This is a genomic window from Paenibacillus alvei DSM 29 (assembly GCF_000293805.1).
GTDB lineage: Bacteria > Bacillota > Bacilli > Paenibacillales > Paenibacillaceae > Paenibacillus_B > Paenibacillus_B alvei.
In genome coordinates this window covers 57,672-288,357 of sequence record NZ_AMBZ01000005.1, presented here as the reverse complement: position 1 = coordinate 288,357, position 230,686 = coordinate 57,672, and the positions used below count along the sequence as shown (strand labels likewise).

202 protein-coding genes, 2 tRNA genes, 7 pseudogenes, 1 riboswitch and 1 other annotated feature (2 of these 213 only partly in view) are annotated in these 230,686 nt (G+C 46.3%); of the genes and pseudogenes, 129 read left to right on the top strand and 82 right to left on the bottom strand.

From position 1 onward, the window contains the following. The 5 genes from PAV_RS18170 to PAV_RS18150 form a co-directional block, all read left to right on the top strand. On the top strand, positions 1-2,126 hold the 3' portion of the coding sequence (locus tag PAV_RS18170; protein WP_005548809.1) for a LamG domain-containing protein. It extends 301 nt beyond the left edge of the window; 2,126 of the gene's 2,427 nt are visible here — the last part of the coding sequence; the start codon falls outside the window, past its left edge; it ends in the stop codon at positions 2,124-2,126. Between the two features lie 492 nt (positions 2,127-2,618). Continuing rightward, on the top strand, positions 2,619-3,818 hold the full coding sequence (locus PAV_RS18165) for a hypothetical protein (RefSeq protein ID WP_005548808.1): 1,200 nt from the start codon (positions 2,619-2,621) through the stop codon (positions 3,816-3,818). Positions 3,819-3,865: 47 nt separating this feature from the next. Further along, positions 3,866-4,174, top strand: coding sequence for a hypothetical protein (locus tag PAV_RS18160; RefSeq protein WP_005548806.1), 309 nt, complete (start codon positions 3,866-3,868; stop codon positions 4,172-4,174). A gap of 148 nt (positions 4,175-4,322) precedes the next feature. Next, positions 4,323-6,254 carry an RHS repeat domain-containing protein gene (locus tag PAV_RS18155; protein WP_005548804.1) on the top strand — a complete coding sequence of 644 codons (1,932 nt, stop codon included), beginning with the start codon at positions 4,323-4,325 and terminating at the stop codon, positions 6,252-6,254. Between the two features lie 435 nt (positions 6,255-6,689). Further along, positions 6,690-8,390 carry an RHS repeat domain-containing protein gene (locus tag PAV_RS18150; RefSeq protein WP_005548800.1) on the top strand — a complete coding sequence of 567 codons (1,701 nt, stop codon included), beginning with the start codon at positions 6,690-6,692 and terminating at the stop codon, positions 8,388-8,390. A gap of 86 nt (positions 8,391-8,476) precedes the next feature. Here the strand turns inward: PAV_RS18150 and PAV_RS18145 are convergent, their stop codons facing one another. Then, positions 8,477-10,027 carry an NBR1-Ig-like domain-containing protein gene (locus PAV_RS18145; RefSeq protein WP_005548799.1) on the bottom strand — a complete coding sequence of 517 codons (1,551 nt, stop codon included), beginning with the start codon at positions 10,025-10,027 and terminating at the stop codon, positions 8,477-8,479. Between the two features lie 855 nt (positions 10,028-10,882). Between PAV_RS18145 and PAV_RS18135 the strand changes: the two genes are divergently transcribed. From PAV_RS18135 to PAV_RS18105, 6 genes are all read left to right on the top strand, one after another. Next, a complete protein-coding gene (locus PAV_RS18135; protein ID WP_005548794.1) occupies positions 10,883-12,328 on the top strand; it encodes a hypothetical protein in 1,446 nt (481 codons plus the stop codon). 70 nt (positions 12,329-12,398) lie between these two features. Next, positions 12,399-17,780: a polymorphic toxin-type HINT domain-containing protein gene (locus tag PAV_RS32495; protein ID WP_005548792.1), complete on the top strand. Its 5,382-nt coding sequence runs from the start codon at positions 12,399-12,401 to the stop codon at positions 17,778-17,780. Positions 17,781-17,804: 24 nt separating this feature from the next. After that, positions 17,805-18,185 carry an Imm8 family immunity protein gene (locus tag PAV_RS18125; protein WP_005548790.1) on the top strand — a complete coding sequence of 127 codons (381 nt, stop codon included), beginning with the start codon at positions 17,805-17,807 and terminating at the stop codon, positions 18,183-18,185. A 973-nt stretch (positions 18,186-19,158) separates the two neighbouring features. After that, positions 19,159-19,860: a hypothetical protein gene (locus tag PAV_RS18115; RefSeq protein WP_157266962.1), complete on the top strand. Its 702-nt coding sequence runs from the start codon at positions 19,159-19,161 to the stop codon at positions 19,858-19,860. Positions 19,861-20,033: 173 nt separating this feature from the next. Next, entirely contained in the window at positions 20,034-21,209 is a 1,176-nt protein-coding gene (locus PAV_RS18110) for a hypothetical protein (protein WP_005548783.1), read from the top strand. Between the two features lie 44 nt (positions 21,210-21,253). After that, the gene (locus PAV_RS18105) at positions 21,254-21,592 is read left to right on the top strand and encodes a hypothetical protein (protein WP_005548781.1); all 339 of its coding nucleotides are present in this window, start codon (positions 21,254-21,256) and stop codon (positions 21,590-21,592) included. Positions 21,593-21,737: 145 nt separating this feature from the next. Here the strand turns inward: PAV_RS18105 and PAV_RS18100 are convergent, their stop codons facing one another. Next, positions 21,738-23,234 carry a hypothetical protein gene (locus tag PAV_RS18100; protein WP_005548779.1) on the bottom strand — a complete coding sequence of 499 codons (1,497 nt, stop codon included), beginning with the start codon at positions 23,232-23,234 and terminating at the stop codon, positions 21,738-21,740. Then, positions 23,189-23,455 carry an RHS repeat domain-containing protein gene (locus PAV_RS18095; protein ID WP_005548775.1) on the bottom strand — a complete coding sequence of 89 codons (267 nt, stop codon included), beginning with the start codon at positions 23,453-23,455 and terminating at the stop codon, positions 23,189-23,191. The genes PAV_RS18100 and PAV_RS18095 overlap by 46 nt, the downstream gene beginning before the upstream one ends. Positions 23,456-23,670: 215 nt before the next feature. On the opposite strand from PAV_RS18095, the gene PAV_RS18090 reads away from it, so the two are divergent. The 6 genes from PAV_RS18090 (at position 23,671) to PAV_RS36920 (ending at position 28,935) form a co-directional block, all read left to right on the top strand. Continuing rightward, the gene (locus PAV_RS18090) at positions 23,671-24,294 is read left to right on the top strand and encodes a hypothetical protein (protein ID WP_005548773.1); all 624 of its coding nucleotides are present in this window, start codon (positions 23,671-23,673) and stop codon (positions 24,292-24,294) included. A gap of 54 nt (positions 24,295-24,348) precedes the next feature. Then, positions 24,349-24,933: a TetR/AcrR family transcriptional regulator gene (locus PAV_RS18085; RefSeq protein WP_005548771.1), complete on the top strand. Its 585-nt coding sequence runs from the start codon at positions 24,349-24,351 to the stop codon at positions 24,931-24,933. A 207-nt stretch (positions 24,934-25,140) separates the two neighbouring features. After that, complete coding sequence (locus PAV_RS18080; protein ID WP_005548770.1) at positions 25,141-25,599, top strand: hypothetical protein; 459 nt, start codon at positions 25,141-25,143, stop codon at positions 25,597-25,599. Positions 25,600-26,329: 730 nt separating this feature from the next. Continuing rightward, positions 26,330-27,604, top strand: coding sequence for a GTPase HflX (gene hflX / locus PAV_RS18070; protein WP_005548768.1), 1,275 nt, complete (start codon positions 26,330-26,332; stop codon positions 27,602-27,604). Positions 27,605-27,835: 231 nt separating this feature from the next. Continuing rightward, positions 27,836-28,816 (top strand): erythromycin esterase family protein, encoded by a 981-nt coding sequence (locus PAV_RS18065; protein WP_051135158.1) that lies wholly within the window; start codon positions 27,836-27,838, stop codon positions 28,814-28,816. Further along, positions 28,813-28,935, top strand: coding sequence for a hypothetical protein (locus PAV_RS36920; protein ID WP_262866651.1), 123 nt, complete (start codon positions 28,813-28,815; stop codon positions 28,933-28,935). The genes PAV_RS18065 and PAV_RS36920 overlap by 4 nt, the downstream gene beginning before the upstream one ends. A gap of 29 nt (positions 28,936-28,964) precedes the next feature. On the opposite strand, the gene PAV_RS18060 is transcribed toward PAV_RS36920, so the two are convergent. The 5 genes from PAV_RS18060 to PAV_RS18040 form a co-directional block, all read right to left on the bottom strand. Further along, on the bottom strand, positions 28,965-29,513 hold the full coding sequence (locus PAV_RS18060; protein ID WP_005548766.1) for a DinB family protein: 549 nt from the start codon (positions 29,511-29,513) through the stop codon (positions 28,965-28,967). Between the two features lie 18 nt (positions 29,514-29,531). Continuing rightward, positions 29,532-30,296, bottom strand: a complete 765-nt coding sequence (locus PAV_RS18055; protein WP_005548765.1) for an effector binding domain-containing protein — start codon at positions 30,294-30,296, stop codon at positions 29,532-29,534. Positions 30,297-30,358: 62 nt separating this feature from the next. Further along, the gene (locus tag PAV_RS18050; protein WP_005548764.1) at positions 30,359-31,309 is read right to left on the bottom strand and encodes a helix-turn-helix transcriptional regulator; all 951 of its coding nucleotides are present in this window, start codon (positions 31,307-31,309) and stop codon (positions 30,359-30,361) included. Next, positions 31,306-31,938 carry a DJ-1/PfpI family protein gene (locus PAV_RS18045; protein ID WP_005548763.1) on the bottom strand — a complete coding sequence of 211 codons (633 nt, stop codon included), beginning with the start codon at positions 31,936-31,938 and terminating at the stop codon, positions 31,306-31,308. The genes PAV_RS18050 and PAV_RS18045 overlap by 4 nt, the downstream gene beginning before the upstream one ends. A 91-nt stretch (positions 31,939-32,029) precedes the next feature. Next, positions 32,030-32,299 carry a YciI family protein gene (locus PAV_RS18040; RefSeq protein WP_005548762.1) on the bottom strand — a complete coding sequence of 90 codons (270 nt, stop codon included), beginning with the start codon at positions 32,297-32,299 and terminating at the stop codon, positions 32,030-32,032. A gap of 347 nt (positions 32,300-32,646) precedes the next feature. Here PAV_RS18040 and PAV_RS18035 point away from each other — a divergent pair, with 347 nt between their 5' ends. Both PAV_RS18035 and PAV_RS18030 read left to right on the top strand, forming a co-directional pair. Beyond that, the gene (locus tag PAV_RS18035; RefSeq protein WP_005548761.1) at positions 32,647-33,699 is read left to right on the top strand and encodes a coiled-coil domain-containing protein; all 1,053 of its coding nucleotides are present in this window, start codon (positions 32,647-32,649) and stop codon (positions 33,697-33,699) included. Continuing rightward, positions 33,636-34,937, top strand: a complete 1,302-nt coding sequence (locus PAV_RS18030; RefSeq protein ID WP_157266959.1) for a DUF2325 domain-containing protein — start codon at positions 33,636-33,638, stop codon at positions 34,935-34,937. The genes PAV_RS18035 and PAV_RS18030 overlap by 64 nt, the downstream gene beginning before the upstream one ends. Positions 34,938-35,190: 253 nt before the next feature. Here PAV_RS18030 and PAV_RS18025 read toward each other — a convergent pair whose 3' ends face one another. From PAV_RS18025 to PAV_RS18000, 6 genes are all read right to left on the bottom strand, one after another. Continuing rightward, positions 35,191-36,366: an MFS transporter gene (locus tag PAV_RS18025; RefSeq protein ID WP_005548759.1), complete on the bottom strand. Its 1,176-nt coding sequence runs from the start codon at positions 36,364-36,366 to the stop codon at positions 35,191-35,193. Between the two features lie 183 nt (positions 36,367-36,549). Then, positions 36,550-37,782 (bottom strand): aminopeptidase, encoded by a 1,233-nt coding sequence (locus tag PAV_RS18020; protein WP_005548757.1) that lies wholly within the window; start codon positions 37,780-37,782, stop codon positions 36,550-36,552. Positions 37,783-37,965: 183 nt separating this feature from the next. Then, entirely contained in the window at positions 37,966-38,178 is a 213-nt protein-coding gene (locus PAV_RS18015) for a hypothetical protein (RefSeq protein WP_005548755.1), read from the bottom strand. Positions 38,179-38,312: 134 nt separating this feature from the next. Beyond that, on the bottom strand, positions 38,313-39,755 hold the full coding sequence (locus PAV_RS18010; RefSeq protein ID WP_005548753.1) for a DUF4179 domain-containing protein: 1,443 nt from the start codon (positions 39,753-39,755) through the stop codon (positions 38,313-38,315). Continuing rightward, on the bottom strand, positions 39,756-40,292 hold the full coding sequence (locus tag PAV_RS18005; protein ID WP_005548751.1) for a sigma-70 family RNA polymerase sigma factor: 537 nt from the start codon (positions 40,290-40,292) through the stop codon (positions 39,756-39,758). 438 nt (positions 40,293-40,730) lie between these two features. Further along, a complete protein-coding gene (locus PAV_RS18000) occupies positions 40,731-41,750 on the bottom strand; it encodes a hypothetical protein (protein WP_005548749.1) in 1,020 nt (339 codons plus the stop codon). Positions 41,751-41,943: 193 nt separating this feature from the next. On the opposite strand from PAV_RS18000, the gene PAV_RS17995 reads away from it, so the two are divergent. Further along, positions 41,944-42,414, top strand: coding sequence for a GNAT family N-acetyltransferase (locus tag PAV_RS17995; RefSeq protein ID WP_005548748.1), 471 nt, complete (start codon positions 41,944-41,946; stop codon positions 42,412-42,414). 89 nt (positions 42,415-42,503) lie between these two features. On the opposite strand, the gene PAV_RS17990 is transcribed toward PAV_RS17995, so the two are convergent. Continuing rightward, positions 42,504-43,514 carry an RluA family pseudouridine synthase gene (locus tag PAV_RS17990; RefSeq protein ID WP_005548747.1) on the bottom strand — a complete coding sequence of 337 codons (1,011 nt, stop codon included), beginning with the start codon at positions 43,512-43,514 and terminating at the stop codon, positions 42,504-42,506. Between the two features lie 271 nt (positions 43,515-43,785). Between PAV_RS17990 and recQ the strand changes: the two genes are divergently transcribed. The 4 genes from recQ to PAV_RS34755 all read left to right on the top strand — a co-directional run bounded on the left by recQ (position 43,786) and on the right by PAV_RS34755 (position 48,474). Continuing rightward, on the top strand, positions 43,786-45,603 hold the full coding sequence (gene recQ / locus PAV_RS17985) for a DNA helicase RecQ (protein WP_005548746.1): 1,818 nt from the start codon (positions 43,786-43,788) through the stop codon (positions 45,601-45,603). Between the two features lie 43 nt (positions 45,604-45,646). After that, the gene (csaA, locus tag PAV_RS17980) at positions 45,647-46,009 is read left to right on the top strand and encodes a chaperone CsaA (protein WP_005548744.1); all 363 of its coding nucleotides are present in this window, start codon (positions 45,647-45,649) and stop codon (positions 46,007-46,009) included. 245 nt (positions 46,010-46,254) lie between these two features. Further along, complete coding sequence (locus PAV_RS17975; RefSeq protein ID WP_005548742.1) at positions 46,255-48,063, top strand: B12-binding domain-containing radical SAM protein; 1,809 nt, start codon at positions 46,255-46,257, stop codon at positions 48,061-48,063. 240 nt (positions 48,064-48,303) lie between these two features. Continuing rightward, entirely contained in the window at positions 48,304-48,474 is a 171-nt protein-coding gene (locus PAV_RS34755) for a hypothetical protein (protein WP_005548740.1), read from the top strand. A gap of 113 nt (positions 48,475-48,587) precedes the next feature. On the opposite strand, the gene PAV_RS17970 is transcribed toward PAV_RS34755, so the two are convergent. The 6 genes from PAV_RS17970 to PAV_RS17945 form a co-directional block, all read right to left on the bottom strand. After that, positions 48,588-49,319, bottom strand: a complete 732-nt coding sequence (locus tag PAV_RS17970; RefSeq protein WP_005548738.1) for an ABC transporter permease — start codon at positions 49,317-49,319, stop codon at positions 48,588-48,590. 1 nt (position 49,320) lies between these two features. Further along, entirely contained in the window at positions 49,321-50,034 is a 714-nt protein-coding gene (locus PAV_RS17965; protein WP_005548736.1) for an ABC transporter permease, read from the bottom strand. Beyond that, the gene (locus PAV_RS17960) at positions 50,031-50,945 is read right to left on the bottom strand and encodes an ABC transporter ATP-binding protein (RefSeq protein WP_005548734.1); all 915 of its coding nucleotides are present in this window, start codon (positions 50,943-50,945) and stop codon (positions 50,031-50,033) included. Before PAV_RS17960 ends, PAV_RS17965 begins: the two co-directional genes overlap by 4 nt. Positions 50,946-51,152: 207 nt before the next feature. Further along, positions 51,153-52,535 (bottom strand): sensor histidine kinase, encoded by a 1,383-nt coding sequence (locus PAV_RS17955; protein ID WP_005548732.1) that lies wholly within the window; start codon positions 52,533-52,535, stop codon positions 51,153-51,155. After that, positions 52,532-53,206: a response regulator transcription factor gene (locus tag PAV_RS17950; RefSeq protein WP_005548731.1), complete on the bottom strand. Its 675-nt coding sequence runs from the start codon at positions 53,204-53,206 to the stop codon at positions 52,532-52,534. The genes PAV_RS17955 and PAV_RS17950 overlap by 4 nt, the downstream gene beginning before the upstream one ends. A gap of 95 nt (positions 53,207-53,301) precedes the next feature. Beyond that, entirely contained in the window at positions 53,302-54,525 is a 1,224-nt protein-coding gene (locus tag PAV_RS17945) for an MFS transporter (protein ID WP_005548729.1), read from the bottom strand. A gap of 215 nt (positions 54,526-54,740) precedes the next feature. Between PAV_RS17945 and PAV_RS17940 the strand changes: the two genes are divergently transcribed. After that, complete coding sequence (locus PAV_RS17940) at positions 54,741-55,055, top strand: ArsR/SmtB family transcription factor (RefSeq protein ID WP_005548727.1); 315 nt, start codon at positions 54,741-54,743, stop codon at positions 55,053-55,055. Between the two features lie 64 nt (positions 55,056-55,119). Here the strand turns inward: PAV_RS17940 and PAV_RS17935 are convergent, their stop codons facing one another. After that, positions 55,120-55,938: a type II CAAX endopeptidase family protein gene (locus tag PAV_RS17935; RefSeq protein WP_005548725.1), complete on the bottom strand. Its 819-nt coding sequence runs from the start codon at positions 55,936-55,938 to the stop codon at positions 55,120-55,122. A gap of 180 nt (positions 55,939-56,118) precedes the next feature. On the opposite strand from PAV_RS17935, the gene PAV_RS36315 reads away from it, so the two are divergent. After that, the gene (locus PAV_RS36315; protein WP_005548723.1) at positions 56,119-56,862 is read left to right on the top strand and encodes a histidine kinase; all 744 of its coding nucleotides are present in this window, start codon (positions 56,119-56,121) and stop codon (positions 56,860-56,862) included. Next, positions 56,843-57,997: a helix-turn-helix transcriptional regulator gene (locus tag PAV_RS36310; protein WP_238555856.1), complete on the top strand. Its 1,155-nt coding sequence runs from the start codon at positions 56,843-56,845 to the stop codon at positions 57,995-57,997. Before PAV_RS36315 ends, PAV_RS36310 begins: the two co-directional genes overlap by 20 nt. 86 nt (positions 57,998-58,083) lie before the next feature. On the opposite strand, the gene PAV_RS17925 is transcribed toward PAV_RS36310, so the two are convergent. The 5 genes from PAV_RS17925 to mnmL form a co-directional block, all read right to left on the bottom strand. After that, on the bottom strand, positions 58,084-58,587 hold the full coding sequence (locus tag PAV_RS17925; RefSeq protein ID WP_005548720.1) for a YbaK/EbsC family protein: 504 nt from the start codon (positions 58,585-58,587) through the stop codon (positions 58,084-58,086). 105 nt (positions 58,588-58,692) lie between these two features. Beyond that, on the bottom strand, positions 58,693-59,661 hold the full coding sequence (locus tag PAV_RS17920) for a type I phosphomannose isomerase catalytic subunit (protein WP_005548718.1): 969 nt from the start codon (positions 59,659-59,661) through the stop codon (positions 58,693-58,695). Positions 59,662-59,682: 21 nt separating this feature from the next. Continuing rightward, positions 59,683-60,078, bottom strand: coding sequence for a VOC family protein (locus PAV_RS17915; protein ID WP_005548716.1), 396 nt, complete (start codon positions 60,076-60,078; stop codon positions 59,683-59,685). An 86-nt stretch (positions 60,079-60,164) separates the two neighbouring features. Then, entirely contained in the window at positions 60,165-60,782 is a 618-nt protein-coding gene (mnmM, locus tag PAV_RS17910; protein WP_005548714.1) for a tRNA 5-(aminomethyl)-2-thiouridylate-methyltransferase MnmM, read from the bottom strand. Position 60,783: 1 nt separating this feature from the next. Continuing rightward, on the bottom strand, positions 60,784-61,746 hold the full coding sequence (gene mnmL, locus PAV_RS17905) for a tRNA modification radical SAM protein MnmL/YtqA (RefSeq protein WP_040736127.1): 963 nt from the start codon (positions 61,744-61,746) through the stop codon (positions 60,784-60,786). Positions 61,747-62,826: 1,080 nt separating this feature from the next. On the opposite strand from mnmL, the gene trmB reads away from it, so the two are divergent. Beyond that, positions 62,827-63,549 (top strand): tRNA (guanosine(46)-N7)-methyltransferase TrmB, encoded by a 723-nt coding sequence (gene trmB, locus PAV_RS17900; protein ID WP_005548710.1) that lies wholly within the window; start codon positions 62,827-62,829, stop codon positions 63,547-63,549. 92 nt (positions 63,550-63,641) lie between these two features. Here the strand turns inward: trmB and PAV_RS17895 are convergent, their stop codons facing one another. Continuing rightward, entirely contained in the window at positions 63,642-64,835 is a 1,194-nt protein-coding gene (locus PAV_RS17895; RefSeq protein ID WP_051135162.1) for an MGDG synthase family glycosyltransferase, read from the bottom strand. A gap of 121 nt (positions 64,836-64,956) precedes the next feature. Next, the gene (locus PAV_RS17890; protein WP_005548706.1) at positions 64,957-65,484 is read right to left on the bottom strand and encodes a phosphatase PAP2 family protein; all 528 of its coding nucleotides are present in this window, start codon (positions 65,482-65,484) and stop codon (positions 64,957-64,959) included. 851 nt (positions 65,485-66,335) lie between these two features. Between PAV_RS17890 and PAV_RS17885 the strand changes: the two are divergent. From PAV_RS17885 to rplT, 4 genes and pseudogenes are all read left to right on the top strand, one after another. Further along, positions 66,336-67,573: pseudogene (locus PAV_RS17885) on the top strand (glycosyltransferase family 2 protein). A 283-nt stretch (positions 67,574-67,856) separates the two neighbouring features. Further along, positions 67,857-68,357, top strand: a complete 501-nt coding sequence (infC, locus tag PAV_RS17880; RefSeq protein WP_040736125.1) for a translation initiation factor IF-3 — start codon at positions 67,857-67,859, stop codon at positions 68,355-68,357. Positions 68,358-68,419: 62 nt separating this feature from the next. Beyond that, positions 68,420-68,620 (top strand): 50S ribosomal protein L35, encoded by a 201-nt coding sequence (rpmI, locus tag PAV_RS17875; RefSeq protein ID WP_005548700.1) that lies wholly within the window; start codon positions 68,420-68,422, stop codon positions 68,618-68,620. Positions 68,621-68,663: 43 nt separating this feature from the next. Then, the gene (rplT, locus tag PAV_RS17870) at positions 68,664-69,038 is read left to right on the top strand and encodes a 50S ribosomal protein L20 (protein ID WP_005548699.1); all 375 of its coding nucleotides are present in this window, start codon (positions 68,664-68,666) and stop codon (positions 69,036-69,038) included. A gap of 47 nt (positions 69,039-69,085) precedes the next feature. Here rplT and PAV_RS17865 read toward each other — a convergent pair whose 3' ends face one another. The 4 genes and pseudogenes from PAV_RS17865 to PAV_RS33595 all read right to left on the bottom strand — a co-directional run bounded on the left by PAV_RS17865 (position 69,086) and on the right by PAV_RS33595 (position 71,112). Next, positions 69,086-69,637: an acyl-CoA thioesterase gene (locus PAV_RS17865; protein ID WP_005548698.1), complete on the bottom strand. Its 552-nt coding sequence runs from the start codon at positions 69,635-69,637 to the stop codon at positions 69,086-69,088. Between the two features lie 231 nt (positions 69,638-69,868). After that, positions 69,869-70,042, bottom strand: a pseudogene (locus tag PAV_RS37685) (RsiV family protein); the annotation flags it as partial. A gap of 240 nt (positions 70,043-70,282) precedes the next feature. Further along, a complete protein-coding gene (locus PAV_RS17860; RefSeq protein ID WP_005548697.1) occupies positions 70,283-70,681 on the bottom strand; it encodes a hypothetical protein in 399 nt (132 codons plus the stop codon). Between the two features lie 275 nt (positions 70,682-70,956). Further along, positions 70,957-71,112, bottom strand: a complete 156-nt coding sequence (locus tag PAV_RS33595; RefSeq protein WP_005548696.1) for a DUF1540 domain-containing protein — start codon at positions 71,110-71,112, stop codon at positions 70,957-70,959. A 150-nt stretch (positions 71,113-71,262) separates the two neighbouring features. Here PAV_RS33595 and PAV_RS17855 point away from each other — a divergent pair, with 150 nt between their 5' ends. Together PAV_RS17855 and PAV_RS17850 are read left to right on the top strand one after the other, a co-directional pair. Beyond that, positions 71,263-72,327, top strand: a complete 1,065-nt coding sequence (locus PAV_RS17855) for a nucleoid-associated protein (RefSeq protein WP_005548695.1) — start codon at positions 71,263-71,265, stop codon at positions 72,325-72,327. A gap of 343 nt (positions 72,328-72,670) precedes the next feature. Then, positions 72,671-72,994, top strand: coding sequence for a hypothetical protein (locus tag PAV_RS17850; protein ID WP_040736124.1), 324 nt, complete (start codon positions 72,671-72,673; stop codon positions 72,992-72,994). A 100-nt stretch (positions 72,995-73,094) separates the two neighbouring features. On the opposite strand, the gene PAV_RS17845 is transcribed toward PAV_RS17850, so the two are convergent. Beyond that, positions 73,095-73,532: a GNAT family N-acetyltransferase gene (locus PAV_RS17845; protein WP_005548693.1), complete on the bottom strand. Its 438-nt coding sequence runs from the start codon at positions 73,530-73,532 to the stop codon at positions 73,095-73,097. A gap of 211 nt (positions 73,533-73,743) precedes the next feature. On the opposite strand from PAV_RS17845, the gene PAV_RS35550 reads away from it, so the two are divergent. From PAV_RS35550 to selD, 7 genes are all read left to right on the top strand, one after another. Continuing rightward, the gene (locus tag PAV_RS35550; protein ID WP_005548691.1) at positions 73,744-74,040 is read left to right on the top strand and encodes a hypothetical protein; all 297 of its coding nucleotides are present in this window, start codon (positions 73,744-73,746) and stop codon (positions 74,038-74,040) included. 83 nt (positions 74,041-74,123) lie between these two features. After that, the gene (locus PAV_RS17835) at positions 74,124-75,620 is read left to right on the top strand and encodes an ADP-ribosylglycohydrolase family protein (protein ID WP_238555855.1); all 1,497 of its coding nucleotides are present in this window, start codon (positions 74,124-74,126) and stop codon (positions 75,618-75,620) included. A gap of 678 nt (positions 75,621-76,298) precedes the next feature. Further along, on the top strand, positions 76,299-78,044 hold the full coding sequence (gene ilvB, locus PAV_RS17830; protein ID WP_005548688.1) for a biosynthetic-type acetolactate synthase large subunit: 1,746 nt from the start codon (positions 76,299-76,301) through the stop codon (positions 78,042-78,044). Further along, a complete protein-coding gene (gene ilvN / locus PAV_RS17825) occupies positions 78,041-78,541 on the top strand; it encodes an acetolactate synthase small subunit (RefSeq protein WP_005548687.1) in 501 nt (166 codons plus the stop codon). The genes ilvB and ilvN overlap by 4 nt, the downstream gene beginning before the upstream one ends. 184 nt (positions 78,542-78,725) lie before the next feature. After that, positions 78,726-79,718, top strand: a complete 993-nt coding sequence (gene ilvC / locus PAV_RS17820) for a ketol-acid reductoisomerase (protein WP_005548686.1) — start codon at positions 78,726-78,728, stop codon at positions 79,716-79,718. Positions 79,719-79,857: 139 nt separating this feature from the next. Next, entirely contained in the window at positions 79,858-81,408 is a 1,551-nt protein-coding gene (locus PAV_RS17815; RefSeq protein WP_005548685.1) for a 2-isopropylmalate synthase, read from the top strand. A gap of 213 nt (positions 81,409-81,621) precedes the next feature. After that, positions 81,622-82,689: a selenide, water dikinase SelD gene (gene selD / locus PAV_RS17810; RefSeq protein ID WP_005548684.1), complete on the top strand. Its 1,068-nt coding sequence runs from the start codon at positions 81,622-81,624 to the stop codon at positions 82,687-82,689. A 103-nt stretch (positions 82,690-82,792) separates the two neighbouring features. On the opposite strand, the gene ytxJ is transcribed toward selD, so the two are convergent. Beyond that, positions 82,793-83,167, bottom strand: a complete 375-nt coding sequence (gene ytxJ / locus PAV_RS17805; protein WP_005548683.1) for a bacillithiol system redox-active protein YtxJ — start codon at positions 83,165-83,167, stop codon at positions 82,793-82,795. A 155-nt stretch (positions 83,168-83,322) separates the two neighbouring features. On the opposite strand from ytxJ, the gene PAV_RS17800 reads away from it, so the two are divergent. After that, positions 83,323-83,670 (top strand): DUF1360 domain-containing protein, encoded by a 348-nt coding sequence (locus tag PAV_RS17800; protein WP_005548682.1) that lies wholly within the window; start codon positions 83,323-83,325, stop codon positions 83,668-83,670. 180 nt (positions 83,671-83,850) lie between these two features. Here PAV_RS17800 and PAV_RS17795 read toward each other — a convergent pair whose 3' ends face one another. After that, a complete protein-coding gene (locus PAV_RS17795) occupies positions 83,851-84,825 on the bottom strand; it encodes a CgeB family protein (protein WP_005548680.1) in 975 nt (324 codons plus the stop codon). A gap of 81 nt (positions 84,826-84,906) precedes the next feature. Further along, positions 84,907-85,569, bottom strand: coding sequence for a BMQ_0737 family morphogenetic spore coat protein (locus PAV_RS17790; protein WP_005548678.1), 663 nt, complete (start codon positions 85,567-85,569; stop codon positions 84,907-84,909). 107 nt (positions 85,570-85,676) lie between these two features. Between PAV_RS17790 and PAV_RS17785 the strand changes: the two genes are divergently transcribed. The 3 genes from PAV_RS17785 to PAV_RS17775 are packed head-to-tail and all read left to right on the top strand — an operon-like array spanning position 85,677 to position 89,039. Next, positions 85,677-86,972 carry a hypothetical protein gene (locus PAV_RS17785; RefSeq protein ID WP_005548676.1) on the top strand — a complete coding sequence of 432 codons (1,296 nt, stop codon included), beginning with the start codon at positions 85,677-85,679 and terminating at the stop codon, positions 86,970-86,972. A 35-nt stretch (positions 86,973-87,007) separates the two neighbouring features. Beyond that, entirely contained in the window at positions 87,008-88,609 is a 1,602-nt protein-coding gene (locus PAV_RS32480; protein ID WP_005548675.1) for a hypothetical protein, read from the top strand. Then, the gene (locus PAV_RS17775; protein ID WP_005548674.1) at positions 88,581-89,039 is read left to right on the top strand and encodes a M67 family metallopeptidase; all 459 of its coding nucleotides are present in this window, start codon (positions 88,581-88,583) and stop codon (positions 89,037-89,039) included. Before PAV_RS32480 ends, PAV_RS17775 begins: the two co-directional genes overlap by 29 nt. A gap of 89 nt (positions 89,040-89,128) precedes the next feature. Here PAV_RS17775 and PAV_RS17770 read toward each other — a convergent pair whose 3' ends face one another. The 3 genes from PAV_RS17770 to PAV_RS17760 all read right to left on the bottom strand — a co-directional run bounded on the left by PAV_RS17770 (position 89,129) and on the right by PAV_RS17760 (position 91,798). Beyond that, a complete protein-coding gene (locus PAV_RS17770) occupies positions 89,129-89,764 on the bottom strand; it encodes a hypothetical protein (protein ID WP_005548672.1) in 636 nt (211 codons plus the stop codon). A 191-nt stretch (positions 89,765-89,955) separates the two neighbouring features. Then, positions 89,956-90,456 (bottom strand): hypothetical protein, encoded by a 501-nt coding sequence (locus PAV_RS17765; protein ID WP_005548670.1) that lies wholly within the window; start codon positions 90,454-90,456, stop codon positions 89,956-89,958. A gap of 13 nt (positions 90,457-90,469) precedes the next feature. After that, positions 90,470-91,798, bottom strand: a complete 1,329-nt coding sequence (locus tag PAV_RS17760) for a hypothetical protein (RefSeq protein ID WP_005548668.1) — start codon at positions 91,796-91,798, stop codon at positions 90,470-90,472. 173 nt (positions 91,799-91,971) lie between these two features. Between PAV_RS17760 and PAV_RS17755 the strand changes: the two genes are divergently transcribed. Next, positions 91,972-92,364: a class I SAM-dependent methyltransferase gene (locus PAV_RS17755; RefSeq protein WP_005548666.1), complete on the top strand. Its 393-nt coding sequence runs from the start codon at positions 91,972-91,974 to the stop codon at positions 92,362-92,364. Between the two features lie 493 nt (positions 92,365-92,857). Here the strand turns inward: PAV_RS17755 and PAV_RS37325 are convergent, their stop codons facing one another. Genes PAV_RS37325 through PAV_RS17740 form a run of 4 tightly spaced genes read right to left on the bottom strand, consistent with a single transcriptional unit; the run spans position 92,858 to position 94,717 of the window. Continuing rightward, entirely contained in the window at positions 92,858-93,106 is a 249-nt protein-coding gene (locus tag PAV_RS37325) for a hypothetical protein (RefSeq protein ID WP_338010906.1), read from the bottom strand. Next, positions 93,094-93,555 (bottom strand): class I SAM-dependent methyltransferase, encoded by a 462-nt coding sequence (locus PAV_RS17750; RefSeq protein WP_005548662.1) that lies wholly within the window; start codon positions 93,553-93,555, stop codon positions 93,094-93,096. Before PAV_RS17750 ends, PAV_RS37325 begins: the two co-directional genes overlap by 13 nt. Before the next feature lie 18 nt (positions 93,556-93,573). Then, positions 93,574-94,122: a CatB-related O-acetyltransferase gene (locus tag PAV_RS17745; RefSeq protein WP_005548660.1), complete on the bottom strand. Its 549-nt coding sequence runs from the start codon at positions 94,120-94,122 to the stop codon at positions 93,574-93,576. A 25-nt stretch (positions 94,123-94,147) separates the two neighbouring features. Further along, complete coding sequence (locus tag PAV_RS17740; protein ID WP_005548658.1) at positions 94,148-94,717, bottom strand: class I SAM-dependent methyltransferase; 570 nt, start codon at positions 94,715-94,717, stop codon at positions 94,148-94,150. A gap of 196 nt (positions 94,718-94,913) precedes the next feature. Here PAV_RS17740 and PAV_RS36305 point away from each other — a divergent pair, with 196 nt between their 5' ends. The 4 genes from PAV_RS36305 to PAV_RS17720 are packed head-to-tail and all read left to right on the top strand — an operon-like array spanning position 94,914 to position 98,616. Beyond that, positions 94,914-95,180, top strand: coding sequence for a DUF4214 domain-containing protein (locus PAV_RS36305; RefSeq protein WP_005548656.1), 267 nt, complete (start codon positions 94,914-94,916; stop codon positions 95,178-95,180). Between the two features lie 41 nt (positions 95,181-95,221). Then, positions 95,222-97,264 carry a glycosyltransferase gene (locus PAV_RS17730; protein WP_005548654.1) on the top strand — a complete coding sequence of 681 codons (2,043 nt, stop codon included), beginning with the start codon at positions 95,222-95,224 and terminating at the stop codon, positions 97,262-97,264. A 57-nt stretch (positions 97,265-97,321) separates the two neighbouring features. Next, positions 97,322-97,972: a glycosyltransferase family 2 protein gene (locus PAV_RS17725; RefSeq protein WP_005548652.1), complete on the top strand. Its 651-nt coding sequence runs from the start codon at positions 97,322-97,324 to the stop codon at positions 97,970-97,972. Positions 97,973-97,986: 14 nt separating this feature from the next. Beyond that, positions 97,987-98,616 (top strand): DUF1796 family putative cysteine peptidase, encoded by a 630-nt coding sequence (locus PAV_RS17720; RefSeq protein WP_005548650.1) that lies wholly within the window; start codon positions 97,987-97,989, stop codon positions 98,614-98,616. 71 nt (positions 98,617-98,687) lie between these two features. Here PAV_RS17720 and PAV_RS17715 read toward each other — a convergent pair whose 3' ends face one another. Genes PAV_RS17715 through PAV_RS17700 form a run of 4 tightly spaced genes read right to left on the bottom strand, consistent with a single transcriptional unit; the run spans position 98,688 to position 102,800 of the window. Then, the gene (locus PAV_RS17715; protein WP_005548649.1) at positions 98,688-99,728 is read right to left on the bottom strand and encodes a glycosyltransferase family 4 protein; all 1,041 of its coding nucleotides are present in this window, start codon (positions 99,726-99,728) and stop codon (positions 98,688-98,690) included. Beyond that, positions 99,725-100,483 carry a glycosyltransferase family 2 protein gene (locus PAV_RS17710; protein WP_005548647.1) on the bottom strand — a complete coding sequence of 253 codons (759 nt, stop codon included), beginning with the start codon at positions 100,481-100,483 and terminating at the stop codon, positions 99,725-99,727. Before PAV_RS17710 ends, PAV_RS17715 begins: the two co-directional genes overlap by 4 nt. A 19-nt stretch (positions 100,484-100,502) precedes the next feature. Beyond that, positions 100,503-101,603, bottom strand: a complete 1,101-nt coding sequence (locus tag PAV_RS17705) for a glycosyltransferase family 4 protein (RefSeq protein WP_005548644.1) — start codon at positions 101,601-101,603, stop codon at positions 100,503-100,505. 18 nt (positions 101,604-101,621) lie between these two features. Continuing rightward, positions 101,622-102,800, bottom strand: coding sequence for a mannose-1-phosphate guanylyltransferase (locus PAV_RS17700; RefSeq protein WP_005548642.1), 1,179 nt, complete (start codon positions 102,798-102,800; stop codon positions 101,622-101,624). A gap of 159 nt (positions 102,801-102,959) precedes the next feature. Between PAV_RS17700 and mnmH the strand changes: the two genes are divergently transcribed. Continuing rightward, on the top strand, positions 102,960-103,997 hold the full coding sequence (gene mnmH, locus PAV_RS17695; protein ID WP_005548640.1) for a tRNA 2-selenouridine(34) synthase MnmH: 1,038 nt from the start codon (positions 102,960-102,962) through the stop codon (positions 103,995-103,997). Positions 103,998-104,024: 27 nt separating this feature from the next. Here mnmH and PAV_RS36300 read toward each other — a convergent pair whose 3' ends face one another. Together PAV_RS36300 and PAV_RS36295 are read right to left on the bottom strand one after the other, a co-directional pair. Next, positions 104,025-104,606: a glycosyltransferase gene (locus tag PAV_RS36300; RefSeq protein WP_238555854.1), complete on the bottom strand. Its 582-nt coding sequence runs from the start codon at positions 104,604-104,606 to the stop codon at positions 104,025-104,027. Next, the gene (locus PAV_RS36295; RefSeq protein ID WP_238555853.1) at positions 104,504-105,133 is read right to left on the bottom strand and encodes a hypothetical protein; all 630 of its coding nucleotides are present in this window, start codon (positions 105,131-105,133) and stop codon (positions 104,504-104,506) included. Before PAV_RS36295 ends, PAV_RS36300 begins: the two co-directional genes overlap by 103 nt. A gap of 152 nt (positions 105,134-105,285) precedes the next feature. On the opposite strand from PAV_RS36295, the gene PAV_RS17685 reads away from it, so the two are divergent. Then, entirely contained in the window at positions 105,286-106,461 is a 1,176-nt protein-coding gene (locus tag PAV_RS17685) for a glycosyltransferase (protein ID WP_005548634.1), read from the top strand. 57 nt (positions 106,462-106,518) lie between these two features. Here the strand turns inward: PAV_RS17685 and PAV_RS17680 are convergent, their stop codons facing one another. The 6 genes from PAV_RS17680 to PAV_RS17660 form a co-directional block, all read right to left on the bottom strand. Continuing rightward, on the bottom strand, positions 106,519-107,802 hold the full coding sequence (locus tag PAV_RS17680; RefSeq protein ID WP_005548632.1) for a glycosyltransferase: 1,284 nt from the start codon (positions 107,800-107,802) through the stop codon (positions 106,519-106,521). 50 nt (positions 107,803-107,852) lie between these two features. Then, a complete protein-coding gene (locus PAV_RS36285; RefSeq protein ID WP_005548630.1) occupies positions 107,853-108,200 on the bottom strand; it encodes a DUF4214 domain-containing protein in 348 nt (115 codons plus the stop codon). 30 nt (positions 108,201-108,230) lie between these two features. After that, positions 108,231-109,337, bottom strand: a complete 1,107-nt coding sequence (locus PAV_RS17675; protein ID WP_005548628.1) for a DegT/DnrJ/EryC1/StrS family aminotransferase — start codon at positions 109,335-109,337, stop codon at positions 108,231-108,233. 39 nt (positions 109,338-109,376) lie between these two features. Beyond that, the gene (locus PAV_RS17670) at positions 109,377-110,009 is read right to left on the bottom strand and encodes an acetyltransferase (RefSeq protein ID WP_051135160.1); all 633 of its coding nucleotides are present in this window, start codon (positions 110,007-110,009) and stop codon (positions 109,377-109,379) included. A gap of 333 nt (positions 110,010-110,342) precedes the next feature. Further along, positions 110,343-111,434 carry a glycosyltransferase family 61 protein gene (locus PAV_RS17665; RefSeq protein WP_005548624.1) on the bottom strand — a complete coding sequence of 364 codons (1,092 nt, stop codon included), beginning with the start codon at positions 111,432-111,434 and terminating at the stop codon, positions 110,343-110,345. Between the two features lie 223 nt (positions 111,435-111,657). Next, positions 111,658-112,746, bottom strand: a complete 1,089-nt coding sequence (locus tag PAV_RS17660) for a glycosyltransferase family 61 protein (protein ID WP_005548622.1) — start codon at positions 112,744-112,746, stop codon at positions 111,658-111,660. A gap of 333 nt (positions 112,747-113,079) precedes the next feature. On the opposite strand from PAV_RS17660, the gene leuB reads away from it, so the two are divergent. Both leuB and PAV_RS17650 read left to right on the top strand, forming a co-directional pair. Beyond that, positions 113,080-114,159, top strand: a complete 1,080-nt coding sequence (gene leuB, locus PAV_RS17655) for a 3-isopropylmalate dehydrogenase (RefSeq protein ID WP_005548621.1) — start codon at positions 113,080-113,082, stop codon at positions 114,157-114,159. Between the two features lie 209 nt (positions 114,160-114,368). Continuing rightward, a complete protein-coding gene (locus PAV_RS17650) occupies positions 114,369-114,914 on the top strand; it encodes a peroxiredoxin (RefSeq protein WP_005548619.1) in 546 nt (181 codons plus the stop codon). Positions 114,915-115,050: 136 nt separating this feature from the next. On the opposite strand, the gene PAV_RS17645 is transcribed toward PAV_RS17650, so the two are convergent. From PAV_RS17645 to PAV_RS17625, 5 genes are all read right to left on the bottom strand, one after another. Continuing rightward, positions 115,051-117,039: a glycoside hydrolase family 15 protein gene (locus PAV_RS17645; protein ID WP_005548617.1), complete on the bottom strand. Its 1,989-nt coding sequence runs from the start codon at positions 117,037-117,039 to the stop codon at positions 115,051-115,053. Between the two features lie 4 nt (positions 117,040-117,043). Next, entirely contained in the window at positions 117,044-119,473 is a 2,430-nt protein-coding gene (locus PAV_RS17640) for a sugar phosphate nucleotidyltransferase (RefSeq protein ID WP_005548615.1), read from the bottom strand. Continuing rightward, a complete protein-coding gene (locus PAV_RS17635) occupies positions 119,470-122,430 on the bottom strand; it encodes a 1,4-alpha-glucan branching protein domain-containing protein (protein ID WP_005548613.1) in 2,961 nt (986 codons plus the stop codon). Before PAV_RS17635 ends, PAV_RS17640 begins: the two co-directional genes overlap by 4 nt. After that, positions 122,427-122,897 (bottom strand): DUF4912 domain-containing protein, encoded by a 471-nt coding sequence (locus PAV_RS17630; RefSeq protein WP_157266950.1) that lies wholly within the window; start codon positions 122,895-122,897, stop codon positions 122,427-122,429. The genes PAV_RS17635 and PAV_RS17630 overlap by 4 nt, the downstream gene beginning before the upstream one ends. A gap of 238 nt (positions 122,898-123,135) precedes the next feature. Then, entirely contained in the window at positions 123,136-123,369 is a 234-nt protein-coding gene (locus PAV_RS17625) for a KTSC domain-containing protein (RefSeq protein ID WP_005548610.1), read from the bottom strand. A 179-nt stretch (positions 123,370-123,548) separates the two neighbouring features. On the opposite strand from PAV_RS17625, the gene PAV_RS17620 reads away from it, so the two are divergent. The 3 genes from PAV_RS17620 (at position 123,549) to PAV_RS17610 (ending at position 127,274) form a co-directional block, all read left to right on the top strand. Next, positions 123,549-123,956: a hypothetical protein gene (locus PAV_RS17620; RefSeq protein ID WP_005548608.1), complete on the top strand. Its 408-nt coding sequence runs from the start codon at positions 123,549-123,551 to the stop codon at positions 123,954-123,956. Positions 123,957-124,214: 258 nt separating this feature from the next. Further along, positions 124,215-125,636: a two-component system sensor histidine kinase NtrB gene (locus tag PAV_RS17615; protein ID WP_005548606.1), complete on the top strand. Its 1,422-nt coding sequence runs from the start codon at positions 124,215-124,217 to the stop codon at positions 125,634-125,636. A gap of 132 nt (positions 125,637-125,768) precedes the next feature. Continuing rightward, positions 125,769-127,274: a leucyl aminopeptidase gene (locus PAV_RS17610; protein ID WP_005548604.1), complete on the top strand. Its 1,506-nt coding sequence runs from the start codon at positions 125,769-125,771 to the stop codon at positions 127,272-127,274. Between the two features lie 180 nt (positions 127,275-127,454). On the opposite strand, the gene PAV_RS17605 is transcribed toward PAV_RS17610, so the two are convergent. Further along, positions 127,455-128,456, bottom strand: coding sequence for a DMT family transporter (locus tag PAV_RS17605; RefSeq protein ID WP_040736121.1), 1,002 nt, complete (start codon positions 128,454-128,456; stop codon positions 127,455-127,457). Positions 128,457-128,655: 199 nt separating this feature from the next. Here PAV_RS17605 and PAV_RS17600 point away from each other — a divergent pair, with 199 nt between their 5' ends. Beyond that, a complete protein-coding gene (locus tag PAV_RS17600) occupies positions 128,656-129,561 on the top strand; it encodes a LysR family transcriptional regulator (RefSeq protein WP_005548601.1) in 906 nt (301 codons plus the stop codon). Positions 129,562-129,722: 161 nt separating this feature from the next. Here PAV_RS17600 and PAV_RS37890 read toward each other — a convergent pair. The 4 genes and pseudogenes from PAV_RS37890 to PAV_RS36275 form a co-directional block, all read right to left on the bottom strand. Continuing rightward, positions 129,723-130,465, bottom strand: a pseudogene (locus tag PAV_RS37890) (YwaF family protein). Positions 130,466-130,528: 63 nt separating this feature from the next. Then, a complete protein-coding gene (locus tag PAV_RS17590) occupies positions 130,529-132,319 on the bottom strand; it encodes an ABC transporter ATP-binding protein (protein ID WP_005548599.1) in 1,791 nt (596 codons plus the stop codon). Then, entirely contained in the window at positions 132,316-133,128 is an 813-nt protein-coding gene (locus tag PAV_RS36280; RefSeq protein ID WP_238555863.1) for an ABC transporter ATP-binding protein, read from the bottom strand. Before PAV_RS36280 ends, PAV_RS17590 begins: the two co-directional genes overlap by 4 nt. Positions 133,129-133,242: 114 nt before the next feature. Then, positions 133,243-133,976 (bottom strand): annotated as a pseudogene (locus PAV_RS36275) (ABC transporter transmembrane domain-containing protein); the annotation flags it as partial. Positions 133,977-134,469: 493 nt separating this feature from the next. Here PAV_RS36275 and PAV_RS17580 point away from each other — a divergent pair. The 10 genes and pseudogenes from PAV_RS17580 (at position 134,470) to pepF (ending at position 153,623) form a co-directional block, all read left to right on the top strand. Continuing rightward, positions 134,470-139,143, top strand: a complete 4,674-nt coding sequence (locus tag PAV_RS17580; protein ID WP_005548596.1) for an S-layer homology domain-containing protein — start codon at positions 134,470-134,472, stop codon at positions 139,141-139,143. A 353-nt stretch (positions 139,144-139,496) separates the two neighbouring features. Next, positions 139,497-140,486 (top strand): helix-turn-helix domain-containing protein, encoded by a 990-nt coding sequence (locus tag PAV_RS17575; RefSeq protein WP_005548594.1) that lies wholly within the window; start codon positions 139,497-139,499, stop codon positions 140,484-140,486. 23 nt (positions 140,487-140,509) lie between these two features. Then, positions 140,510-140,788, top strand: a complete 279-nt coding sequence (locus PAV_RS36270) for a hypothetical protein (protein ID WP_005548592.1) — start codon at positions 140,510-140,512, stop codon at positions 140,786-140,788. Positions 140,789-141,686: 898 nt separating this feature from the next. Continuing rightward, on the top strand, positions 141,687-141,914 hold the full coding sequence (locus tag PAV_RS33575; protein WP_081505771.1) for a Spo0E family sporulation regulatory protein-aspartic acid phosphatase: 228 nt from the start codon (positions 141,687-141,689) through the stop codon (positions 141,912-141,914). Positions 141,915-142,191: 277 nt separating this feature from the next. Continuing rightward, entirely contained in the window at positions 142,192-143,625 is a 1,434-nt protein-coding gene (locus PAV_RS17560) for a GBS Bsp-like repeat-containing protein (protein ID WP_167549038.1), read from the top strand. Between the two features lie 105 nt (positions 143,626-143,730). Then, entirely contained in the window at positions 143,731-144,942 is a 1,212-nt protein-coding gene (locus tag PAV_RS17555) for a LamG domain-containing protein (RefSeq protein WP_005548588.1), read from the top strand. A 127-nt stretch (positions 144,943-145,069) separates the two neighbouring features. Continuing rightward, the gene (locus PAV_RS17550; protein WP_005548586.1) at positions 145,070-150,325 is read left to right on the top strand and encodes a polymorphic toxin-type HINT domain-containing protein; all 5,256 of its coding nucleotides are present in this window, start codon (positions 145,070-145,072) and stop codon (positions 150,323-150,325) included. Positions 150,326-150,332: 7 nt separating this feature from the next. After that, positions 150,333-150,689 carry a hypothetical protein gene (locus PAV_RS17545; RefSeq protein ID WP_005548585.1) on the top strand — a complete coding sequence of 119 codons (357 nt, stop codon included), beginning with the start codon at positions 150,333-150,335 and terminating at the stop codon, positions 150,687-150,689. 617 nt (positions 150,690-151,306) lie between these two features. Further along, positions 151,307-151,508 (top strand): annotated as a pseudogene (locus PAV_RS33570) (transposase); the annotation flags it as partial. Positions 151,509-151,808: 300 nt separating this feature from the next. Beyond that, positions 151,809-153,623, top strand: a complete 1,815-nt coding sequence (pepF, locus tag PAV_RS17540; RefSeq protein WP_005548583.1) for an oligoendopeptidase F — start codon at positions 151,809-151,811, stop codon at positions 153,621-153,623. A 253-nt stretch (positions 153,624-153,876) separates the two neighbouring features. On the opposite strand, the gene PAV_RS17535 is transcribed toward pepF, so the two are convergent. The 3 genes from PAV_RS17535 to PAV_RS17525 are packed head-to-tail and all read right to left on the bottom strand — an operon-like array spanning position 153,877 to position 156,401. Continuing rightward, on the bottom strand, positions 153,877-154,068 hold the full coding sequence (locus tag PAV_RS17535) for a FeoB-associated Cys-rich membrane protein (RefSeq protein WP_005548582.1): 192 nt from the start codon (positions 154,066-154,068) through the stop codon (positions 153,877-153,879). 18 nt (positions 154,069-154,086) lie between these two features. After that, complete coding sequence (feoB, locus tag PAV_RS17530; RefSeq protein ID WP_005548581.1) at positions 154,087-156,141, bottom strand: ferrous iron transport protein B; 2,055 nt, start codon at positions 156,139-156,141, stop codon at positions 154,087-154,089. Further along, the gene (locus PAV_RS17525) at positions 156,138-156,401 is read right to left on the bottom strand and encodes a FeoA family protein (protein ID WP_005548579.1); all 264 of its coding nucleotides are present in this window, start codon (positions 156,399-156,401) and stop codon (positions 156,138-156,140) included. The genes feoB and PAV_RS17525 overlap by 4 nt, the downstream gene beginning before the upstream one ends. 274 nt (positions 156,402-156,675) lie before the next feature. On the opposite strand from PAV_RS17525, the gene PAV_RS17520 reads away from it, so the two are divergent. After that, positions 156,676-157,641, top strand: a complete 966-nt coding sequence (locus PAV_RS17520; protein ID WP_005548578.1) for an aldolase catalytic domain-containing protein — start codon at positions 156,676-156,678, stop codon at positions 157,639-157,641. A gap of 91 nt (positions 157,642-157,732) precedes the next feature. On the opposite strand, the gene PAV_RS17515 is transcribed toward PAV_RS17520, so the two are convergent. Together PAV_RS17515 and PAV_RS17510 are read right to left on the bottom strand one after the other, a co-directional pair. Further along, positions 157,733-157,996: a hypothetical protein gene (locus PAV_RS17515; protein ID WP_005548577.1), complete on the bottom strand. Its 264-nt coding sequence runs from the start codon at positions 157,994-157,996 to the stop codon at positions 157,733-157,735. Then, complete coding sequence (locus tag PAV_RS17510; RefSeq protein WP_005548576.1) at positions 157,996-158,322, bottom strand: YbjQ family protein; 327 nt, start codon at positions 158,320-158,322, stop codon at positions 157,996-157,998. Before PAV_RS17510 ends, PAV_RS17515 begins: the two co-directional genes overlap by 1 nt. 267 nt (positions 158,323-158,589) lie before the next feature. Between PAV_RS17510 and PAV_RS17505 the strand changes: the two genes are divergently transcribed. The 6 genes from PAV_RS17505 to PAV_RS17480 all read left to right on the top strand — a co-directional run bounded on the left by PAV_RS17505 (position 158,590) and on the right by PAV_RS17480 (position 162,628). Continuing rightward, positions 158,590-159,591: a LacI family DNA-binding transcriptional regulator gene (locus PAV_RS17505; protein ID WP_005548574.1), complete on the top strand. Its 1,002-nt coding sequence runs from the start codon at positions 158,590-158,592 to the stop codon at positions 159,589-159,591. A gap of 104 nt (positions 159,592-159,695) precedes the next feature. After that, on the top strand, positions 159,696-160,535 hold the full coding sequence (locus tag PAV_RS17500) for a sensor histidine kinase (RefSeq protein ID WP_040736119.1): 840 nt from the start codon (positions 159,696-159,698) through the stop codon (positions 160,533-160,535). A gap of 28 nt (positions 160,536-160,563) precedes the next feature. Beyond that, positions 160,564-161,238, top strand: a complete 675-nt coding sequence (locus tag PAV_RS17495) for a response regulator (protein WP_005548572.1) — start codon at positions 160,564-160,566, stop codon at positions 161,236-161,238. 124 nt (positions 161,239-161,362) lie between these two features. Further along, positions 161,363-161,439 (top strand) — tRNA-Pro (locus PAV_RS17490). Positions 161,440-161,489: 50 nt separating this feature from the next. Continuing rightward, a tRNA-Gly gene (locus PAV_RS17485) sits at positions 161,490-161,563 on the top strand. Positions 161,564-161,992: 429 nt separating this feature from the next. Then, the gene (locus PAV_RS17480; RefSeq protein ID WP_005548571.1) at positions 161,993-162,628 is read left to right on the top strand and encodes a sterol desaturase family protein; all 636 of its coding nucleotides are present in this window, start codon (positions 161,993-161,995) and stop codon (positions 162,626-162,628) included. Positions 162,629-162,964: 336 nt separating this feature from the next. On the opposite strand, the gene PAV_RS17475 is transcribed toward PAV_RS17480, so the two are convergent. The 4 genes from PAV_RS17475 to PAV_RS17460 form a co-directional block, all read right to left on the bottom strand. Then, positions 162,965-163,204 (bottom strand): DUF4318 domain-containing protein, encoded by a 240-nt coding sequence (locus tag PAV_RS17475; RefSeq protein WP_005548570.1) that lies wholly within the window; start codon positions 163,202-163,204, stop codon positions 162,965-162,967. 152 nt (positions 163,205-163,356) lie between these two features. Continuing rightward, the gene (locus PAV_RS17470) at positions 163,357-164,307 is read right to left on the bottom strand and encodes a GDP-mannose 4,6-dehydratase (protein WP_005548569.1); all 951 of its coding nucleotides are present in this window, start codon (positions 164,305-164,307) and stop codon (positions 163,357-163,359) included. Between the two features lie 101 nt (positions 164,308-164,408). Next, positions 164,409-164,843, bottom strand: coding sequence for an ImmA/IrrE family metallo-endopeptidase (locus PAV_RS17465; RefSeq protein ID WP_005548568.1), 435 nt, complete (start codon positions 164,841-164,843; stop codon positions 164,409-164,411). A 39-nt stretch (positions 164,844-164,882) separates the two neighbouring features. Further along, entirely contained in the window at positions 164,883-165,317 is a 435-nt protein-coding gene (locus tag PAV_RS17460; protein WP_005548567.1) for a helix-turn-helix domain-containing protein, read from the bottom strand. Between the two features lie 261 nt (positions 165,318-165,578). Between PAV_RS17460 and PAV_RS17455 the strand changes: the two genes are divergently transcribed. The 17 genes and pseudogenes from PAV_RS17455 to PAV_RS33565 all read left to right on the top strand — a co-directional run bounded on the left by PAV_RS17455 (position 165,579) and on the right by PAV_RS33565 (position 179,416). Continuing rightward, on the top strand, positions 165,579-166,001 hold the full coding sequence (locus tag PAV_RS17455) for an ArpU family phage packaging/lysis transcriptional regulator (RefSeq protein ID WP_005548565.1): 423 nt from the start codon (positions 165,579-165,581) through the stop codon (positions 165,999-166,001). Positions 166,002-166,213: 212 nt separating this feature from the next. Beyond that, positions 166,214-166,633 (top strand): phage tail terminator family protein, encoded by a 420-nt coding sequence (locus PAV_RS17450; protein WP_157266944.1) that lies wholly within the window; start codon positions 166,214-166,216, stop codon positions 166,631-166,633. After that, the gene (locus tag PAV_RS17445) at positions 166,626-166,838 is read left to right on the top strand and encodes a hypothetical protein (RefSeq protein ID WP_005548560.1); all 213 of its coding nucleotides are present in this window, start codon (positions 166,626-166,628) and stop codon (positions 166,836-166,838) included. Before PAV_RS17450 ends, PAV_RS17445 begins: the two co-directional genes overlap by 8 nt. Further along, a complete protein-coding gene (locus PAV_RS17440; protein WP_005548559.1) occupies positions 166,838-168,154 on the top strand; it encodes a phage tail sheath family protein in 1,317 nt (438 codons plus the stop codon). Before PAV_RS17445 ends, PAV_RS17440 begins: the two co-directional genes overlap by 1 nt. 1 nt (position 168,155) lies before the next feature. Then, the gene (locus tag PAV_RS17435) at positions 168,156-168,617 is read left to right on the top strand and encodes a phage tail tube protein (protein WP_005548556.1); all 462 of its coding nucleotides are present in this window, start codon (positions 168,156-168,158) and stop codon (positions 168,615-168,617) included. A gap of 46 nt (positions 168,618-168,663) precedes the next feature. Continuing rightward, entirely contained in the window at positions 168,664-169,086 is a 423-nt protein-coding gene (locus PAV_RS17430) for a phage tail assembly chaperone (RefSeq protein WP_005548554.1), read from the top strand. Between the two features lie 309 nt (positions 169,087-169,395). Further along, on the top strand, positions 169,396-171,714 hold the full coding sequence (locus PAV_RS17420) for a phage tail family protein (protein WP_005548552.1): 2,319 nt from the start codon (positions 169,396-169,398) through the stop codon (positions 171,712-171,714). Positions 171,715-171,916: 202 nt separating this feature from the next. Then, positions 171,917-172,393 (top strand): LysM peptidoglycan-binding domain-containing protein, encoded by a 477-nt coding sequence (locus PAV_RS17415; protein ID WP_005548550.1) that lies wholly within the window; start codon positions 171,917-171,919, stop codon positions 172,391-172,393. 31 nt (positions 172,394-172,424) lie between these two features. Next, positions 172,425-173,398: pseudogene (locus PAV_RS17410) on the top strand (XkdQ/YqbQ family protein). Positions 173,399-173,400: 2 nt separating this feature from the next. Further along, the gene (locus tag PAV_RS17405) at positions 173,401-173,697 is read left to right on the top strand and encodes a DUF2577 domain-containing protein (protein WP_005548548.1); all 297 of its coding nucleotides are present in this window, start codon (positions 173,401-173,403) and stop codon (positions 173,695-173,697) included. Beyond that, the gene (locus PAV_RS17400; protein ID WP_005548547.1) at positions 173,694-174,116 is read left to right on the top strand and encodes a DUF2634 domain-containing protein; all 423 of its coding nucleotides are present in this window, start codon (positions 173,694-173,696) and stop codon (positions 174,114-174,116) included. The genes PAV_RS17405 and PAV_RS17400 overlap by 4 nt, the downstream gene beginning before the upstream one ends. Continuing rightward, entirely contained in the window at positions 174,109-175,209 is a 1,101-nt protein-coding gene (locus PAV_RS17395) for a baseplate J/gp47 family protein (protein ID WP_005548546.1), read from the top strand. Before PAV_RS17400 ends, PAV_RS17395 begins: the two co-directional genes overlap by 8 nt. After that, positions 175,202-175,789, top strand: coding sequence for a putative phage tail protein (locus tag PAV_RS17390; protein ID WP_005548544.1), 588 nt, complete (start codon positions 175,202-175,204; stop codon positions 175,787-175,789). The genes PAV_RS17395 and PAV_RS17390 overlap by 8 nt, the downstream gene beginning before the upstream one ends. Then, positions 175,786-176,070, top strand: a complete 285-nt coding sequence (locus PAV_RS17385; RefSeq protein WP_005548542.1) for a hypothetical protein — start codon at positions 175,786-175,788, stop codon at positions 176,068-176,070. Before PAV_RS17390 ends, PAV_RS17385 begins: the two co-directional genes overlap by 4 nt. Beyond that, positions 176,070-178,637, top strand: a complete 2,568-nt coding sequence (locus PAV_RS17380; protein WP_005548541.1) for a hypothetical protein — start codon at positions 176,070-176,072, stop codon at positions 178,635-178,637. The genes PAV_RS17385 and PAV_RS17380 overlap by 1 nt, the downstream gene beginning before the upstream one ends. 16 nt (positions 178,638-178,653) lie before the next feature. Continuing rightward, complete coding sequence (locus tag PAV_RS17375) at positions 178,654-179,259, top strand: hypothetical protein (protein WP_005548539.1); 606 nt, start codon at positions 178,654-178,656, stop codon at positions 179,257-179,259. Position 179,260: 1 nt separating this feature from the next. Then, entirely contained in the window at positions 179,261-179,416 is a 156-nt protein-coding gene (locus tag PAV_RS33565; RefSeq protein WP_005548537.1) for an XkdX family protein, read from the top strand. An 86-nt stretch (positions 179,417-179,502) separates the two neighbouring features. Here PAV_RS33565 and PAV_RS17370 read toward each other — a convergent pair whose 3' ends face one another. Then, positions 179,503-180,828: an NCS2 family permease gene (locus PAV_RS17370; protein ID WP_005548534.1), complete on the bottom strand. Its 1,326-nt coding sequence runs from the start codon at positions 180,826-180,828 to the stop codon at positions 179,503-179,505. A 316-nt stretch (positions 180,829-181,144) separates the two neighbouring features. Beyond that, positions 181,145-181,426: a binding site (T-box leader), on the top strand. A 50-nt stretch (positions 181,427-181,476) separates the two neighbouring features. On the opposite strand from PAV_RS17370, the gene pheS reads away from it, so the two are divergent. From pheS to PAV_RS17345, 4 genes are all read left to right on the top strand, one after another. Next, positions 181,477-182,511: a phenylalanine--tRNA ligase subunit alpha gene (pheS, locus tag PAV_RS17360; RefSeq protein WP_005548532.1), complete on the top strand. Its 1,035-nt coding sequence runs from the start codon at positions 181,477-181,479 to the stop codon at positions 182,509-182,511. A 286-nt stretch (positions 182,512-182,797) separates the two neighbouring features. Continuing rightward, positions 182,798-185,242: a phenylalanine--tRNA ligase subunit beta gene (pheT, locus tag PAV_RS17355; RefSeq protein ID WP_005548530.1), complete on the top strand. Its 2,445-nt coding sequence runs from the start codon at positions 182,798-182,800 to the stop codon at positions 185,240-185,242. Between the two features lie 397 nt (positions 185,243-185,639). Continuing rightward, positions 185,640-188,915 carry a cell division protein ZapA gene (zapA, locus tag PAV_RS17350; RefSeq protein WP_005548528.1) on the top strand — a complete coding sequence of 1,092 codons (3,276 nt, stop codon included), beginning with the start codon at positions 185,640-185,642 and terminating at the stop codon, positions 188,913-188,915. Positions 188,916-188,961: 46 nt separating this feature from the next. Beyond that, positions 188,962-189,573 (top strand): CvpA family protein, encoded by a 612-nt coding sequence (locus tag PAV_RS17345; RefSeq protein WP_005548526.1) that lies wholly within the window; start codon positions 188,962-188,964, stop codon positions 189,571-189,573. Between the two features lie 102 nt (positions 189,574-189,675). On the opposite strand, the gene PAV_RS17340 is transcribed toward PAV_RS17345, so the two are convergent. Further along, positions 189,676-190,053, bottom strand: a complete 378-nt coding sequence (locus PAV_RS17340) for a cupredoxin domain-containing protein (RefSeq protein ID WP_005548524.1) — start codon at positions 190,051-190,053, stop codon at positions 189,676-189,678. Between the two features lie 144 nt (positions 190,054-190,197). Further along, positions 190,198-190,554: a phage holin family protein gene (locus PAV_RS17335; RefSeq protein ID WP_005548522.1), complete on the bottom strand. Its 357-nt coding sequence runs from the start codon at positions 190,552-190,554 to the stop codon at positions 190,198-190,200. A gap of 154 nt (positions 190,555-190,708) precedes the next feature. Between PAV_RS17335 and PAV_RS17330 the strand changes: the two genes are divergently transcribed. From PAV_RS17330 to PAV_RS17255, 16 genes are all read left to right on the top strand, one after another. Further along, positions 190,709-193,072 carry an endonuclease MutS2 gene (locus PAV_RS17330; protein ID WP_005548520.1) on the top strand — a complete coding sequence of 788 codons (2,364 nt, stop codon included), beginning with the start codon at positions 190,709-190,711 and terminating at the stop codon, positions 193,070-193,072. 22 nt (positions 193,073-193,094) lie between these two features. Further along, the gene (locus PAV_RS17325) at positions 193,095-193,514 is read left to right on the top strand and encodes a DUF350 domain-containing protein (protein ID WP_005548517.1); all 420 of its coding nucleotides are present in this window, start codon (positions 193,095-193,097) and stop codon (positions 193,512-193,514) included. A 261-nt stretch (positions 193,515-193,775) separates the two neighbouring features. After that, positions 193,776-194,306 carry a hypothetical protein gene (locus PAV_RS17320; protein WP_005548516.1) on the top strand — a complete coding sequence of 177 codons (531 nt, stop codon included), beginning with the start codon at positions 193,776-193,778 and terminating at the stop codon, positions 194,304-194,306. 88 nt (positions 194,307-194,394) lie between these two features. Then, a complete protein-coding gene (locus PAV_RS17315) occupies positions 194,395-195,600 on the top strand; it encodes an MFS transporter (protein ID WP_005548514.1) in 1,206 nt (401 codons plus the stop codon). A 440-nt stretch (positions 195,601-196,040) separates the two neighbouring features. Further along, positions 196,041-196,310 (top strand): hypothetical protein, encoded by a 270-nt coding sequence (locus PAV_RS17310; protein ID WP_005548511.1) that lies wholly within the window; start codon positions 196,041-196,043, stop codon positions 196,308-196,310. Between the two features lie 27 nt (positions 196,311-196,337). Next, positions 196,338-196,736, top strand: a complete 399-nt coding sequence (locus PAV_RS17305) for a spore coat protein (protein WP_005548509.1) — start codon at positions 196,338-196,340, stop codon at positions 196,734-196,736. Positions 196,737-196,999: 263 nt separating this feature from the next. Beyond that, complete coding sequence (locus PAV_RS17300; protein WP_005548508.1) at positions 197,000-197,500, top strand: Lrp/AsnC family transcriptional regulator; 501 nt, start codon at positions 197,000-197,002, stop codon at positions 197,498-197,500. 13 nt (positions 197,501-197,513) lie between these two features. Beyond that, positions 197,514-198,722 carry an aminotransferase class I/II-fold pyridoxal phosphate-dependent enzyme gene (locus tag PAV_RS17295; RefSeq protein ID WP_005548505.1) on the top strand — a complete coding sequence of 403 codons (1,209 nt, stop codon included), beginning with the start codon at positions 197,514-197,516 and terminating at the stop codon, positions 198,720-198,722. Between the two features lie 213 nt (positions 198,723-198,935). Beyond that, a complete protein-coding gene (locus tag PAV_RS17290) occupies positions 198,936-199,130 on the top strand; it encodes an aspartyl-phosphate phosphatase Spo0E family protein (RefSeq protein ID WP_306416469.1) in 195 nt (64 codons plus the stop codon). Positions 199,131-199,154: 24 nt separating this feature from the next. Beyond that, positions 199,155-199,799 (top strand): hypothetical protein, encoded by a 645-nt coding sequence (locus PAV_RS17285; protein ID WP_005548501.1) that lies wholly within the window; start codon positions 199,155-199,157, stop codon positions 199,797-199,799. A gap of 98 nt (positions 199,800-199,897) precedes the next feature. Continuing rightward, positions 199,898-200,464 carry a bifunctional adenosylcobinamide kinase/adenosylcobinamide-phosphate guanylyltransferase gene (locus PAV_RS17280; RefSeq protein WP_005548500.1) on the top strand — a complete coding sequence of 189 codons (567 nt, stop codon included), beginning with the start codon at positions 199,898-199,900 and terminating at the stop codon, positions 200,462-200,464. A gap of 65 nt (positions 200,465-200,529) precedes the next feature. Further along, complete coding sequence (locus PAV_RS17275) at positions 200,530-201,114, top strand: cob(I)yrinic acid a,c-diamide adenosyltransferase (RefSeq protein WP_005548499.1); 585 nt, start codon at positions 200,530-200,532, stop codon at positions 201,112-201,114. Beyond that, positions 201,107-202,102, top strand: coding sequence for an RluA family pseudouridine synthase (locus PAV_RS17270; RefSeq protein ID WP_005548498.1), 996 nt, complete (start codon positions 201,107-201,109; stop codon positions 202,100-202,102). Before PAV_RS17275 ends, PAV_RS17270 begins: the two co-directional genes overlap by 8 nt. Positions 202,103-202,142: 40 nt before the next feature. Beyond that, positions 202,143-202,517 carry an arsenate reductase family protein gene (locus PAV_RS17265; protein WP_005548497.1) on the top strand — a complete coding sequence of 125 codons (375 nt, stop codon included), beginning with the start codon at positions 202,143-202,145 and terminating at the stop codon, positions 202,515-202,517. A 344-nt stretch (positions 202,518-202,861) separates the two neighbouring features. Then, entirely contained in the window at positions 202,862-203,566 is a 705-nt protein-coding gene (locus tag PAV_RS17260; RefSeq protein WP_005548495.1) for an MgtC/SapB family protein, read from the top strand. 184 nt (positions 203,567-203,750) lie between these two features. After that, on the top strand, positions 203,751-204,641 hold the full coding sequence (locus PAV_RS17255; RefSeq protein ID WP_005548493.1) for a 5'-3' exonuclease: 891 nt from the start codon (positions 203,751-203,753) through the stop codon (positions 204,639-204,641). Positions 204,642-204,743: 102 nt separating this feature from the next. Here PAV_RS17255 and PAV_RS17250 read toward each other — a convergent pair whose 3' ends face one another. After that, the gene (locus PAV_RS17250) at positions 204,744-205,040 is read right to left on the bottom strand and encodes a DUF3055 domain-containing protein (protein ID WP_005548491.1); all 297 of its coding nucleotides are present in this window, start codon (positions 205,038-205,040) and stop codon (positions 204,744-204,746) included. A 274-nt stretch (positions 205,041-205,314) separates the two neighbouring features. On the opposite strand from PAV_RS17250, the gene PAV_RS17245 reads away from it, so the two are divergent. Beyond that, complete coding sequence (locus PAV_RS17245) at positions 205,315-206,370, top strand: HRDC domain-containing protein (RefSeq protein ID WP_005548490.1); 1,056 nt, start codon at positions 205,315-205,317, stop codon at positions 206,368-206,370. Positions 206,371-206,508: 138 nt separating this feature from the next. Here the strand turns inward: PAV_RS17245 and PAV_RS17240 are convergent. Further along, positions 206,509-207,603, bottom strand: a pseudogene (locus PAV_RS17240) (LLM class flavin-dependent oxidoreductase). A gap of 142 nt (positions 207,604-207,745) precedes the next feature. On the opposite strand from PAV_RS17240, the gene PAV_RS17235 reads away from it, so the two are divergent. Continuing rightward, on the top strand, positions 207,746-208,114 hold the full coding sequence (locus PAV_RS17235) for a winged helix-turn-helix transcriptional regulator (RefSeq protein WP_005548487.1): 369 nt from the start codon (positions 207,746-207,748) through the stop codon (positions 208,112-208,114). 72 nt (positions 208,115-208,186) lie between these two features. Next, complete coding sequence (locus tag PAV_RS17230; RefSeq protein WP_005548486.1) at positions 208,187-208,867, top strand: VOC family protein; 681 nt, start codon at positions 208,187-208,189, stop codon at positions 208,865-208,867. Between the two features lie 134 nt (positions 208,868-209,001). Here the strand turns inward: PAV_RS17230 and corA are convergent, their stop codons facing one another. Next, a complete protein-coding gene (gene corA, locus PAV_RS17225; protein WP_005548485.1) occupies positions 209,002-209,937 on the bottom strand; it encodes a magnesium/cobalt transporter CorA in 936 nt (311 codons plus the stop codon). Positions 209,938-210,485: 548 nt separating this feature from the next. Continuing rightward, positions 210,486-210,614: riboswitch (SAM riboswitch) on the top strand. Between the two features lie 164 nt (positions 210,615-210,778). Between corA and metA the strand changes: the two genes are divergently transcribed. From metA to PAV_RS17185, 10 genes are all read left to right on the top strand, one after another. Continuing rightward, entirely contained in the window at positions 210,779-211,723 is a 945-nt protein-coding gene (metA, locus tag PAV_RS17220; RefSeq protein WP_005548484.1) for a homoserine O-acetyltransferase MetA, read from the top strand. Beyond that, positions 211,720-212,913, top strand: coding sequence for an aminotransferase class I/II-fold pyridoxal phosphate-dependent enzyme (locus PAV_RS17215; protein ID WP_005548483.1), 1,194 nt, complete (start codon positions 211,720-211,722; stop codon positions 212,911-212,913). The genes metA and PAV_RS17215 overlap by 4 nt, the downstream gene beginning before the upstream one ends. Further along, complete coding sequence (locus PAV_RS17210) at positions 212,906-214,096, top strand: trans-sulfuration enzyme family protein (protein ID WP_005548482.1); 1,191 nt, start codon at positions 212,906-212,908, stop codon at positions 214,094-214,096. The genes PAV_RS17215 and PAV_RS17210 overlap by 8 nt, the downstream gene beginning before the upstream one ends. 43 nt (positions 214,097-214,139) lie before the next feature. Then, the gene (locus PAV_RS34745) at positions 214,140-214,298 is read left to right on the top strand and encodes a hypothetical protein (RefSeq protein WP_005548481.1); all 159 of its coding nucleotides are present in this window, start codon (positions 214,140-214,142) and stop codon (positions 214,296-214,298) included. A 20-nt stretch (positions 214,299-214,318) separates the two neighbouring features. After that, positions 214,319-215,458 carry a cyclic dehypoxanthinyl futalosine synthase gene (gene mqnC, locus PAV_RS17205; protein WP_040736184.1) on the top strand — a complete coding sequence of 380 codons (1,140 nt, stop codon included), beginning with the start codon at positions 214,319-214,321 and terminating at the stop codon, positions 215,456-215,458. 182 nt (positions 215,459-215,640) lie between these two features. Further along, the gene (gene ytxC / locus PAV_RS17200) at positions 215,641-216,564 is read left to right on the top strand and encodes a putative sporulation protein YtxC (protein ID WP_005548477.1); all 924 of its coding nucleotides are present in this window, start codon (positions 215,641-215,643) and stop codon (positions 216,562-216,564) included. Between the two features lie 496 nt (positions 216,565-217,060). Further along, positions 217,061-219,034 (top strand): threonine--tRNA ligase, encoded by a 1,974-nt coding sequence (gene thrS / locus PAV_RS17195; protein ID WP_005548475.1) that lies wholly within the window; start codon positions 217,061-217,063, stop codon positions 219,032-219,034. A 202-nt stretch (positions 219,035-219,236) separates the two neighbouring features. Next, complete coding sequence (locus PAV_RS36265) at positions 219,237-220,127, top strand: gluzincin family metallopeptidase (RefSeq protein ID WP_238555852.1); 891 nt, start codon at positions 219,237-219,239, stop codon at positions 220,125-220,127. Positions 220,128-220,318: 191 nt separating this feature from the next. Further along, positions 220,319-221,473, top strand: a complete 1,155-nt coding sequence (locus PAV_RS36260; protein ID WP_238555851.1) for a M1 family aminopeptidase — start codon at positions 220,319-220,321, stop codon at positions 221,471-221,473. A gap of 280 nt (positions 221,474-221,753) precedes the next feature. Then, positions 221,754-223,229 (top strand): ammonium transporter, encoded by a 1,476-nt coding sequence (locus tag PAV_RS17185; RefSeq protein WP_005548473.1) that lies wholly within the window; start codon positions 221,754-221,756, stop codon positions 223,227-223,229. A gap of 325 nt (positions 223,230-223,554) precedes the next feature. Here the strand turns inward: PAV_RS17185 and PAV_RS17180 are convergent, their stop codons facing one another. Continuing rightward, positions 223,555-224,229 carry a helix-turn-helix transcriptional regulator gene (locus PAV_RS17180; protein WP_005548472.1) on the bottom strand — a complete coding sequence of 225 codons (675 nt, stop codon included), beginning with the start codon at positions 224,227-224,229 and terminating at the stop codon, positions 223,555-223,557. Positions 224,230-224,821: 592 nt separating this feature from the next. Here PAV_RS17180 and PAV_RS17175 point away from each other — a divergent pair. The 4 genes from PAV_RS17175 to PAV_RS17160 form a co-directional block, all read left to right on the top strand. Beyond that, complete coding sequence (locus PAV_RS17175) at positions 224,822-225,883, top strand: PTS sugar transporter subunit IIC (protein WP_005548470.1); 1,062 nt, start codon at positions 224,822-224,824, stop codon at positions 225,881-225,883. A 67-nt stretch (positions 225,884-225,950) separates the two neighbouring features. Beyond that, entirely contained in the window at positions 225,951-226,658 is a 708-nt protein-coding gene (gene sdaAB / locus PAV_RS17170) for an L-serine ammonia-lyase, iron-sulfur-dependent subunit beta (protein WP_005548468.1), read from the top strand. Then, entirely contained in the window at positions 226,643-227,512 is an 870-nt protein-coding gene (sdaAA, locus tag PAV_RS17165) for an L-serine ammonia-lyase, iron-sulfur-dependent, subunit alpha (protein ID WP_005548466.1), read from the top strand. The genes sdaAB and sdaAA overlap by 16 nt, the downstream gene beginning before the upstream one ends. A gap of 272 nt (positions 227,513-227,784) precedes the next feature. Then, positions 227,785-230,686, top strand: the 5' portion of a protein-coding gene (locus tag PAV_RS17160) for an SdrD B-like domain-containing protein (protein ID WP_005548465.1). 1,037 nt of this gene lie beyond the right edge of the window; only the first 2,902 of its 3,939 coding nucleotides appear in the window; it begins with the start codon at positions 227,785-227,787; its stop codon lies beyond the right edge, outside the window.

Sequence of the window (230,686 nt, the reverse complement as noted above, 5' to 3'; positions counted from 1 at the left end):
ATACAGTGGAGTTTTGGATGAAATGGGATGGTACTAATTCTGTCATGCCATTTTCATGGAATACCCATTATGCACTTTGGTTTGCAGATGGATATTTTGGATTTAATACGGGTGAAAGTAATATTATTGGGATTTCTTCAGCAAATTTAGTTAATCAATGGGTACACGTAGCGGCGACTTTTTATAATGGAGTACCTAATGCGGACGATAATGAATTGTATATCAATGGCGTAAAGCAGGACATAGCAATGGTTAAGGGGAAGACAACGTATCCAGTTTCGGTAACCCAATCAGCGTTCATATCAGGAAACAGCGATAAGAGCCTGTACCGATTTAGCGGTAAAATAGGCGAAGTACGAATATGGAATTATCCATTGTCCCAAGAGGAGATACAGACGAATAGAAATCAAGTATTGTTGTCAAGAGAGCCTGGACTGGTGGAGCATAGAAAGTTGGGTCGTGTTCCTGATGGTAAAGATTTCAAGGGAAAAGAACGATTAAAGTTGAATAATATTTTGGTTAATAACAAAGCTGGTGCTAAAAATACAGTTGAATTTTGGATGTATTGGGATGGAACCAATTCTGTGATGCCATTTTCATGGAACTCTAATTATTCACTTTGGCTTGCGGATGGATATTTTGGATTTAACACTGGTGAAAGCAACATTATAGGCATATCATCGGCCAATTTACGTAATCGCTGGGTGCACGTAGCTGCAACTTTCTATAACGGTATACCGAACACGGTAGATAATGAATTATATATTAATGGTGTAAAGCAAAATGTAGCCGCAGTCAAAGGAAATACGACCTACTCTGTAGCAGCGACGACGTCCGCGTTTATATCAGGAAGTGGAGATAGTGATTTATACCGATTTGGCGGTAAACTTGGAGAAATGCGGGTGTGGAGTTATCCGCTAACGCAACCAGAGATAAAGGCTAATATGTATAAGATGCTTTCAGGAATGGAAGAAGGATTAGCAGGATATTGGAAGTTAAGCGAAGTACCTCAATTGAATTCATCTCTGCAATGTAACGGAACGAATCAAATTAAAATTAATAGCGTCGAAGTAAATCAATCGGCTGGCGCCAAAAATACGGTAGAGTTCTGGATGAAATGGGACGGAACTAATTCTGTCATGCCGTTCTCGTGGAACACGAACTATTCACTCTGGATCGCAGACGGCTATTTTGGATTTAATACGGGTGAAAGCAATATCATTGGTATACCATCGGATCAGTTAAAAGATAAATGGGTGCATGTTACAGCAGTCTTCTATAACGGGGTACCTAATACGACAGATAATGAATTGTATATTAATGGCGTAAAGCAGAATATAACCGAAGTGAAAGGAAAGGCGACATATGCAGTCGCAGCAACCTCATCGGCGTTTATATCTGGAAACGAACATGCTAGTTGGTATCGATTCGACGGTATGCTAGGTGAATTGAGAGTATGGAATTATCCACTTACCCAAGCACAAGTACAGGCTAATATGTATAAGGTATTTACAGGAACAGAAGCGGGACTTGCAGGGTATTGGAAATTGGATGATGGATTTAAGCCAAATGAGGCTCTTCATTTTACGAGTAACAACCAAGTTTCTTTACATAATATTAAGGTAAATCAAGCAGTGGGGGCTAAACATACAGTAGAGTTCTGGATGAAATGGGATGGAACCAATTCTGTGATGCCGTTTTCGTGGAATACGAACTATTCGCTCTGGATTGCAGATGGCTATTTTGGTTTTAATACGGGCGAGAGTAATATCATTGGTATACCATCGGATCAGTTAAAGGACAAGTGGGTGCATGTAGCTGCGACTTTCTATAACGGAGTGCCTAATGCAACAGATAACGAATTGTATATAAATGGTGTAAAGCAGAACATAGCAGCGGTTAAGGGGAAGACAACGTATTCAGTTGGGGCAACTCCATCGGCGTTCATATCAGGAAGCAGCGACAAGAGCCTATATCGCTTTGCTGGTAAGCTTGGTGAGATGAGAATTTGGAATTATAGGCTTTTACCATCTGAAGTGCAGGCTAACATGTATAAGGTGATTTCAGGCAAGGAATCCGGGTTGATTGAGACTTGGAAAGCTAAATCTTGGTTCCAAAATAAATAGTCAGCATCTTTGAGGAACATAATAAAGCACGCTCCAATATTTGATTACATATTAATTGTTGGGGCGTGTTGTCGTTTGGATGCTGGACAAACTGGTAGATCACCTAAAATAGGCACGTATTTAAAGCATTTCCACTACAATAGTAACAAAAGAATGCATCGTTATGGGAATTAACTTTAGAGTCGGAGGTACATTTATTTTAGGTGCTGTAACATATTATCCAGAAGATATATACGATGAGAGACTTGATAATAAGTCAATCTATAGCATTATTCATTTGCACTTTATGTTCAGGAAAATATGGATGGATATTCTCTGGTAGTTTGCGAAAAAAACAATGGGGAATTTGAAAGAATAGTTCTACCCAAAATAATGACGGAATTTTCATGTATTCTTACCTGGGGAAAGAATAAGCTATTTTAGATATAGGACTTTTTGCGGTAAATTCACGTTAGAATGTAAAGATGAGATTATTGTTAAAAGGGGATTAAGATGATCAAGGCTGTTAAAGGTAAGTTACTCATCTTTGTTATGATCATGGTAAGCTTTTTACTTATGATCTCAAGCACGGTTAATGCTAGTTTCATAGAGAAAGAGTTTTTGTCAAAGGAAGACTTTGAACGAGGCAGATATGCAGATACAAAATTCACCGCAGGAGCAGGAATCATTACGAATGAAGCTGATAAGGTCGTTAATGGCAATTATTCGGCGTACTTATACTCTCCACCGACGAGAGAATGGAGCGAATTTACATATACGGATACACAGCAAGTTCAATTTGAAAAGAATACTACCTATGCGGTTACCTTTTCGTACAAAGCTGTTGAAGCCCCTAATCAGGAAAATAACGGACTCTACTATTTTTTAGCACGAAGCACAGACAATGAAGCCTCTGCAGATACAGGGTGGACAACATGGAATGCAAAAACCGGGGAAAAAGGTACTAAGACATTTGTATTTACCACAGGGAGTAAAGATAATTATTACTTGATTTGGGGGATTCATTGCGGTGGAGGTTTATCTATCGATGATATTCATGTGAAGAAAGTAAATGAGTCATTTGAACAAGGAACATATAAGGGGACTTTCTTTCAGGCGGTTTCAGGAAGTATAACGAATGATCCCGCTAAAGTCGTTAATGGCAATTATTCGGCATACTTAACCTCCTCGAAGGAACAGGAATGGAGTGAATTTGCATATACCGATACTGATCTAGTTAAGTTCGAGAAGAATACAGCTTATGAGGTTACCTTTTCATATAAAGCTATAGAGGCTCCAGATAAGTTTAATACTGGTGCCTATTATTTCTTGGCTCGAAGTACGGATAATGATGTTGCTGCTGATGCGGGCTGGACAGCCTGGAACCCTAGGACAGGAGAAAAAGGGACGAAGACGTTTACGTTCACGACAGGAAACAAAAACAATTATTATTTGATTTGGGGGATTCGACGGGGAGGAGCGTTGTCGATAGACGATATTTATATCAAAAAGAAGGCCGAATCATTTGAAAAGGGGACGTTCGAGGGAACTTTTTTTCGGGCTGGCTCCGGAACGATCACAAATGATCCGGATAAGGTAATCAGCGGTAATTACTCCGCTTATCTTTCTTCGCCGCGCTTAGCAACTTGGGCGGAGTTTGCATATACTGAGCCGTCATTAATCCGTTTTGATAAAATACAACCTATTCCGTAACGTTTTCGTACAAAGCAATAGAAGCTCCCCATGGATATTACTACTTTTTGGCACGAAGTACGGATAATGACGTTGCTGCTGACACAGGCTGGACAACCTGGTCTGGGCAAAAGGGAGAAACGAGCAGGAAAACGGTTGTATTCACGACAGGAGAGAAAGAAAACTACTATTTAATATGGGGAATTCAAAATGGTGGCGCTATCTCTATAGATGATATTCGTATCGATCTGGCTCCTTATCAATATGATCAGAACGGACGATTATTGAAGCAAGCTACTCCAACTAAATCGATTCAGTACTTCTATGACTCGAACGGTAACGTTCTTAGACGAAGAGCAGATATTAATTATTACTAATATATGATGTCAGATGGAGAGCTTGAGGTGTAATTAAACTCTTTTTCCTTTACCTTAATGCTTGTGAACGTAATGAATAAATGAGGAATTGTATCTCAGGATAGCATGAGGGAGAGGAAAACGTCACAAAAAAGGATGGTTACTATTAATGCTGCGTCATATTCATATGATCGTAAAATGTATTGTTTGTACTTGTTTATTAGTCGCGATGGCTTTGATAATACAGCATTCAGCAGATGCCAAAGAGTCTTCTAAACACGAAATTGAGTTAGGTTCGACGAATGATAAGGCAAGAAAATGGGGCATGCTTTCTCCGAATATCGGACATCGTACCGGTAAAGCACAAGGAGATGAATGGATAGCCATAGCTCCTGAAGATAAGTCAGGTTTTTTAGTTTTTGGACCTTATGTAGAAGATCTCGATATAGGAGAATGGACTGCAACGTGGTCACTGAAGATGTTTGGTAGTTTAAATGTTTCCTCTAAAATTGCTCGCTTAGAAGTTTATGATCCGGACTCTAATGAGGTATTGGCTTTTCAAGAGCTTACAAGCTATCAGTTTTCTAAATCTCAGAGCTATCAGGATTTTTATTTAACGTTTATGAAAACGAAACCAAAGCAGCGATTGGAGTTTAGGGTTTTCTGGCACGGGGAGACTACGTTACAAGTGAATCAAGTGACAGTCCACCAAGTAGCAGAGTTGAATTTGGTGAAATCATGGAAGATGTCTGATCCTGCACTTGGCCATAGAATTGGCAGAGCAGACGGAGAGGGTTGGTCAGCCAATATACAGCAGGATAAGGAAGGTTTTTTAAGCTTTGGTCCTTATATGAATAATCTTCCGTTAGGAGCATGGAAGGTAAGCTTCCCATTGATAATCGATAACAACTCTGCAGATAATGCGAAAATAGTTCGCTTGGAAATCTATGATCCTGATGCAGATGAGATTTTATCGTCACGCGAAGTGACGAGGCAGCAACTTCTTTATTCTAATGTAACGCAGTATTTCGAGCTGCTTTTTGACAATGTCTCAACGGATCGCCGATTAGAGTTCAGAATTTATTGGTACGGCTTAGCCAAGGTTACAGCTAAAGACATATCCATAGGCAAATCTACAAATATAATCTATAAGAAAACATGGAGTTTATCAGACCCTATGATTGGGCACAGAACGGGTAGATTAGATGAAGAGGGCTGGTCAGCGAATACGCAGCAAGACAGCGAAGAATTTTTGACTTTTGGGCCCTACGTGAAAGATGTACCAGTAGGATCATGGGAAATCAGTTGGCCATTAATGATCGACAATCGTTCGGCAGATCACGCAAAGGTAGTTCGTTTAGAGGTGTTCGATGTTGATGCCGATGAGATCCTATCCTTCCGTGAGATTGTACGGCAAGAATTTGAGCGTCCGTTTGAATACAAAAGTTTTAATTTAAGATTCGTCCATGTAAACCCAAGTCACCGATTGGAGTTCCGCACCTATTGGTATGGCAATGCATTTATCAAAATGAAGAACCTTCAAATGAAGGGAACGTATCCAAGTTCATTCGGGAAAGTGTGGAATATGTCTGATCCGGCAATGGGGCATAGAACAGGAAAGCTTATTGAGAATGTATGGGTTGTAGAGCCTCAACAGGATCAATTAGGACATATGAGTTTCGGGCCGTATGAAAAAGGTATGGAAATTGGAACATGGGTAAGCACTTGGTCGATGAAATTAAAGAATAGCAGTGAGAGCAAAGAGCCTGTTCTAAGATTAGAGATATACGATGCTGATACAGGAGAGATTATTCAGCAAAAAAATGTATATCAAGAGCAGTTTATTATCAATCATTTTCAAGATTTGAATATTCAATTCCGGAATGAACACCCGGGGCACGCACTGGAATTCAGAGTTTACTGGTGCGGAAAACATGCTGTTGAATTAAAAAGCATAAGAGTAAACAAAACAAGGGTTTTGGATGAATACGTGTATGATAAGAATGGTCGATTGATACATTGGAATGGGGTTAATGGCAGACATAAGTACTATCGTTACGATAAGAATGGGAATATGTTAAGTGTTATTGATATGGAATAAGGCAGGCGGATGGCGGATTTTATTGTACTTGATGAACAGAACAACTAAATTAAAGGAAAAGGAACAAAGAAGGCACATGAACTCATGGGCCTTCTTTGCTTCGTGACTCTCTTAGATATGGTTGTTTCTGTTCTTGAAGCTTTAATAATTGAGAGAGATACTATCGAAACAGCCAAGGCACACATGGGGAAATTAACAAAAGCTTTGCCCGGTAATAACATCGGAACATTATTATTTCCATAAAACGGGATGATGAATTTAAAAATCATTTTTCAAGTTATCTTGCAAGTACATATCACACTAGGATCAATCAAATAAGATAACACCAGGTGTATTGTAAATCAGGGAGAAGAGTTCAAGAATGTTATTCTTCTGACGAAGAGTACTACGAATAGTATTTGGGTTTTACAAATAGGGAAAAGGAGAATTTAGAATATGCTAAGTTTTAGAACATCGAAATTCATGCTTATATTCGTTCTAATAAGTATTATATTATTTGTTGTCAGTCCTACTAACGGATATGCTGTAGAGAAGACGGCGGTAAATGTTTATGATAGTTCCGGGCGGCTAGTGAATACGAAGCTAGCGGATGGAACCGTAGTTGAATATCAATATGATGAAAATGGGAATCTACTGCAGAAAAACTTTAATATGTTGATGAACTCCGGATTTGAAATCTATACGGGAAAGAGTGGAGTCGTAGATAACTGGGGGGATTGGCAATCCGCAGGTGTAAAAGCAAATTATCAAGTTGTAACTTCACCTGTATCAAGTGGTAAGCAAGCTCAACAAATGAGTATTTCCAACATGCCTAAAGATGGGGCAGCTAATTTTTTTCAAGACATATCCGTAAGTGATAGCGAGTCCTATACATTAAGTAGTCAGATTGCAATAGCCAACCTAAACAAAGCAAAATTAATGGTTAACATGCATTATTTTGATAAGGACGACAGATTCATAGGAAGCACGACAGTGTTTGAATATGGAGGAAACGTAAGCTGGCTGAGTATAAATGAACAGGTACGACCTGTATCCAAGACAGTGCGAGCCAGACTTCATTTTACCATTACAGCATTAGACAGCGAAGCATCAGGAATCGTAACGGTGGATTCCGTAGCTTTCCAAAAAGGTGACCGGAGTAATTTACTATTTAACTCTGGTTTTGAGACGAATACAAGAACAGGTGGAGTCGCAGATGGCTGGGGAAATTGGGAGTCTGTGGGGGTGACGGCCAATTATCGAGTAGTAGCCTCGCCAGTGTCAAGTGGTAAGCAAGCGCAGCAAATGGCTATCTCTAATATGCCTGAAAATGGAATAAATACATTCTTCCAAGACGTAGCAGTAACAGGCGGTCAACCTTATACACTAAGTACTCAAATTGCGACAGCATATTTAAGCAAAGCCAAAGTTCAGGTCGTTATGCATTATTTTGACGTAAACAATAATTTTATAGGGAGTGAGATGCCATTTGAATATAGTGGGAACACGGGCTGGTTAAGCATTAATGAACAAGTGCGACCTGTGGTCAAGACAGTACGTACCAGAGTTCATTTTTATATCATGGCGGTTGACAACAATGCGTCTGGAATCGTAACGGTGGACTCCGTAGCTTTCCAAAAAGGAGAGCAGAGTAATTTATTAATCAACCCCGGATTTGAAACAAATACAAGAACGAATGGAGTCGCAGATGGCTGGGGGAATTGGGAATCTGAAGGGGTAACAGCCAGTTATCGAGTAGTATCCTCGCCAGTGTATAGCGGTAAGCATGCACAGCAAATGATCACCTCCAATATGCCCAAAGGCGGAATGCATACATTCTTCCAAGACGTAGCAGTAACAGGTGGTCAGCTTTATACATTAGGTTGTCAAATTGCAATTACAAATCTAAGTAAGGCTAGGGTTCAGGTCATCATGCACTATTTTGACGTTAATAATAATTTTATAGGAAATGGAACTCCATTCGAGTACAGTGATAATACGAGCTGGAAGAGTGTTCAGATACAAGTAAAGCCACCAACTCATACGGTGCGGGCTAGAATCCATTTTAATCTTTTAGCACTAGAAGACAAAGCCTCCGGGACAGTAACCATAGACTCCGCCATTTTTCAACGCAAAAATAAAACAAGAGATAGATGAAATAAGTCATGCAGTAAATCAAGAAAAAGAAGGATGGTCACGGACCATCCTTCTTCAAGTTTCTGTAACCAGACTGTTGTTTGGCATTATGTCTTTACAAGTGAAATTGCATCGGCAAAAGCTTCTCCGACGGCACCTGAATCGGCAACAACCCGTACAATTATTTTTGTCGTATTCGGCTTCGTGCGAATCTTAACAGAAGCTTGTCCCCACTGTCCTCGCTGAGAAACCAGTGCTGCATCCCCATCATATACACCGATGTTTTGATTATCGAATTCATAGGTGTCCACATAGAAGCTTCCTTGCTTCAAGTTGTTGTAAATGTTAGCTTGAAGCTCATAGTCAGTATTTGGTTTAACCGGAATGAAGTAGCTGTCGCTGGAAGTACCGAGTACGGGCGAATCCGAGTAAAAGCGAATACTGTGTGAGCCATTATGCGATAATTGACCTGAAACGGCCATAGTAGGGCTGAAATTCCAGAAATAAGACCCCTTCTCAAAGCTTGCGTTCGGAAGCAAGTTACTTGTTTTCATTTTTTTAAGCAGGTTCCTGTTGGTGTCATAGGCATATTCGATTCGGTAATCTGTATGCAGTGCATCTAGCAGCTGATTTGCCGAGTTATATGTATAATTATGATTTGCAATAATGGGCTTAGGGACGTGAGCTACTTTGACTTCCTTTTTGATCATGTCGCCAAACCATGCAACACCATCCTGAACCATTCGCCAGTCGGTGACCAATACTCCTTCATATGCTGGAGCGACCATATTGAAAGTAAACGTCACGGTATCGCCGTATTTTACGGTGCCGCCGTTAGGAATGACGTGTCTGCCAATGGCAAATGGATCACTATCGTCAACCGCCCCAAGGCGAACGGCTGCTGCTTCCGACCATACCTTCTTGCCTATGTTCTTGACAGTAACAGAAACTTCTTGCGAAGAGCCTGGGATCATTGTATCCGGAATAGTGTTTGCAACGATTTTTGCGTTTAAGTCTTGGGCAGTCACGATACTGAGATCGTCAAAATAGCTTCTGAAATACCCGGTCTCTGAAGCTTCGTAGTCGTCATAGGCGACAAGCACTTCTTTAATTGTTTTTCCTGTTTGTGGAGTTAAATCAACTTCGACTTGAACCCACTGATTTAATGGATCATTCCGAAATGCAGGGTGGATTCGCTGCCCTCTTGTATCCGAAATGCCGCTATCTCGTAAAGTAGAGCCATCCTCAAATACCAGATCAATTGCCATTCTTTTACTTTGTGTGTGCTGGTAGTGATAGACCCAATAGGATAATCTCATTCCTTCGTGGATACTTATGTTCAAATTAGTATACAACTTGAAGTAAATGAAGCTGTTCTCCGAATTACTTTTGTCTTCGCCAGTGACTCGATAATATCCAACTCCACTATGAGGTTGAACTCCCATTTCTCCATTCACAGTAGAGGCCTCTGGTGGTACCGTTGAATTGTATCCGCCGACATTGGCACTATATGCCGTCACCATCCCAAGGCTATCGTTATCGTGGCTTTCGAAGGTATTGCTCAGGATACGCCTCTGTTCATTGTCCGCCATCGCATTTGGGATAAGACAAGCAAATAATAAAAGAAAAGCGATAGCCATTTTAGAAAATTTGATCATCAGTACATTAGATCCCCCTATATATAGTTAGTACGTATAGTCATTGTAAATTTTAATATGACTATTGGAAAGAGTGGAATTGAATATATTCCATTTTTTCCTTACTAATTGTGGGGAATAATAACTGTTAAATAAGTCTTAAAGGAAATATATTAGATACTTGGAACAGATCAGGGGGAAAGCGGTGAATTTTGCTTTCAAAAATCATTTAATAGGGATAGTGGCGGTACTGTTACTTTATGAGCTCAAGCGCCGCTAATGCTAGTTTCGCAGAGAAAGTGCTTGTGACTCAAGGAAATATTGAACGGGGTACGTATGAAAATACAAAAGTTGCAGCGGCATTGGGAACAGTCGCTAATCGAGTAAACAGTAATTCATAATGCAAATAAAATGAATATAAATGGTTATTACAAGAGAAATTCCAAGTACAGAGAAAGATAGACGAAGAATAGTTACCGTAGATACTGCTAAAAACATAAGTTGTCGTCATTACAGATGAAAGGGTCATCAAACGTCCATTTTTTACAAATTAATGCTAATAAATAATAAATGTGCAGTAGGGAAAATAATGATATTATATGAATCTATGAATATATGGAAATAATATTAATGTTCCTTTAGAATCCGGTATTAATCGTATAAAAAAGGAGGACTCAGGATTATTTTGCGATCAAAAGGGACATATATCAAAATTACGGTAATGCTTGCATTCTTCATTCTTATTTTTATCCATAGCGAGAACAGAATATTTGCTCAACTGGATAAAATACATATGTATCTAGTAAAGACTACAGTTCCATTCAAGGGGAGAATCAATGGTTTTATCAAGAATGGAATGGGAAAGAGTACGTTAATTTGAAGTGGGATGAGTCGGAACAATTATGGAGGGGGAGTCATCCTTTTACCATCATTGCGGCAGGCATCCATCATCCGGATGTAACGGATGTTGCAAGGAAATGGGTAGCGCCCAAGAGTGGCTTAATTCGTATAAATGGACGCGTAGCAAAGAGTAATCCCGGATGCGGGGATGGCGTTAGAGTAGAAATAAGGAAAAATACGAAATTACTTTGGAAGACCCATATCGAGTATAACGACATCGACGGGGTAATGACAAACTATGAAACGCATATTAACTCTGGTGAAGCACTTTACTTTATCGTGAATAAGGGAGAACAGAACAATTATTGTGACGGTACATATTGGGACCCAAGCATCTCCTATTTAGACAAGAACACTTCATTAGCCTATTCTGCCTCTGAAGGATTTAGTGGCGTTCAAGGACAGAACAATTGGTATTATGAGGAGGGTCAAGGAAGTGCTTTTTCATTTCTGAATTGGGATGGGAAGGATCAAGTGTGGAAAGGGAAAAGTCAATATTCGCTCATAGGGCGTTCTTTTCAACATCCAACCGATCTAAGCTCTGTACGAACTTGGAATGCACCGGAATCCGGACTGATCCGAATTTCGGGAAAGGTGGCCAAGGAGAACACGAAGTGCGGAAATGGAATCATTGCATCCATCCAGAAAAACAACAAAGTCGTATGGTCAACTCTTATTCAATTTGATGATGCAGAAGGCCTCCAAGTCCAACATGATATAACCGTTCATGTAGATGATAAGTTGCGTTTTCTAGTAGCTTCGAATGAAAGTACGGATTGTGACGGTACCTCATGGGATCCCCGAATAACTTATATGCTACCGAGTGCTGATCTAACTTACTCTTCTGCATCTGGATTTAGCTCGGCACAAGGGCAGTCCAATTGGTATTATCAAGAATTAGAGGACTCCCAATATGAGGATTTAAAGTGGGACTTCAACGAAAAATTGTGGAGAGGAAAATATCCATTTTCGATCGTTGCACATAGGATGCAGCATCCTGATAAGGCTGATTCCGTCCGAAAATGGGTGGCTCCAAAGTCAGGTTCGGTACGTGTGAGTGGACACGTATCCAAAAGTAATACAGCATGTGGCGATGGTGTCAAAGCAACCATTTTAAACGGCTACAATGCAGTTTGGCAGGCGAAGCTGGATTATAACAATGATGCTGGGGTGGATCATGATACCGTACTGCCGATAAGCGAAGGCGGAGTTTTATATTTTGTAATAAATGCGAACGGTACGAATCATTGCGATAGTACGAATTGGACGATATCCATCCATTATGATTCTGAAGCACACGCGACGATATATTCATACGATGCTGGCAACAAGTTGGAAACGATAACATCTCCAGATGGTAGAATCATTTATCATTACTATGATGCAAATGGCAACTTAATTAGGCGTGAAAAGAGTAAGTGAATGATGTAAGCTCTATTCATTTAATTAAGGTGTTTTTTGATACATAAAAACATTGAACAGGAGAAGCAGCGTGAAGAAGTATATATCACTAATTTTAACATTTATTTTAGCGTTTACGAGTATACCACTTACTTATGCTCAAGAAGTGATGTCATCCGATGCTGAGCTGTCTAATCTTTCAGTTACTGATGCAGTGTACAGCCAACAGCCTAAGGATCTAAATCCGCAAGATATTATTACAGTTTCATCAGTAGCCGAAAAATTTCAAGTTGATGGCGATTGGGTTTATGGTGAAGTAACCAAAGGATACCTGCTGCACCATATCTATGAGGGGCTGCTGGAGAAGCAGCGCGGAGGCTCGTACGAGCAATATATGAACCGCTTGTATCCTAATATTTCGCGAAATGCCTCAGAACAGCAGCCTTCGGTAACGACAAGCGTGTATGATCATTTGTCGAACGTGGAGAGTGACGGGGATGTTAAGAAAACAAGCGTTACGGACTCTGTATATGAGGTTCCCAAATTTCGTCGCTCTAAGCGATCCGTGTCCTCTTCGAACTATGATAGCTTTGCATTGAAGCAAAAAGAGCTAAAGTTTGATCAAGCGCCATATTCAGTCGGGGACGCCGGCGAGAGTATTTCGACAATCGATGGTTCTCTGCATGTAGAGCAAACTGATCTCGTTCTTCCCGGGCCGAATGGTTTGGACTTCGAATTGCGTCGCGTGTACGATAGTTCGCGCGGTAAAGATGATATTTACTACAGTGAGGCAAGACATAAACAGTTGCCCCGCAAGCCGGAAGAAGAGCGTCGTTCTTCGCTAGGAAAAGGGTGGATGTGGGATATCCCTTATCTTAAAGTAGCCGAAGATCAAAAATTTCTTTATCTTCCCCAACGCGGAACATTCGCGATAGATGGATACGATATAGTGGGTAATCCCTTCAGAGATTTGAGTTTTGGTCCGGTTTACGACGACAAAAAAAATGACGCGCCGAAAGGATCTCGATATATTCTTGGCGATTACAATCAGGGATTAGATTACTATTTTGATGAAGACGGCCTGCTTTTGCGGATAAATGACCAAAATAATAACTGTCTCGACTTTACCCATATTGGAGATGAATTATTTAGAATAGCTGCTTCGACCAAAGCAGGAAAAGAGAAGGGGAAATCCAATTATCTCTACATTCGAGACATGGGTAATCACGTAGAAGCAGCGGTAAAATATACAGATCCTGCAACGAATCAACCCAAGGAACAAGTCGTCAAATATGTGAGAAAAAAGATTACCCTAAATGCTGAAGACCGATATATATTAAAAGAGGTCGTTGATTCAGTAGGGCGAATCACGACTTATTATTACGAAATACGTACACTGCCATCCAATATTCTTCCGGGATACAGTATGTTTAATAAAAAGGAAGATTTCAGCGAACAAATGCTCTATTGGGGAGTAACCGATTGTGTAACGCTGGGGATGATCGAGCATCCGACCAAAGCACAGTCCCAGTTCACTAGTTCGTCCGAGATCCGCAAGATAGGTTTTTACGCGATTGAATACCAGGTCGTATATAACGAACGCAAACTGCTGTATAGCACGAATACGGGTGCTACCGTTGTCTCTAATCGGCAAACCGTTACATTTCCAGAAGATTTCGGAAAGATATTCGGAAATGTTACCTATAATGTTAGGGTGGATGATGGCCGTACCATCACTAATCATAACTATTCTGTCAGTTACAGAGAAGAATATGAAAGAATGAATGAGGGGAACTACTACACTTTTACGTTAGATCCACCGATTCTTTATCATAATAAAAGTGAAACGACAGCAAAAGGAAGCAATGAAAGCAAGAGCGTTACCTATAGATATAATGAAAATTCGGATAGGAAAATGCTGCATTCCAAGCCCATTTGGATTTCGGAAACCAGTTACGGAGCTTCAGGCTCTTCTACGAGAACGACAAGTTATAAATATGATGAATTCGGAAATGTCATTGAGGAGACTAACCCTCTAAACGTAACCAGCAGCTATGAATATAAGTACATTCCTCAAGCTCAGGCTCAAAAGCTGACGAAAATGACTACGGCTGTTGGCCCTCAGTCCGACCTGATCGCCCAGTATGAATATGAAACCGAGCATGGTGGTCTTCAGCAGACTACTCTGCAAGACGGTCAGGGGCGGTTATTGAATCAAGTTCGCTATGAGCGCGACGTGCATGGCAATCCGACGACGATTCAAATCAAAGGCGATAACGCGAAGGACACCGTCATTCGGCAGGAGTTCAATGAAATCCATAACTATATGTTCCCGAATAAGCAATCGGTAACGGTTAAGGATGCGGATGGCGTGTCCGGAGAGTTGACGACAGAGGCCAGATATATTCCCGAGACTGGCATGCTGTATCAATTTGTGGATGGCAAAGGACAGGCCATCACCTATACGTATGATGATTTGAATCGTGTAACTGCGGTAACTAATGCTGACGGGTCACAAACCAAGATTGAATATGACGACGTGAACAATCGTATAGTAGTCACGGATGCAGCCGGACAACAAACGGAGCGATTCTTTGATCCTTTCGGACGATTAATCAAGGAAACGAATGGGCGAGGGACGGCAGAGCATCGTTACAACGAATATGGCGATTTGATTTCCAAGGGAGACTTCAACGGTTCGGCCACCCAATATGAATATGATGCCTGGGGACGTGTCATAGCTGAACAACCGGGGTATTTTGCTGCTACGCGTTATCAGTATGATGACGGCGCAAATACCAAAACCGTGATAGACGGAACAAACAATCCGATTAAAGAAACGTACGATATTCTAGGCAGAGTGACATTGAAGGAAGAGCTCAAGCCATCTGGAAATGTAGTGTTGGCACGTTACAAGTATGATTATGCAGGAAATGTAACGAGTTCAACCGATGCTAACAATAACGTGACCAACTATGAGTATGACGCATTGGGGCGTCTGATAGCCGTTACGGACGGAGAAGGCAAAACGACTCGCTACCAATATAATTTGCTGGGTGATATGGTTGAAGTCAAATATGCGGATGGTAATACCGTTCAGAAAAAATATGATGAAATCGGTCGCTTGATCCAGCAAATCGATCCAAGCAAGCAAAGCAAAAAGATGTATTATGACGCGAACGGCAATATTGCACGGCTCGTGGACAAAAAAGGACAAACGCAAGAATTCGAGTATAACCAGCTTGATTTGTTAACGAGCAGCAAGGCTTCGGACGAGACGATAATGTATCAGTATGATGCGATGGGAAGACGAGTATCGATGTCCGACGGTACGGGAAAGACCCAATATGCCTATTATCCAACGGGCGAATTGGAATCGATTCTGTATCCGGATCAAACGAAGCTGAGCTTTGACTATGAAGCACGCCAGTTGCGCACCAAGCAAACGGTTACGACATCTAACTTTGCCCTGACGTCTAATGTAGATTACCTATATGAACAGCCGACTCCTACGAAGCTAAAGGCACTGGATGGAAGCGGCACGATCCTATCGGAATTTACATACGAATTCAACCCACAATCCAAGCAGCTTGCAAAATTTAACTCTTTAAACGGATATAGCGAATCATACAATTACGATGGATTCAATCTGTCAGGTATTCAACAGTCTCAGAACAATGTGCAATTCGGACAGTATGCGTACCAGTACGACAACAATCGCAACATTGTAGCGAAAAACGACAATGGATCGACTTTCCAATTCAGCTACGATCCACTGAACCGGATCAAGACATCAAGCCAATTCAATGAGGCCTATACGTACGATCAACGGGATAACCGCAGCACGTTGCAAAGTGATCAGGTACCGGATATCAAGGGAGCTAACTATGCATACGATAGCCGCAACCGCCTGACCCAAGTAACGACGGAAGACGGCAAAGGCGTTAGCTATCGCTATAATGGGGACAACCTGATGGTAGAACGCACCGAAGGCGGCGTGACGACTCGTTATTATTATGATGATCGGGCAAAGATTGTCGCAGAAGGCAAGGTAGAAGCGAACGGCAGCGTCACGATTACGGCAGCATATATTCATGAATCGAAAGGTAAGCTAATGGCCCGTCAGGTTCCGGGACAAGATATGCACTACTACGTATCCAATGGACACGGTGACATTACCGAAATCCGGGATGCGCAAGGAAATGTACTGAACCGTTACACTTATGATATCTGGGGCAACCCATTGACCCAAGAGGAGCAAGTACCGAACAACTTCCGCTACTCGGGAGAGTATTGGGATGCGGCAACGAATTTGCAATATTTGCGTGCAAGATGGTACGATCCAAGCATCGGACGATTTATTAATGAGGATACGTATGAAGGGGAACTGGGTAACCCGCTGAGCCAGAATTTGTATACGTATGTAAAGAATAATCCGTTGAAATACGTAGATCCGAGTGGACATATTGGGATACCGATGGCACCAACACCTGCAATGACGTGTGCAGCGAGTCCGGGACAATGCAAGACGATTCTAAAAGGACAGGCCGAAGCAGGTAAAACATTGTTAGTTGAAGGAGCCAATTTTTTAATACTGGATGATGTAAATACGCTTTTGAATCCTGATGGCTCTTTGAATGAAAAAGCCCTGACTGTAGCTTCTTTTCTGCCTTGGGGAAAAGTATTAAAAGCTGGTAAAGTTGGATCTAAAGTTAGTAAAGCAGTGAATTCACTTGCAAAGTGTAATTGTTTTACAGCAGGGACGAAGGTATTAACAGACGAAGGGGAGAAGAATATCGAAGACATTGAGGTCGGAGATAAGGTTCTTTCCAAGAATGAAGAAACAGGCGAGACTGCGTATAAGGAAGTTACGCATCTTTATCGAAATGATAAGGAAGTCATCTATGAACTAACAGTAGGTGACCAGGCCATTGAGACAACCGACAATCATCCGTTTTGGGTAGAAGGTAAAGGTTGGGTATTAGCGGTAGACTTGCAAGTGAAGGATAAGCTACAGCAGAGTAACGGAAATACCTTAACAATTGACAACATTAAGATTGTAAAGCATGATGAGAAAGTTAAGGTTTATAACTTTACTGTTGCAGATTTCCATACTTACTTCGTAAGTGAATTGGGAATTTGGGTTCATAATATTAACAGTTTTTGCGGTACAGCTTCTGACCTAGCAAATATGGCTAGAAACTCAAAAAAATCCATTGATGGATTAGCGGGGGCAAAAGTATCCGCAAGCCTTGTAAATGATGCTGCTCTTGATTTCGTAGGAAAAGGTGCTAAAATACAAAAAATTGATGGTGGAATGTTATACATTAGTAAAGACGGGTCGAGATCTGTGAGAACTGGAGTAAAATACGGTAAGAGCAAAAAACAAGGAACTACGGTGTATGAAGCTAATTTTGAGACATTTAATAGTAAAGGGAAACAACTTACTAATTATCATGTCGACATCGAATAAATTAATTAAAGAGAGAGTGAGTATATGGTAGTTCCTGTCCTAAAGAGAATATTAGTTCGTGGAGAAGCTGAACAAAAAGATGATTTCGTACTTCCTGCGAGCGCAGATATAGGGACCGCTGATTCAGAAGGAGTCGAGTATTTTTATTTTAGGGTAATGACACCTAAAAGACTGCTTGCTATTTTAGATGAAGATAAGATAATAGATGGCAGAGCGACATTCATTGTAAATGAATTTGATTTGACTTTAGTAGAGAAGGAAATTAATAAGATATTAGAGGATTGTATCCGACCTACTTGGGATGAAGTTGCAAAAGCTATTAATCGTTATTTAGATTGGGAATATGATAACATCCAATATGAAACACTTGAAGAAGCAATGGAAAGACTAAATAAGAATAATTAATTTCTAGGGCCTCGAAGGGTTTGATTACCTTCGAGGTTTTTCTTACTTATTCACCTGAGCTGACGTACGATAGACAGCGTTCAGGATCGTAACCGAATTCAAAGCATCTGAGGTTCGGCTTTTTCAAAAATTAAGCTTTTATCTTCAAGCTAGTAAAATCATACAAACGAAACGTATTCAGCTATATTCCAATGAAGGTATAATCTATGAGAATAGATTATAAGGAGCGTAGAATATAAAGAATTGTGTCAAATTTTATGGGGGGTTAAGATACGGGGGAATACTACATACGGCTTACTTTAGAAAAATGAAACTGGTAAAGGCACGAGCATGCCCAAAGGAGTAATGCATACATTCTTATAAGACGTACCGGTATAACAGGAGCAACATCTTACATTGAACATTCAGATTGCGATTTTCGAACTTAAACAATGCCAAGGTGCAGGTCATCCTGAATTATTTCGATGTGAACAACAAGTTAATGGGAAACGATGTGCCATTCGAATAGCGGAAACACGGACTGGCTAAGTGTAAATGCATAACCTCCGGTAAAGCGGCCGAGAAAGAGTGCATTTTAACACCTTTGCGGTAGAAGATACCGCATTAGGTACAGTAACCGTAGATCCGTTACGCTTCTAAGTAAAAAGTAGCACGAAAGAACAATTGTAATGTCATACAGTAAAGAAAGTATAAAAGAAAGGTGATCGTAAAATGAATGAATGCATAAAAAGAGTGGCTTATCTTTTTCTTATAAGCATGTTATACTTTACAATTTCATGTGACAGCTATGTGATGGCTGGTATATCTCGTGATTTAAACGATTTTAGTAACGTTATAGAGTCGTTCGAGAGAGGAGACCTGAACCAAACAAATTACATAGCGGGAGCCGGCAGGATAACAAGCGACCCGCAGCAAATCATCACGGGAAAGCATTCTGTGTATGTGGAGTCCTCTCCAAAAGAAGAGTGGAAAGATGCAATTTATACTAACAAGAATAAAGTACAGTTTGAAAAAAAATACAACCTATGCGGTGACGTTTTCTTATAAGAGCATAGTAGAGCCTGTACAAGGGAAAAATGGGTACTTTTATTTTACGGCCAGGGGAGTAGGCTCGGATTATAAAAGCGATAAAGGGTGGATGGAATGGACAGGACAAGCGGGCAAGATGGGAACGAAGACGGTCACCTTTAAAACAGGCGAGGAAGAAAACTATTTTCTAATATGGGGAATCCATAACGGAGGGGCATTATCCTTAGATGATATAAGTATTCAAAAGTTGAGTGAGTCGTTCGAGAGAGGAGACCTGAACCAAACAAATTACATAGCGGGAGCCGGCAGGATAACAAGCGACCCGCAGCAAATCATCACGGGAAAGCATTCTGTGTATGTGGAATCCTCTCTGAAAGAAGAGTGGAAAGATGCGATTTACACCAATGCGAATAAAGTACAGTTTGAAAAAATTACAACCTATGCGGTGATGTTTTCTTATAAGAGCATAGTAGAGCCTGTACAAGGAAATAATAATGGTTATTTTTATTTTACGGCCAGGGGAGTAGGATCGGATTTTAAAAGCGATAAAGGGTGGACGGAATGGACAGGACAAGCGAGTAAGACGGGAACGAAGACGATTACCTTTAAAACAGGAGAGGAAGAAAACTATTTTCTCGTCGTATGAGGAATTCATAATGGAGGATCGTTATCCCTAGATGATATTATAATAAAAAAAGATGAGTATCAGTATGATGCTAATGGAAATTTGATGTGACGTGAAAATAATTTTAGAAGGGATACGTAATCATGAAAAAACGAAAAAGGGAGTAATCCCCTTTTTGATTGTAATTATTAACCATGATCCAGTCAGGACTCATATATGCAGAAAATATAGATTATACATATGATGAATCAAACCGATTGACGCAAACCGAATTTATATATGATAACAACGGTAATTTAGTAGAAAAGATGAAAATATATCGTGATAATGAGATCCCCTATGTTGCATCTAGTGATTTCTCATCGAATCAAGGAAGAAATCATTGGTACTATCAAGAATGGGATGGAAAAGAATATAAAAGTTTAGAATGGGATGATGCATTAAAACAGTGGAAAGGAAGTCAGTATTGGCTAAGGGTGGCTCGTGAGTTTCAACATCCGGATGGTAATGATTCGGTTCGAAAATGGGTAGCCCCGAAACGTGGAGAAATCAAAATAATGGGGAAGGTAGCAAAAATGGAGGGCCAAGTACTCGGGGATGGCGTTCAAGTGAAAGTAATGAAAAATGAAGTCCAAATATGGCCCTCTTCCGGTTGGCAAGAGATAGCATTCAATGATACTCAGGGCATAGATGTTAATATAACGACAGAGGTAGAAAAAGGGGATTCTATCTTTTTCATAGTTAATCAAAAGCAAACAATTGATTATGATGGAACATATTGGGATCCTAAAATCACATATATTACGTCTTCTGCAATTAAAGAGTTTTCTTCAATACAAGGGGACGGTAACTGGTATTATCAAGAATGGAATGGGAAAGAGTACAAAGACCTGACTTGGAATGCTGACCTAAAGCAATGGCAAGGTAGTACTTTCTGGCTCAGAATAGCTAGAGAGTTTCAGCATCCTGATGGTAATGATTCGGTACGAAAATGGGTAGCCCCAAAGGATGGTAAAATAAATATTACCGGAAAAGTCGCAAAATTAGAAAGGCAAATATATGGGGATGGGGTACGTGTAAAAATAAAGAAAAATCGTACTCAGATATGGCCAACATCAGAATGGAAGGATATAGCATGTGATGATACGAAAGGCGTGAATATTTCTTTAGTGACGGAGGTAGAGAAAGGGGATTCCATTTATTTTATAGTAAATCAGAATCAAACGATCGATTATGATACCACCTATTGGAATCCAATGATCATGTATATCCCTTCTGTTTATAATGGTTCAAAGGGGAATTCTCGACGATCCAAGGCAAAGATAATTGGTACTATCAAGAGTGGGATGGGAAAGAGTATAAGAACTTAACGTGGAATGATGAGCGTAAACAGTGGCAGGGGAGTTCTTATTGGTTGAGAATTGCTCAAGATTTCATGCATCCAGATGGAAACGATGTTGTACGAACCTGGGTTTCTCCGAGAAATGGGAGTCTTCAAATTACGGGGAACGTAGCAAAACTAAAAGGGCAAGTTCTTGGTGATGGGGTTCGCGTAAAAATTATGAAAAATAAAAGCCAAATTTGGCCTGTAACCGGATGGCATACAATTTCAAATGATGATATCAAAGGGAGCGATATAAAAATCTCAGTAGAAGTGGAAAAAGGGGATTCTATATATTTTATTGTTAATCAAAATCAGACAATGAACTATGATGGGACTTCATGGAATATTACGTTGTCCTTATTCCCATAATATTGATTTAACATCCGATGTCTATGTATTTTCATAAGGAGCAGTAGTCATCATCCTAGTGAGTATAGGTAATATTGGAATACAGAGAAGGCTGATCATTAGAAAGAGGATTCTTCTTCTCTGTATCGTGTCTCGAAGCGAATTGTTAGTTCTTTAATAAGAATGTTCCCTCTGCATAGTTTAGGTTCATATCATCTATAATTACCGAAGCGGTACCTTTGCCATTCACGCCAATGATGTTAACTTGAACGGCAGCTCTAACGGCCCCCTGGGGAACGACTCCGTTCGTAGACAGAGCGAAGAACTCACCTTTCGTATCATCGTTAATACTGCCGCTAGCGGGCCACCCAACGACTTTGCCATTGGCATCGTAAAACCCAAGAGTTAGATTCACTTTAGCATTGGAAATCTTTTCGACATTAATATGGCTATGAAGAACGTAATTTTTGCCTTGCTCGACAGCTACCGTCTGCATGAGGCTCATGCCATTGCCGTTTAAAGAGGAGGCGTCCATTTTTTGAGCACGCTTGCCGGCCATTATTTTGTTTTCCTCAATCCCGTAGGTTCCGATAACTCCGTCTTCCGCAAAATTCCACCAGCCATCTGCCAATCCAGTTGAACCTGTGTAGCTCTCAAACCCACTATTGGCCAAGAGATTAGGTTCAGTTGAATAAGTCAAATGCATGCCATCGACAACGATCGAAGCGGTTCCTTTGCCATTCGATCCAATGATGTTAACTTGAACGGCAGCTCTGACGGCTCCCTGAGGAACGACTCCGTTCGTAGACAGAACGAAGTACTCACCTTTCGTATCTTCATTAATACTGCCACTAGCGGGCCACCCAACGACTTTACCATTGGCATCGTAAAACCCAAGAGTTAGATTCACTTTAGCATTGGAAATCTTTTCGACATTAATATGGCTATGAAGAACGTAATTTTTGCCTTGCTCGACAGCTACCGTCTGCATGAGGCTCATGCTTTTGCCGTTTAAAGAGGAGGCGTCCATTTTTTGAGCACGCTTGCCGGCCATTACTTTGTTTTCCTCAATCCCGTAGGTTCCGATAACTCCGCCTTCTGCAAAATTCCACCAGCCATCTGCCAATCCAGTTGAACCTGTGTAACTCTCAAACCCGCTATTGGCCAAGAGATTAGGTTCAGTTGAATAAGTCAAATGCATGCCGTCCACAACGACCGAAGCGGTACCCTTGCCATTCGATCCAATGATGTTAACTTGAACGGCAGCTCTGACGGCCCCCTGGGGAACGACTCCGTTTGTAGACAGAACGAAGAACTCACCTTTCGTATCTTCATTAATACTGCCGCTAGCGGGCCACCCTACAACTTTACCATTTGCATCGTAAAACCCAAGAGTTAGATTCACTTTAGCATTGGAGATCTTTTCGACTTTAATATGGCTATGAAGAATGTAATTTTTGCCTTGCTCGACGGCTACCGTCTGCATGAGGCTCATGCCATTGCCGTTTAATGAGTAGGCATCCATCCTTTGAGCACGCTTGCCGGCCATTACTTTGTTCTCTTCAATTGCGTAAGTTCCGATAACTCCGTCTTGTTCATAGTTTCCCCAACCATCTGCTAGTCCATAGCTACCTGAGTAATACTCAAAGCCTCCATTTTCCAACAAATTAACTGCTGTTTGTTTTGTTTTTTTAACAAATTTCCATTAGCGTCGTAATCATACTCGTACTGTTTATCTTCTTGTTTAACCAGCTTTACTCTCCCGGACGAATCATATTTGTATTTTACTTCTTCAGCCAAGGCTAGTTGTTGGTTGAAGAAAATAAAAATAAAAATAATTAATAGTGATAGAAAAACAATTCCATATTTTAAAAAAATTTTCATGTACGACTCCTTGTAAGTTGAATTAGTTGATTTTATTTTATGAATAACTCTATTGTAGATAAAATCTAATGCGGAATACAGAATAGATTTGTAATCATTTCTATTGTATGACAACATACACTGTCACCCTGCATTGACAGCTCATTTTTTGCGTTCTAAAATGATAATATGAAACTATATTAGTATTAAAAGTTTCAAAAAAGGGAGGGGTTTGCATGGTATGGATTAAGAAAAAAGATGTCGTAATCGCTACATTCCTTTCTGCTTTTCTCTTTTTGCTCTTTTGTTATCTTAGCTCAGGGTATGAGTTAATCGTCACCTTTGCCCTTGGTATCGTGTTTGCGTACTCGATTTTTATTACATTGTATAGGAGGAAAATTGAACCGAGTGAACCATTGCAAATACTGCCGTTTTTCTTCGGTGTTTTAGCTTGGCAGTTCATTCATTTTTCCGAAGAATTCTCTACTGGATTTGCGACTCGCTTTCCTCTCATCTATGGCGGCGAACCTTATACTGCGCAATTTTTTGTTGTGCTGAACATGGTCTCCTATTCCTGCTTCGCTCTTGCTGCTATCTTTGCTTTCATCCGGCGCAAGCCTGTTCTTCTTATTCCCGTTTTGTTTTTTACCGCCTATGGTGCGCTCGGCAATGCGATTGCTCATACGACGTGGAGTCTTTATTTCGGCGAATATTTCCCCGGCTTGTATACGGCTCAAATGTATTGGGTTCTTGCACCGCTGCTGCTTCGAAAATTGACAGGGAACGGGAAGGTGACCCTGCTCCTGATCATTCCTTATGCCGTTCTCCTACCGATTGCTCTAATCGCCGCTCTTGTTTAGAATGTACATAATTCATTGCAGTAGATATTATCTTTCTGGAAGAGGATACCTGATATGAGTAAAAAGACGGAAGCGAGACTGCTACACCATGCTTCATCCCAGTTCTTTCGGCACGGTTACTCCAATCTATCCGTGGACGATCTCGTGCAGGGGATTGGCATGAGCAAGGCTACGCTTTACCGCTATTTCGATTCAAAATACGACTTGCTGGAAATTGTGATCGAGAAGCTGTTTCAAGAAATCGAGACTGACATTCATGAGCTGCTTGCAAGCAAGCAAGAGCCTGAAGTGAAGCTGCGCATCTTTATGGCCTTGATGGTAGAACGTCTAAACGGTATTGAGCGATCCGCGATCGAGGATATACAGCACAGTGTGCCTGTTTTATATGAGAAATTTCAAAATTTGCGCAAGCACGTCATCATTAATCATTTGGTGAAGGTATTAGAGGATGGTGCCGAGCAAGGCAATTTTCGGAAGAATATCGATCAAGGCGTTGTAGCACATATTATCTTTGCAGCGATCGAATCGTTGACCGATACCGATTATCTGGCTGAGAGCCGCTACCGTTTTTCCGAAATTTTCGACATGGTGCTAACGATTGTCATGTATGGAAATGTTGTAGGCACGTCGGAGCGCTGACGATTATTTTGTATATATAACTACTTACTTTACCATTGAGTGATTACTCGGAGCACAGGCAGGAGGCCTGTGTTTTTGTTTTTAGCCAGTTGAGAAACTTTTACATTCGTTTCTGAAATGTAAATCATTGTATTACAGGAATATTTCCCATTACAGAACGATATTGTTATATTGTTACAAAATTGAATTGAAGTGGAGTGGATACATTTGAAAAGAGCATTTGCTTTATTGCTTGCGATCTCGTGCGTTGCCATGCTTTCTCAGACTGCTTTTGCGCAGACGAGTTCTGATGCAATTCACGGATCGACCCCATCGGTTTCTCAGGAACAGACTGCTTCAGACAATGTAATTTATCGTTTTTGGCATCGTTACCTTAATAAAGAAGGCACGATGAGAAAGGTAGAGGGAACCTTCACGCTTAATACGACATATACGATTACGTTCCGCGTGTTCCAAAGCCCATCCGATAGCTCGAACAATGGAAAACCGATCTACTCACACTTCATCCTGCACAATAATAATAACGGCAGCTTTGTCCCGATTAATGTCAACGGAACATTTAGCACTCCGTCCATTACGTTATCGCCGGGTACATACAGCATGTATTACGAGAATAAATCCGATTTTCTTATCGATTTCGACGCCTTTGTCCTTAGCTCTAGTTAGTTGTATGCATCTAGGAGAATAAGATTTGTGCAGATAACTACTTGCTTCAATACTTTGGCTGTGTTAGGATGAGGATAACTTTGACAGAACGGAGGGTTCACAGTGGTAAATAAGGCAACCAACTTCCGCTTCGGAAGAATCCGATTGAATGCATGTGTCACTAACTGAATAGTGCTCATAAGCTCTGCCTGTGTGCAGAGTAATCGGGATTGGTCTGCCTTGTTGCTACGGAACCGTATAGGATTGGTTTGCGACAGAAGAGGGAGGAGATCGTGCCTGCCCTCTTTTGTTGTGCCCATAATGCCCGTCTGCTGCTGATGAAGGGGAGAACTGCTTCTCTTTCAGCTTGAGTAATGGTGCGTCTTCGCTTGTTTGTCGATCCGTTTTTGGATTTCGGGCTCTAGTGGAAGCGTATCTTACGAAGTGTAAAGGTGTGGAGGTGTAGAAATGCGCAGTCGATGCGCAGTCGCACCTGCATGGCAGCAGGTTAGGGAAGTGCCGCATCCAGCGATTCGAATGGGAACGCGGTTCCTGTAAGACAGAATACCAACATTCTGTTATAGGGACACTCAATCAGGCTGGCTGGATGTTGTCCGACAACCAAGGATGCGATCCAACAATTGAACGATTACTCGGAGCACAGGCGGGAGGCCTGTGTTTTTTTGATGCACCAGGCTGTATGGAAGAGATAACGAATTGAACTGAACAGAACATTTGGAGGAATGAATATATGGAACAACTAACCATTGAATTACAAAAAGCCGTGCTTGTCGGTGTAAATATGAATCATCAGCCTGACTTTGATTATTCGATGGAGGAATTGGCGAACTTGGCTGGCGCCTGCGATATTCAAATCGTTGGCAGGGTAACGCAGAATTTGAGCCGCCTTCATACATCGCATTATATTGGCACAGGCAAGCTGCAGGAAATTACGATGATGCTCAATCAGCATGAAGCCAATCTTGTCATTTTCAATGATGAGCTGTCTCCGTCGCAGCTTCGCAATCTTGAAGCCGATCTGGACTGCAAAGTCGTAGATCGCACGCTGCTTATTCTGGATATCTTCGGACAGCGTGCGAAGACACGCGAGGCACAGCTTCAGGTTGAGGTGGCAGAGCTGCAATATATGCTGCCGCGCCTTGTTGGCCTGCGTGAATCGCTTGGCCGCCAAAGCGGCGGTGTCGGCACGAAGAACCGCGGGACGGGGGAGACAAAGCTTGAGTTGGATCGCCGCCGGATCGAAGAAAGGATTACGGCTATGAGCAGAGAGCTGGAAGCGCTCGTAGCGCATCGTCAAATTCAGCGCAAGAAACGGAAGAAGACGGAAATTCCAGTCGTTTCGCTTGTCGGTTATACGAATGCGGGCAAATCGACGGTTATGAATGCGCTCGTAGAGAAGTTTACAGGTTCGCAGGAGAAATTCGTGTTCGAAAAGGATATGCTGTTCGCAACGCTGGAAACGTCCGTCCGCAACATTGAGCTGGAGGATAACAAAGAGTTTCTGCTTACAGATACCGTTGGCTTTGTCAGCAAGCTGCCGCATCATCTCGTGAAGGCATTCCGCTCTACGCTGGAGGAAGTGCGAGAAGCTGATCTGCTCGTGCATGTCGTTGACTTTTCCAATTCGGAGTACGAGCAGCACATTCACATTACGAATGAGACGCTGAAGGCAATCGGTGTAGAAGATATTCCGATGATTTATGCTTATAACAAGATCGATTTGAAAGAGGGCGAAATCCCGGAATCACAGGACAATTCCTTATATATTTCAGCCAAGGGCAAGCAGGGGCTGGATGAGCTAATCGCAGCGATTCGAGGACAGGTATTCCGCAATTACGTAAAGTGCGAAATGCTCATTCCGTATCATGAAGGGCAGCATGTTTCTTACCTGAACGAGCATGCGCATGTGCTTGCGACCGAATATGAAGAACAGGGCACGAAGCTGGTTCTAGAATGCAAGCAGAGCGATTATCAGAAGTTTGCACAATATGTGCAGCCGTCTTAAGCGGCAATCTCTTTTTGCAAGTGAAATAGACAGTAACGATTGTGTCTCTGAGGCGATCCTTAGGCAGCTTAGCTGCTTAGAGGGTCGTCTTTTTTATGGAACTGATAGGGACTCACCTGTTATCGTATCGAAAAAATTGAAAGAGAGCACAAATTGTCAAAAAGGCTAGCAACGGAATCCGTATGATGAAGATAATAAAGAAACGATGCGCTAAGAAGGGGCTGTAGTTAGATGAATAGAAAAGAAAGCAAATGGGGTAGACATCGCTTTTTTTGCTCACTGCTCTCCTTGATCATGCTTGCGTCTGCTTTTACGCCGGTTGTTGGAGCCGAGGGGATAGCAAGATCATATCAAGTCGCACTGTCCGAGTGGAAACATTGGGCGGTGGATCATGCTTATGCTATGAGCAAAATACAACCGGAACAATGGTCTTCGAGCGGTGGATGGATCGAACAAGGTAAATTTAGTGATCTAGATATGCTAATTCCGCTGCTGGCTGACAAGCGAATTGTCTATTTGGGCGAAAATTCGCATGGAGTTGCTGAATTCAGTTTGGTCAAGACGCGCATGATTCAATATTTGCATCAGACGCTTGGATACAACATTGTTGCCTTTGAGAGCGGATTGGGCGATGCTGCGCTAGCTCAAGGAGAAATGAAAAAGAGTGCGGCTCAGCAGACGATGAAGCGTTCCATATTCGGCGTCTGGTGGACAGAAGAGACGAAGCCGCTGTTCGAATATATGAAGGCAACGCATGCAAGCGAATCTCCGTTGCGGCTTGCGGGCTTCGATATCCAGATGCAGTCCTCGCTCTTCAATCATGCGGATTGGATACCAAGCAAGTCGCTGAAGAACAAAGCGCTGCAAGCGGAACGGGAGGTTCATAAGTGGAGACTGAGTAAGGATCTGGACGGGTTCCGCAAGGCGAAGCCTGAGTTAGTTAAGGTATACGAAGAACTGCTGCAAGCCGTGGCGAACAATGCAGACGCAATAAAGCGTGAATTTCCAGATGAGCCGCATATCGTCAAGCTGATGAAACGCGCACTGCAGGATCGCATCCGGGTTATTCAGGAATTCAATGAGCTGTGCATTCTGTCCAATCAATTGACGGAACAAGGAGATTACAGCGGAGCGCAGGCCATGATGGAATGGCGGGATCGGGCAATGGCTAGCAATTTGGCATGGCTGGTTCGTGGATGTTCGAACGGATGATTGCTTCTTACCAGGTGATGATGCCGTTCCCGCTGGAGCTGAGACGACACTTTGATGGCGTGCTGCTAATCAAGCAAGTGAAGATGCCAACCTATTTGCCGAGCACAAATCAATTCTAGAGCAGCTATTAAGTCAAACGAAAAACGCCCTATCTAAGGGCGTTTTTGTTATGGTATTGAGTTTGTCGCGGCATGAATTTGTCGGAGTGCTCCATGTGTTGCAATACCGATTCAATTTGTTTCTTATGATGGCTGTCGTGAGCGTTAAATTCATGAATGACGTACAGCAAAGAATAAGGGATGCCCGTGTATGGACATGTTGCTTCTCCATTTGCGGGAACCTGCTTTGCAGCCATGTCAGGATCAGCTAACAGTGCTTCAACGAGCTGATGGCGCGTTTGCTTGAACTCTTCGAGCAGATGATTTTGAGATACCCCAGAATTGGCATAATCATAAGCAAGCTTATTAAATGGGTCAAAATCAGGAAAGAGCATTCCTTCCCCGTTCTGAATCGCAGGGATGACGGTGAAGAGCAAGTGCTTATCCCAGTTCGTAAGATGCGAAATAACTTCAGCAACAGTTGCTTTACCTTCCGCAATCGGTTGTGACCAGACACTCTCATTAATTTGACGCAAGGTGTCGGTCCACTTTGTAAATTGTTTATACCGTAGAATGGTTTGTTCGTCTAACGCAATCATATTCGAAGCCTCCATTCTCTATTTTATTGCAATATAAATATCAACCTGTGCATTCTGCGGATTGGCGCTGCGCTCGTCATAACGCTCGAAATCTCCGGTAAAGGTTCGCTCTTCGCCTGAAGATAGCGACCATTTCCAGATGGACTGCCAAGCGCGGGCAACAACCTCGGTAACAGGGCCGCGTTCTGTCGTGAAAACGGCATATTTGGCAGCCGGCACCTCCGCGACTTCCAATCCTGCTGGGGCATCTGCGCTCAAATCAATGGAAGCACCTATGAGCATCGTATATTCGCCCATAGCCCCATTCTCATAGTCGCTGTAGCAGCCGTAAATGGTTCCAGGCTCTTTGACATTGGGAATACGTACGGCAATCTGCTCTGACCAGAACTGGCCCCACAACGGCCCCAGCTTGCCATTGCCGCTCATTTCATTGGCATTCGTTGTACGCGTTGCAATCCCGGCAAGTTTCATCGCACCCAGTTCTACAATTCGGTTTGGTTGGAGTGAAGCGGCTGCATCTCCGTTCGCGACGCTCCAGCGCTTCAAGTCCGGCAGGAATTGCTGCAACATCGTACGGGCAGTCGATTCTTCCATTCCATCCAGCACCATAAATGGCACACAGATGTCGATCATCTCTTCAAGTGTAATATCGGGATTTGTGAATGCTCCATCCTTGTAGCAGTGAATACAATATTCACGAACTAGCTTGTTTTCCTTATTCGTTCCGAACTGATTCTCCTGCTCCATCGGCATTCCACAGCTTTGGCATATCATTTGATTCATGAATGATCACTCCTGTATCGTTGATGGCTTCATTATAAAAAAGAGAACCTGACAACACTCTGTCAGGTTCCATTTTGCGTTTCATATTTTTCAACAATACGAGCCGCGATTTGGTTGATATGCTGTCGAATGAACTGCGGTTCAAGCACTTCGACATGATTGCCAAAGCTCAGAATAAAGCCGTATAGCCAGTTGTCAACCGGGAACGGAACAGATGCCACTACGGTGCCTTCGACGTCTTCCTGCAACTCCTCCACGCCGAACCATTCTTCCGCTATATGACGCACCTCAGCATCGAAGCGAAGGACGACCCTTTCCGTACGTTCCGGGGCATGCCACTCTTGATCCCAAGGAAGGTCATGAACAGCAACCTCCTGCCGCTCGAAGATCTGGGCTTCTACGTGCAGGTCTTTCATGCGGAGCAGCTTGAACAGGCGGAACTGATCACGCAGCCTGCAGTATGCATACAGATACCAACGCTGTTGCTTCAGTACAAGCGTATAGGGTTCAGCGGTGCGGACGGATACCTTCCCGCCGGCGTTGCAATAGGTAAACGTGACGGCATGCTGCTGCTCAATCGCATTTTTCAGCCTCAACAGCTTTTGCTCCTGCACGCCATTGCTGCCCCAAGGGGAGAAGTCTACTAAAAACTGCTGCGTCTTCAATTGGAACTGCGCTGAATCTGCTGGCGGTACAATGCTGCTCAGCTTCTCAACAAGCAGTTCATTGTCGGTGCTTGGGTGGGAGGAGGAGATGCTTTGCAGCGCAGTCACAATAGCGGCAAGCTCATCGTTCGTCAGCAGGTTTCGATCAAGCCGGTAACCTTCCGCCAGACCGATGCCGCCGCCGGCTCCTTGATACGTGACGATGGGGATGCCAGCTTGGTTGATCGCGTCAATGTCCCGATAAATCGTTCTTACGGATACCTCGAAGCGGTCAGCCAGTTCCTTGGCCTGAACCAGCTTGTGATTCATAAGGAGAATGACTATGGATAGCAAGCGATCAATTTTCATGTTGCGCTGCTGCTTGAGTCGAATACAATGTCGTATTCCATATCTTTCGCAGTTGTTCGGGCAACCTCCGCGCCAAGAAGCTGCTGGACAAGGTAGAAGGCCATATGGATGCCAGCGGAAATGCCGCCGGATGACACGATGGAGCCATCTGCAACAAACTTTACATCTCGTACGACTTCAACCTCTGGATACTTATTTGCTAACAGATCATAACTGGCCCAATGCGTCGTTGCACGCTTCCCATTCAGCAGGCCTGCCTCCGCAAGCAGCAGTGCTCCTGTGCATACTGAGGTCATATAATCGACAGTGCGCATTCGCTCCTGAATCCATTTGATCATGTGCGGGTTATGGAGTTCCCGTTTTCTTGCTCCGAGCCCTCCAGGGACGATGACGATATCAAAATGCGGCGCATTGCAGAAGCTGAAGTCAGGAACGACCTTCAGTCCGTTACGTGCGGTAATCATATTGCCGTGCTCCGATACCGTGCGCACTTGAAATGGTTTTAAGGCAGTCGTGTCAGGATCTTGATCGGGATAGGTTGTAACTGACAGCACCTCGAAAGGGCCTGCAAAGTCCAGCACCTCAACATCATCGAATAACACAATTCCTACATTCCATTGCTGATTCATTCAAGTTCATCTCCTTCCTAATATAGAAGAACATGCCCGCACCGGGGCGAACCAGTGGGGCATGATTGCGAATAACGAAGCATGAAGCGAATTATGCCTGAACGAGCTGGAGCTTCCATTCGCGCAAGTCCAATTTGCGTACGCCTTCTTGTATATAAGGATCGTTCTCGGCAAGTTGCTTGGCTTCCTCTAAATTCTCGGCAATGTAAATGACCATGCCGCCTGATCCGTCACCAAACGGCCCCTTCGCGAATACTTTCCCCTCTTTGCCGAGTTGTTCCAAGTATTCTAAATGATTTGGGCGATACGTCAAGTTTTTACTTTCGTCCTGCATTTCCAGAATTGCTGCAAAATAGGCCATGTTCAATACCCCTCCCATTGACTCCCTTAGTGTGTTCTTTGCATTCATTATAGCAAATGGATGGGCTTGCGACAGATTTTCTATAATTCGACGAAATTAGCTTAGAGTTGACGTCAAGGAATACAAATCGACAGCATTAGAGGAAGAAAGGCGGTCTCAGCGCGGAAAAGGGCGATTACTTTTCTTGCAGGAGCAGTTGAAATCTACGTTCTCTATGATATAAATTATAATAATAGCAAGTGTTAATTTAGAAATCTTATTTTATGAAAACTCTTCTTAGGGATTACATCGAGTTCAATGAACGGCAGATGAATGACATCTTGACTTTTATCCAGGGAGGGTTATCAATGCGAACTGAATTAGCCGAAGAGGTACAAAAGTACAAAGATTTTATAGAAGAAGAGCTGACCCAAACGATATCAATGGATAAGCTGGTAGCTCTATTTAAGGAAATGTCGAGTGCGGCAAGGCGAGAAATGGCGATAGACCTGCATTTACCCTCGGTTCGCACTTCGAAAAGTATGCCCACCATATTATTTATTAAAGAGATTCGCAAATACGTAAAATCAAGACAGGATCATTTTAATCGAAAATATACACTAATCACGTCAATAATCAAGCAACTCATGGTCATCTTAGAAGAGGAAGATGAAAATAGTCTGGAAGCGTTTCTTACACGGCAGGAGTCCATTGTGGCAGAACACGGCTTTTGGCATTACTATTGGTCATTGTATTTTCATCCAGGCAGAACCGAGCAAGAGTCACTTTGGAACCAGGCCATGGAAGAGTTGGAGAGTAGGGAAGGATTAATTACAGAATTCCCTGCTGAGGCTGTGTTGCATATGGCAAGTGAACCATCCTCTCTATTAGAAGAAGCAGCACCGGCTGTTGATACTTCTGAACCCTCAACGGAATTGGAACACCGATTGATAGAAATGAAGAAGAAACTGAATCATGAAGCACATTTGCGCAAGCAGGCGGAGAACGCGCTAGGCAAGACGGAGAAGCAGATTCATCGCTTAAATCGTCAACTGTCTGATACAGCACTCCAGCTTCAGCATGTCGAGCAGAAGCTGAAGCAAGTGCAGCAGGACAAGGATGTACATATTCAAGAATTAGAAGCGCAAATCACACAGCTTCACGAGGAGCTTCGGCTGAGCCGTCAAGAACGGAGCAAGCTGCTGAAGGAGTCTGAGTTGATGCAGCAAGAGATTGCTGGCAAGGAAGAACAGACGGAGTCCATTCGTCATGAATTGCATAGCCAAGAGGAGAAGCTGACACAATTGCGCAGGCAGCTTACTGTGCTGCGAGCGGACAACGATGAATTGAATCGGCAGTGCATGCAGTTGAAAAATCCGCTGCCGCCGCAAAAGCGGAAGTTCTGCGTCCTAAGTCATTAACCTCGTCGGTTCAGGAATTGATTCAACTGTTATATGCCGATGTGGAGGATACACTTCATGCGGCTCGCCACGCAGCCATGCATTCTGGCAAGGACGGAAGACAGAAAATCCGTATGTCACTGGAGCTCATTGATGAGCTTGAGCAATTTATAGAAGAGCGAAGTGAGCACTCTCCTGAACGGTCTGTTACACCTCCAGAGCATTCCCATTCTGGCAAGGCACAGCCGGAAGGTCAATTGAATGTTGTGCAGGAACATCAAAGACATGAATCGATCCCATATGCAGAGTCGGCATGTGCGTTAGAGAGCAGCGGTACAGCGCTTTCGGAGCGGGAAGCAGGTAGCAATTTTACTGAGCCCTATGCAATAATGGCTACGGATGCAGAACTGTCCGACGAGACAGACGAGAGCGGAGTGAATGGCACGTTCTTCCGCCGTGATCATGGCGGCTACATTGTATTGGAGACCGGTCAAACATTCAACATTACGGAAAGTCTAGTGCTTCAGCACCAATTGCAGCATGAGGCTGGTGTGCTGTGCCGTCCGAAGCAGCATGATCCAACGCAGTACGATATTGAACTGCTCCTGCAAGGAGATGACAGCAACAGCTCTATTATTCAATATGATGGCTATGTACAGCTCGGAGAGCATTTCACCTGGTACTGTGTTGACCTGAATGATCCACAGAGCCGCTTCCCGCTGCATGAGCGGGATGTGGCCATTCGTACGCCGAAGGATGGGGATCCTTGCTCATTTAACGTAGAGATTGGGAAGCAAGTAGCACGATTATCCCGCTTATATCGGGCTCAGCCTGGATTAGAACTTGAAGCGAAACGAACAGCAATGAATGGGAGCCAAGGTCAAGGCGGAGCTGGAGCGCGTGCAGCGAAGGCACAGGCGAAGAAGGAGTACGAGAAACCAGAGCCATTCCTGAAAGGGCATCAAATTACCATTGTCGGCGGACTCAAAAAATGGTTTGAAGAAGTGGTTGCAGAGACAGGGGCCGAACTGGTGCATGAGAATGGGAAAAATCCGAAACGGATCTTCCACGATCTGAAGCGCTCATCCGCATTATTCCTTTTGCTTACGGCAACCTCGCATCAAGCCTATTGGGATTGTGTTGAAATCGCGAAGCAGAATCAGATTCCGTTCTATTTCATCGAGGGCTCCAAATCGAATCTGCGTCATCTCCTATGGAGTCATCAAGAGCAAATCATTGCGCATGCCAAAGCAAATTAAATAGAAATGGCAGGAGAGGGAGTAGTGCCCTCTCTTTTTTATGGGCAAGTGCGATTCTTTTCCTATATGAATCTGCATGTCTCATTAATCGCGATGAGACAGTGGAGGCACAACTTTCAAGTCAGGTTTGATGAATGAAGAACTGAAATAGCATGGAGCTGCCTCCCCATGCTATTTCAGTTTTTTATTGATATAGTGAAGGAAAATAGTATCTATAAATGAGTTCATGATTCATTCTATTCCTTACGTATGCTTAGGCTGATAGCTGTTGCCGTCCCGTATAAAGCGCACTTGTCATCAACCCCATGGAAGCAACGATAAGCGCGGCTGGAATCCAGAAGATTTGCGGCGTGACACCATCAATGAAGAGCGGCAGGAAGTAGCCGATTAAAGAAGCCGTTTGCGAAATGAACACGTATAAACTGGCACCAAATCCTGCCTTATGTATGAACATGCGCTGCACGTAGCCCATTGCGACACCGTATAAAACGGAAACAAAGAAAGAATACAACGGCTGCATAAGGAAAAACACCGTCAAGGAATCGCTTGTGCTATAAGCAATATAAGTTATAAGTGCGAACAACCCTCCGAACATAATAATGGGTTTGCTGCCATACTTGGCGGCCCAATAGCCCGCCATCGTCATGAACAGGAGCTCGAATATGGCTTGTATGCTCCATATGAAGGACATCAATCTCGGATCGCCGAATTGCTCGTTCACAACAAGCGGCAAGTATAAGCCGCGTATGGCATCAGCACATGATAGGAGCAGGATGGCAAAGAGCATGATGAGTGAAAAGGGTTCGCCTGCTTTGGCGGATGCTGCTGACGAATCGAGCGTAATTTCCTTGTAGAACAAGAGCAGCAGGAACAAGGAAGCATATCCGGCAAGATTGCCCCACAGTACCCCGTGGAACGTCGCCAGCAAGTATAAGTTTGCGCCGACGAGCAGCCCGGTAAAGAAGCCAACGCTGTACGTGGCGCGCATCCAGATTTGCGCCATCTCCACAATATCAGGAGCAAGCCGCGTAACATGATTTCGCGCCATCGCGAATAGCTGCCCCATAATCATCCCAGAAGGGGCAGTGGCGAGAGCCATCCCGATTAGCGCCTGTACATAGCTGTCTGCATTCATATAGATGACGAGGCCAATCATACAGACAATAGACGCGAGCAGGGGAATTGTCTTCTTGCGCTTCATAGAATCGCTAATCATGCCGACACCAATCGTAAGCACCATGTTCAGAAACAGGGAAATTGCAAAAATAGATGCAATCTCTACCTTGCCGAGCCCTAACGATTCCCGCAAATAAATCGCGTTCATTGGGGCCAGAATCCCCATGCCGATGCCGTACAGGAACAGGGTAAGGACGAGATGCAGAGCGCCTTTTACTCGAAGGAATTGCTTGAAATCATGCCATATGCGCATGGAGGGGAACACCTCGAATTCCAAATGATTAGATTCAGCATGCAAGAAACGGCAACCGATCTTCTTTCTTGCTTCTGTCTTATTCTCCCATTATGCGGCAGGTATGGAGCGGAGAGCAATACATGATTGCGATAAAAAAAGCAGCAGAAGCGGGAAGCTTCTACTGCTTTGCATATGCCATTATTAGATTGCCCAGTTGCCTTTGCGGAAGATAGGCTCTGTTGTCCCATCCTTATGAATGCCGTCGATATCCATGTCCGCAGAACCGATCATGAAGTCTACGTGCGTAATGCTGCGGTTCACGCCGCTCTCTTCCAACTCTTCTTGGGACATCTTCGTTCCGCCCTCTACGTTGAATGCATAGCCGCTTCCGATCGCCAAGTGGTTGGATGCATTCTCATCGAACAGCGTGTTGTAGAACAAGATGTTCGATTCGGAGATTGGAGATTGATGCGGCACAAGCGCCACTTCGCCCAAGAAATGTGAGCCTTCATCTGTGTCGACGAGCTGCTGCAGGATTTCTTGGCCTTGTTCGGCTTCTACCTTTACAATGCGGCCATTTTCGAATGTGATTTTAAAGTTATCGATCAGGTTGCCGCCATAGCTAAGCGGCTTCGTGCTGGACACATAGCCGTTAACGCCTAACTTATGAGGCACCGTGAATACTTCTTCTGTTGGCATGTTCGCCATGAACGGCACGTCCTGCTCGTTGACGCTGCCTGCGCCTACCCACAGATGCTTTTCTGGCAATTCGATCGTCAGGTCTGTTCCAGGAGCTGTATAGTGCAGCTTGTGGAAATGCTTGCCGTTTAATACTTCAACCTTTTTATGCAGGTTTTCATTATGTTCCGTCCAAGCTTGAACCGGATTATCCGAATTCAAACGGATGGATGTGAAGATCGCTTCCCACAGCTTCTCAACTGCTTCTTCTACAGCTACGCCAGGGAATACTTTTGCCGCCCAATCGCGAGAAGAGGCTGCAACGACCGTCCAGCTTACTTTGTTCGCTTGTACGCAGCGGCGGAAATGCTCCAGTGCTTGTCCAGATGCTTTTTGGTTGTTGCCGATACGCTGTGGATCGACCCCTTTCAGCAGGTCTGGGCTGGAAGAGACGATAGAGATGAATGCAGCACCTTTATCGACGAAAGAGTTGCGTTTCATTGCTTCCCATTCTGGGAATTGGGTGAACACGTCGTCAGATGCCTTCTCAAATTTCAAGCGAGTAGCAGTCTCGTCTGACCAATCGATATGTACGTTGCGTGCGCCTGCTTCATATGCTTTGCTAGCAACGAGGCGGGCAAGTGGAGCGACTTCGATAGAACTGTTTACGAATACATCCTGATCCTTTTGTACGTTGACGCCGACCTTTACAATAAGTTCAGCATACTTTTCTAATTGCTGCTCGAAATTTACCATGGGTAGCCACCTCTGTTCCTTGAATTCATAATCTGAAGTCATTTCTCAGTATGTTCTCAATATACCATTATTGGAGGGGTTGCAGCAAAGTTTCTGGTGCAATTGGATATCGGATGCAGGTTATACATGAAAGAGGGGCTGAACTTCAGAACATAAAGCTCTGAGGCTCGCCCCTCCACGGTTTCACACACCCATGCGTTTACGCTGGTTGTTCGTCTTCTTCGTATGCTGGCTCTTCATTGTCGGTTGGCCAGACTCATGATGCTTGTGCACGCCTTGCGATTTCCCTTGGGCTTGCTTCTTCTGCTGCAGCATGCGCTTCGCGGCATCCGCCAAGCTCACTTTCTTACTCTCTGCAGCTTCAGCACCACCCTGGTTCTCCATGTGCTCAGTCATCGTATCACCCCCGTGCGGCAAATAGATCGGTAAGATGTGAATTGACTCCATCTCATCCCCATTATGAATGATTCTAACTGAAATGAATAGTAGGAGTTGTCGAAACTTACTTCTCTTTTGTACTTTATCGGATTTTACCGTATTGGGATTTGGAATTCAAGCTCCTTAAAGAAAATCGGCTTGGTCATCTTGGGTGTATACAATTTAATCTCCTGATTTTTATCCATGGGCTCATACTCGCTAACATAGGAATGTATCCCGTTGCTTTTGCTCAATAGTTTTGTGTTCCATTTGTAAGTAAGATGTTTCTGCTTGCCTTGAATGAATACAAGCCTTTGGGACTGAGCTGACGGCCAATCGCCTTTAATATCATAATGGACAATTGTTTTGTCCTGTTCGAACATTAGGCTCTTTACCGTAACGGAACCGATATCGCCTTGCTGCAGCTTGCATGGCAGAGCGTTTAGGTCTAACGGAATGGCTACATCCCCGTACCGATTTGCTCTCCCGACAGGCAGGAAGCGGATCGATTTCACATGCTCGGCCAGTGGCGCATACTGATACAGCATTTCGTACTCTGCATTCTTCGGCCGCGTTCCGCTATATCTGCCGCGTCCTCCTTCCCATGCAATCTCATTGCCGTTCTCGTCTATGACGAGGAAGCTGATGTCAAGCCCTGTGAAATCGGGACTATTAGCTTTGCGGGCAGTCTGACTGGATTGGGTCAAAAACCGGATTTCCGTGCCAAGCGGCGAAGCGATAACGGATTGCAGCGTGATATAGCCGCGCCCGTCCAGCGTTTTTTTTGTTTCCATGACCGATATTTTTTTGGTAGGCGCGTTATTCAGCTTGATGGGAACATGGAACTCCCAGTTCCCTTTAACTCCGTTAACGTCACCGACCTGCTTGATCGTAAAAGAGAGGGTAAAGTTATCCGGAATCTTGTCGCTTTGCTCCAGTATCTCGCCATTCATTGATCCGAACGTCAAAATGCCGAAATGCTCGGTCGGGGACTTGGCTTGTGTTTTCGTCATGGCATAGATCCAAGATATCGTCGGGTCGTCACTGCTCAAATTGGGCATTTCGAATCTTTGATAGTTAGGCGTAATAACAGGAAGCTCCGCCTGCGATTCCTCCTTGAACCCGAGCTTGATTTGAGCGCCGTCGTACAATATTTCTGTAATGGTCAATGTGATGCCGTTGTCCGTCGCGCTAAGATTCACGGGAACGGACATGCCGTTCCGATTGGCATGCTGCAGCAGGTCATCGCCAAGCGAATCGAAGATTTGCCCGATAAAGGGCACTTTTTTGAGCGTTTCGGCCATAACGGGTGAAATGAAGCCCGAAGCTAATATCCCGCTGATGATGAGCAGGGCCGACACGGCGACATACCAAGCTTTGCGTCTTCGTTTGCTGTTCAGGCTGTTGCGTATATCAAGAAGTTCCGCAGCAGGCGCAGGCTCGGTTTCCAGCGAGTGAAGCGTTTGTTCCAATCGCGATTTCACGAGCTTGGGAATTCCAGAGCCGAGATCAGCGGCCAGCCGTTCGCGGATTTGCTTGTCTACATGTGAATCCATTCAGATCATAAGCTCCTTTCCGCTGCCGTTATGGATATTGAACATATCCGCCAGTTTATTTCGCGCCCGGTAAAGTCGGGACTTTATCGTGCCGACGGGCTGATCCAGCAGATCCGCAACTTCCTTAAGCGGCAAGTCTTCCAGATAAAATAGCGTGACGACAATTCGAAGATCCTCATCCAAAGCGTTGACGATCTCTAGTGTTTCAATATGCACGTAATCGTCAGTCTCGGTTCTGGCATGCTGAAGCTCAACAAACGGTACGGTTTTCTTCTTTTTGCGAAGCAATGCCCGGCATTCGTTGACCAATATCCGAATAAGCCATGTCTTAAAATATTTCGGCTCGCGCAATGAATGAATCGATCGATATGCTTTCAGCACGGCTTCTTGGATGGCGTCCGCGCAATCCTCATCGGAATGCACGATTGACTTGGCAACTCGGTACAGGGAAGCTTCATGGGTTCGGATGAGCGTTCCGAATGCCTCCTTTTCCCCTTGGCGAGCCTGTGCTGCCAACTGTTCTAGCTGCTGTTGCACAATAATAGTCTCCTTTATAGCGTTTGTTCAATGATCTATGCGGCTTATCGGTATCTGAACTTGGAATTCAAGCTTCTTATAGTAAGTCGCTTTATGCATTTTGCTTGAATATAATTTGATAGGCTTGTCTATTGGTAACGGATATCGCCAACGTAGGAGTATACGTCATTGTTCAAGCGCAGCTTAGGGGCCGTAGGAGCAATAAGCGACATGCTCCAAAATCCAAAAGTCCCCTTTTTCATTGATCTTACCATAGACGCTCGGCTTTCCTTGTTTGTGAACGTATACTGCTCCTCTTCACATTAACCTGATAGCCTTTCAACCTGGCTCGGTATCCTTCTGGATCGCTCGGTTTTGGTTAATGTACTCATTAGATGGCGCCAGGTTGGGACGAGGTTCACGGGAAAATAAAAAATTGCGGCACTTGGCAGTGGCAATTTACGAGCCTGATGGTACAGAGATTGACATGCCTACGAATTTCCCTTTATCATCGATCGATCCAGTAACGGTCGGACTACCGTTTTTCGTGAACGTGTACACATTATATGTGACGTTTACTTGATATCCTTCCAGGTCAATTTGGAAGTGCTGTTTGGCTATCGGTCCGGCGGCTGTTATGGCTTCTTCGTTGCTGTAAAGAGGCTTTGTGAACACTTTCTTCCGTATTTCTTCGGGAATATGATCATTGAAGCCGGGAAGAGAGAAGGACAGCAGCCTACAGGATGCAGTATCGATATTGATTTCATATGGCGTGAAATCAACGCGGAATCGTGCTGTCTTACGATTTCCGTCCTTTCTGGCAATCGAAACTTCCACCTTGTCTGAGAGCTTTTTATGTTTTCCGTCGGACAGAGACACAATGGTCTCTTTAGCAAGCGAGCTCCATTTTGGATCTATGTTAGCAAGCTGGAAATCTATGGTGGTGCGAATAGACTTCCCGGTAATGGCGTCAATTGAGCCGGAGAAGCCTTCGCCGCGAAATGCCCAATAGTTTACGCTGTTATCTTTATAACGTTCTACTTTTTTAATGACGAATTTCCGCTTCGGATCCATGTTCTTTAAGGCTTTTTGGATCGTAGATTGAAGAGAGGCTTCGAGTTCCTTCCACTCGATTTCGATGTGATATGACACGTCATTTGTGATCTGAACGTTGGCGCGTTTGTCTTTCGATTCTAAGAGAATCTCGTTCGGACGAAGCCAGCTATATTCTTTTTCCTTAACAGTATGAAGGGCTGTCAGCTCGATTGTTTTTTTGGGAATGAGCGTCTTTAGCTCTTCCTTTATTTTATGTAGCAGCTTCGGATCGAGCTCGGCAATCGTAGACGGGAGCTTTTTATTCTCCTGATTCTTCTGCTGCGCCGCATATGCGGTGTGATACGGCGGTAACGTGGTAAGTCCGGTCAGCATTACGCTTGCTGCGATTGTAGCGGCAATTAATTTATTAGAATTCGTGTTCATCATAATCCTCCTCAGTTATGTCGTCACATCGATTAGACGGCAGGAGGCACACCTCAGGTTCACGGAATTACATAAAAAAATAGCAAAGAGGCATAACCGGGCCCCGTAACATGTACAGATTATTTGGCGTACTTCATAATGGATGGGAGGCGGTTCGCATGCCAAAGGTAAAAAATAAGGAGTTTGAAATATCATGTATATACGACAATTTCAAGTAGAGGATATCGACCAGTTAGTCGCCTTATTTTACGATACGGTACACACCGTCAATGCAAAAGATTATACTGCAGCACAAATACAAGCCTGGGCGCCAGCCGATGAACAGGAAGAGAAGCTGGCTCGCTGGACAGAGTCGTTAAGCCAGCATCTTACGTATGTAGCGATTCGGGACAATGAATTGATCGGATTTAGCGATATGGCTGCTGACGGGTATTTGGATCGGCTTTATGTTCATAAGGATGTTCAGCGGCAAGGCGTCGCAACGGCATTGTTGTCCAAGTTGGAGCAGGAAGCGAGGAATCTGGGACTGGATGAAATGAGAACAGATGCAAGTATTACGGCACGACCCTTCTTCGAGCGGCACGGGTTTTGCATGATTCATGCTCAGACGGTACAGCGCAGAGGAATCGATTTGGTTAATTATAAGATGAGCAAACGATTGTAAAAAAATAGCCGACCTCCTTTTTTAAGGAGATCGGCTATTTTTGATGTTCGCTAGCGCGATACCGTGATAAATCGTGAGCTGATTTGGATTTAACGGCGATCTTTTTTATTTGTAGCCGCTCCGTCTTGCTGCAGCAAGCGAGTAAACGGCTTCGGAATGCCCGTATCGAATCGCATTGGCGCGCCAGTTGTCGGATGGCTGAATGCCAGGATGCGCGCATGCAGACCAAGACGTCCTAGTCCTCTCGATTTGGCTCCGTACTTCTTGTCACCTACGATCGGATGACCGAGATCCTCCATGTGAACGCGAATCTGATTTTTGCGCCCCGTTTCGAGATGAACCTCCAGCAGGGAGTAAGCGCTGTTCGCTTCTAGTGTTTTGTAGTGCGTAACCGCATGCTGGCCATCGTTTGGATACGGACTGGAATACATCTTAAGTGTTTTCATTTCCTTCAGCCAAGAGGAAATTGTGCCTTCCGGCTGGCGAACCTTCCCCTCAACAAGCGCGACATAAGAACGTTCGTGCACGATCTCTTTCCAGTTATTTTGCAGCAGCTGTTTGACGTCTTCCTTTTTAGCGAACATCATCACGCCGGACGTATCCCGATCGAGACGGTGCACAACAAATATGCGGTTGCTCGGATGCTGCAAACGAACATGTGTCGTCAACTGGTGGTAGGCTGTCATTTCCTTTTCATGCTCGGAAGCAATGGACAGCAGGCCAGCTTCCTTGTGAATGACGATGATATCGTCATCCTCATGCAGTATCGACAAACCGACAAAGGGAGGAGCTTCAACGATTTTCTCCTTGGACAAGCTTACAACTTGTCCGGGCTGAAGCGGATGATTATAGGCTGTTACGGCTTGTCCATTGACAGAGATTTGACCGCGGGCAAGTGCGGATTTGATGGAGTTACGTCCCATATTTTCTACCGTATTTAATAAAAAGCTAAGCAATTCGGCTGGTTCCTGAACCGTATATTCGCGAGCCTTCGGCGGTGTCCGATGGGGTGGTTTTGTTGGTTTGGCTGGCTGGTAAGCTTTCGCCGGCTGATTCTTCTGCGGGCCTTTTCTCGGTTTATGGTTCTCTCGCTTACGCATTTCGTAAGACCTCCTTGATGAGTAGACAACTCTATACAGAACAGTGCGCTTCACAGATGGCGCTGATGGCGCGCTGTAGGACATGTTCTATGGAATGCTATCACTATAGCAGAAAGTTCGGACAGATTCTATTCAGAATAGGCAAAAAGGGTAGGCATATGGGCAGGGAACCGTGAAGTGGAAGCTATTACCTCATAGGAAAAGCCCATGTTATAATGAAGGACAGAACAACAGGTTGCCGCAAGGGAACGGGGAAAAGGAGTCTGCGTACATGTTTACAATGGACCAAGCACGAAGCGCATTGCAGCGAGTATACGGCTACGATGGCTTCCGTGATGGACAACGGAAAATTATTGAATATCTTTCTGCGGGACAAGATACGGTGGGAATTATGCCAACCGGCGGGGGCAAGTCGATTTGTTATCAAATCCCGGCGCTGCTGCTGCCTGGGGTAACGCTGGTCATTTCGCCGCTTATTTCGTTAATGAAGGATCAGGTGGATGCGCTGCACAGCTTGGGTGTCAAGGCTGGATTCATCAATAGCACGCTTGAGATGGGTGAAGCGGGACGTCTGATGTGGCAGGCGCAGGAAGGACGCATTAAGCTGCTCTATGTAGCGCCGGAGCGGTTGGAGACAGAATGGTTCCGGGAGCGCGCGAAATCGATTCCGATATCCATGGTAGCGGTAGATGAAGCCCATTGCGTCTCCCAATGGGGACATGATTTCCGTCCAAGCTATCGGACAATTGCACCCTTCATTCAGGAGCTTGTACATAGCGGTCGCGAGCGCCCGATTGTGGCGGCATTTACTGCAACCGCGACGCCGGAAGTGACGGAGGATCTCATTCAATCCTTGGAGCTGCTGGAACCCGAGCTTGTCGTAACTGGATTTAAGCGGGACAATTTGGCGTTTACGGTGCTGCGCGGCGAGGAGCGAAAGGCATTTACGCTTGATTATGTCCGGCAGCGGTCGAGCGAATCAGGCATTATTTATGCTTCGACACGGAAGGAAGTCGAGGACATCTATGACATGCTTAGACGTGCAGGAATTGCCGCTGGCCGCTATCATGCTGGACTCGATGATGAGGAGCGGGCGAAGATGCAGGAAGCCTTCCTCTATGATGATGTGCGTGTCATCGTGGCGACGAATGCGTTCGGCATGGGCATCGACAAGTCCAACGTGCGGTATGTGCTGCATTATAACATGCCGAAGCATATGGAAGCCTATGTGCAGGAGGCAGGACGCGCGGGACGCGATGGCGAGCCAAGCGAATGCGTGCTGCTGTTCCATCCGCAGGATATATTGACGCAGAAGTTCTTCATCGAACAAAGCGAGGCGTCACCGGAACGGAAGGCGAATGAGTATAAGAAACTGCAAGTGATGATCGATTATTGCTATACGACAGGGTGCCTGCAAAACTATATGGTTCGCTATTTTGGAGAAGAAGGCGAGCAGTCTTGCAGCGTTTGCGGCAACTGCAAGGATGAGCGTGAATCGATTGACATTACGATTGAAGCGCAGAAAATCTTTTCCTGTATTTATCGGATGCGTGAGCGGTTCGGCGTATCGATGGTAGCTTCCGTGCTGAAAGGATCGCGCAACAAGAAGGTCATGCAGTATGGATTCGAGAAGCTGTCCACGCATGGCGAAATGCGGCATTTGGCAGAGAAGGAAATTTCGGATCTCATCTATGTTCTTATAGCCGAGGGGTATTTGCAGCTTAGCGAAGGGCAGTATCCGGTCGTGCGGCTGCTGCCGCTGGCTGCGGATGTATTGAAGGGCAAGCGAACCGTTGAACAGCGGGTTGCGAAGTCGCTGAAACCGAAGGCGGGCACTGCCATTGATGAGACGATATTTGAGCAGCTTCGCCTTATTCGTCGTGAGCTGGCAAGCCAGGCAGGCGTTCCGCCTTACATCGTGTTCAATGACAGTACACTGCGGGAAATGGCAGAGATGCAGCCGACGACCGAAGCGCGTATGCTCCGTATTAAAGGGGTCGGGGAAGCGAAGCTGAAGCAGTTCGGCATGCCGTTCCTTGAATTTTTCCAGCAGCGGGATGAAGAAGCGGGTCGCTACGATATGGAATAGATCTGACGCAATGAATAGCGCATGAATAAGGAGTTGATACGTGATGCACGAGTTGAATCTGAACCAAATCAAGGCAGAAGCAAGCATTGAGGACTTTATGAAGCTCGATATACGTGTCGGAACAATCGTGGAGGCAGAGCCGTTCGAGAAGGTACGCAAACCAGCGATTAAGCTGTTGATTGATTTCGGGCCGCTCGGAACGAAGCGATCAAGCGCACAGATTACGGCTCGGTATACGCCGGACAAGTTGGTAGGAAGGCAGGTCGTTGCTATTGTAAATTTCCCGCCGCGCCGTATCGCAGGCTTTGATTCTGAAGTGCTTGTATTGGGTGGTGTTCCCGGGGAAGGCGATGTTGTCCTTCTACATGCAGATGAGCGCATTCCTAATGGCACACCGATTGCATAGCTTGATTTGAATGACAGAGAAGAGGAATCGTCCGATAAGGACGATGGTATATTCGGGCGGCATGATTCGATAATCCATTTTTTATAGCATGTATAGAATACAGCAAGCTGTCGGCAGCTTGCTTTTCTGTTCATGGTGGTTTTTTGGATGAATGTCGAGATCCGTCTTTACTTTGGTTATAATGGTATAGGCTGATACGAGCAACTCGGTCACGTAAGGTAGTGCCTGATGAGAGGAAGATCTAAATGAAAGTCGTACTTGCAACATTAAATGCTAAATATATTCATACTTCGCTGGCGATACGCTGCTTGAAAGCACATTGTGAAGGCGAGTTCGATGTCGACATTGCCGAATATACAATTAAGGATCCGGTGATGAATATCGTCTCGGATTTGTACCAGCGAGAGCCGGATGTGATTGGGTTCTCCTGTTATATATGGAACATCGAGGAGACGATTAAGGTCGTCAACATGCTGCGCAAGGTACGGCCGGAGATCCGCATCGTACTTGGCGGACCCGAGGTGTCCTATGACACGAAGGAATGGATGGAACGGCTGTCGGATGTTGACTTCATCGTCATGGGTGAGGGAGAAGAGACGCTGCTTCATTTGCTGCGGGAGCTCGAAGGTGAAGGGAAGTATCATTTCGTATTTGGGTTGGCCTATCGGAACAAGCAGGGCGAGGTAGTGATCAATCCGTCACGGCCGAAGCTGGATTTGAATGAGATTCCTTCTCCGCACCACTTTGCGGAAGATATTCCGAACCTCGGCAAACGTGTAGTTTACTTCGAGACAAGCCGCGGCTGCCCGTTCAGTTGCCAATTTTGCTTGTCCAGCATCGAGGTTGGCGTTCGCTATTTCGATATTGAACGGACGAAGGCCGATATTTTGTATTTGATTGATAACGGAGCGAAGCTAATTAAATTCGTTGATCGAACGTTCAACATCAAGCGCGATTACGCAATGGAAATGTTCCAGTTTCTCATCGAGAACCATCGCGGCTGCGTGTTCCAATTTGAGATTACGGCGGATATTATGCGTCCGGAGGTACTTGACTACTTGGCCGAGAATGCACCGCCTGGCGTATTTCGCTTTGAGATCGGCGTCCAATCAACGAACGATCCAACGAATGAGCTCGTGAAGCGGCGTCAGAACTTTACGAAGTTGACGCGAACCGTAACGAAGGTGAAGGAGAGCGGCAAGATCGACCAGCACTTGGACTTAATCGCAGGACTGCCGCTTGAGGATTACAATACATTCCGCAAAACGTTCAACGATGTATTTGCATTGCGTCCTGAGGAATTGCAGCTCGGCTTCTTGAAAATGCTGCGCGGTACAGGGCTTCGGCTGGATGCTGCGAAATACGGCTATGTCTTTATGGATCATGCACCGTACGAAATGCTGTCGAATGACGTGCTTCCGTTCCGTGATGTCGTACGATTAAAGCGCCTGGAGGACGTACTCGAAAAGTATTGGAACGCGCACCGCATGGATCGGACGATGGAGTATTTGATGCATACCGAGTTCGATTCACCGTTTGATTTCTTCCAAGCATTCGGCGACTTTTGGGAAGCAAACGGCTGGCAGAAGATTGGCCATCAATTAGAAGATTTGTTCGTGCGTTTGCATGCCTTCTTGAATGCACATGGGCTCAAAAAGCCGCACGTGGCATTAGGGCTGATGAAGCTTGATTACTATATGAGCCATAAATATAAACCGCGCAAAGTGTGGTGGAGCGGACAGCTTCAGAAGGAAGAGGCATCGCGTGTTCTGCAATGGGCGGCTGGACAGGCTGAGCTTGTGTCTGAGCAATTCGCAGCATTGGATCTTTCAGAGAAGGAACTGCACAAGCACGCAGTTGTTGAGAAAATTCCGCAAGAAGCGATTGCACGCAGCAGCGCATTAGACACTTCAGTTCGTACAGAAATAGAATCCGAAATCACAGAAGATGGGCATACGGATGATATGTACGGCATCTTTTTGTACCAGCAAAGCGATGACGAGAAGCCATTGCTGTTTACCGTAAATCACTCTGCTTTGGTGATAAATGAATAGCGCTTTGAAGCAATCTTAGGTAACATCCTAGGATTGCTTTTTTCTGTCCAACGATTTTGTATTCTTGTCCAGCTATTGTGATAGCTGCCTACTTGCTCTTTTTTCCGTGAATGAAACGGGTTTAGTTATAATCGGATAGGACTTTAGGATCATTATTTTGCACCAATATAAATTTTTTTATGATTCGTACAGTCCTGTGTTGCCAGTAACATTCTGAACTCAACTAGAGAGGTTTGAAGGATGAAAAATGTGACAAAAGTCGCATTAAAAATGAGATTGATGCGGACGAGCTGCTGCAAAGTTATAAAGATGGGCAAGAAGCGTAAGGAGCAGCCTGCAGAGGATCAATCTGTGACAACAGAAGAATCTGCTTCGCAGCAGTCATCCTCGCAGCAGCCGCCAATGTCATAAAATTTGAAATGAAATGTATGGGGTGTAACCCATATCATATAGAAAGAGGCAGATTAGACGACCATGTCTATCCACCTCTTTTTTCTATGTCTTTGCAAGATGTCATCATAAAGCTACATATCTTTACGGTTGAAATAAATAAGTCCACTAATTAGAAAGAGCAGGAATCCACCGACAATGACGAACAAAAGAGTGCCAACCGATACATTGAATGCCCCGTATTTTTCTACGCCGTTCATCGCGAGTACAGGCTGTGCCCAAGGATACCATGGGCCGTACTTTTCCGAATTGACGATGAGCACATTCGGCAGTGTCAGCATCACATTAATAGCAAGCGGAGCCGCGAAGCTTGACCATGATACGGACACGAACAGCTGAAGCGCGGCAACCGGCAGGGTAGCCAGCCAGCCATTGGAGAAGGCTCTCAGAAATTCAGTCCAAGGGATAGGTGCTGCATATCCTTTCAATAGGCCGATAGCAATTGCACCTAGCAGGAACAGTACTTGTGTAAGTCCTAGCAGCAGTGCAACATGGGCGAATTTCGCCAAGTACAGGCTGGAGCGGGACACAGGCAAGGCGAGCATTTGCTTCCAACCGCCTCCTGCATGCTCGTACCGGCATATAAATGCGGAGAACACACCGGCCAGCAGCGGCAGGAACAAGATCGCGTGCGTGGTTGACATCGTCGACCATAAGTAGAGCCACTGGATCTCGGGCGGCTGTTGCTCAGATATGAATAATCCGATGAGCACGGACAGCAAAGGACTGATCAGGGCAAGCAGCCCGATACTGGATTTGCCCAACTTTAATCGTTCAGCTTGGAATAATCGCAGCCATGTTGTCACATCAATCCACATCCCTTCTTATGAAGTGAACAAGGCTGAACAGAAAGAGCACGAAGCCGATCAAAATGCCTGCGATAACGGAGTATTCTGGAATTTGGGCTTCGTTCACGAGCAGCGGCCACTTGTACGGCATCCAATCCGGCATTTTAATGGACCATACGCATACGATCGTGCCTAGAATTCCGCAAGTAAGCGGAATGGCTTGGTTACTGATAATGGTAGACAACCATAGCTGCAGTGCGAGTATAGGCATAGCCGCTAAGAATGGATAGAAGCTGTTCTTGAGCAGCAGGGGCCAAGGGATATTTGTGCCGAAGCCGAGAAGAAGGCCGAGCAGTACAGATCCGACTGCAAGCAGCAGCGATGCGGTGAACATCATGAACAAGCTCAGGATATATTTAGATGTGAACACGCTGAACCGTGACACAGGAAGCGCGAGCAGTTGTTTCCATGAGCTTTGGCGATGCTCGATACTTGCGATTAAGGAAGTGACAAGCGTTATGCCGAACAATAGGGCAAGAACAGCCAGCATTTTAATGTCGCTAAGCAGCCCGAACCATATTTGATCCTTCAGCTTGGATACGAGGTAGTCATAACGCAAGCTGTAATTGAGTGCTTGAAGGCTGATAACGCCGAATGGACCTAGGACAATAAGCAGCCATATCCATGTATGGCGTATTTTCACTAAGTCAGATGACAGCAGCTTCCCGATCATCGTTTGTTCCCCTCTCCAGTCATAGAGAGGAAGATCTCTTCCAGTGACTGCCGCTGTTCTTCAACTCGGTACACGGATAATTGGTTATGGACGAGCAAATCAACGACGGAGGCGACCTGACTGTCAGGCATGTAGTTCATCAAGACGCTTCCTTCCTGCTGTTCCGCGATACACCCAGATGTGTTGAGCAAATTTGTTGCTTTGGCAGGATTCGATACGGCCAATCGGATGCGGTGCTGCGCCCGGCTTTGCAGCAGTCCGATTGAATCTTGAAATACCATGCGCCCATGCTGAATAATGCCTACGCGTGTGGCCATCTGTTCAATCTCACTGAGTAGATGGCTGGATACAAGGACGGTAATGCCATGCTGAGACGGCAGGCTCTTAATCAGCTCCCGGATTTCCAGTATGCCGGAAGGATCAAGTCCATTCGTCGGTTCATCCAGAATGAGCAGTTCGGGACTGCCTAACAAGGCTGCAGCAATCCCAAGCCGCTGCTTCATACCGAGCGAGTACCCTTTGACTGGGCGCTGGGCATCCTTTGTCAATCTAACGATTGCGAGCACTTCATCAATTCTCGACTTCGGAACATCGATGATTCTGCGAATAGCCTCAAGGTTGTCCTGCCCACTCAGATGGGCATAGTACGAAGGATATTCCACTAGCGAACCGATCTTTCGCAAAATGTCCATCCGATGTGTACGCAAGTTTTTGTTAAAGATGCGTATGATGCCTTTAGTGGGACGTATGAGACCAAGCAGCATGCGAATCGTTGTCGTTTTGCCTGCTCCGTTCGGGCCAAGAAATCCATAGATGTCCCCCCGGTTAATCGTAAGCCGAAGCTGATCAACCGCATGACGATCGCCGTATTTTTTCGTTAATCCTTCGGTCTGAATAATTGTTTCGATCAATGTTTATCACCTCAATCGTAACGATACAGGCTGAAGGTTAAAACGAGAGCGACTGGTTGTTTAAATTCTGTTTAAAAAATGGAAAGTAAAGAAACCCACGATCACATAACAGCGTTCATGGGCGTTGAAAGGTTAATCGTTAATCGTGTATTACAACGTGATCAATCAAATGATAGCTTATACATGGCTGACACTAGATTCATATCGTTAGAGAGATAGAGGAAGGGCTGTTGGATATATAAGCATGACCGTGCCTTCTGGGCTGCTCATAACTTCCCAATGCAGCTTCATTTCATTTGTCATCATCTCCACTATGGTCAAGCCGAGACCAACACCTTTGCTTGTAGAGGCAGCATCCATGCCGGGGCCGTGATCCTCGATCGCAATAGCCATAGTCGATTCATGCTCTTGAATCGCAATTCTGACATAGTGACCTGCAGCGGCATGACGAACGACATTTTGAAATAAATTATCGAGTATTCGCGTCATCCATTGTGGATCAACGACCCAAGTGACGGAATGCTCTGGGAGATGAATAGTAACCTCAAATCCTTCCTTCTCCCATATGGGATACCAGCTTGCTGCCGATGTTCGTACAAGCCGCAGCATGTCCGTTGGGACGGGGTGCAGCGTATATTTATGGGCAGACAGAAGCGTGTACGCCAGCAAATTGTCGACAAGGTGCCCCAAGTCGCTAACTTTCTTATCGATCAGAACAAGCGACTGTTTGCCCTTCTCGGATAAGGACTCGTGCTGGAGCGAATGGGCATGGCCGCGAATCGTGGTCAAGGGGGTTCGCAAATCGTGAGACAGATTGGCGATAAGCTCCTTACGCAAGGACTCTTCTTCTTGTTCCCGCTGACGGCTTGAGGTGAGCTGCTTAATCATTTGGTTGAAGGTATGCTCGAGCTGGCCGATTTCATCCCATTTTGTAATCTCGATTGGTGCAGGCAGCCCATTTGTTTTATCGGCCACCATTGCCTTGCCCAGCCGCACGAGCCGATTGCGGAGCCGATAGAAGAACCACCAAGAGGCTGCTGTGAACAGAATAAACACGAGCACTACGATAATGAGCACATGAGTTGTGTTATAGCCTCCTCTATCTACGATCATCAAGCTGCGTGCAATTTGCATGACCATAAATCCTTGCTTCGAATCCTGCCCAATAAATGCAACAACGGTGAACGGATCTCCATCATAGCTTTGCTTCATAAAAGTAATGGCGTCTCCCGCTTCCCACTGTACAGGCAAATTGGGCTGTTCCGGCAGCTTCAGACGGGTGCTTCCATTCTGATCAACCCAGAATAGCTTGGCTTCCAGATACTCCTGCTTCAGTTCATGCAGGCGGCGCTCAATGGTGACACCATCCTTGTGATTCAGCTTGGCAGCTTCCTGATGCCATCGTTCTTCGAGCTTTGCTGCACTTGCATATATGTTCTCGGCAGGCTTCTCGTTATTGCTTAATAGGGAAGTATAATACAAGATGGTCGATGTTAATGGGAATATAATCGGCCATATCATGAGCGCGACAAATACGAGCGTCAAATACCGTATTAACAGTGATCTGCGCAGCGGGATCCGGGAGCTCATAGCTTCACCCGGTATCCGATGCCGCGAATGGTTTCAATAATTTCCGGATGCCCTGGATCGAATTCGATTTTTTCCCGCAAATACCGAATATGAACCATTAGCGTCTTATCTCCCTCCATGTAAGGCTCACCCCAAACGCTCTCATAGATCTGTTCCTTCGTAAGAATTTGATTGGCATGGCGAAGCATAAACGCAAAAATATGATGCTGCTTGCCGGTAAGGGTGATTTCCTCTCCAGTTTGGGCATGTACAATGTGATTATCGTGCAGGGAAATGCGCAAATGTTTCAGCTCGATGGCAGTAGGAGTTTGCTTCTCGAAGCGCCGAAGCAATACCTCTACTCTTGCGGCTAGCTCATCCGGATGGAATGGCTTCGTCACATAGTCATCCGCAAAATGCAGTCCTTGCAGCTTGTCGTCAATAGCTGTGCGGGCTGACAGCAGCAGAATAGGCGTATTTGGATATTCGCGCTTCAAGCGCTGCCCAACGGTGAAGCCGTCCAATCCTGGAAGCATCACGTCCAAGATGATGAGATCGCTATCAGGTGCGTGCTGAAGTGCATGTTCGCCCGACAGCAGCCACGTCACCTGGTAGCCTTTATCTTGCAAATAATCGCTTGTCCAGGTTCCAATTTCCTTGTCATCTTCTATGTATAGCAGTCGTTGACTCATTCTGAACGATCTCTCCCTATCGTGTCGATCTGTCATTGAACATTATAGCTCAAATGAAATCAGATGGAAGAGGGGGGCGCGAAGCCGAATCCTTTTTATGCTGCGCCGTTAGCTTGACCGATAACGGTTCGTCGGTTGTGCAGCAAGCCTCTGAAAATAATCAGGGAGGCTGTATAGCACAGCATTGTACCTATAACAATGGAGGAAAATCCAGCAAAGCGAGCATACAGTTCACCTGCTAGTGCTGACCCAAGCATCGTGGCAAAGTACATGGTGCTGTTGGCAAGTGCTGCTACGGTACCCCGTGCATACGGCTGTTCCTTTTGAAGCGTACCCATTAAGAGCGGGAACAGCATGCCGCCGAACAAGGCGATCAGCGCATAAGCGACGCTAATAAAGATGACATCCTTTCCTGTTATTACTATTACATACATTGCAATCATGCCAAGAAGGGAGCTTGTAACCGTGCGACGAATACCGAGAGTGCGTTCCACCTTCGATACGAGGATACTGCCTGCCAAATTACCAATACCAAATCCGAGGATGAATAATCCTGTTTGCTGTACATTTAGAGAGAAATCATCTGCGAGCCAATTTCCAAGATAAGAAAATGTAGAAAAAGTACCTAACTGATATAAAAAATATCCAAGAAAAGCAGTGACGGTGCTTCTGCGTGAAAATAGTGTGCGATATTGCTGTTTAAGAGAGCCCAATGAACTCCGGTTTTTCGTTGTTGGCGGTATGGAAGGAAGCTTGAGCGCCAATACGATCGTAATTAACAGCGCCGTAATCCCAATAGCGTAGAAGGGAAATCTCCAGTTGCTGGCGGCGAGCAGACTGCCAAGAGGAACACCGAGACATTGGGAAACGGCTAAGCCTGCAGTAGCGGCACCCATAGCCTTTACGATTTTTTGTGGTGCTACAAGTTGTGGAATGGAAGCCCACACTTGTGGTGTGGCGATTGCTGCACAGATCCCTGCCAAGGTACGATAGGCGAACAAGAGGCTAAAACTTGTTGTTGATCCGCACAATGCTGTGAAGAGTGAAAAACCAATCATCCCTCCAAGCAGGCATAATTTGCGATCAAGGCCATCAGACAGAGGGCCGGCAATGAGAGCAAACAGGGCATAGCCGAGTGCATAGGCAGAAATGAGCCATCCCGATTGTTCGATAGAGATGTGAAGAACCTTACGCAGTGTTGGAAGCATAGGTGATACGATAAAGGTATCTGTACCGATGATGAACATGGTGACAAAAAACAATGCCATAATCGGACTGGATAGTGATGCGGTAAGCTGCTGATTCGTCGTGTTGCTCATTGTAAAAGGCCCCCTATTAATGAATCCGCGATCATGTGAGGCCCTGCTGCCGCACGTTAAAGATCGCCTATTGTTCAAAAATTGCACTAGCTTGAACGATAAAAAGATACATTCTACGTCATCATTTATTGAATAGAGAGGTGCGCGCCTTTGTTCAATAGTTCGAGTGTAATCGAACTATTGAATGATGTCAATCATTTAGGTACAATAATGACATGAGAACATTATTTCATCCCGATATTGAACATATTGAACTTTCGCAAGTGTTCTATGCTCTAAGCGAGCCGATTCGCATGAATATCGTACTGCAATTGATGAGTATTCCGGAGCAGACATGCGGAGGATTTGATCTATCCCTGTCCAAGTCTACAATGTCGCATCATTTCAAAGTACTGCGAGAAGCAGGCATTATTCGAACTAGAATGGAGGGAACACAACGGTTTATCTGTTTGCGTAAGGATGAACTGGAAGCACGCTTTCCTGGATTGCTGCAATTAATTTTGACCCAAGTGAATGTTGCAACGTCTTAATGTTGTAAACAAACAGATAAAGACCGCCTATCTAGGCGGTCTTTTCAGATTTTGGAAGTATCGCTTAGCGGACACTGGAATTGTTGCGGATTCGTTTCATGATCCATATGGTAAGCAGCATATAACAGCAAATAACGATGATGCTGTTATCCCCGGCTATATACAGTGCAAGGCTTGAAGTCGGCACTGTAATGCCCCGCAGCACAGCCCAAGTAACATTATGTGCCGAGTGGAACGCAGAGGACGTCCATACGCTGGATGTGCGCAGTCGAATAAAGCCGATGACAGGTCCTAGGAAGACGCAGGACATGATGATGAACAAGCATGCTAACATCGGATTTTGATCATGATGATAAATAGGAGACAGCATGATGATTGGAATATGCCATAACCCATGAATGAGTCCGCTGATAACAAGTGCTTTCCTTTCACCTAAGCTATCTACAAGCAATGGCAGTAAGTAGCCCCTCCAGCCAATTTCTTCTCCAAGCGAGCTCGTAAATACAGCACCGACAAATTGTAAAGCAACAACGATAGGAAAGGAAGTCCAGCTGTAGCCTTCATAGGTTGGGGGAACATCGATAACCAAAACTCCTATTCCAAAGGCCAGTCCATAACTTAAAGCTACGATTGCAGAGGGGAGAATGAGACAGATAATCCACCACCATTTATGTCCGCTTTTCCCCAATCCGAGTGCGGCCCAGCCAGATCGCGAATATCCGTCCTTCGTTACCAATAGGAGCATAATTAAGACTGCTGCAGATGGGGTTAGCATATATACCGGCGAGTTGGTGTCCGGAACCATGGCAGAGCATACGGCAAGGATGAAGGTGATTGCTGTGTAACTTATAGCCTTCGTTTGGTTTTTTAGATTTGATAACAAGCTGCATTCCTCCATTTCTTCTTTTTTTCACAGATCAATCCTATTACAATGATGAAGATACCTCCCAGTGAGAATCATCTGAAATGCAGTCATATGAATATCCTATTTTCTTTTTTGCGTTCTACTTCGGTTATCAGCAGATCCAACTTAATTTCATAGAAAGAGGCGTGTATTCGTGTAATGGAACAAAGAAAATGGCATTGGATAGATACAGCTATGTTGGGCCTATATATGCTTTGGATTGTATCTGGCGTAGTCTACATGGCAATATCACCGAATTTTATCATGCATAATACGGCAGGATCGCTAATCGAATTTATGATGTGTTCTGCGCTGCCTTTATGGTTTTGGAGACCTGGAAGCATTCATCCGTCGAAATTTATTGCCTCGGAAATAATTTTGTCGGGAGGCATTAATTTATCCATGCATTTGTCGATGCCTTTTTATCTCGACAATATGGTGCTGCCTTCTCTACTGATTGGATTCATGACGACAAGAGCGAACATATGGTGGGGAGCTCCTATAGTAGGCTTATTCCCCTTCATCGGGATATGGAGCGGGAAGCTGACCTGGCTGCAGGCTTTGGATGCGTCTGTCAATCATTTTATTTTGTTCGGGATTGGTGTTGGCTTCAGCGTGTTTTTGCATTCGCAGCGAAAAATGAAGCAGCTTCTTCAAGAAAATGAAGACCAAATCAATGTCATACGCCAATATACGGAGCAGGTGGAGAGGCTTACTGTACAGGAGGAGCGCAATCGAGTGGCAGGTGAGCTTCATGATACATTAGGACATTCTCATGTATCTATTGTAATGGGGATGGAATCAGTCAAGACTCTTATGGCTGTTGATCTGGAACAGGCTAAGCTGCGGCTTGAGCTTGTTATAGAGCATGCGCGCAGCAGCTATGAGAAGGTACATCCATGATATTGCATCTTCAGAGGAAGAGCAGTATAGCTTAGAAGAAGTGCTGGGGCAACTACTTGATACGCTCCACAACCAAACTGATATAGAATGTAAATTTATTGCTGAGGGCAGCGCCTATTGTATTCCTTATGCTCATCGTATGGCGATAGAGCGGTGTGTACAGGAAGCGGCAACGAACGCAGTGCGACACGGCAAGGCTTCAATAATCGAAGTTAGACTTGTCTATGACACCGAGGAAGTATGTTTATTTATTCGCGATAATGGCATTGGTGATGAGAATCTAACATTCGGCTATGGTCTATCATCAATGAATGAGCGCTTGCAGGCTTACGGCGGACAACTGAAGGTACGTTCCTCCCTAGGAGGTGGCATAGAGGTCATTTGCAAGGTTCCACGCATTATGCCACTTGAAGAGGAGCGTCCAATCCGCTTGCTTATTGTAGATGATGAGCAGCTTATTCGTGAAAGCCTGTGCTTTTTATTTGAGCAAGAGGAAGATATTCATGTAGTAGGGACAGTAAGGGATGGTAAGGAAGCAATTGAATATGCGGAACATGAACATTCGGATATTGTGCTTATGGATATTCGAATGCCACGGATAGATGGACTTGCAGCCGTTCGGGTGATAAAAGAAAGATGGCCAGCTATGAAGGTGATATTGCTGACCACGATTGAGGAAACGGATTATGCAGTGCAAGCAATCGATGCAGGTGCTGAGGCATACTTGCTCAAGTCTGTGCATCCTGAGGAACTGTTGGCTAGCGTGCGGCTTGTACATCATGGGGGAACGTCCCTCTCACAATCTGTAACGCGGATGCTGTCAGATCAATTAAAGCACATCGAACATGACGAGCAGGAGGATCGAAAGCTGCAGGCGCCAGAGCCGAATACTCAGCATACCTTTCTCGTCCAAGATCCTTTTGGCTTGACCGAACGAGAGAAGCAAGTGCTTCAGTATTTGGCACAAGGAATGAAATATCGAGAAATCGCACAGACACTCTATTTAGCCGAAGGAACCATACGCAATCATATATCGAATCTATATGCCAAGATAGGTGTTAATGATCGTTTATCTGCTGTGAATGCAGCACGGAAAGTACAACTGCTATATTCTCCGCCAACCGCAGCTAAATAATTGTTAATCACCAATCACCTAAACATTAATCGTAACAAAACAAGCGCTTAGAGAATGCTCTAGCGCTTCTTTATGCGTTGCTGCAATTATTTTCGAATTCTTGCTACAATGGCCTGATTCACATGCAGCATTTCTTGAACCGAAATATGTGTTAACGAGTATGGGGAGCCTCCGCCTGTATAGACGAATTCGCGTTCAAGAACCTTGGGGTCAATGATAAATAGTGCGTTGTAGCCAAAAGAAGGGATTCCACCAGCAGGGTATCCGGCAAGCTCTAGCATTTCTTCTTCAAGTGCTAAGCGTGGTGGAGGAATGAGCAGTGCCTTGCCAACTCTGCTAGTGCTTGCACGGTCTTCACCCTTGACGATAGCTACAAGCAAGCGCCCCGCCTCGTCAATCATGCAGACATTTTTTACAAAGTCGACTTTATCGGCTTGTACCGCTTGGGCAGCATCCTCGACGGAATGGCATAGCGCTTGAAGCCGCAAATGCTTAGCAGCCATCTGATGGGTACGAATATACGCAATGAGCTTGCTATCATAGGGATCCAGCGGCTGCGATGGTTCCACAAATTTCTCGATCTTGTTCATCTATGTCCCTCCATTCTTACAGAAATAGAATTGCTATATCGAATTCTAATAAAAGGCATCCGGTTTCCCATCAGGGGACCGGATGCCAAGTCAATCATACGAGTATTAAGGAGCAACAGAACGCAACACTGTGCAGTTACCGTCAAGTGTATAGTTACCGAGGTTAGCTGGCAGCAAGAAGCATTCACCAGCTTTGAATGCGATCTCTTCGTCAGCTGTTTTTAGCGTGCCGGTTCCTTCACATACAACAAGGATGACGAAGCTCTCTTCCGTTGTAGACAATGACCATGGTTTTGCAACGATCCCTTTTTCTACACGGAAATATGGGGACTCCGCCAATACCAACCATTCGTTCGCAACTGCGCCATTCGTAGACATGCGAGTTGCACCTGCGCCTTCGTAGGCAATAACGTTCAAGGAATCCTCAATGTGCAGTTCGCGAGGCTTACCATCCAAGCCCGGACGATTATAGTCGTACAAGCGATAGGTCGTATCGGAGTTTTGTTGGATTTCTGCAACTACAACGCCTGCGCACAGCGCGTGCACAGTACCAGCAGGGATGTAGAACGTATCTCCAGCCTGAACGGACACCTCTTGCAGAACCTCCATGATGCGTCCTTCTTCAATCGCTTTTGCCATCGCTTTGCGATCAATGCCTTCTTTTAAACCATATATAATTTTAGCGCCTGGCTTCGCGTCAAGCACATACCACATTTCAGTCTTGCCCAATTCCCCTTCTGGCAAGCCTTCATATGTGTCAGTCGGATGGACTTGAATAGAGAGATCATCGTTGCAGTCCAACAGCTTAATAAGCAATGGAAAACGGCCATTTTTTTCGGAAAAGCCTTTAGAACCGAACCATTCCTTACCGTATTGCTCACGTACTTGATCCAAGCCAAGTCCAGCTAATTCACCATTAACAACTTTCGTTGTACCGTTCGGATGATCACCAATCATCCAGCCTTCACCGATATGTCCTTCAGGCAAATCCAATCCGAATTGCGTTAGAGCACGGCCACCCCATACGCGTTCTTTGAATTCAGGTTGAAACTTTAATGGATAAGGTTTTGTCATGTTCTCTCACTCCCGAGTTGTCTAGTTTCTAGTTGATTGGAAAAACTCAAGTCTCTCGCCGTCCGGACCCTTAAAGAAAAAGTAGCGGCTGCCGTTCGGCAAGGTAACCAGTTCTTCATCAATAAGTTCAACATGAGGCAGATTCTTGATGCGTGCTAATTCTGCCTCTATATCGTCAACGGAAAAAGCGATATGATGAACTCTTCCTTCTTCCGTTACGCTTCCAGGATATCCTTCTACAAGCTCTACTTCTGTTGCATCGGTTCCATCCCATCCAAGAAAGGCGAGACGAATGAATCCATTTGTATGGAGGAGTGTGCCTTTTAGCTTCAATCCGATTACTTCTTCGTAGAATTGAATGGAAGGCTCTAATTGCTGAACCATGATCCCGACGTGCTCGATTTTACGGACTGCCATTTCCCTCATCACTCCTTCAATCTGTTAGATAGGATTTTCATTCACCTAAGCGGAGGCAGAAGTTCTAAATATATTTGGGTATGTTTTTAAACTTTATTTTTAAATTCGCTGTCAGGTTGTTTCCGTTTTTCTACCGCAATTACATAAGGGGCGTCAGGACGCTGCAGCATCCGGTAGATTACCGCTTGGCCGAGACGGGCAGGCAGGGATTGCGCCCACAGCTGCACCTTATTAGCTTCATCGTCGCCGCCTGCGTGTCCGGGATACAGTACGATGCTAAGCACTCCGCCAGGACGAAGCAGGGTTAGCCCCGTTTCAAGTGCGGCGAGTGTAGATTCAGGGACTGTCATAATTTGCTTATCTGCTTCATCAGTCGGCAAGTATCCAAGATTGAACATAATTGCTGCCGTCGAACCGTGCCATTCTTCATTCAGTGCCTGATGCATCGCATCATGACTTGTATGATACAGGCTCACATGAGTACTTCCTTCTACTCCAAGCTCACGATGAAGCCGCTTACGTGTCAGCTCAAGCGCCCCTTCTTGTACGTCAAAGGCAGCTACTGCTCCGCGCGGCCCTGTAAGGCGAGCAAGAAATAAAGTATCTACGCCTGTTCCCATAGTTGCATCAATCACTCGTTCACCTGGCTGTACGCGTTCCTTCACGACCTGTTGAGCATAGCCAAGTACGGATAAAAACCCCATCTTAAGATTCCCTCCAATACTTGCCCTGCCACGTATTGCGTCGCTTCAATTCTGCATCTATGCCGTTGAGCACTTCCCATTTTTTCATGCTCCACATAGGGCCGATAATCAAGTCGCGCGGTGCGTCTCCCGTAACGCGGTGAACGATCATTTCTGGAGGGAGAATTTCGAGCGAATCGACGATGAGCTTGATGTATTCATCCATCTCCAGGAAGCGCAGCAGTCCAGCTTCATACTGCTTTACCATCGGGGTTTTGCGCATGAGATGCAGCAGATGAAGCTTAATGCCTTGTACATCCATCTTTGCAACTGCTTGTGCAGTCTCTAACATCATTTCGTGCGATTCTTGCGGTAGCCCATAGATGATGTGGGTACAAATACGAATATTATGCTTGCGCAGCTTCTCAACAGCTTCTAGGTAGCACGCAGTATCGTGTGCGCGATTGATGAGCTGGGAAGTTGACTCGTGAATCGTTTGAAGTCCCATCTCAATCCACAAATAGGTGCGTTCATTCAACTCTGCCAAGTATTCGACGACATCATCCGGCAAGCAGTCTGGCCGTGTTGCAATGGACAATCCAACAACCCCAGGCTGTTCCAGAATGACCTCGAAATAATCCCGCAATACCTCTACAGGGGCATACGTATTCGTATAAGCCTGAAAATAGCCGATATATTTAGCGTTTGGCCATTTGGTATGCTGCTTGTCTCGAATCGTATTGAATTGAGTAACTAAATCATCGCGTCGTCGTCCGGCAAAGTCTCCGGAACCTCGCGCACTACAAAATGTGCAGCCGCCAATTGCGATGCTTCCATCCCGGTTCGGACAGGTAAAACCAGCATCGAGCATGACTTTGAATACCTTTTCTCCGAAATGCTCACGCATCTCATAATTCCATGTATGAAACCGCTTGTCACCCCATAAAAGGGGAGAGGGCGGTTGTAAGTGTGTTAAGCCTTCCAATGGCTACAAGCCCTTTCAGTATATAAGTTGAGTACAAAGTCTGTATAACGACATTATACCGATAACAAATTCATTGTATTATTGTAGCAGATTTAGCCCTAAAAGCGAAGACGGAGGCAAGCTCAGTTCTTGATCTTCCAATTAGATTTGAAATGTGACTGTGGTCTTGCTTCATTATCCCCTTCGCTCAGAACGAAACCATGAGTTAGACGGTCACAATCGTAAGCAAAGAATTTAGAAGTTACTGAGTGTGCAGAAGTGAATAGTGAAAAGCTAGAATAGCTTGGACATCTCCGCTTAATTGATTCATATTATCGGTATGATTGATAGCAATGCGAATCTTGTGAAGCATGAACCAGGCAGTTTTGTATGTCACATCAATGAACGTGCTAAGCTGCACTGTATTGATGCTGTTTGGATGGGTTAAGAGCCAAGTCGCCGTGAACCACTTGCAAAGGGATGTTCAACTCCCCTCCATAACTTTGTTCGCTATAGGGGAGGTCTGATGGTAACAGGATCGGCACTCGTATATCGATGAAGAATATAATGTCGAAATGAGGAATTAGAGAACAGTGAATGCAATAGAAGACTTATGAAAATGGAATCTGAGCAAAGGGGATAATGGGGCAAAGGCGACAAATAGTCATGGATGATAGGAGCAAAATGCTGAGGCGCAATGATGCAGTAGCTGAAAAGCGCTAAGAGCATATATGGCGGAAAGAGTAGAAACATTAAGAGCGGTGAGCGGGAGTGAAGGTTGTAAAGTAAAATACATATAATACAGTAACATTCGATAAAGCAGCATATCTCGTAGATGCGCAGATACATAGATAAGTAGATAAGAGTATACGCTGGATGTGTATCGTTGAAGATGAAACGAAAAGATATGTAGATATAATGATCTGTGTGACACATGTGTATGGGGATACGCATTATTGGATAGTAGCATATATGGAGATATAGAGATGCTTGGACGGGTATATGCAATAGCGAGCAGTTATATAGCAGTTGTCTTTACTTTTTAGCGCTTGTCATGCACAATAAGGGCTTGGAGCATAATCAGTATGGAGGATAGCACACATGCGCTTACGTGGCAAAAGAGGAGCAAAAGAGCTGCTTGCGCAGCAAGCCGACCTAGTCGTGCTGGAGCCGGAGCAGTTGAAGGGAAAATGGAGTGAGGCGTTCGGCAATGATCGCCCAATTTATGTTGAACTGGGAATGGGAAAAGGACAGTTTATCAGTACGATGAGCTTGAAGTACCCAGACATCAATTTCATTGGCGTAGATATGTATGATGAATTGATTGCTCGTGGCTGTGAGAAGGCTCGCATGCTGCGAGAAGAAGCGGGAATGCAGGAGGCATCCAACCTAAGGCTTGTCCGCGCGAATGTTGAATTTTTGGAGCAGATTTTTGACGAAGGCGAAATTGAACGTGTATATTTAAACTTTAGTGATCCATGGCCGAAGAAGAAGCACGCACGCCGTCGCTTGACTCATTCGCGCCTTGTCGAGAAGTATCGTTACGCTTTAAGTGATACGGGTGAAATTCATTTCAAAACCGATTCAGAGACATTATTCGAGTTTTCTTTGAACTCCTTTGCAGAGATGGGGCTTCAAATGCGCAATATCTCTTTGAACCTGCATCGTGACGGCATTAATGAAGAACATGTTATGACGGAGTATGAGCAGAAATTTATGGGCAGAGGCATGAATATTCATCGTGTCGAAGTTCTTGTTGGTGACAAGGCGTACAAGCAGTATCGCTCATCCTTGCCGCACAATGAGCCATACTCATCTCGTTAGTATGTTATAAATGAACAAGTAAAAAGCCGCTATTTTGCATGAATAAGAGGAGATCTTCTCCTTTAATAGCATGCATGATAGCGGCCTTTTTGCTATTCTTCTCTTGTAATCGGCACATTCATCATTTGCAGAATGGCTTCGGCACATACTTTAGGATGATAACGCGATGCGTTGTGTTCATGTTCTGAGCGGCGTGCGGACACCTCATCATAATGATGTACTAGAAGGTTCATCCATTTTGTAATGGTATGAGCAGATTCAATCGGCTCTCCGTACCCTTTTTCCGTGAAATAATGACAATTTTCTTCTTCTTGGCCTGGAAGCGGCTGATAGAATAGCATCGGAATTCCTTTCGCCAGTGCTTCTGTGCATGTTATTCCCCCCGGCTTAGTTACAAGCAAATCAGAGACATCCATTAATTGGTCAACTTCCTTAGTGTAGCCCATCAGATGGATATTCTCATGCTGGAAGCGCGGGTTCTCAAGCATTCGGCGTCGTAGCTTGTCATTATTTCCGACGCAGAAAATAAATTGAACATCTTTGCGCCAACGAGTCAGCAGCTCTGTCGATTGAGCAGAATCCATCATTCCCCAGCCACCGCCCATGACGAGCACAGTTGGCATATCTTTTAGTCCGAATCGGGCGCGGATGGATGACTTGCCCATGCCATCATGGGGCTCCCAAAAGTTCGGATGAACCGGAATGCCGGTCACTTGTATGGAATCGCTGCTTACGCCGTGCATCTCGAGCTTTTCCTTAACTTCAGGCGTTGATACGAAATATCGATTCACGGCTGGACTTACCCAAGCGGCATGCGCATCATAATCTGTGATGACTGTACAAAGAGGGACATTGAGCCCAAGTCGCCGCAATCGTGAAATGACTGCGCTCGGGATCGGATGTGTACAAACGATCATGTCCGGCTTGAGCTGACGCATAACGGACATTGCATGGGTATAGAATACCCGATGCAGCGCCATCGTAGTCAGTCGGTTTAAAGAACGATTGTATTGCGTTTTATACATAAAGCCTACAAGCTTCGGCTGTATGAGAACAGTCTTGCGGTAAGCTTCTATAATGAGCGGAGCGGTTTTCGGATTTAGGAAGCTTCCAAGCTCCATCACACGAGTTTGCACATGCGGAGACAGCTTGCGAAGGCTGACGGCAAGTGCATGGGCAGCTTGGGTGTGACCAGCTCCGAAACGCTCTGACAGCAGCAGTATACGCTTCTTTCCATCATTTTCGGCACCAGGTAAAAAGGAGCCTGAAGGAAGTGTAAATGTCATTGCATGATGATGCACGGTATTCACCCTTTATTCAATCTTCTTAGGTATGATTGTTCTTATAATTTCCATATACCTAACTATACTTGATATCCTTTTTTGTACAAGACCGATAGACCGATTGTCATGGCCATAAGGCTACTGCACTTACAGCTGCGCCTGTACCGATGAGGGCTCCTGCCAAACAGTCAGAAGGGTAATGCAGCCCTAAGTACATGCGAGAGAGTGCAACAATACATGCAATCGGTAGCAATCCCCATGACAAAGCTGGGTTAGCTATCATGAGCGGGACAACAACAGAAAATATAGCTGTCGTATGTCCAGAAGGAAATGAATGGTCAACCAGCGGCTTGCGAAATGTACGAATATTAGGCAATGCTAAATGCGGCCGAACTCTTGGGTACCATTTTTTAATCAAGGCGACAGGCAAATGGCTTACAATAAGCGCAGCAACACATTGCCAGCCGACTGCACTCCATGGCTTAGGAGCCAATAAAGCGAGCAATAACGTAAACGCAATTGTGAATGTAGCCCCGCCTAAATGGGTCAATGTATACAATAAAATATTCATGCTCCGGTGGTGCAGCCGATGGTTAATCCAAAAAAATAATTGTCGTTCACGATTACCCAGCCACGCGATAACACGAGTCATGTCGATTCCTCCGTTATCCGGTATTTAATAATATGATCGTAACAGCGTAACATTAACAGAAGATGATGGGTCTGTGAATTTTCTCTGAAGGCTAACGCAGCATAAAGAGTACCTTTAATCATATTTTCAAATGCCGATCATTTCAACAAGTTATTCCTATTTTACTCGAAGTGGCATTGCCTGCAAAATCGCATGTCATGCGTGTAGAATGCAAATTTCTTTGATTATCTTCCTGTAGTGGCTTGTAATGAATGGTGTAGCAGGTGAGCTTAAAATACGAAGTGAATTTTACGGGTTGACGAATAAGAGTACCACTGGGTTCTATTCACATGAATCTTTGGTAAAGATATTTATGAAGAATTGTGAAATGAAGGTTTTCCATAAATTCCAAACGGATAATAAACATTACCTGAAACTTTTTGCAGGTGTAATACGTCGATAATATATACAGGGGATTTGTCTTGTGTTACAAAAGCCAATTTTTTGCTTAGCTCAGTGTCTTTCGGATCCTGGTATCGTTTGCATGCACAGCAAATTTTGACGAAAAGGGGGTCAAAAGCCATAATTTCTTAGCATTTGGATGAAAATATAACATAACCGCGCGGGAAAGCACGATTCGATGCGACTTCACGCAGGATCTTCGGCGATAATGTTAATATTCACGCGTTGAAAGCCAATAAAAGGTTTTGACAAATGAAAGCAAACATTAGAAAATCGTGATCGACCGTTTTCAGCGGGGTAAACCATATATAGAGTTGATGAGCATGCGTTCATACATAAAAAGAGAGCGCCATGTTAATTGACGCGTTAATGAATTTGATTAGGGGTTATTTAAAAGGGGGACACCAAGCATGGTGGATACGTTATTTATCGTCTTGCAGGTTCTGCTGGCCGCGATTGGGGTGTACCAGTTTACCTTGTCGCTGTTCGGGATTTACCGCAAAAAAGAGAAAAAGTATACGAACCGCAAAAATCTTTCGCTGTCCTTGTTGCAGCGCACAATGAGGAAGCTGTAATCGGGGCATTGGTTGAGAATTTGAAGGCGCTCGATTATCCAAGAGATATGTACGACGTGTTTGTCATTTGCGACAATTGCACGGATGGTACAGCTGATATCGTAAGAGAGCATGGCGTTTATGCATGTGAACGCCATAATCCACATCAACGGGGCAAGGGTCATGCCATCGAGTGGATGTTGAAAAATTTGTGGGAAATGCCGCGTCAATATGATGCAGTTGTTATGCTTGATGCGGACAACTTGGTAAGCAAAGACTTTTTGACTGAAATGAATAATGATCTGTGCTCCGGAGCACGAGTAATACAAGGATACATCGATACGAAAAATCCAGAGGATTCCTGGATTACTGCTGCATATGGCGTTACTTACTGGTATTGCAACCGTCTATGGCAGCTGTCCCGCAAGAACTTGAACATGGCTAACTTCTTAGGCGGTACAGGTATGTGCTTCGAAAGCAAGTTGCTGAAGGAAATGGGCTGGGGTGCGACGAGCTTGGTAGAGGACTTGGAGTTCACTGCCCGTTGTGTTAAAAACGGTATCAATCCAGTGCTAAACTACAACGCTCGCGTCTATGATGAAAAGCCGCTCACGTTCAAGGCATCGGCTCGTCAGCGTCTGCGCTGGATGCAAGGCCACTTTACAGTAGCGCGCCGTTATTTCTTCCCGCTGCTCTGGAAAAGTATCAAGGAGCGTAACTTGGCGAAGTTCGACATGGCGTTGTACACGATTACGGTTTATACCGTGTTGGTTACCTTCCTCATGACCGCGTTCATGTGGGTGGATGCTGCTTTCTTCAATGGACCAAACGTGGCAACGTTCTTCCAGTACCTGCCTGAGTGGGTTCCTGTAGTATCGCTTGTGCTGTCCTGTGCCGTATTCGTACTGGCCTTGGTTTTGGAAGGTGTCAAGTCGTGGCGCATTTATGCATCTCTGATTACGTTCCCAGTGTTCTTGTTGTCCTGGTGGCCAATTACGTTCTATGCGTTCTTCACACAGAACAACAAGGTATGGAGCCATACCGAGCATACACGAGTTGTACGTTTGGAAGAGATGCAAGGCAAGCAAGTGTAAGTGAATAAAAAAGATAACGACAGCGGCTTGACTTGGTTAAGCCGTTGTGATATATTAATCAAGTGTTTGAAATGCATATTGCAATTTGAAAGAAGAAGCCCACGCTTCTCACCTGACCGACGTTTTGTTGGCTGGTTATGACTCGCACTGCTTAGGCAGTGTCACTAGATTAGAATGTCTATGTGAGGGATGTGGGCTCGATGAGCTTGCATCCCTTTTTTACACTATAACCAGTAAGCAGGGAATTCGATTATGGAGGTGGCACACCATTAGCAAGGATCATTTGATTAACGAGGACATTCGTGCAAGAGAGGTTCGCTTAGTTGGACCAGCTGGGGAGCAGATTGGCATTAAGCCTTTCCGCGAAGCGCTGCAGATGGCATACGATGCTAACTTGGACTTGGTTAACGTAGCTCCACAGGCTAAACCGCCTGTATGTCGCATTATGGACTACGGAAAGTTCCGTTATGAGCAACAGAAGAAAGAAAAGGAAGCACGCAAAAACCAAAAGATTGTTGATGTGAAGGAAGTATGGTTCCGTGCCAACATCGAGGAGCATGATTTCAATACGAAGCTTCGCAACGTACTGAAGTTCTTGCGTGACGGAGATAAGGTAAAATGCTCTGTTCGCTTCCGTGGACGTGAAATCACACATGCTGATATCGGTAAGAAAGTATTGGAACGCGTTCTGAATGAAGCTACTGAGCTTTGCATCGTAGAGCGTGCACCGAAGCTTGAAGGTCGCAGCATGATTATGATTTTGGCACCGAAGGCGAACAGCTAATTCGGCCCGCCGCGCAGGAGAAGGCGGCGGATAAGATTACCGAACTTGAGGAGGAAACGATAATGCCTAAAATGAAAACGCACAGCAGCTTGAAAGGCCGCTTCAAAATTACGGGTACAGGTAAAGTACGCCGCTATAAAGCGTACCGCAATCACTTGCTTTCCCACAAATCGAACCGCACGAAGCGCGTTCTTGCTACTAGCCCAGTAATGGCAGCAGGCGACGTTCGTCGTATGAAGCAGCAATTGGCTAACTTGAAATAAGAATTATACGGAAACATCGAATCGATTGGGAGGTTAATACGAAATGGCTCGAGTAAAAGGCGGATTTACGACACGTCGTCGTCATAAAAAAGTATTAAAATTGGCAAAAGGGTACTTCGGTTCCAAACACAGATTGTTTAAAACAGCTAACGAGCAAGTGATGAAATCCTTGCTGTACGCTTACCGCGATCGTCGCGTTAAGAAGCGTGACTTCCGCAAATTGTGGATCGCTCGTATCAACGCAGCGGCTCGCATGAACGGCTTGTCCTACAGCAAATTCATGCACGGCTTGAAATTGGCTGGTGTAGAAGTTAACCGCAAAATGTTGGCTGACTTGGCAGTGAACGATATCAACGCGTTCAACTCCTTGGCTACAGTTGCAAAAGAAAAGTTAACGCGTAAGATTGCGTTGATATAAGAAAAGCAGCGATTTCGAAATGGATTCGAAACGCTGCTTTTTTTATATTATTCCCAGTACTTGCTCGTCGTCAGCTTATCGGCTAACTGTTTGCTCGCTACACGTCTTATTTTGCGCAGTTCCGCTCGTTCTGTGGCCGATTCATGAAGAAGCTTCTCTTCTTCTGTATCGGGGATTACAGGGTGTACAAGCGCTGCTGAGCCGTCCTCATGACGTGCTACGAAAGTTAGGAAGGAGGTAGCGGCTACAACGCGCTCGCCAGTATATAGCTGTTCTGCGATAACCTTGACGAATACCTCAATGCTGGTCTTGCCCGTCCAAGTGACAAAGGATTCTAAGCACACGGAATCTGTGGGACGAATAGGTCGCAGAAAATCTACGGAATCCGTGGATGCAGTTACGACATTGTGACGGCAGTGCCGCATCGCAGAGATAGAAGCTGTCTCATCAATAAGACTCATCAGTTTGCCGCCGAACAGCGTCTGATGATTGTTGACATCGTTAGGAAATACACGACCGGTCTTGAAGACACGGGATTCCTTGCAGTGCTTGGGTGCAGGAAGAGAAGTTATTGGTTTATGTTCTGACATAGCCTTCATTACGCCCTTTCTGAGAAGTCATACGTATATTATAAAGGGTTCACTCTTGTTCATGCGGAAGAAAAAAATGACATTCGCTAAATTTGTAAGAAGAAATGAATAAGTTAAAACTTCAGCACTTCGCACATGATGAAGAGACTGAAGCAAAAAAGAAAGGACTGACAAGGGTTTGCCAGTCCATATCATTTGCGGTTAGTTGATTGTAAGCTAAGCTTATTGTGCTTTAGTGAATTAGCCTTTCAGAGCTTGCTTGAATGTATCAGACAGCTTCGATTGGATGGAAGCAAGCTGAATTTTAAAGTTTTGCGATCCAGCTGCTCCAGGAGCAATTTCATAACGGTCAAATGTCAACACCAGGTAGCCGTTGGATACATAGAAGCTTTGCGTGTCTTTTATTTTCTCGAAGTTGAAATCTTGTTTGTTTTTTCAATGCAATTTGATTGCGTACGACGTTCCCTAGCAATGCTTTGTAATCAGTATCCTTGTTGAACAAGTCACTCAGTTGCAATGCATGTGCATCATCTTCATTTAGGAAGGTATAGGTATCTGTACGGCTTTCGCCATTTGCTTCAGCACTTGTGATTTTATACGTATCAACAATCAGAGATAGTACATTACCATTTTTAACGAAGCGGAAGTCAGAGTTCAGCGTTGCTGGTTCGAAGGTAACTTTTTGTTTTTCGCAACTTGTTCTGCCTTTTTAGAAGCTTCATACACTTCTGCTTTTTCTTTCATCGCATGGCGCATTAAAATATCATTCAGTTGTTCTTCGTATTTGCTGTCTTTCAAGCCGATAATGACAGGTACATTCAAATTGACATGAACAAATCTATTTGTAGCTTTGATCGGCTGCTTGGTTGCCTTAAGACCAATTTCAACTTTGTTAGTCATAGATTTATTGTTCAACAGTGTTGTTTGTGTCGTTGTTGTAGGCTTTGTTTCTTTTCCTGCTGCCAGGGCAGGTGCTGCATATGCTGCTGCGCCCATGTTGGCGATCATTGTGCAGGAAAGTGCAAGTGTGACAACTGTTTTTTTCGTATTCATCGATGTTTCAATCCCTTCGTGTGTGCGTCGTGATGACTTCCTCTATAGTATAGAACTTTGCGAGATTAAAGAGATTACAGCAGAATAACAATAACGAGTGGAAAAGAAACAATGTTTTCATTGAAAGCGTCTTATGTATGACGATGTATTCATCATTGGAAAAATGCTGAAGAGGTATAAGAGCGGATGTATAAATGTATCCATTGTTGAGAATAATTATCAATGTGAGTGAGTCGGGAGTAAACAAGGGCGGCGTGACGGCCGCCCCATAATCGTTACAGCTTAGGTTCGAATGTTTTGCAATCTGTGTCGCCAGAATCACCAGCTTGCTTGCCGCGGTTGTTCACCACATAAATGGAAGTCGCTGCGCATTTATTGCCTGCTGCCCAATACTTGCAGGAGTTCACTTCGCAAAGTACGTCTTTCGCCATCGTTATTCACCTCCTCTCCTTACTAACTTCGCCAGCCGCCCCCTCTTTTTATACATCTAGGAGGAGTTTCTATCATTTTGTAGTTTCCGAACCCTACCTTTTTTCGTTACAATAGAGGAATGTGACTTCGAGAAGAGGAGTGGGAATTGCATGATCGATCTGTCCAAAGTGGACATTCACCAAATGGTCATTCATAAGGTGGGCAACCAATCCAAGGATGAAGGAGTTCGTGTATCGAACGAGCTCTACCATATTCCGAATGACGATGTGCGCGAGACGCTGCTTAAATATTTTATCTCCAGCTTCAAATTTGACATACATTACACTTTTCAGCATGAAGCGGAGCTACCCCTGAATGAAATGTACACGTATGCGAGCCGCATATTCCAGCAGGCCAACGCGTTCCATGAACAGTCCGTGCATATGCTGAATCATTTGTATGAGCAATCATCACATCCTCAAATTAAAGCGGGTGAACTGTATGTTGTACACCTGAACAATATTTTGTACAACAACTTCAGCATTGATGCAATCGGGATATTCAAGTCGGAAAATAAAGACGTATATATGCAAATTGACGAGCTGTCATCTGATGATTTAGGACTACAGGTAGAGCAGGGAATTAATATCCGCAAGCTCGACAAGGGCTGCATAATCTTAAATGTGCATGCAGACTCTGGTTACGTGTTGGGTGTGGTTGATACGTCAGCGAGTAAAGGTGGAGAGGCCGCTCAATATTGGATGGAGGATTTCCTCAATGTGAAGCTGCTGGAGGATGAGCATTATTTAACGGATAAAGCCATTGATATGTGCACGCAGTTTTATGAGGATGTTATCGTTCCAGCTGCTGAAGAGCGTCCTGAGAAGAAGGACAAGCTAATGTTCATTAACAGCACGATGGAGTACTTTGCAAAGCATGAACAGTTCGAGGAAGAGGCATTTGCGGAAGAAGTCATCGGACAGCCAGAGCTCGTGCCGCTGTTCAAAGCGTATAAGGAAACATTTGAGGAAGCCAACGAGCTTCCGCCGATTACAGAAATTCCAATTTCACAGCCGGCATTGAAAAAGGCCAAACGCTCTCATAAGAACAATATTCGTACAGACACGGGCATCGATATGAAGCTTAAGCCAGAGAGCTTTCCTTTCATTGAAAAGGGCTATGATGAAGAGCGTGGCATGCACTATTACAAAGTGTTCTTTAACGAAGAAGAATAGAGTGAGTCGACCCCATACAACTTGAGTTTAATATTAATCCATACCAGGAATGGTATGGATTTTTGTTTGATTAAATGGACATTCATGGAATCAGGACAAAAAGCCGCAAATTTATGGAGATTATTACGCACTATCGAAGCCTGTACAACATATTATTGATTCCAATGTAAGTTCCAAGTAGTAGCATGCAAGCTTCTGTTTATTAACCTTTTTCTGCCGCAAGATAGCAGCATGGGAGATTTCGTTATAAACATCGACACAGATTCATAGATGCAAGGCCGATATCCAAGCAGTATGCGCTTGGCGGGCATACCATGTAAGGTACACCGGTGAAGGAGGGATTATGATGCATGGTGTGACGAAGGCACAGGTGAAGAGCTTGATTGGCAAGCAAATCTATGCGCAGCATAAGAACGGAACGGTCGTTAGCGGCAAGCTGATTGAAGTGAAGGGGCGGCGGCTTGTACTGGAGCAAGATAAAGGAAAAAAGGTCAAGACCAAGGCGATTATTCCGCTCGTATTGTTTGATTTGCTGGCAATAGGCACAGCACCCTTTGCATATGGCTATGGAGGCGGATATCCGTATGGAGGCGGATACGGATATTACGGGTACGGAGGACCAGGGCCATATGGAGGATATTACGGAGGATATGGTTATTATAGATAAATGCGGACATATTAAAGAGCTGCAAAAGGAGAGCGTAGTAACCTGCTAAGCGGAGAAGAGTAGACAGCGAGCCCGGGGAATGCCCCGGGCTGCTCGCATGTTACAGTTGTTTCCCCATTTCATGGCATACGACGGCAGGAACAAAGCGAATGAACCGATATCCGCTGCGTTCATAAAAACGCTCTGCTCGAACATTGCCATAATCAACCATAATACGTACCTGAGTACAGCGCTTGTTTCGCCCATATTGTTCGGCTTTTTTGAGTAGTTGTCTCCCAAATCCTCGATGCTGTGAGGTCTGCGCAACAGCAAGCATATCAATAATAAGTGTGTCTTCTCGTACATATACATGGACGAATCCAACAGTGCGGTTCACGCGATTAACAGCAACATACGTAGGCCCTTCGCTCAAGCGCTCAGGGATTTCCTTGATTAGCTGTTCACGACTTGCAATCAAGTGGGAGTGGGGCAGCAATTCCCGCTTCACAAGCTGAAGGATTGCTTCATCATCAGTAGCAGGCCGTCGAAGTCGAATCATAATAGTTCCCTCTGTTCCAATTGTTTTTATATTTTATGACGTTTGTGATCCAGCGGTGATCATCGGATCATTTTTCCTCACATTTCGAAAAAAAGCTGGCTCCTGTGAACAATAGTCAAAGTGCTTCCGAGAATTAAAGAATATAATAGGAATAACCTTTAAGGTGGTTACATCCAATAATCATAAAAATACTGGATGATCGTTCTATTACATGGTCTACTGGTTGCTCGTCACAGCTTGCTCGGGTTCCAGCGGGAGTTCAGCTCTGGCACCACAGGAACAGTCAAAAACAGAGGCGCCAAAAGAAGAACCTAAAAAAGATGAGCCGAAAGAGGAGTCCAAACCGGAAAAAGAACTGCCTGCTTTCGATATCATCAACGATCCGTCCTATGTACCACAGCTCATCAACGCGGGAGCGCTGCTTGTCTTGATGCCGATGATCACTTTGTATCTATTTGCGCAGAAGTATTTCGTGGAAAGTGTCGAGCCAACGAGATTAGTAGGCTAGCAACAGATAATAGTCCGAATATGCAGATGTTTTATGAGCACACACATTATTATCATTCCGAGATATGGAAATGGGGCGTTATAATGAGAAACGGAATTATGGATCTTGATGCAATCAAGCGGGAATGGGCACACGGCGGCTGGAGTGAACTTTTGCAGGCGGAATGGAAGCAAATGATCGAGGAAGGGAAGGATGCAGAAGGAATTGCTGAGGCCTTGGACGATTGGCTGCGCCATCATTCGGATAATGAGGAAGCTGCAGCACGGTTATATTTGGAAATGTGCAATCGGGGTTTTCGCAGTGACTTTCCTTTTACAGAGCCCTCAGATTTAGAAGGCATTCGGCAGCGGAGACCTGCTGAAGCTTCCTTCCTATCGAAAGAGGAGCTCCTGCTCATGCGTGAATCTGCGTTGCGAGATGATGCCTTCTGGCATGATCGTTTTCACGGCGCATGGGTGGGACGTGCAATTGGCTGTGCGCTTGGCAAACCGTTTGAAGTGCCTCCATTTATCGACGGAGCGGGTGGTGTTCCGGGCTGGCAGTGGGTTCGAACTTGGCTTCAAGAAGCCGAAGCTTGGCCATTTCGGAGTTATGTGCCGGGAAAGTCGCGCGCGGCATCATTCGAGTTTCGTCCAAATGAGAAGCTGAGAATCTTTTTTCCAGACAGCCAGCTCGAGCAGATTCGCTTCATGGAAACGGATGATGATATGCGGTATGCCGTTCTTGGACTGCTATTGATGGAGCGGCATGGGTTGGAGCTGAAGACGGAACATGTTGGAACGATTTGGCTTGAGCGCCTGAGCCTAAAGCAAGTATTTACTGCCGAATGCATGGCCTATGTGAATTTGGAGCAGGAGCTGGCTGCCGTGCGGGATTGCAACAAGTCAGCTTCCGGGGATAAACGGGAAGTTGACTGGGAACGAGTACGGATGCACCTGAATCCATACCGTGAATGGATAGGCGCTCAAATTCGTGCAGATGCATACGGCTACTCTGCTCCTGGAAGACCAGAATTAGCAGCAGAGCTCGCATGGCGGGACGCCTCGTTATCACATGTGAAGAATGGAATTTATGGGGCGATGTTCGTTGCAGCGATGATTGCTGTGGCCTTCTATGAACCGGATCCTGAACGCATCGTTCGGGCGGGGCTTGCGCAGATTCCAGCTACATCACGCCTTGCCTCTGATATCACTCAAGCGATAGAGATTGGTCGAACAGCGAAGAGCGAAGAAGAGGTGGCAGAGCGGATTTGGAATGCGTTCAGTCATTACTCATGGGTACACACCAATAATAATGCCGCGCTCGTTGCAGCTTCGCTGATTTTTTCCAAGGGAGATTTTGTGCGTGGTGTAACAACGTCCGTGCTGGGTGGATTCGATACGGATTGCAATGGAGCGACAGTCGGCTCTATTTTAGGAGCTTCGATGGGCCATCGACGACTTCCCGCACATTTTGTTCAGCCGCTGCATGATACATTATTTGCAGATGTTGAAGGGTTCCATCCTATTGATTTTACTGCGTTGGCGCATCGTTCGGTTGCATTGTTCAGAGGGATTGAAACCGCTTTACTAGAAAAATGAAAAACGTATATTATTTATCTGTAAAACAAAAAGTTCGGATATAAACTGTCCACTGAGCGGAAACAGGAACAATCATGCAAAAATCTGCAGTAATCCATAATGATTCACAAAACAAAAAATAAAGAATGCCCTATTGACTCCTGGTAGGTGGAGGCATATAATGTTTCTAAACATTTGAAACATGTCACATAATACCAACGGCAATGAAGAGGACGAAGTAGTAAGGGCTCTTATGAACAGAGAGCAGTCGGAGGTTCTGCTGAAACCGATGCCTTAACCCCTTATATGCGAGCTCACCTCGGAGCTGTTCTCCTGAACAGATGATTGGACGCTAGAATTATCGTTCTATCATGCGAGTAGGGAGAATCGTAAGGCGCGCGTTAGACGCTATGAGTATTTGCTATTGCCTATGAGCATACGAATACTTGCTGAGATTTCATATCGCGAGATATGAGATGAATGCGGGTGGTACCACGGAAGCACAACCTTTCGTCCCTAATGCAGCAGCTTGCTGCGTGGGGATGGAAGGTTTTTTTGCATTTGCTGGCTCTTTTATTTCTTGATGATTCATGCAAAGAGTTAGCTGTATATGTGCCTGGCCAGGCGAAACATATCTTCACAAATGTAACCTAGAGCCCGAGTGTGGAAATGAGTAAATATGCGTAAGGAGGATGTCGAATGAGCTCACATCGTACGACAATGAGGTCTAAAGAAGATTTAAGACAGAAATGGATGCAGCCTGAAGTCATTACAGGCTCGGATATTTTGCTTCGCAGCTTGTTGTTGGAAGGTGTGGAGTGTGTGTTCGGATATCCAGGCGGCGCGGTGCTCTATATTTATGATGCTATGCACGGCTGTGAGGATTTCCACCACGTTCTGACCCGGCACGAGCAAGGAGCCATTCATGCTGCGGACGGTTACGCTCGTGCGAGCGGCAAGGTAGGCGTATGTATCGCGACATCGGGTCCAGGAGCAACGAACCTGGTCACGGGAATTGCGACCGCCTATATGGATTCTGTCCCGCTCGTTGTCATTACAGGCAACGTAGCGACGAGCTTGATTGGTACAGATGCCTTCCAGGAAGCAGATATTACAGGCATCACAATGCCGATTACAAAACATAGCTATCTGGTACGCGATGTGAAGGATTTGTCGCGTGTTATACACGAAGCGTTCCACATTGCGAACACAGGACGCAAGGGTCCGGTTCTCATCGATATTCCGAAGGATGTATCGGCGGCGAAGACGCTGTTCGAACCGGTATCGGACGTAAATATTCGCGGCTATAACCCTAACGTTATGCCGAATAAATATCAAGTTGAGAAGATGCTGAAAGCGATTGGAGAGTCGAAGTCTCCGGTTATTCTCGCAGGGGCTGGAGTCATTCATTCTGGTGCGCATGAAGAACTGTATGAATTCGTAAGCAAAACGCAAATTCCAGTTACGACGACGCTGCTCGGACTAGGCGGCTTCCCAAGCGGCCATGATCTGTGGATGGGCATGCCGGGGATGCACGGCACTTACACCGCGAACAATGCCATTCAGCAGGCGGATTTGCTAATCAATATAGGTGCTCGCTTCGATGACCGAGTTACCATGAAACTCGAAGGTTTCGCGCCCCATGCGAAAATTGTCCATATCGATATTGACCCGGCAGAGATCGGCAAAAATGTCCCGACTGACATTCCGATTGTAGGCGACATCCGTACGACGCTGGAGTTAGCGAACAAGACAGCATCACGTGCAGACCAAGCGGATGAGTGGCGTGCCCGCATTATGCAGATGAAGGCGGATATGCCGCTGCGCTTTATTGATTCTGATGAAGAACTGAAGCCGCAATGGGTTATCCAATTGATTAATGATACGACCAAAGGGGAGGCCATTGTCACGACGGATGTCGGTCAGCATCAAATGTGGTCAGCGCAATATTACCGCTTCAATCATCCGCGCTCCTGGATTACATCCGGCGGACTTGGAACAATGGGCTTCGGCTTCCCTTCCGCGATTGGCGCTCAGATGGCCTTCCCGGATCGGACGGTGGTTTCCATCAATGGCGATGGCGGCATGCAAATGTGTGCGCAGGAACTTGCGATCTGTGCGATTAACAATATTCCGGTTAAGGTAGCCATTATTAATAATCGCGTACTTGGCATGGTTCGCCAGTGGCAGGAAATTATCTATGACAATCGATACAGCCATATAGACTTGGCTGGAAGCCCTGACTTCGTGAAGCTTGCGGAGGCTTATGGAGTAAGAGGCTTCCGTGCGACGAATAAGGAGGAAGCAGAACGGGCATGGCAGGAGGCGTTGAATACGCCGGGGCCAGCAGTTGTTGAATTCGTTGTTCGCAAGTATGAGAATGTGTACCCGATGGTTACGCAGGGCTGCACGATTGACCAAATGATAATGGGGGATTGTGAATGATGAACATAACCAAACATACTATAGCCGTCATCGTGAACGATCAGCCAGGTGTTCTGCAGCGTGTTTCCGGTCTATTTGGTCGCAGAGGATTCAACATTGAAAGCATTACCGTAGGTGCTTCTGAGGAGCAAGGTCTCTCCCGCATGGTCATTGTGACCACAGGAGATGATCAGATGCTGGAGCAGATTGAGAAGCAACTGTATAAGATTGTTGACGTGATCAAGGTAATTAACTTGAGCTCTCAGCCGATGGTTGCTCGTGAGCTTGCACTCATTAAGGTGAAGGCTGAACCGCATGTGCGTCCAGAGATTCTTGGCGTCGTAGAAACGTTCCGAGCATCTATCGTCGACATTGGTCCAAGTACGCTGATGGTGCAGGTTGTAGGAGAATCGCAGAAGATCGAGGCAATGATTCAATTGCTGGAGCCATACGGAATTCGTGAGATTAACCGTACGGGCGTTACGGCCTTGATTCGCGGACAAGTGACAGATAAGTAAGCAGCAAGTTGGACTTATTTCATAATTGTATGCCATAGAATAAAACTCCGAATGAGGGGGTCTCTCAGGGGACAAGTAAGAAGATGCCGGTAGAACAAGGGATTGTCTCTTGAAATACCCGCCTCATTCGGGGGAATTACTACACAAACCATTTATATAGGAAGAAAGAGGAGGACTCATACTTATGCCAGTTACTATGTACTATGAAAATGACGCGGAATTCAACGTATTGCAAGGGAAGACAATCGCCGTAATCGGTTATGGAAGCCAAGGACATGCGCAAGCGCAAAACCTGCGTGACAGCGGTCTTCAAGTCGTAATCGGCCTTCGCGAAGGTAAATCTGCGGACAAAGCGCGCCAAGACGGCTTCGAAGTATTGTCGGTTGCAGATGCTACATCCCGTGCAGATGTCGTTCAAATCCTGATGCCAGACGAAACACAAGCAGCTGTGTATAAGAATGAAATCGAGCCGAACCTGAAAAAGGGCGCAGCTCTGATGTTCTCTCACGGCTTCAACGTTCACTTTGGCCAAATCGTAGCACCGAAAGACAACGATGTATTGCTCGTTGCTCCTAAATCTCCTGGACATCTCGTGCGTCGCACATATGTAGAAGGCTTCGGCGTACCAGGGCTTATCGCAATTGAGCAAGATGCGACTGGCAATGCGAAGGCAATTGGCCTTGCGTATGCGAAGGGCATTGGCTGCACGCGTGCAGGTGTTATTGAAACTTCCTTCAAGGAAGAAACTGAAACTGACTTGTTCGGTGAGCAAGCTGTATTGTGCGGCGGTGTAAGCGCGCTGATCAAAGCAGGCTTCGAAACGTTGGTAGAAGCAGGCTACGCTCCTGAAATGGCATACTTTGAGTGCTTGCACGAGCTAAAGCTGATCGTTGACCTCATTTATGAGGGAGGTCTGGCTACAATGCGTGACTCTATCAGTAACACGGCTGAATATGGAGACTATGTAACAGGCCCTCGCATTGTAACAGAAGAGACGAAGAAAGCAATGAAGGAAGTATTGTCCGACATCCAACAAGGCAAGTTTGCTCGCGACTTTATCTTGGAAAACCAAGCGAACCGTGCGTTCCTGACAGCAACTCGCCGCAACGAAGCAAATCATCCGATCGAAGTGGTTGGCGGTCAATTGCGTGAATTGATGCACTGGATCAAGAAATAAAGAATAACAATTGAAAAGCAATTACACAACATGATGTTCAAAAAGTCCGTTCGGCAGCCTTTTCGGTGCTATCAATGGACTTTTTGAACATAGACTGATAAATATAAAGCCCTAAAGACGAAAGAAGGAGGTGCAGACGATGCGCAAAATTTATATTTTTGACACGACGCTTCGGGATGGAGAGCAGTCCCCTGGCGTGAACCTAAATACGAAGGAGAAGCTCGAAATCGCGCTTCAATTAGAGCGCTTAGGAATCGACCGTATCGAAGCGGGATTCCCTGCGGCATCTCCTGGTGACTTGGCAGCTGTGAATGCAGTGGCAAAAGCGGTGAAGCAATCGACGATTGTCGGTCTGTCCCGATCGCGTATTCCGGATATTGATGCTGCGTATGAGGCGCTGAAGGGTGCAGAGGATGCTTGCTTGCATCTCTTCCTCGCTTCCTCGCCTATTCACCGCAAGCATAAGCTGCGTATGGAGAAGGAGCAGGTGCTGGAGACGGCTGAAGCGGCGATTCGTTATGCCAAGAAGTACTTTAGCAAAATTGAATTCTCTCCAGAGGATGCGGGCCGTACGGAGCTCGATTTCTTGTGTCAAGTTACAGAGATGGCGATTAAAGCTGGGGCTACCGTTGTGAATATACCGGATACGGTTGGATATTTGACGCCGTACGAGTATGGCAATATTTTCAAGACGCTGAAGGAGAATGTATCGGGAATTGAGACGATTCAGCTAAGTGCTCATTGTCATGATGATTTGGGAATGGCGACGGCGAATGCGCTTGCTGCGATATTGAATGGTGCAGATCAGATTGAAGGCACGATCAATGGCATCGGAGAGCGTGCAGGCAATACCGCGCTTGAGGAAGTTGCATTGGCGCTTGATACGAGATCAAGCTTCTATCAGGCGAAAACTTCGCTCGTGTTGTCCGAAATTGCGCGTACGAGCCGCCTTGTCAGCAAGCTGACGGGCATGCCGATACCAGGCAATAAAGCAATTGTAGGCGCTAATGCTTTCGCGCATGAATCCGGCATTCATCAGGATGGCATGCTGAAGGAACGTTCAACGTATGAAATTATTACGCCAGAAACAATTGGTCTCAAGGAAAGCAAGCTCGTGCTTGGAAAGCATTCTGGCCGTCATGCCTTCCGCGAGAAGCTGATTGATCTTGGATATGATTTGGATGAAGAGCATCTGAACAAGGCGTTTGCCCAATTCAAGGATCTGGCTGATAAGAAGAAGGAAGTATCTGATGAGGACATTCGTGCGATGATCGAAGAGAAGCTTATCGACACGCCAGAAGTGTATTCGCTCGAAACGATATATGTCGCATACGGGAACCAAGCGATTCCGGCTGCGAAAGTGCGCATCGTTACATGGGAAGGGAATGTGCTTGAGGAAGAATCGGAGGGCAATGGTTCTGTTGATGGAATTTACAAAGCGATTGACAAGGCAACGCAGGAGAATGTGGAACTCGTTGACTATTCCATTAAATCCGTAACGCATGGTAAGGATGCGCTTGGTGAAGTTCATGTTGTGCTGGCACAGAATGATATCTCAGCCCTCGGTCGTGGTGTAAGCACTGACATTTTGGAAGCAAGCGCCCGCGCTTACGTAGATGCGCTCAACCGACTGATCGAGAAGCGCAAGCAAGGTGCAGCCAGCCGTCGAGATAAAATCGGCCTTGTATAAGTGATTAACAATCAGTAATTATAGAAGCTGCCCAGATGGCTATTAATTGGCCATAGGGGCAGCTTTTGCTTTACTGGCGAATGGTCAAGTTTGTGAAACCAGCTTGTATGCCTATATGAACGATCGCATTGTGCGGATATGTTACAATAGTAGAGGATATATGAACACGCACGAATGGAAGAAATTCGCTGAATGCGATGGGAGGATACAGGGATGGACGAACAACAATCAAAGGTGCGATTGACTACCTTGTCAAGCAAAGGAGGATGCGGCTGTAAAATAGGCCCGGCCGATCTGTCGCAGGTATTGCGCATGCTTCCGCAGGCAGAAAAGCATCCGGATTTAATTGTTGGCCTAGATACAAGCGATGATGCAGGTGTATATCGCTTAAATGACGAGATGGCATTGGTTCAAACTGTTGATTTCTTTACACCAATTGTTGACGACGCGTATTCGTTCGGTCAGGTCGCTGCTGCGAATGCTCTTAGTGACATATACGCAATGGGCGGCAAGCCGCTAACGGCACTTAATATCGTGGCTTTCCCGATATCGAAGCTGGACAAGTCCATTTTGGCGGACATCTTGCGCGGAGCTGGCGATAAAGTGAAGGAAGCAGGAGCGACGCTCGTTGGCGGCCACTCCATTGATGATGCGGAACCGAAGTTTGGCATGGCGGTAACTGGTATTATTCATCCAGAGAAGGTACTGACGAATGCGGGTGCCAAGCCAGGGGATAAGCTGGTGCTCACAAAGCCGATAGGCGTCGGAATTATGACGACATCTTTAAAGCGCGAGCTGTTGCAGCCAGAAGAGGTTGAGCTTGTTACTCGTACCATGGCGACACTGAACAAAACGGCTGCTGAAGTCATGGCTGGATATGATGTTCATGCTTGTACAGATGTGACAGGGTTTGGTCTGCTTGGTCATAGTACAGAAATGGCATCTGGCAGCGAAGCAGGTCTTGTCATTTATGCGGAGCAAGTGCCGTTCTTGCCTCGTGTACGGGAATTGGCAGAAAGCGGAGCTGTACCGGGCGGGACGAAAAATAATTACAACCATGTGAAAGATAAAGTTGAGTTCGATGAACGATTGGACGAGATTGCACAGTGGATGCTGTGTGATGCCGTAACATCGGGCGGACTTCTCTTATCCGTTGCGGCTGCGGATACGGAAGCCATGATTCGCGACATGCGGGCGCGAGGCGTTGAAGCGGTGTGCATTGGTGAAGTAGTGGCCGATCATCCTGGACACATTCATGTAGAGGGCAGCTTTGTCGGCTAATTGCAGAGGCAGATAAAAACCGTCAGGAAGAGGGGATAGCATTCCTCCTTCCTGACGGTTTTTAGGTTGATCCTCCATATCGAAATCAGCCAGCACCCAGGGGTTAAATAGTAGGATGCTGCTGCAAAAAATGCTGTGCAAGCTGTGACAACTGTAAGGAGTTAATCTGCTGATGAGATGAATTCCATACAACCTTTTGTTTGTGGACGAGCAGTATCTGTGGGGATTTATGGGGAATCTCAAGAATTTTTGTGACTTTCTCCGATAACGCCTTTTCTTCTAAGACACGAACGACAGCAAAGGAGAATCGAGAAGATAAGTGTGGATATTTGGTCAAAAATTGATTCAGAGCGATATGGGCGATTCTGCTTGAGCCGCAGTTCGAACTGTACTTAAATAACCACAATGGTCGTTCATCTGACTGCTGAATCGTATGAATGAGCTGCTCCTCGGTAGCGATAATGGGAAGTGCATGCATGAATCTGAATCTACCTCCTTCTTGTTCCCGCTGCAATGGATGGGCAGCACTATGTAATGTCCAAGGCAGTGATAGGGAACGGTTCTATCCGACTCAAGAAGTCCATACAATGAAACTGATCGAAGAGCAATACGAGCGGTTAAGGAGGACTCCATATGCAGGACATCACATGGTTATCTTTTATATTGCTTATCTTGGCGAGCTATCGCCTAACCAGACTTATCGTGTTTGATGAAATAACCTCATTTATTCGTAAGCCATTTGTAGAGGAGCGGTTTCACACGGATGAAAATGGAGCTATATTCGCCGTAATTGATGAAAAAGGCGGCCGTTTCCATGCATTTATGCGCAAGCTCCTTACCTGTTATTGGTGCACAGGGGTATGGTCGGCGGCCCTTGTCACGGTCTGTTATCTCCTTATACCAACCTATGCTTTTCCCGTCATTCTTCTACTTGCGATTGCTGGTGCAGCGGGGATTGTGGAGTCATTTGTCAAAGGATAAGCTTGGCTGCATGCCTACTATAGGTGTCTATCAACGGGCTTACTGCACATTTCTTCTTCCATGAGGCAATTGTCTCTCAAGATTTTGGCACCTGCATCATAAGATATAGCAAAGCTGATAGGAAACTTACTCGCATCCCAAAAGAAATGAATGCAAACTATCGTCGTCCACATTCACACTTCATACCCAAGCTAGCAATTGCTTCAGCCGCTTCGCAAACGTATGCTCTGCCCGGGTTCGTTCATATCCCTTCGAGGCAATAGAATTGCGTTCGGCTTCCTCATAAATGTACTTATGAATAAGTTCGGCACATTCCTTCGGCGATTCGAAGCATATCAACTCCTTACCCGGTTCATAGAACAAGTGAAGATCAGGACGATAATCAATCAGCTGCAAACTTTGGCATGCAGCAATATCGAATGTGCGATTGTTAATCGTGTGGCCTGGCGCACCTGTCTTATTTTTATCAATTAGCGTATCATCTTCGCTGCGATGAATATTCAGCACCAGCTTCGCGCCGTTGTAATAACGGGGCGTTTCTGAGAAGTTGACCCACTTCGTGCGAAGATGGGGAACACATCCGCCTGACCAATTTACCGTGTCCCAGAAATGGCCGACAAGCTTCACGCGCAAGGTAGGATCAAGCTCTTTCATCATTTGCTGCATCATTCGCAACCTGTTGTCGTATCCCGTTCCAATAAAGCAAACGTCGCTTTCATAGGAAGGATGAGACGTGAAAGGACGGAAAATGTCCGTGTCTGTTCCGAGCGGCAAGTGGTGCACTCGCTTGCAGCCATGACGCTCATAGTATGGAACACAGCCAGAATCAATGGTGAAAATGATATCATACTCGGCAGCTACCTGCAGTGCATTGTCGATAGCATAGGGATCATCAACGAACCATACGCCAATCGGACTGCCCATTCTCCGAATGCTGCGCACAAGATCCACAGGCAAAAAAGAGCGCGGACCGCATAGAGTCAAGACGAACTCAGGCTTGAATTCGCGAATATCGGGAAGAAGCTGCTGAAGAGGTGCGCGATTTAACAGAAATATTTTACTCTCATGACTCTGACCATACAGAGCCTTCATAAGCGCATTATCGAGGATATCAATTGGCCTCCGATAACCGGAAGCGATATAGTATAGCCGCATTTAGCCCCTCCTCGTTCCTGCTGTCGAAAGAATAAAAAAGGGATGGTTTTAGCCACCACCCCAAGCCGATCAGCATTTTGATTATGATGGGAACGGATAAGGCGCACCAGGGAAAATAGTAGGGCATTGTTGTGGGAATGTGACAACACAAACATTTTCAGGGACTGGAATCACTGCCCGCGGTTGGCACAGCTCAGCTTCAACAACTAACTTGACAGGCGCTGTTACCTGAATGCTTTGGCAAATCACGATGTCCACATTGACACAAGAGTTGTCAACAACATCAAGAACTTCAATCGTTGTTGTGTTCGGAACGATCTCGCAATTGATAGTAGTTCCCGGAGGCGCGCACAACAGAACTTTCTCGAAGCGGACAAAGGTTTTCGTAAATGTGCAATGTACTACGTTAGGAACGACAGTAGTATCAATGATCGTGATTTCAAGCGTTCCTGTTTTCTTAATGACAACTCGTTGCAGGGTAACTGGTGTGCCACCAACAGTTACCACAACATTTTCTCTAATAGAACCGACTTTTTCTCCGCAGCTTACTGACAGTACCGTTGCTTGAACGCTGAATGTAGCCGGCAATGGCAAGCACAAAGCTGGATCAATGCATGCTTCATCAACAATTTGCGTCGTTAACAACACCCAATCGAATACTTTAGGAACCTCTATACATTCCAAAGAGGGTAGTGGCAAATATTCGGGGGGCGTTGTTTGCCCTTGAACTAACTTGCTCTCCATGAATGTTTCCTGCCTCCTTTATAGAATCTGAATTCAAATTCAATACAGTCTATGGGGGCTTTGTAGAAAAGGTGACACCCCCACAAAATTATTTGGAGGGGATCGCTGTGAGGCAAGAAGTCTTCTTATATTCCTCTGCAGGTGTACATTGGATTGAACTTCAATCTGATGGGTCGCTGCGACATTCCTTGTATCGTGAAGGAGAGCGGGCAAAGCAGCATCTATGGGGGTTCAGCAGTTCCGTGAAGCAGTTTAGCGCTATTCTGTTTCACGGCTATTTACATATGTTAATGGCTTCTGAAGCGGGGATTTATTATGCGAGGTGCAGCATAAATTCGCCGATTGAAGAGAAGCAGGAGCTGCGCGTTAGCGGGCATCCCAGCTCGAATCACCCCTATCTTTTTGGTTTGGGGAGAACCTTATTTTTGAGCTATACCATGATACGGAATGAGAAGTTGACTTATGTTCTTCGGCGATATGAACAGGGGAGGTGGGAAGAGCGGGAATTTTTCTATGTTCACGAAGATTATGGGGCAAACGTACATATTGAACAAGCAAGCTGGGATATAAGTGAATCAGGGGTGCTATATGGATTGCTCCTGATTCGACATGCGGACACGAATAAGCAGGAGCTCTTGCTGCTTGAGCTGGATATAGAAGCAGAGGAACCAAAGTGGGTTCCTGTCTTTACTTCTACACAAACAGAGCAGAGCTGGAAAATCACGGTGTCGGCTGCAGGGGAAGAAGAACCTTGTCTCGCCTGGATCGTCTGTAATGGGGCGACAACCAAGTTGTTTTTTGCTCGAGGAAGGAATGCTGCGCACTCCGGTCTTCCATTGAAGGTATATTTTGATAAGCAGTCAATCATCCCGCATCTCATGATGACAGGGAGCAATGGTATGCTCCTTGCGGTTACTGGCTCATCGAGGATATCCTGCACGTATTCAAGTAATGGAGGTCAGGATTGGGGCTCCTTTATGGATATTCCTTTTACACGTGAATCGAAGCTGCGCATTATACACGGGATACGTATAATTGCACACGGCATCGTTCCGGCACAACTTATTGGGTGGGGGTATCCCCACTTTCGTCCGATAGAACTGATGGATTTGCTGCATCCTTACCTCACTATGTCTAGCATGCATCCCCCTGTGCAGGATGATATGCTTCTGCAGTATGCACAGTTGCAGCTAAGTTTATGGCAACACTATGCTTCGGCAACCATTGCAGCATGGCAAGGGGAGCTAATGATGCTTGATGAACGCAAGACGCAGGAAGAGTATGCACTTCAGCGTGTGGAAGAACATATCGAAGAAATGGAGCGGGAGGAGCTACGCCTGATGGAGCAATTGCATGCGGGTGATGGCAATATGGAACCATTCGGTATTCGCCTCATACAATAACGATAGTGAATGCGTACGGGAGGGAGGGGCATCGAATGCAAATTCAGTTGAACGGCAAACCGTTATGTACGATTGCTGAGACGAGATTGATCGACGTATATCAGCTGCTGGGCAAGCACTCATTTACGTTTCATCTGGATAAAGAACGCGGCATACTCGATATTATGAACCCGCTTCAAGGATGTCGAATTGTACTGGAAAGCAAGATGGCCGAAATTGTGGATCGGTTGTGGTATCCTATTCAGTCTACGCTGTCCCAGGCTGGATTAAGAGTCACGATTGTGGATTCAGAGGACACGCGTAAGCAGATGTTGAATGAATCCAACAATCAGCGGCAAGGCATATGGATATCTGCTGTTCAGGATGATGCCATGGAAGTAAGCGTGCATTACTTTTTCCATCATCGAAAGCAGAGCAAGCAGTTGTCCCAACTGCTGATCATGAACCTGTTGAAGTACAGTGAGCTGCCAATCCGCGGCGCAAGCTTGAATTGGAAGGATCGCTCGAACTATCAATTGTCATTGGCAGGACAGTCATGGATCACTGTTGCTTTAACGTATGGCGAATTTTTGCGGTTGTCTACCGAACAGTTGATGCAATTGGCGAATGGAATTATGCGTGCCGCCGCCTCTTTCTTCTCGTATCTGCCTATTCTTGATGTCATTGAGAAGCTTCGAGCGATGGAGAAGAGAGATGGATTCGAAGTGAAGAGTGCGATGACAGAACAACCAGCGGGTATTGCAGAACCGCATCAGGAAGACATAGTCTCGTTGCAAGTGGAACATACTCAAGAAGCACAAGTTCAGCCTTCACCTCAGACGGAAGCTATTGCGTATTCGCATGAACAAGTTGAGAAGCCGGGAAGGATCGTTCTTGAGGAGAAGTTTGCTCAAGAAGAAGAGCTATATACTTCGCGTTATGATGAGCAATGCGTTGAAGCCACAGAAGAGGTGGAAACAGTTATCGAGCCAGAACAGGAGGAAGAGTGGGAACATACGGATAACGAATGGCAGTTTAATGCTGCAGAAATAGATGGCATGGCAGAAATTGTTGCAGACGAAAGCTACACTGAAGATCGCCCTGTCCATCATAGCATGACGGAAAATGAGCTTGCAGGGAATAAGGACTATGAGCAAGCAGGAAAGCATGTGGAAGTTGAGAAGGTTGAGAAGTATACGGAAGATAAGAAGAACTCTCTCACTTCGGATATTGCAATTCACAAACAACTGGATGATGAACGTGAAGATAATAGGGCAGCAATGGCAGCGTCAGCAGATAGCCAGCTGGAAGGGGAACAGGAGGCTGACGAAATGTCCAATCATCTTAATTCAAAGCAAGCGCACAATGCTCTGCAGAATGAAGCAACAGATCTTTCAGATAACGATGAGCATGCTCAGCAGCATGAGGAAAACAAGCGGCAAACCCCGAATTTTTCGACGTTTACATGGCTTCATGCGAACACCGTCAAGCGTAACGGAGATGCAAGCAACAAAGGTGTTGGAGAATATGCCTCGTTATTAAGCTATATGAACCAAAAATCGTTGACGAGCCAACCCCGCAAGGCAAAGCAGCCAGACTTGCTGACCATGCAAAGGGAGCGAGTAAAGCGTGAACAATCGCCTTCCGATCAATCGTAATATTGCGGCTCTGCGGATGACCGATTGCACGTATCGTGATATGGTGTGGCATTGCCTGCAGGAGAAGCCGCTGGAAGCATGCGGGCTGCTGTCAGGGAATGACGGACTCGCCAAGCGCTGCTGGCCTATCGTGAACATCGACCAGAGCCCAGTATCATTTACCATGGATATGGAGCAGTTGGATAGTGCACTAAAGCAAATGGAGAGAGCTGGTGAGCAATTGCTTGCCGTATTCCATTCCCATCCCGCCTCGATTCCATATCCGTCGGCTTACGATATTGAGCATGCCGCATATCCATGTTCCTATATCATTGTCTCCTTGTCGCGGCTTCGCCCTCGTGTTCGAAGCTACCGAATTGAAGGAAATACAGCGCAGCCGGAGCCGATTCAGATCGTATCGGAACAAGGAATGAAGCATGATGCACACTGAAAAGAGCATCATGCTTCTTCACGTTTTCTATTAACTATTCTTTCTGCGACTTGCTGACATTTCCTTTACTACGAGTTTAAGAATGGACGTTAGAGAATGGATTGGTAAATGTCGGCAATAAAGGACAATCCAGCTGTGTTGACAGCGCCAGTTGTGAAGTAGTTTGTCACTTGGAATTGGAATACAAACTGTACGCTAAGTGCAAGTGTGATTAATCCAAGCGATGCTGGAATCGTATAGAAGCGCACATTTTGCCAGTTGTAAGGATTCGCAACATCTGTAGTTAAACCAGTAGTTGGATCCAAGGAGCCTCCAATCAATGGTACATTCAGTCCAGGAACTGGGAACAAGCTAATCTGGAATGGGCTGAAAGCTTGAATCGTTGCAACCACGGCGTTGTCGGCAAATACAGCCATCGCAATGACAAAGTCAGCTGTAATTCCAATAGTAAGCGGAATTGGTACAGAAACAGTAGCAAAACCGTGCGTTTCACCTGGGATGAATGTAGGTTGTGACCAGATGAATTGCGGATTCGGAACTGCTGCAAAAGGCCCGTTATCATTGTCGAATTTTGCGATCTGAGGCCAAATGCGCGGTGCGTTCCCTACGTTTACAACGTTTGGCGCTGCACCTGCCAATGCTAAAGTCGCTGCAGTTGCACTATTAGCAGCAGTAACTACGTTAGCTGTGCTGCTTACGATCCGTTGAATGGGAATAAGAACCATATTCGTAAACCTCCCCTTCATCATATGAGCGAAAGAATCCGCTAGAATTCTTTCTACACTGTTAATGTATGAAAGGGGATTGCTGTAAGATTGGATGAATTACTAGATTCATTCGTACAAACTTCTTCGAACCTTTGTATCTATGTCGGAGATGAGAATGGCTTCTGTCTCGATTTTCTTGAGCTATTGCTTTATTCCATGGTTGCGGATCGGAAACTAATGCTGGTCGGATTTTCTGCGGGAAATCGCTGATCGCCCGCAATGACAAATGCATGTACTTGCAGCGGTTCTACGAGGCGATCTATATCGCATGCAATGTGGACGTCTCTTAAATCGTTCCAGACACTTGGTTGAAGGAGGAGAGGCTCCATAGATTCAATTTGGTATTCCCCGCTTCTACGACCGTAGGAAAACCAATCCTCGCGATCGAATCGCCAGCCGGTTTGCTGCTTCCCTTTCCGACTCTTATGAAGGCCATACACCTGGGCAAATTGTGGCGCTACCACTTTGCCGCTGACGTCGACGAATGCACTCGGGGATAGCTTGAGCAAAATATGTGAAAGCTGTACTGGTGCGGACGAGGTATTACGAAATCGGATATGGGCGATCAAATAGAGACGCTGCATTTCAAGATCGACATCTGCAGCAGTTTGCAGGATGACATCAATCGAAGTTGTTGCATGATTCGTCATATACAAGCTCCTCTCAACGTGGATGTTTAGATATTTTTAATATAATTTGAGATAATCGTTCCTTCATATTGCTTTGAACGCGAGGTACAGCTTCTTTCTTCATTAATATATTTTCGTTGCTTCTAAGATCGTATAGTGCTTTGCGTATGTGAACTTCCTCTTGTAGGACTGCAATTCGTTCTCCCAACTGTTGTGCCTTGACTTGCCGAGACTGTTGGATTTGCTTCATCCGGACAAGTTCAAGCTTCATTTTTATGCTGCGTTCCTTCATTTGTGCAAGCGAATCGATGACAGACTTGGCCGCATCCATGCTATGTGTCAAGTTGCGCGTGGCTCGGTAGCCTTCGATATGTGCTGCTTCCATACCATTGAGTCCAACAAGTTCATCTTCATTGTCAGTTGCAATCCATTTCTGCGGAATCGTGGAGCTTGATTGCATATCACTGATACATGTACATACTCTTGGACGTTGGATAGGCGATGTATATAAATCGCTCCATGTTTCTTGATCAATATGGTAGTGAATGCGGAACAGCAGTTCTTCTGTAACCCAGCTTAGGCAAAATTTCCCCTGATCGTATACAGACACGACATGCTCTGCATGGATGGGAGGGATGAGCGTATGGTTTTGAGCGGTCTTGGACCATTTCTTCTGCTTGTTCCAGTCATAGGCGGTGAAATAGAGCTTATTGCCCGTTTGTTTGAATAGGAAGACACTGACCCGTTCTTGAATGGGGGATAGCTCAAACGTCAATAGATCTGCTGCCGATTCAAGTTGTATATCAGGCAATGCAGCAACCGAGCTCCATTTGCAGGACGCAGGATGGAACGATTGTATGAGGAGCCTGACTTGCTGCTGTGGTGAAGCAGCAGACGCAATCAAGGCAAGGCATATCCAGACGTGCTCTTGCATGGAGAGCAGACGTAGAGAAAGAATCTCTTCTCCATGATGCACTACGGATGGAGATGACCAATGGATGCCTGACAACGATACATGCTCCACCCTCGAATGATATTGAAGGAAGGCATGGAGCTGGTTGCAGCAGCTCGTCAATTGAATATGGCGCACATGCTGGAAGATGCCGGATAACTCGCGTTTGTGCGCTTGCAAGGTACAGGGCTCGATTGCAATGTGGATGAGCTGATGGTGGATATTTACGTAAATGATGTGGACATAGTGTGCATTATCCAGGCATACTCCGTATACACCGGCCGCATCGTGGAATGTAATAGGCTTAGGTCTTTCGAGCAGGCAATGATCCAGCGGGTCGAAAAGCAATCCGTGGTCAGTGCTTCGCAATGAAGAGAAATGATATCGGGTAGACAACAGCGTTCTCATCATCGAATGGCACCCCCTTGTTATACGCGAGCTTCTGGTATCAGTGTATTCAACTGCCTCCTAAACTAGGATGAATTTCACGCTATTATAAGCAAGTCCCCGTTTTTCGAGAAACGGGCATAGTGTTTATACCAAATATGTTTTTGTGCATATAGTGATATACGGAGGTGAGCAAGGTGCTTGCATTTTGGGAAAGAATCATATTGCCACTATTGCAATCATTTGGCGTAAAACGAATTGTAGAGATTGGTGCGGAGCATGGGTTGAATACAAGCAATTTACTGCAATATTGTCGTGCGGTGAACGGTGAGTTATTTGTTATCGATCCCGCCCCGAGATTTGATATTCTGGAGTATAAAAGGCACTTTCACAAGGAATTTCATATGCTGGTAGATTATAGCTTAGAGGTTCTTCCGAACCTGAATCAATATGATTGTATCCTGATTGACGGGGATCACAATTGGTATACCGTGTATCATGAGCTGAAGCTAGTGGAATTAATGGCTCAGCAGCAAGCGCGAAAGGCGGAGAACGCAACGGCGTGCTCACTGCTGTTGAGGATTTCTTGAAACAAACCCCTTGGCATGTAAGCTTTCATCAGGCCTTGTCGAATAGTGGTCTGGGCATTATTACACCGAAGCATGAATCGATCGATGCGCATATTCAAGCCGTTTTGACTAATTCGGGGTTGTAGATGCTAGGGGCTGCAAATGTTTGAAAAAGGAGATGCGGGGCCGAGGCTCCATTATTTAGTATCGATATACTCGTACTGAATCCGATCGAGAGATCGAGATCACGAAGCAATGTGTCAGTATACACCGGCTAGGCCAAATCGGCCATAACCCGTTTACGCTTTTGGAACAAAATAATAAATATTCGAAAAAAAGTGGAGACAAAGATGTGTAGATTCATTATTTAATTATGCCGATGGATATGGGCAGATGCCATGAGAGCATAAAAATCATCCATACTTGTCTCAAGCGAACGCGTATTCTAGCCGCAGATAGTAAAAACGAATCTGCGGCTAGAAATACATACGCCGGCGGTATAATCATTGTATGATTATAGACCTGATCTTTCGATTATGCTTTGAACCTCTCTATTGAAGTAATGATGCGTTTCCGTAAAGTCTGGCATGATGATGCCAAGCCCGAACTGACTGCGCACTCGATGCAGCTGCAGCGGGATGTTAGTTTCCTTCATGAAGTCCTCTACCGCAGTTAACACTCCATTGCGATCCCCATTTTCATAGGCAGCGTTATGGACAGATGAATTATGTCCATTGTCAACGAGTTCATTTATCCCCGGCAAAATCCCTTTTTTGCGCTAGGCTTGCGATATTCCTCCGGAATAGATTCTGGAAAATAATACATATCCCGTCTGCCGTAGGGCCATTCCAGATCATGCAGGAATATTATCGGGAATTTCTTGATGCGCTCAAATTGCTTCAATTCATTGTATACGGTATACCAATTATGATCGCCATCTATAAAGGCAGCATCGCATGTATGAATATGGGGCAGAACCTTCAAGCTGTAATCCTGAACGAGAAGGAACTTGTGCGCATACATGTGCTTCATTCGCTCAATATCGAACAGAGGATACGGGTCGATGGCTATTAACTGACCATTCTCCACTGGCTTGAGATATTCAAGCAAATTAACAGTGTTATATCCTTGCGCGCATCCTATTTCTACGATCACTTTCGGCCTTGTCAGCTCAAGAATCGGATAAACGACCTGTTTCCAGAAATAAATCACTTCAGTTGCCTCCCATGATCACCACGTTTTGTACGTGAGAATGAATTCTTCGATTCTACTGGAGAGAAGGAGGGGCCATGCGGCTGTGATTTTCTCCAGTGGCCAATCCCACCATGCGATACGCTGCAAATCGTCAATGATGGAAGGGGGGAAGCGATAACGAATCACACGAGCTGGGTTGCCGCCGGCAATCGCATAAGCAGGAATGTCCTTAGTAACGATGCTCCTTGCTGCTATGACTGCGCCGTTGCCAATCGATACTCCAGAAAGAATCAACGAGTCGAAGCCAATCCATACATCGTGGCCAATCGTAACATCTCCCTTTGTTTTGGGATGTCCTAGGAAAGCTGCTGCACTAGGGAATAGTGGGTTGAAGGGGTAAGTGGTAACCCAGTCCACGTTATGTTCGCCGCCCAACATTATTGTCGTATTTAAAGCTAAAGAACAGAACTTTCCGATCGTCAAGGAAGCTTTCTCTCCCCATGTAAAGATGTGAGGAATACCGTAGGTCCAATCACCGATTTGGTATTGTTGAAAAGCTGGGTTATGGTTCAAGAAGATACTCATTCGATCTCCCCCCTCCCCTGAGATGTTAATGCTGGTGATAGCTTGCTGCTCTCCACATATTTAAGTAATGCTGGAGTGTGGTAATCGTTTCGTCCGGTACAGCATTGCCCTTAATACCGATCCCGATGACAGTATGCGGAAACAATTCCTCCCCAGCATAATCAGTGATAACCGTATCAAATGGTTTCAAAATGCTGGCGAATGCTTGCGGCGTAAAGCGCCAATAATCTGCCGGGTAGTCATGGATTGGGAAATTCATAACGGAAGTAATGATAGCAATACCGTTTGGCTTTAAGATGCGATGCACTTCTTGCATCGCAAGTCGGGGATCCTCCACGTGCTCAAGCGTATCCAAGGAGATAACAAGTCCGGCTGTTTCCGCAGGAAGATCAATATGATGGAGATCCAAGATCATATCTACACCTACACCAGGACGCATATCACATCCGACATAAGGTTTCCCGGGGAAGAAGGGACGCAAATCAGCGAATCCTTCCTGACCTTGCACTTGATACGCTCCAAATTCATATACTGGCACTTCATAGGGGAGAATGTCCGAACATATTTTCACTAAATTTTTAACGATTTGTCTCATTTCTTCACTCCTTATTCATATACCATCACCTAAATCTAGTCTCACTGTATTCAGGAATGATGGAGATGTTGAATAGGCTCCTATCTATTTGTTATTTAGCGCCCTTTTCGGTCAAATACACAGTCAAATTGGAACCTGTGCTAATACACTAATGTAAATGACCGTATCATCCGTAATGTGTATGGAGGGATCGAGTTTGAATATCATCCAGACGTTACACCAGATGTTCCGCTTGGAAGAGGAAGCATTCGTGTCGGAACTATATAGGCAGGTGTTGAACAGAGAGCCGGATTTGTCTGGTCTGAGCCATTTTGTTGGACTGCTGCGCGCAGGGCATACGAAGCTCACGATCATGATTCAGTTCATGAAGAGCAAAGAGTTGAAGCAGGCTTTGACCCGCGAAGGTAGGATCGATATGGGGGGGCACCTTTACGTATCTTTCATCGCATTTATACCTTATTAACGATCGATCCGAATGAATTTCCACATGAGCTATATCGAGAAATGCTTTGCAGAGAAGTAGAAGAGGGTGCATTTTGGCACTATTCCATCCTATTAAGACAGGGAAAGCCTCGTTTCTCGATTATTGTAGGTGTTCTTATGTCGCCTGAATGCCAAATGCTGCTACGTGCCCCCCAAGCGCCAAGACATAATGGACCTGTTGATTTCGGAAGATTTGAAATTTTGGAATACCCTCCCGCCAAGTCGATTGAAAATTGTACACCTGCACCTTCGCTTCGGCGCAAAGTGTCCATTGTCATCCTGACGTGGAACGGATTGGAGCATACGAAGCAATGTCTTGCTTCACTCGCTCCCATGGCTTCCCATGAACTGGTTAATATTGTGGTGCTGGATAACGGGAGTACGGATGGAACCGTAGCTTATCTCCGTGGTTTGAACTGGGTTACGTTAATTGAGAGCCCCCAAAATATTGGCTTTACGGCCGGCAATAATTTTGCGATTGCTCACTGTGATCTGGAAAGCGATATTTTGCTATTGAATAACGATATTCTAATTTCGCAGGCGGATTGGTTGGAGCGGCTGCAGGAGACGGCTTTCTCCTCCCCAGATATCGGAGTAGTGGGCTGCAGATTGCGCGGCGAAGACGGGAAGGTGCAGCATGCGGGGACGTACATTTTTGAGGAAACGTGCTGGGGGCAGCAAATCGGTGGAATGCAGACAGATATACGTCAATATGAAGGTGTACGCGATGTACAAGGGGTTGTATTTGCATGTGCTTATGTGAAGCGCGAACTCATTAATGTCATCGGTTCATTGGATACTGATTATTTTGCGTATTTTGAAGACACAGATTATTGTTTGCGAACGCTGGCCGCAGGATTTCGAGTTATCTACGATGGTCGGGTAACGTTGATTCATGCGCAAAATACTTCTACGAAGGTGAATAATGTAGACTTTAATCAGTTGTTCTTGCAGTCACAAGCTATATTCCGCAATAAATGGGGCCATCATCTTGCAGGGCAATATCAAGCTCACTTGAACTGGCATTCCATCGTCAATCTGCCTAGCGGATATGCGAATTCCTCCCGCAACCTTATGATCGCCCTCGACGAGCAGCATATTAAAATGCATTATCGTTATGTGTATGGCCCCGGAACACCCTTCCATACGAAGGAGCCTAATATGAGCGATGATTATCGCGTAAATATATTCAGCATGCGCAATCGAGATGCATCGGCCCCTGAGGTAGTATACGGACAAGGCGACGTGTTTTTCAAAAATGAGGGCAGATACAAAATCGGTTATACGATGCTGGAAGTGGACGGCTTGCCTGAAGAATGGGTGCGTCAGTGCAATCGAATGAACGAAGTGTGGGTTCCGTCCAGTTTCAATGTGGAAACCTTCCGCAACAGCGGGGTTCATGTCCCGATTCATGTCATCCCATTAGGGATTGATCCGAATTTTTTCAACCCAAACATCCGTTCCTTCCGCTTCTCAGAAAAATTTACGTTTTTGAGTGTATTCGAATGGGGAGAACGTAAGGCCCCTGAGGAAATGCTGCGAACATTCGCAAATGAGTTCGCCTTCGATGATGTGGTGCTCGTCTGCAAAATAACGAACAAAGATCCAGAAGTGAATGTGCGTGCGGAAATTCGGAAGCTGAATTTGAAGCATGCAGAATCCAAGATCATTATTATCGAGAATCAAACCATTCCGTCCTATTTGCTCGGAAGCTTGTATCGTTCGGCAGACTGCTTTGTGTTGCCTACAAGGGGAGAGGGCTGGGGCATGCCGATTTTGGAGTCGATGGCTTGCGGCATTCCGGTTATCGCGACAGATTGGAGCGCACAGCGAGACTTTTTGAACATTCATACCGGGTACCCCATTCAAGTGAAGAGACTGGTTCCGGCTGTAGCAAAATGTCCGTATTATAAAGGTTTTCAGTGGGCAGAGCCGGATTATGAGCATCTGGCTCATGTGATGCGCCATGTATATGAAAATCAAGAGATAGTGAAGGAGCGAAGCCTGTACATCTCGCAACTGGTGCTGTCACACTGGACGTGGGAAAATTCCGCGAAAAAATAGCGGAACGGGTTCGGCATTTATAACGGTGTAAGGAAAAGAAAAAAGGAGTGAGTGGCTATGCGTTACGTTGTGGGAATCCCGTACGTGAACCGCAAGGATTTGCTGTACCGGGCAATAGACAGTATTGAGCTGTATAGAAAACATACTTACGTATTGGATAACTCTCCAACGCGCGAGCTGAGATATGACAGTGAATTGTCGCGGCGTGTTACCGTGTATGAGCCTCCTGTACCGCTGACATTTACCCAATCGATGAATTGGTTCCAGAAGGTGGCTGCCGATCAGGAAGCCGATGCGGTGTTCTATATGCATAATGATGCAGAGGCGCATCCGGGTACGCCGGAAGCATTTTTGGCTGTGCTTGAGGAGTTGAAGAATAGTGGACGAAAGTGGGGGCTTGCCTTAACGAACTTTGATGCACTCGCTGCTTACAATATGGAGGCGGTAAGAGCTGCAGGATCATGGGATACTGTGTTCAGCAGTTATTTTGCCGATATAGACTATCATCGCAGGTTAAGACTTGCTGGTTATGATGAAGTGTTTACAGGGTTGGCGGTCGATCATCATGTAAGCTCAACAAGAAAGTCAGATGCTCGTTATAACTTTATTATTGATACCACCTGGCCCTTGTATGAACGGTATTATGAGCTGAAGTGGGGCGGCAAGATGGCTGAGGAAACATATATGACACCATTCAATCTTACGTAGTGGAGGAGATTGTCGTGCTGCTGTCTGACGTCAATGGGGTATACGACGCCGTATACAGCCTAGGTTCTAATTGCTACCCCGCACAGCGTTTAGAACGTTATGGCTTGCGGCCATATAGCGGTGTGATCGATTGGATGTATTCCAATTCGACGCCAGGGGTAAGTATGCTGCTTCGCAATCGATTTGCCAAGTTCATGCATCCCGATCACTTTGTCGTGGAAAGCATCGTGTTTTACCATAACTATTGTGTGAGAGATCGGGTGTATCATGTCCAGTCTGTACATGATTTTTTGCATTCGGCTCGGCGGAGGGGAATTGCCTTAAAATATCCGACATTCATGGAGACCTTGCAGCGAAGAATTCATCGCTTCCTAACGAAGGCGGAGCACAGCAAGCGCCTCTTCTTCCTCCGTATGAACGCCTCCTATGAGGAAGCCGCGGAGCTGGAGGCTGCTCTGGCTTCGCTCGTAAAGCACCAATTCAGCTTGCTGGTTGTGAATCCCGGCAGCGAGTATCGAGTAGTAGATCTGAACTGGCCGCTCGCCAATACATGTGGGCTAATGCTCCCTATTGGCTGGGATGAAGAGTGCGATAGAGTATGGAATGAAGTATTTGCCCATATCCGATATGAGGCTGCTAAATAAGATTCGTGCCGCTGGACATGAAATAGGCCCCACTCCGATAACAATCGGGTGGGGCCTATTTCATGGAACATTTACCGTTGCAATTGCGGCGCCACAGCGTGAAACACATTCGTCAAATTATTCATGATGCGCGGCCAATTGTAGTGCTGTGCCGTCGCCATGGCATTGGCCGTGATGTAGGCGGCGAATTGAGGATCGGTCAGTATGCGCAGGATACCTTGCGAAACGCCGGCAACATCCCCTTTTTCCACCAGAATACAATTCCACTCATTGTGACAGAATTCCTCGTTTCCTTCTGCCTTGGTAGTTACCACCGGAGCTCCGCAGGCCATTGCCTCTAATATAGGAAGCCCGAAGCCCTCGTGATAGGAGGTTTGGACGAATACTCCACAGTTGGCGTATAAATAGGCAACATGATGGTCATCAGGATGAGAGAAATGTAAATGAGAGATCCCTTGCAGATGAGGCGGTTCTACGCCAAAGGTGATCATCGATGCTTGCGGAAGCCTGGAGCATACATCTTTCGCAGCTTGAACCGTAATATCAAAGCCTTTCAAATGCTGGCTCCGGCGGCTGCAGGCAAGAATCCGGAAAGGATCATAATCATGGGTGCGGTTCGGCTTATACAGATCGAAGTCTACCGCAATGGAAATATTGCTTGCGTGCTGCTGGAATCGCTCTAGCAGTTGCTTTGTCGTCCAATCCGCTATGGTCATCATATGCACGGGAACGCGGTACGTATTCCGAACTCGCTCTTGCATATCATTCCAGTTTGGGTAATAGCTTTCTTCAATATCCTGCACAAGGTACAGCGGCACGCCGCTTCCGCCACGATTGCGGTCACAGCTGTGCCATACGGCGGAGAGTGTTTTCCACCATGTTGCGACCTTAATGCAGTTCATTTGCTTCAAGTAGCGCATCATGGACGTATAATTGGCGAAGCGGCGAACAGGCACTTTAAGCGGGAACCAGTTTGGCTGCTTATCCAGCGCAAATAAATGTACTTTGACACCCATATCATGCAGTCGATTGACTTGCTCGAATACGTTGCGGATGCCGCCGGACAAGCCGGTCAATTCAAGCACGTATACGACTTCGAGAGGAGCTGTCATCGGATGATTTTCCCTCCCCATTTCATCCAGAATTTTTTTCTTGCTTCCATTTCTTTTTGTCTCCAATAGGGATTTTTGTTTGCTTTCGTCGTGCCTCGAGTATACCCTTCGGCATGGAGCGCACAGGCAGTTCCACAATATACAACACGGTAGCCATGCATCTTGGCGCGATAACAGAGGTCAACATCCTCAAAAGCAATGAAAAAGTCCTCGGATAATAGGCCAACCTGGTCGAGGAGCTGTCTGCGTATGAGCATTAAAGCACCGGTTACAGCATTCATATCCTCCACGGCCAAGGCAGGCTCGTAGTCGGCGGGCTGCCGGCGGTAGCGGTGATCGAAATGCCCCTTTGCTGTCGGGATAACACCGCCATGCTGTATCGTTCTATCTGGGTAGAGAAGTCTCGCACCGACGATGCCGATTGCGGGATCACTATTCATGGTAGCGATCAGATGGTGGAGCCATCCGGGTTCATGAAAAAATACGTCATTATTGACGAGCAAGATGTACTGTCCCTTGGCGTGCCGAATGCCCAAATTGACGCTATGACTGAAGCCGTTATTGTTCGGCTTGGCAATGAATTGGACTTGAAGAGGAGCTGCCCATCTTGCCAACTCCTCCTGTATAGAGCCAGAGCTTCCATCATCGACAACGATAATTTCATAGGGTAAGTCGTGCACGGTATGGATGAAGCTGTGCACGCAATGCTTAACGAGATCGGTGTGATGGATTGTAGGAACAATGACACTAATCATAAGGTTGCCATCTCCCTTTTTAACGCGAAGATATTTCCTGTAGACGATGCAGCATACGGGCTGCGCTTGCTTGCCATGTGAATTGCTCCTTTACCGTATGTCGTCCAAGAGCGGCCTTGGCGGCGGCTTCTTCCCGATTCACATACACATGCCTCATTAGTTGCCTTAAGTGCATGAGGTCAGGAACTGCCCACAGCATGCGGGAATTCCCAGGGTGAGCCGGCGCGAACTTTTGGACGGAGATAAGATATCCGTTGGCATCATTGACGAAATCAAGATGAGCCGACCAGCGTGTTGTAATGACAGGAAGGCCTGAAGCCATTGCCTCCATGACGGTTAAGCTCCACCCTTCCCCCCGAGTAGGGAGCACGTAGCTGTCGGCACTGTTGTAGAGCATTGCCAATTCCGGTTCACTCCAACTGTGTATGGCAGAGATAAGAATGATTGAGGAACGGGACTTTCCTGCCGTCTTGAAGGCAATCGAATCAATATAGGCTTGCTGACGGCCGATCTCCTCCTCCGTAGTGGAACGCGTTTTAATAATGAGGCACACATCCTCGAACTCTGCAAATTCTTCGAGGAAGGCAGTAATTAAGATGTCAATGCCTTTGCGATCATCGAAGGAGCAGACGGATAAGAAGGTATAGCTTCGTTTGCCGGGAATCGGGAGCGGAGGATGATCGGGAGAGAACATGGTTGAATCGATACCGTATGGCATCACTTGAATTTTGTGCAAGGGAACTCCGGAACGGTGGAAGGTTTCCCGATTGAAGCTGGACGGCACCCATACTTCATCCATGCTGCTGCATCTTCTGGACCACATGAATGGTAGTCGACTGCATTCGTACATGGTCATGCCAATGGTGAATCGATGAATGTCCTTCACAAATTGAATCGCGGGGTAGTGAGTAAATACAATATGATTCTCTGGCAGTGGAGCGTGTGAAATCGCCTGCAAAGCAGCTTCTATGTCCGGCTCCATGGGAACTCTGACGACTTCAGGATGAATCGGAGTATAGTGAAATTGCACACCCATCTTCATAAGTTCAAGGACGACATGACGATTCGCCTTCGCATATCCAGTCGGTTCAAATATAGTGCCGATATTGTGAACATACATTGCGTCCGTTCCACCTCTCTACAAAAACGTGCTATATCCACGCAGCTTCAAATGCTCCACCATTTTTTTGATATCCTGCGTCCTTTCTTTCGGGCAGACGAGCACCACATCATCTGTAGCGACAACGACCAAATCCTCAATCCCGACAGTCGCTATCAGCTGCTCTGTTGCCCCATAAATGATACAGCGTTCCGTATCGATCCCTTCATGGAGACCATGAACAATATTGAGATGAGCGTCAAATTGATGAATGCGCTCCAGCGCATTCCAATTGCCGAGATCATCCCAGCCGTAATGGACAGGAATCATATAAATGGATTCACATTTTTCGATGACGCCATAGTCAATGGATTGCTTCTTGAGACTACTGTATGCGGTTCTGAGCTGTTGTTGACCGTTCTCTTGATCGTTCAACATGTCCTTCATATCTAATAAGGCCCGGTACAGCTCAGGAAGGTGCAGATGAATCAGGTTCATAATCGTCGAAGCTCTCCAAATAAATGTCCCTGTGTTCCAATAGTGGCATCCGTCTGCGAAAATATTGGTCGCAATGTTCAGGTCGGGCTTTTCGATAAATTTTTCGACTGGGGTAATTATGGCTGACTTCGTTGCTGCTGAACTTCCTATGTTTCCTATTCCTCCTGCACTTCCAGAATGGCCAATGCTCTCCGCGTTCTGCTGGATACGAATGTAGCCATATCCAGTTTCGGGACGTGTTGGCTTGACGCCTAACGTAACGACACATTGCTCCTGTTCGGCACGATAGACGGCTGACCGCAATGCTTCATGAAAAGCATCCGTATCAGAGATATAGTGATCAGACGGTAATGTAATCAGAACAGGATCCTCGTCAGCCGCTATCATGTGAAGCGCAGAAAGACCGATACAGGCGGCTGTATCTCTCGCCATCGGCTCGACAATAATGTTCTTGAGCGGGAAATCTGGAAGTTGCCTGCGAATGATAGGAATGTACTCTTCAAGGGATACGATATAGATATGTTCGAGCGGCATATATTCAAGCATTCGCTGCAGTGTATCGGCGATCATGGATTGCTGGTGAAGAATGGGCAAAAATTGCTTGGGATAGTCTGCTCGGCTGAAAGGCCAAAATCTGGTTCCGGTTCCGCCAGCCAATATAACTGCCTTAACGGTCGCGATGTGAAACACCTCCTGAAAAAAGACAGTGATGACAATCATGGGTTATTACTACATATGTACCTAGTGGGGAAAAGGGCACGGCGATTGTCGGAGTGGATTTCTGAGGCGGAATGCTATAGTCTTAAAAGTAGATCGAAATCGAGAAAATATGTTGAGATTCGTCATAGTATAGCAAGTGACAACAAGAGGTGAGAGGGTATGCACGATATTTCATTAGAACAGTGTATGGCATTGCGGGTCAAGGAGGCAACGCTTGTTGATGTGCGTTCGCCAGGAGAATTCGCTGAATTCCGAATACCAGGAAGCATTAATATTCCCTTGTTCAACAATGAAGAACGGGCGGAAATCGGAACGATATACAAGCAGATAAGTATAGAAGCGGCCAAGGAGCGGGGCTTAGAGATCGCATCAGCCAAGCTTCCCCTATTATATAAGCAATTCAAGGAGCTGCCTGGCACGATCGTCATTTACTGCTGGCGGGGCGGCATGCGAAGCCGTACAATGGCTACGTGCATGTCTTTGATGGGGCTGAAGCCATACCGACTGTCAGGCGGCATTCGCACCTATCGTCAATGGATTCAAGAATCACTGGAGCAATATGAATGGCGAGTTCCGTGTGTGGTATTGTCAGGACATACGGGAACAGGGAAGACCGATATTTTGCGCCGTTTGCAAACAGAGGGATATCCTGTGCTTGATTTGGAAGAGATGGCCGGACACCGGGGATCTGTATTCGGACATATCGGACAAGCTCCGAATAATCAGAAAATGTTCGATGCCATGCTGTACGAGAAGATGGAGCAGATGAAGGCCGCAAAAGTCCCTTGCATCCTGCTTGAGGCGGAAAGTCGAAGAATTGGCAAGGTCATGCTGCCTGAATTCCTGATGAACGCCAAGAAAGCCGGTACGGTGCTTGATATCCAACTGCCGATACAGGAGCGGGTTCGAAATATCGTAAAGGAATATGAGCCATCCAAGCATCCGATGGCCATTCGTGAAGCCTTTGCACGCATTCAGCGCCGTATGCATACGCCACATGCGCACGCTATTGCTGAGGCTCTTCGCATGGAGAACTATGGGGAAGCTGTGTCGCTCATGCTTACACACTACTATGATTCCCGGTACGATCATGCTTCCATCGGCTATGAAGGAGAGATACATTCAATTGCGGCAGCACATGTAGATGATGCATTGCGACAAATTAAGGCCCATCTTGGACGAATGGGACTATCATAGCACGAGTTACAGGCTTCACCTTTACCGTTAGGCGAAGGTGAAGCCTGTTGTCTGCGACAGGGCTGAAATGAGATCCTGTGCAGCCTTCTCCGGTGAAAAATGAGAAAGTGTATGCTGCATGGCAATTTGTCCCTTGATGGCAGCTTCCTCATAATTGGATACTACGTTCCGCATTAAGCAGCGCAGTGCTTCGATCGATGATTCGGCCCACAACTGATCCGGCTGATATCCTTGATAATAAGGCTGAGGGGTTACAGGGACGAGATGGTAGGGAATTAAGTAGCTGTTATATTCATTCAAAAAATCTAGATGGCCGCCCCATCCGGTCACAATAATAGGCACTCCCCGCATGGCGGCTTCCAACACAGGGTAACCGACACCTTCCCCACGGCTCGGCAGCACAAAAGCATGACTGCTTCGATATAAGGCATCCATCTCCATCTCACTGCGCAGCTCCAGATCAAGATAGACAGGCGCGGGATGATGTGGTAACTGGAGTTCTTTCTTCAAACGCTCCACAATATGATACAAGTCTGGAGAACCTGCGGTCTTAATAATGAGAGAAACAGGATCATTTGCGGTAAATTCACTCCAAAATGCTTTGAGCAAAATATCGATTCCTTTGCGATCGATCCAAGAGCAAACGGATAAAAACGAAATGGCGGCAAATGGTTTACATATGCGGGTGTGTATTCTAGCGAAGGTGGATGAAAGGGCTCGGATAGACAAGGCCGAACGTGATACAGCGGTACTTGGACACCGGATTGACGAAATACGCTGATGTTATGGATGCTGGGCAATAGAACGCCGCTCATTTGATTCGCTTGCTTAATCCAGTTATCCGGTATTTTGGAGGTTTCCCAATAGGTAAATCCGAAAGAAGCTCGTAGCTTTCTTCGCCAAAAATCCGGGATGTAGTGATAGACGCTAACTCGCTGCACAGTGCTACGCCGCTTTCGGAGCATGTGCTCCAGCACGGCTTGTTGTTCGGCTGGTAGCCCTACCTGCGGCAGCCCTTGATAGGTTTCAAGCTTCACATCTACTCCGGCAGCATGCAGTGCGAGTACATATTCTCTGGTTGCCTTGGCATATCCACTGGAATCAAATGCAGCGCCATGCCATATGATTTGCGCCATCCTCATGTTCCCCTCCAATCTCTATCGTCATTTTACTCGCAAACCGGCACGATGTGTCACGGCTATTCCCACGAATCTTAGCACAGTAGGCCGCATATTGATTAACTGATTGACTGCATTCAGCAAGATATTGCTTCTAAGGAGTGTGGATAATGAGGATTATGATATGGTGTGCCAATATGATATCTGCTGGTGGTGGAGCCAGATTATTATCAAATATGCTGCCTGCCATGGCCAGACAGGTTGATATTGATCTTGTCAGACTAGTCATCTCGCCTGATACGAAATTCAAGGAGCGTTTGGATACATCCGGCTACCCCAATATTGATATTGTGTATTTTAGCGGAAGCATTCAATCGCCCGAAGCAAGTATACTATTAGCGGATTGTCATGTTGTTTATTTCTTTTGGCCGCATGGGCCAGCTTATGTGAAGGTAGCTCTTCCGACGATATGCACCTTTCATGATGCAACGATCTTTGACTTTGTACCACCATATGTGTCAGGCTCAATCATCCAGCAAGCTTGGCGGGACGCACAGGAATGGCTACGTAATATGACCTCGATTGTCGTGTCTTCGCGTCATGTGCAAAATCGATTAATTCATTATTTCGGTGAGGTGGGCAATAACGCGACTATTATCCCACATGCCATATTGCCCGCAGATCCAATAAAACACTTGAACAAGGAGACGATAAGTGCTGATGTCGCTGTACGTCTCCCGCCGCTATATATCGTATATCCGAGTAATATATCTCCGCACAAAAACCACTATAATTTGCTGCTGGGCTATTCCCGCTGCACCGCTTCTGGCAAAGTTCCTCTCGTTTTGTTTGGCCATAATACGGAATTGCTGCGCTCTGCTCCTCCACTGTGGCCGGAACAGATGTATGTGCCTACGCTGATATCATTAATGGAGAGATCGGGACTCCGCGTGGATGCAGACATTTATCCATTGGGATTCATTCAGGATTCGAATGTGATTCCTATAATCAGGAAAGCCCAGGCGCTCATTATGCCGAGCATGTCAGAGGGTGGCGGGAGCTACCCTGTTGAAGAAGCACTGCGGCTCGGAGTACCAGTACTATGCTCAGATATCCCTGTAATGAGAGAACATTTGGCAAGGCATAGTGCAGATATCCTTTGGTTCGATCCAGAATCTCCGGATTCCATCGCTCAGGCATTGCAGCTTCTTTTTGATAACTACAATCATTATAAATCGTCAGCGCAGCAAGGCATGCATGATCCGACGGATACATGGGATCAGATCGCGAGTCAATATATACATGTATTCCGTGTAGCGTACTTGAAATATTACGGCATGATATAGAACGTTTGCTGCTAGGCTAGGTACGTGTTTGTCTATATTAGAGCCGAGAGATAAGGCTTATAAGGAATTAGTTGCTACGTGCTGGAGCAGGGCATAGTACTCGTTGGCTACATCCGACCAGCTTCGCTGCAAGGCTCCTTGAATGACTTCCTGCTGCCTAGGCAGCAAAGTATAGCGGAATACCCAAAGCGCTCTCATACTAGCTACAATTTCATCTACAGAGTAAGGATTAAAAGCAAGGAAGGCGCTCATGTCCGAAATAAGTTCATTCGATACTTCGATATTGGCGGCGGCAACAGGAGTTCCGACTGTCAAGGATTCAAGTATCGGGAATGGGCAGCTGCCTTCAAACAAGGTTGGAACGATGGTGCCTACTGCGTATTTGTATAGGGAAGGCAGGTCGGAGGTCGGAATTCTGCCAATGAACATGAGACCGTTCAATATTTCAGGATCATGGATCTGGTGCAGCATGTGCATGACTTCTGCCTGCTTTGGATTGTTAGATAATTGATCTGTAAAAACAAGGCGCAGGCGAGAGTGGTATCCATCGATGGACTGTCTGAATTTAATATAGGCAGCGATGAGCCGTTCAAAGTTTTTGTGAAGGCGAAGTACAGTTGGAAATACCATGTATTCATAAGGAAGTTGATATTTCATTCTGAAATGGGCTTCATTCAGGAATGAAAATGACTGATACTCGTCACTGGGTGGAGCGAGCCGGATGACATGTGTTTTGTGAACAGGCAAACCGGCAATTCCGATCGCGTGATGAGTTCGTACATAATTCGAGTTCGAGACAACTGCGGCGGCTTTGTGCAAAATATAGTACCCGTTGCGATCCACCCGATGGCAAAACTCCGGATAGGTGGAGAAATAAAGCTCTTTAAACTGATGGTGCACGAGATCATGCAGGCATAGGATGTATGGCTTTCTTAAAAACATAGCTAGATCAAGTGTAAGAATCGGCACAATCCATACCTCAGCAGGCACATGAGTATTAAAGTGTTCTACATTGTTGTGATGATGAATATGGACGCGGCCAGGAAACATATTCCTGAGAGGAGAGAAGGTGTGTTCAGCATCTGCAAAATTGTATCCCGTCGCAGCAATATGAATGTGTATATGCGGAAAATTAGTCAACATGCCTCTCGTCAGCCGGTAGAGAAAACGTCCAATTCCCTCTCCATCCATGGCAAGTGGATGCGGATAGGCCAGAAATATCCCCACATGCTGCACGATTCCCGAGAGAGCTGCGGGGACAGACGGATCGGGTTTCAACGGAGGCAGCGGCTGTGCAAGCAGGTGATGGAATTCCGGGGAATTAAAAAATTGCCGAATCATGAGCTTTTTGCTATGTCGGGCCTGTAATCCTTGTATATGACTTCGCAAGCCTAACGTATCTGGACAGCGGCACAACAGTTCATCGTAGAGCGAATGAATAAAGAAAAAGGCTCTGCAGCGTAAAAACGCCGAAAAAGGTTTGCTGCGGTAAGGGCCTCCGTGGGAATAAAACTGGCAGGAGGCCGAAGATAGTTTTGTTCTGCTTCACTACTGCACATGACTTGCTCAATAATGGCTGCCTTTGTTTTGTGAGAAGCCAGCAGCCTTGAATAGTGCTGATATTCTATTGCTCCCGGCTCCCGGTGGAGGAATTGCCGGAAGAGCTCTGCGATGAAATGGTTCCCATCAAGCCGTATAATTGCTTGTATGAAATGGATAATTCGAAACTGCTGGTTCAAAGGTGTCTCCTCCTAACAGCTCAGTTGATGTCATAGTACCTCTTGAAGCGTTTGGCAGATGTACTGAACGTCGTGCTCACTTAATTCGCCATGGCTGGGTAGATTCATGCCTTGGGCTGCAATTCGGTTGGCGACTGGATATTCATCGAGCAGCTGACCATTCCGATACGGAGGAAGAATATGCATGGGATAGAAGAAAGGTCTGGTTTCAATGCCTTTATCCTTCAACAATTTCATAATCTGATCTCGCTGCTGCTCGGAATAGCCGTTCAATACAACGCTGAACATCCAAAATACATTTTTGGCCCATACCTGTTGTACAGGCAGTGCCAGTCTATCGTCGTGCTTTAAATAATCATAATAGTGCATCGCTACCCGGATACGCTGTCGAATATGCCATTCTACCTTTTCCAATTGGGCGCAGCCTATAGCGGCCTGAATGTTCGTCATCCGATAGTTGTAGCCGATAACCGGATGCCAATACTTTTTATTTTTATCAATGCCCTGACCCCTCAACAGCCTGATTTTATCCGCGATCTCATCGTTGTCTGTTGTGATAATGCCGCCTTCTCCGGTTGTAATGACCTTATTGCCGAATAGGCTGAATGTTGCTGTATGGCCTAGCGAACCAGCCATTCTGCCTTTATATTGAGCGCCAATTGCTTCAGCAGCATCCTCGATCACGAACAAATCGTATCGCTCTGCGAGCCTCATGATTGGATCCATATCGGCCGGATGACCATACAAGTGAACAGCAATGATTCCTTTTGTACGGGCAGTTATTTTTTGTTCGATTGCACGAACGTCCATGTTCCACGTATCAGCTTCTGCGTCGACAAATACAGGAACTGCACCGCAATAGGCAACTGCATTGGCTGTGGCAACAAACGTTAGTGTAGGTACGATCACCTCGTCTCCCGGCTCGACGCCGTGAGCCAGCAGAGCAAGATGCAGAGCCGCTGTTCCATTGCTGCAGGCAATGGCATGCTCGGTCTGGCAAAGAGCTGCAAATTGCTTCTCGAATTGTCCCAAATATGGGCCGTTGGAAGAAATCCACGTCGTATTCAAACAGTCCAACACATACTTCGTTTCATTCCCATTCAAAATGGGGGTTGCTATTGGGTAGTATTTATTCATGTTTTTCCCTCCAACATTCATGTCTGCAAGTAGAGCGGTTTAACATGGAGTCTGCTTAATGACGCGAGCTGGAACCCCGACAGCAACACATGATTCAGGAATATTGCGAATGGCAACAGAACCAGCCCCCAAAATAGACCATGCTCCAATAGTAATCCCGTCGATTACGCTGGATCCCGTGCCGAGGAAACTTCCTTCCTTCACATGTACATTTCCAGAGAGTGTGGCGCCAGGAGCGACATGACATGCCTGTTCTATGATGGATTCATGATCGATAGAGGCACCTGTGTTAATAATGGAGTAATTATGGATGTGAGCTTCTGCATTCAAAACAGCGTTAGGCATGATTGCAATTCCTCTTCCAAGCTGGGCGGTGGAAGATATATAAGCAGACGGACTGATGGCGTTAATTAAGGTAAAGCCTAACTGTTGAACTTGAGTGGCTATGTTATATCTTCGCTTGTTGTCTCCGATGGCGACGAAGGCATGATGGATACCGCTCTCGAATAAAGAAGGCAAGATAGAATCATTGCCGAGTATAGGAATTCCCATAATCTCCTTTTTTTGTGAGTGATCCGTACATCCAACAATCTCTATCGATTCATTGTGCTGCAAAATATCGATTATGACTTTCGAATGGCCTCCTGCGCCAATGATCACGGTTTTCTGCATGCTTGACACGAAGCATTTCCTCCTGACCACATTGTCTGTACTGTTACATTATGATGATTGTCAGGAGGACGACTTAGGCAGAACAAATGATTGACCCTAAAATGGGTGTATTGCTGTATATAAAACAAATCTAGTGTTGATACAAGATTGCTGCTGATACGTCGATATTTTTTCTTGTTATGTTAAAAACGGTATGATCAATATGAAGTAAGCCGGATTGCAAAAAAACGGATGCAGGCATGCTGGCCTGCATCCGCCATTCTAATGATCAGTTCATTTCATGAGGGTGATATTGGAATCTGCCCAGATACGAAGACAATAGCAAACATTATCCTACTGGATCCCGGCTAGAAGAAGTACGTTCTGCAGCTTATCCATATTAACAACCAAGTTGTCTGCCCCCCCAACAGGCTTGGCGGGATATTCAATGTCGCAGATGACTTCATAGTAGTCGAGTCCTGCATGATTGCTTATTTTCCAGAAATAGTCGTCCGTTATCGTGTGCGGAGTAAGCTCGATGACTTTCGTACCTGGATTGCAAAATGCGAAATTGATATTTCCGCTCCCGAATGGTGCAACAATAACCTTGGCAGATGAATACATGGCAATTTTCTCTGTTGTTGTTAAAGGAGTAAGTACAATTTTAGTGAATCCTTTGGATTGCAGCAGTTCCATGACCTCATCTTCATTTATGACATATCGAGCATAGGCATCTTGCCGTGAGACATAGATTCGTTCGTACCCTGGAATAGGGCTGATCAAATGGTTATCTTTTAGCTGGTGACGTATATATTGGTATGCCCATCGGGGGCTTTTGCCTATCATCCATGGCACGGCAGGAACAAGCAGTTGATCGGCGACGAGATGAAAATCATTTTGCTCTACTTGTATGATCTTGTCGCGCGGGATGCCGAGCATGTCCAAGGATTCATATTGGAATGAATGCGTTAGTTTGCCGATGACGTACTTCTCGATGCAAGCACCGCTCTGCTGAAGTAAATGAAATCGCGGCAAAATGTCAAAAAACCAATGACCGAATATGGCTTGTGTAAACGCTACTTCAGGAATATTCCATCCCCACACAACAGTGCCAACCGTTCCTGATTGGTAGATGGGTGGAGGGAGTATGGACATATTATAGGGGTAAAAATACTCGACATCGAGCAAGCGCTTGTTATCCGGTGTGATGACATAGCAGTTCCCCGTAGCAAGGCGACCAGTTGGCACGGTAGCTACAAAGGCTTCCTCATAGCTGCATACTATTGGCCATCGCATAGGATCGAACCCCTTTGTTGGCCGTAGCACGAGCGTTTCTTGCGGGTGAATCACTTTATAGATTGTTTCGATTGGGATCTGGTGCCCATTTGCATAGAAAATGGCCCACTCTTTCGTTCGTCCATAGTATTGATCAGGGATGGTAAACATCCTCACTTCCCTCCCTATAATAGACTTGTCCTCTAGCTATTTGTGTTTGAGGGAAATCTATTGCTAGATTATGTGATTATTTTATGTGGAAATGAACGCAGGGGGACGGCGTATGAGAATGAGGCGGACACATTTCTACAATAATTGTGATAGATTCGTAAGGCGGTTAGTCTATTATCTTTTTAGATAAATGAGCCTTCTCTGCACATAAAACTAGCTAGGCCTATATCCCAGCTAGTTCAAGAGTCCGTTTAAGCTTATTCGTATCAACAATTAGATTATCTGAGCCACATGCAGGCTTGGGAGGGAGTTCTACGTCGCATATAACTTCATAGTATTCGAGCTTTGCAAGACAGCTGATTCTCCAGAAGTAATCATCGACAATTGAGTATGGTGTGAGCTCTATGATCTTTGTGTCTGGTTGGCAAAAGACAAGATTCGCATTACCGCTGCCTATGGGGGCGATGATCTCTTTGGCGGAAGCAAATAACGTGATTTTCTCTTGCACAGACAATGTGGTTAAAGCTACGCATTTATAGCCTTTGGATGCCAACAAACTCATTACTTCCTCTTCGTTGAGCACATAACGCATTTTGGCGTCTTTTCTTGTAATATATATTTTCTCATAACCCTTCATCGGTTGTATGGAATGCATAGATTGGAGGCGCTCTCTTATGAATTGGAAAGCCCAGTGAGGACTTTTTCCAATGATAACGGGGACGGCAGGTACAACTAATGTCTTGGCTTGTAAATGGAAGTCATTCGAGTCGACTTGTATAAGTTTGTCTAAATGGAGACCGAGCATCTGAAGCGATTCATATTGAAAGGAGTGACTCAGCTTGCCAATTACGTATTTATCGATAGGGATCCCGCTTCGTTCCAACAGGCATAGACGCGGCAATATATCAAACATCCAGTGTCCCAATATATCCTGAGTTCGGGCGACTTCAGCAATATTCCATCCCCAGAACAGAACAGCAGCCGTCCCCTCAAAAAAGGATGGAGAGGGCAATCTAGTGAACGAATAAGGGTAGGCGAGCTCGACATCGAGAAGGCGTTTATTATCGGGTGTAACCACGTAGCAATTGCCTGTTGCGAGGCGGCCATGGGGAATGCTCGCTACGAACGCCTCATCATAATGGCAGATCGGTGGCCAACGTGGAGGATCGAGACCTCTAGGGGCTTGCATGTGCAACGTATGTTGTGGAAAAATTGTTTTGTACACTTGTTCAAGCGGGCAGTGCTGCTCGAATGCATAGGTCTGAGCCCAATTGCTCGTCTTATTATGAAATTGCATAGGAATGGTGTACATATGTCTTAGCCTTACCTCCATTTTTATTTCATAAGGATGTGAGTATCGCAATACTAATTCATCATCAAGATATAACATTCTATAGCTATGCTGAATTAGAAGATACGGCCAATCATGGCATAGTAAAGTACAATTTAGCGGGATCGCATCAACCTGAAATTTTCTCTAATAGTTAACCGAATGGGGATTTTCTTATAGTCAACTATGCACAGTTCGATATGAATACCCCTTTAATAGTTTTTACCTATAAAAACAATAGATTTTATATCTTAGTCAACTCCGTCTGTTTGTGATACAACAGGAATAACATTATTTGAACGAGGAGTGGCAGATATGGCAGAAGTGAAAAAAATTGCGGTTATTGCCGGCGACGGGATCGGACCGGAAGTTGTAAGAGAGGCAGAAAAGGTATTGAAGCGTACGGAAGAGCTGTTCGGATATCGGTTCGAAACAAGCCACGGACTGTTCGGGGGAATTGCGATCGATGAGAAGGGAACTCCACTGCCTGAGGATACGCTGGCGCTATGTAAGAATGCAGACGCAGTTCTGCTTGGAGCGGTTGGGGGGCCGAAATGGGATAACAATGCTAAAGAGCTTCGTCCGGAGACAGGATTGCTCGGAATCCGCAAGGCGCTTGGGTTGTTCTCAAATATTCGACCCGCTGTCGTATTTGACTGCTTGAAGGATGCATCTACACTGAAGCCTGAAGTGCTTGAAGGCACGGATTTAATCGTCGTTCGCGAGCTGACGGGCGGCATTTATTTCGGAGAGAAATTCCGCCGCGACGGAGAGCATGGACAAGAAGCAGTGGATACTTGCGTATATAATGTGAAGGAAGTGGAGCGCATCGTGCGTCAAGCGTTCGAAGTTGCACAGAAACGACGCAAGAAGCTGGCTTCCGTTGATAAGGCGAACGTGCTGGAGACTTCACGCTTGTGGAGAGAAACGGTAAACCGCGTTGTGCCGGAATACCCCGATGTAGAGCTGGAGCATGTATTGGTTGATAACTGTGCAATGCAATTGCTGCGCCGTCCGGCCAGCTTTGATGTCATCGTTACGGAGAATATGTTCGGTGACATTCTAAGTGATGAGGCAGCTATGCTTACAGGATCGATCGGCATGCTGTCGTCCGCTTCCTTGGGCGAGGGCAGCTTCGGGCTGTATGAGCCGGTTCATGGTTCTGCTCCGGATATTGCTGGCCAAGGCATTGCCAATCCAATTGCAACGATTCTCTCGGTCGCGCTTATGTTCCGCTTGACTTTCGGTTATGAAGATGCAGCGCAAGCGATTGAGGATGCGGTGAAGGAAGTGCTAGATAACGGCCACCGTACAGCAGATATCGCAACAGATAAGTCTGCAGCGATTGGTACCCAGGCGATGGGGGAACTGATTGTGGCGGCTATGAAAAAATAAGGGCAATAAGGGTCAACTCATGCAAGCATGGGTTGGCTTTTTTTGTCGGAATTCGGTGCAGTCATGACTTTCGGAAATTCCAGATGCAAGTTGGAAGACATGCGTTTGCGCGAGGTTGGCATGTGCATAATGCGGGCAATTTTGAATCGAACATAAGCAGTGATATAATAAATAACACCAATTCAGTTAGTATATAGGAGGAATTTGGAGTGGCAGAACGATTGGTAGGCAGGCCTGCACCAGAATTCAATATGGAAACCGCTGCAGGCGATGGACATGGATTTGGAGCAGCGTCTTTGTCTGATTACCGGGGGAAATGGCTCATTTTCTTCTTTTATCCGCTTGATTTCACATTTGTGTGTCCAACCGAAATCACGGCTCTTAGTGAGGCTGCGGAAGAGTTTAAAAAATTGAACGCGGAAATCTTGGGTGTGTCCGTTGATTCCATTCACAGTCATAAAGCATGGATCAATACACCTAGAGAGCTCAATGGTCTTGGCAAAATCAACTTTCCGCTCGCCTCTGATATTACGAAGAATGTCGCTCGCGACTACGGTGTGCTGATGGAAGAAGACGGCATTGCGCTTCGCGGTTTGTTCATCATTGATCCTGAAGGTGAACTGAAATATCAAGTCGTGAACCATAACAATGTGGGACGGAGTGTAGACGAGACACTTCGTGTATTACAAGCCCTTCAGTCCGGAGGTTTGTGTCCAATCAATTGGAAACCAGGCGATAAAAACCTGAATGCATAGAAAATATGCCCTTCTAAATAGAGTGAAGCCCCGCAGAATGAAGTTCTGCGGGGCTTTTCGTGCATGTGGATAGGTGGGCGCTTTGTCGGGCAGCAGACTGGATTATCGAATGTCTGCAACACGGCAACACAGTTTATCAGATGGTCGACGCTGCCTCCAGCTGCCTGTATTTCTCAATATACTTTAATACGGTATGAACATAGGTAGCATGAGACCAGGTTAGTGGTGCGACAGACAGCGGCGAGCCATCGAATGGATCAAGCTGCTCTGGAAGCAGTCCGCTTGCCAGACTGTGTGCTTCCACCCAGCGCAGGGTGTCATGGGCAGCCTGAAGCTGCTCCAAGCTGGCGGCAACCGCGATGTCATGGGCAGCGAACCAGAGTGTGCATATAATCCATGGATTGCCGGGGGCAATCCCAGGGTCGGCGCTCCGCTGGAAATAGTAGTCCCGCCAGTATCGTGCAACTCCTCCGGTTTGGCTCCGAATTGACAGCTTGCTCTTCAATACACGGACGGTTGACAGTACGCGATCATCTTCAGCAGGCAAAACACCGAACATATAAATGGCCAAAATGCTGCTCTCTGGCGTAGTGTCCTGCGTCCATTTCCCATCTTTCCGGTATAATCCGCGGACAAAGGAACCTGTTTCCTCATTCCAGAGATGGGTCATCATTGCGGTCTTGATTTCCTCTGCGGCGATGCTGAACCGGTGAGCGCGTTCCACATCTCCGAACAGCGACGCGAAGTTGGAGGCAGCAGTTAGGCCGCCATATACAGCTGAAGCGGTAAAGGTAAATATCCCGTATCGCTCCTCCCATAAATCATAGCTTGGCAGCGGGAGCTTCAACTCGGGATCGCGATATTGGATCATGAATTTAGCGGCTCTGCGAATTAAGGTTTGATAGAGCGACTGGGGGAGCTCGATATCTCGATGCTGTTCGTAGTATTTCCATAATGCCCACAGTACGAGTCCGGTCTCATCTTCTTGGATTGGCAGCTGAGCCTTGCCGTCGCGCAAATAGGGATGCCAGCTGGAGCCGACAGTGCCGTCTGGGTTGTACTTATGCAGCAGATAGCCTTCCGACGTAAGCGCATCTGCACAAAAGCGGAAGAAGGGAGCTGTCATGCCATGATATCCTGCGGCTGACATAGCCTCTGCGACGAGTGCGCCATCTCGGGGCCACATGTAGCTGTAATGATCCCGATTGAATTGCATAATGTCTGTATCGTTGGCCGCAATTATCGCACCGTTCACGTCTGTTTGCGTGCGTATGATGAGCAGGCTGAGCTTATACAGGCGTATCAGTTCGGGTTCGAGGTCAGCGAAATCGATGCTGCGCTGGTTCGACCAGCGCTTCCAATAAATGCTGACGCGTTGAATGAGCTGTGCAGGCCCGCTGTCTCGGACATATTGATCGAGTTGTTTTACATCATCAAGTCGGTTTCCGACACTAAGCCAATAATAGCTTTCCCGGCTATTGGAACCAGGTACGATTGTGCGCAAGCAAATCGTACTGTCAACAGAGCCTTGGGCTATCGGATTTCCCATCAAATGTCCATCCTCTGCATCCTTCCATGTTCCTTCCGCCTGATGGAATCTTTTAATCCCTGTCGTGTACTGGTGTATGCCGGCCAGACCGCCATGATGCTGAGTGATGCAGCCATTGAACATAAAGTAACGGTCTTTTTTGTAATGAAATAATGTACCATTATCGGGATAATATCCAGCGGTATCGCCAACCTCTGTTTCATTGATAGATAGATCCTGATGGAAAAATAAACGAACCTCGCGCGGCTGTGGATTACAATTTTCAATAACAATTCGCTTCATATAGATAGGATCCCGTTGATGTACGGCGTCATTCATATGAAGCACGATGCCGAGACCTTCATGTTCGGCTATTACATGGGTAACGAGGGAATCCTCCTCATAAGCAAGGCGAATGCGCCAATCTGGATCGCTTAACCAACTGAATTGACCCTCCACCCATATGCCAAGGCGGCTTGGATATCCAGCAGTGTGATTCAACTGCCCAACGTACGGATAATAGATGTCTCTTACATAGGCATACTCATCAAGGTTCACGAGAAATTTGCCATTTCCGACGACTAGATGGCGCGGCACGTTATCACTTCCTCAGCGGGGGCTGTGACTTGATCAACCGTCCCGCAAATTCATGAGCTAATATGCGTGCCTTGGTCATACTTTCTGCTTGAGAAATGACGCGGAACAAAGGCTCTTCCTGATCAGGCTGAATTAAAATAGATCCCTCAGGAGTTTCAATCTTAATCCCATCCAAAAATTCTGCCCGATAGGCGGATTGGCGAACCCATTCGGTCATTTCACGCATGACACTGCCTTTGTCGAACCGAGGGCAAGTCACTTCCTCGACTGCGGTATGCAGGGTAGGCATATCGGCAATAAGTCTGTGAAGAGGCTGCCCGGTGTCTGCCATGAGCTGCAAAATAAGACTGATTGCATATAAGCGATGCGCCGCAGGAGACAAGGCGATGCCGCTTGTAGCCTCCATCTGCGAGCGCAGCGGCTCTTGAGTGCGTACAACCCTGATCCCGCTTCGATTGACGATTTGCTCTGCTGTAACAGGGGCACTGATTGGGACTCCGACGCTGGCATTGGTGCCCGTATGTACAAGCGACTGCAAAATTAATGGCAGAAGATGATTCTGAGGCATGCCCGTTCCGTCGTTCATGTAAATGCTGAAGCCTTCATCCTCAGTAAGCAGGATGCCAATGTCTGCCTGAACATTGCGAATATGCTCTATTAAGGCAGATGAGGAAGGCACATCAGATTGCGTATGGAGCAGTACGCCGCCGGTTAGAGAAGACCATTTCTGGATGAAGGCAGCATCTGCAGTTGAGCTTTGAATAACGATCTTGAAGCTGGCGGATTGAATAAGCTCGAAATCAATAGCCTTCGATAAGGTTTTGAAATAGGATGGGATGGCATGTTCTTCGCTTCTTTTACGTCCAAGGTATTCGATAGGAGTTCGGGCAAAGTCTTCTTGGAAATAGGCATTTTCAATTTTTCGCTCTGTTCCTTTGGCGAACGGCATGCCTCTTGCATCCATCCAGCTAATGACCATCTGCTCGAACTTTGCTTCTTCGTTCGCGGATAGAACCTTGAAATGAATAGCACCATCGGCCTTCAGTGCAGTAACAGCATGGCGGAGACAATCCAGCGGCGCGTCTCCAATGTCGATCATGTGAATCCCCTGTGATTGAAGTCCAGCCGCACAGGCTGCTTTCATGATGTTGTCAAAAGGATGGGATGAGGATGCCAGTACGATAGATGCTTCATGATTGAGAATGGAGCCGTAAGCACATGCAAGCTTGCCGATGAATTCTGGGGTCAACTCGCGATTTGGACTGCCGCATATTTTGCTGCCCTTGAACAGTGCCGCGGCTGCATTGCCCCATATTAAGGTCGAATTTACGATACTGTGGGCTTCAATCTCCTTGTTCGGCCATAACTTTACTTGAGATCGAATGTGGGATTTATCGCCGATCGTACAGCCGCTTCCAACCACGGCGCCCTCTTGGATGTGCACGTCACTGCCGATAACGGTGCGGTGGAGCAGGATTGCATCTTCTATATCACAGTGCTTAGCAATGCGGTTACCATTCCACAGAATGCTTCGGGTAACGGAGCTCTTTGGAAATACAATATTGCCGGAACCTAGAATTGTATATGGGCCAATCGAGCAGGATGGATGGAGAATCGAATCCGATCCGATATAGGCAGGTCCGCTAAGTCTAATTCGAGAAGGGAGCCTTACCCCATGCTCTACAAAAAGTCCCGGCATCGGCTCTGCCGCCTGAATATGCAGATCGACTCGGCGATCCAGCATATCGAATTGGGTTTGCCGATATTGCTGCAAGTTTCCAATGTCGGACCAATAGCCTGAAGCCGTATACCCGTACAGCCGCTGCTGCTGCTCGAGCAACCTTGGGAATAGCTGCAGACTAAAGTCATAGCTTTCCCGCTCCGGGATCCAGTTCAATATTTCTGGCTCCAATACATAGATGCCCGTATTTACTGTATCGCTGAATATTTCTCCGTAACTTGGCTTTTCTAGGAAGCGGGACACCCTTCCTTCTTCATCAGTCATGACAACGCCATATTCGAGCGGCAGGCTTACTTGGGTCAGCACGAACGTGGCGAGTGCTTGCTTTTCTTTATGATAGTGGATAGCCTGACGCAAGTTGAAGTCGGTCAATGCATCGCCGCTTATTACGACGAAGGTTTCATTGAGGAAGGTCTCGGCATTTTTAATGCTGCCGGCCGTTCCAAGTGGAATGTCTTCCTCGAAATAATGAAGCTGTACTCCATATTTGGATCCGTCTCCGAAGTGATTGCGGATGATCTCTGGCAAATATTGCACAGTAACAGCGATTTGATGAATGTCGTATCGTTTGAGCAATTCAATAATGTATTCCATGCACGGCCGATTCAAGAGAGGAACCATTGGTTTAGGGGTACCAAGTGTCAACGGTCGCAGCCGTGTTCCTTTGCCGCCTGCCATAATTACTGCCTTCATTGAGCGATCACTCCTTCATATACTTGTCTCGTTGACACAGCTATCGTGTTCCAATCATATTGCGCTTGAACCTTCTGCTGTGCTCTTGCAGCCATTTGAGCTGCATGCTCGGGATGAGTAAGAAGATCCGTGACATGCCATGCCAATGATTCAATATGTCCAGGGAGTGCCTTGTATCCATCTACAGCATGATCAATGATTTCGGCAAGCCCACCCGTATCTGATACGACAACAGGTGTTCCGAACCGCATCGCTTCAAGTGCTACGATACCGAAAGGTTCATATAGACTTGGAAATACGCACACCGATGAGGCTGCAATCCATGCATCACGGGCATCATCCTGTACAAATCCAGCGAAAAGGATATGCTCCTGCAATCCTAACTGCTTGGCTTGATCCTCTAATTGCTGTCTCATTGGTCCAGTCCCGGCGATAATCAGCTTCGTTTGAGGAACAGCTTGTAAAATAAGCGGCATCGCCTCAATGAGAATATGAATGCCTTTCTCGTACACAAGTCGGCCAACATAGAATAAGAGCGGGGAATCTGATAAGTCATGGTGATCTAGGCCCTTGAATTGTACAGTTGGAGCTGCTGTTCCGATCGCATCGACTCCATTGGGTATCATCGTAACGCGCTGTTTGGGAAGTGCGAACAGGGAAGCTACCTCCATTACCATGGCATGACTGCACACGATGGTATGGTCTGCCTCCGCGGTTAGACTCAGTTCCATATCATGGATTCGCTGCTGAAGCGGACTCGATAGGTTACCATGATTGCGTCCGTGTTCGGTGGCATGAATGGTGGCAACAAGCGGCCAACCGTAGGTCTGCTTCAAATCTGCTGCGGCGGAGTAAGCGAGCCAATCATGGGCGTGTATAAGGTCGAAAGTAAGTCCAGCGTGTACGAGATCATCAACTAATGAAGAGATAGCGGCATTCATATGAAATACCCAATCCATAAAGTCTAGCGGTGCAGATGTGTGAATAAGCGGCACACGATAGACGTGAACTCCGTCCATTTGCTCATAGTCAGGCGCCCCCGGTGTTTCGCGCGTAACAACATGAATCTCGCAATGCTTTCTGCTTAAATGACGGGACAGATCATATACCGCACGAGATAGTCCGCCAACAACGAGTGGTGGGAATTCCCAGGCGATCATTAAAATTCGCTTGCTGGAACGATATTGTGGATGATGAGCCGTAATAGGTTGGGGACTGTAAAATGGCATGGTTCGATTTGGAGGCGGATAGGCTGCATTGAGTTGGTGCAATCGTTCGGATGATCGTCTAGCTCCGATTGATAGAAGCCGATAGTCGACAGACGGGAAGCAAGGATATTCATTCTCCATGATGCTAATCAGCACTTGATCATAGATGCCCCGCTCTATCATGTCTAACAAGGTATGGCAGCGATCAAGATGCTGCGTCGTCCGAATCCCGGCGTACTCGGTTACAGTACCTGCATCCACGATGAACGCCCAATCGCTGCTTGCAGCGAGCATCCATTCTGTAATGGCTTGATTCAAGGTCCGCTCTTGAATGGCGCGGAAGCTTGTGTTGATTTCTTTCTCCATTCTGGCGGTGATGTGTACGATCCGATCCTCTGCCTCATGGAGAGGCGGGTACATCCAATCATTACCTTCATGCAGCCATACGTCCGCATAGCCTCCTCGACCCCAACTGCAGAAGGATAGACATGCGTTTTCTTGCTCTGGATATCGCTTTAAATAATCATTCGGCGACACGAACTCAATACGTTGATTGTGCTTGCTGGATCGTTCTGACTGTTCCCGGAATAACGCTTCAATCCATAACGGGCCTTCAAACCACCAATGGCCGAATAGTTCCGCATCATAGGGACAGATGGCTATTGGAAGGCGATCTCCCGGCATATTGACCCTATGAAGCTGCTGCTCCCTGTTGTTTAAGAAGTGGCGAGCGTGTTCCTTTGCTTTTTGCAGGGCCCATTCTGGATGATAGGCCTCTTTAGGAACGCCATGAGCGCCGGTAATACGATAATATTTAAGTCCAGTATTGATTCTGGCTTCGTTGTCCAGCAGGTGGGGACGGATGTAATCCCACTCTTCCGCATTGCCCCAGCCGAGATCGAACCCGATATCACGATAGTATTCTCGATAGTCATAATCACCGGGATACCCTTCGTACGTGCTCCATACTTGTCTTGATGAATCTGGATCGCGTGCGAAAGCGAATACTCCGCCCCCTGTATGGATAGGAGCATAATGCATGGATGCTGGCTGCGGTATTGCGTTGACGAAGCCATGGTGATCCACGATAAAATATCGGATTCCGCATTCTTGAAGAAGTGGATCTAGCTCTGGAGTATAGGCGCATTCAGGCAGCCATATTCCATCAGGCCTTCTGCCGAGCAAACGCTCATGCTCCCGCATCCCCACCTCAACTTGCAAATAAGCCATAGAGGGCTGCTTGATCAATGGGAGGAAGGTATGAGTTGCAGCACTTGTCATGCATTCCAAATGCCCTTTTTGGACATAATGCCGATATCCATCAATGATGTGTCCGTCAAGCTGGGAATAAACAGCCTTTAATTGGTGCCACCGCTCTGCATACATTGCCGCGACGGCTTGCAGCTCTTTGTGGCTGGCCAGCCTCTTTACCTCAGATTCAGCCAAACCGATGGAACGCTGCATATGCGCTTCAAAGCGCGACTTCATTTCGGCATCATCCATCATGGACAATAAAGTTGGGGTCAAAGTCATCGTCAGGCGAAACGGAATATGATCTTGCTCAAGCTGGCCAAAGGTATGAAGCAGAGGCAGGTATGTTTCCATCATTGCCTCGAAAAACCAGCGTTCTTCCAGAGTGTGCTTTATATACGGGTGGCGTACATAAGGCAAATGTGCATGCAGCACGAGGGATACGAATCCCTGCGTATGAGTGTCGGTATGAGAGCTAGTAGGGATAATTGCGTTCATTCACGAACTCCTTCTCGATTTTCATATAGCGTATAGGAAGAGAATGATGGAAATAGTGATTCCGTTTCCGATTGCCCGAGCTGAACAGCTTGTAAGGCATGATCCATCTGTTCAGAAAGCTCACCGTATGTTTGCAGGTAGGGGGTATGGATGATTGTTGATCGCGCAAGCGGTACAAAGGAATGCGTTGCTGTCATGAACCCATAATCAGCTATGTACGAATGATAGGGTTTGAGAGGGCGAAGATATACGGAGCCCTCATGCGATTCCACCGTATGCAGTAATACGTGGTTAGATGTGCCCAGCTTGCAATGATGCAGATCCGCTTGCTTTATTTCATGTAGCTGGATGGCTTTTTTTAATTCGCTCCACTTCATTCGATAATGCCGCTCTACGGCTACTTGAGTTCGTGCAGTGATGAACCAATAGGCGAATAAAGTATAGGGATCCTTAAGTAAAAGCTGCAAGACAGAATGTTGACGATAGGATGAATGTGTCCGTGCATCGGCAGCAGGAATAAGCTCTCCTCCTTTCCTGGAATCGCTATAAGCTTCAACCTAATACTATCCATATAGTCTGTAATTCATGTCTGTTCCTTTTATGAATATTTGAAAAATAATTGGAACCTTTGAAAATAACAATCAAAATAGCTGAAAGAAATCAATTCTTTTGCATTAGCAGACATGTGAGGCTGGCAAATAAGCCTCATACATGCTCATGGCGCTTCTGCATGCTGATACCCATCATGGTTTCCGACAGCCTCATGACATCATCGTATTGATTGTCAGAATGCATCAATTGCTCAAACCAGCTTGACGACACAGAGGAAAATGCATCTTGCTTTCCGTCAGCATAATGAACAACTAATTTGTGGTTTAATTCGTCATACTGTACGTATTGAATTTGCTTCGAGGCGATGAACAGTACATTTGATTTCATTAGTATGCCTCCCGCGGTCTGTAATAATTACATCTATATGCCCATGGGCATGTAGTTATACGCGGCGAGCTGGAGGTAGGACAATTGAAGGAAGTTTTATCAGAAATAAAGGAATTATAAGTGGGGGCATCGAATACACTACAATAATCTAAGCTTTCCGCAGAGCGAGGAGGGAGAACATGAGCTTTTGTTGTGGAGCAAGCATGATCGGAACGACAGGTACCCTGCAGCATTATCGAACACGAATTCATAATGTTCCCCTGCTGCTGTGTCCGGTCTGTCATCGCATTGAGGTTCATTACTTGGTTGAAAGCGAATATGAAATTTTGGCGGAATATTCATCGGATGATGGTGCTGAGGAAATTGACTTTCGAGACTATGTGCATACGGATGACGAAGGCATGTTCGAGAACTGCATTAATCAAGAGCATGATGATCCGCTTGAGCTGGTAAAGACGCAAATTGATAATGCGCTTGATTTGCTTGCGTTGGCCAAGCAGTGGAATGATACACAGTGGGAAGCCGAGTTGAAGCGGCGCTTGGCATTAATGAGCCGCCGAAGAGCGAAGTTATTGAAGCAGAAATAAGTGTAAGCTTGATAGAGAAAGAGGCGGCGGCCAATCGTCTAGCAGCGTGCTCCGTGGCGCGCTCATTGTAGGGCGGTAGGCGCAAGGCGCCTCTTTGATGTGCATGGATGCAGGCATTTTAGCTTACTTTTAAGGGAATTGAGCTTATTTGTCCATTTTCGACATTATCTAGTGTTGACGATTTTGCCAAAAGTTTACTATGATGAAGCTGTTGGGACGAACCTGCATACGGTTACCGTACAAATGAGGTGAGCCACATTGACCACGGACTGCAAGCTGCAAGAACGGAATGAAAGTGAGTGGAGACAACGATACTGTAAAGGGCTGTGGAATTATATCATGAACGGGGACGAGCATAGTTTGGTTGTAGCAAGAGAATTAGCGACTGAGCTAAGTCCTTTGGAGCCACAGCAAAATCTGTTGAGCGTTCATGAAGATGCTATGTTCACGGTTCTGGCCCATGTCGACTTGAATGATGGAGTGAAGGCGCTTCATCGTTCGTTCCTATTTTTCATTGAGTGGATAATAGCGATGAAGACAGAAGAGAGAGGCAAGGAGGGGATTGCAGTGGCGCTGAACCCGATTCGAGAGCCTTGGATTCAGTCCGCACAAGCTTTGTTTTCCACCAAGAGCGTTCGTGACAAATACGAGAACGTGCTTCAGCATATGGATAGCGGAATCGTATTATTTGATAGCAGTGGCGTACTGTCATTTATTAATGTGGAGACCTCCAAGCTGCTGGATGTCCCACGCAAAGCACTGGTTGGCTGTTCCTTACGTGAGTTGCTTTTTCACCCGTTGCTGAAAAGGGACAAGCGTAAAATGCTTCTCCGTCTGTATAAAGATACTATCCTCCAAAGAAAGCGTTACCACGAATTCTCCGACCGTCTGGATCGACATTATCTTGTCACCGTTACATACGGAGATCAGATGGATGGCGATTATTTATTTAGCATTAAAGATGTGTCTGACTTCAAGCGCATTGAGCAAACGGCCTATCAAAATGATAAGCTGGCTATTCTTGGCAAAATCGCCGCTGCTATTGCACATGAAATCCGCAACCCGTTAACCTCAATACGTGGGTTTATACAACTGCTTAGGCCGCATTTAATGCAGCTCGGCAAGGAAGAGTATGCGAAAATTATTCTTGCAGAAATTGATCGGGCCAACGATATCATCTTTGAATTTCTGAATTCCTCGAAACCCTCAGCTCCTATGACCTCAGAAGTTCCCGTTTCTTCCCTTCTGCGTGAAGTTGTTCTTCTGACAGAAAGCGACGCCGTAATGAAAGGCTGTGAAATCGAGCTGGTTGACAACTCCGCCTCAGGTTCTTTATCTGTATCCATTGATGTGAAGCAAATTAAGCAGGTCATATTGAATATGATACGAAATGCGATTGACGCTATTGATGAAGTGGCCGACGTACGAAAAGGGCAAATTCGCATTGTCACGGAACGCGAAGGGCGGTTCGTTAAAATACATATTCGGGATAACGGAAAGGGCATGTCGCTAAAGACAATGGAGCGCTTATTCGATCCATTCTTTACAACGAAGGCTGATGGTACCGGACTTGGATTGTCTGTCAGTTACCGAATTATTAAAAATCATGGCGGAATGATCGAAGTAGACAGTCAAGAGGGCGAATGGACACTGTTTACGATTCGGTTGCCAATTGCATAGATACGGAAGGGGAAGAACCCTGCAGCACTGCAGCCAATGTCTGTCGTTACCGAACCACGGCGATCGCGGTTGTGGTACAATAAGGGAGACATTGGCATTCATCATTTTTTAATACAAAGGGATGATTACTTTATGAAACTAGCAAATGTAACTTGGATGAACGATGTGCAGTTTCTAGCACAATCATTGACTCCTGCTCAAGTTGAAGCAGATGCAGTTGTTGTAATTGGCACGAAGGCTGAGTTGGAGCAAGCATCTGGTTTTCCGGGAGCACAAGCTTGCGCAGCAGCGGTTCGCAGCGGCCTATTTGCAGCAGATAGCTGCAAAACCCATGTACTGGCTACAGGAGAAGAGAAGGCTCCTGTTCTAATTGCAGTAGGTCGTAAGGATGAGGCACTAACAGAGAAGCAAGTTCGTCTTAGCCTTGCAGAGGCAGCTCGTGAAGCGGTGAAGCTCCGCCTGAGCCGTGTTGCAGTTATCGTACCTGAACAGCTTGTGCAGGCGGAAGCAGCAGCAGCGAAGTCCTTCGCGCATATGATGGTGGAAGGCTTCTTGTTGGGCGCTTATCAACGTGTTACCTACAAGAAGGATGCGAAACCAGCCCACACATTTGCATCCCTGACATTGTGCGCAGCTAATCTTGCAACAGAGGCATGGAACGAAGGCATTAAAACAGGACAAGCCTATGCACTCGGTACAACGTATGCGCGTGACCTGACGAACTTGCCAGGGAATGTGCTCGTTCCTGGCACACTCGCAGAGCAAGCGTTGGAGCTCGCTGAACAGTTCGGCTTCGAAGCACACGTGCTCGATGAGAAGCAGATTGAAGAGAAGGGCATGGGTGGTCTGCTTGGCGTAGGCAAGGGCAGTGTGAATCCTCCGCGCATGATCGTTCTGAAATATCAAGGCAAAGACGAGTGGACAGATGTATATGGTATTGTAGGCAAAGGGATTACGTTCGATACAGGCGGTATTTCCTTGAAGCGTGCTGCGAATATGGATGAAATGATCTGCGATATGGGCGGGGCAGCAGCAATGCTCGGTACGATGTCTGTTATTGGTCAGCTTCGTCCGCAAGCGAACGTGTTGTGCGTGATCGCTTCTGCGGAAAATATGCCTGCCGGCAATGCGTTAAAGCCGGGTGATGTGATTACCTCTTACAGCGGACGTACAATTGAAGTTCTTAATACAGATGCGGAAGGACGCCTTGTTCTTGCTGATGGCATGACCTATGCGAAGGAGCTTGGCGCAAGCAAGCTGATCGACGCAGCAACCTTGACAGGAGCTGTTGGCGTAGCACTTGGCTCGATTACAACTGGTGTTGTCACAAATGATGAAGCCTTCTTCGATACATTTAAAGCAGCTGCATCCCGTACGAACGAACTTGTATGGCAGCTTCCTTCCAACGAAGAATATTGGGATATGCTGAAGAGTGATGTTGCTGATTTGCGCAATTCCATTCCTGGCGGTGCAGGGACAATTACGGCTGGCTTGTTCGTTGGAACATTCGCAGACGAGTTGCCTTGGATTCACTTGGATATTGCAGGGACTGCGTTCTTGGGATCGGGCCGTGGTGTAGATCCGAAGGGCGGTACAGGGGTTATGGTTCGTACAATTGTGGAAACGATCTTGTCGTAAACGAGACGACGGATCCTTCTATTAGTAGGTGCATCGCATGTGCGGCGCACCTTTTTCTTTTTAATATCAATATCCTGTCATAGGGACATAGCACTTACTAAAAAAGCAAGGATGTGGTGTTATTCGCTTCCTTGCTTTTTGTATGTGTTGAATCAGGGAGTGCATAAAGAAATGTATTGGTTAACCAGTTGGAGCGTGTGAGTGCTTCTTTGGAAGACGGCTGCGTAAATCCGATTGCGACTTGACTGTTTTCAATTCATCTTGGGACATGCGCCGGCTTAACAGGTTGTTCACGATTAAGGCGCCTACTATGAGCAGCGTGCCGAACAGTTCGGCAAATGATACCGCATAACCCTGGATAACGGAAATAATGAACGTCGTGGCAGGTACGAAGTTAATGAACAGCATGCCATTGATCGGCTTCAGTAACTGAACGCCTTGAATCCAGCTCAGCAATGCGAGCAGTCCGGCAACGAGAATCATGAAGCTCATTTCCGGTGCAATCGATGCAACAGCGCTGATGGATGGTGCATCCACCATGCCGAAAGAAGTCATAACGAGGACAACAGCCATTGTCGTCAACCCGCCATACAGTGAGCTGAGTGTTGAGAATCGAAGCGCAGACCATCCTGCAAATTGTCCGCTGCTTACGGTGTAAATTACCCACCCCGTAATGCCTGCAAATACAGACAACAACGGCAGCAGCTTCAAGCCGCCGTTAGCAAGGGAATGCAAATCTCCTTTCGTAACGACGAAGACAACGCCGATAAATGCGGTAAAGACACAAGCGAGCGTCGACATTTTAGGCCGCTTCCGTGTAACGATCCATACGAATAGCACAGCAAGCATTGGCATGAATGATTCCATTATGGATGCAAGCAGGACACCTGATTTACCGAGCTGCTGCTGTCCCCAGAATACACCGAAGTTATAAATGGTGAATCCAAATAGACCGAGCAGCCATATTCTAAAGGTTTGCCCTTTCGTATTGAATGCAGCTTTGCCTTCCTTGAAAAATAACAGGGCAGCTAATAATATTCCGACGATACTATATCGAATACCAGAGAACCAGAACGGATCGATATGATGCAATGCGCTTTCGGCAATCGGGAACATTGCTCCCCATGCTACTGCTGCAAAAAGACAAAACAAAGCTCCTTGCCAAAAATGTTTCCTACTCATGATGCCATTCACTCCCACTTCACACGTTGCCAAGCGATATCTGTCTTTGAGACTGCTTAGCAATTCTGATATATAGTAATGTTTGATAACAACTGAAAATTCATAGTATGACTTTTTTGATATCTTGTAAAATAATTGAAAGTGATTTAAGATATCACTATTAATGATATCAGACATAGGGAATGAAGGAGATAGCAGGATGGACTTGAGTGACATTTATATTTTCATGTCCGTCGTTGAGCATGGAAGTGTGAGTCGTGCGGCTGAAGAGATGGGGTATGTGCAGTCGAACGTAACGGCACGTATTCGAGCATTGGAACAGGAAATTGGCCATCCGCTCTTCCATCGCCATCGCAGAGGCATGACGCTGAATGCGGAAGGCCGCAAGTTGCTCTATTATGCGGAACGGATGTCGATGCTCATAAGCGAGATGAAGAAGGCTTTTCAGGACAGTGACGATCCGGTCGGCAATCTGCTCATTGGCTCGGTAGAGACGGTCGTAGGACTTCCGGATATATTGAGTTTGTTCTATCAGAAATACTCGAAGGTTGATCTGTCGTTGATGGCTGGCGTTACAGACAAGCTTACAGAGGAAGTGCAGGAATATAAGCTGGATGGGGCATTTGTATCCGGGCCGGTAACGGCAACAAATGTGGAGCAGTATCCGGTATTTGAAGAGGAACTGGTGCTTGTATGCGGCAAATGTGTCGTAGACGGAAAGCAGCCATTATTCAACGTGAGGGAATTACTGCACCGACCGCTGCTCGTCTTCCGCAGAGGATGCGGCTATCGAGCTAAGCTGGAGCAATGGATGCAGCTTGAAGGCATATCGCCAACGAAGGTGATGGAATTCGGGACATTGGAGACGATTATCGGTACAGTCGTTGCAGGGCTTGGCATCACAGTCGTTCCACGGGCCGCAGTAAGACGTTTGGAGAAGGAAGGCGAACTGCAAGTATTCGCCATACCGAAGCCGTTCAATATGGTATCCGTTGTCTATATTCGGCGCAGTGATACGTATATGGGGGAAGCGGAACGCCGCTTTATGGAGACAATCGAGGAAGTGCGCGAGAAGCGTCGGATACTGGAGCATCTGCCTGTGTAGTAAGTAAATCGGATAATGGACATAATACAAGTAAGGAATATCTATGGTTATAGAGAAAATAAAGAGAAAGGATGGTGCGGCAGCACCATCCTGTTTTGATATTCATCTGCTCATTTCGAGATTGATTATGCAATATTGGCATTAGCTCAGTAAAGTAGATACTAGCTTCGCCAATGGATTTCGCTCGAACTGCTCTTAAGCAGCCGCCCTGCAATAAGGAATGGAAGATACAAGACAATGAACATGCCAAATGCGACCGTCTCCAATGACAGGAGATACCATGGATAAGGCCCCAACACATCCAATAAGGAGGCTGTTTCGGGCTTATGAGCCAAGAACATGTAGTTGCCGCCCGTTATGTAATTGATTCCCCCGACTACGACCAGCAGCACATTCAGGAACAGCATCGCATAGCCGATCGATTTCCAAGTAGGCTTAGCGTGTTCCACCCACACCATATACAGCACCGCTAGGATAATCGCGATATGCGCAAGAAAGAATTGAATGAACCGGAAATGGGGGAATGGGTAGTCCAGAGCAGGTGTCAGCAGTGCCTGCAGCGCCCCCGCAATACCTGTGAAATAGACGATCTGAAAAATCTTCTTGCTTCGGAAAAAAGCATGAGTACACACATGTATAACGAGATACTGCACAGCTCAAATGGCAATGTGTTAGAGGCATGGAATATGCCTGTGGCTAGATACCAAATATTCAACGCTGCTTCAGATAGAATAAGCAATCCCAACAATACATATCTGACGCAACGATTGCGCTTCTCCTGTTGGAGCCAATGTCGGCAGCGATAGAATAGGAGCACAGCCGAGATGAACAGCAGCAGTGCTCCAATATGAGATACAGAAAATGCTTGGAACGTATCCGTTATCTGTGGGGAGAACCAAGACATGAGAAGAGATATCCCCCTTTATTGTAGTAGTTTCTGAATGTGTGAAGAGGCATGTGGGCCATATTAGGTATTAACCAATTGCTCCGGCTGTGCTTCTTCCGTAGAGGACTGTTCACCTTGCCAGAGCAGCTGCATTTCTGGAGATGTTGCGAGCAGCTCGCTTAATGTTCCCTCTGCCTCGATGCAACCATCCTTCATGACGATAATATGATCAGCCCTGCTTAAGGCAGCGCGGCGATGTGACACGGCAATACAGGTTGCGTCGCGTTCCGTGAACAATCGTTCCCAGAGCAGTTGCTCGGTTTCTACATCTAGGGCGCTGGACAGATCATCGAACAAGTACAACTCTGATTGTGTCATCATCATTCTGGCTGTTGCCGCTCGCTGAATTTGTCCGCCAGAGAGCATGACGCCGCGTGGTCCCACATACGTATCGAGCCCATTCTCAAGCTGCTCGATATCTCGCTCCATGACGGCCAGTCGAATGGCCCGCTCCAAGGCATTCTCTTCTTGAATGCTGCCCATGATAATATTCTCTCGCAGCGGATCGCTGAATAAGCGAGGCACCTGGGGTGTATAGGCAGCTTTAGGCGGAATCAGAAAGGAAGCGGGATCGATCTCCTTTCCATTCCAACAAATTGTTCCTTCCGACTTTTGCAGCAATCCTAGTAAGGTACGCATCAGCGTTGACTTCCCTGAGCCGATTCGGCCAGTGATGACGAGGAACTCGCCCCGCTTCATGCGGAAGTGAATGTTGCGAATGCCATTCTCCGAATTCGGATAAAGAAAGGATACATCCTTTATCTCCAAGGTTTGCAGCCGCTCCTCCGGTTGAAGCGAGCGAACAGGATCTTCAGGAGGCTTTCCATGCAAATATATCTTACTATGTTCAACGATGCGATCTTCCTCACCCGGCTGAAACAGGATGCGCATGCGATCAAGGGACACCCGAAGACGCTTGTGTTGAAACACCATATAGCCGAACAAGGAAATACTGAAAGCAAAGTTCGTCAGATAAGAAGTGAACAGCGCGAAATCACCTACTGTAAACCGCCCAGCCTGCATCTCCGCTGCACACATAAGCAGAATGCCGCCGGTACTAATGGTGAGCACATGCTGATTGAGCGATTTCATCCATTGTGTAAAGAGTGTGTCTTTAAGGGCTGCCTGACGGCGATTTTCATTAAGATCGACGAACCGCCGATGCACATGGCGTTCAGCCTGCCCCAGCTTCAGTGCTTGAACAGCACCGAATATTTCCGCAATGAACCCGGTAATTTTCGATGTTGCTTCTCGATTTAGTTGGCTGTAGCGACGTGCGCGGTTGCCCGATAGATTGTTCAGCAACGTAACCGCGAGAAGCGGTAAAATAGCTACTGCTGTAATGAGCCAATTGATATTGGCCATAATGACGATGGATACGAGCGTAAAGGCCAATCGTCCCCAGAAGTCGACCCATGATTCCACATATTCGATGACTTCATTGACATCATCGCGGAATCGGCTGGCTGCATCTCCAGGTGATGCAGGGAGATGGCGGCCTGGCCAGCGCATAATGCCGGCCAGCATATTGGTGCGCAGTACGGCTTGAAGATGATAAATGTAAGTCACCCATTGATAGAATGCGGCGAAGAACACACCGACGCGCAGCATTCGAAAAATAGCGATCACAATGAGCGGCACGGCCAGCCACATATAATCATGAGATTGTGTCGTTGCTCTGTCGAAAAACCATTGCATACCTAGTCCAAGAAACAGTGGAATGGAGTGGAATATGCCCCACAGCACCCCGTTCAGCAGGAAGAGCGTAGGGCGGAACTGGAACAAGCGAATCATAAAGTGCGTGACAGTCATGCCAATTCCTCCTCTCGTCCTGTTCTCAGCAGCATTGCATAATGCGAGGATGGATCGCTGGCCAACTCCTCGCGTGGACCCAGCTCAACGATTCGTCCATGCTGCAGCACCATGATCGCATCTACTTGCTCCAGGGTAGCCAAGCGATGAGCGATAATGATGCCCGTACATTGTTCCATTAGCTGATCTACTGCGGTTTGGAGCATCGCTTCCGTAGCCGCATCGAGCCGGGACGACGGCTCATCAAGCACGATTATGCTCGGATTCGTTAGGAAGACGCGAGTTAAGGCGAACAACTGGGCCTCTCCAGCGGATAGCGAAGTTCCACCAGAGGATAAGTGGGAATCGAGTCCGTTCGGGAGCGCATCGATCCATTGACGCAGTCCAAGTCTATCGGTCGTCTCGAAGATGCTCTCATCCGTTATCTCAGGGTCGAATAAAGTTAGATTGTCACGCAGTGTTCCATCAAAAAGCTGAACATCCTGCGTCACCATCCCGACTCGGCGATACAGTGTCTCCAGCTTTAAGCTGCGAATATCCTCACCGCCAATGCGAATGATGCCGCTGTCTATGTTGTACAGACGAAGCAGAAGACGGCTAATGCTGGATTTGCCGCTGCCGGTTCGCCCGATGATGCCGAGACGCTGACCGGGCTGAACCGCAAAGGTTATATCGTGAAGTACAACCTTCTCCTCGTTATAGCCGAAGGTGACATGATCGAATTCCAGTCCCAATGCTCCATCTGGCAGCTGCTCCTTCGTACCATCTACAATCTCACTTTGAAGGGAGAGAATCTCTTGCGAACGCATCATGCCGGATTTGGCCTTCTGAAATTCTTGAATTTGATCTCCCAGTTGCTCGATAGGTGTGTTCAGCATTTGTGTATATTGAAAAATAAGAAAAAGAGTACCAAGCGATATTTGACCAATGAGATAGTAATGCACGCCTAAGAGCAGCACAACTGTAACCGCTATAGCAAAGAGTACCACCGTCGTATTCCACGGAACGACCCGCAGCATCCATGCTTTGCGCCCTGTTCGGAACACCTTGTGCATTGCCTGGTGGAATCGATTGATGACATAAGGAACGGCTCCATTTGCCTGTACATCCTCTATGCCTGCAATTCGTTCTTCTATAAGACCAAATAAGGATGCGCTTGCAGCCCGTTCATCCTTGGAACTGCTGACCCCCATGTTGCGAATGAATGTCATAAATCCAATCGACAGCAGGGTAAAAATCGCCATCGCGAGTGCGATAGGCCAATTCACGGTAAACATGAAGCCAAGGATGCCAGCCAGCAGAATGAAGCTGCCGATAACCTGAACAATGAACATCGCAAAAAATTGGACATACCAGTAACGTCGCCGTCAATCCGTTCAATCATTTCCCCAGGCGTCTTGCGATTATGAAAATGCATATCCAGCCCAAGGCAATGCTTGAGCAGATCTGCGCGCAAGGTGTTGGTGGCACGCCATGATATATCGTTGCCCAGATAACTGATGGCGACGGTAATGAGCTGGGTGAGGGCAGCAATAATCAGATATAAGCCTGCGAGTAACAGCAGGGTAGATAGTGTGCCTTGTGAGGCTGCCGTATCAATAAATTGCTGAACAATTTGCGGGTTAACGAGTTGAAATGCGGTAGATACGAGCAGCATAACCAAGAGAAAAAGCAAACGCCCTCTCACTGGGATTACATATCGAAGCAGCCAAGACATCGATAGCGAAGTGTTGCGCGACATAGCCTTACCTCCAATCGTGAACGACATGAAGCTTCCCATCATCGGATTGAGAAGAGGAGTCGAATGAAATAATTTCTATCATACACTAAATAATGGGAGGTTCAATGTAAAAATTGAATTAAATTATTTGTTCCGCCTTTTCATCCGTTTGCTGCTCTAGTGGTTAGGAAGCAGAAGCATTCATGACATAAGGTGAAGCAAAAGAAAACATGATTTTACCAGAAAAAGTAATGCCACACCTCTAATAACGAAAGCGCTTTCTATTTACAATGTGGGGCAGAAACAACATCTTTTAAGCGACAAAAAAGGAGGTGATGAGTCCCAGCTTGATACACACGCACTGGTCAACTGCGTATAACTCCCAAATCGTTCTCCTTCGGATGGAGAACTAGGAAAGGTGGTAATTGTAATGAGATACATCTTGCTGAGACCGTTGTCCTTCTGGCTTGTCGCCATTCTCCTCTTCTCCTCGATGCTGCAGACTGTGCCTAATCTCGCACAAGCAGAGGCCGCTGTGCCTCCCTTCGAACATCAGCTTGACTCTTCGGTTGGATCTGATCCTGTTACGCTTGTCTCGCAGGATGCATCGCAGACGCTTCTTATTAGCGATATGAATGCCCCTGGGGATTCATTGAGGAATAAAACGGATTACTTGGCCCTGTATACGAGCGGGGCTGGAGTAACGAATACAGTGTATGGCAATGAAGTATTCGTCAAAAAATACGAGATGGCTATTGTCGTCAATTCCCACAGTGTTGTCGAAGCCGTATATGGCCCGGACGCCGACCCACCGGTGTCATGGGACGATGACATCCGCATTTCCATTCCTGAGGAAGGTTACATCGTGCTTTCCGGTGGAACCACATGGGACTCTTCCATTCATCAAAAACCACTATTTCACCATTATGGCGTTGGAGATCGCATTCGACTAATGAGAGGCGGCAAGGAGGTAACGGCGGCCGATTTCCGCAATCAGAAGCCTGACCCTGAGCCGGAATTGAAACCGGAGCTGCATCTCGTAACCCCTTCGGAATCAAAGGTAACGGTACCGATAATCGAGGTCAAAGGTTATGTAGCCAATTATCGAGAAAATCAGAATATTCAGGTTACGATTGGGGGGAAACAAGCCAGTATTACAGCGAACGGAAGCTTTATGCTCCCCGTGTATTTGATTGCTGGGGTCAACAGCATAACGGTTCGCTTGATGAAGGGTGATTTAGAGCTGGCCATGTCCCAGCTTACCGTTACTTATGACCGTTCCGGGCAGGGCTCTGATTATATTGAGGTGGAGGCTGCACCAATCGATGTAACCATTGAAATTCAAGGGCCGCGGCATAAAATTGATGTCGTAGATGCAGATCTGTCCCAACACGGCAATGTCGTTGCCTTGTTTACCCGCGATTATGGCTCCACTCTTGTCATCCCTCAATATAATGTCGCTGTGCAGGTCGATGAGCACAATCGCGTACTCCGTGTCGTCAATCCTTCCATTAATGGCAAGCCGCCTGTCTGGACGGGGCCAACCACATTGGAAATCCCTGACGGCGGGTATGTGCTAACGGCACAGGATGACAGCTACGCGTCGAATTACATCAAGCGGTATCTGGCTGTTCATTTCAAGGCTGGGGATCAAATCAAGCTTCGCAAAAATGGCGAGGTTGTCTCTGTTAGAGATGTGATGAGCGGGAATGGCGCAATCGCAAGACTCGTGCTGGACAATGACTCCATGTATACGGTTACGGATCAACAGACGATCATTACTGGACGTATTATGAATATGGATAACCCTGCTGCAACCGTGTTGTTCATGAATGGAAAGCAGGAGACATTCGGTGCGGACGGTTCTTTTTCCGTTCCGGTCCCCCTCAACAGCGGCACAAATTATGTGGATATTGCACTCATGAAGAATGGCAAAGAACAGGATAAGCGGCATATTGTCGTTTTCAACAGACCAGGATTTTCCCCGAAGAAGGAGGTAATATTGTGGGTAGATCAGGCTGCTAATGCAAGGAAGTTCCAATCCAGTGAGCAGGTGCAGGCCTTCCTGAAAAAAGCGAAGGACATAGGCGTAACAACGATCATTTTCGATGTAAAGGGGGTTGAGGGATTCGCATCCTACAAAAAGAATGATCTAACGGGAAGACCGTATGTCAGTGAAATAAAGGCGCCGGAGAAGTCTGGCTCCAACCCGAATCTCGATCTGCTGCAGGAATTCGTCACCCATGGCCATGCGCTCGGCTTAAAAGTGCACGCATCTGTGAATGTATTCGCGGAAGGCTCGATTGCCCATAATGAATATGCCGTGCTCGATCAGCACTTGGATTGGGAGGAGCGCGTGTATGTTCCGGAAAATAACGGGGAAATCAAGCGTCTGCGTGAAAGCGCGAAAAAGGGGCTCGTTGCCTTTGTCAATCCGTCTAATGATGAGGGTAGAGCCTATCAGCTAAAAACGTTCGAGGAAGTGATCAAAAACTACGATGTAGACGGAGTTGTACATGATAGAGGGAGGTATGATAACGAAACCGCTGATTTCAGCGATATTACCCGAATCAAGTTTGAGCAGTTTTTGCAGGCAAAAGGTAAGCGTCTGCAGAACTGGCCTAACGATATTTATCGCTATGAGCAGAATACCCGAATCTATGGACCACTTATTCAAGAGTGGTGGGAATTCCGCTCGCAGACAATTAAGAGCTTCTTCGGTGAAGTAAAGGCATTGGTTGATTCCTATGAAGCTTCGACGGGACGAACAATTCAGGTGTCTTCCTATGTCGGTTCATGGTATGAAACGTACTATTTGAATGGCGTCAATTGGGGAAGTGCTAATTTTCGCTATGATGAAAGGTTGGGACTCCCTGATCAATCTGTATATACCCCTGAATATTACGGTACAGGATATATTGAATACTTGGACTTCCTTATGATTGGCGCCTATCAGACAACGAGCAAGGAAGTAAAGAAATACATTACGCTCGGCAATATTGTCACCAACGGGGAAGTTCCGCTCTATGCGGGAATCTCGCTGGTGAACGTGCAGTCTCCGTCCATGCAGAGGGAGGCATTCCAAGCAGGATTAAGCACGACGAACGGGCTGATGCTATTCGATGCGTCGCAGATCAACTGGCCGATTGCCGCTGCTGCGCTGAGGGATGAAGAATACGTGAAGGATTACCAGCTTGGCATCAGCTTGCCGAATAGCCCAAATTCATTTCTGGAGGGGAATTATTATAATGTGAACCGAGTCGAAGGAAATGTAAATGTACTTACTGATGCGTTCGGTTATTCAACGGGCACGAATCAATTTGGAGTCGAAGTAGTAGTTGATGCTTCCGGTCAGGTGACGAAGGTGGTCAATCGCAATCAAGCTATTCAGTGGAATTGGGCAGTGCCAGAGCAAAATAATAGCATCATCCCGCAAGGGGGATTTGTCATTACGACCGTTGATCCTTCCGGGACGAGTACGCTGCGTCAGCTTGTGGCAAATGCATATGATACAGGCAATTCAGTACGGGCAGCTGTACTCAGCGGATTGAAGGACGATGAAGGACGAAAGACATCGAGCCGAGAGATATGGGTAGAGGGTCAGGTTGAAGTGCTGGGCACGGGGAAATCTGAGGTTTATTTAAACGGGCAGGCCGCAACGGTGGGTGCGAGCGGTACGTTCAAGTCCGTCATCCCGCTGTCCGTTGGCCATAACAGTGTTACCGTCCAAGTATTTGTCGACAAGATCAAAACAAACAGTCGAACGATTGATATCACCCGCACCGGTTCTGGAGATACAGACTCGAATTCAGGGGATTCAAGCCAATCCGGCGGTGCAGTTGTATCGCAGCAGCCTGCAGCTCCTGCTAAACCAGAGCGTTTGTCCATTTCGCATAGGCAGAATAAGGACGGTCAATTCGTAACTGCGGCAAGGATTAATCTTGCACCGATGCAGGCAGAAATCGAGCAATTCAAAAAGCAATCATCAATTGCTCCGATTTTTATCTATAGCATCTCCAACGTTCAGGATGTGCTGGATATCAGTTTGCCGGTGAAGGGCGTGCTGCAGGCTGCGGAAGAGTTTTCGCAGTTGAAGCCGAACATACGTGTCGTATCATCGTTCGGACAGCTTACTCTTCCGCTTCATGCCTTGAGATCAGCATTAGGCAGCAGCAGCGTTCAGAAAACAGAAGAGCTTCAGATTCAGATCAGAACGCTAACAAAAGAACAGGATAAAGAGCTGCAGAAACGATTGGCAGTTGAAGGAGCTCTACAGCTTGGGTCACCGTTCGAAATTGAATTTGCCGTGAAGGATGGGGATAGAAAGCAAGCAACCACATTGAGTCGCGTGCGGGCTCAGTTTGACTACAAGCTTCCGGCCGCAATGTCTGATAAAAATCGAGTTACGGCAATTTCGTATGATCGACATTTGGGACGAATCTCCTTCCTCCCCGCCCTGTTCGAGTTTGGAGATGGAGGCTTGGAAGCATCGCTTCAGCTATCGGAGACAGGCATCTTTACCATTGCTGAGGTGCAGTCACCTATTTTTGCTGATATTCAGGGACATTGGGCAGAGACAGACATTTTACTGCTGGCATCCAAGCTCATCGTGAAGGGGACGAGTGATACCCGCTTCGATCCTGGCGATCCGTTGACGCGTGCTCAGTTCACGACTATGCTGGTGCGGGCCCTCGGCATGAAGGAGAAGACAGATGTTTCACCTTTTTCAGATATTCAGCCCAAGGATTGGTATGCAGGCGCAATAGGAGCAGCTGTTGAGCAGGGACTGATTCAAGGCGATAACGGACGTTTCCGTCCGAATGATAGGATCACGCGGGAGCAGATTAGTATGCTGCTAGCCAGAGCAGCCGAGCTTGTAGGGATGAACCTTGCAGAGGGGAATACGGAGGAGCTTCTCCGAGCGTTCAAGGATCGGAGCAAGATTGCTTCGTGGGCCAAGGATGCGGTAGCGAAGGTCGTAAACAATGGATTAATGGAAGGACGTTCTTTTGACCATTTTGTGCCGAATGGAACGGCCACACGCGCAGAAGCTGTTGTAGTATTGAAGCGGCTGCTGCAGCAGGCAGGGTATTTGAACCGATAGTAATGGGGAAGAAGGTACGGTAGCATTTCCACGTCAGTCCAGTGTATGCTGGCTGGCGTGGGAGGCTTTTTTTATATTGGTCAAGATTCCGACTGCTGGTAAAAGTGTTTTATAATTATCATCCAACTCCAAGGGCAGGCCTGTTAAACCGTGCCATTTGCGTTGTTTTCTTAAACCGGATTTACTTAAGTTTACTGGATTTTGGTTTAAGAGTTCACACAAACTATTTTACAGACTCCTATAATTTCTTTTGAAGATTTTCACAAAATTGATTAATTAAGAAATATTTACAATTATTAAAAATACGGTAAAATATAGTGTGATTATCTGCAACGCTAAAGGAAGGTGAGGTTGTGCGTATCGTTACTGCGAAGCCTGCAACATTAGGGGAGCTTATTCAGTATCATCGCCAAAGGAAAAATATCAGTTTGTCTAAGCTTCAAGAATTAGTTGGCCTTGATAAAGGCAACCTTTCAAGGATTGAGAATGGGGAGGTTAAACGTCCCAATTTCAACATCATTGAATCTATCGCAGCCGTATTGGATATCCCCTCTGAAGACATCGTAGAACAGTACATCGAGATCGGACATAAATCAAATGTGATTTATGCGTTTTTACAGAAAGCGGTTGCAGCATTTTACAGTCCATCATTAATAACCAAAATAGCTACAAAATATCTCGAATCACCAAAAGAGGATACATTAGATTTGATAGAAAATCTGTATCAAATGACAGACTCCTTAGAGGATACCTCCATTCAATTATCCCTGTACAGCCTCATCATCGATTACTCACGTGCCCATGGAATTATGCCCTATATAGCAAAAGGTTTGTACCAAAAGTATATGATTGAACGAGATGATTTCAGTAGATTAAATGAAACATATACAGTTGGAAGAGCTATTTTGAATTATGCGGATTTCTTATCCCACGACGAGCGAATAACATTTTATTATAAGCTAGGCTGCCACGCCTATGTTTTAAGGCTCTATGAAGATTGCATTGAGCTTTGTTCAAATGTTATCCGCAATGACAAAGCAGACAGTTTTTTGAAAGCGGAGGCTTTTTATGCCTTATGCAATTCATACTATTATTTAGGAGATGCCGCTTCAGCTAGGTACTATCTAGACGAATATAGTAAATTCTCCTTTCCGCATGTAATCGAGAACATCAAATTTATGACTGGTTCCATAAACGGAAAACTGGGAAATATAGATTTGGCAATTACCCAACTTGAAGATTGCTTAAAGAACTCCTCTGAATATAATTTTGTTTATATCGCAGTTTCGTTATTCGAACTGTATCTGCAAAAAAAGATTTTTCCGCAATTGAAAAACTGTTAAGCAATGAAGAGAAAATTGCGAACATGAACATTGTAACGCCTTTTAGAAGGTATATACTTGCTTATTTTTATAAGCTTAAGGGCGATTTTCTGATGTATAATAATGTATACATAGCAACTGCATTTGAATATTATGCTAAAGGCGCACACGAGTATATGAAAGTCAATATGTATACCGAAGCATTTGAATGCTTTAATTGTATCGCGAAGGAGGCATTAGAGAGCAAAAATATTGAATTATATGTTTCTGCTCTACAAAAAATGAATAAAATGTACTCTGAACTGAGCAAAAAGCCTAAATAGGAGGAAGTTGCGATGAAGAGTAAATTTTCACACTTAATTGTTTTGACGTCTGTCGTTTTGCTTTTTTTGACTCCTATAGTACCTAACACAAATGTAGGGGAAGCACAGATTGTCCAGTATTCAGGCGGAGAACCGAGTTGGGGAACCAATTGAAAAACTCTAATGAGAAACTCACCTTAAAGGTGCTTCCAGACTGTCGACAAAGTCCTTTCGACAGTCTTTTTTTGAGCGAACTTTGTGGAAGTATTGAATCTCCATGATCTCCTTGGATGAGCTTGTATGAGAGGATCATTTGGTTCGCAAAGCTGAATAAGCTAACGACTTTAGCTTCATCTATGACTTGGTTCTATGACTTGGTTCGACAGTTCTATTGTAAAGATAATGGTCGCCCTAGTATTGAATTAGTTGTGTTCGTTAAGATTGCAAGCTGATTCAATGTCACTTTGGTATTTGCTCCATGCATTAGACCATAAGTGAATTGGCCAATGTCGGGGATTATTGGATATAATTTCAGTCAACCCATTCCTCCACACTGGGCATGAATTATATACGCCGTTTTCGGGATGCGGGACTGTTTGAGGCTATCTTTGAGTGTATTCTCCAAGAAGCTGCTCGTCATGTTTTCCTTGAACCTGACATACTCTTTATTGACGCCACACATGTTAAACCAGTATAAACTCGCGGGAGTTGTCAATCTGAGACGCCATTTGGCGTCTTTTTGTTTTGTATAAAACACTATGACCATCCATTAAAGAATGTTGAATCATTAACAGTTACATAAAAATCCAAAAATAATCATTTTTCAGCAACCCCTATTATTATCAAGAAAGTACAGTTTATGGATTAGGGGCGCTCCAATCATTTAAGCTGTCAAAAAATATGAAAGGGTGTTTCAACAATAGAAGCTTTTTATTTTTGCTATGCAAAACATGATTATTTAATTGAGAAAATCGAAAGTATCCGACAGCAATTAATAAAGACAGCAAATGAAAAAAAGAGCTTTACAAACGAAAGTGTTGTGAGATTGAGTCAAGAATTAGATGTTTATCTTTTTGAGTTTCAGAGAAGGAGCAAGGAAGCATGTAGAAGGAGGAAAGTTTTAAAAAAACAAATAGAAATTTTATGAATTTATGATATTGATTGCAGGGGCCAATCCAAAAAGCAAAAGAAATAGGCCGATCAGTTTTTTCATTCGATTTATACCTCCGTGAGTGACTATATGAACATAGTATACATGGAAACATTTCTATAAGGTGATAAAAAGAACAATGATGTTACAAAACACGCCCAAATAATACCCGTTTGTTCTTATATATGTAAATTAATGTCTGTAAAGTAGCATAGGTCAGCAGAAATAGTAAATATAGAAAAAGGAAACATAGATAAGGCAGGGGTACATGGTAATGGTGAAGGATGTAAAGAAGCTGTTCATAAGCATCACTATAATGATTGTTTTTATGATTGGGACAAACTTGATTTACGGGGACAAAGCACTTGCTCAAGAAGGGCAAAAGGAATCGCAGCAAGTGTTTATTAACTTGTCTACAGATGCAAAGAAAAACGATTACATATACGATGCTGACGGAAGATTGATCGCTGCTTTTCAAGCAGATGGCACTTATATGTCTTATATCTATGATTCTAACGGAAATCAAATCAATCGAAAAAAAGGGAGCCAGACAGCACAGCCAACAATCAATTTGTCGGCTCTATCCTATGAGATCTATATAAGAGGGATACGTAGTAATGCTGAACAGGTATATTTCCCTACTTGGACTGATCGTAATGGCCAGGATGATATGGAGTGGATCAAGGGAACGAAGGTGTCTAATGGAGTATGGAAAGCGACTGTTTTTTTCAAAAATCACGGTATGGAAACAGGCTCTTATATTACTCATATTTATGATGGGGATCGTATGGTTGCATCGACAATCGTTAATGTGGGCTTTAACGTGAAAGTGCGCAGTCCAGAAAAAGCGTCATTGAAGGACGAGTCTTATGATATTTACATTGATGGTGTAGGCTCCAATGTGAATGAGGTTAGGTTTCCGACTTGGACAGAGGCAAATGGCCAAGACGATCTGGAGCAACCTTGGATTAGAGGAGTCAATCAAGGGAACGGTACATGGAAAATAACGATTCCATTCAAGAAGCATAATTATGAGACAGGAAAGTATATCACACATATTTATAGCTTTGACAAATATGGAAACAACATGATGCTTGGCGCGGCAGAGGTAAATGTGACAGGTGGAACTCAGTATCCAATCGAGACGAATCTATCTAGTGTGTCCTACGATATTGCCATTTATGGTCTGGATCAGAATACGCAGAAGGTTCAGTTCCCAACGTGGACAGCTCTTCATGATCAGGATGACTTGAAATGGATTGAGGGAAGTAAAGTAGCAAATGGAGTATGGAAAGCAACTGTACTTTATAGTGAGCATAATCAGGAGGCGGGCAGCTATATTACCCATATCTATGCGGATGGGAAATTTGTAGATGGTTTTATCGTTACGGTTCGCGGCAACAACGTTCAACTTAGAGCTCCGCAAGAGGTGAAGAAAAGCGATGGTTCATATGAAATTTTTGTAGAAGGAGTTCCTACTAGCATCAATGAAGTCAGATTTCCAACATGGACGGATCACAATGGACAAGATGATCTTGAACATCCATGGATGAAAGGAGAACAAGTAAAGCCGGGTGTATGGAAAATCCGAATTCCTTTCAGTAAACATAATAATGAATCAGGTACATACATTACGCATGTCTATACGGTTGATCAATACGGAAATATGATGGCCGTAGCATGGGTGCATGTTCAGGTAATGGATTGAGTCTATCACATTATCGAAGGGGAGACGAATCAATATATATACGATCAAAACGGGAATCGTACGAGCAGCATAAAACAATGAATTTAATGATGAGGAAGGTATCATATGAGAACGATAATATCGTCACTACTTATAATTCTTATGATAATGTTGCCGGCTGGCACGAGCTTTGCAGGAAACAACGTTATTTATGAATATGACCCAAATGGCAACCTGATTCGAAAATCTACTGTAAACATTGCAGATAATAGTTACACTCCCGCAGATAAAAAGACGTTTACAGGCAAAGAAAAAGTTGCAATCAATGCCTATGGAATTAACGGCGCTGAAAATGCCAAAACAACCGTCCAATTTTGGATGAACTGGACAGGTCAAGACAATATGATGCCATTTAGCTGGGACTCGGGATATACACTTTGGCTGAACAGTAATGTATTAGGGTTCAATACGGGGAACGGGGATTTATTCGGATTTCCAGCCGAAAATATCGCTAACAAATGGGTTCAAATTACAGCCATATTTCATAATGGGGACATTACAAAAAGTGAAATCTATGTAAATGGAACAAAGCAAACGTTACAACACTACGGGAGTCAATCACTAATTAAATCTGTGTCGGGCACTGCGAATATTTCAGGCTGGGCAAGGAGTGAAGATTACCGCTTCAAAGGTCAAATATCAGATCTAAAAATCTGGAAGAGGGCGTTAACGCAACCCGAAATTTCAAGCAGTGTATTTTCGAAAAGTCCTGTAGCAGTAGCAGATTTGGTAGGAGAATGGAAGCTAAGAGATGAGCCTGTACAATCACTGAAGTTCAACGGATTCCAACAAATGAAATTATCAGGAATTCAAGCGGATCCGAGTCCTGGTGCGCAAACAACCGTTCAATTTTGGATGAAATGGGACGGGAACCAAATCGAAATGCCCTTTAGCTGGGCTAACAGCACGTACGATTTGTACTTTAATGATCGATTATTTGGCTTCAATACAGGCAATGGGGATTTGTATGGAACCTCATCGGATTCACTAGTTAATAAGTGGGTTCACGTATCTGCAATATTTACGAATGGGGATACTTACAAAAATGAGTTGTATATCAATGGCGTTCGACAAACTCTTGCGAAGATAGGGACTGCTTCTAATCGAAATGTTGCAGATCGTGCTTACTTATCAGGATGGGATAATGATACCCACTATCAATTTCACGGAAATATAGCAGAGATGAAAGTCTGGAATCGGGCATTACAGCCTGTTGAGATCGAAAGCGAAATGTACAAAACACCAGCCACCAACTCAAATTTAATCTACGTGTATTAGCGATATGACAGGGAGGTGAAACATATCTAAGTGAGACTGGAACGAGTGGAAAAGGCAAGGTATACATTGCAAATCCGAAATTAAAAAGAATATAGATTCAACAAAAAATGAAGTGGAGGATTTAGCCTTGAAGAGATATTTGTCAATAATTCTTGCATGTACGCTATTGTTTACAAGTATACCTATTACATCAGCACAAGACTCTCCTAAGTCTGCGAACCAAACATCCAATAGAACCGTCACCTCTAGCGTATACGGCGCAAATGAAACCTTATCGGACTCAGATGAGCTAATCACCGTCACCTCGATTACGGAAATGTTTGGCGTAGCAAGGGATTGGGTGGTCAATGAAATCGTGAAAGGCTACCTGCTTCATCATATTTATCAAGGGCTGCTTCTTCAAAAGCAGGGCGGATCGTATGAGCAATTTATGGAACAGCAGTACCCCTCGCTAGTTACGGATCCCCTACATGCTCATAATGCGAGTGTAACTGCTGCCGTATATGATCCCATCTCTGTAACGGATCAAGTATATGGAGGAGAAGAACCTCTATCGGTTACCGATCTAGTATACAATACCCAGCGTCGAGCGAAGAGATCGCTAAGCGACGATAGTCCATACGACAAGGTCGCGCTGCAGCGTGCACCGATTCGCTTGGATCAAGCTCCGTATGCGGTCGGTTCGGAAAGCGACCATATTTCAACCGTGGACGCTTCCTTGCGCGTGGAGACAACGGATCTGGTCATGCCCGGATACAACGGTTTAGATTTTGCGCTGCGACGCGTATACGACAGCTCTCGAGCAAAGAACGATATTACTTTCAACCCGGAAAGTTATAAGGAGAATATCACGAAACAATCAACCGATGAAGAGGGCAGATTCAAGCTCGGAAAAGGGTGGATTTGGGATATTTCCTATTTCAAAAGAGTAGACGGACAGATGTACCTTTATATTTCCGGCTTGGGCACTTATCGAATAGATGGATCTAATATTGTAGGGTATCCTTTTCATGATCTGAACTTTTCCGAATCAGAGAATGTCAAGATAGGAAATGAAAAGTCTGCGTATGAGCTTGCCAATTATAAAACAGGGGTACGGCAATATTTTAATGCCGTGGGCGACTTAATTCTAATAAAGGATAAAGACGGGAATTATATTCAATTCATATATTACGGTACAGAACTAGGTTTGATCGTGACGTCAAACAGTTCAAGGACCGGTGCCAATGCTATGATTTTTACGTATAATCCCGATAATACAATTGTCGTGGAAAGCGGAGGTCGGACAGTTGTCTATAAAAAGCAAAGAGTGACCTCTATTAAAGGAGAATCCGTCCTGGAACAAGATCTGCTGACGGAAGTCATCGATCCGATGGGACGATCCACCAAATACGATTACAGCGTGTGGAAAGACCTTTACTTCAACTTTGCCAGGGCTTATAAAGATTTTCGCAAGGATGGACAATCCGATTTAATGAGAATGAAATGGGGGAGAAACGATACCATCGCTTTAAGCGTAATCGAGCATCCAACGAAAGCAATTACCCGGTTTGCATTCGATACTCCGGTATTCCGCAAAATCGGGGAGTATGCGGAAGAGGAAACGATTCGCTATAAAACGCGTCGGGACTCCTATAGTTCGACCTCCGGAACGCATCAAAATGAGTTGGTTTTCACGTTCAATAACGGTGATGTAGGGGAGAAGTTCCAAGATAACTCTTTCTCGGTGGACGTAACGGACGGTCTGAAAACAACGACCTATGTGTATGACAAACGATATAATGGGAGTGACGCCCCATCGAGTCTATATTTGGAAGAAACGAGGACGCGTACGGATCGTGGGAATGAAGCCCGAACTGTCCGATATCAATATGACAAGGGAATGAGAAACCCGAACCCCATTCGAATTGAGGAGGTTCGAAGCAGCGAGGGGAGAAACTCGGCATCTCGAATTACGACCAGAACGTATGATAAGGAAAATTGGGGATACATCGTTTCTGAAAGGAACCCATTAGGCGCGACAAGCCATTATGAGTATGGGCGGCTGGAATCTCCGAATAAGCAGAAGGGGCTTATCCGCAGCGTTGTCCCTACAGGGCAAAGCATGAACTTGAATACGGAATATCAGTATGATCGAAGTACTGGCGGACTGCTGCAAGTTCAATCCAAGAGTGATCAAGGGACTATCGTGCAGCAGTTGAATTATGAATATGATTCGATGGGGAACCCGATAACCATACGGATCAAAGGCGACTCCCGGGATACTGTTGTCCAGCAAGAATATGGAAGAATGTTTTTGAACAAGCAATCGGTGAATGTTACGAATGTCGACGGAGCATCGGACAGCCTCGTATCCCGAATGGAGTATAACACATTGACAGGAGATCCGACGAAATACATCGATGGCAACGGAAATGTTACGACGTATACGCATGATAAGTTGGGACGGATGACTGCGGAAATCTATGCGGACGGCACACAGACCGCCGTAGCTTACGATGATGCAGCAAATAAAATTACGATTACGTACCCGAACGGACAGCAAATCGAAAAGTGGTTCGACCCATTGGGGAATTTAATCAAAGAAACAAATGGCCGTGGCGGGGTGGCCAATCATACCTATGATCGCTATGGTCATATGATTCGAAAAGGAACCTTTGACGGCAATTGGATGGAGTATGAATATGATGCTTGGGGACGCGTAACGAAAGAAAACTTCATCTATGGTCAAAACAGAATCGTATACGACGATGCCGCCAACACGAAGACGACTTACGACGGAGCCAATAATGGAATCCGCGAGACGTACGATGTAATGGATCGCTTGATTGCCAAAGAAGAAATCAAACCGTCTGGTCAAGCCGTGGTAGCCGCACGGTACGAATATGACTTGGCGGGGAATGTTCAGACTGCCTACGACGGCAATCACAATGCGACAAAATACGAGTATGATGGACTAGGCCGCCTGATCGCCGTTACAGATGCCGAAGGAAAGACGACGCGCTATCGGTATAACCTATCGGGGGATATGGTCGAAGTCAAGTATGCGGACGGAAATACGGTTGAGAAACGGTATGATGAAATCGGCCGACTGCTGCAGCAGATCGATCCGAACAAGCAAAGTAAACGCTTCTACTATAACGGCAATGGAAACGTGATTAAAAGCATCGACCGAAAAGGGCAGGTTCAACAATACGAATACAATAACCGTAATCTCCTGACTGCCACCACTGCTCCGGATGAGAGAATTTCGTACAGCTACGACGCAACGGGCAAGCGGACGGCAATGACGGATCAGACGGGCATGACAACTTATGCCTACTATCCAACAGGAGAATTGGCATCGATCACCTATCCGGATCAGACGCGCATCAACTACGATTACGAAGTCAGGGGACTGCGCACGGAACAGACCGTTGCGGCTGGGGGCTATAAGATCACGCAGCGAATAAGCCATACTAACATCCTGCCGAACCCAACAAGTATGGCCGTCTTAGATGGCAGCGGCTCGCAGCTCACGCAATTTGAATACAAATATGACGGTTCGTTTAATCGCTTGACGGAGTTGAAATCCGCGCAAGGATTTTTGGAGAACTATGCGTATGATGGCTTGAATCTAGCAGGCATTCAGCAGAAGCAAGGAGATGCGCCGCTTGGAAGCTACAGCTACACCTATGATAACAACCGCAACATCGTAGCGAAAAACGACAACGGAGCAGCGTATCAATTCAGCTACGATCTATTGAACCGGATCAAGACATCAAGCCAGTTCAATGAAGCATATGCGTACGATCAACGGGATAACCGCAGCACCCTGCAAAGCGATCAGGTACCGAACATCAAGGGAGCCAGCTATGCGTACGACAGCCGCAACCGCCTGACCCAAGTAACGACGGAAGACGGCAAAGCCGTCAGCTACCGCTACAACGGCGATAACCTGATGGTAGAACGCACCGAAGGCGGCGTAACGACCCGTTACTACTATGACGACAGAGCGAAGATCGTAGCAGAAGGTAAGGTGGAGGGTAACGGCAGCGTCACAATTACCGCGGTGTATGTCCACGACTCGAACGGCAAGCTGCTGGCTCGTCAGGTACCAGGACAAGGCATGCAATACTACGTATCCAACGGACACGGCGACATTACGGAAGTCCGGGATGCGCAAGGAAATGTGCTGAACCGCTATACGTATGATATCTGGGGCAATCCATTGGTGCAAGAGGAGCAGGTTCCAAACATTTTCCGCTACTCGGGCGAATACTGGGATGAAGCAACGAATCTGCAATATTTGCGCGCAAGATGGTATGATCCAAGTGTAGGACGGTTTATCAATGAGGATACGTATGAAGGGGAAATCAAGAATCCGCTGAGCTTGAACTTGTATACGTATGTTTACAATAACCCATTAATTCATTTAGACCCTACGGGTAATTTTGTTTACCCAATTTCTCCGTCTTTAACATGTGCGGTCGATATGGGAAATTGTAAATCTAATTTGGAAGCACAAGTTAAGGCAGGTAAGGAGATAGCAGTTGAAGGAGCAAATTTCTTAATACTTGATGATGTAAATACGCTTTTAAATCCTGATGGCTCTCTGAATGAAAAAGCCCTGACTGTAGCATCATTTCTGCCTTGGGGAAAAGTACTAAAAGCGGGTAAAGTTGGATCTAAGGTTAGTAAAGCAGCGAAATCACTTGCAAAGTGTAATTGTTTTACAGCAGGGACAAAGGTATTAACAGACGAAGGGGAGAGAAATATCGAAGACATTGAGGTCGGAGATACGGTTCTTGCCAAGTCTGACGAAACAGGAGAAGTGGCGTATAAAGAGGTTGTTGGGCTGTTCCAAAAACAGGCTAATGAAATCTATAAAGTTTACATTGATGATGAAGTCATTGAGGCTACGGCAGAACATCCTTTCTGGCTGGATGGTAAGGGATGGACAGAAGTGAAAGACCTGGAAATTGGAGACTTGCTTGTTACGAGTGATGGCTCTAAACTGGCTATAGATAAGATTAGGAAAGAGCCACTGAAAGCAAGGGTTTATAATTTTGAGGTTAAGGACTATAATTTTTATTTTGTATCTAACCTTGGGATTTGGGTACATAATTGCTCTATCTTTGGATTTAAATTGGCTGACGTACCTAATATGAACAAATCACAGCTTTTGAGTAATCTTCCTGATGGATGGAAGTATACAGATAATAATGGGTTTGTTCATGTTAAAGATGCTAATGGATTAATCCGAATGAGAATTGATCCTCCCGATAAGGTTACGAAATTTGACCATGTTCATCTTTATGATGAAAAAGGAAATTCATTAGATATCAATGGTAAAATTGTTGAACAGAAGAGTCCTGATGCTCATATCCGATATAAAAAGTGAGGTTGAAATGGAATCTAAATTGCTTCTGAAAAAGATTGAAGAAATGCATTATTGGGATGCTAGGGTTATTAGTTTGTCTACTAATTTTTTTGGTGACGAGCTTGTCTTAGTATATGAGGATTCTGATGGTGATGTAGTTTATAGGTTTTCGAATTGCTATCAGATTAACTACAAACATGCATTAGATTATGACAAAGAGAAACCAATTAGTGAATTTACAAGAGCGGAACTTCCGTACTTTTTACAGAATGTTGAACTTGAAGATTATATTAACAAGGGAGTGAAGTATTTAAAGTGTACAATCACCATGCCTCCGCTAGAGCTTGACATCCTATGTAAAAGATTCGATTGTTTTAAAAAATAACAATTCTTGACCTTGGGGTATTCCTCAAGGTCTTCTTTTTACCCCCACCCAGTGCCGAATGAATCGGGCGGCATGTCCCAAAAGAACCTAACCCTCACCAGTCCCGTATAATATTTTCCTTAAATGGCGGTACGAACGAAAGAGGTTAACAATTATACCCTAAATAACGTTATGCCGTTACAATGTTCAGATTGATTATGGTCAGATACCACCATGATTGACCTGGTTTTTGTTATCTTTGTTTACTTGCGGTTTTGTAAAAATAATTGCGACAATGTATGTACATAAAACGATATATAGGGTGTTGGACGGTCAAAAAATATCCACCACAACAAAATGAAGTGTAATCCCGATTACTAATTGTGTAAGGGTCAAAGATTAATCTGGTAACGTTCCAGTTTACATAGAAGCAGGTAAGGAACGTTTTAGGCTAGCCAACTTGCCCTCTAATATAGTCCGAAATTTATTTCAACTGTCTACCGCAAGGGAGCATATCACAACTCCATGCGGTTTTCTTTTTTATAATAGGCTGGCTTACGAAGCAAAGTGACCCACAACAGCAAGCGAAAACATACTATTACGATGGCAACAGCAATGTTGTGAAACGAACAGCCAAAGAGCGTTTAAACGAGGAAGTACGACGCCGTGAGCGTATCATTCGTATCTTTCCTAACTGTGGCATACCGGTTACTTGGAGCTTTGTTGATGGAGATTGATGAGAAGTGGAGCAACGGTTGCAAATATTTGGATATGACGGATTATTTGGAATGGCGTAAAACGCATGCAAAGACTTCTTATAAGGTCGTGCGTTTAGGGTAGAGCAACTGATTTCGCTTGAGGGAATTTACACACAATTATGGACTTGACCTCGCCAGTGGCTAGTCTCAGAACAACATATTTATTCAATAAAACCACCCCATTTCAAGCCTATTAATTATCCAATTAGTTTAATACTTTGCTGCAATATTGGACATAAGCGGCTTTTGAAATAGGGTAAATCAAATAGTTTGATCAATAGACGCTTTGTATTTCGTTTGAAAGAGAATGCTTCAATATGCAGGTTCTTTGTCTATTCATATGTTATGATAACCGAGTACTCAGAAGAGAGGAGATGGAAGAATGGCAGCGCAAGCAGTGCGAATGAAACGATCAGAAGTCCCACTGGAAGCAACATGGAGATTGGAGGATTTGTTCGAATCAGACGCAAAATGGCTTGAGGAATTGCAAGCGATTACAGCTGATTTGGGCTCGGTTACTCGATTTACAGGCAAATTGCATGAAGATGCCGGAACTCTGCTGGCTTGTCTGGAAGCAATGGAGGCCATTTGGAAACGTGAGCAGTTATGCGGCAGTTATGCGCATTTACGATGGACGGAAGACAGCACGAATCCAGTGAATCAGGGGAATAACAGCCGTGCGCAGGATATGCTGGCTGAAGTGTCAGTTGCTCTATCCTTCTTCGAGTCTGAAGTTAGTGACATGGGGGACGAGGTATTGTCCGCTTTTTATGAAGAAGAGCCTAAGCTGCTGGAATTCAAGCCTTATTTGGATCAAATTGCAAGCAAGAAGCCGTATCGGCTGAGCAGTGAGACCGAATCGACGCTTGCAGCACTTGGCAGTGTCTTACGAGCACCGTACAAAATTTATAATCAAATCAAGCTTTCGGACATGTCGTTCGAATCTGTTACCGATCAGGAGGGTACGACATACCCGCTATCTTTTGCCTTATTTGAGAGTCGATATGTGGGCTCCCCAAATACATACTTGCGCAGAGAAGCATTCCGATCATTTTCCGAAACCCTGTATGCCCACCGCAACGGGATTGCGGCTGCGTATGCGACAGAAGTGAAGAAGCAGGTCGTGCTGGCAAAGCTTCGCGGATATGATCATGTAACAGATATGCTGCTGCATAATCAACAAGTGACGAAGCAAATGTACAACGCCATATTAGATACGATACAAACCGAGCTTGCTCCGCATATGCGAAGATGGGCAAATCTTAAGAAGCGTGTTCTTGAGCTGGATGAGCTTCGCTTTAGTGATTTGCATGCGCCGTTCGATCCTGAATATAATCCGGAAATTTCGTTCGAGGCCGCAGCGAGGCAGGTGGAAGAGGCGCTGCAGGTGATGGGGCCAGAATACGCAGCAATTATCGGGGAAGCCATTCAGAATCGTTGGATTGACTATGCGGACAATGTAGGCAAATCGACAGGGGCATTCTGTTCATCGATCTATGACGCCCATTCCTACATTTTGATGACATGGACCGGAAGCATGCGAGGGGCATTCACCTTGGCTCATGAGCTTGGCCATGCTGGACATTTTATGCTGGCTCATAAACATCAGCGAATAACGAACATGCGTCCATCGCTTTATTTTATTGAGGCACCATCCACGATGAACGAGATGCTGCTGGCTGACCACTTATTCCGTCAGTCGAACGATCCTCGAATGAGACGCTGGATTATTACACAACTATTGAGTACGTACTATCATAATTTTGTAACGCATCTGCTGGAAGGCGAAATGCAGCGCCGGGTGTATGAGCTTGCTTCACAGGGAGAGCCTATTACGGCCGATCTTTTGTCGCAATTGAAGGGGCAGGTTCAGAGCGATTTCTGGGGAGACGCCGTTGTGATGAATCCAGGTTCAGAACTGACTTGGATGCGTCAGCCGCATTATTACATGTCCTTATATCCATATACATACTCTGCAGGACTAACGGCCTCGACAGCAGCCGCAAAGCGAATCCGCGAAGAAGGCCAGCCTGCCGTGGAGCGCTGGTTAACGGCGCTGAAGGCAGGAGGCTCCTTGCCGCCATTGGAGCTGATGAAGCTGGCGGGCGTGGATATGTCCGATACGAATACAATTCGGGAAGCTGTGTCTTATGTAGGCGAGCTTGTGGATGAGCTTGTTCGTTTGTATGAGCAATGAGCGGGTAGAAACAAGGCAGCTCGCCATGCTGTACGATGCTGATATGATCAAGACGCCTATAACGGGGAAGCATGGTTCTGGAATGTAAGATCGCTTGATGGGAAAGTGTAAAAGCAAAAGAACAGTAGAACGAGATTCGTTATCCCGCCTACTGTTCTTTTTATTGTGTCATGAAATGAATCGCCATTTTAGTGAAGCCGATAGCGGCTCACGAATGCAACGCGATATGCGATTTCGATTGTACAACTGCTTGTTACCTCTTGAGCTGATCTCCATGCTGAGAAGCAGGAGCCGCATGTGGATGAGCAGCGCACCCGGACGAGCATGAGCGGTTTAATGCGCATGCAGCACAAGCTCCTTGCTTTGTCTTGCGTACATGGCGAACAACCATCCACAGTGCATAAGCAAATATGATCGTTACGATTCCGATTTCCGGCCACGACATGCGATTCACCTCTTCGTTTCAGGAATAACCGAGCAATTTGCCGATTCCCGTAATGATAAGCGCGACAACATAGGCAATGATCAAGGAATAGCCTATGGAGAACCACGTCCAGCGCCAGGATGCGGTTTCTTTTTTGATAATGCCTACCGTCGCGAGACAAGGGACATACAATAGCACAAATGCACAGAATGCATACGCAGACAACGGTGTAAATGCGCCGGCAATTTGGGATTCGAGCATGGCCGTATCCGGTGCGTGATAGATGATATTCATCGTGGATACGACAACTTCCTTTGCCAGAAAACCGGTAATTAAGGATGCACCCGCTTGCCATGTCGCAAATCCAAGCGGAGCGAACAATGGTGCCAGCACGCCGCCAATCATCGCTAGGAAGGAGTCATCCATTTCAACTCCAAAACCGCCTGGCCCAGCATATGTCATCAGCCAGATCAGCACGGAGCCTCCAAGAATGAAGGTACCGGCTTTGCGGACGAATCCCTTGCCTTTTTCCCATGTACTGCGGAACAAGGTTTGCCATTGCGGCATCCGATAAGGCGGAAGCTCGACGACGAATATGCTCTGTTCCTCCTTCATCATCCGCTTGGTGAACAGCTTGGCCAGCAGCAGGGAGAGCACAATGCCCATGACGTATAGAGACAGTACAACGAGCGCTTGGTGACTCTTGAAAAATACACCTGCAAACAAGGCGTACACGGACAATCGAGCTGAACACGACATTAGCGGTACGAGCAAAGTGGTGACGAGCCGTTCCCGCGGCTGCTCAATTGTGCGCGCGGCCATAATGCCGGGCACGTTGCACCCGAAGCCGATAACAAAGGGGATAAATGCCTTGCCGTTTAAGCCAACAGCCTCCATAAGTCGATCCATGACAATGGTGACGCGAGCCATATATCCCGAATCCTCAATAAAGGATATGAATAAAAACAAAATAAAAATTTGCGGTACGAATACGAGCACGCCGCCAACGCCCGCGATAATACCTTCTTCGATTAGCGCATGGGTGAAGGGCGATACGCCCATGGCATTCAACACGGATGCTGCGCCCTCTGTTAATGGGCCAGAGAAGAAGGCATCCAATGCGTCCGACGTCGGTGTTCCAATCCATTCGAATGTTGCCTTGAACATGAGGAACATAATGCCGAGAAAAATCGGAATCCCGAGCCAGCGATTTGTCACGATGGCATCGATGCGTTCCGTTAAAGTTTCGGCTCTCTCCTTCGTGCTATCAATCGCCTCTGCACACACACCTTGGATGAAGGCTGTACGAACCGCACGTATATGCTGTGCCATATGAAGCGCAATGCCTTGCTCCTGAAGCTGCTGTTCCGTTGCTTCACACAAGTGTTTTATCTGTTCATTTATGTCTTGACTCAGATGGCCCTGAACCCATTCACGAACCGTATTGTTTTGTTCCAAATATTGCAGCGCAATCCATCTTGCAGGCACTCCTTCTTGGCATGGCAGCCACTCTGACATACGCTGAATAGCCAGCTCCGTGATCTCTCCGTAATCCAGTTGGAATGAGTGATCTCCATCGTTCGTTGCTGCCCGATTTCCGGATTGTTGGGAAGGAATTTTATCGATATGTTGCAGAATAGCATCAATGCCCTGTTTGCGTCTTGCATTGACGGGAAGCAAGGGAACATGAAGCGCCTTGGACAGCTTCTGCGTATTGATATGAATACCGCGACCTTGGGCGACATCATTCATGTTCAGAGCGATATGAACAGGCAGGCCATATTCCAGTAATTGTACGGTCAAATATAAATTGCGTTCTAGCTGTGACGCATCGACGACGTTCAGTATGGTGTCAGGTCTTTCGTGAAGCAGGTAACTTACCGCTACGCTTTCGTCCCGGGACATCGGCTGCAAGGAGTAGATGCCTGGCAGGTCAATTAGGGTGCCCGAATTGCGATGGAGTTGGCCTACCTTCTTTTCTACGGTAACGCCTGTCCAGTTGCCTACATATTCATAGGAGCGGGTGAGGGCGTTGAATAAGGAGGTTTTTCCCGTATTCGGATTGCCTACAAGTGCGGTCGTACAAGTGTTCATGCGCCGTTCACCCCGATAAACCGAGCCTCGCTTTGGCGAATGCCGAACAATTGTCCATTTGCCTCAAGGGTGAGCGGGCCGCCGAACAAGCTGGTACGTTTCAGCTCTACGTGGGTTCCCTCTGTTATGCCCAAATCGCGCAGTCGGTGGCATACCGATGCATGAACCTTGGACAAATCGCAAATGCATGCACGTTGACCAGGCTTCAGTTGACATAGGGACATGCTCTCACAGAGCATCGTTGAATGAGTCGAGCGCATTTATAATCCTTCTTTCTTCATCTATATCGGTTCATCTTTAGGTGTAAAGTGCCAATTTCTTATTTATAATGATAATCGGTATCAATTGAATTTACATTGAATGTAGCACAAGCGAAGAAAAAGTACATGTGATTTTTTCATAGAAAAAGCTTAAAAATAGAGATAATCTATCAATTTGTATCAAATCGCCACAAAAATGAAGCTTTTTTGCTTTGCTTTATGAGTTTTTTTCCATTAGAATGGAGAGAAAACATTTGGCAAAGGAGATAGCGGGATGAAAACGAATCACTGCAAAATTGTCGACTGCACAATCCGCGACGGTGGTCTAGTGAACAATTGGGACTTCAGCGTCGAGTTCGTGCAAAGCTTGTACGCTTCATTAAATGAAGCTGGCGTCGACTATATGGAAATCGGCTACAAAAATTCGCCTAAACTGCTCAAAGGCGCTGACGAAGCAGGCCCTTGGCGATTTTTGGACGACGATTTTTTACGTACTGTCATTCCGCAGAAGGGAACTACGAAGCTATCCGCGCTAGTGGATATCGGCCGTGTGGATGAGAACGACATTTTGCCTCGCAGCGAAAGTATGTTGGATTTAATCCGAGTTGCTTGTTATATCAAGGATGTGGACAAGGCACTGGATTTGGTACGTACGTTCCATGATCGCGGTTATGAAACAACGCTAAATATTATGGCGCTGTCAAATGTGATGGAAAATGATCTCATAGAAGCATTTGCAATGATTAAAGAAAGTGTCGTAGATGTGGTATATATCGTAGATTCATACGGCAGTCTTGATCATAATGATTTTCATTTCCTTGTTAATAAGTTTAAGGAGCATCTGCCGAATAAGCGGCTTGGTGTTCATACGCATAATAATATGCAGCTGGCTTTCTCGAACACACTTGTGGCGGCAGAGCTCGGTGTTGAAATGCTGGATGCTTCCGTATATGGAATGGGGCGCGGAGCAGGCAACTGTCCGACAGAAGCTCTATTGACTCATTTGAAAAACAGCAAATATCAGCTTCGGGCCGTGCTCGGGTTCCTTGAAGAGCATATGATTCCGATGCGTGAAAAATGGGAGTGGGGTTACTTGATTCCTTACTTGATTACCGGCACGCTGGATGAGCATCCTCGTTCAGCTATGGCGATTCTTGCTTCTGATAATCGGGATAAATTTCTGGACTTCTATGATCAGATGACGACGCCAGAGGTTTCCATTCCTAAAAAGAATTCGTAAAGGACGGCAACTGTCCTGTACGATAGAAAGACCGCTTCAGCCTGAACGCTGAGCGGTCTTTTTTGTGTGCCCGGATATCGGTAGGAATCGATTACGATTGCATGCGAACGTATTTGCGCTCGCCTGTTTTGGAGTTGTAATACACTTGATATTTCAGTCCATCCTTCGGGTCAATAAAAATTTCCTTCGTAGGAATGAAATCACCGTTTACGCCAATGGCGTCCAAAGGGTTATCGTATTGCTTATAGCGCTTGTCGAAGTATTTCTTGCCGATCAAAATAAGAATGACAAGGCCGATAAGGGGCAGACCGTATACGAGTAAAGCGAGTTGGAAGAAGTGTACGACATCGTCCATTAGGATTGCACCGCTCTCAGCTTAACAACGGTTCCGTAAGCTACGATTTCACTCATATTCTGGCCAACGTCGCCGCTGTCGAAGCGCATCATGATGATACCGTCTCCACCCATCGCGTGAGCATTTTCAATCATACGATCCATCGCTTGTCGGCGAGCATCCTCGATCATTTGAGTATACTGCTTAACTTCCCCGCCAACGAGACCCTTCAAGGAAGCCATAATGTCGCCGCCGATGCCGCGAGCTCGAACAACTACGCCAAATGCTGTGCCCAGCACTTCGGATACTTCATAATTTGCAATACGTTCAGTCGTTACTACGATCATGAATGGTCAGCTCCTTTTGAACACCTATCTCGAGTTAAACTCTATCCCTTGTAGTATTATTCATACGGGGTATTTCTATTTTCGTTTCATATGAGAATCAGAGCTATAGACGGAAGGAATGTTCATTGCTAAAGATTTATTAAAAAGGCGAAAAATAGCAGAGATAAAATCATGTTTTAATGGAATAACGCTTTAAAGTTGGTTATGATGGTAACATAGAGATTATGCCTTTCCATATCTAATGATCGATCATGAGGGGAGAAGGATATGAGGGTCAGTATTTTTGATGTGGCTAAGAAATCAGGTTTATCCGTCGTAACGGTATCACGCGTTTTAAACAACGCAAAGACGGTTCGAGAGAAAAATCGGATTAAAGTGCTGCAGGCGATGAAAGAACTGGACTATCATCCTAATGCGGCAGCTCGCAGTCTCGCTAAGGGGAAAACGGGTGTCATTGGGATGATTGTTACTACGCTTCAAGATTCATTCCTGGATAGTATCGTACAAACGGTGTACTCACAGCTAAAAGATCATGGATATTACTTAGCCCTATCGGTTGCAGCAGAGCCGATGGAGCAAGGGGTCGGCACTGACCTGATCCAGGAGGATCGTGTGGATGGAATGTTAATTCTTTCAGCTGTACACGAGGAGCCTTATGTTGTAGAACTGAAAAAACGTAAAATTCCATTCGTACTTATTGACAATCAAACGATACAACCATCCGTGACAAACGTGAATGTGGATAATTATAAAGGCGGATATGGAGCGACGAAGCATTTGATTGATTTGGGGCATCGCTCGATCGCTCACATTCGGGGACCGCAGTTCTTTTTGAGCGCGCTTGAACGTGAAAGGGGTTTCAGGGGGGCAATGGAGGACGCGGGCCTCGAGCCATATGCCATAGAGGATGGCGCATTCAGCATTCAATCCGGTTATGATGCTGTCCAGCGCTGGCTGAAAAAAGGAAGTATGCCGACGGCGCTGTTTGCTGCCGATGATTTTACAGCGATTGGCGCCATTAATGCACTTTGGCAGGCAGGGTATAAAGTGCCAGATGATATGTCTGTAATCGGCTATGATGATCAAGTGATTGCTTCCCAATTGCGGCCGCAGCTGACAACGATGCGCCAGCCTGCTCATCAAATTGGAAGAGTGGCGGTTGATCAGCTGATCAAGCAAATTAATGGGTTGAATAAGCGCAGTGTGACTACGCGTTTGGATTCGGAAATCGTGATTCGAGAATCTACAAGCGCACCGAGGCAATTATAGCTGTAATATCAGTCCGATTAAGAAGAAAAGGCATGCGGTTATGAACTGGTGACCGTATGCTTTTTTCATTACAATAGGAATTAATGAAAAGTGATCGTTACAGAATGGGGCGAGACAAGTTGAAGGATCGTACGATCAAACATCTTATTCTATGGATTCCCACGATTACGATTGGCTTGTGGGAATATGTGCGCCACTCGTTCCTGCTTCCCTATGTGTCCATGGAGGTTGGAAACTGGCTCGCGCCTGCTATTGTCTTCATTGTATCCGCAACGCTGCTGACGCGATTGTTCAAGCTGCTGGATGAGACGCAGAGGAAGCTTCAGCGTGAGCAGCAGACGAAGGCGGCCTTAGAGGAGCGAGGCAGATTGGCAGAAGAGCTCCATGACGGGATATCCCAATCCTTGTTCATGTTGGCAGTCAAAATTGATCGACTGGAGACCGCCTCTATCGAGCAGCAGCCTGAACAGCTGGATAAGCTGCGGCAGACCGTTCGGCATGTGTATGAGGATGTGCGCCTTTCGATCGCGAACTTGCAAACGGTGCCTGAGGAGATCAATGAGTCTTGGTCGAATCAACTGGTTACCATGATTGAGGATATCCGCAAGGATACGGATTGGTCGCTGGAAGTGAAGTGGGAGCTGTCCGAAGATTTACTGTCATTGAAAGAAAAAATAGCGCTTCTGTCCTCGGTTCGCGAGGCGCTGCTTAATGTGCGCAAACATGCGGAGGCGGAGCATGTATGGGTTATTGCCAAGCCTGTCGCTGGAGGGTTTACCTGTGAAATTCGAGACGATGGCAAAGGATTTGTAAGGGAACCATTTGAACAGAAAGGAAAGTATGGGCTGAAGATGGTGCGAGACCGTACGATCAATATGGGCTGGGGCTTGTCTGTGGAACGAGATGGAAATTTGACGATTGTACGCATTTCGAGCTCATCATGACAGAAGATGCAAAAGGAGAGGGATATAGATGAATGCGGAACACGGTTCAGAAAAGCAGCATTGTTTTCGTGTATTGATAGCCGATGACAATGCACATGCGCGTGAGGGAATGAGGGATATTTTAGCGATTGATCCCGCGTTCGTCGTTGTGGGCGAGGCGGTGAACGGAGAAGATGCGCTCCGTATGACGGATCAAGTGATGCCTGACTTAATCCTGATGGACATTTCCATGCCCGTTATGGACGGATTGGAAGCTACCAAGCGGATCAAGGAGCAGTTTCCATACGTGAAAATTGTAATGGTTACCGTATCGGACGATATAACGCATTTGTTTGATGCATTGAAAAAGGGTGCGCAAGGCTATTTGCTCAAGAACCTACAGCCTTCAGCGTGGCATGAGTATTTGCGTGCGATCGCCATTGATGAGGCACCGATGTCGAAGGAGCTGGCGTTTCGTATATTGCAGGAGTTTTCAGCCAAAGGAGAAAGCAAGGCTCCTGCGTCAACACCACTGACAGGGCGTGAGCGGGAAATTTTGGAACGTGTGGCAAAGGGAGAATCGAACCGGGCGATTGCGGCCCAGCTCTCGCTGTCCGAGCACACGGTGAAAAATCACCTGAAAAATATTATGCAGAAGCTGCATTTGGAGAATCGTGTTCAGCTTACCCGATACGCATTAAAGCATGGTTTAGTGGATAACTAGTTTAGATGGATACCATCTTCATCGATCGAAAATAATTATAAATGTTCAAATGAAAACGTATTGCAGAATAGAAGGGGCTGTGCTATATTATTTCTTGTCACTTGATGTGGCGTGCAATACATGTCGGGACGTAGCTCAGCTTGGTAGAGCACCTGGTTTGGGACCAGGGGGTCGCATGTTCAAATCGTGTCGTCCCGACCATCTTATTACACTCATGTCAGGTATACTGCAATCGAGTGTTTTTTGCATATGCGGGTGTAGTTCAATGGTAGAACAGCGGCTTCCCAAGCCGCCGGCGTGGGTTCGATTCCCATCACCCGCTCCATAACAAATGAAATGCGCCGAAGGGCGCTTTTTTGTTTTATGGAGCGCAGAAAGGATGGGAAGCGAACCCTCGGGGTTCGACCGTCCGTAAAGACAACGAGGAAATGCAAGAGTAGGAGGCGCGTCAACACCTAACTTAGCTCGGCATCATAAATCATCCGCAACGCGATTACATGCGTACTCTCTTTCACAGGCGCAATGGTGCGTTCGCCCCCGTTACCATTATTCCGCGGCTTCAATCATTCGATAACTAAAGCCAGATGCAAGTATCTGCTTCATCATCATCAAATAACTGTCAAGAAGTATCTCAATTCCAATAATGAATCGGCAACAACTTCATATTTCCTGCATATTCATAGATCAGCGCAGCAAAAAGGCCGTTTCATGAAACACAAAAACGTTGGCCCTATATTAGCAATCAGGAGGGGGTTTGAATGAAGACCAAATATGTAAAAGAGTTTTCTTTTTCCCCGATATATGCATAATGTGCGGAATCTTTCTGGTCAGTATTAGCTTTCTGATTCCGAGCCTAGCAACTATCGGCACATGGATTGCTTTCGCCATAGGCATGGCAACTTATGCCGCTGCCGAGTATTTCACGCACCGCTTTCTTTTTCACATAAGAACTCCGAAGAACCCATTCCTGTTAAAAATAATTAAACGTTTACATTATGATCATCACGTAAATCCGGATGACCTGCATTTATTGTTTTTGCCTTTGTGGTACTCCCTGCCGAACTTCGCTATTGCGGGAACAATTGCCTACTTTATAACATCAAGCCTCGTGATGGCAAATGCTTTTATCGCTGGAATGATCCTATTCCTATTGTTTTATGAGTGGAAGCATTATGCTGCCCATCGTCCGATTACCCCCATCTCCCCATGGGGCCGTTGGATGAAGAAAGTCCATTTATGGCATCACTATAAAAATGAAAATTACTGGTACGGCGTTACAAACCCGGTTTTTGATCTCGCATTGGGAACCTTTCAGGACCACAAAAATGTCAAGCTAAGCCAAACTGCTCGCAACCTTGAACAACGCGATTATAAAAAGCTTGATCTGTAATTGTCCTTTCCCGCACTGCTGTACACATAAACCAAACAAAAACAACCCGCTAAACGCCAAAGTTTGCGGGTTGCTTTGATGTTGTCGCGCATCATAGCATTGTATCGCAGATAATGAAAGCCGAGTTCATCAGAGTAGTTTTGATTACATATTATCAGATGGTGAAGCTGGGCTTCATTATAGAGCAGGTGAGTGCGGCATGAAACAGGCGGTGATCAAAATCGTACTCGACCTCGGATACGAAAATGTTTAGCTGAAAGGATACCTTGTCGCGGATGACTTTCTAGTCGTCATCGAGGACGGCATTATGTGGCTCTACTATGTAGTACCAAGCTATCATACTTCTTTAAAATGAAGGACGAAACCGGGTCTTCCGGCATTTTCGACTTGGCATTGATAAACGACATCATCAATCGAAATCACGGCAGGGCGATCATATTCAATGAACTTATAGTTAACTTTCTCTTGTACACAATAACGTTCAATTTCATCTAAAAATTGCTGCTTGTTTTGCGGAAGTTGATCGAGTTCAACCGAAAAGCCTTTCTTCATCAGCTTTTTCCAAACCTTCTTCATGATGCTTGTCCTCCTCTACGCATAGATGATTCTTATCATCTATTCTACCATACCCATTTCCATATGCATCAAATAAGAAAGAATATGCGACCGACTCCATCGGACGGAAGAAGCGGTCGCATCGGTTTACGCTACGATACTCGTATCGCAGTTTATACGCGTTCGCGCCAGTAGTTTAGCAGGTCTTCGAGAGTTTGATCAAGTGGAATTTCAGGTCTCCAGCCTGTATGCTCTGTAAACTTCGAATGGTCGCCGAGCAAAATTTCAACGTCGGAAGGACGCATGCGGCTTGGATCTGGAACAATGTCGATCGTAATGTTGGATTTAGCCAGCAGCATATCGAGCATCTCGCGAATTGTTACGCAGGATCCGGATGCAATGTTGTAGCAATCGCCAGCTTCTGCTCGTTCCAGCGCCAGCCAATAGGCGCGAACGATATCCCGTACATCGGTAAAATCGCGCTTCGCCTCCAAATTGCCAACATGGACAGTAGGCGGACGAACGCCTTTCTCGATTTCGGCAATTTGCTTTGCAAAGTTGGAAGTTACGAATTGTTCGCCGCGACGAGGGCCCGTATGGTTGAACGTTCTCGTCCGAATGACATGGAGGCCGTAGCTCTTATGATACTGATACCCAAGATAGTCTTGAGCTGCTTTACTAACTGCATATGGACTTAAAGGCCGGAGTGGATTTTCTTCACGAATCGGAGTTTCATGAGGTTCAACATGACCATATTCCTCACTGGAGCAAGCAATTTGAATTTTACAATCCAAATTGAGGCGTCTAACGGCTTCAAAAATATTCAATTGGCCGGCAACATTGTTGTAGATTGTGTCTGCAGGAGAGTTCCACGATGTAGGTACAAAGCTCTGCGCGGCCAAATGAAAAATAAGATTCGGCTTCTCTTTGGTAATGAGTGTTTCAACGGAAAAAGCATCGCGAAGCTCGCATTCCACAAGATGAATGTCAGACAGAATGTGATTAATGTGCTCAAGGCGGCTGCGGTTGCGAATGGTGCCGATTACCTCTACATTTTTATCCAACAAAAACTCCGCCATATGACTGCCTACGAATCCGGAGATCCCGGTGACAAGTGCCTTCATGTAACTGATCTCACCTCTCAGGTTGATAACATACACCCATAGTTCAACATTACCCTATACTATGTGGAGTAGGCTTGAAAAGGTGACGGCATTCGTACGAATTATTCTTGTTCTGAATCCGTAGGCAGAAATCTGGCCAGCTCAGCAGGAATATCGTTGCGTGCACAGTACATTTCCCGCGTTTCGCCCAACAGGCATTCTTGACCGTGCAGCAGCAGATGCAGGGCAAATTGATTGGCTTGGCGCTCGAACTTGCCTACATGGAACAACGTATGCTGCTCGGTAAAAAAGTGGCCAATCCCTTTGTGCAGGCGATCATGAGCAAGCTCATGGGCACACACGAAGCGCTGCCATTCGAACGGCAATTCCGAATTGATGACAATATAACGGCGGCGAAGCTTATGGAAATACAGGCCGCGCGTAGATTTCCCCAGATCAGCAGTCCTAACTTGAATATTTAAATGCTGAGCAAGCTGAAAGGGACAGTTTGTTTTATATTTTCGAATCAAGGATCGTACAATCTTCTCTACATCCATGAGATGCACCTCGCGGATAAGTTAGTCAATGTGTCGTATTCAGCTCCGTGGCGGCTTGCGCTTGTTGCGCTTCTTTGCATCCCAGAACAGTGCCTCCAATACATGGAGAACTCGCTCACGGTCTTCTTCGTCGATAGGGACGCCATCGAACATGATTTCCGAATCTTCCTCAAGCAGCTGGCGGAAGTCCTTCTTATCCTTCCATGTGGCCCACTCGGGAATGGAGTCAGATGATGTTAAGGCCAGCGGCATCGGATTATCGATACGGCCAAGCAAATAATCGCTTGACGTATACAAAAGATCGGCAAGCCTGCCGATGATGTCACTTGGCGGTGTCGTTCGTCCCGCCTCATAATTGGCGACGTTCGCGCGCTTCATGTCAAGCGCCTGGGCGACGTCGTCTTGCGACAAGCCTTGCTTGAGCCGCAGCTCTTTAATGCGAGTGCCTACTAATTCTTTGTTCGTTATGGACATCGTTATCACCCTTATTTTACATATGTTCATAAATTCAGGATTGACGTTCATTTAAAGAGCGTGGTATTCTTTCAGTATAACACATAGGAACAAACGTTCGCAATGTATGGTTATTTAAATGAACAAGGATCATTCTATAGTGTAATTTTCCGTAACACAAGGCCAAGTTTTGCAGTTTTTTATTTTTCATGGAGTGTTGTTTTAAATAACTTATTCTATATTGCGTTATCCATAATATCCTTTCATTAAGGGGCGATGAAGATGTTAGCAACGATTAATCGAACAGCGACTCGTAAAATGGTGGAAAAGTATTTGTCTATAGCTTCTTTGTACAAGCGAACGGGTATCGTACGGAGAGAGATGAAGATGACCACTTCATATGAGCCTAGATTGCATGGGTCTACGAATCAAGTAGGAAAGCCGGTAGAAGAGATTGCACTGCATAATGTGGAGAAGGAAGCCTATATGAGAACCGTATACGATAATGTAATGAAGGCGATTGCCCACCTTGGCGATATTGAGAGAGAGCTTATTGTAAGCTGTTATCTCTCTCCAGAGACAGCGAAGCCGGATTACTTACTATGCTATGATCTGAACGTAAGTGAGCGTACATTTCGGAGAATTAAAGCACGCGCGATTATGGAGCTAGCATTCATGTTAGGTATAGAAGTGTTTGAGGATTAAGGTGCGCAGAGCTTGAGGCGAGTCGAAAAAAGTAACTTAGTAGTGACCTCCGGGTGGCCGGATGATGGCACTCGGTTGGACGGGGCAAGGTGCTAAGATGATAGTGTGAGGTTGTGGGCATGGGGCAGGACAGCCTTGCGGAATATAGGGAGAACCGTTTGCGGCGAAGCTGTATAACGGTTTTTTTGTACCACAGGATAGGAGGTGAAGGCTTGCGAAGCTGCGAGATTCGGCAAGGGGTGATGAGACGGGTGCGCGAATATTTCCCTGATATCCCCGTGCTCGAAGCAGAAGAACGAACGGACGAGCAAGCGCCGTGCTTGGTCGTCAAGCTCGTGCGAGGGGAACGAACTCGCGTTGGCGAACGCCGCTTTCAGGCGAGAGCAGCATTTGAGGTCGATTATTATCCCGACGGAAAGGCTTCTGTTCATGATGTTGCCGATGGGCTCTACGACGCGCTGGAGCTGATTGAAGCAGGCGGCGGCTTATGCAGGGGGACAGGCTTGAAGCATGAAATCGTTGAACGCAAGCTGCGGTTTCAAGTGCAGTACGAGTACATGCTGGCGCGTTCCCGAGAGGAAGCAAGCAAGATGAATGCTATGAAGCAGGAGGGACGCATTCGAGATGTCTGATGCAAACAAGCAGGACAAGCGTAATGTGGAACATGCCGAGGCTGCGGGCGAATTCGCCTTTGCGAAGGAGCAGTGGCTGAAGGCAAAATGCTGGAGTGCAGGCGAGCGAGACATGCTGCATGCGCTTCTAAGCAGTAATGAGCAGTACACGAAGGCGCAGATCGATGCGCTGCTGTACCAATTTCAAATTCAGGAGGTAAAGTAATGGCTGGAGGAACATGGACGACGCAAAATAAAGTAAGACCAGGCGTATATGTACGCTTTCAAGGAGAGGCTGCTCCATCGGGAGCAGTTGGCGAGCGGGGGATTGTGGCACTGCCGTTAACGCTTAGCTGGGGGCCAGTGAAAGAAGTGCTGGAATTGCATGCAGGGGAACCTGTATTCGAGCAGCTAGGTTACGAGCTGACGGATGACGCACTTCTGCTGGTGCGCGAGGCTTTCAAACGTGCGAAGAAGGTGCTGTTGTATCGATTGAATGAAGGTGCAAAGGCGGCTGCAACTCACAATCAATTGAAAGTGAAAGCACGCTTTGGCGGTGTTCGCGGCAACGATATTCAACTCGTCGTGCAGACGAATGTGAACGACAATACGAAGGTGGATGTCATTACAAAAGTTAGCGGACGCATTGTGGATAGCCAGACTGTGCAGCAAGCTGAAAAGCTGATTGCAAACGCTTGGGTTGAGTTCGAAGGCACAGGTGCAATTGAACCAAATGCAGGTCTGCCGCTTACAGGCGGTGATGACGGCAATGTGGTGAATGCGGATCATGTATCTTTCCACGAAGCGATTGCCGTTCATGATTTCCATACGGTTGCGCTTCCTTCCACTGATGCCGCGCTATGCTCTGTCTATGCGGCATTTGTGAAGCGTATGCGTGAAGATGAAGGGAAGAAGATTCAGGCGGTTATGGCTCAATATCCAACCGCGAATAACGAAGGCATCATTAGCGTCAAAAATGGCGTAAAGCTGGCAGACGGCACAATATTGAATGCTGCTCAAGCAACAGTATGGGTAGCTGCGGCAACAGCAGCGGCAGCGATGAATGAGTCGTTGACGTATTCCGCTTACGAAGATGCGGTCGACGTTGATGTTCGCATGACAAATACCCAGGTGGAAGAAGCTCTGCGCAAGGGTGAATTCGTGTTTGTACACCATCTTGGCCATGCTGTGGTAGAGCAAGATATTAATACATTGACGGCATATACGCCGGAAAAGGGCCAGCCGTTCTCCAAAAACCGCGTTATTCGCGTGCTGGACGGCATCGCCAACGATATGAAGCGGATTTTCGAAACGGCGTATGTCGGGAAAACAAACAATAATGAAGAAGGACGTCAATTGTTCCGTGCAGCGTGTATTGCATATTTGGATCAGCTTGAGCGCTTGAATGCAATTCAGCCGTTCGACGCACAGACGGATGTGCTTGTTGCTAAGGGTGAGGCTTCGGACAGTATCGTCATTCAATTGAATGTGCAGCCGGTCGATGCAGTAGAGAAAATTTACATGAAAGTGAAGGTGAAGTAAGATGGGTTTCTTACAAGCAAAGGATACGATTTCGGGTCGTGAAGGCACGGCTTTTGCGCAAATTAATGGAAAAAATGAAGAAATGTTCTATATTAAAACGTTGGAAGCAAAAATAGAAAAACAAAAAGCAGAAATTAAAACACTCGGCAGCCGCGCCACACAGCATAAAACCTCCGGCTGGTCGGGAACAGGCAGCATGACGATTTACTATATGACAGCTTTGTTCCGTAAAATGATGCTTGATTATATTAAGACTGGCAAGGATACAAACTTTACGATTAATGTGACAAACGCAGATCCTACTTCTTCGGTGGGCACGCAGACAATCATGTTGAAGAACGTGAACCTGAACAGTGTCGTTATGGCGAAGCTGGATACAGAGAGCGACGTTTTGGAGGAAGAATTGGAGTTTACATTTGATGATGTTGACATTTTAAGCAACTTTAATGCACCTACAGTGTAATTTTAAATAACATAACTACCATTCAAGATGAGGAGAGCGATTGAAGATGACTACATTAAGCTATTTCTTTGCCCAAAATGCAGAACCCAATACGGAGATGCCATTCGTTGTGTCCCCACGTTTCAAAGATGAAAAGGGTGAGCCGGTTGCCTGGACGCTGCGCAGTATGAGTGAAGTGGAAAATGAGCAGTGCCGCAAGTCGGCCACAAAGCAGGTAAAGGGCAAAGGCGGGGTTGTTACGCCGGAAATCGACTTCAATGAATATACCGCAAAGCTGATTGTGGCAAGCGTTGTGTATCCAGACTTGAAAAATGCAGAGCTTCAACAGTCCTATGGCGTCATGGGTGCGGAGGCGCTCCTGCGCAAGATGCTCCTGCCTGGCGAATATACGGGCCTGCTGCAGCAGGTGCAGACGCTGAACGGCTTCAATCAGGACATGAACGAGCTTGTTAATGAAGTAAAAAACTAATTCGCGAGGGCGATGGCGAAGCGAACTATGCCTATTACGCCCTCCATAAGCTCCGCATCCTGCCGCATGAGCTGCTTGCGCTCCCGGTTCGCGAACGCGCCGCCGTCTACGCGATGATCGACATCCGTGTGGATGAAGAGCGCAAGGCACAGCGCAGTATGCGCAAAAAGCGGTAGTAGGCTTTGGAACAACCGCGGACATTAGAGCAGCGATTTCACAGTCGGCATGGCAATGGCAGCTCCCTTGGGGCAGCTTGGGTGCAGATGGGGGATCGCTCTCTTCATCTTGCGGACAGGGGGAGGGAAGAAGATGGATGAGCAGTCATTACAGGCTTTAAAGATCGCGGCAAAGTCAGTTCAGACGTTTGCTAATGCTTTTGCCAAGGTAAGCACAACGATCAATCAAGTTATGAAGAAGTCGGTGGAAGCGATCACGAAGACTTGGCAGAAAACTGCAACTGCAATTAATCAATCTTGGCAAAAAACGATAAACGCCATCAATCAGTCTTTAAAAAAGGCGTCAAATACAATTGTCCAAGCATGGCAAAAAGCAGCCAATGGGATATCTCAAGCATGGCAAAAGACGGCAAATCAAATCTCACAATCATGGCAGCGAACCAGCAACGGCATTAATAAATCATGGCAGAAAACTGGTTCCAGCATGAATCAGATATGGCAGCGTGCGAACTCTGGAATAAACCGCGGCTGGAAGCAGGCGGGGAACAACATCAATAGAGCGTGGCAGCAGGCTAACAATGGCATTCATAAAGGATGGAATCGGGCTACCTCCGGGTACAATCGAATTCAGCAGCAGAAAACTAGGCAAGGCCCATCTTCTGAAGCTATTGGTGATAACAAAATAGCTAATGACAGTAATAATAAGAGCGAGCAAGGAAATAAAGGAGAAGAAGTTCATAATTCTTTTCGTAATAAAGTAGGAAAATTATTAGATGGAATGAGACCCAAAATACTTGGATTCATTCAAAATATGGGCTTAGATGCGATTAAAGGTGCTTCAAAATCAGAAGATATGAGAGCTCGTTTCAATGCTCAGTTCGGGAATCGGGAAGAAGGGACTGAGGCATTTAAGGCTTTGCGGGCTCAAGCATTGCTTAATGGTAAGGATGTTGACAAATCATTGAAATCCGGTTTGGCACTAACTTCTGTAACTAAAAATACTCAAGATTTACTTCGTATGAATGAAATGGTACAGCGTTTATCCGCCTTACAAGCGAAGGGTGGAAATCCAGAGGAATCAGCTGGTTTGATGAAAGCAGCCTACTTCGGAAATAGCGCTGATCTATTGAAACAGTTAAACATTCCAGTTAGTGCAAAGCAGCAAGAAAAGCTAGAGTCGTTTTCAAAAACTGGCGATTTAAATGGATTTATTCAAGCTTTTGATTCTTTAATGAATAAGGCGAATATGGGAAGAGCATCTATGGAACTACTTATGGATAGTCCAGTTCAGAAATGGGAGGGAGCGATAAATCGTTTCAATGGACTGTTGGCAGCCACTGGTGAGTCTGCTCTTCAAAGCTTTGGCCCAGTTCTCGATCTTCTAAATCTAGCATTTCTTGAGGGTAGATTTGATCCGTTTTTTGCTAGCATTCAAAAGGGAATGACAATCATAGCGAATGTTGTTGGGGTCGTTGTGAGTTTTCTATTGGAAAATTGGAATCTGGTTGAAAACGCATTGCTTGTGCTTGGGGCTATAGCTGCTGCACTAGCTGTTGCTTGGCTTGTTCAATGGATTATGGCAGCGTGGCCATTGCTATTAATTATTGGCGCTATTGTTCTAATCATGACTGCGTTAAATGCATTAGGAATATCAACGAGTGCGGTTATTGGAACCATTGCGGGGGTCTTTGCTGTATTTTTTGCGTATGTCAAAAACATCTTTGCATATATGTGGAATTTACTCGTCACATTTTTTGAATTTGCTCACAATTCGCTTATAGATTTCCCTTACGCTGTCCAAAAGTTATTTTATGAGATTGGACAGACCGTATTACAATTTATCGGAAACTTAGTGAATTCATTTGTTGATGCACTAAATTGGGCGATTCAGAAGGTCAATGATTTAACTGGATCGGAATTCAAATTGGCAAGTAGATGGGAATATGAAAATATATTAAAAGATTATGAACCCAAAAGTAGTAAAGGTGTTAAGGATTATTCGGATTATCGCATGAAACAAACGAATCTCGTTGATGCATTTAAAGATACGCAGAAATATGTAACTGATATGGACTTTACTAAAAACTTGATGCCTGACACTTCCAAATTCAAGCAAGGGGGCAAAACGGATCCGTGGAGTGGTAGTGGGAAAGGTGGAACTGTTCCTGTTACTGGTCTAGGGACAATGCCTCCGATGAACATCCCGAAAGTAGGCGAGGTAGGTAAAGTCGGAGCCATCGACAATAAAGTTGAAATTACGGATAAAAGCATAGAGATGATGCGCGATTTGGCAGAAATGGATAGCATCCAGAACTTCGTATCCTTAACGCCGACTGTTCAGGTAAACACAGGTGATATCCATCAAGGCTTCGATATGGATACGTTAATCAATCGCATCGAGAAGAAGCTGGAGGAAGAATTCGTGTCAACGGCGGAAGGGGTGTACGGATGAGTGGATACCATATCTATTTGAGCTTCAACAACCAAGAGAAGGTCATCGAGCTGCCTGTAAACCCAGCTCAGCTGGAGATCAGCGAAGCGGGAAATTTGCAGTCCTTCGATATCGTCGGTATCGGGGAAGTCGTGAGCATCCATACGCCAAAGCTGGCCGATATTCAATTCAGCAGTTTTTTCCGCTCCATTACGGGCCATATGTGCATATCCCGCCAGAGAAATTGCTGCCGCCTAGTGATTATATCATTCAATTGCGTGAATGGATGGAGACCAAGCGTCCGATTCGCTTCGTGCTTACGACGCCAACTTACCATATGAATCTCGCTATGGCGATTGATAAGTTCACTTGGCGTGAAGTTGCCGGCAGTGTTGGCGATCTGGAGTACGATATTTCCTTGAAGCTGTATAAATTTTATGCGGCCAAAAAGGTAAAGCTGAACGGGAAGCTGACAAGTGCGACCAATGTGCCAAATCCGCCACAGCCGCGTCCAGATGAGCGTAAAGGAACAACCGAGTACATGACGCAGCCAGGGGATAAGCTGTGTTTGATTGCCCAAAAGTTTTTCAACGACACTAGAAAAGCAATCGACATTCAAAGACTGAACGGCATTTCAGCAGATGAGGCCCTGCATGAATTGGAACCGAATCGTGTCTTGCGACTTCCTAGAAAGCAATGAGGCACAGCGACGTAGGAGGTGAATTTGTGAAATGAACAGGTTGGAAGTGTTGGTCGATAATCGCGATGGCAACGCGTGGGACATGTCACACCTGATCTCGAGCATGACATGGTCGACCGCTCGCATTGGCAAGCCTGCCAGCATATCGATTTCCTTTATGAAGGGAGCAATATTTCAAGATCGCAGCTTTACCATCCATAATGGTGATATCGTGCGCGTGCAAGAAGATGGGGTGCCTGTATTTTACGGTTATGTATTCAGCATTGAAACGGATGAGAGCAATACTGTGAAGCTGACTGCTTATGATCAGATGCGCTATTTGATGATGAATGACTGGTGCATGCTTAAAAATGTGACGGCTACTGAGGTGATCCAGCATATCGCCAAAAATTTCAATATCCAGGTTGGAGATTTGGCAGATACGAAGCATAAAATCCCGACTTTTATGGAGGACAACAAGAAGCTCTTGGATATGATGTTCCGTGCGCTTGATCTGACGTTAATCGCCACCAAAAACATTTACGTGCTGTATGATGATTTCGGGAAGCTCATGCTGCGGGAGGCGAAGAGCTGGAAGACAGAATACTTCATCGGCGAAGGCAGTCAGATGACGAGCATTTCCTATAAGATAAGTATTGATGATGATACGTATAACTTTATTAAGCTGTATCGGGACAATCAGGAAAAAGGCGTACGCGAGATTTATGTGACAAAACATAGTGATAATTTGGCGAAATGGGGTCATTTGCAGCTTTATAAAAAGGTAGACGACAAGCTGAATCGGGCTCAAATCAAGCAGCTTGGGGAAAATTTGCTGGAGCTCCATAACCGTGAGAAAAAACCTTAAAAGTAAACGCTGTAGGGGATGTGCGCATTCGGGCCGGAATGTACATCCCTATTTTTGTGCCGGGACAGGAGAAAGAGCAGTTCAGGCTCATTGAGGAATGCTCCCAGGAGTGGAGCGGGTCAGGACATACGATGTCATTAACGTTGAAGGAGATTTAGAGATGAGGACGATGCTGGACATTATTAAAAAAGCGGGTGTAGGAGCGGTGGAGGCATCGAGCCCGGTTGCCCTGCTGTATGGTGTGGTGCTCAGCGTATCGCCTTTGCAGGTGGAGCAGCGCTTCACTCTGCCGGAATCCGCTCTTGTCATAACGGAACAGCTTACCGAGTACAAGGTGCGCATCGGCGGAGAAGAGGTTACGATCCGTGAAGGGCTGTATGCTGGAGATCGGCTGCTGCTCGCCCGTATGCAGGGAGGACAAAGCTACGTCGCACTCGATAGGGTGGTGGGTACATGATCCCGAAGTCAAGGTTCGAGCCGGAGATTGAAGATGCTCCCACGATGATGGAGTATACGGAGCAGCCTACACGCACCTATCGGCTGGATATGGAGGCTGGGCGCATTTTAGGAATGACAGATGGCTTGGATGCGATACGGCAGGCCGTGCTTAAAATTCTGTTGACGGAACGTTTCGAGTATTTGATTTACAGCCCGGATTATGGATCTGAGCTTCGCGCACAGCTTGGTTATAGCTTGGGATTCGTGAAGTCGGAGCTGGAGCGCACGATATCGGAAGCTTTGCTGCAGGATGACCGCATTTTGCGCGTAGGCGAGTTTGCCTTTGAGCAAACGGGAGACGCTCTGCACGTTCATTTTGCGGTTGAGACGGTTTTAGGACAGTTGGAAATGAAGAAGGAGGTGAAGATGGATGGCTGAATGGGAACAAGATGCTTGGAACGTGCCTCGATTGGAGGACATGATGGAGCGAATGCTGGAACGCGTTCCGAATGACGTGGACAAGCGGGAAGGCAGTATCATTTACGATGCGCTTGCCCCGATTGCTTTGGAGTTGGTACAGGCTTATACGGACTTGCATTTTCAAAATGAACTGTCATATGCAGATACATCAAGCGGCGAATATTTGGAGCGGCGCACGGCTGAATATGGAGTGAAGCGCAAGCCGGCCACAGCAGCCAAACGCAAGGGATTGTTTTATGATGCGGCAGGCAAGCCATTCGATGTGCCTTTGAGATCCCGCTTTTCAACGATTGAGCTTAATTATGTAGTCATCGAACGATTATCGGCAGGTGTGTTCGTGCTCGAATGTGAAAGCAAGGGCGCAAAAGGAAATGAATACTACGGCTCCTTAATGCCGGTTGATTACGTAGATGGTCTTGCCCGAGCTGAATTAGCGGAGGTGATTGCGCCAGGCGCGGATGCGGAATCGGATGAATCGCTGAGACGTCGGTTCTTCGAGGCCGTGAATGAACAGCCATTCGGGGGCAATGCAGCCGACTATAAAAAGAAGGTAACCTCTCTTTCAGGTGTAGGCGGCGTGAAAATATTCCCGGTATGGAAAGGCGGAGGCACGGTAAAGTGCACCATCATATCGAGCAGCTTCGAATCTCCGTCTGCTGAGCTGGTGAAGGATGTGCAGACGATCATCGATCCAGAGGTGAATCAAGGCAAGGGAATGGGCTTTGCGCCGATTGGTCATACCGTCACCATTAAGGGGGCAGTATCCGTAAGCATTCATGTGTCGACCACACTTACGCTTGAAGCGGGAATATCCGTGTCACAGGTGAAGGCGGACGTTGAAAAAGTGATCGCCGATTACTTGCGGACGCTGCGTATGAGCTGGAAAGAGGAAGACCGCACCGTCGTGCGTGTGAGTCAACTGGAAGCCCGTATTTTGAATGTAAAGGGTATCGCAGATATTGCGGATACGAAGCTGAACGACAAGGGAGCCAATGTGGAGCTGGACACGGAAGAGCTGCCGGTCATGGGGACGGTGACCTTGAATGGCTGAACCGTTGCTCAAGCGTTTGCCTGACTTTTACCATGACGTTAAGGAAATGGTTCTGCTTATGGAGACGCAGGATGGGGAAAAGGAGAAGCTGCTGGCCGCCATGCAAAGGCTGTTCGACGATCAGTTCGTCATGACTGCAAGCGAGGATGCAATTGCAAGGCGGGAGCGGATGCTGAATATTCTCCCGGATCGCGATGCGGAATCGATCGATTTCCGGCGCAGACGGATTATCAACCGCTACACGACGAAGCCGCCGTTTACGATCCGGTATTTGCAGGAGAAGCTGGACTTTTTGCTCGGCAAGGACAAGGCTCGGGCTGTTGTGGATGCGGATGCCTTCCTGCTGCGCATCGTTGCCAACATTACGGATGCCGCCGTATTCAAGGAGGTTGGGCACACGGTATACGCAGTGAAGCCTGCCAACTTGGTCTATCAACAGGAGACGGCGCTGCTGTCCAATGTAGGAGTGAATGAGAATATATACCGCTCGGATTTGAAGCGGACGACAAGGCTTTCGACGACGTGGAAGCTGGGACGTTCGCCATTTGCCGAGCGCGGGCCGGAGGTGCAGATCAAATGATCGAATCAACGCTGCTGAAAGAACTGGCGACCCATGTCAACACGCGAATTGCCAAGGTCGTGCTGAATAAAACGTATGAGATTACAGAGTTTACGGTGAAGCAAGTATCACAGAGCGTCGTCAATCTGGAATATATGATTCCGCTTGGATCTGTGGACAGCGTATCGCTGATCGAGCTTCGGGCTGCTGACGGCACGGTGCTGACGTCGAATGACGTCTACATCCCGCTCACGTCCGATACGATCATCAAGCAGCCGATTACAGTGAAGGAGGTGGCCTAATGCCATACGAGGCTAAAACGAACTGGAAGTATGACGATACCGTTACAGAAAAGGATCTAAACCGCATCGAACAAGGCCTGAAGGACGCCCATGTGGCGGAGTATAAGGATATTACGTTGCAGCCGGGTGTACAGATCGTGGATGTCCCAGAGGATACTCCCTTCCGCATGGGGGAGATTCGCGGGCGGACGTTGGTTAATTTATTAGGACGTTCATGGTCAGCATATGGCGGTAAGATGAGCTTCGGTGATGGTATGTATACTATTGAAGGTTCTGGTACTGTTCCTAATCCACAATTATCTGCAAATCTTACAAGTACCGGATTTGTTCCAAAGGTTGGGGATTTGTTATTTCTAAGATCGAAATGTCGCGTTGACAATACAACATGTAAGGCAATTGGCTTATACTTTTACAGCAAAAGTACGGATCGTAATTATGCTGCTGAGATTATCAAACCTATGGCCAACCAAGTATATGTAATAGGTGGGATAATCGAAGTAACTCAAGCTATGATCGATGATTGGGCTGACATGATCGCGGTTGTAGCTTATGAGTACAACACAAATGGAGACGCGTTAAATACAGTCAACAAGGTTAGCGAAGTAGCAATGTACCGAGTTTCAGAATCTGTTAGCGGTCAATCTATTAGTGAATTACTAGCTAGTTACCCATACGTAGACAGTATGACAAACGTCACAAATCCGTATGCTATCGGAACTTCGAGGAACTTACTGCCTCCGTTCACGGAATGGAACTTGTACGAAAGTGTCAAAGTTCTCACCCCTTACTCGATTGAACTTAACGCCACTCAGCAGTGGCAGACAAGCCATATTATTGTACCAATCGAACCAGAAGGAACGTATACATTAAGCGCACAGCTCTCGGGTTCTACAAGCGGTTATCTCCATGTATGGGGGCTAGACTTAGCAGGTAAACAAGTACCTCCAAGCCTAACTACAGACAAAAGCAAACTAGGTGATGTTTCAATTACTTTTAAATGTGCGAAGGAGGCTGTACGATTGCTAGTCGCATATACGTCAGAGAATGCGACAGGCAGATACGTTATTGAAAAACCTATGCTCGTACCCGGAGATAAACCGCAACCATTCGCGCCACAATTACGTTCCATGTGGGCAACCGAATTCCAGCTCGCCGCTAATCCATTGGACGGCAGCAATGAAGACGTGCTTTACGTGGGTGATGATGGATTGCCGTATGTTCTGGAAAAATGGAAAACCACTATATTGGACGGACAATATATATATGATAGAACTACTGTTCAAAATACAGGATTCAAGTCTGTGATGATAAAGGGCCTTGCTAGAAACAGTGATTCTCAATTTGATAACGACGATGAAGGGAAACTATTTGCTACCAAATATGATGGTAAATTACTTGCAGTGTCCGATATTCCGATAGTGAATTGGTCGAAAGCAGATTTAGTACGTATAAATGATGAACACGTCTATTTTACCATCTCCAACACAGACAGTGGATGGGGAGACAGCTATGAACCAACATCGGAAGAAATTAAGGCGTACTTCTTGGGTTGGAAGATGGGAAATAACGAGGATTACTCTTTCCCAGCATGGAACGGGAAAGGCACGAAGGCGTGGTATAAGCTGTATAACGGTGTAGGGCCGAAACACCCAGGAGCAACAGATGCGCCGATTATTGAAGGTACGTATTCTAACACTGTGCCAACTAAGATGAATGACACGGGATACACTCCCTACAGTCTCCAATATCTAAAAGCGAAGCCAACGACCGAACCCGCTAGTAACTACGAAACTGGCCTGACGCTCTCAAAAGGCTGGAATATGGTCGAGGTCGGCAGCGGCGTTGTGATTCGTGAGAAGGCGAATCCTACGTACTATTCGCCCAATGGAAATTACTATATAAACAATACAGCAGTAAGTGGAAGCCTACTAAAGAATAAGGTGTCTCGCATGCCGAGGGCTTACCGCAATGGATGGGTTGATAATACCGCCAAGATCGAAAATGATGCTAATGCATATGGCAAGCAGCACGTTAGATTTTTACCGTCAAATTACGACCCTACTGCAGTCTACCACGTAACATATACGATGCTAGACCCAACGCTATCAGCGACAATCAGCGGCAGCATAGCGGCAAATCTACGCGGCACGGTAACGGATATGGTCGCGTGGGCAAGTGATACGGAGCGTCGGTTGAGCGTGGTTGAGACGAAGAAGGCGGAGAAAGAGTCTCCTTCATGGATTACGCCGGCGCTTTTGAACGGTTGGGTTAAGTGGGATGATCGTTGGGCGCCTCCGCAGTATTACAAAGACGACAACGGCATTGTCCATCTGCGTGGATTGATTAAAGGTGGAGTGATTGACGGTAATACGGCAATATTCATACTCCCGCAGGGATATCGTCCTTCCCACAGTTCCTGTCACGCCACTTACTCACAAGGATCAGGTGGAGTCGACGGAGTATTAGCTCGCATTGACATCTCGGGAGCAACAGGCTCAGTATATCCAACACGAGGATCGAGCGAGTTACTTAGTTTAGAAGGTATTTCGTTCCGAGCTGAAAAATAACGAAGGGGGTCTTACATTGAAAGAAGCAATCATAATCGACCTGAACGGTCAATACATTGAACCAACGCTCGTTGCGGACACCGTGACGGGCGTTTTTGATAGAAAGGAGCCGGTTCAAACTGGCTCCAATGATGCAGAATTACTAGCTTCGCAGCAGAATGACGACAATCTACCAACTGAAGCTAAAACGAAACTAGTCGGATACACAGTAGCCATTCCGCTGCCTGATGGTCTTTACGAACCAACCTTTGACGTACTCGGCTATCGCAAAGCAAAAGCAGACTACGACCTCGCATACGTCGAATACCTTGGAGCACTAGCGAAACATGATCCGACGAGCGGGAAGCCTGCACCGCAGCGTCCTGCATCAGTAGACGCATCTTCCTTTTGGAGCAACGGCCTAACGGAGGAAGAAATTGAAGCTTTGCAGCCAAAGCCATTGCCAACAGAGCTGGATCAGCTGCGTCTCGAAAATGCGAAGCTGCTGCTTCATGTTGCCGAACTGGAAGCGAAGAGCGATAAACACGTAGAAGGGACGAGCGAGCTGCGTTCCCAAAACATTGAGCTTACGCAAGATCATGCAACACTACTATTACAACTAGCTGAAAAAGGAGTGATCTAATATGGACTGGTTCACAACGATTAAACGTTACTATGATATGGGGATCTACAAAAACGATCCGAAAGATTCGTTATATGTCGGGAAGTTCTGCGAGTTTGGCAAGATTACGCCAGAACAATTTAAAGAAATTACCGGTGAGACATACTCCGCAATATAGCCCCCGTTTAAAACTTACCCTCTCGATTCCTTTCACAACGAAAAGGGCCGACTTTCGCCGGCCCTATCCCTTTTCTAATTGTAATCCTACAACGTCTGCAGCACAAAGTGCAGAACGAACAACAATGAGATCCCATAGAACAGCGGCTTCACTTCGCGTCCCTTGCCCACGGCAAGGTGGAACAACGCATAGCTGATAAATCCGACTGCAATCCCGTCAACGATGCTGTGCATGAGCGGGATAAATGCGATAATGAAGAACGCGGGAAGACCCTTGTGCATCGCATCGAATTCGATCTTTTTCACGCTTGGCATCATCAGGCCGCCGATAAAGATCAGTATCGGAGCTACGGCTTGATCAGGTACCAATGTCAGTACCGGTAATGCAACCAATGTACCCGCAAACAGGATCCCCGTCACGATAGACGTGAGCCCCGTCCGACCACCGGCAGAAATGCCAGCAGCAGTCTCAACCGTCGAGACATTCGGGCTTGTGCCGAACAATCCGCAAGTAATGACGGAAATCGCATTGGCCTGCAAGGATCGCTTAAATCGTTCCGGATTCCCGCTCATTTGCAGGTGCGCATTTACAAGCCCCACATTTTCGAACACAATGACGAGCGTCAGCGAGAAGGTTGCTACAGCAAGCGTAACAGCCGACACGCCTTGAAACGTGAACTGACCGAATACATCCCCATATGCAGCCCACGAAAAAGACCCGCCTGTTGCTGCGCCAGCGTTAGGCACTGCACCAACTGCATAAGCGAGAGCCGTTCCTGCAATAATGGCGATGAGCAAGTTGCCCGGAACGTTGCGCATGAACAGAATGCATGTAAGAGCCAATGTCGCGAGGGTAACAAGCACTCCAGGATCAGCAAAGGACTGCAATGCAATCATCGTAGACTGATTGAGGACGATAACGCCGCCCTTTTGCAGACCGATTAAAACGAGCATAAGCCCGATCCCTACAGAAATAGCCTCCTGCAATGATTCTGGGATTGCTGCCCGCAGCTGCCCCGCAAGTGACGTGAAGCTAATTGCCGTAAAGCAAACACCGGATAATACCACGACACCCAGCGCTTGCTGCCACGTCATGCCCATGCCGTGCACGAGCGTGTAGGTAAACATCGCGTTAATGCCCATGCCGGGCACAAGAATAATAGGGGATCTGCCCCATATGCCCATCAACAAGCAGCCTGCAGTTGAGGCCAGCACGGTAGCGATAATTCCCGCTTCCTGCGGTATGCCTGCATCTGCCAATATTGATGAATTTACAATGACAATATAGACGATAGCGAAGAAGGACACGACACCGGCCAGCAGTTCCTGCCGCCAGTTGATTCGCGCAGCTTCAGAAGCGTCATTCAAGGATGCTTCTGTCTTCGATTGTATATGTTCCTTTTGGCGGACCAATCGTAAACCTGCTTTCCATCGTAGCCCCTCACCCAACCCTTAGCATGAAATAGAGGAAATTCAAAAAGTCTACTTGTGATCACGAAGAACGACAGAAAGTAGTTTGTGCTGAAAACCGGCCTTTTTGAATATGCACTCATAAAAAACTATGCCCGAATACAAATTCGCGCATAAGTTGCTCTTATTGTATCACATGACCACTTCAAATAATCAAGTGATGTTTGACTTTCCTGCAATTTGTACAATGATCCACCTTGCATCAACCCGTGAAATTACATATAATAAATAACTAATTGATTGTTCAAAACTATGGTCAACACATGCGAAGATGGAGATAAGTACACAGTACCGCTTGCCAGGGAGGCAGCGCCGCAGATTGAGAGCGCTGCTGAAGAATGGACTGTCGAAATTCACTCCGGAGCAGGCACCTTGAACTGGCACGTCACGTACGGTGAAGCTGCTGCAGTAGAGGTTCCCGGACTCGCGGCACGTTATTGCTGCTACAAGTGAGATTTTGGATTGGATCATAACCTCCGCATTCGGAGTGCATGCCAATCGGATCTAATTAGGGTGGTACCACGGTCTTCTCGTCCCTTGTGACGAGAAGGCCTTTTTTTATTTCGAGTGGAAATGAAGGGGGCTTACACAATGAAGGAGCGTTTACAGGCACTGCGCGCCGAAGCGCTGGAAAAGCTGCAGCAAGTAAAGGATGCAGGTCATTTAAATGATTTGCGTGTTAAATTCCTCGGTAAAAAAGGTGAGCTGACAGAAGTACTGCGCGGCATGGGCAGCTTGTCGGCAGAAGAGCGTCCGCTCATCGGTCAAGTGGCGAACGAAGTGCGCGGAGCCATTGAGACATTCATCGAGGAGAAGCAGGCGGCTTTTCTCCGTGAAGAGACGGAGCGTCGTCTTCAGGAAGAAACAATTGACGTGACACTGCCGGGCCGCCCAATGACGGTTGGTGCGGTTCACCCGCTGAACAAGGTTATTCAACAAATTGAAGACATTTTCATCGGTATGGGATACACGGTAGCAGAAGGTCCGGAAGTGGAGCAGGACTACTATAACTTTGAAGCGCTGAACCTGCCGAAGGATCACCCTGCACGCGATATGCAGGATTCGTTCTACATCACCGAAGACATCCTGATGCGTACGCAAACATCGCCGGTACAAGTGCGTACTATGGAAGCAATGAAGGGAAAAGGGCCCGTTAAAATTATCTGCCCAGGCCGCGTATATCGCCGCGATGACGATGACGCAACGCATTCCTTCATGTTCCATCAGATTGAAGGACTCGTGATCGATAAGAACATCCGCATGAGTGACTTGAAGGGAACGCTGCTTCAATTCGCGCAAGAAATGTTCGGTTCCAAAACACAAATTCGCTTGCGTCCAAGCTTCTTCCCGTTCACGGAGCCAAGCGTTGAGGTCGACTTGACTTGTATGAAATGCGGTGGCAGCGGCTGCCGAATCTGCAAACAAACAGGCTGGATCGAGATTCTGGGAGCAGGTATGGTTCATCCGCGCGTGCTTGAAATGGGCGGCTATGATCCGAAGGAGTATTCCGGCTTCGCATTCGGTATGGGTGTAGAGCGTATTGCCATGTTGAAATACGGCGTGGACGATATTCGCCATTTCTATACGAACGATATGAAATTCGTGCAGCAGTTCGCGCGGATGTAGTCAAAATAAAAGTTCAAAAAGTTCGGTTTTCAGCACCAAGAAGGTTGCGGGAACTTGAAGCGGATGCTTTCGTAGCGAGTTTGCTTTGCAAAACTTGTAAGGAAGCGCGGAGTGCAGGCAAACTACATGAGCACTTGAAATGTTTCCAAAGGAAACCTACATCGAAAGCATTCGCTCTTCGAGAGTGAGTGCGAGATTCGATGTCGAGTTACTTCCTGTGTTGCTTTGTGATCAAAAGCGGACTTTTTGAACCACCTCTTAACAGAAGAAAGGAAGAGAGCGAGAAATGAACGTATCCTACCAATGGTTATCGCAATATATCGACTTGACCGGCGTTTCTGCTGAAGAAATCGCGGAACGCATGACGCGTGCCGGTATCGAGATCGACTCGGTGGAGAACCGCAATCAAGGACTCGACCACATCGTCGTGGGCTATGTCGTATCCAAGGAGAAGCATCCAGATGCGGATAAGCTGAACGTGTGCCAAGTAGACGTAGGCGCAGAAGAAAAACTGCAAATCGTGTGCGGCGCGAAAAACGTAGATGCAGGACAAAAGGTTCCAGTTGCTACGATTGGCGCAGTTATGCCAGGCGGCATGAAAATCAAGCGCGCTAAGCTGCGCGGCGTTGAATCCCAAGGCATGATCTGCTCAGCGAAGGAGCTTGGCATGAATGACAAGCTGCTTCCGAAGGAAATGCAGGAAGGCATTCTCGTACTGCCAGCAGATACAGATCTCGGGACACCAATCGCTGACGTGCTCGGTTTGAACGATCATGTGCTGGAGCTTGACCTTACACCAAACCGCTCAGACTGCCTAAGCATGCTCGGTGTTGCACATGAAGTAAGCGCGTTGCTGGAGCGTCCTGCGCGTTTGCCAGAGCAGGATGTGAAGGAAAGCGCTGAAGCTGCCTCAAGCAAAGTGAAGATTAGTATTAGCGCTGCGGAAGGCTGCACGCACTACGCAGCACGCTATATTGCAGGCGTAACGATTAAGCCATCTCCATTGTGGCTGCAAAATCGCTTGCTTGCAGCAGGCGTTCGTCCAATCAACAATATCGTTGATGTAACGAACTTCGTCATGCTGGAATATGGACAGCCGCTGCATGCGTTTGACGCAGATAAGCTGAATGGTGGAGGAACGATCGACGTTCGCTTTGCGAATGAAGGTGAGGGACTGGTTACGCTTGACGGCCAAGAACGCAAGCTGGAACCGCATATGCTGCTCATTACAGACGGCGTGAAGCCAGTTGCGCTTGCAGGAGTTATGGGCGGTGAGAACTCCGAAGTATCTTCGGATACAGTGAACATTTTGCTTGAGTCCGCTCACTTCACGGGTAGCGTGGTACGCAAGACGTCCCGTCAATTGGGATTGCGCTCCGAAGCTTCTCTGCGCTTCGAGAAAGAAGTGAATCCAGAGGCGGTCATACCTGCATTGAACCGTGCGGCTGAACTGATCCGTACACTTGCTGACGGTGAAGTGTATGCGGGGATCGTAGAGCAGAAAACAGCATCTTTGGAACGCAAAGTAGTCGAGCTGACATTGGATAGAACAAACCGTTTGCTTGGTACATCGTTAACATCCGAAGAGGTTCGCAAAATTATGGAGCGTCTTGGCTTCGAATTTGTTGAAAAATCCGAAGGCAGCTTCGCCATCACAGTGCCAACTCGCCGTGGCGATATTACGCGCGATGTAGACTTGATCGAGGAAGTTGCGCGTATTTACGGCTATGACAATATTCCGGTAACGGCTATAGAAGGTTCGACAACGCCAGGCCATCTGACGAAGGGACAAAGCATCCGCCGTGCGATCCGCCGTGTGTTGACAGACAATGGCTTGAATGAGGTCGTGACGTATTCCTTTACAAACCCTGCGGATACAGCATTGTTCCCATCCTTCTTGGAAGATGCAGTGCCTGTTCGCTTGGCAATGCCGATGAGCGAAGAGCGCAGTGTGCTGCGCACGAACCTGACGCCAGGGCTTATTGATGTAGCGGTGTACAACCGCAACCGCAAGCACGAGGATATAAGCATCTTCGAACTGGGCACACTGCATCTGACGAAGGAAGAGCAGTTGACTGCTCAACCGAAGGAAGTGCTGGTTGCTTCTTTACTGATGACAGGCAAGCGCAATGCTGCACAGTGGAATGTGAAGGCAGAACCGGTTGATTTCTATGATATGAAAGGTGTGCTTGACAGCCTCGTATCGTACTTTGGTTTGGATGGACGTGTGCGTTATGCGGCAGATCGCCCGCAAGGTTTGCATCCAGGACGTTCCGCGTCGCTATATTTGACGGGAGAACACGGGGAACAGTATATCGGCTTCATTGGTCAATTGCACCCAGAGGTACAACATGCCAAGGATGTAGCAGACACGTATGTTGCCGAGATTTTGATGCAGCCGTTGATCGATGCGGCAGACTTCGATATTGAATACCGCAGCCTTCCGCGTTATCCGGCTGTAGATCGAGATATTGCGATCGTGTTGGATCGTGGCGCCGAGGTAGGGCAAGTCGTTGCGCTTGCTAAGGAGACTGCAGGCGAGCTGCTTGAATCTGTAAATGTGTTCGACGTCTACACAGGTGAGCATGTTGCGGAAGACAAGAAGAGCGTTGCGATTTCACTCGTGTATCGTCATCCAGAGCATACCTTCACAGACGAAGAGATTACAGAGCTTCACGGCAAGGTCGTGGCAGCAATCGAATCGAACTTCAAGGCAGAGTTGAGAAAGTAAGGCAGCATCTATAAATAGAAGATCAAGAAGTTGGGACGGATATTCCGCTCCCAACTTTTTTTATGGGCAAACAAAGAGTGATAATTCTATATCATTCCTAGAATAGAGAAATAAAGAAATATACATAGAGAGTTCCTAAAAGGCCTGTATTTGCAATTCCGCTACTGCTGCCCCTATAATAGGGAAACCCTGAAATAGCAGGGTATATGAGATGTTTTTTTGCTCTAAAAATCTATGAAATGAAACTTGACTTTCCTCTATACGTAGGAGGAAAAGAGCGGTGATATATCGAATTATCTAGTAGAGTTTGCATATGAGATGCAAACAGGGAATAAATTGTTGCTGCATGCGGGCTGCAAGCTCCAGCATGGCACGTGAAGGTAAGGAGGACCAATGAATGACTAGTCCGGATAATAAGCATCGAGTAGCGGTTGAAATATATGGAACACAATATAAATTGGTAGGCACAACTAGCAAGGATTACATGCGCAATGTAGCGGCGATGGTGGATGAGCATATGCGAAGCATCGCGAATGCCAACTCGCGTCTTGATACAACGCGCATTGCAGTATTGTCTGCGGTACATATTGCTGAGCAAGTACAGAAAGTGAAGGATGAGCAAGTACAGCTTAGCTCGTCTTTGAAGGAAGTTGAAGCAGCGAATCATAATTTGTCGAAGCAACTGACACAGGTTCAGACGGAATCGGAGCAAGCGCTGGAGAAGCTGCGTCAGGAGTCTGCACAGAAGCTGGAGAAGCTGCAAACCGAGCTGAACAATGAGAAAGCGAAGGCTGAAAAGCAGACGGCAGAGCTTCGTGCAGAAACGGCAAAGCTGAAGGAAACAAATCAGCAATTGGCCGAGAAGCATAAGGCTTCGGAAGAGCGTGTGCATAAGCTGACCGAGCAGGTGAAGGAGACGGAGCGTCGGATTCAATCGTTGACGGCGCGTGAAAATGAACAGAAGAAGAAGCTGCAGCAAGTTGAAGAACGGCTGAAGGCTGTTCTGGAAGAAAAGCAGAAGGCGGAGCAGCTCCATGCGCGTACACTCAAGGAAAAGCTGGAGGAGACAGAGCGTCTATGGAGTACGAAGCTGAATGAGCAAAATCAAACTTGGGAATCACAGCTTCAAGACTCGGAGCAGAGCTGGCAGCAGAGAATGACAGAGTCCGAGCAGAGCTGGCAGGAGAAGTTGTCACAAACTGAGCAAGATTGGCAAGCCAAGTATACGGAGACCGAGCAGCAATGGCAGAACAAGCTTACCGACACAGAGCAAGGATGGCAGAAGCAGTTCGATGAAGCCAAACAGAGCTGGAGTCGTAAGCTTTCGAATAAGGAACAAAGCTGGCAGGAAGAGCGAAATTTGCGGGAGCAGGAATGGACAGATAAGCTGAACGTCAAGGAACAGCAATGGCGCGAGCAGCTTGAATCTGAAAAGCGTAATGCCGAGCAGATCTCAGCGGATTGGGAAGAACAGCTTGCGGAGCAGACCGCCGCATGGGAAGGACAATTGGCAGCCCAGACAACAGATTGGGAGTCGCGCTTAGCGAAGAGAGAAGCGGAACTGGTTCAAGATCGAGATAAGCAGCTCACAATGCTTAAGCAGCAGCATGAAACGAATGTGAAGCAGTTGCAGCAAAAGCATGAACAGTACGCTCAGCAGTTGAAGTTTGCCCAAGATAACCAGCGCAAGCAAGCAGAAGAGCGCCATGCTGCCAAAGTAAAAGAATTGTCCGAGCAACATGCTAAAGAAATCGAGCAGGTGAAGGCTGAGCAGCGTTCCAATTTGGCGAAGGCGCAAGCGGAACAGAAGCAGGCCTTGGATGAGGCGCAGGCACTGCATCAGAAGGCGCTGAATGAAGTAAAGGCACAGTGCGAGAAGGATATTGCACAGCTGCTGGCTGATCAGAAGCAAGCAATGGACGAAATGCAGTCACTTCATCAAGAGGCTTTGAAGGAAGCGAAAGCAAAATACGAGGAAGAAATCATTCAACTGCTTGCTAATCAAGAGGAAGCGATGGGAGAAGCGCAGGCGCTGAATCAGCAGGCGTTGGACGAAGCTAAGGCAAAATACGAAAAGGAAACTGCTCAATTGCACGCCGAGTTAGCGGAAGCCAAGTCAAGGCATGAACTGGAGCTGGATCAATTGATCACTGAGCATCTGGAGCAGTTGGAACAAGCTGAAACGGATAAAAGAACGTCAATGATGGAGCTTGAGGATAAGTGGAAGCAAGAGCTTGCTCGGGCAGAATCTGAACGCAGCAAGGCTGTTCAGCAGGTTGAGGCTGTATATCAAGAGAAGCTGCAGCATTCTGAGCAAGAGCGTGTACGTGCATTGAAGGAAGCAACTGAACAACATGAAGAGCAGCAGCTTGATTTGCTTGCGCAGCTTGAGCAGCAGGAGCAAGAACTGATCGCTCGGTATGAGCGGCAGAATGAAGAACTACGTACTCAATATGAACAGCAGAAGCAGGTGCAGTGGGCTCAACATGAGGAGAAGCTGCTAGAAGCGCGTGCTCAGCATGAGAAGCAACTGGCAGAAGAGCGTGCCCAGCATGAGAAGCAGCAGCAGGAAGAACAGCAAGCTCAGTACGAGCAGAAAATCCAGGAACTGCGTGCTCAATATGAAGGCGATATAGATGCCTGGACTGTACTACAGGATGAAGCTTTAGCGGCACACGCCAAGGAGTTGGAGGAATTAGAGCAATCCTTGCGAGCGGAAGCTGAACTGGCGATGCAAAAGAAGGACGCCCGCATCCATCAGCTTGAAGGCCACTTAGGACGCGCGGAAGAGCTGGATCGTGCGCGTCAAGTGGAAATGGAACGCCTCATTCGCGTTAGAGATAATGTACAGGCTGAAGCGGCTGATTTGCAGCAACAGATTGACGCGATGAAGCAAAGTATGGAAGAAGAGCTTGAAGCACTTCGGAATCAGTATGACCGGCAGCTGAATGAACGTCTCGAACAAGAACGAGCAGCATGGATGCGTGAAGCGGATCAGGCGCGAGCTGCGTTGCAGGAGCAATTCGAAGCAGAACGGAGCGCATGGCAGGCGAACATTGAAAAAGAACAAGATGCTCTATACGATCAACTTGCCGAGTTCGAAGATAAGTGCCGCAAGATGGAATTGGAGAAGGAAGAACTGCAAGCTTCCTACGCAAGCATTCAGCAGGCGCAGCATGAAGCCGCTGCTTCCGTGGCAGAAGCGAAGCAGCAGGTGGAGGAAGTGCAATCCCGCTATGTGCAGTTAGAAGAAGAACAACAGCTCTATATTGCAGAGCTTGAACAATATGAAGAAGCTATGGCACGGGCGCAGCAGCGTGAACAGGAATGGGCACAGCAAGAGCAGCAATGGTCGGACACAACTGCAGCATGGAGTGAAGACCGTGAGCATCTGCAACGGCTGGTCGAACAGTTGCGATCTGAGGTCGAGGAAGCGAAGAAGCATGCTGAAGAGCAGGCTCGTTCTCATTCTGAGATGGAAGTTATTCAGGAGCAATTCGAGATTCTCTCCCATCAATTCCGATTATCGCAGCTGGAGCGGGAAAAAGAGCGCAGACAAGTGGATGAGACACAGGAAGCTTACACGAAGCTTAGCGATGAATACACGAAGCTCAAGGATGAATATGCCAAGCTTCAGAGTGAATTTAATGAGTGGCTGGAGATGATTGAGTAGCATTAATGGGGGACAAACGAATCAAACATAAGGAACTGCCAAATAAATGATGCATGAAATAGGATTGTTTTTTGACAAGGTATGGAGGGAAGTTGCAGCGGTATTTGCTTCATGGAACGTCCTGGATTACATCATAGTGGGAGCGGCTGTTGCATGTATGGTATTGGGAGCTGTGCGAGGATTCAAATCTATCGCGCTCTCCCTCTTCGGCTATATTGCAGCATTTATCGTTGCAGCCCGATTTTATGTGGATTTTGTACCATGGGTGAGGAAGAGAGTGTTCACCTCAACTAGCAGCGGGACAGGAGCGAATACAGGCGGGGACGCGTCTTTGACGGCTTCATTGATGGATACTGTACACGCTGTCGTCGCCTTTTTGCTGTTGTTTACGTTTGTATTGGTCGGTCTATGGCTTATACGTTTTGCTCTGAAGAAGTTCACAGATGTAAAACCGGTACGAACCGTGGATCGGGTAACAGGAGCTGTGCTCGGCTTGGTGCAGTTTATCTTTTTGTGGTGTATGATATATATTCTGCTGCGAGCTTGGCCTGCTGGAGCATTCCGTAGCTGGGTTGATTCTTCATTATGGGTTGACAGAACCGGAAAGTGGATGCCAGATGTTATGGTTGAGGCTGTAAAGTGGGCTCAGTGGCTATAGTATCTCTTGCTGAATCGTGCGTGTACGTAACTTCAATCACATACATGAACGAATGAACAGACCGCCGTCCCCCAGGTACTAGACAGGGATCACGGCGGCCGCTCATTTTTCGACAATAAATTTAGCTGTCATCTCATTGTGTCCCGGGCCGCACAAAATCGTGCATGACAAGTCGTATGTACCGGGTTGTTCCGGAGTTATGACTTGCTGGGGATGAGTTGGATCAAGGGACAAATGTAACTCCTTGATGGCAACCCCGTGATTGCCAACAGCATCTAATACGATACGGATTGGTTCACCTGACTTAACGCGATATTCAGACTTATCGAACTTGAAATTAGTTGCTTTAATCACGAGCTCTTTGTCTGTTTTTACGTTGTCTTCTTGAGCCTGATTGGATTGTCCGCCGCATCCAGAGACCATAAACGCTGTGAGCGATAGGCATGTGATGAGCGACCTTAGGCTGCTTCTTGCCAGCATTTGTATAATTCCTCCTCTCCTCGTCCATATAGTGTAACGGAAAGTATCAACTTTTTCCATTGCATGTATGGAGCGAAGAGAAGGGGGTTATACATGGACTCGCTCATTCAGAACGAAGGAAGCAGCCCTCGAGACATTAGGCCGTTATTTGGACTCGCGGCCAGCTTCGAATGGTGTCGCAACTGGAATGAACAAGTCGATCAATCCAATGACAAGCGCTGCAATAATAGCGCCAAGTACCGAGACGGATACACCGCCAACAAAGAATTGAGCGATGTAAATGACGACGGCGCTGGCGATGAAGCCAACGATCCCGCGTCCGAACGGCGTGACTCTTTTTCCAAAAATGCCTTCGACAATCCAGCCGAATAAGGCTATGACTAAGGCAAGGATTAAGGCACTCCAGAAACCGCCTACGGTAAACATCGGCACAATCCAGCCCGTAACCATCAATACGATGGCTGCCACAATGAATCGAACGACATGACCGAGAAAACTCATGGACTTTTCCTCCTTACTCGTTTGAAGGGTATAGGTTTGTGCAACAATTATTGTAACCTTATCCGCGATATTCATGAGTGGCATGTTCAGACATTGGATAGCCATTATTTCGGTATACCGCTATAATGAACAGCGAGAGGAGCCGTGACTTGTTTTGGACTCGAAAATTTTAAAAACAATGGATTACCATAAAATACTGCAATCGCTTGCCCGACATGCGGCTACCCCGTTAGGGGAACATGCTTCCTTGTCCCTGCTGCCGAGCACGGATTTGGAGGAAGTGAAGCGTCGCCTGCAGGCGACGGATGAGGCGATGACGATAGATCGGTTGAAGGGCGGAGCTCCCTTCTCTGGTGTTGCCGATATACGCCCTGCCGTAAAGCGCGCACGCATTAATGCAATGCTAAGCGCAAATGAATTGTGGGAGATTTCCGTGCTGATCTTCGCAGGTCGTCGCGTGAGACGCCATATTGAGAGTGTACATGAGGACAACCCGGTGCCGCTGATGATGGAGCTGGCGGATTCTTTAAGCTGGCAAAAAGAATTGGAAGATGAGATTAGACGCTGTATCGACGAGCAGGGTGAAGTGCTGGATCAAGCCAGTTCGGAGCTGGCAGCTGCACGTCGCGAGCTGCGCATCGGAGAAGCCCGTATTCGGGAAAAACTGGAATCGATGATTCGATCATCCAATGCATCCAAGATGCTGCAGGAGCAACTCATCACTATCCGAAATGACCGGTATGTAATCCCGGTTAAGTCAGAATACCGCGGTCATTATGGCGGAATTGTACATGACCAATCAAGCTCTGGTGCTACGCTCTTCATCGAGCCGGAAGCGATTGTTACGCTGAATAACAAGCTGCGGGAAACGAAGCTCAAAGAAGAGCGTGAAATTGAACGGATTCTGTCTCAATTGACCGAACATGTAGGTTTGCAGGTGGATCTATTATTGAATGATACAGATATCATGGAGCAGTTGGATTTTATCTTTGCCAAGGCTCGCTTAGCGCATGAGATGAAAGCTACGCTGCCACGCATGAATGACCGCGGTTATATGAAGCTGATTAAAGGCCGCCACCCGCTTATCGATAGGGAAAAAGTTGTGCCAATTGACGTGGAGCTTGGCAATGACTATACCTCAATCATTGTTACTGGACCGAACACAGGTGGTAAGACAGTATCGTTGAAAACGATGGGGCTGCTGAGCCTTATGTCCATGTCTGGTTTATTTATACCGGCGCAGGACGGCAGCCAAATGTGTGTATTTGATGCCATTTACGCCGACATCGGTGATGAGCAAAGTATTGAGCAAAGCTTGAGTACGTTCTCCAGTCATTTGACGAACATTATTCGCATTTTAGGTGAAATGACACCGAAAAGTCTTGTGCTGCTAGACGAGCTTGGAGCGGGAACAGATCCTGCGGAAGGTTCTGCTTTGGCGATTGCGATTCTCGAACATATTCATCGCCTGGGCTGCAGAATCGTTGCAACCACTCACTATAGTGAGCTGAAGGCATATGCATATGAGCGCAAGGGCGTTATTAATGCCAGCATGGAATTTGATGTGCAAACACTGCGTCCAACGTATAGACTTCTTGTTGGTGTTCCAGGCCGAAGCAATGCATTTGCAATTGCAGAACGCCTTGGCCTGCCATCCTCCATTATTGAACATGCTCGTGGAGAAGTGACAGAAGAGGATATGCGTATCGAGACGATGATCGCTTCACTAGAGGAGAACCGTCTTCGTGCAGAAGCGGAACGCGAGGAAGCGGAGAGGATACGGAAGGAAACAGAGCATCTTCGAGCAGTGCTTGCCTCTGAGGAAGCGAAGCTTCACGCAGAGCGCGACAAGCGAATCGAGCGTGCTTCCGAGGAAGCGCGCGAAATCGTTCGTAAAGCGCGTCATGAAGCGGATGACATCATTACTGAACTGAAGCTGCTCGCTCAGGAAGGCGTAAATGTGAAGGAGCATCTGCTAACCGAGGCGCGCAAGCGGCTGGATGAAGCTGCTCCAGCAAGCAAGCTTGCCTCCAAGGCGAAGCCAGCGAAGAAGCAGGCTCGCAAGATTGAAGCTGGGGATGACGTTATGGTGTACAGCTTGAATCAGAAGGGCAGCGTAGTCGAACTGGCGGGCAACGAAGCAGTCGTGCAGCTTGGCATTATGAAAATGAAGGTTCCAATGGACGATCTGGAACTTGTCACTTCCTCGGCTTCGAAGCAGAGCAGCAAGTCTGTCAAAACAGGCACAAATGTGAAGCGTACACGAGCAGATAATGTACGTTCTGAGCTTGACTTGCGCGGAGCCAACTTGGAAGAGGCCATCATTGAGGTGGATCGGTTCCTGGATGAGGCGCTGCTCGCTAATTTGGGACAAGTGTACATCATTCATGGCAAGGGGACGGGAATTCTGAGAACGGGAATCCAGGAGTTCCTGCGCAAGCATAAACATGTGAAGACGTTCCGTCTCGGCAACTATGGTGAGGGTGGTACAGGAATTACAGTTGCAGAACTGAAGTAACAGTGAACCGGGGAGGATGAATGTGGAACGATTTATTGAGCAATGGCTTAGTAACCCATACGTATCCATGTGTGCCTATTTTTCTGTAACCGTGCTGGCGCTTGTGTTGTTTTTGTCCATATTTGAATTAGTGACGCGATACAGATGCTGGGAAGAAATTCGCAAAGGAAATATTAGTGTTGCGATGGCCACATCCGGTAAAATCTTCGGGATTTGCAATATCTTTCGCTTCGGAATGGTAGCGCGGGATACACTGTATGCATCATTGACATGGGCGGCCCTTGGGTATGTACTGCTGTTATTGGCTTACTTTTTGTTTGGATTTTTGATGCCGTACTTCAAGTTGGACGATGAGATTCAAAAGGATAATCGTGCAGTAGGCTTATTGTCTATGGTGATCTCGGTATCCATGTCCTACATTATTGGAGCTAGCATTAAATAGATCAGTAGGTTTGAGGTTCGTTACTATCGCAGCGGAGGTCTTGCATGAAGTACTTATGGGGAACACTGTTTGCATTGGCAGCGATATTTATTATTATCGGAATCGTGTATTGGGTGAACCTGTAGAAGCTGTTATCAGTAGTAGCAGCCAGGCACGGACGAGTATAACGATATTGAGTGAAGACATCTAAGATAACTGAGGGATGTGCTCTGCAAGCAATTGAAGGAGCCTTCTCATTTACGAAAGGCAGGTTGATAGGACATGAGTCAAATTTGTCCTTGGTGTGATACGGAAATTGTGTGGGATGAGGTGCTTGGTCCTGAAGAGGAGTGCCCACATTGCCACAATGAACTGAATGCTTATCGAACATTGAATGTAGATATTGAGCATGACCCCGATAAGCAGCATGGCGATCATGATGAGCACGAGCATGATCAGGAAGAAGCAGAAGAAAAAGGCTGGTCCAACTTCGGATGGGCAGAGGATGCTGCCATGTTCGGCGATTCAGATTCCTTGCGCTATCAAGAGGGAGTGGACAAGGCACTGCATGGACAAGCTGAAGTACCAGAATGTCCACAATGCAGAGAATATATGTTGCTGGCCGGCACAGAAACCATTAGCTCCAATCATTTTGAGCCGAATGTATCAGAATCGTTGAAGGAGCCAATTGTAACGGCGCCTTTCCGAATGAATGTATATGTGTGCACATCATGCTTCCAAGTATCAAAAGTATTGGCCGAACCGCATCGTGAGCCGTTGATGGAAGTCGTTCGCCGCGCGCAGTCAGAATAAAATATCATAAGACGCCTGCTTTAGGGCAACTTAAAAGCTGTAACGAAGAGGGCTATATGCCCGATTAAGCAAGGGAGGGGTTCCCTTCGTGACAGCGCGTCTTGACGCTCAATCGCTTTTGCTGTTGATCGTTTTTGGCCTCTTTTCGTTGGCGAATGCTCTATCCGGGGCATTCGTCAATGTTTTTCTATGGAAGGCAGCCTCCGATTACAGCTTAATCGGCTGGTTTGCGTTCAGTCAGCAAATATCCAGTGGATTGGTCTTCTATTTTGCCGGCAAGTGGGTAAAGGAAGGCAACAAAATGAATTGCTTGCGGCTTGGAATCGGATTAGCGGGAGCCTTCTATGCAGCTGTGCTTTGGCTCGGCAAAGGTGCTGTTGATTACATATGGCTGCTGGGATTCCTGCTAGGTGCAGCATTCGGGGCCTTTTGGCTTGCTTATAACGTGGTGTATTTTGAGGTAACAGACCCTGACAATCGTGACCTATATAATGGCTGGGCCGGCCTAATTGGATCATGCTGCGGTATGGCTGCACCGTGGGCTTCCGGTTATCTGATCTCCAAGCTTGGCGATGGGATAGGTTATCGCATTATCTTTACCGTTTCGTTCGGGGTGTTTATTGGGGCAATTATTTTCAGCTTTTGGCTGCGCAAGCGTCCTCCTGAGGGGCATTATAACTGGACGCTGCCCTTTACAGAGTGGAAATCCACCGATAGTCCTTGGAGGCTCGCGCTGCCGGCGCTGGCTGCACAAGGTGTCAGGGATGGTGTCTTCGCTTTCTTAATTGGACTGGTGGTGTATATTGCGACGACAAACGAAATGAAGCTGGGGAATTACACGCTAATTACTTCAGCTGCTGCATTAGGCAGCTTCTATGTAATCGGTAAGATTATGCGCCCGGCCTTCCGTGCACCGGGTTTGTTTCTCGGAACAATTGCTATGGCACTTGCGGTCATTCCACTGTTTTTCCATGTTGGATATGGAAGTCTGTTGCTATTCGGTGTCATTACTTCTTTGTTCTCACCATTATTCGTTATCCCAATGACGTCGGTTACTTTCGACATTATGGGAGTAAATGAGCAGTCCGCATCACAGCGCGTCGAACTGACGGTATTGCGTGAATTTGGCCTGCTGATTGGGCGAATGGTGGGAGTTGCAGCCTATTTAGTTGTTGTTCAATGGAAAACGACAGATGCGGTAGTCGTTGCTTTTTTGACTGTCATTGGAGCGTTTCCGATTATCAGTGCAATATGTGTCCGAACATTAGTGAAAAATCATCCTCCGGGGAAATAAGTAAAGCCCTGCATGCTTCATAGAAGCAGTGGGGCTTTCATGCATTACATTCTCAAATAAGGATATGACGTCAATCTCGATTCACAACTTATCTCCTCGAATACCGAAATAGTCCAGCGTCTGGATGGGAACCACATTCAATCGTAACACCCACCTGCAACAATTCGCTTATCAGTTGAGGTTCGCAAGTATAAAATGCCGCTTCGTTTCCCAAATCAAAAAAGCGTTCTTGCCGTATCTTATGCAGATCCCCACTGTGTGTTGTCAGGGAGAATGTGCAATCCTTTTAGGCAATATAGGTTCCCAAGAACGCGATCCATATAGTAAATCCACGGGTTTTCCCCCTTATTCTGTATTTTCGGTTACATATTTCCCTGATATTGGGTTCATAATACATAGAGAACAACAACCTACAGACATGATGAAAGGAGTATGCTCAGATGCAATATGCTCAGCATAACCAACAGTCACATCAAGGCTCTATGAAGCCATTATCAGCGAAAGAATTAGAGTATATCGTTGACTCCATTTCCAATGAAGATTTGCTTATCAAGCAATGTGCGGCAACCGCTTCGATAGCGACAACTCCCGGCGTTCAACAGGCGCTGACACAAATGATCAATGTTCATCAGCAGCACATGAATGCATTGCTGCATACTCTACAGCAGCACGCACATTTGGCGCCAACCAGCCCGCAGCAATCTCAATAATAGAAGGAATGAAGGAGGAGCCGCAGTATGAATGGAGCTCAAAATAATCAATTCATGCAAGAAAAGGACTTGCTGTCTTCGATCTTGGCAGATTTGAAGCGAACCTCTCGCGAATATACAACAGGTGTTACGGAGGCTGCCTGTCCGGTGGTACGGCAGATGTTCACTGAGTTAACGCATAGCACGTTAACGCTGCAAGGTCAGCTGTTCACGATTATGGAACAAAATAATATGTATTCCGTAGCGTCACCTGCTTTGCGTCAAGAGATAAACAAGCTATTGAATGACAATCAACAGCTGCAAATGAAGTGCAATCAGTTCGTACAACAGAAGCTTGGCCAAGCGGGAGCGGGATATGGTCACTATCAGCAGCATGCTTATCCTTCCCAAGAGCATCACCAAGGGAACTATAACAATTACATGTAAAAAGGATAGAGGGCTGCTGAGCACATCGGCAGCCTTTTCTCTTGCTGAGGCAAACAATGCAAAGACCAACCAGTACAGCCGCAATTTCGCGTGGCCGTGGACCTTCAATTCCATTAAGGCAACAGGTATCATAGTTGTAGGAGATAAAGCGGATTCATTGCGAAGACCACTGATTATTGGCACGAGGCTGTGAAAAGGTGTATCATATGTAGCATATTTACACTAAAATCGGCTTGCCGCTGCAGGCCGAGGGAGGAACGAATATGAAGGAATTGAGCGATTTTAATATTAGCATACTGAAATTGTTAAAAGAGGACGCGCGTCGTTCCCCGGCGCTCATCGCTACGATGCTAGGCGTGGACGAAGAGAAGGTACGCACTGCGATTGCCGAGATGGAAGAGGAGCACGTCATTGTTAAATATGCAACGGTAGTGAATTGGAGCAAAGTTGACGACGAGACGGTTACGGCTCTCATTGAGGTTCAAATTACGCCTGAGCGCGGCCGCGGATTTGAGGGCATTGCTGAGCGGATTTATTTGTTCCCGCAAGTGAAATCCGTCTACTTAATGTCCGGTGCATATGATTTGCTTGTTGAGGTGGAAGGGAAGAACCTGCGTGAAGTGGCTTCCTTTGTATCCGACAAGCTGTCTCCGATTGAATCAGTTCTATCGACCAAAACTCACTTCATCCTGAAGAAGTATAAGCAGGATGGCATCATATATGAAGAGCGCGAGGATGATCATCGTCTCGTAATTACCCCGTGAAAGGTGATGTACCATGATTAAAGAAGAAGAGAAGCAAGCTGGCGTACGCTCTATGAGCGGCTACATTAATCCACTCGTGCGCGATATTGCCCCATCCGGTATTCGCAAGTTCTTCGATTTGGCTAATGCCAGCAAGGATATCATCACTTTAGGTGTTGGGGAACCGGATTTTTGCACGCCTTGGCATGTTCGTGAAGCTTGCGTATATTCATTGGAGCGCGGTCGTACGAAGTATACCTCTAATGCAGGGATGCTGGAGCTTCGCGAAGCGATCGCAGAATACTTAAACCATTCATTCCATGTGAAGTATGAACCGTCAGAGGAAGTGCTGGTAACGGTTGGCGGATCGGAGGCCATCGACTTGGCGCTGCGGACGTTGGTTGCGCCTGGCGACGAAATTTTAATACCAGAACCGTGCTATATCTCGTACTCACCAATCGTATCAATTGGCGGTGGTGTAGCGGTAGGAATTGAAACGCACGCTGAAAATCAATTCAAGCTGACAGCGGAGGCGTTAAAAGCCAAAATTACACCTAAGTCCAAGGTGCTGATTCTGTGCTATCCGAGCAATCCTACGGGCGGCATCATGACATATGAAGACTGGCTGCCAATAGCCAAGATTGTTGAAGAGCATGATCTGATCGTGATTTCAGATGAAATTTACGCGGAGTTAACGTATGATCAGAAGCATGTCAGCTTCGCTTCCATTCCGGGGATGAAGGACAGAACCGTGCTTGTCAGCGGCTTTTCCAAGGCATTTGCGATGACTGGCTGGCGTATGGGGTATGCATGCGGTCATCCGGAAATCATTGCTGCGATGATGAAAATTCATCAATATACCGTCATGTGTGCACCGATTATGGGACAAATTGCGGCACTTGAGGCACTGCGCAATGGTATGAGTGAGAAGGATCATATGATGGAGTCTTACAATCAGCGCAGACGTCTCGTTGTGAACGGCTTCCGCGAGATTGGGCTGGAATGCCATGAGCCGCAAGGGGCCTTCTATGCATTCCCATCCATTAAGTCTACAGGTCTTACTTCGGAACAATTTGCACATCGGCTGCTGTTCGAAGCTAAGGTTGCAGCCGTTCCCGGCGATGTATTTGGTCTGGGAGGTGAGGGCCATATTCGCTGCTCTTATGCGACATCTGTTACGCAGTTGAATGAAGCTCTCGACCGTATGGGGCGTTTTCTCGACAAGATGAAGCAGGAAATGTGATTTTTATTCATAATCAACGAAAATGAACTAGTTTTCTTTCTTTTCCTCTGGTATAATATAACATGTCTCGCTCAACTGTTCCATGTTATGGAACAGTTGGAGATATCTAGGATACTCTAGTCAAGCCATGAAGGGAGGAAAGGTCGATTGTTTTGTTCGAACTATACATTGACGTCGTATCCGCATAGTTCAGTGAGAGAAGAAAGATCTCATTTGAGATGGTCGGGCAGAACAAGAAACGTTTCGTCCAAGCTTCTGGCGCTTGAGTATGAAATCCTTGTCCTTCGCAAGCAGATGGAGCAAATGTTTCAAGAGGAGCAATCCTTTACTGCGGAGACAGTGATTGAGATTAGCAGCATGTTGGATTTGAAAATTAATGAATACATGAAATCACAATTGATGAAATAGATGAAGCAAGTAGAAGGCTCCTACGTGGAGTCTTCTTTTTTTGCCTATGTTGTTTATGATATAGTGAAGGTTGGGATTAACTTAACAGATATCAGTGATGTGGGCTGCGTAGAGAGGGGACAGGCTATTATGCGTAATTGGGGATGGATCGGTGTTCTAGCGGTAATGCTTGTGCTTGTGAGTGGTTGTGGGGGGCCTAAGGCGGATGCAACGATTTTCATTATGACATCCTCGTCAGTACCTCCTGAAATGACCCAAGCGTTGCAGGATGATCTCAATAAGACGTTTGAAAATAAATTTACAGTCCAAGTGGTAGCTTCGCCGCTGTATAGCATTGAGAAGCTGTTCGTGGAATATGCGGCAGGGGAAAATAGTGTCATGATCATTCCGGAAGAGGATGCGAAGAGAATGGCTCCTCAGGGAGGACATGTGCCGATGGATAAATATTTCGATGCCAAAACATATCGCGAAGGCGTGTATGAAGGTTCCGTATATGAAGGGAAGAATGAACGTAAGGGAACTTTCTTATTCTCGCTGCCGGCTGAGCAGCTGCCAGGTCTGAACAAGCACGGCATTAAGGAGAAGGGGTTGTCTGTTACGATCCCTTCACGGACTCCAGATGAAGCCAGATCCGTAGAGATTATTAAGGCACTTGCCGCAAAGAAGTAAGTTAGAAAGCGGTGAATGGAAGAACATTGCGGATAGCGAAATCCAAGCAATCGTAGAGCATCAAGTTAAGACAGAATAGGTGAAAGGGGGGAGCGCTCGTGATCATTGGTGTAACAGGAAGCACCGGGAGCGGAAAAACATCATTTGCACTGCACTATGCAGCAACTTTCGGGCATGAAGGATTTTATATGAAAACCCAACATACACCGCCTCCGGATGAATTGCCTGCGCCACCCCATTTCACATGGCAGACCATAGATACGGAATATGCATTGCCAGAGGTTCTTCATCGGATTAATGAGCAATCGAATATGTTTCGAGCAGATCGGCGCGTGCTGGTTATTGACAGCGTTACTGCTTATTTATACGGTGCGCATAAGAAAATTATGGATGAACTGGGCAATAAACAGGATCATGCAGCATATACTGCACGGCTGACAGCTGCGCGAATGGAGCTGCAAGAGGCGTTGTTCATATTTCAAGGCAAGCTGTTCATTATTACGAATGAGCCGCCGGGATATACACCGTTTACCAATCAATTGGAAGTGGAATACATTGTGCAGCACGCTGCATTGAATCGTGAGCTGGTGAAGCGAAGCTCGCAATGGTTCCGCATGACATCAGGCATACCAGAGGACATTAGCGCAAAACGGAAGCGAAAGTAAACCTTGTGACGCGTGCAGGAGACTTGAAGCCCAAGATAGATCGGTAGTGAGGGGGGCATTTGCAAATGAAATTATATACGCGGACGGGAGATGAAGGAACGACCTCATTGATTGGAGGACGTGTACCGAAGGATCATCTGCGGGTAACGGCATATGGTGAACTCGATGAGTTGAATTCCTTCGTTGGATGGGCGATCACATGCTGTCGGAGAAGTGAGATGGAGATGTTGCGCGAGCAATTGTCCACGATCCAGCATGAGCTATTTGATTGTGGTGCAGATATTGCTTATGCAGAGAAGAAGCAAGGCAAGTTTATCTATAAAATACGATCCGAACAAGTGGAGCAACTGGAAAAATGGGTGGATGAGCACGAGGCTGCGAATGCGCCGATAACGAAGTTTATTTTGCCAGGGGGATCGGAAACGGCGGCGGCCCTGCATGTTTGTCGAACGGTATGCCGCCGAGCTGAACGGCAGCTTGTTACACTCTCACATCAAGAGACAGTTCACGTGGACGTGATGAAGTATGTGAATCGATTGTCAGATTATTTCTTCGCAGCAGCCCGCCGTGCCAATATGCTTATTGGTGTTCAGGATCAGGAATATGTGCGAAGTGCTGACGTGTTCGGGAAGAAGGAACAGCATGATTGAAGAACGAGAGCAGCAATCGGACACCTTGGCAGGGGAAGTAGCAGCTGAGCTGTCGTATGTAGTTCCTGAAGGGGAGGAAGGGATTCAGCTCCGCACTGTTCTTCGCTCAAGGATGAACTTATCCAGACGCTTGTTAAAGCGGCTTAAGACATTAGAGCAAGCGATAACGGTAAATGGCGGTACCGAATATAATGGCAGAGTGCTAACTGTGCGCGATAAGCTCCGTGCAGGTGATGTGATTCGTGTGGAGATTGCAGAAGACTATGTCGAGACGATAGAACCCGAACCGATCCCGATTCACATTGTGTATGAGGACGAGGATATTCTCGTGCTCAATAAGCAGGCAGGATTGGTTGTACATCCGACTAAGGGATATCCAAATGGAACACTGGCGAATGGGGTCGTTCATCATTGGCGCATGCGGGGGGAGCGTACCCGGTTTCGTCCGGCGAATCGGCTCGATCAAGATACCTCTGGTCTGCTTATTGTTGCCAAGCATGGACATGCGCATCATCAGCTAGCAGATCAGATGCAGAATAATGAGGTATGGAAGCAGTATGAAGCATTTGTGTTTGGCGTGCCTAAGGAGAAAGAAGGAACCGTGCGCGCGCCAATCGATCGAGATAAGGAGCAGCCGCACCTTCGTGTCGTAACGCCAGACGGTTACGACTCCATTACACATTACCATGTGCTGGAAACCTATCAAGGGCAAGCTTCACGTGTAAGCTGCCGTCTGGAAACGGGACGCACACATCAGATCCGGGTACATATGAAGCATATCGGATGTCCACTGCTCGGCGATAAGTTCTACGCGGATCCGAGCTTGGTAAATACTCCCCTGCTTCATGCGGTAGTCGAGCCATTAACACGGCATGCGCTGCATGCCTCTGAGCTGCGATTCAAGCACCCGATGAATGGGTCGGAGCTTCATTTCACGGCTGAGCTTCCTCCAGAATTAGTGGAGCTGCATGAACGGCTTCTAGGATAGGACGGTCATTCACAATTGAGGATAAGAAAGGAGAAAATGAATGATGAACGTTACGGTGTATCAATATGCAAAGTGCAGCACTTGCCGAAAAGCAGTGCAGTGGCTGAAGGGAAAGGGCTATGAGGTTACATTGATCCCAATCGTTGAGGAGCCGCCTAGCAGTGAGGAATTACGTAAGCTTGTAGCTAAAAGCGGCTTGGAATTGAAGAAGTTCTTTAATACGTCTGGCGAGGTATACAAGGAGATGCAGCTTAAAGACAAGCTCCCTGCGATGAGTGAGCAGGAGCAGTTGGATCTGCTGGCTTCGAATGGCAAGCTGATCAAACGTCCGATTGTCACAGATGGGAAGCGGGCTACGGTTGGCTTCAAGGAGGACATGTTTGCAGAAGCGTGGGGAACAGCTTCCATGCATTAAGTGAAATGCTTCGGTCATGTTAAGCCTCATGAACAAGTAAGATTCCACATGGAGCATTTAACTTACAAAGAAAGGGGAGGGGAATTGTTGGAAGGAAGTCCGAGCTATTCTAAACAATGGTTATGGAATCGTAAAGAGGACCCGTCCAACACTAACGGCCCTCCCATGTTTTGTTATGCCTTGATTCATCTTGCTTGGTATTAGCGTGAGGATACAGTAGGCTTATTTTGACATGCGAGTAATGTAGGTGTTGGATGCGGTAAGCTCCCTTTTTGCGAGGGGGCTTTTTTGCGTGCATTTTTCTACGGCAGTAGATGTGAATTTGAGGAAGAAGGTGAACGGGCATGATATTTTTGACTTTGGAAATGTTGATGAAGCTGTGCTTGGCACTATTATTTGGCTTGTTAATTGGACTCGACAGACAAATAAAGCAAAAACAGCTTGGCCTAAGACCAAGTATGGTTATATGCATAGCCAGCTGCTTGGTTACGATTGTTTCTATTGAGGCATTCGGGAAATTTGGCGGAACCAATCATCCGAATATGGATCCGATGCGCTTGGCTGCACAAATTATTAGCGGGGTTGGTTTTATTGGGGCGGGCGTTATTTTGCGCAGAAGCAATGAGGTAATATCTGGACTTACCTCTGCAGCGCTCATCTGGTCTGCATCGGCACTCGGTGTGGCGATTGGGGCCGGTTTCTATTTGGAGGCAACCTGTGGGGCAGCACTGTTGATTGCAGCTGTCAATCTTATTCCGAATGCAATTAAGATGATTGGGCCTGCAAGACTGAATCGGCATGATGTGTCGTTGAAGATCGTCGTAGAGTCCAACCACCAAATGACCGATCTAATTAAGAAAATTCAGCGCAAGGATCGGCCAGCTGCCGAAGAGTTTCATATCCGCCACTTTAAGCTGAAGGATTTGGATTCGGATCGTCAGCGAATCGACCTGGTTCTTTCTGTGCCGAGTCAGCAGTATCTGACGGAAATTTATTATTACATTAAGAACATCGAGCACGTAATCAGTGTGGAGATTGAGCAGCTTTAGCTCTAAGGATAGCTAACGGCTGCATGAAAGGAGAGGAAGACCGCGATTAAATTAAAAACTATCAATTTAGATGGGCAATCAAATGGTATGGATTCCGGGCTTGGCAGAAACCGTTATCTAGGTCATGGAGGAATTATGATATACTTGTCTTTAGGCATTGAAGCGAAAGGGGTTATCCATACCAATGGAAGTACAATTGAATGGGAATAAAGAGCAGCGCTTACTGCTCGTTGATGGAATGGCGCTCTTATTTCGCGCCTATTTCGCTACAGCATACGGCGGTTCGATTCGCCGAATGAAGGATGGAACACCAACAAATGCGGTGTATGGTTTCATGAGATATTTTTGGGATGCAGTTGAGCGGTTCGAGCCGACGCATATTGCTTGCTGCTGGGATCTCGGAAGTAAAACATTTCGTTCAGAGCAATTCACAGACTATAAAGCAAATCGTCCCGATTGTCCAGAAGATTTAGTGCCTCAATTTCAATTGATTCGGGATGTGATGGATGGATTCGGCATTCCTAATATATCGGCTGAAGGCTATGAGGCAGACGATTGTATCGGAACCTTGGCGCGCCTATTCCGTGAAGATATGCATGTGTATGTATTGACAGGCGATCATGATATGCTGCAACTGGTACATGACAAGACTACGGTTGTCATCATGAAGAAAGGGCACGGTAATTACGCAGTATACTCCCCGTTGTCACTGCTGGAAGAGAGACAGTTGACTCCAGAACAGGTTATTGATGTGAAGGGGCTTATGGGGGATACAGCGGATAATTATCCTGGCGTTCGAGGTATCGGTGAAAAAACTGCACATAAGCTGATTCAACAGTACAGCAGCATTGAAGGGATCTTGGAAAATTTATCGGAGCTGGCGAAGGGTGTGCGAACGAAGATTGAAGCAGACCTTGATATGCTTCACTTGTCGCGTCAGCTTGCACGCATTCAATGCGATGTGCCGGTGGAATGCAAGGCAGATGTATGTGTATTTGCACCAGAACGCGAATCCGTCAGCGAAATATTTGAACGGCTTGAAATGAAGAGTATGATTTCGTATGTTGGCTTGTAGTCAATGTGCAGCGGCTAAATGAAAGGGAGGGGCAACTGCTCCTCCCTTTTGGCATATTTGATCCGTATAAAGTGCAAGATACCGAAAATAATTGCGCAAGTCTTAATCTGTAAATTGTGCCTCGCCAATCACCATGTACAGGAAGCCGCGCAGCTCTTCTCCCTCTTCCTCAGACAAACGATAAAAAGATTCCAAGTATCCTTCTTCCTTGAGATCGTCCTGACCAAGTATTGCGGTTAGCCCGCTTTGTAAATCGGTAACGAGCTTCTTGCCGTAAAAACGGCCTGTTGATGTAATCGCGAGGTCAAAGCGGCGATAGCTGTGCCCAACGAAGGTGACGAAGCGAGTCGTTGTCGTCTCTGTGGTGTCTGACAAAAAATCAAGATCGTGCTTGCTCATTTGTTAGCCTCCCTTAACTGCTGTTCCAATAAGAATGACTTTATTATATAGTAGCGTCCAACATTTAGAAATAGAAATACAGGAATTGACACTTGTGAGAAGCATGCTATAATGGTAATAAATTCATAACTAGGACGAGGAAGCACCTCATTGCGATACGTATGTACGTATTGTGATGGGGTGCTTTCTTTTTTGTCCGAGAAGTGAATAGAAGAACACAGCAGTAGAGGATGTTAACTCATTATCGATCCTATTGACTAAGGAGGCGTAGTTAATGCAGATTGTATGGATGGCTAGGCTGGAGCGAATGAAGCTGGAAGGAGTTGATAAGGTTCTGGATAAGAGAGATTCGGGAGATGAGTCTCGTCAGTATAGTACATATGGATTAGTGACTGCAGGAGAGGATGAAGGGAAATGGATTGTCCTCTGGGAACCGGATGGGCAGCCGTCTGAAGTATGGTTTGAGGGAACAGTATGGGCGGAAATGCGTGCGGCGATGCGGTGCGGATTGGCGCGTCTGCTCCATTCCGGGTATCGACTGTCGATAGGATTTGTACCGGAAGCTGATATACATGAGCGAAGAATGAAGGAGCGCAATGAGTGGATCGCTTGCTACGCGGATTTGTATGCTCGTTCCGAGGTGTATGAACAGCTTGCGAAATGGCGCAGGGATGTTGCGAGCAAGCTGCGGCGAGCTCCATACTGGATTGCGACTAATCGCATGCTCCGTATGGTTAGCGCTCTGCTACCGCAGACCTTAGAAGAACTGAAACAGCTCCCTGGATTTGGTGAGGCGAAGCTGAACGCCTATGGTGAAGATATTATTGCGATTGCCAAGCAATTCGAACGGACGACGACCTTTCCGCCGGATTGGATATCCACAGTTGTGTCACAAGAGGAGTTCGCGAAGTGGGTATATTCGGAATGGGAGTCGAAGCAGAACCAAGAGCTTTCCAAGCTTACAGATCGGCGCGTATTGCTAGAAGGACTGCAGCAGCAGCTTTCTATTGAGCAATTAATGGAGCGTCTACAGGTGGATCGGCGTGAATTGATCATGCGCATTGAGACGGTAGAGCGTGATGGCTACAATGTGAACAATCTGGCTGAATCAGAGCTCTGTTCGATGCCGGAAGAACAGAGAGCAGTCATTGAGCAGGCTTTTGCTGAACTGGGTGAAGAGTACTTGAAGCCAATTTATGTGCGGGCATTTGGCGAGGAAGCGCTGGATGGTTCCTATACTGAGGTGCAGGCGAACTATGAGCGTATTCGCCTCCTTCGGCTTCTCTATCGCAGTAGAGTGAGGAACAGTACCACGCAGGCAGCGAGCTGAGAGAGCGAATATCGCGTGTTTCAGGCGGCAATCGTTTGATGCTGGATATGTGTTGAATGGAATTACCGTTATGACTTGCAACACCCCGTTCCACAATTTAACATGGAACGGGGTGGATGTATTTTATATAGTTCCGATTCATTGGTGGATATGCGTGGTTGCTCGGCGAATGGCGGGTGCCACCTCAGCGGCCAACAGTTCGATGGCTGCAGCGACTTGTGAGAAAGGGAGGCCGCCGATATCTATCTGGGCAATAAAACGGTTATGGCCGAACAATTCATGCTGATGGAGTATCTTCTCGGTGATTTCTTGTGGGCTTCCTACAAAGAGGCCATGATTTGGAGCGGCAAGTTGCTCGAAGTCGCCAAGGGTTATGATGGACTCGCGGCCGCTGCGTCGCATGAAGTGCTTGCAGTAATTCGCGTAATAAGGATAGAATTCATCTCTTGCCTGCTGTGAGGTCTTGGCGCCGTAACCGTGACCTGTTACGGCGATTTGGAGAGTTTGCGGGTTGTGGCCAGCCTTTACCCCTGCTTCTCGATATATTTCCACCAGCGGCTTGAATTTGGCGTATTCGCCCCCTAATATCGCAAGTGCCATATTCGCTCCCAATGTTCCGGCACGTTCGGCACTTTCTGGCGAACCGCCAACGCCGACCCAAATGGGCAGTGCCTGCTGCACTGGACGCGGTGCTATTTCGGCATCGTTAAGAGGCTTGCGAAGTCTGCCGTTCCAAGTAATGCGTTCTTTGTCGTTAAGTTGAAGCAGCAGATCAATTTTCTCTGCGAACAATTTTTCGTAGTCTGCCTGATCGTAGCCGAACAAAGGAAACGATTCGACGAGCGCTCCTCAACCGGCGATAATTTCGGCCCGTCCGTTCGAAAGTAAATCAAGCGTGGCTTTATCTTCGAACACGAGCACAGGATCTGAACTGCCGAGCACCATGGTTGCGCTCGTCAACCGAATTTGCTCGGTGACGGAGGCAATTGCCCCCAAGACCACCGGTGTAGCGGATACAGCAAAATCCAGCCTATGGTGTTCGCCGACGCCGAACACATCGAGGCCCACCTCGTCAGCTAACTTGGCCGCGGCTACAATCTCCTCAAGACGTTGTCGCGGGCTGATGACTCGTCCGGTCAGCGGATCTTGAATGACGTCCCCAAATGTATACACCCCGATCTCGATACCGGAATGGCTCTTGCTATTTCGCGAGATGTTCTTCTTCAATCCCATTTCACCTCATATGATTTAGTTGAAACTATGCACTGGATTCTGTTCGTTGCAATTCGAATTATGATGTCTCTTGAGGAAATTGAAAAGTAGGCACTATAAAGTGGTATAGTATTGTTGAGGATACCATTGATGGGAAGAAATTGTGATTTTGGAAACAAAAGGGGAGTGTCCCGGAGCCAATTCCGCTATAGATGTTATTACGGGGAAATGGAAACCGAGAATCTTATATCGATTGTCGCAGTCTGATTCCGTGCGCTTTAATGAACTACGACGATTCATACCGGAAATAACGCAGAAAATGTTGACAGCTCACTTGCGAGAGCTTGAAGAGCATGGGGTTGTTAGTCGGGAAATATACCCTGAAGTACCGCCGCGAGTAGAATACTCGCTTACGGAATATGGACAAAGTATTATTCCGATCCTGCAATCGCTCCAGGATTGGGGAATGAATCACTTGTCTCGCTTGCAACAGAACCATGATGGATCGACTGGTACACGTACTCAAATGTAGTGATATGCTTTTTTTATAACAACTGGAACATAGATCGATTGTGATAGGAAACATGAGAGGGAGGGTGAATGCATGCGGATTGCGGAAATCACATTGCAGACGGATCGTCTCCATGAAATGAAGCAGTTTTATAGTGTGGTGTTGGAATTCCCGATTGAGGAAGAAACAACAGAGTCGTTCACTGTGCAAGCTGGACAATCGCGGCTAATCTTCCAGCAATCCTTTTCCAGTAAGGGATTTTATCATTTTGCATTTACGATTCCAGCGAACCAACTCGAAGAGGCAGGACAATGGGTTCAGCGTAAAGGTATTTCCTTGTACACGAAAGATAATAAAAACCAGTATTTTTTTGAAGATTGGAACGCAACGGCCTCTTACTTTTATGATCCTCAAGGCAACTTAGTTGAATTTATAGCGCATCACGCACTGCAAAATGCGGCACAGTCTCCTTTTGGAGCGCACAGTATGATTAGAATTAGCGAAATAGGTCTACCACTCTACCAATTTGAGAAAGGACTTGCGCGCATTTGTGAAGATTTTTCCTTACAGGTATGGCGAGGTGATGGCAAGCAATTTGCTGGAGTGGGTGACGAAGAAGGATTGTTCATCCTGATTGATATGACTCGTCCTTGGTTTCCTGACGGCAGAATGCCTGTTGTGGCTCCTGTAAAAGTCGTTATCGAAGGGAAAGCAAATCATTTCGTAGAGCTTTCCGGTTTGCCTTACCATCTTGGCAGCGCAACAGTCCATTGATAATGAGATAGGCTGCATGAACACTAATTATAGTTAACTGCTTTGCTAGGAAAATGAGAATATCGATGCATAGAACAAATAAGGGGTGATTCCAAAGCCATCGTTCATGACTTTGGAATCACCCTCGCCAGTTGTTAGATCCAATCTTTTTTGCGGAATAAGTAGAACATAAAAATACCTAATGCAAGCATGAATCCGATCATATACAGGGAGCCATACTCCCAGTCCATAATCGGAATATATCCGAAGTTCATGCCGTAAATACCTGTAATGAGTGTTAGCGGCATGAATATGGTTGTAATGGCTGTGAAGACTCTCATAATATCGTTCGCGCGATTGGCTATGCTAAGCTGATACGATTCCCGCAAGTTTCCCATAAGGTCGCGGAATGTTTCGAACGTCTCTGATACCTTGACGGCATTTTCATAAATATCCTGGAAGTACTTCTGCAGGTCGTCGCCGATCAAGCGCAATTCCTTGCGGTACAGGACAAGAAGTACCTCTTTTTGAGGGCCAAGCCCCTTCTTCAGCCATAGAATTTCACTGCGCAAACTTATGATTTCATTCAGATGTTCTTTCTTTGTGCTCATAATGAGCTCTTCCTCAAGCTTGTCGATCTTCGCTTCAATACGATCCGCTACCGTGAAGTAGTTGTCTACGACCAAGTCAATGAGCAGGTAAAGCATAAGGTCTGGTGTGCTTGCTTGCTGCTCCCACAATACGGGCTTCACCATGCGGAGCTCATTAATCTTCTGCTTCGTTACAGTAATAATGAAATGCTTGCCGAGGAAAATGTTCAATGAGCGTAAAAAGATCTCTTCATCGTCAAAACGGATGCTGTTGAACACGATGAAGTAGTGACCTTCATAAATCTCAATTTTGGGGCGCTGTTCTTCTTCACTCATACAGTCCTCTACAGCCAAATCATGCATGTGGAACAACGGTTGTAGAATAGCTAGATCCTCAACGTCAGCATCGATCCAGTAGAAGCCGTTCTCTGGCGGTGTTAAGGTGACATTGATATCTTCCTCAGTCGTGAAGACGCCCTCATTGACCAGACGGATTTTCATTGCACTCACTCCTTGGCGCTGTCGCCATTGCGACATGCGCATCGTCTAATGTTAGCAGACGATTCGAACAAGGCTGGTGCAGCATGCGCAGTCCGTCGTTCGCGCACGTGATATAAGCCTAGGCACAATGCTGAGCTAGGTTCTCTTCGGAGGCACGAGTCCCGACAGAGGACTGCGAACTTGCCGCTGCCTGTCGAATCGTTATATTCGGTTGTACGTACGTACTACGGAACGACCTCGGGTCGCCATCCATCCGAACTCACCTCAACTTGAATAATTGTACGTGGCATTATGCACCATGCGTCTCGTTAGGGAACCATGAGCTCCCAGCTAATCATAGATGGTTAAGGCTTTGACGCACCTTGTTAAGTATAACGCTCGTACTTGATCCTTTCAAGACTAAATCCATTGGCGGAATTCGTCAGTAATTAGCCTATGCGATGGTGTTTGAATGGTGATTTTTTTGTTGTGTTCACCCTCTTGACGAACAGCTTCTCTTTGCCGTACATTATTACCAAGGCCAAATCAAATGAATATTCATATAAGCAATCTTATCAAGAGTAGGTGGAGGGACAAGCCCGATGAAGCCCGGCAACCGGCAATGCACACGTATATTACGTGTGACGCACGGTGCTAATTCTTGCAGGACGATGGAAGTCGTTACTGACAGATGAGAGAGGCTCATGGGAACGTACAGCATGACCTTTCTCAAGTCGAGGAAGGTCTTTTTTGCGTCCTCCAATTAGTCAGCTAATGCAAGGCAGGCCGAGTTGCGGAATGGCTCTATGCATTATGTTAGCCATCACCGAGTACATTATCCAATTTCGAGGGGGAGAGCGTCATGCCGATTAAAATTCCGGATCATTTGCCGGCCAAAGAAATATTGACCCAGGAGAATATTTTCGTCATGGACGAAACGAGAGCCTATCATCAGGACATTCGTCCGCTGCGAATCATCATTCTCAACTTGATGCCGACGAAAGAAACGACGGAAACCCAATTGCTCCGATTGGTGGGCAATACGCCATTGCAAGTCGAGGTGACGCTTCTTCATCCAGCGAGCCATACATCCAAAAATACATCTGCTCAGCATTTATCTTCCTTCTACAAAACGTTTGAAGATATCGAGGGAGAGCAGTTTGACGGCATGATTATTACGGGAGCGCCTGTCGAACAGATGAAGTTCGAAGAGGTAAACTATTGGGAAGAGCTGTGCCGCATCATGGATTGGTCCAAGGAAAACGTTACTTCTACGTTCCATATTTGCTGGGCATCCCAAGCGGGTCTCTACCATCACTATGGCATCCCGAAATATGGGCTTGATCAGAAAATATTCGGTGTCTATGAGCACGTGCTGACCAAGGAAAATGTGAATCTGACACGAGGTTTTGATGAGATGTTCCTTGTCCCGCAATCCCGCCATACAGAGGTGCGGAAAGAGGATGTCGAGAAGGCTTCCGAGTTAGAAATATTAGCGGAATCGGAAGAAGCAGGTGTGTATTTGGTTGCGACACATGATGGAAAGCAAATTTTTGTGACCGGCCATTCCGAATATGATCCCTGTACCCTGAAATGGGAGTATGACCGAGATATCGCCAAAGGGATGGAGATGGACATTCCGAAAAACTATTTCCCGAACAACGATCCGTCCCGCAAGCCGTACTCCACTTGGCGTGCACATGCTAGCCTTCTTTTCTCCAATTGGCTGAACTACTACGTATACCAAGAAACACCTTACGAATTGGGCAAAGCCGTACCGCGCAAGGAAGGAGCTCGTGAATTATGATCGAACGTAATGAAGAGAACTACCGCATAGAAAGTCAGCTAGCTCAAATTGGATCGGTTCATGAACCGAAGACTGGAGCTATTAATTTCCCTATTTATCAAGCGACCGCATTTAGGCATCTGAGACTTGGCCAAAGCACAGGGTTTGATTATATTCGAACGAAGAGCCCTACGCGGAGCGTGCTTGAGGAAGCGGCTGCAGGATTGGAGCAAGGGGATGCAGGATTTGCTTGCAGCTCGGGGATGGCTGCATTGCAGACATTGTTTGCGATGTTCGGTCAAGGTGATCATCTGATCGTCTCCTTGGATCTGTATGGCGGAACATATCGTCTGCTGGAGCGGATTATGTCTCGCTTCGGCGTTACGGCTTCCTATGTAGATACGAATGACTTCGATGCGCTTGAGTCTGTTCGTACACCGCGGACCAAGGCTGTTTTCATAGAGACGCCTACCAACCCGCTGATGATGATTACAGATATTGAGAAGGTAGCGTCATGGGCAAAAGTGCATGGTATTCTTACTATCGTTGATAATACACTGCTAACACCATTTTTCCAGCGCCCGATTGAGCTCGGTGCAGATATTGTTGTTCATAGCGCAACGAAGTATTTAGGAGGGCACAATGATGTTCTCGCTGGTCTCATCGTGACAAAAGGCAAGCAGTTATCGGAGGAAATCGCCTTCCTGCACAATTCGATTGGCGCTGTGCTGAGCCCGTCAGACTCCTATCAATTGATGCGCGGCATGAAGACACTCGCTTTGCGCATGGAACGGCATCAATATAATGCGATTAGGATTGCAAATTGGCTTTTGGAACACCCTGCTATAGATACTGTATATTATCCTGCGCTTGAACAGCATCCAGGATACGAAATACAGCGGCGTCAATCAACAGGAAATACAGGGATTTTCTCCTTCCGTTTGAAGAATGCTGCCTATGTAGAACCGATTTTGCGCCACCTGAAGTTAATCGCCTTCGCGGAAAGCTTGGGTGGAGTAGAGTCGCTCATGACGTATCCGGCGGTACAGACTCATGCGGACATTCCGCAGGAAATTCGGGATCAGATTGGCGTTGATGATCGACTGCTCCGATTCTCGGTTGGAATTGAGCATGTTGAGGATCTGATTGCCGATTTGGAGCAAGCGATTCAAGCGGCTAGAGTAGAAGTGGAGGATAAGGGACATGAGTGAACACAATTCGATTCAATCATCGGATGACCATGCTGGCAAGCAATCGCGACGTTTTGCGACGAAGTTGATCCATTTTGGCGGCGAAATCGACGCTGGAACGGGAGCTTCAAGTGTGCCAATCTATCAAGCAACGACGTTCCATCATGAGGATATCTACAACCCTCCTCAATTTGACTACTCCCGTTCAGGAAATCCGACACGTGAGGCATTGGAGCAATATATCACTCTGCTGGAAGGCGGGACAAATGGCTTCGCCTTCGCATCAGGAATGGCGGCTATCTCTTCAACGTTTCTTTTACTGTCAGCAGGCGATCATGTCATCGTAACGGAAGACGTATATGGCGGGACTTATCGACTGTTGACTGCAATTTTAAATCGTTTGAACATTGAATCTACCTTCGTGGATATGACCGATATGGAGCAGGTGAAGGCAGCACTTCGTCCGAATACGAAAGCTGTCTATTTAGAGACACCGTCCAATCCTACGCTTAAAATTACGGATATTGCAGAGATTACAGTATGGGCGAAGGAGCATGGACTGCTTACGATGCTTGATAATACCTTTATGACTCCATATCACCAGCGCCCGATCGAGCTGGGGGTTGATCTGGTTCTACATAGTGCGACCAAGTTCTTGGGCGGGCACAGCGATGTGCTCGCAGGTCTGGCCGTTACAGCGAATGAGAGCTTGGGTCGCCGTGTGAAGCAACTGCAAAATGGACTGGGCACCGTGCTTGGCGTACAGGACAGCTGGCTGCTGATGCGTGGAATGAAGACATTGGAAGCGCGCATGAATCATAGTGAGCAAAGTGCCCGTCGTCTTGCTCAGTGGCTAAGCGAACGATCGGATATTGCTGCCGTTTATTACCCAGGCTTGGCGAATCACCCTCGCCGTGAAGTGCATGAGAAGCAGTCTCAAGGATACGGAGCAGTGGTGTCGTTCGATGTTGGTTCAGATGAGCGGGCGATGAAAGTGTTGAATAAAGTATCAATCCCGCTTGTTGCAGTTAGTCTTGGTGCAGTTGAAAGCATCCTGTCTTACCCTGCAATGATGTCTCACGCAGCTATGCCGCGTGACGTCCGCCTGCAGCGCGGGATTACGGACGGGTTGCTTCGCTTCTCTGTAGGCCTTGAACATGTCGAGGATCTGATTGCCGATCTGGAGCAGGCGTTGTTATCATGATCCAATCTACCAGCACCCTTCTCTTGGGAGGGTGCTGTTTTTTATGGGCAAGTTATGTTACGATTATTTAGTGAAGCTGCTTCTTTGGACCGATACAATGGACAGCATTGATGCTGAAGCGGCGTATGCAATAATCCGTACAATTCAACCCTGCCATGCGCAGGGCTACTTCGCTTTATATACGAGCATTAAGGCATTTTGAGAGGGGAAGTGACTGTGACGATGTCACCGATAGACCGCATTTTGGACAAAGCGCTTCGTGGCGAACGAATCAATACAGACGAATGCGTGACCTTGTTCGAATCTGATCAGATCGAGAAAATGGGGGCAGCAGCCGACCAAATCATGAAGAAATGGCATCCGGATCCGATTGCTACATTTGTAATTGGGCGTAATGTCAACTATACGAACATCTGTGATACGTATTGCAGATTTTGCGCCTTTTATCGTGCCCCTGGCTCGAAAGAAGGATATGTGCTCCCAGATGAGGTTATATTTCAAAAAATTCAGGAAACGATAGATGTAGAAGGTACGGAAATTTTGATGCAAGGCGGCACAAATCCAGAGCTTCCGTTCAGCTACTATACGAATCTGCTTCGAGAAATTAAGAAGCGGTTCCCGAATATTACGATGCATTCCTTCTCTCCTGCAGAAATTATGAAGATGAAGGAAGTGTCAGGCGGATTGTCTTTGGAAGAAGTGATCCGTCAAATCCATGAAGCAGGTCTCGATTCGCTGCCAGGCGGCGGCGCTGAAATATTGGATGACCGCACTCGCCGGAAGATCAGCCGCCTGAAAGGCTCTTGGCGTGATTGGATGGATGTAATGCAAACGGCTCATAAGGTCGGCATGAACACAACAGGCACAATGGTTATTGGCTTCGGAGAGTTACTTGAAGAGCGTGCGCTTCACTTGGAGCGTATTCGCACGGCCCAAGATGAATGCATGCAGAACGGCTATCCTTCCAAGGGTTTCCTTGCGTTCATTCCGTGGACATTCCAACCGGATAATACGAATATGAAGGCAGAGCGTGTATCGCCTGAGGAATATTTGAAGACCCTTGCAATCAGCCGCCTGTTCTTGGATAATATTCCGAATTTCCAAGCATCGTGGGTAACGATGGGGCCGGAAATTGGCAAGAAGACACTCAGCTTCGGCTGCAATGACTTCGGCAGCACGATGATTGAGGAGAATGTCGTATCAGCTGCCGGTGCAACGCATAAGGTCAATATTGGAAGCACACTGCAGCTTATTCGCGAGGCGGGGAAAATTCCTGCGCAGCGTGATACGAAATACAATATTTTGCGCGTGTTTGATGATGAGCATGCAACGGTAACCAAAGATTTTGTCATGCAAAATTAGGCGTCAACTATAAAATAGAACGGAGCACCTGTTAGGCCTTCCACTTGGAAGGCAGCAGGTGCTTTTTATTTTTGATCGTGTTTTCATAAGGATTGCGATCGTCCTCTGTTTTCCAGATTCGTCTTCGTATATCTCCATTCATGACCCCATATACTTAAGAAGGAACAGAAAGGAGTGGGCTCATGGAGTTATTCACGATCTCGTTGCCGCTGCGATCCGAATATGACGCAGTAACGTTGACCGACTTGCTGCAGCAGGAGCTGAGCGATTTACATAAACAGCCGAATGGCGTGGAATTCCAACAATGGTCTGAAGGGCAGACGGCTTGGATTACTTGCCGGGGCATCTTGCCTGGTTTTCAACTTTCTACACAAGGACAAGATGTATGGAATAAGGCTGCTAAGGCGGTAGCGGAATTTATTTTGTCTCATAAAGAGAGGCTGCTTCTTGCTTCATTAATTGAAAAGGATTCGAAATACAATGAGGTGGAACGTCGAAAAATTGAGGAGTACTGCCAGCAGTTGCTCAATGGCGGGGATGAATCGGGGTCAAGTGAGTCCAGGCGGAGACGCAAGGGCAAGTTAACTCGGGCATTGCGTCGTTATTTGGAGGATCATACAGATCTTAACGTTGAAGGGTTCATTCAGTTCCGCTTGCGTCATTATTTGTCTGAGCTGCGTGAAGTGGTCGATTATGCCATTGATGAATATGTGCTTGAGCGGCAGTATCAAGAGTTCATTGGACTATTGAAATACTTCGTATTCATTCAGGAGACGAAAATCCCGCTCGCCCACTTGATGCACAAGGGCGGACATGAGTTTACACTCCTAGACGAAGATCTTCAGCCGCTTGAGCCCAAGCATGTGATGAATGGCATGGTCGTGGAAATGATCGATTATGATATGGAGATGGAGGATATGATTGTGAGCACGCTCATCAATGTATCCCCACAAAACATTATCATTCACACGAGGGAGCCGGATTCGCAGGTCATTAAAACGATTCAGCAAATATTCGAGTCAAGGGTGCATGTATGTGTACTGTGCAATTCCTGTCATGCTGCGCTAGGCGGGGACGGTTGGCATTCGCGAGACTCTTGTACATAAGATGTGCAGGAGGGACAGTCCAAGCTTATCTCTGCGGCATTCTCGTCTGAAGGCAATCGGAATAACTTGACCACCTTGCGAAGATCGCATATAATATGCGGTATTGAGTAATCAATAGCATACACTATGCGATGACAAAGACATGAATAACGGACGGAACCGTTCAGAGAGAGGGATCAAGGCTGCAAGTCCCTTCGGCATACGCTGTTTATTTACCACTTTCGAGCTTTGGATGGGAATACGAGGCTACTCGGTAGTATCATCCAACGAATCATTCCCGTTACCGAATGCTCAAGGACTGCTGTGGTGCAAGAAAGAGTGAGGATGTATCGCAGAGGCGATATTTCAGCATACGATAATGCATTCGTAATTGGTTGGTCAGCAGTTGAATGAGGGTGGAACCACGGGTTAATTAACGTCAACAATAACACTCGTCCCTTTCCAGGGCGGGTGTTTTTATTTTTATAAGGCTTATATTTACTGGGAGGAATCGCAAATGTCTAACGTAAAAGTAACATTTCCAGACGGTGCTGTTCGTGAATACGAACAAGGCACTACAATCGAAGATGTAGCGGGTTCGATTAGCAGCGGCTTGAAAAAGGCTGCACTCGCAGGAAAACTGAATGGCAAGGTTGTTGACCTGTACACGCCAATTCAGGAAGATGCCAAGATAGAAATTGTAACTGCTGATTCAGAAGAGGGGCTTGAAGTGCTTCGTCACAGTACGGCGCACTTAACAGCACAAGCGATCAAGCGCCTATATAAGGACGCGAATGTGAAGCTCGGTATCGGGCCAGTTATTGAGGATGGATACTACTACGATATCGACCTTGATATCTCGTTGACTCCAGAAGATCTGCCGAAGATCGAGAAGGAAATGCAGCGTATCGTGAATGAGAACTTGCCAATTCAACGCCGTGAAGTATCTCGTGAAGAGGCGCTTCGCATCTACACAGAGATTGGCGATGAATTGAAGCTTGAACTTATTCGTGATTTGCCGGAAGATTCCGTGATCACAATTTATGACCAAGGTGAATTTTTCGATTTGTGCCGCGGACCTCACGTACCATCCACAGGCAAGCTGAAGGTATTCAAGCTTCTGAATTTGGCGGGTGCTTACTGGCGCGGCAACTCGGACAACAAGATGCTGCAGCGCATTTATGGTACAGCCTTCGCGAAGAAGTCACAGCTTGATGAATACTTGCACTTCCTGGAAGAAGCGAAAAAGCGCGATCACCGCAAATTGGGTAAAGAGCTGAAAATCTTCTCCTTCTCGCAAAAAGTTGGACAAGGCTTGCCGCTCTGGCTGCCGAATGGTGCAACGCTGCGTCGTACAATGGAGCGTTATATCGTGGATATAGAAGAGCGCTTGGGATACAGCCACGTATATACACCGGTGCTTGCAAACGTGGAATTGTACAAAACATCCGGTCATTGGGAGCATTACCAGGAGGATATGTTCCCGACAATGGTAATGGATAACGAAGAGCTTGTTCTTCGTCCAATGAACTGTCCGCACCATATGATGGTATACAAGTCTGACATGCGCAGTTATCGCGAATTGCCAATTCGTATTGCAGAACTGGGCACGATGCATCGCTATGAAATGTCAGGGGCGCTGACTGGTTTGCACCGTGTTCGTGCCATGACATTGAACGATGCGCATATCTTCTGCCGTCCGGATCAAATCAAGGAAGAATTCGCGCGAGTTATTAATTTGATCCGTCGCGTATATGATGATTTCGGAATTAAGGATTACCGCTTCCGCTTGTCTTATCGCGATCCGCAGGACACAGAGAAGTACTTCCCAGACGACCATATGTGGGAAATGTCTCAACGCATGCTACGTGAGGTTGTTGAAGAATTGGGTCTTCCATTCTACGAGGCTGAAGGTGAAGCAGCATTCTACGGACCGAAGCTAGACGTACAAATTAAAACAGCGCTTGGCAAGGAAGAGACATTGTCTACTGCACAGTTGGACTTCTTGCTTCCTGAACGCTTCGAGCTGGAATATGTCGGCGATGACGGTCAAAAGCACCGTCCTGTCGTTATCCACCGCGGCATCATCAGTACGATGGAGCGCATGACTGCATTCTTGCTGGAGAACTTCGCAGGAGCGTTGCCGCTTTGGCTCTCTCCAGTTCAAGCGAAGGTCATTCCGGTATCGCCAAACTACGAAGAGTACGCCAAGGAAGTAACGGAATCCCTGCGTGATGCAGGTATCCGCGCTGAAGCAGATGTGCGCAATGAGAAGCTTGGCTACAAGATTCGTGAGGCACAGTTAGAGAAAATCCCTTACATGCTCGTCGTAGGGGAGAATGAGAAGAACAACGGCGCAGTATCCGTTCGTAAGCGCGGAGAAGGCGACCTTGGCATGAAGCCGGTAGCAGAAGTAGTTGCATTGCTGCAGGAAGAGATTCGTACTCGCTCTATTGCACAAGCTGCTCCACAAGAAGATTCGCAAAAATAAGGGGCTTGTTAGAGGCATCCTTCATATAGAGAGGGCACTCGTCATAGACGGGTGCCTTCTTTTTTCTGCAAGACTATCTATCTTATCATTAACCAACATGACAATAATGTAAGGCAATGATAAGGAAAATCGAACGATTCAATGGTCAACGTGCACTATAATTGAATGTATCATCATGTGATGAAACAAAAGGGAGAAAGAAGTGATTGGACGAATGAAGCTTACAGGGAGACAATTGCTACATACAACGGTAGCATGTGCGATGGCATTTACACTGCTTGCTGCTCCGTTGACATCTGGTGGTACAGTCTATGCGCAGGTGGCTGCGGAAGATCAAGGCAAGACGCTTTCCACGGCAGGAACACGATCTCAACAAAGCGAGATTCCACATATTCAATATGATATACAAGCGAAGCTGAATACGGACGATATGACGATTACAGGCAAGCAGACAGTGAAATATCGCAATATGTCCAAGGACAAGTTGAATGATGTTGTATTCCGGCTGTTCGCGGATGCCAACCGCTCGAAGGATACACAATCAGGCATGTTCGTTAGTAAAAACAAGGAAATTGCAAAAGAATACCCAGATAAGAAGCCTGAGGATTTCCTTGGCGGCATTGACATCATCAGCGTAAAGGACGCTTCGTCCGGGACAACTCTCGCTACCAAAAATGAAAAGCAGGCACTGACCGTTCAATTGACTAAGGCATTAGGCAAGGATGAGGAAGTAACATTGGAGCTTGAATACAAGACAAAGATCCCATTCGGCTCGCAGCGGCTCTCGTATTATAAAGACATCATTAATGGGGCACATTGGTTCCCGGTAATGTCTGTGTATGATGAAGCATCGCACAAATGGAACAAGACGCCATACAGCACGACATTTGAAACGGATTACTATGAGGTGGCCGACTATCAAGTTGCGTTGAATGTTCCGGAAAAGCTGCAAGTAGCCATGCCCGGACAGATGTCGGAGAAGCCTGCTGAGGCTGGCCGCAAAATTGTAACCACGAAGTCGGACAAGACACGCGAGCTCGTGTTCTTCTCCAGTGAGAAATTCCATAAAGCAAGCAAAACAAAAACGGCTTAACCATTGAATATGTATATTACAATGATAACAATGACCCAGCAAAGACTGCGGTAATCAATAAGTATATTGACGAGGCGTTTAAAGTTATCGCGTTTTTTGGGGATAAATTCGGCAAATATGAGTATCCGGATTTTCGGATCGTAGAATCCCATGTAGAAGGGGTTGCGGTTGAGTTTGCACGCCTTATCCAAATGGGGCGGGTAAGTCCAAATGCTGTTCCTGAAAAGGATTCTGTCTTTGTTCATGAGATTGCGCATCAATGGTTCCATTCCATTATCGGCAACGATTCTGAAACCGAGTCGTTCTTGGATGAAGGGTTTGCTGATTTTTCCAAGGTGTATTACTATGATGCCCAGGGCGACAAGATGAATGGATTTGATAGTGCCCGCATTGTGACGTTCTCATTGGATCGGGCAATTAATTCCCCGAATGGCAAGGCTGGAGATTCCCCAGATGCGCTGTACTATAAAAAAGGTCGCCTTGCGATTTATGAATTGTACCGTACGGTTGGGCAAGAAAAGTTCGATGCCTTTATGAAGGAATATTTTAATCGCTATGCGTATCGCAACGCAACAGTAGCGGGTTTGCTTCAAACGATCGAGGATCAGCTTGGCAAGGCTGTGCGTGACCGAATGGATGATAATCTCAATAAGCCAAATTTTGAACTTAAGCCGGAATTCCAGATGACAGAAGCTGAAATGGCGGAGTATATGCGGTTGTCGATTTTAGAAATGTATGATGGAATTGATCGATCCTATCCTAGTTTGCCGAAAGAGACAATGTACAAAGTGCTTAGCAAGGCGATGCATGGAGAACCGCTGGCGATCATATACAGCAGTCCTGTAAGCGCAGAAGCGAAAAAGCAGCAAGAGCAATTTTTCGAGAATATTTCCAATGTGTTGAACATGGGCGGCGTTAAACCTGTGTTCTTGAGCGAGAAGCAGGCTGTGAAAAAACAGTTGGAGACTTCTCTGGCCAAGAGCAATGTCATTGTAATTGGTAATCCGAAGTCCAATTCATTTATTCAAGCATTAAAGCCGGCTATAATTGCGAAGGCTGAACAAGCGGGCTTCCCTTGGAAAGAAGTCATGAACAAACCAGGACTGCTGGGTGGATACGGAATTAAGCATCCGTACAATAAGGATCGTCTTGTGGTGCATTATTTCTGGACAGATGATCATATGAAGCAGGAGTCGGCAGAACAGTTGCTGACGGGAATTGGTTTTCAGAGCTTGTCGGTTACAAGCAATTTTCAGCAGCATATTGTGAAAAAGGTTGATGGTTCTATTTATAAAGAAAAGCATGTTGAAAATCCGATTGCCAAGTTTTTTGAACAAGCCGAGTAAACTAAGAAATAGTGCTGCATTAGATTAAACAATCCAAGCCAAATGAAGCGAGAATGTAAGACTTAGACTGCAGAATATATTCTGCAGTCTTTTTATTTATCACCATTTTTATGAATACTATATGTAAGATTATATTACATAAGATTTGTATAACTTGACGCAATTCATGGATTTTATAACAGAACCCATTGATTTGCACAATTTACCTTTATATAATTCCTCTAATAATAATTTTTAATGTTATATAAACTAACATTTATGAATGAGGAGTGTGGAGGAAATGTGGGAGTACAGAGACAAGAACCTCAATCGGAGTGCTGGCAGGCGTCTCCGTATGGGGGCAGGTTTGCTTGGTATTGGATTTGCATGTTTTAACCTCATTCCGGGAGCTGTCAACGCTGCCGGAGAGGCTTCTGTGCAATCATTAGAATCTGGATTGAACGCGTTGTGGATCATGCTGTCGGCTATTTTGGTGCTGCTTATGCAAGCTGGATTCATCCTGCTGGAAGCGGGATCCGCGCGTATGAAAAATGCGGGTCATATTGCCGCAAAGACGGTTGTTACGGTTGGGCTTGGCTCCCTTATATTTTGGGCAGTCGGCTATGGTTTGATTTTTGGCATCAATGGGAATGCGTTTATAGGTTGGGGTGATTTCTTTTTTGCTCCAGCAGCCTCTGCAGGTTTGCCGCCTTCCGTATTTTTTACCTTCCAATTGGCCTTTGCTGCTGTATCACTCTCTATCGTGTGGGGCGGATTTGCTGAGCGTGCGCGATTGTCCGCCTACATTTGGTTTACGATTCTGTTCACAGCATTTATTTACCCAGTTATTGCTCACTGGATATGGGGAGGCGGCTGGCTTGCGATGCACGGCAAGCAGGATTTTGCCGGTTCTACGGTAGTTCATCTGACGGGGGCTATGGCAGCGATGGCAGCGACATTGCTGCTGAAGCCGCGCATGAACAAATACCATCCAGACGGTTCATCTAGGAAAATTAAAGGACACAACCAAGTATATATAACGCTCGGTGTGCTTTTATTGTGGGTGGGATGGTTTGGTTTCAATGCAGGTAGTACGTTGTCGGTTGGAGATGGCTTTTTCGGATATGTTGCCATGAACACACAGCTTGGAGCTTCGGCAGGAGCTGTAGCGGCGCTTGCGATCAGTTGGTTGCGCAGCGGCAGAGCAGATGTGCCTACCATATTGAATGGAATGCTGGCTGGCTTGGTTGCGATCACAGCTTCGTGTGCATTCGTGGAGCCTTGGGCGGCAATCGTAATTGGTTTGGTGGCTGGTATTCTAGTGTATTACAGTGCGCTCTGGTTCGAGCGGCTTCGAATTGATGACCCAGTCTCAGCCTTGTCGGTACATGGGGTGGCAGGGATATGGGGGACACTATCTAATGGGATATTCGCCACTTCGGCATTGGCGGAGAAGGTTGGTGTAGGCCAAGGAGGTTGGCTGGATACTGGCAGTCTGCATCAGCTATGGGTGCAAGCCTATGGAATTCTGGCTGCGGGCGGATTCGCATTTGTCAGTTCTTATGTTCTGCTGTATGCAGGGAAACGGTTGGTCGGCTTGCGCGTTCAAGCGGAGCAAGAATGTATCGGCTTGGATATAAGTGAGCATGGCGAGTATGGCTATCCTGAGCATTTTAAACGTGCTGATTCAGACATGCCAGAACCATTCAGAACTGAATCAGATGAGGAAAACGTGAAGCGAGTGTCCTACTTGCCCCGGACTTTCCATTTAAGATAGATCCATACAGATTGACAGTTATGATTTTGGAAGAATCATGCTTATCGCAAACAGCCTTACACGGTCTTTTTTGCGATGAGCATGACTGCGTACAATCTCGCGAGCCGATACCCGCAGTGTTCCGGAGCTTAAATGAAAGGAATCTCTTGATCCAAGGGGACTAAACACGAATGGAATCTGTTGAAAGTTGATTGGGAAAGTTTACATGCATCTTTCCCTGAAGGGGAGGCTGGCCTTATAACAGATGTTGCCCGCAAAAAACAGCGACCTGGCTTAATTGAAAAACCGGTCGCTAATCCTGCTATGATCTTCGTTCATTCTATCTCTATTTCGTTGCTTTTTCGCTTTTGGAAGTGATATTGCGCAAATGCAGATAAACCGTATGCTTTGTGATTTTCAGCGCGTTTGCCACGATGGTGACCGCATCCCTCAGGTTGAATACGCCCCGTTCATGCAGCAGGCCGATAATATGCTTGTTCCGGTTCGCATAAGAGATGTCTGGAGAAGCATCGACCTCTTCAATCGTTCGTTCAATCGTTTCTTGAATCATATCCTCCACGGAGGAAGCAAAATGCTCGGACTGCCCCTTTGAATCCATTTCTGGTTGCGGCAGGAAGGTTTGCAGCACATCGGCAAAAGATTCGTCAATATTCATGTTGATGCAAAGCAGGCCGATAATCTTGTCGCTATCACCCCGAATCGCGATTGTGCTGGACTTCATCAGGCGATTATTCTTGCTTCTCGTAAAATAGCTGAGCGATTGCTTCCCATTGGTTTGTTCAATTTCTTGCAGCATTTGCAAAGCTATATTGGTGATAGGCGCTCCCAGTTCTCTGCCTGTATGATGCCCGTTGGCGATTTTAACAACCGAATGCTGATAATCTTCTAAGCTATGAAGAACAATTTCCGAAGCAGTCCCCAAATATTTGGCCAACCCCTCTACTACTGCATCGTAGGATTGTAAAATTAAATGATCTTGCACTGTAAATTTTGTATTCATTGCATCAAGTCCTTCCTTAGACAACCCGAATTTGACCAGAAGATCTCTTTGTCATTCGAGAAATATTATATTGCTTGATACAAAATAATAATGGCGCTCTGGACAATCTCGTAATCAAAAATAGTTGATCATATAAACTAAAGTTGATTGAATCAACATACAGTAATGATGAATTACTATTATCATAACGCTAACTCCAGCCTCAATCAATCCCCGTTTCTTTTTTACTACCAAAACCATCCACCGATATTAGTTGTACTGAAGTCCCTATATTAATAGGAAGACACGCTCATTTAAAGGGATTAAAGCGTTTCCCTTTTTGTTTTGCTCCTTTATCCCTTGAATCATTATCCATGGCAAATTGCTTAGTTATGGTAAATTGCGTCAATTTCCGAAAATACGTATAAAAGAATTGTGTAATTGAAAAAAAGTTGATACAATCAAGTTGTAGTTGATAAACTCAATTATTTTTGAGTTAATTAATCATTAATTAAAAATTTTATTTAATCAATCATGTAGCAGTAAAAATGCGCCTTAAATGTTTTGTAAGCGGTTACCACTAATATGTACCCATGAAGGAGGAGCTTCACGTATGGACATCGTAATCGGTACAGCCCTACTATTGCTCGTATTGTCCCTTTTCTCCCTTTTCAGCTTTAAAGCGCCTAACGGCATGAAGGCAATGGGGGCCTTGGCAAGTGCGGCAGTTGCCAGTTTTTTGGTAGAAGCATTTCAAAGTTATGTAGGTGGCGATTTGTTTGGCTTCAGTCTTGCCAAAGAGGTTGGGCTCGCTTCCGGCAGTATGGGCGGTGTGGTCGCAGCCGCATTGGTAGCGCTCGCAATGGGCGTTTCCCCCGTCTATGCTCTGCTGCTGGGGGCAGCGTGTGCGGGAACAGGATTGCTGCCTGGCTTCATTGCCGGTTATCTCGTATCGTTCCTTGTCAAACTAATCGAGAAGAAAGTTCCGGACGGACTAGATCTCATCGTATGCATCATCGTTGCCGCACCGCTTGTTAGATTTGTAGCAAACATAGCAACGCCAGTAGTCAATGCAACACTGCTTAATATTGGCGGCATCATTACAACGGCAGCAAATGATAACCCAATCGTTATGGGTATCGTGCTCGGTGGAGTTATAACCGTCGTCGCAACCGCACCGCTCAGCTCGATGGCGCTGACTGCCATGCTGGGACTTACGGGCTTGCCGATGGCCATCGGAGCTTTGTCCGTCATGGGATCATCCTTCATGAACTTCGTCTTTTTCCATCGTATGAAGTTTGGTGACCGGAGAGACACGATTGCGGTAGCGATTGAACCATTAACGCAAGCAGACATCATATCAGCCAATCCGATTCCGGTATATGTAACCAACTTCTTGGGAGGAGCGATGGCTGGGGTCGTCGTAGCTTTGTTCAATCTGACGAATAATGCGACAGGTACTGCAACCCCAATTGCGGGACTCATGGTGATGTACGGCTTCAACGATCCGCTGACGGTAACGATTGCGGCAGCCCTTTGCGCACTATGCGGCATCACGGCAGGTTACATCGGCTCGCTGATCTTCAAAAAATGTAAGATCCGCACGGTCGCTGAGATTCGCGGAACCGCGCTTTCTCCTAAGCCTGCAGCCGCAGCCGGCACTGAAGTGGCGTAAACCAGAACAAGATATAACAAAAATAGTCTCAGTCATCCATCAATTCCTTTGTAAGGGGGGAATTATTATGCCGTTCACATCTGTATTTGATATTATTGGCCCTATCATGATCGGCCCATCCAGCTCGCATACGGCAGGAGCCAACCGAATTGGACGCGCAGCCCGCAATCTGTTCGGACGACTGCCAGAATCCGTCACGGTTACCTTATACGGTTCATTTGCGAAAACGTACAAAGGCCATGGGACCGATATGGCAATCGTAAGCGGAATCTTGGACTTTGATACGTCAGACGAACGAATTCCGAATGCCCTCAGCATCGCAGAAGAGCAGGGCGTCCGCATTACTTTCGTGACATCGGAGGAGGAGAGCGAGCATCCGAATACGGCACGCCTCACGTTGCGGGACAAGCGCGGCGCGATCGAGGTCGTCGGCGTGTCAATCGGCGGAGGAAGCATGGAAATCCGCGAAGTCGTACAATTGGATCCGAACCCAGCCGGCAGAGTTCCAGCCATGCTCGTCCTGCATGAGGACAAGCAGGGTGCCGTTGCAAATGTAACCTCGCTGCTTGCACAGCATCATATAAATATCGGATATATGGAAGTGTCCCGTTCAGGTAAAGGCGAGAGCGCCTTGATGGCCATCGAGCTTGACCAAGCGGTTGATGTGGCAGTGATCAATCGCATGCATGCGCTCCCCCATATAAAAGAAATATGGCAAGTGCAAACCTACCAGCGCACGGGCGCGGAAGGAGGGCAATCATGTTCCATAGCGTAGCAGAGCTTGTCCGGTTGGCCGAAGAGAGGCAGTGTAAAATATCCCGCGTGATGCTGGAGAGAGAAGTATCGCTTCGGCAGCAGACGGAAGAAGAAATCATGAAGGCGATGGATGCCAATCTGACCGTGATGGAGCAGGCCATCGAGAAAGGATTAAAAGGAGTCCGGTCTCTCTCCGGCTTGACCGGAGGGGATGCACTCCTCCTTCAACAATATATAGCCAGTGGCAATGCATTAGCTGGATCCCTCGTACTTGATGCAGTTAGCAAGGCTGTTGCTACCAACGAAGTAAATGCGGCCATGGGCATCATCTGCGCCAATCCGACCGCAGGTTCGGCAGGCGTCGTTCCAGGGGTTTTGTTCGCCGTCAAGGAGAAGCTGAACCCTACGCGGGAGCAAATGCTTGAATTTCTATTTACAGCAGGCGCCTTTGGATTCGTAATCGCGAATAACGCCTGCATCGCGGGCGCGGCTGGCGGCTGCCAAGCAGAGGTTGGATCCGCAACGGGAATGGCTGCTGCGGCTGTCGTAGAAATGGCAGGCGGAACGCCAAAGCAATCGGCAGAAGCGATGGCGATTGCACTCAAGAATATGTTGGGATTAGTATGTGATCCGGTAGCAGGCCTTGTAGAAGTCCCTTGCGTGAAGCGGAACGGAGTCGGTGCCTCATCGGCGGTCGTAGCCGCGGATATGGCTTTAGCCGGCATCAAGAGCAGAATACCGGCCGATGAGGTGATTATGGCCATGTATGAAGTTGGACGTTCCATGCCAAGCGCCTACCGTGAAACTGCTGGAGGCGGTCTGGCCAACACGCCGACCGGCCGCAAGCTGGAAAAGCGTGTGTTGAGCCAATAGCGCAAACGCCAAAATCCCCTGAACGCATGCTTGGTTTATATGCCATGGGATGAAGTTCAGCGTTACTTTCATGTATGGCAATGGCAGGCAATCGCCTGCCTTATTTTTTGTCTTCGCATTTTTCCCCTATCTTTGCATATCGCTTAAGATTCCTCCTCCTTCATTCAGAATTTGTTCAGTGCCATTGATTAGGATAGGAAGGAAGTCGTACGTGTGGATAGATTCCTAAACGGACGGCTCAAATTTATTTACAGAAAGGAGAAGAGATCGATTTGAGGAGGACACTAAGAAGGGCGCAGGCGTCCATATGGGCGCTGTTGCTCATCTTGAACACAGTGCTCCTGCCTGTCACGGCGCATGCGAACGCAACAGGTAACGACTCACGAGGAATTCAATTGCGATTAAGCAGCAGTATGGACACAGTGCTCACAGGAGCGACATTTACCTACACAATTGAGTACAGCCTATCCAGTACGACAGAGGACTATTCCAATGCGGAAATTGTGCTTCCCTTGCCTAAAGGCATCGTGTTCGAGGAAGTGCAGGGTTCTGAACATGTTGTAAGTAAGCATGAGAATATGGACGGCATGGATAAAGTGACGTTTACATTCAAGAATCCTACTTCATCTGGCGCGACGGGAAAACTGCAGGTGAAGGCTTATTTCCCTAATCACACAACGCCTAACGGGACTGCTGGAACGACAACTGCGACATTTAACCAACGTTCCGGAAGCTTACAGGTCGAATCGAACCCTGTAACCGTTACAGGGAAGGCATCCGCGGACTGGGCACTTACTAAGGAGCGAATCGTACCCGTTGAAGGCGTGAAGCCGCAGCCAGGAAATGAAGTCGTCTATGAAATTATGCTGAAGGACAACAAGAATCCGGCAGACAAAGACGGCAATCTCAACATTGACCATGTAGTGATTACCGACATTCTGCCGCCTGAAGCCGAATTCTCTAAGGCAGCCCCCGCGCCTGATTCCATACAGGGCCAGACCTTAACATGGAAAATTGATGCGAAGGAGCTCAATAAGGAGAAAATAACGGAGCGTTCCAAAAGTATACTCGTGACGGTTTTGTATCCTAAAGATAAGGTGATTGATCCGAGCACTGGCGATACGAAAACGGTGGTGAATACGGCCAAAGCAACCTATCAACCTTTGGGAGATACGGCCAAGCAGCTGACAGCGAAGACTGAACACGACTTTATTAAGCAACCTGGCGGAGGAATATGGATTTACAAGCAAATATGGAGCGGCCAGGAGAAGGAATTATCGGAAGGCCAGGAAGTCAGCTTTTTTATTGGCGGAGTAGGGAATGCTGCCAATGTCTCTCTGAATCAGGCCGTCATGACAGATATGACGCCGAAGGGCATGAAATTGCAATATATCCGCATTCCGGCCTTCGATGGTGCAGATAAAGATGAGTACGAGATTCAGTATACGTCGAAACGCACACCTGAGGAAAGAGATTGGAAGACTTGGAAGGGACTAAGTTTCAAGACAAAACACGAGCTGTTGGCAGCAGAACTTAACGCTGACATTCAAGGCATCCGCCTTGTTTTGGGCGACGTCCCTGTTGCGTTCCGTCCGCAAGACGTTTTAGAACTTCGTTATCAATTAACGTCTTATGATAGCGTCAAACATGATGATTATAAGTATGGCGATTTTCCCCGCCTGACAGAAAAGTATCCAAAAGACGACTTTACCTATCTGGATAAAAATAACGGACTTCCTACAAACGAAGAAGCCAAGCAGCACCCGAAGCAGTGGAAACAAACGATTAACTATGCAAGCATGGAATACAGCTTCAACGGCGAGAAGACCGAGTATTTAACGGGGGTTAAGGTATTAGCGGTAGATAAGCGTCCGCTGCTGGAAGTGGATAAAACGGTTGTACGTGGAAAAAGTACTTCTCCAGGAGGTACGGTTACCTATAAGATTGTTGCAACCAATGCCAGCCCAATAGATGTTCCGTTTCACGATCCGGTTGTTACCGACCTGCTGCCGAAAGAATTGGAATATGTGCCGGATAGTTTAAAGCTGGAGCCAATTAACGGCAAGCAGGTGCCTGCTCCTGCGTTCTCAGAAGCGAAGGAGGATCAGCAAGGGCGCACGCCGATTACATGGGCATGGGGCATGAACGGCAACAACTCCTTGACGCTGCAGAAGGGCGAGGCGCTCACCTTTACCTTCGAAGCGAGAGTGAAGCCGGATACCCCGACAGGCGAAGTTTACAATGAAGTCGAGGTCACTTCAGAACGGCACAACTATATTAACGGGCTGACCAACTTTAAGAACCAGCGATACAAGCAAGAGGACGGCAAGTGGTATGTATATAACGGAGATAAAATTGATGTGAACGGCATCGATAGCTTGGTCTCGGAAAAATGGGTTCTAGGGGATTTAGATAACGGGCAATGGTCAAAATATCCAAATATCGGAAATGCTGCGCCGGGTGGAGAAATTAAGTATAAAATCTCCATAACGAACCGGGGATCAATTGGTGTCAAAAACCTTTTGATCGTAGATGCGCTTCCGCATATCGGTGATCACGGAGTCATCGATAAAACGCCGCGAGGCAGTAAGTGGACCCCGATTCTGAAGGAGCCGATATTGCCTTCGAACGGTGTAACGGTATATTACAGCATCGATGAAGCGGTATCGATGTCAGGCGGCAACTGGGATAAGGAGCCCCCGCAAGATATTTCGAAGGTACGAGCCTTAAAGTTCGAATTCGCCAGTGATGTTATACTGGCTCCCGGACAATCCAAGGAATTGACATGGACAATGCGTGCGCCGGTTGACGCGCCTGCAGGCGGCGATCAGATTGCATGGAATTCCTTCGGATATACCGCGACTTCAGTCATTAGCGACATAGCTATGCTCCCGGCTGAACCGCTTAAGGTCGGTATTAAGATTAAGGGCGATCCAAAGGGAGAGATTGGGGACTACGTCTGGTACGATGAAAATGGAAACGGGATTCAAGATGAAGGTCAGGATCATGGCGTTAACGGCGTTCGCGTCGACTTGCATCGCGAGAGTGACGGCAAGGTGATACAAACCACTGTAACCGGCAATAATCACGAAGGGCAACCTGGATACTATCTGTTTACTGGATTGGATGCGGGCAAATACTACGTTACGTTCCACTTGCCGGAAGGCTATGATG

Coding starts and splice junctions, on each gene's coding strand:
- PAV_RS18165 (WP_005548808.1), top strand. CDS start 2,619: ATGATCAAGGCTGTTAAAGGTAAGTTACTCATCTTTGTTATGATCATG.
- PAV_RS18155 (WP_005548804.1), top strand. CDS start 4,323: ATGCTGCGTCATATTCATATGATCGTAAAATGTATTGTTTGTACTTGT.
- PAV_RS18150 (WP_005548800.1), top strand. CDS start 6,690: ATGCTAAGTTTTAGAACATCGAAATTCATGCTTATATTCGTTCTAATA.
- PAV_RS18145 (WP_005548799.1), bottom strand. CDS start 10,027: ATGATCAAATTTTCTAAAATGGCTATCGCTTTTCTTTTATTATTTGCT.
- PAV_RS18125 (WP_005548790.1), top strand. CDS start 17,805: ATGGTAGTTCCTGTCCTAAAGAGAATATTAGTTCGTGGAGAAGCTGAA.
- PAV_RS18115 (WP_157266962.1), top strand. CDS start 19,159: ATGCAATTTATACTAACAAGAATAAAGTACAGTTTGAAAAAAAATACA.
- PAV_RS18110 (WP_005548783.1), top strand. CDS start 20,034: ATGATCCAGTCAGGACTCATATATGCAGAAAATATAGATTATACATAT.
- PAV_RS18095 (WP_005548775.1), bottom strand. CDS start 23,455: ATGAAAATTTTTTTAAAATATGGAATTGTTTTTCTATCACTATTAATT.
- PAV_RS18090 (WP_005548773.1), top strand. CDS start 23,671: ATGGTATGGATTAAGAAAAAAGATGTCGTAATCGCTACATTCCTTTCT.
- PAV_RS18085 (WP_005548771.1), top strand. CDS start 24,349: ATGAGTAAAAAGACGGAAGCGAGACTGCTACACCATGCTTCATCCCAG.
- hflX (WP_005548768.1), top strand. CDS start 26,330: ATGGAACAACTAACCATTGAATTACAAAAAGCCGTGCTTGTCGGTGTA.
- PAV_RS18065 (WP_051135158.1), top strand. CDS start 27,836: ATGAATAGAAAAGAAAGCAAATGGGGTAGACATCGCTTTTTTTGCTCA.
- PAV_RS36920 (WP_262866651.1), top strand. CDS start 28,813: ATGATTGCTTCTTACCAGGTGATGATGCCGTTCCCGCTGGAGCTGAGA.
- PAV_RS18060 (WP_005548766.1), bottom strand. CDS start 29,513: ATGATTGCGTTAGACGAACAAACCATTCTACGGTATAAACAATTTACA.
- PAV_RS18055 (WP_005548765.1), bottom strand. CDS start 30,296: ATGAATCAAATGATATGCCAAAGCTGTGGAATGCCGATGGAGCAGGAG.
- PAV_RS18050 (WP_005548764.1), bottom strand. CDS start 31,309: ATGAAAATTGATCGCTTGCTATCCATAGTCATTCTCCTTATGAATCAC.
- PAV_RS18045 (WP_005548763.1), bottom strand. CDS start 31,938: ATGAATCAGCAATGGAATGTAGGAATTGTGTTATTCGATGATGTTGAG.
- PAV_RS18040 (WP_005548762.1), bottom strand. CDS start 32,299: ATGGCCTATTTTGCAGCAATTCTGGAAATGCAGGACGAAAGTAAAAAC.
- PAV_RS18035 (WP_005548761.1), top strand. CDS start 32,647: ATGCGAACTGAATTAGCCGAAGAGGTACAAAAGTACAAAGATTTTATA.
- PAV_RS18025 (WP_005548759.1), bottom strand. CDS start 36,366: ATGCGCATATGGCATGATTTCAAGCAATTCCTTCGAGTAAAAGGCGCT.
- PAV_RS18020 (WP_005548757.1), bottom strand. CDS start 37,782: ATGGTAAATTTCGAGCAGCAATTAGAAAAGTATGCTGAACTTATTGTA.
- PAV_RS18015 (WP_005548755.1), bottom strand. CDS start 38,178: ATGACTGAGCACATGGAGAACCAGGGTGGTGCTGAAGCTGCAGAGAGT.
- PAV_RS18010 (WP_005548753.1), bottom strand. CDS start 39,755: ATGGATTCACATGTAGACAAGCAAATCCGCGAACGGCTGGCCGCTGAT.
- PAV_RS18000 (WP_005548749.1), bottom strand. CDS start 41,750: ATGAACACGAATTCTAATAAATTAATTGCCGCTACAATCGCAGCAAGC.
- PAV_RS17995 (WP_005548748.1), top strand. CDS start 41,944: ATGTATATACGACAATTTCAAGTAGAGGATATCGACCAGTTAGTCGCC.
- PAV_RS17990 (WP_005548747.1), bottom strand. CDS start 43,514: ATGCGTAAGCGAGAGAACCATAAACCGAGAAAAGGCCCGCAGAAGAAT.
- recQ (WP_005548746.1), top strand. CDS start 43,786: ATGTTTACAATGGACCAAGCACGAAGCGCATTGCAGCGAGTATACGGC.
- csaA (WP_005548744.1), top strand. CDS start 45,647: ATGCACGAGTTGAATCTGAACCAAATCAAGGCAGAAGCAAGCATTGAG.
- PAV_RS17975 (WP_005548742.1), top strand. CDS start 46,255: ATGAAAGTCGTACTTGCAACATTAAATGCTAAATATATTCATACTTCG.
- PAV_RS34755 (WP_005548740.1), top strand. CDS start 48,304: ATGAAAAATGTGACAAAAGTCGCATTAAAAATGAGATTGATGCGGACG.
- PAV_RS17965 (WP_005548736.1), bottom strand. CDS start 50,034: ATGATCGGGAAGCTGCTGTCATCTGACTTAGTGAAAATACGCCATACA.
- PAV_RS17955 (WP_005548732.1), bottom strand. CDS start 52,535: ATGAGCTCCCGGATCCCGCTGCGCAGATCACTGTTAATACGGTATTTG.
- PAV_RS17950 (WP_005548731.1), bottom strand. CDS start 53,206: ATGAGTCAACGACTGCTATACATAGAAGATGACAAGGAAATTGGAACC.
- PAV_RS17945 (WP_005548729.1), bottom strand. CDS start 54,525: ATGAGCAACACGACGAATCAGCAGCTTACCGCATCACTATCCAGTCCG.
- PAV_RS17940 (WP_005548727.1), top strand. CDS start 54,741: ATGAGAACATTATTTCATCCCGATATTGAACATATTGAACTTTCGCAA.
- PAV_RS36315 (WP_005548723.1), top strand. CDS start 56,119: ATGGAACAAAGAAAATGGCATTGGATAGATACAGCTATGTTGGGCCTA.
- PAV_RS36310 (WP_238555856.1), top strand. CDS start 56,843: ATGAGAAGGTACATCCATGATATTGCATCTTCAGAGGAAGAGCAGTAT.
- PAV_RS17925 (WP_005548720.1), bottom strand. CDS start 58,587: ATGAACAAGATCGAGAAATTTGTGGAACCATCGCAGCCGCTGGATCCC.
- PAV_RS17920 (WP_005548718.1), bottom strand. CDS start 59,661: ATGACAAAACCTTATCCATTAAAGTTTCAACCTGAATTCAAAGAACGC.
- PAV_RS17915 (WP_005548716.1), bottom strand. CDS start 60,078: ATGGCAGTCCGTAAAATCGAGCACGTCGGGATCATGGTTCAGCAATTA.
- mnmM (WP_005548714.1), bottom strand. CDS start 60,782: ATGGGGTTTTTATCCGTACTTGGCTATGCTCAACAGGTCGTGAAGGAA.
- trmB (WP_005548710.1), top strand. CDS start 62,827: ATGCGCTTACGTGGCAAAAGAGGAGCAAAAGAGCTGCTTGCGCAGCAA.
- PAV_RS17895 (WP_051135162.1), bottom strand. CDS start 64,835: ATGACATTTACACTTCCTTCAGGCTCCTTTTTACCTGGTGCCGAAAAT.
- PAV_RS17890 (WP_005548706.1), bottom strand. CDS start 65,484: ATGACTCGTGTTATCGCGTGGCTGGGTAATCGTGAACGACAATTATTT.
- rpmI (WP_005548700.1), top strand. CDS start 68,420: ATGCCTAAAATGAAAACGCACAGCAGCTTGAAAGGCCGCTTCAAAATT.
- rplT (WP_005548699.1), top strand. CDS start 68,664: ATGGCTCGAGTAAAAGGCGGATTTACGACACGTCGTCGTCATAAAAAA.
- PAV_RS17865 (WP_005548698.1), bottom strand. CDS start 69,637: ATGAAGGCTATGTCAGAACATAAACCAATAACTTCTCTTCCTGCACCC.
- PAV_RS17860 (WP_005548697.1), bottom strand. CDS start 70,681: ATGAATACGAAAAAAACAGTTGTCACACTTGCACTTTCCTGCACAATG.
- PAV_RS33595 (WP_005548696.1), bottom strand. CDS start 71,112: ATGGCGAAAGACGTACTTTGCGAAGTGAACTCCTGCAAGTATTGGGCA.
- PAV_RS17855 (WP_005548695.1), top strand. CDS start 71,263: ATGATCGATCTGTCCAAAGTGGACATTCACCAAATGGTCATTCATAAG.
- PAV_RS17850 (WP_040736124.1), top strand. CDS start 72,671: ATGATGCATGGTGTGACGAAGGCACAGGTGAAGAGCTTGATTGGCAAG.
- PAV_RS17845 (WP_005548693.1), bottom strand. CDS start 73,532: ATGATTCGACTTCGACGGCCTGCTACTGATGATGAAGCAATCCTTCAG.
- PAV_RS35550 (WP_005548691.1), top strand. CDS start 73,744: ATGGTCTACTGGTTGCTCGTCACAGCTTGCTCGGGTTCCAGCGGGAGT.
- PAV_RS17835 (WP_238555855.1), top strand. CDS start 74,124: ATGAGAAACGGAATTATGGATCTTGATGCAATCAAGCGGGAATGGGCA.
- ilvB (WP_005548688.1), top strand. CDS start 76,299: ATGAGCTCACATCGTACGACAATGAGGTCTAAAGAAGATTTAAGACAG.
- ilvN (WP_005548687.1), top strand. CDS start 78,041: ATGATGAACATAACCAAACATACTATAGCCGTCATCGTGAACGATCAG.
- ilvC (WP_005548686.1), top strand. CDS start 78,726: ATGCCAGTTACTATGTACTATGAAAATGACGCGGAATTCAACGTATTG.
- PAV_RS17815 (WP_005548685.1), top strand. CDS start 79,858: ATGCGCAAAATTTATATTTTTGACACGACGCTTCGGGATGGAGAGCAG.
- selD (WP_005548684.1), top strand. CDS start 81,622: ATGGACGAACAACAATCAAAGGTGCGATTGACTACCTTGTCAAGCAAA.
- ytxJ (WP_005548683.1), bottom strand. CDS start 83,167: ATGCATGCACTTCCCATTATCGCTACCGAGGAGCAGCTCATTCATACG.
- PAV_RS17800 (WP_005548682.1), top strand. CDS start 83,323: ATGCAGGACATCACATGGTTATCTTTTATATTGCTTATCTTGGCGAGC.
- PAV_RS17795 (WP_005548680.1), bottom strand. CDS start 84,825: ATGCGGCTATACTATATCGCTTCCGGTTATCGGAGGCCAATTGATATC.
- PAV_RS17790 (WP_005548678.1), bottom strand. CDS start 85,569: ATGGAGAGCAAGTTAGTTCAAGGGCAAACAACGCCCCCCGAATATTTG.
- PAV_RS32480 (WP_005548675.1), top strand. CDS start 87,008: ATGCAAATTCAGTTGAACGGCAAACCGTTATGTACGATTGCTGAGACG.
- PAV_RS17770 (WP_005548672.1), bottom strand. CDS start 89,764: ATGGTTCTTATTCCCATTCAACGGATCGTAAGCAGCACAGCTAACGTA.
- PAV_RS17765 (WP_005548670.1), bottom strand. CDS start 90,456: ATGACGAATCATGCAACAACTTCGATTGATGTCATCCTGCAAACTGCT.
- PAV_RS17760 (WP_005548668.1), bottom strand. CDS start 91,798: ATGATGAGAACGCTGTTGTCTACCCGATATCATTTCTCTTCATTGCGA.
- PAV_RS17745 (WP_005548660.1), bottom strand. CDS start 94,122: ATGAGTATCTTCTTGAACCATAACCCAGCTTTTCAACAATACCAAATC.
- PAV_RS17740 (WP_005548658.1), bottom strand. CDS start 94,717: ATGAGACAAATCGTTAAAAATTTAGTGAAAATATGTTCGGACATTCTC.
- PAV_RS17730 (WP_005548654.1), top strand. CDS start 95,222: ATGCTTTGCAGAGAAGTAGAAGAGGGTGCATTTTGGCACTATTCCATC.
- PAV_RS17725 (WP_005548652.1), top strand. CDS start 97,322: ATGCGTTACGTTGTGGGAATCCCGTACGTGAACCGCAAGGATTTGCTG.
- PAV_RS17715 (WP_005548649.1), bottom strand. CDS start 99,728: ATGACAGCTCCTCTCGAAGTCGTATACGTGCTTGAATTGACCGGCTTG.
- PAV_RS17710 (WP_005548647.1), bottom strand. CDS start 100,483: ATGATTAGTGTCATTGTTCCTACAATCCATCACACCGATCTCGTTAAG.
- PAV_RS17705 (WP_005548644.1), bottom strand. CDS start 101,603: ATGTATGTTCACAATATCGGCACTATATTTGAACCGACTGGATATGCG.
- PAV_RS17700 (WP_005548642.1), bottom strand. CDS start 102,800: ATGATTGTCATCACTGTCTTTTTTCAGGAGGTGTTTCACATCGCGACC.
- mnmH (WP_005548640.1), top strand. CDS start 102,960: ATGCACGATATTTCATTAGAACAGTGTATGGCATTGCGGGTCAAGGAG.
- PAV_RS36295 (WP_238555853.1), bottom strand. CDS start 105,133: ATGGCGCAAATCATATGGCATGGCGCTGCATTTGATTCCAGTGGATAT.
- PAV_RS17685 (WP_005548634.1), top strand. CDS start 105,286: ATGAGGATTATGATATGGTGTGCCAATATGATATCTGCTGGTGGTGGA.
- PAV_RS17680 (WP_005548632.1), bottom strand. CDS start 107,802: ATGATTCGGCAATTTTTTAATTCCCCGGAATTCCATCACCTGCTTGCA.
- PAV_RS17675 (WP_005548628.1), bottom strand. CDS start 109,337: ATGAATAAATACTACCCAATAGCAACCCCCATTTTGAATGGGAATGAA.
- PAV_RS17670 (WP_051135160.1), bottom strand. CDS start 110,009: ATGCAGAAAACCGTGATCATTGGCGCAGGAGGCCATTCGAAAGTCATA.
- PAV_RS17665 (WP_005548624.1), bottom strand. CDS start 111,434: ATGTTTACCATCCCTGATCAATACTATGGACGAACGAAAGAGTGGGCC.
- PAV_RS17660 (WP_005548622.1), bottom strand. CDS start 112,746: ATGTACACCATTCCTATGCAATTTCATAATAAGACGAGCAATTGGGCT.
- leuB (WP_005548621.1), top strand. CDS start 113,080: ATGGCAGAAGTGAAAAAAATTGCGGTTATTGCCGGCGACGGGATCGGA.
- PAV_RS17640 (WP_005548615.1), bottom strand. CDS start 119,473: ATGAAGGCAGTAATTATGGCAGGCGGCAAAGGAACACGGCTGCGACCG.
- PAV_RS17635 (WP_005548613.1), bottom strand. CDS start 122,430: ATGAACGCAATTATCCCTACTAGCTCTCATACCGACACTCATACGCAG.
- PAV_RS17625 (WP_005548610.1), bottom strand. CDS start 123,369: ATGAAATCAAATGTACTGTTCATCGCCTCGAAGCAAATTCAATACGTA.
- PAV_RS17620 (WP_005548608.1), top strand. CDS start 123,549: ATGAGCTTTTGTTGTGGAGCAAGCATGATCGGAACGACAGGTACCCTG.
- PAV_RS17610 (WP_005548604.1), top strand. CDS start 125,769: ATGAAACTAGCAAATGTAACTTGGATGAACGATGTGCAGTTTCTAGCA.
- PAV_RS17605 (WP_040736121.1), bottom strand. CDS start 128,456: ATGAGTAGGAAACATTTTTGGCAAGGAGCTTTGTTTTGTCTTTTTGCA.
- PAV_RS17600 (WP_005548601.1), top strand. CDS start 128,656: ATGGACTTGAGTGACATTTATATTTTCATGTCCGTCGTTGAGCATGGA.
- PAV_RS17590 (WP_005548599.1), bottom strand. CDS start 132,319: ATGACTGTCACGCACTTTATGATTCGCTTGTTCCAGTTCCGCCCTACG.
- PAV_RS36280 (WP_238555863.1), bottom strand. CDS start 133,128: ATGCGTTCGCAAGAGATTCTCTCCCTTCAAAGTGAGATTGTAGATGGT.
- PAV_RS17580 (WP_005548596.1), top strand. CDS start 134,470: ATGAGATACATCTTGCTGAGACCGTTGTCCTTCTGGCTTGTCGCCATT.
- PAV_RS36270 (WP_005548592.1), top strand. CDS start 140,510: ATGAACATTGTAACGCCTTTTAGAAGGTATATACTTGCTTATTTTTAT.
- PAV_RS17560 (WP_167549038.1), top strand. CDS start 142,192: ATGGTGAAGGATGTAAAGAAGCTGTTCATAAGCATCACTATAATGATT.
- PAV_RS17555 (WP_005548588.1), top strand. CDS start 143,731: ATGAGAACGATAATATCGTCACTACTTATAATTCTTATGATAATGTTG.
- PAV_RS17545 (WP_005548585.1), top strand. CDS start 150,333: ATGGAATCTAAATTGCTTCTGAAAAAGATTGAAGAAATGCATTATTGG.
- pepF (WP_005548583.1), top strand. CDS start 151,809: ATGGCAGCGCAAGCAGTGCGAATGAAACGATCAGAAGTCCCACTGGAA.
- PAV_RS17535 (WP_005548582.1), bottom strand. CDS start 154,068: ATGTCGTGGCCGGAAATCGGAATCGTAACGATCATATTTGCTTATGCA.
- feoB (WP_005548581.1), bottom strand. CDS start 156,141: ATGAACACTTGTACGACCGCACTTGTAGGCAATCCGAATACGGGAAAA.
- PAV_RS17525 (WP_005548579.1), bottom strand. CDS start 156,401: ATGCGCTCGACTCATTCAACGATGCTCTGTGAGAGCATGTCCCTATGT.
- PAV_RS17520 (WP_005548578.1), top strand. CDS start 156,676: ATGAAAACGAATCACTGCAAAATTGTCGACTGCACAATCCGCGACGGT.
- PAV_RS17515 (WP_005548577.1), bottom strand. CDS start 157,996: ATGGACGATGTCGTACACTTCTTCCAACTCGCTTTACTCGTATACGGT.
- PAV_RS17510 (WP_005548576.1), bottom strand. CDS start 158,322: ATGATCGTAGTAACGACTGAACGTATTGCAAATTATGAAGTATCCGAA.
- PAV_RS17505 (WP_005548574.1), top strand. CDS start 158,590: ATGAGGGTCAGTATTTTTGATGTGGCTAAGAAATCAGGTTTATCCGTC.
- PAV_RS17500 (WP_040736119.1), top strand. CDS start 159,696: ATGGGGCGAGACAAGTTGAAGGATCGTACGATCAAACATCTTATTCTA.
- PAV_RS17495 (WP_005548572.1), top strand. CDS start 160,564: ATGAATGCGGAACACGGTTCAGAAAAGCAGCATTGTTTTCGTGTATTG.
- PAV_RS17475 (WP_005548570.1), bottom strand. CDS start 163,204: ATGAAGAAGGTTTGGAAAAAGCTGATGAAGAAAGGCTTTTCGGTTGAA.
- PAV_RS17470 (WP_005548569.1), bottom strand. CDS start 164,307: ATGAAGGCACTTGTCACCGGGATCTCCGGATTCGTAGGCAGTCATATG.
- PAV_RS17465 (WP_005548568.1), bottom strand. CDS start 164,843: ATGGATGTAGAGAAGATTGTACGATCCTTGATTCGAAAATATAAAACA.
- PAV_RS17460 (WP_005548567.1), bottom strand. CDS start 165,317: ATGTCCATAACGAACAAAGAATTAGTAGGCACTCGCATTAAAGAGCTG.
- PAV_RS17455 (WP_005548565.1), top strand. CDS start 165,579: ATGTTAGCAACGATTAATCGAACAGCGACTCGTAAAATGGTGGAAAAG.
- PAV_RS17445 (WP_005548560.1), top strand. CDS start 166,626: ATGTCTGATGCAAACAAGCAGGACAAGCGTAATGTGGAACATGCCGAG.
- PAV_RS17440 (WP_005548559.1), top strand. CDS start 166,838: ATGGCTGGAGGAACATGGACGACGCAAAATAAAGTAAGACCAGGCGTA.
- PAV_RS17435 (WP_005548556.1), top strand. CDS start 168,156: ATGGGTTTCTTACAAGCAAAGGATACGATTTCGGGTCGTGAAGGCACG.
- PAV_RS17430 (WP_005548554.1), top strand. CDS start 168,664: ATGACTACATTAAGCTATTTCTTTGCCCAAAATGCAGAACCCAATACG.
- PAV_RS17420 (WP_005548552.1), top strand. CDS start 169,396: ATGGATGAGCAGTCATTACAGGCTTTAAAGATCGCGGCAAAGTCAGTT.
- PAV_RS17405 (WP_005548548.1), top strand. CDS start 173,401: ATGAGGACGATGCTGGACATTATTAAAAAAGCGGGTGTAGGAGCGGTG.
- PAV_RS17400 (WP_005548547.1), top strand. CDS start 173,694: ATGATCCCGAAGTCAAGGTTCGAGCCGGAGATTGAAGATGCTCCCACG.
- PAV_RS17395 (WP_005548546.1), top strand. CDS start 174,109: ATGGCTGAATGGGAACAAGATGCTTGGAACGTGCCTCGATTGGAGGAC.
- PAV_RS17390 (WP_005548544.1), top strand. CDS start 175,202: ATGGCTGAACCGTTGCTCAAGCGTTTGCCTGACTTTTACCATGACGTT.
- PAV_RS17385 (WP_005548542.1), top strand. CDS start 175,786: ATGATCGAATCAACGCTGCTGAAAGAACTGGCGACCCATGTCAACACG.
- PAV_RS17380 (WP_005548541.1), top strand. CDS start 176,070: ATGCCATACGAGGCTAAAACGAACTGGAAGTATGACGATACCGTTACA.
- PAV_RS33565 (WP_005548537.1), top strand. CDS start 179,261: ATGGACTGGTTCACAACGATTAAACGTTACTATGATATGGGGATCTAC.
- pheS (WP_005548532.1), top strand. CDS start 181,477: ATGAAGGAGCGTTTACAGGCACTGCGCGCCGAAGCGCTGGAAAAGCTG.
- pheT (WP_005548530.1), top strand. CDS start 182,798: ATGAACGTATCCTACCAATGGTTATCGCAATATATCGACTTGACCGGC.
- zapA (WP_005548528.1), top strand. CDS start 185,640: ATGACTAGTCCGGATAATAAGCATCGAGTAGCGGTTGAAATATATGGA.
- PAV_RS17345 (WP_005548526.1), top strand. CDS start 188,962: ATGATGCATGAAATAGGATTGTTTTTTGACAAGGTATGGAGGGAAGTT.
- PAV_RS17340 (WP_005548524.1), bottom strand. CDS start 190,053: ATGCTGGCAAGAAGCAGCCTAAGGTCGCTCATCACATGCCTATCGCTC.
- PAV_RS17335 (WP_005548522.1), bottom strand. CDS start 190,554: ATGAGTTTTCTCGGTCATGTCGTTCGATTCATTGTGGCAGCCATCGTA.
- PAV_RS17320 (WP_005548516.1), top strand. CDS start 193,776: ATGAGTCAAATTTGTCCTTGGTGTGATACGGAAATTGTGTGGGATGAG.
- PAV_RS17310 (WP_005548511.1), top strand. CDS start 196,041: ATGCAATATGCTCAGCATAACCAACAGTCACATCAAGGCTCTATGAAG.
- PAV_RS17305 (WP_005548509.1), top strand. CDS start 196,338: ATGAATGGAGCTCAAAATAATCAATTCATGCAAGAAAAGGACTTGCTG.
- PAV_RS17300 (WP_005548508.1), top strand. CDS start 197,000: ATGAAGGAATTGAGCGATTTTAATATTAGCATACTGAAATTGTTAAAA.
- PAV_RS17295 (WP_005548505.1), top strand. CDS start 197,514: ATGATTAAAGAAGAAGAGAAGCAAGCTGGCGTACGCTCTATGAGCGGC.
- PAV_RS17275 (WP_005548499.1), top strand. CDS start 200,530: ATGAAATTATATACGCGGACGGGAGATGAAGGAACGACCTCATTGATT.
- PAV_RS17270 (WP_005548498.1), top strand. CDS start 201,107: ATGATTGAAGAACGAGAGCAGCAATCGGACACCTTGGCAGGGGAAGTA.
- PAV_RS17265 (WP_005548497.1), top strand. CDS start 202,143: ATGATGAACGTTACGGTGTATCAATATGCAAAGTGCAGCACTTGCCGA.
- PAV_RS17260 (WP_005548495.1), top strand. CDS start 202,862: ATGATATTTTTGACTTTGGAAATGTTGATGAAGCTGTGCTTGGCACTA.
- PAV_RS17255 (WP_005548493.1), top strand. CDS start 203,751: ATGGAAGTACAATTGAATGGGAATAAAGAGCAGCGCTTACTGCTCGTT.
- PAV_RS17250 (WP_005548491.1), bottom strand. CDS start 205,040: ATGAGCAAGCACGATCTTGATTTTTTGTCAGACACCACAGAGACGACA.
- PAV_RS17245 (WP_005548490.1), top strand. CDS start 205,315: ATGCAGATTGTATGGATGGCTAGGCTGGAGCGAATGAAGCTGGAAGGA.
- PAV_RS17230 (WP_005548486.1), top strand. CDS start 208,187: ATGCGGATTGCGGAAATCACATTGCAGACGGATCGTCTCCATGAAATG.
- corA (WP_005548485.1), bottom strand. CDS start 209,937: ATGAAAATCCGTCTGGTCAATGAGGGCGTCTTCACGACTGAGGAAGAT.
- metA (WP_005548484.1), top strand. CDS start 210,779: ATGCCGATTAAAATTCCGGATCATTTGCCGGCCAAAGAAATATTGACC.
- PAV_RS17215 (WP_005548483.1), top strand. CDS start 211,720: ATGATCGAACGTAATGAAGAGAACTACCGCATAGAAAGTCAGCTAGCT.
- PAV_RS17210 (WP_005548482.1), top strand. CDS start 212,906: ATGAGTGAACACAATTCGATTCAATCATCGGATGACCATGCTGGCAAG.
- PAV_RS34745 (WP_005548481.1), top strand. CDS start 214,140: ATGGGCAAGTTATGTTACGATTATTTAGTGAAGCTGCTTCTTTGGACC.
- mqnC (WP_040736184.1), top strand. CDS start 214,319: ATGTCACCGATAGACCGCATTTTGGACAAAGCGCTTCGTGGCGAACGA.
- ytxC (WP_005548477.1), top strand. CDS start 215,641: ATGGAGTTATTCACGATCTCGTTGCCGCTGCGATCCGAATATGACGCA.
- thrS (WP_005548475.1), top strand. CDS start 217,061: ATGTCTAACGTAAAAGTAACATTTCCAGACGGTGCTGTTCGTGAATAC.
- PAV_RS36260 (WP_238555851.1), top strand. CDS start 220,319: ATGGGGCGGGTAAGTCCAAATGCTGTTCCTGAAAAGGATTCTGTCTTT.
- PAV_RS17185 (WP_005548473.1), top strand. CDS start 221,754: ATGTGGGAGTACAGAGACAAGAACCTCAATCGGAGTGCTGGCAGGCGT.
- PAV_RS17180 (WP_005548472.1), bottom strand. CDS start 224,229: ATGAATACAAAATTTACAGTGCAAGATCATTTAATTTTACAATCCTAC.
- PAV_RS17175 (WP_005548470.1), top strand. CDS start 224,822: ATGGACATCGTAATCGGTACAGCCCTACTATTGCTCGTATTGTCCCTT.
- sdaAB (WP_005548468.1), top strand. CDS start 225,951: ATGCCGTTCACATCTGTATTTGATATTATTGGCCCTATCATGATCGGC.
- sdaAA (WP_005548466.1), top strand. CDS start 226,643: ATGTTCCATAGCGTAGCAGAGCTTGTCCGGTTGGCCGAAGAGAGGCAG.